The sequence below is a fragment of the Exiguobacterium sp. SH0S1 genome, assembly GCF_004337165.1.
GTDB classification, from domain to species: domain Bacteria; phylum Bacillota; class Bacilli; order Exiguobacteriales; family Exiguobacteriaceae; genus Exiguobacterium; species Exiguobacterium aurantiacum_A.
The window spans coordinates 1-230,686 of sequence record NZ_SJVC01000002.1; the positions used below are offsets into that span (position 1 = coordinate 1).

224 protein-coding genes, 1 pseudogene, 1 riboswitch and 1 other annotated feature (1 of these 227 cut by a window edge) are annotated in these 230,686 nt (G+C 52.3%); of the genes and pseudogenes, 66 read left to right on the forward strand and 159 right to left on the reverse strand.

Annotated features, from left to right (window positions below):
* Positions 1 to 147: 147 nt before the first annotated feature.
* Positions 148 to 444, reverse strand: a complete 297-nt coding sequence (locus tag EVJ20_RS06800) for a putative quinol monooxygenase (protein WP_016509292.1) — start codon at positions 442 to 444, stop codon at positions 148 to 150.
* Positions 445 to 564: 120 nt separating this feature from the next.
* Here EVJ20_RS06800 and EVJ20_RS06805 point away from each other — a divergent pair, with 120 nt between their 5' ends.
* Positions 565 to 1,479 carry a YitT family protein gene (locus tag EVJ20_RS06805; RefSeq protein ID WP_236633345.1) on the forward strand — a complete coding sequence of 305 codons (915 nt, stop codon included), beginning with the start codon at positions 565 to 567 and terminating at the stop codon, positions 1,477 to 1,479.
* Positions 1,480 to 1,509: 30 nt separating this feature from the next.
* Here the strand turns inward: EVJ20_RS06805 and EVJ20_RS06810 are convergent, their stop codons facing one another.
* The 11 genes from EVJ20_RS06810 to EVJ20_RS06860 all read right to left on the reverse strand — a co-directional run bounded on the left by EVJ20_RS06810 (position 1,510) and on the right by EVJ20_RS06860 (position 9,374).
* Positions 1,510 to 2,568, reverse strand: a complete 1,059-nt coding sequence (locus EVJ20_RS06810) for a GGDEF domain-containing protein (RefSeq protein WP_236636218.1) — start codon at positions 2,566 to 2,568, stop codon at positions 1,510 to 1,512.
* Between the two features lie 99 nt (positions 2,569 to 2,667).
* The gene (csrA, locus tag EVJ20_RS06815; RefSeq protein ID WP_016509303.1) at positions 2,668 to 2,895 is read right to left on the reverse strand and encodes a carbon storage regulator CsrA; all 228 of its coding nucleotides are present in this window, start codon (positions 2,893 to 2,895) and stop codon (positions 2,668 to 2,670) included.
* Positions 2,895 to 3,332, reverse strand: coding sequence for a flagellar assembly protein FliW (gene fliW, locus EVJ20_RS06820; protein WP_131507452.1), 438 nt, complete (start codon positions 3,330 to 3,332; stop codon positions 2,895 to 2,897). The genes csrA and fliW overlap by 1 nt, the downstream gene beginning before the upstream one ends.
* Before the next feature lie 15 nt (positions 3,333 to 3,347).
* Positions 3,348 to 3,923, reverse strand: a complete 576-nt coding sequence (locus tag EVJ20_RS06825) for a DUF6470 family protein (RefSeq protein WP_131507454.1) — start codon at positions 3,921 to 3,923, stop codon at positions 3,348 to 3,350.
* A 6-nt stretch (positions 3,924 to 3,929) separates the two neighbouring features.
* Entirely contained in the window at positions 3,930 to 4,868 is a 939-nt protein-coding gene (gene flgL, locus EVJ20_RS06830; protein WP_131507456.1) for a flagellar hook-associated protein FlgL, read from the reverse strand.
* Between the two features lie 6 nt (positions 4,869 to 4,874).
* Positions 4,875 to 6,395 carry a flagellar hook-associated protein FlgK gene (gene flgK, locus EVJ20_RS06835; RefSeq protein WP_201740013.1) on the reverse strand — a complete coding sequence of 507 codons (1,521 nt, stop codon included), beginning with the start codon at positions 6,393 to 6,395 and terminating at the stop codon, positions 4,875 to 4,877.
* A gap of 12 nt (positions 6,396 to 6,407) precedes the next feature.
* Positions 6,408 to 6,764, reverse strand: coding sequence for a flagellar export chaperone FlgN (gene flgN, locus EVJ20_RS06840; RefSeq protein WP_070328643.1), 357 nt, complete (start codon positions 6,762 to 6,764; stop codon positions 6,408 to 6,410).
* Positions 6,765 to 6,874: 110 nt separating this feature from the next.
* A complete protein-coding gene (locus tag EVJ20_RS06845) occupies positions 6,875 to 7,126 on the reverse strand; it encodes a flagellar biosynthesis anti-sigma factor FlgM (RefSeq protein ID WP_131456628.1) in 252 nt (83 codons plus the stop codon).
* A gap of 25 nt (positions 7,127 to 7,151) precedes the next feature.
* Positions 7,152 to 7,496, reverse strand: coding sequence for a flagellar protein (locus EVJ20_RS06850; protein WP_131507459.1), 345 nt, complete (start codon positions 7,494 to 7,496; stop codon positions 7,152 to 7,154).
* A 58-nt stretch (positions 7,497 to 7,554) separates the two neighbouring features.
* A complete protein-coding gene (locus EVJ20_RS06855) occupies positions 7,555 to 8,223 on the reverse strand; it encodes a ComF family protein (protein WP_131507461.1) in 669 nt (222 codons plus the stop codon).
* Positions 8,220 to 9,374 (reverse strand): DEAD/DEAH box helicase family protein, encoded by a 1,155-nt coding sequence (locus EVJ20_RS06860; protein ID WP_131507463.1) that lies wholly within the window; start codon positions 9,372 to 9,374, stop codon positions 8,220 to 8,222. Before EVJ20_RS06860 ends, EVJ20_RS06855 begins: the two co-directional genes overlap by 4 nt.
* 183 nt (positions 9,375 to 9,557) lie before the next feature.
* Here EVJ20_RS06860 and EVJ20_RS06865 point away from each other — a divergent pair, with 183 nt between their 5' ends.
* Positions 9,558 to 9,995: a hypothetical protein gene (locus EVJ20_RS06865; protein WP_131507465.1), complete on the forward strand. Its 438-nt coding sequence runs from the start codon at positions 9,558 to 9,560 to the stop codon at positions 9,993 to 9,995.
* On the opposite strand, the gene treC is transcribed toward EVJ20_RS06865, so the two are convergent.
* The 6 genes from treC to EVJ20_RS06895 all read right to left on the reverse strand — a co-directional run bounded on the left by treC (position 9,977) and on the right by EVJ20_RS06895 (position 16,897).
* Positions 9,977 to 11,614 carry an alpha,alpha-phosphotrehalase gene (gene treC / locus EVJ20_RS06870; RefSeq protein WP_131507467.1) on the reverse strand — a complete coding sequence of 546 codons (1,638 nt, stop codon included), beginning with the start codon at positions 11,612 to 11,614 and terminating at the stop codon, positions 9,977 to 9,979. The genes EVJ20_RS06865 and treC overlap by 19 nt on opposite strands.
* 84 nt (positions 11,615 to 11,698) lie before the next feature.
* On the reverse strand, positions 11,699 to 13,147 hold the full coding sequence (treP, locus tag EVJ20_RS06875; RefSeq protein WP_131507469.1) for a PTS system trehalose-specific EIIBC component: 1,449 nt from the start codon (positions 13,145 to 13,147) through the stop codon (positions 11,699 to 11,701).
* Between the two features lie 204 nt (positions 13,148 to 13,351).
* A complete protein-coding gene (gene treR / locus EVJ20_RS06880) occupies positions 13,352 to 14,095 on the reverse strand; it encodes a trehalose operon repressor (protein ID WP_131507471.1) in 744 nt (247 codons plus the stop codon).
* Positions 14,096 to 14,110: 15 nt separating this feature from the next.
* Positions 14,111 to 14,959 (reverse strand): DegV family protein, encoded by an 849-nt coding sequence (locus EVJ20_RS06885; RefSeq protein ID WP_131507473.1) that lies wholly within the window; start codon positions 14,957 to 14,959, stop codon positions 14,111 to 14,113.
* Between the two features lie 95 nt (positions 14,960 to 15,054).
* Positions 15,055 to 15,750: a response regulator transcription factor gene (locus EVJ20_RS06890; RefSeq protein ID WP_131507475.1), complete on the reverse strand. Its 696-nt coding sequence runs from the start codon at positions 15,748 to 15,750 to the stop codon at positions 15,055 to 15,057.
* 22 nt (positions 15,751 to 15,772) lie between these two features.
* A complete protein-coding gene (locus tag EVJ20_RS06895; RefSeq protein WP_201740014.1) occupies positions 15,773 to 16,897 on the reverse strand; it encodes a sensor histidine kinase in 1,125 nt (374 codons plus the stop codon).
* A 174-nt stretch (positions 16,898 to 17,071) separates the two neighbouring features.
* Between EVJ20_RS06895 and EVJ20_RS06900 the strand changes: the two genes are divergently transcribed.
* Both EVJ20_RS06900 and EVJ20_RS06905 read left to right on the forward strand, forming a co-directional pair.
* Positions 17,072 to 17,713 carry a YigZ family protein gene (locus EVJ20_RS06900; RefSeq protein ID WP_131507479.1) on the forward strand — a complete coding sequence of 214 codons (642 nt, stop codon included), beginning with the start codon at positions 17,072 to 17,074 and terminating at the stop codon, positions 17,711 to 17,713.
* A gap of 41 nt (positions 17,714 to 17,754) precedes the next feature.
* Positions 17,755 to 18,756 carry an LCP family protein gene (locus EVJ20_RS06905; RefSeq protein ID WP_131507481.1) on the forward strand — a complete coding sequence of 334 codons (1,002 nt, stop codon included), beginning with the start codon at positions 17,755 to 17,757 and terminating at the stop codon, positions 18,754 to 18,756.
* Between the two features lie 52 nt (positions 18,757 to 18,808).
* On the opposite strand, the gene EVJ20_RS06910 is transcribed toward EVJ20_RS06905, so the two are convergent.
* From EVJ20_RS06910 to EVJ20_RS06935, 6 genes are all read right to left on the reverse strand, one after another.
* Positions 18,809 to 19,861 carry a glycosyltransferase family 4 protein gene (locus tag EVJ20_RS06910; RefSeq protein WP_131507483.1) on the reverse strand — a complete coding sequence of 351 codons (1,053 nt, stop codon included), beginning with the start codon at positions 19,859 to 19,861 and terminating at the stop codon, positions 18,809 to 18,811.
* Positions 19,862 to 19,981: 120 nt separating this feature from the next.
* Positions 19,982 to 20,395, reverse strand: coding sequence for a Rok-like winged helix domain-containing protein (locus EVJ20_RS06915; protein ID WP_071398026.1), 414 nt, complete (start codon positions 20,393 to 20,395; stop codon positions 19,982 to 19,984).
* Between the two features lie 218 nt (positions 20,396 to 20,613).
* A complete protein-coding gene (pgmB, locus tag EVJ20_RS06920; RefSeq protein WP_131507485.1) occupies positions 20,614 to 21,279 on the reverse strand; it encodes a beta-phosphoglucomutase in 666 nt (221 codons plus the stop codon).
* 202 nt (positions 21,280 to 21,481) lie between these two features.
* Complete coding sequence (locus tag EVJ20_RS06925) at positions 21,482 to 21,817, reverse strand: Asp23/Gls24 family envelope stress response protein (protein WP_131438761.1); 336 nt, start codon at positions 21,815 to 21,817, stop codon at positions 21,482 to 21,484.
* 72 nt (positions 21,818 to 21,889) lie between these two features.
* The gene (locus tag EVJ20_RS06930; protein WP_131507487.1) at positions 21,890 to 22,945 is read right to left on the reverse strand and encodes an acyltransferase family protein; all 1,056 of its coding nucleotides are present in this window, start codon (positions 22,943 to 22,945) and stop codon (positions 21,890 to 21,892) included.
* A 35-nt stretch (positions 22,946 to 22,980) separates the two neighbouring features.
* Positions 22,981 to 23,532 (reverse strand): hypothetical protein, encoded by a 552-nt coding sequence (locus EVJ20_RS06935; RefSeq protein ID WP_131507489.1) that lies wholly within the window; start codon positions 23,530 to 23,532, stop codon positions 22,981 to 22,983.
* 250 nt (positions 23,533 to 23,782) lie between these two features.
* On the opposite strand from EVJ20_RS06935, the gene EVJ20_RS06940 reads away from it, so the two are divergent.
* The gene (locus EVJ20_RS06940) at positions 23,783 to 24,271 is read left to right on the forward strand and encodes a hypothetical protein (RefSeq protein WP_131507491.1); all 489 of its coding nucleotides are present in this window, start codon (positions 23,783 to 23,785) and stop codon (positions 24,269 to 24,271) included.
* A gap of 5 nt (positions 24,272 to 24,276) precedes the next feature.
* Here EVJ20_RS06940 and EVJ20_RS06945 read toward each other — a convergent pair whose 3' ends face one another.
* On the reverse strand, positions 24,277 to 24,876 hold the full coding sequence (locus EVJ20_RS06945; RefSeq protein ID WP_070328624.1) for an alpha/beta hydrolase: 600 nt from the start codon (positions 24,874 to 24,876) through the stop codon (positions 24,277 to 24,279).
* Entirely contained in the window at positions 24,873 to 25,817 is a 945-nt protein-coding gene (locus EVJ20_RS06950) for a VOC family protein (RefSeq protein ID WP_131507493.1), read from the reverse strand. Before EVJ20_RS06950 ends, EVJ20_RS06945 begins: the two co-directional genes overlap by 4 nt.
* Positions 25,818 to 25,936: 119 nt before the next feature.
* Between EVJ20_RS06950 and EVJ20_RS06955 the strand changes: the two genes are divergently transcribed.
* From EVJ20_RS06955 to EVJ20_RS06965, 3 genes are all read left to right on the forward strand, one after another.
* Complete coding sequence (locus EVJ20_RS06955; RefSeq protein ID WP_071398033.1) at positions 25,937 to 26,827, forward strand: ABC transporter ATP-binding protein; 891 nt, start codon at positions 25,937 to 25,939, stop codon at positions 26,825 to 26,827.
* Complete coding sequence (locus EVJ20_RS06960) at positions 26,817 to 28,010, forward strand: ABC transporter permease (protein WP_131507496.1); 1,194 nt, start codon at positions 26,817 to 26,819, stop codon at positions 28,008 to 28,010. The genes EVJ20_RS06955 and EVJ20_RS06960 overlap by 11 nt, the downstream gene beginning before the upstream one ends.
* A gap of 63 nt (positions 28,011 to 28,073) precedes the next feature.
* Positions 28,074 to 28,499: a hypothetical protein gene (locus EVJ20_RS06965; RefSeq protein ID WP_131507498.1), complete on the forward strand. Its 426-nt coding sequence runs from the start codon at positions 28,074 to 28,076 to the stop codon at positions 28,497 to 28,499.
* A gap of 43 nt (positions 28,500 to 28,542) precedes the next feature.
* Here the strand turns inward: EVJ20_RS06965 and EVJ20_RS06970 are convergent, their stop codons facing one another.
* Positions 28,543 to 29,142 (reverse strand): helix-turn-helix domain-containing protein, encoded by a 600-nt coding sequence (locus tag EVJ20_RS06970; protein ID WP_016509316.1) that lies wholly within the window; start codon positions 29,140 to 29,142, stop codon positions 28,543 to 28,545.
* A gap of 89 nt (positions 29,143 to 29,231) precedes the next feature.
* Positions 29,232 to 29,732 carry a PTS sugar transporter subunit IIA gene (locus EVJ20_RS06975; RefSeq protein WP_070328619.1) on the reverse strand — a complete coding sequence of 167 codons (501 nt, stop codon included), beginning with the start codon at positions 29,730 to 29,732 and terminating at the stop codon, positions 29,232 to 29,234.
* 206 nt (positions 29,733 to 29,938) lie between these two features.
* Between EVJ20_RS06975 and EVJ20_RS06980 the strand changes: the two genes are divergently transcribed.
* Complete coding sequence (locus tag EVJ20_RS06980) at positions 29,939 to 31,633, forward strand: M3 family oligoendopeptidase (RefSeq protein WP_131507500.1); 1,695 nt, start codon at positions 29,939 to 29,941, stop codon at positions 31,631 to 31,633.
* 44 nt (positions 31,634 to 31,677) lie between these two features.
* Here the strand turns inward: EVJ20_RS06980 and EVJ20_RS06985 are convergent, their stop codons facing one another.
* The 6 genes from EVJ20_RS06985 to EVJ20_RS07010 form a co-directional block, all read right to left on the reverse strand.
* Positions 31,678 to 32,568 (reverse strand): aldo/keto reductase, encoded by an 891-nt coding sequence (locus EVJ20_RS06985; protein ID WP_070328617.1) that lies wholly within the window; start codon positions 32,566 to 32,568, stop codon positions 31,678 to 31,680.
* The gene (locus EVJ20_RS06990) at positions 32,565 to 33,068 is read right to left on the reverse strand and encodes a cupin domain-containing protein (protein WP_131507502.1); all 504 of its coding nucleotides are present in this window, start codon (positions 33,066 to 33,068) and stop codon (positions 32,565 to 32,567) included. Before EVJ20_RS06990 ends, EVJ20_RS06985 begins: the two co-directional genes overlap by 4 nt.
* Before the next feature lie 98 nt (positions 33,069 to 33,166).
* Positions 33,167 to 33,595, reverse strand: coding sequence for a CBS domain-containing protein (locus tag EVJ20_RS06995; RefSeq protein WP_016510664.1), 429 nt, complete (start codon positions 33,593 to 33,595; stop codon positions 33,167 to 33,169).
* A gap of 272 nt (positions 33,596 to 33,867) precedes the next feature.
* Positions 33,868 to 34,668 (reverse strand): alpha/beta fold hydrolase, encoded by an 801-nt coding sequence (locus tag EVJ20_RS07000; protein WP_070328615.1) that lies wholly within the window; start codon positions 34,666 to 34,668, stop codon positions 33,868 to 33,870.
* Positions 34,669 to 34,759: 91 nt separating this feature from the next.
* Entirely contained in the window at positions 34,760 to 35,872 is a 1,113-nt protein-coding gene (locus tag EVJ20_RS07005) for a M14 family metallopeptidase (RefSeq protein WP_131464112.1), read from the reverse strand.
* An 82-nt stretch (positions 35,873 to 35,954) separates the two neighbouring features.
* Positions 35,955 to 36,356 carry a hypothetical protein gene (locus EVJ20_RS07010; RefSeq protein WP_131507504.1) on the reverse strand — a complete coding sequence of 134 codons (402 nt, stop codon included), beginning with the start codon at positions 36,354 to 36,356 and terminating at the stop codon, positions 35,955 to 35,957.
* A 226-nt stretch (positions 36,357 to 36,582) separates the two neighbouring features.
* On the opposite strand from EVJ20_RS07010, the gene EVJ20_RS07015 reads away from it, so the two are divergent.
* Positions 36,583 to 37,362 (forward strand): hypothetical protein, encoded by a 780-nt coding sequence (locus EVJ20_RS07015; RefSeq protein WP_131507507.1) that lies wholly within the window; start codon positions 36,583 to 36,585, stop codon positions 37,360 to 37,362.
* 38 nt (positions 37,363 to 37,400) lie between these two features.
* Here EVJ20_RS07015 and EVJ20_RS07020 read toward each other — a convergent pair whose 3' ends face one another.
* The 12 genes from EVJ20_RS07020 to EVJ20_RS07070 all read right to left on the reverse strand — a co-directional run bounded on the left by EVJ20_RS07020 (position 37,401) and on the right by EVJ20_RS07070 (position 44,562).
* Positions 37,401 to 37,871: a flavodoxin family protein gene (locus EVJ20_RS07020; RefSeq protein WP_131438775.1), complete on the reverse strand. Its 471-nt coding sequence runs from the start codon at positions 37,869 to 37,871 to the stop codon at positions 37,401 to 37,403.
* 85 nt (positions 37,872 to 37,956) lie between these two features.
* Entirely contained in the window at positions 37,957 to 38,397 is a 441-nt protein-coding gene (locus EVJ20_RS07025) for a hypothetical protein (protein ID WP_131438776.1), read from the reverse strand.
* 87 nt (positions 38,398 to 38,484) lie between these two features.
* Complete coding sequence (locus tag EVJ20_RS07030; RefSeq protein WP_236636220.1) at positions 38,485 to 38,898, reverse strand: hypothetical protein; 414 nt, start codon at positions 38,896 to 38,898, stop codon at positions 38,485 to 38,487.
* A 14-nt stretch (positions 38,899 to 38,912) separates the two neighbouring features.
* Positions 38,913 to 39,563 (reverse strand): SIMPL domain-containing protein, encoded by a 651-nt coding sequence (locus tag EVJ20_RS07035; protein ID WP_131464116.1) that lies wholly within the window; start codon positions 39,561 to 39,563, stop codon positions 38,913 to 38,915.
* Between the two features lie 35 nt (positions 39,564 to 39,598).
* Positions 39,599 to 40,489: a GNAT family N-acetyltransferase gene (locus tag EVJ20_RS07040; protein ID WP_131507511.1), complete on the reverse strand. Its 891-nt coding sequence runs from the start codon at positions 40,487 to 40,489 to the stop codon at positions 39,599 to 39,601.
* Between the two features lie 281 nt (positions 40,490 to 40,770).
* Entirely contained in the window at positions 40,771 to 41,157 is a 387-nt protein-coding gene (locus tag EVJ20_RS07045) for a hypothetical protein (protein WP_131507513.1), read from the reverse strand.
* A gap of 137 nt (positions 41,158 to 41,294) precedes the next feature.
* Positions 41,295 to 41,465: a hypothetical protein gene (locus EVJ20_RS15160; RefSeq protein ID WP_161567002.1), complete on the reverse strand. Its 171-nt coding sequence runs from the start codon at positions 41,463 to 41,465 to the stop codon at positions 41,295 to 41,297.
* Positions 41,466 to 41,531: 66 nt separating this feature from the next.
* Positions 41,532 to 42,038 (reverse strand): hypothetical protein, encoded by a 507-nt coding sequence (locus tag EVJ20_RS07050; RefSeq protein WP_131507515.1) that lies wholly within the window; start codon positions 42,036 to 42,038, stop codon positions 41,532 to 41,534.
* 14 nt (positions 42,039 to 42,052) lie between these two features.
* Complete coding sequence (locus EVJ20_RS07055) at positions 42,053 to 42,583, reverse strand: DUF2812 domain-containing protein (protein WP_131438786.1); 531 nt, start codon at positions 42,581 to 42,583, stop codon at positions 42,053 to 42,055.
* Complete coding sequence (locus EVJ20_RS07060) at positions 42,580 to 42,906, reverse strand: PadR family transcriptional regulator (RefSeq protein WP_071398061.1); 327 nt, start codon at positions 42,904 to 42,906, stop codon at positions 42,580 to 42,582. The genes EVJ20_RS07055 and EVJ20_RS07060 overlap by 4 nt, the downstream gene beginning before the upstream one ends.
* A 108-nt stretch (positions 42,907 to 43,014) precedes the next feature.
* Positions 43,015 to 43,521, reverse strand: coding sequence for a GNAT family N-acetyltransferase (locus EVJ20_RS07065; RefSeq protein WP_131504603.1), 507 nt, complete (start codon positions 43,519 to 43,521; stop codon positions 43,015 to 43,017).
* A 54-nt stretch (positions 43,522 to 43,575) separates the two neighbouring features.
* Positions 43,576 to 44,562, reverse strand: a complete 987-nt coding sequence (locus EVJ20_RS07070) for a tRNA dihydrouridine synthase (protein WP_131507517.1) — start codon at positions 44,560 to 44,562, stop codon at positions 43,576 to 43,578.
* 169 nt (positions 44,563 to 44,731) lie between these two features.
* Here EVJ20_RS07070 and EVJ20_RS07075 point away from each other — a divergent pair, with 169 nt between their 5' ends.
* Positions 44,732 to 44,920, forward strand: a complete 189-nt coding sequence (locus EVJ20_RS07075) for an antitoxin VbhA family protein (protein ID WP_131507520.1) — start codon at positions 44,732 to 44,734, stop codon at positions 44,918 to 44,920.
* A gap of 503 nt (positions 44,921 to 45,423) precedes the next feature.
* Here EVJ20_RS07075 and EVJ20_RS07080 read toward each other — a convergent pair.
* The 10 genes from EVJ20_RS07080 to gatC form a co-directional block, all read right to left on the reverse strand.
* On the reverse strand, positions 45,424 to 46,533 hold the full coding sequence (locus EVJ20_RS07080) for a hypothetical protein (RefSeq protein ID WP_131507522.1): 1,110 nt from the start codon (positions 46,531 to 46,533) through the stop codon (positions 45,424 to 45,426).
* Between the two features lie 138 nt (positions 46,534 to 46,671).
* Positions 46,672 to 47,013 carry a hypothetical protein gene (locus EVJ20_RS07085; protein ID WP_131507524.1) on the reverse strand — a complete coding sequence of 114 codons (342 nt, stop codon included), beginning with the start codon at positions 47,011 to 47,013 and terminating at the stop codon, positions 46,672 to 46,674.
* Positions 47,014 to 47,062: 49 nt separating this feature from the next.
* Entirely contained in the window at positions 47,063 to 47,500 is a 438-nt protein-coding gene (locus EVJ20_RS07090) for a DUF1643 domain-containing protein (protein ID WP_131507526.1), read from the reverse strand.
* Between the two features lie 332 nt (positions 47,501 to 47,832).
* A complete protein-coding gene (locus EVJ20_RS07095; RefSeq protein WP_131507528.1) occupies positions 47,833 to 48,342 on the reverse strand; it encodes a putative immunity protein in 510 nt (169 codons plus the stop codon).
* A 31-nt stretch (positions 48,343 to 48,373) separates the two neighbouring features.
* Positions 48,374 to 49,165, reverse strand: a complete 792-nt coding sequence (locus EVJ20_RS07100) for a DUF4839 domain-containing protein (RefSeq protein WP_161568092.1) — start codon at positions 49,163 to 49,165, stop codon at positions 48,374 to 48,376.
* A 224-nt stretch (positions 49,166 to 49,389) separates the two neighbouring features.
* On the reverse strand, positions 49,390 to 50,751 hold the full coding sequence (rlmD, locus tag EVJ20_RS07105) for a 23S rRNA (uracil(1939)-C(5))-methyltransferase RlmD (RefSeq protein WP_131507533.1): 1,362 nt from the start codon (positions 50,749 to 50,751) through the stop codon (positions 49,390 to 49,392).
* A 95-nt stretch (positions 50,752 to 50,846) separates the two neighbouring features.
* Complete coding sequence (locus tag EVJ20_RS07110; RefSeq protein WP_070328599.1) at positions 50,847 to 51,848, reverse strand: diacylglycerol kinase; 1,002 nt, start codon at positions 51,846 to 51,848, stop codon at positions 50,847 to 50,849.
* A 62-nt stretch (positions 51,849 to 51,910) separates the two neighbouring features.
* The gene (gene gatB / locus EVJ20_RS07115) at positions 51,911 to 53,341 is read right to left on the reverse strand and encodes an Asp-tRNA(Asn)/Glu-tRNA(Gln) amidotransferase subunit GatB (RefSeq protein ID WP_070328598.1); all 1,431 of its coding nucleotides are present in this window, start codon (positions 53,339 to 53,341) and stop codon (positions 51,911 to 51,913) included.
* An 11-nt stretch (positions 53,342 to 53,352) separates the two neighbouring features.
* Entirely contained in the window at positions 53,353 to 54,795 is a 1,443-nt protein-coding gene (gatA, locus tag EVJ20_RS07120; RefSeq protein ID WP_131507535.1) for an Asp-tRNA(Asn)/Glu-tRNA(Gln) amidotransferase subunit GatA, read from the reverse strand.
* A gap of 11 nt (positions 54,796 to 54,806) precedes the next feature.
* On the reverse strand, positions 54,807 to 55,097 hold the full coding sequence (gatC, locus tag EVJ20_RS07125; RefSeq protein WP_016509877.1) for an Asp-tRNA(Asn)/Glu-tRNA(Gln) amidotransferase subunit GatC: 291 nt from the start codon (positions 55,095 to 55,097) through the stop codon (positions 54,807 to 54,809).
* A gap of 215 nt (positions 55,098 to 55,312) precedes the next feature.
* Between gatC and EVJ20_RS07130 the strand changes: the two genes are divergently transcribed.
* Complete coding sequence (locus EVJ20_RS07130; protein WP_131507537.1) at positions 55,313 to 57,016, forward strand: methyl-accepting chemotaxis protein; 1,704 nt, start codon at positions 55,313 to 55,315, stop codon at positions 57,014 to 57,016.
* Between the two features lie 36 nt (positions 57,017 to 57,052).
* Here the strand turns inward: EVJ20_RS07130 and EVJ20_RS07135 are convergent, their stop codons facing one another.
* The 3 genes from EVJ20_RS07135 to EVJ20_RS07145 all read right to left on the reverse strand — a co-directional run bounded on the left by EVJ20_RS07135 (position 57,053) and on the right by EVJ20_RS07145 (position 59,923).
* On the reverse strand, positions 57,053 to 58,429 hold the full coding sequence (locus EVJ20_RS07135; protein ID WP_131464138.1) for an alanine/glycine:cation symporter family protein: 1,377 nt from the start codon (positions 58,427 to 58,429) through the stop codon (positions 57,053 to 57,055).
* Between the two features lie 240 nt (positions 58,430 to 58,669).
* Positions 58,670 to 59,107 (reverse strand): thioredoxin-dependent thiol peroxidase, encoded by a 438-nt coding sequence (gene bcp / locus EVJ20_RS07140; protein ID WP_131507540.1) that lies wholly within the window; start codon positions 59,105 to 59,107, stop codon positions 58,670 to 58,672.
* Between the two features lie 12 nt (positions 59,108 to 59,119).
* A complete protein-coding gene (locus EVJ20_RS07145; protein ID WP_131507542.1) occupies positions 59,120 to 59,923 on the reverse strand; it encodes a hypothetical protein in 804 nt (267 codons plus the stop codon).
* A gap of 170 nt (positions 59,924 to 60,093) precedes the next feature.
* Here EVJ20_RS07145 and pruA point away from each other — a divergent pair, with 170 nt between their 5' ends.
* Positions 60,094 to 61,638: an L-glutamate gamma-semialdehyde dehydrogenase gene (pruA, locus tag EVJ20_RS07150; RefSeq protein WP_131507544.1), complete on the forward strand. Its 1,545-nt coding sequence runs from the start codon at positions 60,094 to 60,096 to the stop codon at positions 61,636 to 61,638.
* Between the two features lie 41 nt (positions 61,639 to 61,679).
* Here the strand turns inward: pruA and EVJ20_RS07155 are convergent, their stop codons facing one another.
* From EVJ20_RS07155 to EVJ20_RS07185, 7 genes are all read right to left on the reverse strand, one after another.
* The gene (locus EVJ20_RS07155; RefSeq protein ID WP_161568093.1) at positions 61,680 to 62,729 is read right to left on the reverse strand and encodes an HD-GYP domain-containing protein; all 1,050 of its coding nucleotides are present in this window, start codon (positions 62,727 to 62,729) and stop codon (positions 61,680 to 61,682) included.
* A 22-nt stretch (positions 62,730 to 62,751) separates the two neighbouring features.
* Positions 62,752 to 64,659 carry a GAF domain-containing hybrid sensor histidine kinase/response regulator gene (locus EVJ20_RS07160; protein WP_131507548.1) on the reverse strand — a complete coding sequence of 636 codons (1,908 nt, stop codon included), beginning with the start codon at positions 64,657 to 64,659 and terminating at the stop codon, positions 62,752 to 62,754.
* A 134-nt stretch (positions 64,660 to 64,793) separates the two neighbouring features.
* Positions 64,794 to 65,258 (reverse strand): 6,7-dimethyl-8-ribityllumazine synthase, encoded by a 465-nt coding sequence (ribH, locus tag EVJ20_RS07165; RefSeq protein WP_131504596.1) that lies wholly within the window; start codon positions 65,256 to 65,258, stop codon positions 64,794 to 64,796.
* Positions 65,258 to 66,439, reverse strand: coding sequence for a bifunctional 3,4-dihydroxy-2-butanone-4-phosphate synthase/GTP cyclohydrolase II (locus EVJ20_RS07170; RefSeq protein WP_131464144.1), 1,182 nt, complete (start codon positions 66,437 to 66,439; stop codon positions 65,258 to 65,260). The genes ribH and EVJ20_RS07170 overlap by 1 nt, the downstream gene beginning before the upstream one ends.
* On the reverse strand, positions 66,439 to 67,080 hold the full coding sequence (ribE, locus tag EVJ20_RS07175) for a riboflavin synthase (RefSeq protein ID WP_070328588.1): 642 nt from the start codon (positions 67,078 to 67,080) through the stop codon (positions 66,439 to 66,441). Before ribE ends, EVJ20_RS07170 begins: the two co-directional genes overlap by 1 nt.
* Positions 67,061 to 68,143, reverse strand: a complete 1,083-nt coding sequence (gene ribD / locus EVJ20_RS07180; RefSeq protein ID WP_131507550.1) for a bifunctional diaminohydroxyphosphoribosylaminopyrimidine deaminase/5-amino-6-(5-phosphoribosylamino)uracil reductase RibD — start codon at positions 68,141 to 68,143, stop codon at positions 67,061 to 67,063. The genes ribE and ribD overlap by 20 nt, the downstream gene beginning before the upstream one ends.
* 150 nt (positions 68,144 to 68,293) lie before the next feature.
* Positions 68,294 to 68,436, reverse strand: a riboswitch (FMN riboswitch).
* A gap of 92 nt (positions 68,437 to 68,528) precedes the next feature.
* Complete coding sequence (locus EVJ20_RS07185; RefSeq protein WP_071398079.1) at positions 68,529 to 69,341, reverse strand: undecaprenyl-diphosphate phosphatase; 813 nt, start codon at positions 69,339 to 69,341, stop codon at positions 68,529 to 68,531.
* A gap of 451 nt (positions 69,342 to 69,792) precedes the next feature.
* On the opposite strand from EVJ20_RS07185, the gene EVJ20_RS07190 reads away from it, so the two are divergent.
* Complete coding sequence (locus tag EVJ20_RS07190) at positions 69,793 to 70,434, forward strand: homing endonuclease associated repeat-containing protein (RefSeq protein WP_070328585.1); 642 nt, start codon at positions 69,793 to 69,795, stop codon at positions 70,432 to 70,434.
* Positions 70,435 to 70,478: 44 nt separating this feature from the next.
* Here the strand turns inward: EVJ20_RS07190 and EVJ20_RS07195 are convergent, their stop codons facing one another.
* Together EVJ20_RS07195 and EVJ20_RS07200 are read right to left on the reverse strand one after the other, a co-directional pair.
* Positions 70,479 to 72,161 (reverse strand): GGDEF domain-containing protein, encoded by a 1,683-nt coding sequence (locus EVJ20_RS07195; RefSeq protein ID WP_131507552.1) that lies wholly within the window; start codon positions 72,159 to 72,161, stop codon positions 70,479 to 70,481.
* Positions 72,162 to 72,281: 120 nt separating this feature from the next.
* Positions 72,282 to 73,112: a DegV family protein gene (locus EVJ20_RS07200; protein WP_131507554.1), complete on the reverse strand. Its 831-nt coding sequence runs from the start codon at positions 73,110 to 73,112 to the stop codon at positions 72,282 to 72,284.
* 177 nt (positions 73,113 to 73,289) lie between these two features.
* On the opposite strand from EVJ20_RS07200, the gene EVJ20_RS07205 reads away from it, so the two are divergent.
* The 4 genes from EVJ20_RS07205 to EVJ20_RS07220 all read left to right on the forward strand — a co-directional run bounded on the left by EVJ20_RS07205 (position 73,290) and on the right by EVJ20_RS07220 (position 78,522).
* Complete coding sequence (locus EVJ20_RS07205; protein ID WP_070328582.1) at positions 73,290 to 73,988, forward strand: ABC transporter ATP-binding protein; 699 nt, start codon at positions 73,290 to 73,292, stop codon at positions 73,986 to 73,988.
* 12 nt (positions 73,989 to 74,000) lie between these two features.
* On the forward strand, positions 74,001 to 76,325 hold the full coding sequence (locus tag EVJ20_RS07210; RefSeq protein WP_131507556.1) for an ABC transporter permease: 2,325 nt from the start codon (positions 74,001 to 74,003) through the stop codon (positions 76,323 to 76,325).
* 85 nt (positions 76,326 to 76,410) lie between these two features.
* Positions 76,411 to 77,136: a DUF4261 domain-containing protein gene (locus tag EVJ20_RS07215; RefSeq protein ID WP_236636223.1), complete on the forward strand. Its 726-nt coding sequence runs from the start codon at positions 76,411 to 76,413 to the stop codon at positions 77,134 to 77,136.
* A 111-nt stretch (positions 77,137 to 77,247) separates the two neighbouring features.
* Positions 77,248 to 78,522 carry an RNA-binding domain-containing protein gene (locus EVJ20_RS07220; RefSeq protein ID WP_131507558.1) on the forward strand — a complete coding sequence of 425 codons (1,275 nt, stop codon included), beginning with the start codon at positions 77,248 to 77,250 and terminating at the stop codon, positions 78,520 to 78,522.
* Between the two features lie 15 nt (positions 78,523 to 78,537).
* On the opposite strand, the gene EVJ20_RS07225 is transcribed toward EVJ20_RS07220, so the two are convergent.
* The 7 genes from EVJ20_RS07225 to pulA all read right to left on the reverse strand — a co-directional run bounded on the left by EVJ20_RS07225 (position 78,538) and on the right by pulA (position 88,474).
* Positions 78,538 to 79,443, reverse strand: a complete 906-nt coding sequence (locus tag EVJ20_RS07225) for a DUF5996 family protein (RefSeq protein WP_131507560.1) — start codon at positions 79,441 to 79,443, stop codon at positions 78,538 to 78,540.
* Between the two features lie 105 nt (positions 79,444 to 79,548).
* Positions 79,549 to 79,872 carry a thioredoxin family protein gene (locus EVJ20_RS07230; protein WP_131438813.1) on the reverse strand — a complete coding sequence of 108 codons (324 nt, stop codon included), beginning with the start codon at positions 79,870 to 79,872 and terminating at the stop codon, positions 79,549 to 79,551.
* Positions 79,873 to 79,892: 20 nt separating this feature from the next.
* Positions 79,893 to 80,744 carry a DegV family protein gene (locus EVJ20_RS07235; RefSeq protein WP_070328565.1) on the reverse strand — a complete coding sequence of 284 codons (852 nt, stop codon included), beginning with the start codon at positions 80,742 to 80,744 and terminating at the stop codon, positions 79,893 to 79,895.
* A 114-nt stretch (positions 80,745 to 80,858) separates the two neighbouring features.
* Positions 80,859 to 81,275: an RDD family protein gene (locus EVJ20_RS07240; protein WP_236636342.1), complete on the reverse strand. Its 417-nt coding sequence runs from the start codon at positions 81,273 to 81,275 to the stop codon at positions 80,859 to 80,861.
* 19 nt (positions 81,276 to 81,294) lie between these two features.
* Positions 81,295 to 82,371 (reverse strand): nitric oxide synthase oxygenase, encoded by a 1,077-nt coding sequence (locus tag EVJ20_RS07245; protein ID WP_131507564.1) that lies wholly within the window; start codon positions 82,369 to 82,371, stop codon positions 81,295 to 81,297.
* 110 nt (positions 82,372 to 82,481) lie between these two features.
* Complete coding sequence (locus EVJ20_RS07250; RefSeq protein WP_131507566.1) at positions 82,482 to 85,328, reverse strand: EAL domain-containing protein; 2,847 nt, start codon at positions 85,326 to 85,328, stop codon at positions 82,482 to 82,484.
* A 227-nt stretch (positions 85,329 to 85,555) separates the two neighbouring features.
* On the reverse strand, positions 85,556 to 88,474 hold the full coding sequence (gene pulA, locus EVJ20_RS07255; protein ID WP_236636226.1) for a type I pullulanase: 2,919 nt from the start codon (positions 88,472 to 88,474) through the stop codon (positions 85,556 to 85,558).
* A gap of 209 nt (positions 88,475 to 88,683) precedes the next feature.
* Here pulA and EVJ20_RS07260 point away from each other — a divergent pair, with 209 nt between their 5' ends.
* Entirely contained in the window at positions 88,684 to 89,814 is a 1,131-nt protein-coding gene (locus EVJ20_RS07260; RefSeq protein ID WP_131507568.1) for a GGDEF domain-containing protein, read from the forward strand.
* 29 nt (positions 89,815 to 89,843) lie between these two features.
* On the opposite strand, the gene EVJ20_RS07265 is transcribed toward EVJ20_RS07260, so the two are convergent.
* The 7 genes from EVJ20_RS07265 to EVJ20_RS07295 all read right to left on the reverse strand — a co-directional run bounded on the left by EVJ20_RS07265 (position 89,844) and on the right by EVJ20_RS07295 (position 96,209).
* Complete coding sequence (locus EVJ20_RS07265) at positions 89,844 to 90,413, reverse strand: hypothetical protein (RefSeq protein ID WP_131507570.1); 570 nt, start codon at positions 90,411 to 90,413, stop codon at positions 89,844 to 89,846.
* A 68-nt stretch (positions 90,414 to 90,481) separates the two neighbouring features.
* The gene (locus EVJ20_RS07270; RefSeq protein WP_131507572.1) at positions 90,482 to 92,140 is read right to left on the reverse strand and encodes an FAD-dependent oxidoreductase; all 1,659 of its coding nucleotides are present in this window, start codon (positions 92,138 to 92,140) and stop codon (positions 90,482 to 90,484) included.
* A gap of 14 nt (positions 92,141 to 92,154) precedes the next feature.
* The gene (locus tag EVJ20_RS07275) at positions 92,155 to 93,441 is read right to left on the reverse strand and encodes an arsenic transporter (protein WP_131507575.1); all 1,287 of its coding nucleotides are present in this window, start codon (positions 93,439 to 93,441) and stop codon (positions 92,155 to 92,157) included.
* Positions 93,442 to 93,471: 30 nt separating this feature from the next.
* Complete coding sequence (locus EVJ20_RS07280; protein ID WP_131507577.1) at positions 93,472 to 93,750, reverse strand: Fe-S cluster assembly protein HesB; 279 nt, start codon at positions 93,748 to 93,750, stop codon at positions 93,472 to 93,474.
* Positions 93,747 to 95,507, reverse strand: a complete 1,761-nt coding sequence (arsA, locus tag EVJ20_RS07285; protein ID WP_131507579.1) for an arsenical pump-driving ATPase — start codon at positions 95,505 to 95,507, stop codon at positions 93,747 to 93,749. The genes EVJ20_RS07280 and arsA overlap by 4 nt, the downstream gene beginning before the upstream one ends.
* Positions 95,508 to 95,518: 11 nt before the next feature.
* Entirely contained in the window at positions 95,519 to 95,878 is a 360-nt protein-coding gene (gene arsD, locus EVJ20_RS07290; RefSeq protein ID WP_131456514.1) for an arsenite efflux transporter metallochaperone ArsD, read from the reverse strand.
* A 13-nt stretch (positions 95,879 to 95,891) separates the two neighbouring features.
* On the reverse strand, positions 95,892 to 96,209 hold the full coding sequence (locus tag EVJ20_RS07295; RefSeq protein WP_016509128.1) for an ArsR/SmtB family transcription factor: 318 nt from the start codon (positions 96,207 to 96,209) through the stop codon (positions 95,892 to 95,894).
* A gap of 229 nt (positions 96,210 to 96,438) precedes the next feature.
* On the opposite strand from EVJ20_RS07295, the gene EVJ20_RS07300 reads away from it, so the two are divergent.
* The 7 genes and pseudogenes from EVJ20_RS07300 to EVJ20_RS07330 form a co-directional block, all read left to right on the forward strand.
* On the forward strand, positions 96,439 to 97,920 hold the full coding sequence (locus EVJ20_RS07300) for a SulP family inorganic anion transporter (RefSeq protein ID WP_131464176.1): 1,482 nt from the start codon (positions 96,439 to 96,441) through the stop codon (positions 97,918 to 97,920).
* 16 nt (positions 97,921 to 97,936) lie between these two features.
* The gene (locus EVJ20_RS07305) at positions 97,937 to 98,350 is read left to right on the forward strand and encodes a universal stress protein (RefSeq protein ID WP_131464178.1); all 414 of its coding nucleotides are present in this window, start codon (positions 97,937 to 97,939) and stop codon (positions 98,348 to 98,350) included.
* A gap of 130 nt (positions 98,351 to 98,480) precedes the next feature.
* Positions 98,481 to 98,894 carry a universal stress protein gene (locus EVJ20_RS07310; protein WP_131438831.1) on the forward strand — a complete coding sequence of 138 codons (414 nt, stop codon included), beginning with the start codon at positions 98,481 to 98,483 and terminating at the stop codon, positions 98,892 to 98,894.
* Positions 98,895 to 99,006: 112 nt separating this feature from the next.
* Positions 99,007 to 99,213 carry a PLD nuclease N-terminal domain-containing protein gene (locus EVJ20_RS07315; RefSeq protein WP_131438833.1) on the forward strand — a complete coding sequence of 69 codons (207 nt, stop codon included), beginning with the start codon at positions 99,007 to 99,009 and terminating at the stop codon, positions 99,211 to 99,213.
* A complete protein-coding gene (locus EVJ20_RS07320; protein WP_131507581.1) occupies positions 99,210 to 100,058 on the forward strand; it encodes an ABC transporter ATP-binding protein in 849 nt (282 codons plus the stop codon). Before EVJ20_RS07315 ends, EVJ20_RS07320 begins: the two co-directional genes overlap by 4 nt.
* Positions 100,058 to 100,816: an ABC transporter permease gene (locus EVJ20_RS07325; protein WP_131507583.1), complete on the forward strand. Its 759-nt coding sequence runs from the start codon at positions 100,058 to 100,060 to the stop codon at positions 100,814 to 100,816. Before EVJ20_RS07320 ends, EVJ20_RS07325 begins: the two co-directional genes overlap by 1 nt.
* A 19-nt stretch (positions 100,817 to 100,835) precedes the next feature.
* A pseudogene (locus EVJ20_RS07330) lies at positions 100,836 to 101,141 on the forward strand (CAP domain-containing protein); the annotation flags it as partial.
* A gap of 38 nt (positions 101,142 to 101,179) precedes the next feature.
* Here EVJ20_RS07330 and EVJ20_RS07335 read toward each other — a convergent pair.
* A complete protein-coding gene (locus EVJ20_RS07335; protein ID WP_070328547.1) occupies positions 101,180 to 101,377 on the reverse strand; it encodes a CsbD family protein in 198 nt (65 codons plus the stop codon).
* A gap of 55 nt (positions 101,378 to 101,432) precedes the next feature.
* A complete protein-coding gene (locus EVJ20_RS07340; protein WP_070328546.1) occupies positions 101,433 to 101,831 on the reverse strand; it encodes a hypothetical protein in 399 nt (132 codons plus the stop codon).
* A 149-nt stretch (positions 101,832 to 101,980) separates the two neighbouring features.
* Here EVJ20_RS07340 and EVJ20_RS07345 point away from each other — a divergent pair, with 149 nt between their 5' ends.
* From EVJ20_RS07345 to EVJ20_RS07355, 3 genes are read left to right on the forward strand one after another with little or no spacing between them, the layout of a single operon-like run.
* The gene (locus tag EVJ20_RS07345; RefSeq protein ID WP_236636247.1) at positions 101,981 to 102,913 is read left to right on the forward strand and encodes an ABC transporter ATP-binding protein; all 933 of its coding nucleotides are present in this window, start codon (positions 101,981 to 101,983) and stop codon (positions 102,911 to 102,913) included.
* A 5-nt stretch (positions 102,914 to 102,918) separates the two neighbouring features.
* Entirely contained in the window at positions 102,919 to 104,058 is a 1,140-nt protein-coding gene (locus tag EVJ20_RS07350; protein ID WP_236636250.1) for an ABC transporter permease, read from the forward strand.
* Positions 104,045 to 105,145 carry an ABC transporter permease gene (locus tag EVJ20_RS07355; RefSeq protein WP_131507589.1) on the forward strand — a complete coding sequence of 367 codons (1,101 nt, stop codon included), beginning with the start codon at positions 104,045 to 104,047 and terminating at the stop codon, positions 105,143 to 105,145. The genes EVJ20_RS07350 and EVJ20_RS07355 overlap by 14 nt, the downstream gene beginning before the upstream one ends.
* A 77-nt stretch (positions 105,146 to 105,222) precedes the next feature.
* Here EVJ20_RS07355 and EVJ20_RS07360 read toward each other — a convergent pair whose 3' ends face one another.
* Both EVJ20_RS07360 and EVJ20_RS07365 read right to left on the reverse strand, forming a co-directional pair.
* Entirely contained in the window at positions 105,223 to 105,591 is a 369-nt protein-coding gene (locus EVJ20_RS07360) for a DUF3862 domain-containing protein (RefSeq protein WP_131507591.1), read from the reverse strand.
* A gap of 165 nt (positions 105,592 to 105,756) precedes the next feature.
* The gene (locus EVJ20_RS07365; RefSeq protein WP_236636266.1) at positions 105,757 to 108,441 is read right to left on the reverse strand and encodes an HD domain-containing phosphohydrolase; all 2,685 of its coding nucleotides are present in this window, start codon (positions 108,439 to 108,441) and stop codon (positions 105,757 to 105,759) included.
* Between the two features lie 202 nt (positions 108,442 to 108,643).
* Between EVJ20_RS07365 and EVJ20_RS07370 the strand changes: the two genes are divergently transcribed.
* Positions 108,644 to 108,952: a PadR family transcriptional regulator gene (locus EVJ20_RS07370; protein WP_131507593.1), complete on the forward strand. Its 309-nt coding sequence runs from the start codon at positions 108,644 to 108,646 to the stop codon at positions 108,950 to 108,952.
* A 5-nt stretch (positions 108,953 to 108,957) separates the two neighbouring features.
* Positions 108,958 to 110,142 carry a chromate efflux transporter gene (gene chrA, locus EVJ20_RS07375; RefSeq protein WP_131507595.1) on the forward strand — a complete coding sequence of 395 codons (1,185 nt, stop codon included), beginning with the start codon at positions 108,958 to 108,960 and terminating at the stop codon, positions 110,140 to 110,142.
* A gap of 56 nt (positions 110,143 to 110,198) precedes the next feature.
* On the opposite strand, the gene EVJ20_RS07380 is transcribed toward chrA, so the two are convergent.
* The 8 genes from EVJ20_RS07380 to EVJ20_RS07415 form a co-directional block, all read right to left on the reverse strand.
* A complete protein-coding gene (locus tag EVJ20_RS07380) occupies positions 110,199 to 111,104 on the reverse strand; it encodes a 1-phosphofructokinase family hexose kinase (RefSeq protein ID WP_161568094.1) in 906 nt (301 codons plus the stop codon).
* 10 nt (positions 111,105 to 111,114) lie between these two features.
* Positions 111,115 to 111,984, reverse strand: a complete 870-nt coding sequence (locus tag EVJ20_RS07385; RefSeq protein ID WP_131507599.1) for a tagatose bisphosphate family class II aldolase — start codon at positions 111,982 to 111,984, stop codon at positions 111,115 to 111,117.
* 19 nt (positions 111,985 to 112,003) lie between these two features.
* Positions 112,004 to 112,525 carry a galactose-6-phosphate isomerase subunit LacB gene (gene lacB, locus EVJ20_RS07390; protein WP_131507601.1) on the reverse strand — a complete coding sequence of 174 codons (522 nt, stop codon included), beginning with the start codon at positions 112,523 to 112,525 and terminating at the stop codon, positions 112,004 to 112,006.
* Positions 112,526 to 112,540: 15 nt separating this feature from the next.
* Positions 112,541 to 112,960: an RpiB/LacA/LacB family sugar-phosphate isomerase gene (locus EVJ20_RS07395; protein WP_131507603.1), complete on the reverse strand. Its 420-nt coding sequence runs from the start codon at positions 112,958 to 112,960 to the stop codon at positions 112,541 to 112,543.
* A gap of 177 nt (positions 112,961 to 113,137) precedes the next feature.
* A complete protein-coding gene (locus EVJ20_RS07400; RefSeq protein ID WP_131507605.1) occupies positions 113,138 to 113,923 on the reverse strand; it encodes a DeoR/GlpR family DNA-binding transcription regulator in 786 nt (261 codons plus the stop codon).
* 112 nt (positions 113,924 to 114,035) lie between these two features.
* Entirely contained in the window at positions 114,036 to 115,463 is a 1,428-nt protein-coding gene (gene lacG / locus EVJ20_RS07405) for a 6-phospho-beta-galactosidase (protein ID WP_236636269.1), read from the reverse strand.
* A 65-nt stretch (positions 115,464 to 115,528) separates the two neighbouring features.
* On the reverse strand, positions 115,529 to 117,205 hold the full coding sequence (locus EVJ20_RS07410; RefSeq protein WP_131507607.1) for a PTS transporter subunit EIIC: 1,677 nt from the start codon (positions 117,203 to 117,205) through the stop codon (positions 115,529 to 115,531).
* A gap of 58 nt (positions 117,206 to 117,263) precedes the next feature.
* Positions 117,264 to 117,578: a PTS lactose/cellobiose transporter subunit IIA gene (locus EVJ20_RS07415; protein WP_131507610.1), complete on the reverse strand. Its 315-nt coding sequence runs from the start codon at positions 117,576 to 117,578 to the stop codon at positions 117,264 to 117,266.
* Between the two features lie 311 nt (positions 117,579 to 117,889).
* Between EVJ20_RS07415 and EVJ20_RS07420 the strand changes: the two genes are divergently transcribed.
* The gene (locus EVJ20_RS07420; protein ID WP_131507612.1) at positions 117,890 to 119,665 is read left to right on the forward strand and encodes an acyltransferase family protein; all 1,776 of its coding nucleotides are present in this window, start codon (positions 117,890 to 117,892) and stop codon (positions 119,663 to 119,665) included.
* Positions 119,666 to 119,675: 10 nt separating this feature from the next.
* Here EVJ20_RS07420 and EVJ20_RS07425 read toward each other — a convergent pair whose 3' ends face one another.
* Genes EVJ20_RS07425 through EVJ20_RS07455 form a run of 7 tightly spaced genes read right to left on the reverse strand, consistent with a single transcriptional unit; the run spans position 119,676 to position 128,892 of the window.
* On the reverse strand, positions 119,676 to 120,179 hold the full coding sequence (locus tag EVJ20_RS07425; RefSeq protein ID WP_131507614.1) for a YdcF family protein: 504 nt from the start codon (positions 120,177 to 120,179) through the stop codon (positions 119,676 to 119,678).
* A 17-nt stretch (positions 120,180 to 120,196) separates the two neighbouring features.
* Positions 120,197 to 121,159 carry a hypothetical protein gene (locus tag EVJ20_RS07430; RefSeq protein ID WP_131507616.1) on the reverse strand — a complete coding sequence of 321 codons (963 nt, stop codon included), beginning with the start codon at positions 121,157 to 121,159 and terminating at the stop codon, positions 120,197 to 120,199.
* Positions 121,160 to 121,172: 13 nt separating this feature from the next.
* Positions 121,173 to 121,427: a hypothetical protein gene (locus EVJ20_RS07435; RefSeq protein ID WP_131507618.1), complete on the reverse strand. Its 255-nt coding sequence runs from the start codon at positions 121,425 to 121,427 to the stop codon at positions 121,173 to 121,175.
* A gap of 13 nt (positions 121,428 to 121,440) precedes the next feature.
* Positions 121,441 to 122,238 carry a hypothetical protein gene (locus tag EVJ20_RS07440; RefSeq protein WP_131507620.1) on the reverse strand — a complete coding sequence of 266 codons (798 nt, stop codon included), beginning with the start codon at positions 122,236 to 122,238 and terminating at the stop codon, positions 121,441 to 121,443.
* Entirely contained in the window at positions 122,210 to 124,564 is a 2,355-nt protein-coding gene (locus EVJ20_RS07445; RefSeq protein ID WP_131507622.1) for a dynamin family protein, read from the reverse strand. Before EVJ20_RS07445 ends, EVJ20_RS07440 begins: the two co-directional genes overlap by 29 nt.
* Before the next feature lie 16 nt (positions 124,565 to 124,580).
* The gene (locus EVJ20_RS07450) at positions 124,581 to 126,818 is read right to left on the reverse strand and encodes a dynamin family protein (RefSeq protein ID WP_131507625.1); all 2,238 of its coding nucleotides are present in this window, start codon (positions 126,816 to 126,818) and stop codon (positions 124,581 to 124,583) included.
* A gap of 10 nt (positions 126,819 to 126,828) precedes the next feature.
* Complete coding sequence (locus tag EVJ20_RS07455) at positions 126,829 to 128,892, reverse strand: dynamin family protein (RefSeq protein ID WP_161568095.1); 2,064 nt, start codon at positions 128,890 to 128,892, stop codon at positions 126,829 to 126,831.
* An 802-nt stretch (positions 128,893 to 129,694) separates the two neighbouring features.
* On the opposite strand from EVJ20_RS07455, the gene EVJ20_RS07460 reads away from it, so the two are divergent.
* On the forward strand, positions 129,695 to 130,813 hold the full coding sequence (locus EVJ20_RS07460; RefSeq protein ID WP_161568096.1) for a DHHW family protein: 1,119 nt from the start codon (positions 129,695 to 129,697) through the stop codon (positions 130,811 to 130,813).
* A 50-nt stretch (positions 130,814 to 130,863) separates the two neighbouring features.
* Here the strand turns inward: EVJ20_RS07460 and EVJ20_RS07465 are convergent, their stop codons facing one another.
* From EVJ20_RS07465 to EVJ20_RS07520, 12 genes are all read right to left on the reverse strand, one after another.
* A complete protein-coding gene (locus EVJ20_RS07465; protein WP_131507631.1) occupies positions 130,864 to 132,930 on the reverse strand; it encodes a bifunctional metallophosphatase/5'-nucleotidase in 2,067 nt (688 codons plus the stop codon).
* A gap of 245 nt (positions 132,931 to 133,175) precedes the next feature.
* Complete coding sequence (locus EVJ20_RS07470; RefSeq protein WP_131507633.1) at positions 133,176 to 134,606, reverse strand: MBOAT family O-acyltransferase; 1,431 nt, start codon at positions 134,604 to 134,606, stop codon at positions 133,176 to 133,178.
* Between the two features lie 61 nt (positions 134,607 to 134,667).
* Positions 134,668 to 135,777: a non-hydrolyzing UDP-N-acetylglucosamine 2-epimerase gene (wecB, locus tag EVJ20_RS07475; protein ID WP_131507635.1), complete on the reverse strand. Its 1,110-nt coding sequence runs from the start codon at positions 135,775 to 135,777 to the stop codon at positions 134,668 to 134,670.
* A 171-nt stretch (positions 135,778 to 135,948) separates the two neighbouring features.
* Positions 135,949 to 137,487: a glycosyltransferase family 4 protein gene (locus EVJ20_RS07480; protein ID WP_131507637.1), complete on the reverse strand. Its 1,539-nt coding sequence runs from the start codon at positions 137,485 to 137,487 to the stop codon at positions 135,949 to 135,951.
* Positions 137,487 to 137,876 carry a hypothetical protein gene (locus EVJ20_RS07485; protein ID WP_131507639.1) on the reverse strand — a complete coding sequence of 130 codons (390 nt, stop codon included), beginning with the start codon at positions 137,874 to 137,876 and terminating at the stop codon, positions 137,487 to 137,489. The genes EVJ20_RS07480 and EVJ20_RS07485 overlap by 1 nt, the downstream gene beginning before the upstream one ends.
* Before the next feature lie 134 nt (positions 137,877 to 138,010).
* Positions 138,011 to 140,512 (reverse strand): CgeB family protein, encoded by a 2,502-nt coding sequence (locus tag EVJ20_RS07490; protein WP_131507641.1) that lies wholly within the window; start codon positions 140,510 to 140,512, stop codon positions 138,011 to 138,013.
* The gene (locus EVJ20_RS07495; RefSeq protein ID WP_131507643.1) at positions 140,509 to 141,630 is read right to left on the reverse strand and encodes a glycosyltransferase family 4 protein; all 1,122 of its coding nucleotides are present in this window, start codon (positions 141,628 to 141,630) and stop codon (positions 140,509 to 140,511) included. Before EVJ20_RS07495 ends, EVJ20_RS07490 begins: the two co-directional genes overlap by 4 nt.
* A 3-nt stretch (positions 141,631 to 141,633) precedes the next feature.
* Positions 141,634 to 141,900, reverse strand: coding sequence for a hypothetical protein (locus tag EVJ20_RS07500; RefSeq protein ID WP_131507645.1), 267 nt, complete (start codon positions 141,898 to 141,900; stop codon positions 141,634 to 141,636).
* 17 nt (positions 141,901 to 141,917) lie between these two features.
* Positions 141,918 to 142,394, reverse strand: a complete 477-nt coding sequence (locus tag EVJ20_RS07505) for a hypothetical protein (RefSeq protein ID WP_131507647.1) — start codon at positions 142,392 to 142,394, stop codon at positions 141,918 to 141,920.
* Positions 142,395 to 142,477: 83 nt separating this feature from the next.
* Positions 142,478 to 143,311 carry a teichoic acids export ABC transporter ATP-binding subunit TagH gene (gene tagH, locus EVJ20_RS07510; protein WP_131507649.1) on the reverse strand — a complete coding sequence of 278 codons (834 nt, stop codon included), beginning with the start codon at positions 143,309 to 143,311 and terminating at the stop codon, positions 142,478 to 142,480.
* An 18-nt stretch (positions 143,312 to 143,329) separates the two neighbouring features.
* Complete coding sequence (locus EVJ20_RS07515; RefSeq protein WP_236636271.1) at positions 143,330 to 144,124, reverse strand: ABC transporter permease; 795 nt, start codon at positions 144,122 to 144,124, stop codon at positions 143,330 to 143,332.
* Positions 144,125 to 144,134: 10 nt separating this feature from the next.
* The gene (locus EVJ20_RS07520; RefSeq protein ID WP_131507653.1) at positions 144,135 to 145,418 is read right to left on the reverse strand and encodes a nucleotide sugar dehydrogenase; all 1,284 of its coding nucleotides are present in this window, start codon (positions 145,416 to 145,418) and stop codon (positions 144,135 to 144,137) included.
* A gap of 768 nt (positions 145,419 to 146,186) precedes the next feature.
* Between EVJ20_RS07520 and EVJ20_RS07525 the strand changes: the two genes are divergently transcribed.
* The 3 genes from EVJ20_RS07525 to EVJ20_RS07535 all read left to right on the forward strand — a co-directional run bounded on the left by EVJ20_RS07525 (position 146,187) and on the right by EVJ20_RS07535 (position 148,225).
* Positions 146,187 to 146,627 carry a sigma factor gene (locus EVJ20_RS07525; protein WP_131507655.1) on the forward strand — a complete coding sequence of 147 codons (441 nt, stop codon included), beginning with the start codon at positions 146,187 to 146,189 and terminating at the stop codon, positions 146,625 to 146,627.
* A complete protein-coding gene (locus EVJ20_RS07530; protein WP_131507657.1) occupies positions 146,624 to 147,496 on the forward strand; it encodes a tyrosine-type recombinase/integrase in 873 nt (290 codons plus the stop codon). The genes EVJ20_RS07525 and EVJ20_RS07530 overlap by 4 nt, the downstream gene beginning before the upstream one ends.
* A 120-nt stretch (positions 147,497 to 147,616) precedes the next feature.
* Positions 147,617 to 148,225: a hypothetical protein gene (locus tag EVJ20_RS07535; protein WP_131507659.1), complete on the forward strand. Its 609-nt coding sequence runs from the start codon at positions 147,617 to 147,619 to the stop codon at positions 148,223 to 148,225.
* Positions 148,226 to 148,348: 123 nt separating this feature from the next.
* Here the strand turns inward: EVJ20_RS07535 and EVJ20_RS07540 are convergent, their stop codons facing one another.
* Complete coding sequence (locus tag EVJ20_RS07540; RefSeq protein ID WP_131507662.1) at positions 148,349 to 148,852, reverse strand: hypothetical protein; 504 nt, start codon at positions 148,850 to 148,852, stop codon at positions 148,349 to 148,351.
* Positions 148,853 to 149,039: 187 nt separating this feature from the next.
* On the opposite strand from EVJ20_RS07540, the gene EVJ20_RS07545 reads away from it, so the two are divergent.
* Positions 149,040 to 150,029 (forward strand): hypothetical protein, encoded by a 990-nt coding sequence (locus tag EVJ20_RS07545; RefSeq protein ID WP_131507664.1) that lies wholly within the window; start codon positions 149,040 to 149,042, stop codon positions 150,027 to 150,029.
* Between the two features lie 144 nt (positions 150,030 to 150,173).
* Here the strand turns inward: EVJ20_RS07545 and EVJ20_RS07550 are convergent, their stop codons facing one another.
* A complete protein-coding gene (locus tag EVJ20_RS07550; protein ID WP_131507666.1) occupies positions 150,174 to 154,169 on the reverse strand; it encodes a hypothetical protein in 3,996 nt (1,331 codons plus the stop codon).
* Between the two features lie 297 nt (positions 154,170 to 154,466).
* Positions 154,467 to 155,588 carry a transposase gene (locus EVJ20_RS07555; RefSeq protein WP_161568097.1) on the reverse strand — a complete coding sequence of 374 codons (1,122 nt, stop codon included), beginning with the start codon at positions 155,586 to 155,588 and terminating at the stop codon, positions 154,467 to 154,469.
* A gap of 275 nt (positions 155,589 to 155,863) precedes the next feature.
* Here EVJ20_RS07555 and EVJ20_RS15380 point away from each other — a divergent pair, with 275 nt between their 5' ends.
* The 3 genes from EVJ20_RS15380 to EVJ20_RS07570 all read left to right on the forward strand — a co-directional run bounded on the left by EVJ20_RS15380 (position 155,864) and on the right by EVJ20_RS07570 (position 156,863).
* A complete protein-coding gene (locus EVJ20_RS15380; RefSeq protein WP_442899273.1) occupies positions 155,864 to 155,956 on the forward strand; it encodes an IS3 family transposase in 93 nt (30 codons plus the stop codon).
* Between the two features lie 181 nt (positions 155,957 to 156,137).
* Positions 156,138 to 156,311, forward strand: a complete 174-nt coding sequence (locus tag EVJ20_RS15385) for an IS3 family transposase (protein ID WP_442899274.1) — start codon at positions 156,138 to 156,140, stop codon at positions 156,309 to 156,311.
* A 21-nt stretch (positions 156,312 to 156,332) separates the two neighbouring features.
* Positions 156,333 to 156,863: an IS3 family transposase gene (locus tag EVJ20_RS07570; RefSeq protein ID WP_328591036.1), complete on the forward strand. Its 531-nt coding sequence runs from the start codon at positions 156,333 to 156,335 to the stop codon at positions 156,861 to 156,863.
* Between the two features lie 298 nt (positions 156,864 to 157,161).
* Here EVJ20_RS07570 and EVJ20_RS07575 read toward each other — a convergent pair whose 3' ends face one another.
* Positions 157,162 to 160,845 (reverse strand): hypothetical protein, encoded by a 3,684-nt coding sequence (locus EVJ20_RS07575; protein ID WP_131507676.1) that lies wholly within the window; start codon positions 160,843 to 160,845, stop codon positions 157,162 to 157,164.
* Between the two features lie 564 nt (positions 160,846 to 161,409).
* Positions 161,410 to 162,714 carry an Ig-like domain-containing protein gene (locus EVJ20_RS07580; protein WP_131507678.1) on the reverse strand — a complete coding sequence of 435 codons (1,305 nt, stop codon included), beginning with the start codon at positions 162,712 to 162,714 and terminating at the stop codon, positions 161,410 to 161,412.
* A 598-nt stretch (positions 162,715 to 163,312) separates the two neighbouring features.
* Here EVJ20_RS07580 and EVJ20_RS07585 point away from each other — a divergent pair.
* A complete protein-coding gene (locus EVJ20_RS07585; RefSeq protein WP_131507680.1) occupies positions 163,313 to 165,379 on the forward strand; it encodes a WG repeat-containing protein in 2,067 nt (688 codons plus the stop codon).
* A gap of 45 nt (positions 165,380 to 165,424) precedes the next feature.
* Here the strand turns inward: EVJ20_RS07585 and EVJ20_RS07590 are convergent, their stop codons facing one another.
* The 4 genes from EVJ20_RS07590 to EVJ20_RS07605 form a co-directional block, all read right to left on the reverse strand.
* The gene (locus EVJ20_RS07590) at positions 165,425 to 166,591 is read right to left on the reverse strand and encodes an SH3 domain-containing protein (protein ID WP_131507682.1); all 1,167 of its coding nucleotides are present in this window, start codon (positions 166,589 to 166,591) and stop codon (positions 165,425 to 165,427) included.
* Positions 166,592 to 166,784: 193 nt separating this feature from the next.
* The gene (locus EVJ20_RS07595) at positions 166,785 to 167,966 is read right to left on the reverse strand and encodes an SH3 domain-containing protein (RefSeq protein WP_131507684.1); all 1,182 of its coding nucleotides are present in this window, start codon (positions 167,964 to 167,966) and stop codon (positions 166,785 to 166,787) included.
* Between the two features lie 149 nt (positions 167,967 to 168,115).
* Positions 168,116 to 168,490 carry a nuclear transport factor 2 family protein gene (locus tag EVJ20_RS07600; protein WP_131507686.1) on the reverse strand — a complete coding sequence of 125 codons (375 nt, stop codon included), beginning with the start codon at positions 168,488 to 168,490 and terminating at the stop codon, positions 168,116 to 168,118.
* Positions 168,491 to 168,529: 39 nt separating this feature from the next.
* On the reverse strand, positions 168,530 to 170,791 hold the full coding sequence (locus tag EVJ20_RS07605; protein ID WP_161568099.1) for a CotH kinase family protein: 2,262 nt from the start codon (positions 170,789 to 170,791) through the stop codon (positions 168,530 to 168,532).
* Between the two features lie 140 nt (positions 170,792 to 170,931).
* Here EVJ20_RS07605 and EVJ20_RS07610 point away from each other — a divergent pair, with 140 nt between their 5' ends.
* Positions 170,932 to 171,672 carry a polyphosphate polymerase domain-containing protein gene (locus tag EVJ20_RS07610; protein WP_131507690.1) on the forward strand — a complete coding sequence of 247 codons (741 nt, stop codon included), beginning with the start codon at positions 170,932 to 170,934 and terminating at the stop codon, positions 171,670 to 171,672.
* Positions 171,669 to 172,361, forward strand: a complete 693-nt coding sequence (locus EVJ20_RS07615; RefSeq protein WP_131507692.1) for a DUF4956 domain-containing protein — start codon at positions 171,669 to 171,671, stop codon at positions 172,359 to 172,361. The genes EVJ20_RS07610 and EVJ20_RS07615 overlap by 4 nt, the downstream gene beginning before the upstream one ends.
* A gap of 44 nt (positions 172,362 to 172,405) precedes the next feature.
* On the opposite strand, the gene EVJ20_RS07620 is transcribed toward EVJ20_RS07615, so the two are convergent.
* Positions 172,406 to 175,069, reverse strand: coding sequence for a S8 family peptidase (locus EVJ20_RS07620; protein ID WP_131507694.1), 2,664 nt, complete (start codon positions 175,067 to 175,069; stop codon positions 172,406 to 172,408).
* A 339-nt stretch (positions 175,070 to 175,408) separates the two neighbouring features.
* On the opposite strand from EVJ20_RS07620, the gene EVJ20_RS07625 reads away from it, so the two are divergent.
* From EVJ20_RS07625 to EVJ20_RS07650, 6 genes are all read left to right on the forward strand, one after another.
* Entirely contained in the window at positions 175,409 to 177,649 is a 2,241-nt protein-coding gene (locus tag EVJ20_RS07625) for a C40 family peptidase (RefSeq protein WP_131507696.1), read from the forward strand.
* A gap of 155 nt (positions 177,650 to 177,804) precedes the next feature.
* On the forward strand, positions 177,805 to 179,901 hold the full coding sequence (locus EVJ20_RS07630) for a heparinase II/III family protein (RefSeq protein WP_236636285.1): 2,097 nt from the start codon (positions 177,805 to 177,807) through the stop codon (positions 179,899 to 179,901).
* Positions 179,902 to 179,964: 63 nt separating this feature from the next.
* Positions 179,965 to 180,187: a binding site (T-box leader), on the forward strand.
* 53 nt (positions 180,188 to 180,240) lie between these two features.
* Complete coding sequence (gene trpE, locus EVJ20_RS07635) at positions 180,241 to 181,572, forward strand: anthranilate synthase component I (protein ID WP_131507698.1); 1,332 nt, start codon at positions 180,241 to 180,243, stop codon at positions 181,570 to 181,572.
* The gene (locus EVJ20_RS07640) at positions 181,569 to 182,147 is read left to right on the forward strand and encodes an anthranilate synthase component II (protein ID WP_131507700.1); all 579 of its coding nucleotides are present in this window, start codon (positions 181,569 to 181,571) and stop codon (positions 182,145 to 182,147) included. The genes trpE and EVJ20_RS07640 overlap by 4 nt, the downstream gene beginning before the upstream one ends.
* Positions 182,148 to 182,434: 287 nt before the next feature.
* Positions 182,435 to 183,478, forward strand: coding sequence for a Fic family protein (locus EVJ20_RS07645; RefSeq protein WP_236636296.1), 1,044 nt, complete (start codon positions 182,435 to 182,437; stop codon positions 183,476 to 183,478).
* Between the two features lie 371 nt (positions 183,479 to 183,849).
* The gene (locus tag EVJ20_RS07650; RefSeq protein WP_131507704.1) at positions 183,850 to 184,290 is read left to right on the forward strand and encodes a small multi-drug export protein; all 441 of its coding nucleotides are present in this window, start codon (positions 183,850 to 183,852) and stop codon (positions 184,288 to 184,290) included.
* A 147-nt stretch (positions 184,291 to 184,437) separates the two neighbouring features.
* Here the strand turns inward: EVJ20_RS07650 and EVJ20_RS07655 are convergent, their stop codons facing one another.
* The 7 genes from EVJ20_RS07655 to EVJ20_RS07685 form a co-directional block, all read right to left on the reverse strand.
* The gene (locus EVJ20_RS07655) at positions 184,438 to 185,160 is read right to left on the reverse strand and encodes a dihydropteridine reductase (RefSeq protein ID WP_131507706.1); all 723 of its coding nucleotides are present in this window, start codon (positions 185,158 to 185,160) and stop codon (positions 184,438 to 184,440) included.
* A gap of 21 nt (positions 185,161 to 185,181) precedes the next feature.
* Entirely contained in the window at positions 185,182 to 185,934 is a 753-nt protein-coding gene (locus tag EVJ20_RS07660) for an iron ABC transporter ATP-binding protein (RefSeq protein WP_131507708.1), read from the reverse strand.
* Positions 185,931 to 187,007 (reverse strand): iron chelate uptake ABC transporter family permease subunit, encoded by a 1,077-nt coding sequence (locus EVJ20_RS07665; protein WP_131464230.1) that lies wholly within the window; start codon positions 187,005 to 187,007, stop codon positions 185,931 to 185,933. Before EVJ20_RS07665 ends, EVJ20_RS07660 begins: the two co-directional genes overlap by 4 nt.
* Positions 187,004 to 187,996 carry an ABC transporter permease gene (locus tag EVJ20_RS07670; RefSeq protein WP_442899275.1) on the reverse strand — a complete coding sequence of 331 codons (993 nt, stop codon included), beginning with the start codon at positions 187,994 to 187,996 and terminating at the stop codon, positions 187,004 to 187,006. The genes EVJ20_RS07665 and EVJ20_RS07670 overlap by 4 nt, the downstream gene beginning before the upstream one ends.
* Positions 187,997 to 188,020: 24 nt before the next feature.
* A complete protein-coding gene (locus tag EVJ20_RS07675) occupies positions 188,021 to 189,022 on the reverse strand; it encodes a siderophore ABC transporter substrate-binding protein (RefSeq protein ID WP_442899272.1) in 1,002 nt (333 codons plus the stop codon).
* Positions 189,023 to 189,286: 264 nt separating this feature from the next.
* Positions 189,287 to 189,556, reverse strand: a complete 270-nt coding sequence (locus EVJ20_RS07680) for a hypothetical protein (protein ID WP_236636297.1) — start codon at positions 189,554 to 189,556, stop codon at positions 189,287 to 189,289.
* Positions 189,557 to 189,573: 17 nt separating this feature from the next.
* The gene (locus EVJ20_RS07685) at positions 189,574 to 189,864 is read right to left on the reverse strand and encodes a hypothetical protein (protein WP_131507716.1); all 291 of its coding nucleotides are present in this window, start codon (positions 189,862 to 189,864) and stop codon (positions 189,574 to 189,576) included.
* A gap of 119 nt (positions 189,865 to 189,983) precedes the next feature.
* Here EVJ20_RS07685 and EVJ20_RS07690 point away from each other — a divergent pair, with 119 nt between their 5' ends.
* The 3 genes from EVJ20_RS07690 (at position 189,984) to EVJ20_RS07700 (ending at position 191,368) form a co-directional block, all read left to right on the forward strand.
* Positions 189,984 to 190,370 (forward strand): DMT family transporter, encoded by a 387-nt coding sequence (locus EVJ20_RS07690; protein ID WP_131507718.1) that lies wholly within the window; start codon positions 189,984 to 189,986, stop codon positions 190,368 to 190,370.
* A gap of 24 nt (positions 190,371 to 190,394) precedes the next feature.
* Positions 190,395 to 190,736, forward strand: coding sequence for a nuclear transport factor 2 family protein (locus tag EVJ20_RS07695; protein ID WP_131507720.1), 342 nt, complete (start codon positions 190,395 to 190,397; stop codon positions 190,734 to 190,736).
* 131 nt (positions 190,737 to 190,867) lie between these two features.
* Positions 190,868 to 191,368 carry a hypothetical protein gene (locus EVJ20_RS07700; protein WP_131507722.1) on the forward strand — a complete coding sequence of 167 codons (501 nt, stop codon included), beginning with the start codon at positions 190,868 to 190,870 and terminating at the stop codon, positions 191,366 to 191,368.
* A gap of 38 nt (positions 191,369 to 191,406) precedes the next feature.
* On the opposite strand, the gene EVJ20_RS07705 is transcribed toward EVJ20_RS07700, so the two are convergent.
* From EVJ20_RS07705 to EVJ20_RS07725, 5 genes are all read right to left on the reverse strand, one after another.
* Entirely contained in the window at positions 191,407 to 191,769 is a 363-nt protein-coding gene (locus tag EVJ20_RS07705; RefSeq protein WP_131464244.1) for a VOC family protein, read from the reverse strand.
* The gene (locus tag EVJ20_RS07710) at positions 191,766 to 192,539 is read right to left on the reverse strand and encodes an ABC transporter permease (protein ID WP_131438910.1); all 774 of its coding nucleotides are present in this window, start codon (positions 192,537 to 192,539) and stop codon (positions 191,766 to 191,768) included. Before EVJ20_RS07710 ends, EVJ20_RS07705 begins: the two co-directional genes overlap by 4 nt.
* Positions 192,536 to 193,240, reverse strand: a complete 705-nt coding sequence (locus EVJ20_RS07715; protein ID WP_070328498.1) for an ABC transporter ATP-binding protein — start codon at positions 193,238 to 193,240, stop codon at positions 192,536 to 192,538. The genes EVJ20_RS07710 and EVJ20_RS07715 overlap by 4 nt, the downstream gene beginning before the upstream one ends.
* A 33-nt stretch (positions 193,241 to 193,273) precedes the next feature.
* A complete protein-coding gene (locus EVJ20_RS07720; protein ID WP_131507724.1) occupies positions 193,274 to 193,495 on the reverse strand; it encodes a DUF6440 family protein in 222 nt (73 codons plus the stop codon).
* Between the two features lie 144 nt (positions 193,496 to 193,639).
* On the reverse strand, positions 193,640 to 194,356 hold the full coding sequence (locus EVJ20_RS07725; protein WP_131456437.1) for a GntR family transcriptional regulator: 717 nt from the start codon (positions 194,354 to 194,356) through the stop codon (positions 193,640 to 193,642).
* 174 nt (positions 194,357 to 194,530) lie between these two features.
* Between EVJ20_RS07725 and EVJ20_RS07730 the strand changes: the two genes are divergently transcribed.
* The 5 genes from EVJ20_RS07730 to EVJ20_RS07750 are packed head-to-tail and all read left to right on the forward strand — an operon-like array spanning position 194,531 to position 198,476.
* A complete protein-coding gene (locus tag EVJ20_RS07730) occupies positions 194,531 to 195,850 on the forward strand; it encodes a 6-phospho-beta-glucosidase (RefSeq protein ID WP_131507726.1) in 1,320 nt (439 codons plus the stop codon).
* Positions 195,847 to 197,166: a PTS cellobiose transporter subunit IIC gene (gene celB, locus EVJ20_RS07735; protein ID WP_131443638.1), complete on the forward strand. Its 1,320-nt coding sequence runs from the start codon at positions 195,847 to 195,849 to the stop codon at positions 197,164 to 197,166. The genes EVJ20_RS07730 and celB overlap by 4 nt, the downstream gene beginning before the upstream one ends.
* Positions 197,167 to 197,195: 29 nt before the next feature.
* Positions 197,196 to 197,495, forward strand: coding sequence for a PTS lactose/cellobiose transporter subunit IIA (locus EVJ20_RS07740; RefSeq protein WP_201740018.1), 300 nt, complete (start codon positions 197,196 to 197,198; stop codon positions 197,493 to 197,495).
* Complete coding sequence (locus EVJ20_RS07745) at positions 197,492 to 197,788, forward strand: PTS sugar transporter subunit IIB (RefSeq protein ID WP_070328493.1); 297 nt, start codon at positions 197,492 to 197,494, stop codon at positions 197,786 to 197,788. Before EVJ20_RS07740 ends, EVJ20_RS07745 begins: the two co-directional genes overlap by 4 nt.
* The gene (locus tag EVJ20_RS07750; RefSeq protein WP_131507730.1) at positions 197,781 to 198,476 is read left to right on the forward strand and encodes a carbohydrate deacetylase; all 696 of its coding nucleotides are present in this window, start codon (positions 197,781 to 197,783) and stop codon (positions 198,474 to 198,476) included. Before EVJ20_RS07745 ends, EVJ20_RS07750 begins: the two co-directional genes overlap by 8 nt.
* A gap of 55 nt (positions 198,477 to 198,531) precedes the next feature.
* Here the strand turns inward: EVJ20_RS07750 and EVJ20_RS15390 are convergent, their stop codons facing one another.
* From EVJ20_RS15390 to EVJ20_RS07765, 3 genes are all read right to left on the reverse strand, one after another.
* Positions 198,532 to 198,783, reverse strand: a complete 252-nt coding sequence (locus tag EVJ20_RS15390) for a dihydroxyacetone kinase (RefSeq protein WP_035386313.1) — start codon at positions 198,781 to 198,783, stop codon at positions 198,532 to 198,534.
* A gap of 114 nt (positions 198,784 to 198,897) precedes the next feature.
* Complete coding sequence (locus tag EVJ20_RS07760; RefSeq protein WP_131507732.1) at positions 198,898 to 199,458, reverse strand: AAA family ATPase; 561 nt, start codon at positions 199,456 to 199,458, stop codon at positions 198,898 to 198,900.
* A gap of 40 nt (positions 199,459 to 199,498) precedes the next feature.
* Positions 199,499 to 200,827: an N-acetylglucosaminidase gene (locus tag EVJ20_RS07765; protein WP_236636302.1), complete on the reverse strand. Its 1,329-nt coding sequence runs from the start codon at positions 200,825 to 200,827 to the stop codon at positions 199,499 to 199,501.
* A 269-nt stretch (positions 200,828 to 201,096) separates the two neighbouring features.
* Here EVJ20_RS07765 and EVJ20_RS07770 point away from each other — a divergent pair, with 269 nt between their 5' ends.
* Positions 201,097 to 202,008, forward strand: a complete 912-nt coding sequence (locus EVJ20_RS07770) for a cation diffusion facilitator family transporter (protein ID WP_131507734.1) — start codon at positions 201,097 to 201,099, stop codon at positions 202,006 to 202,008.
* A gap of 31 nt (positions 202,009 to 202,039) precedes the next feature.
* On the opposite strand, the gene EVJ20_RS07775 is transcribed toward EVJ20_RS07770, so the two are convergent.
* From EVJ20_RS07775 to EVJ20_RS07795, 5 genes are read right to left on the reverse strand one after another with little or no spacing between them, the layout of a single operon-like run.
* Complete coding sequence (locus tag EVJ20_RS07775) at positions 202,040 to 202,816, reverse strand: VLRF1 family aeRF1-type release factor (RefSeq protein ID WP_131507736.1); 777 nt, start codon at positions 202,814 to 202,816, stop codon at positions 202,040 to 202,042.
* Positions 202,817 to 202,828: 12 nt separating this feature from the next.
* Positions 202,829 to 203,998, reverse strand: coding sequence for a hypothetical protein (locus tag EVJ20_RS07780; protein WP_071398181.1), 1,170 nt, complete (start codon positions 203,996 to 203,998; stop codon positions 202,829 to 202,831).
* Between the two features lie 21 nt (positions 203,999 to 204,019).
* Positions 204,020 to 204,859, reverse strand: coding sequence for a YitT family protein (locus EVJ20_RS07785; RefSeq protein WP_131464259.1), 840 nt, complete (start codon positions 204,857 to 204,859; stop codon positions 204,020 to 204,022).
* A gap of 19 nt (positions 204,860 to 204,878) precedes the next feature.
* Positions 204,879 to 205,997: a M20/M25/M40 family metallo-hydrolase gene (locus EVJ20_RS07790; RefSeq protein WP_131507738.1), complete on the reverse strand. Its 1,119-nt coding sequence runs from the start codon at positions 205,995 to 205,997 to the stop codon at positions 204,879 to 204,881.
* A 1-nt stretch (position 205,998) separates the two neighbouring features.
* Positions 205,999 to 207,126: an AI-2E family transporter gene (locus EVJ20_RS07795; protein WP_131438926.1), complete on the reverse strand. Its 1,128-nt coding sequence runs from the start codon at positions 207,124 to 207,126 to the stop codon at positions 205,999 to 206,001.
* Between the two features lie 155 nt (positions 207,127 to 207,281).
* Here EVJ20_RS07795 and EVJ20_RS07800 point away from each other — a divergent pair, with 155 nt between their 5' ends.
* Positions 207,282 to 208,676 carry a S1 family peptidase gene (locus EVJ20_RS07800; protein WP_131507740.1) on the forward strand — a complete coding sequence of 465 codons (1,395 nt, stop codon included), beginning with the start codon at positions 207,282 to 207,284 and terminating at the stop codon, positions 208,674 to 208,676.
* 17 nt (positions 208,677 to 208,693) lie between these two features.
* On the opposite strand, the gene EVJ20_RS15215 is transcribed toward EVJ20_RS07800, so the two are convergent.
* Positions 208,694 to 208,858, reverse strand: a complete 165-nt coding sequence (locus tag EVJ20_RS15215) for a hypothetical protein (RefSeq protein WP_167615699.1) — start codon at positions 208,856 to 208,858, stop codon at positions 208,694 to 208,696.
* Positions 208,859 to 208,877: 19 nt separating this feature from the next.
* Positions 208,878 to 209,102 (reverse strand): DUF3221 domain-containing protein, encoded by a 225-nt coding sequence (locus tag EVJ20_RS07805; RefSeq protein ID WP_131464265.1) that lies wholly within the window; start codon positions 209,100 to 209,102, stop codon positions 208,878 to 208,880.
* Between the two features lie 128 nt (positions 209,103 to 209,230).
* Here EVJ20_RS07805 and EVJ20_RS07810 point away from each other — a divergent pair, with 128 nt between their 5' ends.
* Positions 209,231 to 210,112 carry a tetratricopeptide repeat protein gene (locus EVJ20_RS07810; protein WP_236633332.1) on the forward strand — a complete coding sequence of 294 codons (882 nt, stop codon included), beginning with the start codon at positions 209,231 to 209,233 and terminating at the stop codon, positions 210,110 to 210,112.
* Between the two features lie 65 nt (positions 210,113 to 210,177).
* Here the strand turns inward: EVJ20_RS07810 and EVJ20_RS07815 are convergent, their stop codons facing one another.
* The 7 genes from EVJ20_RS07815 to EVJ20_RS07845 all read right to left on the reverse strand — a co-directional run bounded on the left by EVJ20_RS07815 (position 210,178) and on the right by EVJ20_RS07845 (position 215,795).
* Positions 210,178 to 210,927 (reverse strand): SDR family NAD(P)-dependent oxidoreductase, encoded by a 750-nt coding sequence (locus EVJ20_RS07815; protein WP_131456417.1) that lies wholly within the window; start codon positions 210,925 to 210,927, stop codon positions 210,178 to 210,180.
* A gap of 104 nt (positions 210,928 to 211,031) precedes the next feature.
* The gene (locus tag EVJ20_RS07820; RefSeq protein ID WP_236636303.1) at positions 211,032 to 212,726 is read right to left on the reverse strand and encodes a methyl-accepting chemotaxis protein; all 1,695 of its coding nucleotides are present in this window, start codon (positions 212,724 to 212,726) and stop codon (positions 211,032 to 211,034) included.
* A 200-nt stretch (positions 212,727 to 212,926) separates the two neighbouring features.
* The gene (locus EVJ20_RS07825) at positions 212,927 to 214,765 is read right to left on the reverse strand and encodes a methyl-accepting chemotaxis protein (RefSeq protein ID WP_131507744.1); all 1,839 of its coding nucleotides are present in this window, start codon (positions 214,763 to 214,765) and stop codon (positions 212,927 to 212,929) included.
* Positions 214,766 to 214,886: 121 nt separating this feature from the next.
* Positions 214,887 to 215,099, reverse strand: a complete 213-nt coding sequence (locus EVJ20_RS07830) for a DUF2922 domain-containing protein (protein WP_070328480.1) — start codon at positions 215,097 to 215,099, stop codon at positions 214,887 to 214,889.
* A 30-nt stretch (positions 215,100 to 215,129) separates the two neighbouring features.
* Positions 215,130 to 215,342 carry a hypothetical protein gene (locus EVJ20_RS07835; protein WP_071398189.1) on the reverse strand — a complete coding sequence of 71 codons (213 nt, stop codon included), beginning with the start codon at positions 215,340 to 215,342 and terminating at the stop codon, positions 215,130 to 215,132.
* Between the two features lie 26 nt (positions 215,343 to 215,368).
* Positions 215,369 to 215,509, reverse strand: a complete 141-nt coding sequence (locus EVJ20_RS07840; protein WP_016510821.1) for a YvrJ family protein — start codon at positions 215,507 to 215,509, stop codon at positions 215,369 to 215,371.
* 73 nt (positions 215,510 to 215,582) lie between these two features.
* Positions 215,583 to 215,795: a hypothetical protein gene (locus EVJ20_RS07845; protein ID WP_131456407.1), complete on the reverse strand. Its 213-nt coding sequence runs from the start codon at positions 215,793 to 215,795 to the stop codon at positions 215,583 to 215,585.
* 314 nt (positions 215,796 to 216,109) lie between these two features.
* On the opposite strand from EVJ20_RS07845, the gene EVJ20_RS07850 reads away from it, so the two are divergent.
* A complete protein-coding gene (locus EVJ20_RS07850) occupies positions 216,110 to 216,553 on the forward strand; it encodes a MerR family transcriptional regulator (protein WP_131507747.1) in 444 nt (147 codons plus the stop codon).
* A 55-nt stretch (positions 216,554 to 216,608) separates the two neighbouring features.
* Here the strand turns inward: EVJ20_RS07850 and EVJ20_RS07855 are convergent, their stop codons facing one another.
* From EVJ20_RS07855 to EVJ20_RS07870, 4 genes are all read right to left on the reverse strand, one after another.
* Positions 216,609 to 217,343, reverse strand: a complete 735-nt coding sequence (locus EVJ20_RS07855) for a Fic family protein (protein ID WP_131507749.1) — start codon at positions 217,341 to 217,343, stop codon at positions 216,609 to 216,611.
* A gap of 118 nt (positions 217,344 to 217,461) precedes the next feature.
* Positions 217,462 to 217,806: a YxeA family protein gene (locus EVJ20_RS07860; protein WP_131507751.1), complete on the reverse strand. Its 345-nt coding sequence runs from the start codon at positions 217,804 to 217,806 to the stop codon at positions 217,462 to 217,464.
* Positions 217,807 to 217,819: 13 nt separating this feature from the next.
* The gene (locus tag EVJ20_RS07865; RefSeq protein ID WP_131507753.1) at positions 217,820 to 219,649 is read right to left on the reverse strand and encodes an FtsX-like permease family protein; all 1,830 of its coding nucleotides are present in this window, start codon (positions 219,647 to 219,649) and stop codon (positions 217,820 to 217,822) included.
* The gene (locus EVJ20_RS07870) at positions 219,636 to 220,397 is read right to left on the reverse strand and encodes an ABC transporter ATP-binding protein (protein ID WP_131507755.1); all 762 of its coding nucleotides are present in this window, start codon (positions 220,395 to 220,397) and stop codon (positions 219,636 to 219,638) included. The genes EVJ20_RS07865 and EVJ20_RS07870 overlap by 14 nt, the downstream gene beginning before the upstream one ends.
* A 107-nt stretch (positions 220,398 to 220,504) precedes the next feature.
* On the opposite strand from EVJ20_RS07870, the gene EVJ20_RS07875 reads away from it, so the two are divergent.
* Both EVJ20_RS07875 and EVJ20_RS07880 read left to right on the forward strand, forming a co-directional pair.
* A complete protein-coding gene (locus tag EVJ20_RS07875) occupies positions 220,505 to 221,194 on the forward strand; it encodes a response regulator transcription factor (protein ID WP_083274082.1) in 690 nt (229 codons plus the stop codon).
* Between the two features lie 12 nt (positions 221,195 to 221,206).
* The gene (locus tag EVJ20_RS07880; protein WP_131507757.1) at positions 221,207 to 222,577 is read left to right on the forward strand and encodes a HAMP domain-containing sensor histidine kinase; all 1,371 of its coding nucleotides are present in this window, start codon (positions 221,207 to 221,209) and stop codon (positions 222,575 to 222,577) included.
* A gap of 17 nt (positions 222,578 to 222,594) precedes the next feature.
* On the opposite strand, the gene EVJ20_RS07885 is transcribed toward EVJ20_RS07880, so the two are convergent.
* Positions 222,595 to 224,448 carry a sensor domain-containing phosphodiesterase gene (locus EVJ20_RS07885; protein WP_131507759.1) on the reverse strand — a complete coding sequence of 618 codons (1,854 nt, stop codon included), beginning with the start codon at positions 224,446 to 224,448 and terminating at the stop codon, positions 222,595 to 222,597.
* Between the two features lie 276 nt (positions 224,449 to 224,724).
* On the opposite strand from EVJ20_RS07885, the gene EVJ20_RS07890 reads away from it, so the two are divergent.
* Entirely contained in the window at positions 224,725 to 226,572 is a 1,848-nt protein-coding gene (locus tag EVJ20_RS07890; RefSeq protein WP_236636306.1) for an SH3 domain-containing protein, read from the forward strand.
* Between the two features lie 114 nt (positions 226,573 to 226,686).
* A complete protein-coding gene (locus EVJ20_RS07895) occupies positions 226,687 to 229,392 on the forward strand; it encodes an EAL domain-containing protein (RefSeq protein ID WP_131507761.1) in 2,706 nt (901 codons plus the stop codon).
* 28 nt (positions 229,393 to 229,420) lie between these two features.
* Here EVJ20_RS07895 and EVJ20_RS07900 read toward each other — a convergent pair whose 3' ends face one another.
* Together EVJ20_RS07900 and EVJ20_RS07905 are read right to left on the reverse strand one after the other, a co-directional pair.
* The gene (locus EVJ20_RS07900; protein ID WP_131507763.1) at positions 229,421 to 229,681 is read right to left on the reverse strand and encodes a hypothetical protein; all 261 of its coding nucleotides are present in this window, start codon (positions 229,679 to 229,681) and stop codon (positions 229,421 to 229,423) included.
* A complete protein-coding gene (locus tag EVJ20_RS07905) occupies positions 229,678 to 230,406 on the reverse strand; it encodes a DUF3784 domain-containing protein (RefSeq protein WP_131507765.1) in 729 nt (242 codons plus the stop codon). Before EVJ20_RS07905 ends, EVJ20_RS07900 begins: the two co-directional genes overlap by 4 nt.
* Positions 230,407 to 230,536: 130 nt before the next feature.
* Between EVJ20_RS07905 and EVJ20_RS07910 the strand changes: the two genes are divergently transcribed.
* On the forward strand, positions 230,537 to 230,686 hold the 5' end (the start) of the coding sequence (locus tag EVJ20_RS07910; protein WP_131507767.1) for a DinB family protein. Its footprint extends 324 nt past the window's final position; the window shows 150 of its 474 coding nt (coding positions 1-150); the start codon lies at positions 230,537 to 230,539; the stop codon falls past the right edge of the window.

Below are 230,686 nucleotides of genomic sequence, written 5' to 3' on the forward strand. Positions count from 1 at the left end.
CTGACCGCCCCCAGGAAAGCGGCGTGCCGGACAGGGCGGCTTGAAGGGAAATGAAAGCAGAGGAGCGCCATCCCATCCGGGATGACGCTCCTCTGCTCAAAATTATTTGAAGTTTTTCAGTGCCCTCTCCGCGGACGTGGATGTTTTTCAATGCCCGCCTCTAGGCTCGAACACGGCCAAGCGCTCGACTTTGGCCAAGACCGGTCGCGCCCGCTCGATCAACGTCTTCGTCGTCTCGAGTGAGAGCGACTGCTGATGGGCGTCTACACTTTCCCACACCTCGTAGACGAGAATCGAGTCGTCATCGAGTGAGACGTTCACCCGGTACATCGCGCACGTCGACTCCTGTTTCATCGCCTCGGCCGCCTCGAGCAAGATCGCGAGCAACGTGTCACGCTCCCCCGGGACGGCGGTCAACTTGCCGAACAATCCATATGGACGCATACAATCTCTCCTTCCTGAATCTCGACTTGTTCCATAATTTGTGTCAGATTTCCTGCCTCGACCGTAAAATCCGTTGTGAGGTTTGCTATACTAAAACAAAAAGGAAAGGGGCGATACGCGATGCAGCGTCCACCGATGCCTTCCCCGACCCCGGAGGAAGTGCTCCGCTTAAAGCGGGAACATAATCCAATCAAACCGACCGAGCTCTTCGCGAAAGCGCTGCTCCTCTTGATCGGCGCCTTCATTTTCGCCATCGGGCTCGAGGCGTTCCTCGTCCCAAACCAGATCATCGACGGCGGCATCGTCGGCGTCTCGATCATCGTCTCTTATCTGACGGAAACAAAAATCGCCATCTGGCTCGTCCTGTTCAATTTGCCGTTCATTTACTTCGGCTACCGTCAGATCGGGAAGACGTTCGCCGTCGTCACGCTCGTCGCCATCTTACTCATGTCGGGCTTCACGATCTTGTTGCACTCGATCGAACCGTTCACGGACGATCTGCTCCTCTCGACCGTGTTCGGCGGCTTCTTGCTCGGTGCCGGGATTGGGCTCGTCATCCGGGCCGGCGGTTCACTCGACGGGACCGAGATTTTGGCCGTGTCGTTCACGGACCGACTCCCGTTCTCGGTCGGCGAGATCGTCATGTTCTTCAACATCTTCATCCTCGGCACGGCCGGCTTCGTCTTCAGCTGGGACCGGGCCATGTACTCGCTTATCACCTATTTCGTCGCCTTCAAGACGATCGATATCGTGTTAGAAGGGATCGACCAGTCGAAAGCGGCGTGGATCATCACGACGTCGCCGGACGACGTCGGTCAAGCCATCATGGACCGACTCGGCCGCGGTGTGACGTACCTTCACGGCGAAGGGGCGTATACGGGTGACGGCAAAAAAGTCGTCTTCACCGTCATCAGCCGGCTAGAGGAGACGAAATTGAAAGACATCCTCGACGACTATGACGAGAAGGCGTTCCTCGCCATCGGTAACATCCACGACGTCCGGGGCGGACAGTTCAAAAAGAAAAATATTCACTAAAAAGGTCGGCCCCGGGGCCGACCTTTTGCGTTATCCTAAACGTGCTTGATTGCGTCCGCTCATCTTCGCCGCATAAAGCGCCGCATCGGCCCGCTCGAACACAAGCATGCTCGGTTCGGCGTCGGTGACCGACGCCCCGATCGAGATCGTCATCGGAATTGTTTCCCCCTCAAACGTGAACGGTGTCTCACGGACGACATCGACGACCGCGTCGGCAAGCGCCACGACGGCCTCCCCTGCACCTTCGACGACCATCAAAAATTCTTCGCCGCCGTACCGCCCGACAAATCCCCCGTCCGGGCAGTTCAGGCGTAACGTCTCACCGATTTGACGCAACGCCTCGTCGCCGGCACGATGGCCATATGTATCGTTCAACTGCTTGAAATGGTCGACATCGATGACGAAGAGTGCCCACGGCCGACCCGACAGTTCCACCTCGCTCAACCGTTCGAGCGTCATGTAGCGGTTCGGGAGTCCCGTCAACTCGTCGACCGTCGCCCGATGGGTATGCAGACGGAACATCCAAAGGTGGGTCTCCAACTTCTTGGCACCCCAGTAGCATATCCAAGCCCCGAGCGATGTCATCAGGAAATACGGGATGAACACGTCAATAAACGTATCGAGCGAGACGTTGCCGACGACGCGGACGAGGACGAGCGCCATGCCGATCGCGATGTACACCGCGAACGAATGACCTCGACGCACCGATTGGCGACCGAGCCCGACGGCAATCACCCAAAAAATGCCGATCATGACGAAGGCGTTCATGATGACCGCACTGAATCCCTCTGTCATCAACCTGACCGCGACAGATGTGATGATGGCGACGGTCACCCCGACCGGACCGGCGAATGCCGCCGCGAGTGCGAACGGGATGATCCGCAGGTCGATTTTGGCCCCGTCGACTATGATTGAGTTGATTGTCAGCAACACAGCGATCAGTCCGTTCGACAGCCCGAACCCGATGCGGATCGAGATGGGTGATGACACTTGAATCGGCAAAACGTCACGCATCACATAAAACGTCAACGAAATGAGCAAATAGATGATGCTGATATTGATGAAAAAAATATTTACAACCTGACCCAATCGACCCAATCCTTTCCCCATTCTTCCTGTCTATCCTATCGTACCCGTGCGACACGTGTCAGCCTATCCAAAAATTCTGCCAGCCAAAAAGTCGAAAGCTCATGCTTCCGACTTGTTTTTAAGCATTTGTTTCATCAAATTGGCACTATCGCGGGCCGATTCATTCTCGGTTTGCATCTGGACATACACCTCGTGGCGATGGATGTCGATGTGACGCGGGGCGTCGATGCCGAGCTTGACTTGGTCGCCTTCGATGGCGAGCACGGTGAGCGTCACATCGTCGCCGATATGGATCGCCTCACCTTGTTTTCGTTTCAATACGAGCATCAGCGCACCTCCGCTTTCTGGCCACCGAGCGGGTAGCGGGCCGAGTAGGCGTCGTCAAGGATGACTTGCTTGCCACGGCGCTCTTTCGTCTCGATGACGATCGGTGCCTTCAAGTTGAGCGTCGAGGCGTCGAACGGTTCGCGAAGTGTGACGATCGCATATACCGAGACGTGCTCGGCCTCCCCGATCGCGAGCTGCTCCTTCGTGCCGTCCGTCAGTTCGAACGCATAATCCGCCTTATGCCAAAACGGGTTCGTCACGACGAACGCGCAAGCCGCATCTTCGATCGACTGCAACGACCAGAACGGGAGGTCGTCCCCGTACGGGATGAGGACGAACGTCTTCGAGTCCGGAAAACCGGGCACCTCGCTGACGAACGAAATCGTCTCTTCTTCATTCACTTCAATCTTGCCAAAATAATCTGTCTCAATGAACATGGATTGTCCTCACTTTCAACGCGTCTCATCATACATGCCACCGACCGGCCACATCTCGAGCGACGCCTCTTGGCGAAGCGAGATGTCCGTCGTCCATGGTGTGAACGAAATCTCGGCCGGGGTAAGCGATACATCTATTTGTGCCGGCGTCAGGTTCCATTCGATTTTGACATCCGCCGGCGTATACGTCAACTTGACGCGGTCGATCGACTTCGGCATATAGCCCATGTCGACGATCGGGTACGGGTCGTTCACTTTACTCGCGGCGATGCTCGGGATCGGGTTACCGTTCTCAATCCTCATCAGTTGATCGCCTTCTTGTGCCGCCTGACTCGTCGCCTCGCGCACGCCTTGTTCACCGAGCTGGCCGAAATAGCGGCCGAGTTCGAGCGCGCCTTTCAAGTTACTCTCACTGCGTGCGACCGAAGAGTCGACTTCGAGCGTGCCTTGTCTCGTCTGTTGCATCATCTCGACCTTGCCTTGCGTCATCGACAAGTCGGCCCGCCCTTGTCTCATCTCGAGCACGGGGCGGTTCGACGTCATCTGGATCGCGGCCTGTGTCTGCCGCATCTCAAGTCTCGCCAGGTTCATCCGCGCTTACCTAAGGAAGTCGAGGAGCGTCGGCTGGATGATGCGGGCCCCGGCCGACAATGCGGCCCGGTGTACCGTCTCATGTGACTTTAGCTCCATGATGACTTTCTCGATGTCGATGTCTTCATTGTTCGACATGATCGTCTTGGCGATAATCTCGTGGTCTTGCAGACGGTTGTCGACGAGTTCAAGCCGGTTCGCGCGAGCCCCGAGTTCGGCCCGCTCCGTGATCAAGCTTTGCCCGAGCGTGTCGAGCGTCCCGAGCATTGTCGAGAAGTCTTGTCCGCTCTTCGTCGAGTCTTGAAGCGCCAAACTCAAGTCACGCAATCCTTTGAACAACTCTTCACCGAAGACGGTCTCCGGCTGCATGTTCACTTGAACCGTGATTCCTTTTGACACTTCAAATTTGATTTCACCGCTACCAGCCGGAACAGCCCCGCTCTCATAAATATCGGCCACAGGCGCAGCCGGGTCCGTACTCGCCAAATATGCTTTTAGATTGGCGATATTAATGAGTGGCTGATCCGTCTTCGTCCCGTTATAAATATACTTCTCGCCGGCTTTCGAGTTCGCGAGCGAACCGATATGTTCGACGAGTTGATCGATCTCGCTCTTGATGATCTCGCGTTGCGACGACTCGTACGTGTCGTTCGCCGCTTGCGTCGTCAATTCACGGATCCGTTTGACGGCTTCCGTCACTTCGTTCAACGTCGAGTCGGTCAAGTCCATCCAGCTCGTCGCTTCGCTGACGTTGCGACGGAACTGGTCGACCTCGCGCACCTCGGTCCGGTAACGGATGCCTTGCATCGCGACGACCGGGTCCTCGGACGCCTTTTGGATCCGTTTCCCGCTGATCAGTTGTTCCTGGACGCGGGCAAGCGTGTTATAACTGCTCGATAAATGTTTCAAGTTCGTCTGTGTGAGCATCGTCTGTGTGACACGCATTACTCATTACCTCCCTACGACACCCATGCCGTTAATGATTTTGTCGAGCATCTCGTCGACCGCCGTGATGTTCCGTGCCGCCGCGTTATAGGCGTGCTGGTACTGGATCATCATCGTCATCTCTTCATCGAGCGAGACCGCACTGACCGATTGACGGCGCTGGTCCGAGCTCGCCATGAGCGCGAACGTGCTCTTGGCGAGGCTTCCGCTCTGACTGGCTTCGACCGCCATGTTGCCGATGACGTTCTGATAATACTTGCCGATCGACGAATTGGTCGTGACCGAGCCGCCCGTAAACGCCAACGCTTGGTTTTTCAAATCGGCAAGCGCTAACGCCCCGCTGCCGTCACCGATGTTGCCGTCTTTTGAGGCGGCGATCAAGTCAAGGTTGTTCATGATGGCGGCGCTCACTTTGATCGTGGAGGCGCTAGCCGTCTGTTCGAAGAAGTTCGCCGTCCCGGGGTCGCCGGACGCGTCTCGATTCGTGCTGTGGGCCGTGTTGAACGCCGATGCGAACTTGTTCGCCATCTCGTCCAAATCGGTGAGCATCTTCGCGAACTTACCAGAAACGCTACCGCCCTCGGGCGTCGCATCGCCGTACATCTCGACGAGCGCCTTCAGTTTTCCGTTCGGCATCTGGTTGAACGGCATTGGAAGCATCGGGTCAGCTGCGGCTGCTCCTGCCGCTTTATAACTGGATTGACCGAACGAGCCGACACCACCCGTTAATCCGTTGACGAACGAGACTTTGTTCGGTGCCGCTTCCGTTCCTACATTAATGACGATATCAATCCGTCCTTCTGCCATCCGCTGCGAGTTCCCCCGAGTCTCACCGTTCAAATAGTCGACCGGTTTGCGTTCGAACTCAACGTATTGCGCGAGCTCGTCCATGTAGCGGTCACGTGCGTCATACAGTTCGTTCGGTAGGGCGCCGAGCGGTTCTGCGTCCCCGATTTGGCGGTTGACGTCGCTGATCTTCGTCAACAGGTCGTTCACTTTCTTGATGACGACGTCGGCTTCCGACTTCAAATCGGCTTGGACTTTCGTTAGTGAGGACGACATATAGTTGAACGTCTCAGTGAGCGTCATCGCCCGTTGACGGACGACGCTGCGGGCGCCGGTGTCATCCGGGTTGACCGACAAGTCTTGAAGTGCGCCCCAGAACATGTCAAGCGACTCGGCGAGCCCGTTCTCAGAAGGCTCGTTGATGATGTCCTCCATCCGGCCGAACGCCGCTTCTTTGGTCGCATAAAACGAGTTTTTGACTGTCTCGTCACGGTACTGTTGGTCGACCATCAAATCACGGATGCGGGCGAGCGTCTCCCCACGTACACCCGTACCAAATTGACCGGCCTTCGTGCCACCGAAGTTGACACTCAGTTGTTCGGTCATACCGAGCGTCAGTCGTTGACGCGAGTAGCCCGGGTTCGAGGCGTTGGCGACGTTGTTCCCCGTCGCCTGCAGCGCCCACTGGTGCGTCGTCAAACTGCGGCGCGCCGTCTCTAATCCCATAAATGTTGAACCCATGAATGTTCCTCCTTATACGTCACGGCTGAACGAGCGTGTCTCGAACGCCTGTTGCCCGTATGTGAAATCGTCTGCTTCTGGCATGAGCATATCCAAATGCCAATTGATATACCGGAGCGACTGTTCGAGCAACGTCGCGTTCAGTTCATTCTGTCGCTTCAGTTCGAACAGCACCGGTCGTAGCGCTTCCTTCTCTTCATCGTCCAAAACGAGCAAACCTTGAAGTCGTTCCGTCTCTTTTTGTCCGATTTGTCGGACAATCGTCGCTTCTTCTTTGACGAGCGCGCTGAAAGCGGGCATATCGCCTTTGATGAGTAGTTGTTCTTTTGCGTAAGCGAGTTCGAGTAAACGTGTATGTAATGTGAGCATAATGGTCTCCTTTTTCCAAAAAAAGAGCCGACTAAAAAGGGGTCCCCTTGTCTAGTCAGCTTCCGTGCCGTGTTATAAGTGCGAAGGCCTCAAGCGGACCTCGCTTCCATTCATCCTTGTAGAAAGCGTTTGGCGATGTCGCGCGCGTCCCGTGTATACGTCCCTGCGTTGATCTCCGCCTTCAAGGCGCTGATCTTCTCAAGACGGTCCGGATTTTTCACCGGTTCTTCAAACCGGGCGCGGGCTTCCGCCGATATCGATATTCGGTCCGTTTGGCGTGTTAGCTCGGGCTTCGTCTCGGCTTGCGTTTTCTTCTCGTAAGTGTTCGGTAAATGTACCCACTTTGCAGAATCGATGCGCATGCGTGTCCCCCCTCTTCATGTTGTGTTAGTCCAAACGATAAGCGCGAGCGCTCGTCTTGTTTACACTTGCTTGTAAACTTTGTAGTTCTTGCTGCATATCTGCCTGACAAGCCGAACAAACTTTTCCTTCGTTCGTCGCCTTGCCGCAACGCACACAAGTGATGCTCATTGCCGGGTTATCCTTGATGATCAAGCGTCCTTCATGGATAAATCGCGTGATATCAAGTTCGGAGACACCTGTCGCTTCGACTAAGGCTCCGATTGTTACCTGTTTGTTGGCTGGTTCCCGAATGAAGTCCCGGACTTTCAAGAAGTTTTGGAAATCGACTTCACTGCATGACGGGCAGTACGGCGAGCGGCTTTGTTTCATGAACAAACGCCCACACATTTGACAAGTTGCTGCTTCCAATGTCATTCACCTCTGCCTTTTATATCGGACGCATTTTTGATTTGTTTAGCGCCCGGAACAGGCAAACCGCAGAAACTTCTGCATAGCCGGCTTTCTTCAATGTGTACGCTGCTTGGTGGAGCGTCGTGCCGGTCGTGTAGACGTCGTCGACGAGCACGATTTTCCCATATGTAGTCGCAGCATGTACAGCAAACGGGTTTGGACGGTGCCGCCTTTCTCCTTTCCCAAATTCACGCTGACTTGAAACCTCTTCTTTTTGAAGGAGTTGTTTTGTCGGTCCGATCAATCGGGCGAGCACGTCTGCCTGGTTGAAGCGACGCGTCAAAAGCCGCTCCTCCCCGAGCGGGATCGGCACATAAATCACGCCCGGCTCACGCACGTTTCGCAACGTGTCCCGAATATGACCGACGAGGGCGACGTCCCCACCGAACTTAAAGCGATGGAGCCAAGTCGCACCGGTCTCGTCGTAAGCGTAGAGGCAACGGACCGTCAAATCGAGACCGAGCGCGAGCCAACGGACGCAGTCCGGGCACGTCTGCCCGTCCGTGCTCGGGTGACCACAGCGCGGACAGCCCACCTCGAGCGGGGTCAACATCGTTTCACAGTCGGGACAGACCCAGTCGCGTTTCAATAAAGTCGACGGACTCCACGGCACCGTCATCGGTTGGCGGCAGACGAGGCAGTTCATCGCCGGTTCACCTCCTCGATCGCGTGGATGGTCCGGTCTTGCCGGAACGTCCGCTCGGAATAAAACAAGACGACGTCCCCGGTCGGCGCGTCGGGCTTACGCCCGGCCCGGCCCGCCATCTGGATGAGGGCGCGCGTCGAGAACAGCCGATGGTCACTATCGAGAATGGCGACATGGACGCCGCGGACGGTCATGCCGCGCTCCCAGATCGATGTCGCGAGCACGATGCCGTTCGTCGTCTCGAGCCACTCGAGTACATCCGTCCGTTCGTCCGTGTCGGCCGAGACGGCCCGGTAGTCGAGCCCGGCCATCTCAAGTAGCTTTCCATAACGGGCAAGGTCCGGTTTCGTCGGGACGAACAATAGGCGCGGTGCCACATGGCTCCGGCAAAAGTCGAGAATCGCATCATCGCTCTGTTTGACGAGCCGCGGCACCGGCAAGTCGTGGCCGTGGTAGCGGCGCGACAAGTGGATGGTTGGGAACTGAAGTTGCCAGAGCGTCGGTGTCGCCGTCACGAACAAGAAGACACCTTTCCCCGCGCGCCAAAGCGTCCACCAGAGCGACAAGTCGAAGGCGAACGGGAACGCGTCCGACTCATCGACGAGGACATAATCGAACACGTCGCGCAAATTCACAAGAAGCGGGGCCGTCGCGACGGTGATCATCCCGATCGATTCCTTATCCCCGCCTCCGTAACGCCTTGTGACCGGGACGGTGAAGCTTGCCTCGAGCCGGTCGGCCCACTCGATGGCGACGTCACGCCGCGGGGAGACGATCAATACGCGCTTCCCTTCATTGACAATGCGAGCGATGACCGGGAACGCCATCTCGGTCTTGCCGGCACCGCAGACGGCGTGGACGAGACCGGTCTGTCGTTTCTCCCACCACGTGAGCAGTTGCTCGCTGACACGTTGTTGCGCATCTGCGAGGTCGAACGGCATGACGAGCTCAGTCGGTTCGACCGGCGTCGTGACGTCGATCTCTCCTAAAAAGTCACAGCGGCATACCCGCCCGAGGTGCAAGCAGTTGCGGCAATACTGACAGGCGCCGTGATGACAGGTGAACGCGCGGATATCGGTGCTCAGACAGCGCTGACAGACGCCGAAGCGGATGGCCGGTCTCCCGGTCGGACTAACAACGAGGTGTCCCAATAAAATCAGTCCTTTTTCACTGACACTAGCATATAACCGTTAAGTCCACAGGTCATGCTCGTTGATGGAACAGGAACGGTTAATGCTAATACATCAAGTCATATCATGCGACAGACGGAGGTGAAAAATAAAGTTACCGACTATACTACGAGTAGACCATTAATTGGAAATGAGGAGGATTTCATGTTTAAACGACCTATCCATAACGTACTAACCGGTTTAGGAATGATTGCTGTGTTTTGCCTCGGTTGGTGGATTTGGTATGTGTTGAACGGTAGCGACGCGGCCGAACAACGAGCCGTCCGAGCAGCCGAAACCTATGTCGATATGACGTATCCCGAGCTGGAACTTAACGTGATTGGTGTGACATACTTATCTCTGTACGATGCGAAGTATTACGTGTTGTACGCGTCCCCGTCCCATGTCGACACTGAATTGTGGGTGCGCGTCACTCGAGCGGGGGAAGTCGTGGACGACAATTTCGGAGATGCCGCGAGCGTCTCGTCGGACGTTTCCCTGTCATTGGACCGACGTGATACCTTACCATATAATCAGAAAAACTCGTCAGACGAAGTCGTCTGGCGAGTTTTTCTGATTATGCTTTATGCGTTACGTTTATAGAACATGACCGCCTCGTACGCCCGGAGCGACAACGTCGTCCCGTCGAGCTGCGGCACGTCGTAGTTATGGCTGACGACGTCGGCGCATGTGAACCGTTCCGGGATCTCATACGTCGTCTCGGGCCCATAGAAGTTGGCGACGACGAGTACTTCCTCGTCGTCCGTCTTCCGCGTGTACGCCCAGACGTCTAGGTCCTGTTTCGTCAACAACGTATAGTCTCCATCCGTCAACACGTCGAGCTCTTTGCGGAGCGAGATCAAGTTCTTGTAGTGGTAGAACACCGAATCCGGGTCGTCGAGCGCCGTCTCGACGTTGACCTCCGTATAGTTCGGCGCCACGTTGATCCATGGCGTCCCGCTCGTGAAGCCGGCGTGCGGCGTCGCGTCCCACTGCATCGGTGTCCGTGAGTTGTCGCGTGACTTCTGTTTGATGGCGGCCATCATGTCCTCGTGCGACACGCCCTCGTCGCGCTTCAGCTTATAGATGTTGAGCGTCTCGATGTCGCGGTACTCGTCGAGCGAGTCAAACCCTGGGTTCGTCATGCCAATCTCTTCGCCTTGATAGATGTACGGCGTCCCTTGTAGGCCGTGGAGCACGGTCGCGAGCATCTTGGCGCTCTCGACGCGGTGGTCGGTATCGTTGCCGAAGCGGCTGACAACGCGCGGCTGGTCGTGGTTGCACCAGAAGATGGCGTTCCAGCCCTTGCCGTGCATCCCTTCCTGCCACGTCGACATGATGTCTTTCAGCTGCACGAAATCGAACGGTGCGGCGACGAACTTCTCGCCGTTCGGGTAATCGACTTTCAAGTGGTGGAAACTGAACGTCATGCTGAGCTCACGCTCGTCCGGGCTCGAGTAGCGGACGCAATGGTCGAGCGTCGTCGACGACATCTCGCCGACCGTGATGACGTCATGCCCCTCGAACACTTCGCGATTCATCTCTTTCAAGAACTCATGGATGCGCGGTCCGTCCGTATAAAACTTGCGGCCGTCCGACTCGTCCTCCGGAAAGTCCTGTTGCTTCGAGATCAAGTTGATGACGTCGAGGCGGAACCCTTTGATGCCTTTCTCGCGCCAGAAACGCATCATCTCATAGACGTCCTCACGCATCTGTTCGTTCTCCCAGTTCAAGTCGGCCTGCGTCTCGTCGAACAAGTGGAGGAAGTACTGACCGCTCTTGTCGTCATACTTCCAGGCGTTGCCGCCGAACTTCGACTCCCAGTTCGTCGGTTCGTCGCGCCAAATGTAATAGTCCCGGTACCGTTCATCACCGGCGAGCGATTTTTGGAACCACTCATGCTCGGTCGACGAGTGGTTGACGACGATGTCCATCATCAGTCCGATCCCGCGCGCCTCGGCCTCGCGGACGAGCTCGTCAAGGTCTTCCATCGTCCCGTACGAAGGATCGATCGCGTAATAGTCGCTCACGTCGTACCCGTTATCGTTTTGCGGCGACTTGTACACCGGTGTCATCCAAATATATTCGATGCCGAGATCGGCCAGATAATCGAGTTTCGACGTCACTCCTTTAATCGAGCCGGTAGCGTTGCCTTCCGGGCTATAAAAGCTTTTTGGATAGATTTGATAGACGACGGATTTACGCCAGTTTGTTTGTGTCATGAACGACAGCTCCTTTTGTAAGAGTTTTCATTTCGATAGGAAAAGGGGAAGAACCTCCGTCCCTCCCCTTGATGAATCCCCGTATTATGCGACTTTGTCTGCTTTGAGCTCGCCTTTTTTCATGTAGCGTTTTGACAAGGCGAACGTGAGCACGAACGGGACGACGATCGCGATGATCATCCCGACGATGAAGAGCAAGATCTTGTCCGTGAAGATCGACAGGAAGCCAGGGAGTCCCCCGACGCCGATCCCAATGGCCTGGACGTCGTTCAGCGTGATGAAGACGGCGGCAATTGCCGACCCGATCATCGCCGAGTAGAACGGGAACTTGTTCGGCAAGTTCACCCCGAACATGGCCGGCTCGGTGATCCCGAAGTAAGCCGAGATCGCTGACGTCGACGCCATACTCTTTTGTTTGGCGTTATGCTTGTAGACGAAGAACATAGCGAACGCCGCCGAACCTTGGGCGATGTTCGACAGAGCGAGCATCGGCCAGATGAACGTGCCGCCCGTCTCTGCGATGAGTTGCAGGTCGATCGCGATGAACAAGTGGTGCATCCCCGTGACGACAAGCGGTGCATAGAACAAACCGAACAAGAGCGCACCGACGACCGGTACCGCTTCGAACACGTTGACGAGGCTCGTCGCGATGACGTTACCGATTCCACGTGTGACCGGTCCGACGATCGCAAGGGCGAGGAAACCTGTGACAACGATTGTCGTGATCGGCACGACGAGTAGCTGAATCGCGTTCGGAACATGTTTTTTCAAGAACATTTCAATATGGCTCAAAATGAAGGCCGCGGCCAAAATCGGCAAGATTTGACCTTGATAGCCGACTTTCTCGATTTCGAACAGCCCGAGGATGTCGAACGTCGGGATATCGCCTTCAAGCGCCGCTTGCCCGTAACCCCATGCGTTCAACAAGTCCGGGTGGACGAGCAGTAGACCCATGACGATACCGAGCACTTCGCTGCCGCCAAAACGCTTCGTTGCCGACCAACCGACGAGGGCTGGCAGGAAGACGAACGCCGTGTTCGCCATCATGTTGATGAGGTCCCATAAGCCTTGCAAGTTCGGATACGCCTCGATGAGCGTCGCGTCGTCGACGAACAGTCCTTCCGACGCGAGCAAGTTGTTGATCCCCATCAAGAGACCGGCGACGATGATGGCCGGGATGATCGGCATGAACACGTCCGAGAACACTTTGACGAGTTTTTGGAGCGGGTTCATCTTCTTGCCGCCTGACGATTTGACTTCAGCGACCGTTGCCGCCTCGAGCCCGGCGAGTTTGATGAACTCGGCGTAGACGCGCTCGACGTCACCGGCACCGATGACGACTTGGTACACGCCCGAGTTCTCGAACGCCCCTTTGACGAGATCGGCTTCTTTTACTTTTGCCTCATTGACGAGCGACTGGTCTTTCAGTGAGAGACGGAGTCGCGTGACACAGTGCGCCGCTTTATCGACGTTATCCTTGCCCCCGATGGCTTCTAGGATATCCGCGGCGATTTGACGATAATCTGCCTTCATAAGATAGGCCTCCTTTGTGTGAAAGCGTTTGTTGATAGCGATTACATATGATTACAAACAAAGTTTAACTTATATAGACGAGTTCTGTCAACAACTTATCTATATAAGTTTATCGTGACGAATGTGTGACAAGCGTTCACTAATTTTGTTCCCTCTCCTCCCGATTCAAAACGACAAAAAAGACCCCTTCTTGAAGAAGGAGCCTTATCGACGCGCCACATCGCTGAACTGAAACTTGTCGAGCCGGTGACGGGACTCGGTATATTCGAACTGTCGCCCCTCGTACAAAAACGTGTCGTTCGTGATGACGATGACATATTCATAATGACCCAAGTCGAGCCGCGACCGGTCAAGCTCGGTCACGTCCTCGGCCGCGATTTTCCGCTTCGCGTAGCTGATCTGTTGCCCGAGCTCGCGCTCGACGTATTGATAGATCGAGCGCTCAGCAATCTGTTTCGTCAGACCGGGGACGAGGTCTTTGACGAAATAGTTCACGTCTAAAATGACGTTCTCCCCGTCGAAGTTGCGGACCCGTTCGATCCGGTAGACGAGCGTGGCGGGCTCAAGACCCATCCGCTCGGCGAGCCAACTCGGTGCCTCGATCTCCTCGAACGAGGCGACGCTCGTCTCGATCGAACGGCCGAGCATACTGGCGTATATTTCCGAGAAGCTGACGATGCCGTTGAACTGGAACTCGATCTGGTCGCGGCGCAGCACGAACACCCCTTTGCCGTGATGTTTGCGGACGTAGCCGTGCTCTTGGAGCAGATCGAGCGCCTTACGGACCGTGCCCCGGCTCGCCTCGTATTCATGCATGAGTTCTGTCTCCGACGGCAGTTTCGACTCCGCCTCGTACTCACCCGTTTTCATCCGCTCGGCGAGCCGTTCGTAGATTTGACGATATTTGGCCACAAGCCCACTCCTTTCTTCATCGAAAAAGACGACCATTTGGCCGTCTTCTGTTTATCGTTCGCAGTGATACCACGTGATGCCGATCGCGCCAGGTCCAAGGTGTGTCCCGATGACCGGTCCGAAATGACCGCCGGTGACTTTTGCTTGCGGAAACTTCTGTTTCATCGAGGCGATCTCTTCGGCCTGACGTTCCGGGCAGTTGGCGTGGATAATGCCGATGCAATAGCCCGCGCCGTCACCGACGATCGATTGGTCCATCATCTCTTCGATGCGGCGGACCGCCTTCTTGTACGTCCGGATCTTCTCGAACGGGACGATCTGTCTATCCTGAAAATGAAGGACCGGCTTGATCTGCAGGAACGAGCCGACGAGCGCTTGCGCCGCGCTGAGCCTTCCGCCCCGTTGGAGGTGGTCGAGGTCATCGACGACGAAATAGGCGCGGATCCGTTCACGCGTCTTCTCGAGATGCTGCATGATCTCCTCGGCCGAGGCACCATTGTCACGCATATGGACAGCCTCTTCGACGAGAAATGCCTGAGGCATGCACGAGATCTCTGAGTCGAACGCGTGCACGTTGACATCGACCATGTTGTTCAAGGCGATCATCGATTGATACGTCCCGCTGATCCCGCTCGAGAGCGTGATGGCGATGACGTCAGTCACTTCAGCCGGAAGGCTGTCGATCAGCTCGACCGTCTCCCCGATGATCGGTTGCGATGTCGTCGGCAAATTCCCCGCCTCGATCCGTTCATAAAACGCCTCCGTCGTGATATCGACGGCCTCACGGAACGATTCTCTACCAAAGATTACACTGAGCGGTGCGACGTGGACGTCGTGGCGCTCACAAAAATCGGCTGGCAAATAGGCGGTACTGTCGGTCAAAATCGCTATGTTTCCCATACTATATCCTCACTTTACATCGTTTCGTTTTTCCAATTGAATTAAGATTCCATTCCATATTGTAGCACAAAAGCGATGTATTGCATCGGTCAAGGTCAAACCTCGACCCACCCGCGGCGGATCGCATCGACGACGGCTTGCGTCCGGTCGTTCACTTCCATTTTGCGCAGGACCGATGAGACGTGGTTCTTGACCGTCTTCTCACTGATGAACAGCATGTCGCTAATGTCGCGGTTCGAGCGGCCATCGGCGAGCAAGTGGAGCACCTCGACCTCACGGCGCGACAGCAACCGATAGACGGGATCGTCCGTCCGGTTCACGACGCTCCGTTCGGCTTGTTCTCCTTTGAACTGGAGCAGGCGGCGGTAATCTTTCAACACGTTCGTCGTCACTCTCGGATGCAAGTACGCCCCGTCTTTCGCGACCGAACGGACGGCCGAGATGAGCTCGCTTGAAGCGACTTCCTTCAACAAGAAGCCCGATGCCCCGGCCTCGAGCGCATGCGTTATGTAAGATTCATCGTCATGGATCGACAGGATGAGGACGCGCGTATCCGACGATGCCGCGGTCAACTGTTTCGTCGCCTCGATCCCGTTCAAGTCCGGCATGTTGATGTCGAGGATCATGATTTCCGGTTTCTCCTCTTTGGCGATGCGAATCGCATCAGCACCCGTCCGCCCTTCAGCGATGACGGTGAACTCGTCTTCTAAATCAAAGATCCGCTTCAAGCCCTCTCGAAACAGCTCATGGTCATCGACGATTGCGATGCGGATTGTATTAGTCGTTTCCATCGTACACTCCCCTTTATCTGTATTACAAAATCGGGATCGACATGCGGACGACCGTCCCTTTGCCGATTTCCGAATCGATATTGATACTGCCATCCACAAGCTCGATCCGTTCGCGCATCCCAACGATGCCGAACGACTCTTGCCCAATCATACTCGGCACGAAACCGACCCCGTGATCGCGCACGTGAATGTGAATCACGTCTAGCGCTTGCTCGACGTTGACGATGATTTCCGTCGTCTTCGAATGCTTGATCGCATTTTGGACCGCCTCTTGGACGAGCCGGAAGACGTTGATCTCGAGCTTTTCCGAGAGACGTGCCCGGTTGCCGCGGTAGTTGAGCCGCGTCTTGATCGCCGTGTACTCTTCCGTCTGATGTAAATAACGCTCGAGCGTCGGCAAGAAGCCAAGGTCGTCAAGCGACATCGGCCGCAGGTCGTAAATCAAGCGTCGCACGTCGACGAGCGCCCCACGAATCAGCCGTTTCAGCTCGTGCAGTTCGGCGAACGCCTCGTCCTTGCCTCTTCGGTCGAACGTCTTCTTGATCAAGTCGGCCCGAATCAAAATATGGGCAAGCGATTGCGCGGGTCCGTCATGCATTTCCCGGGCCAGGTGGCGCCGCTCACGCTCGGCCGCCTCGAAGACGCTGATCGCCATCTCTTGCTTCTTCATCATGTCCGAATACTCTTGCTGCAGGTCGTCGCGTAAAAAGTTGAGGACGACCGAGACCCGGCTCACTAACCGGTCCGCCCGCTCCATCGTATCCTGAAGGACGAGCAACCGCCGTTCGAGGTCGTTTCGGCGCTGCTGGCTCGCCATCTCCTCTTTTTGGATGAGGAACCGCTCGAGCTGCATCTGGTTGGCGAGTTCGTACGCCTCGCGGATCTCTTGCTCACTATGTATATGGAACTTCTTACTCACTTGAACAAGTTTATTCTTCGCCGCTTTCACTAATAGATCGAGGCGCTCGGACTCTTGAATATAAAACTCGATCTTTTGCGTCAACTCTTTTAGCTCCGTTTGGATCGACGAATACTCATTAGCTGAATTTTCAGTTATACGGACGATCTCCTCTTTACTCTCCGTCACCGTATCAATCATATTTGTTATGATATGCTCTAATGCTGTACGATCGGTAATATGATTCACGATGCCATCCCCTAATAGTTCGGTAGTAAGTCCTCATTTGTTTCTATTATCGACTGCAGAAGCGTTCGTTTCCAGTAAGAATCAGAGGCTATCTTCACAATTCGCCACTTAATCTACAGACGCCTACTCGATTTCAAAAAAAATACATGAAAATAGAAAGGAGAATTTTCAGAAATGTCTACTGAACAAAATTATACTATAAAACAAGACGGAGAATACGAGGTCGTCATACAAAAATCAAAATTTATCGCTCACTTTAAACGCGTCACGACCGAAGCGGAAGCCCAGACGTTCATCCAAACGATCAAAAAAGCGCATTGGAGCGCCAATCATAATTGTTCAGCCTACATCATCGGAGCCCGAAACGAATTCCAAAAAGCGAACGATGACGGTGAGCCGAGCGGGACGGCCGGCCTGCCGATGCTCGAAGTACTCCGTAAACGCAATTTGAAAGACACGGTCGTCGTCGTCACCCGCTACTTCGGCGGCATCAAGCTCGGCGGCGGCGGACTCATCCGTGCCTACGGCGGGACGGTGAGCGAAGGGATCGATGCGGTCGGGATCGTCGAACGGTTGCCGATGCAACGTCTCACGCTCACGGTCGACTACGGATGGATCGGGAAAGTCGAGAACGAGCTCCGCCAGTCCGCTTATTTGCTTGACGAGATTGTCTATGCCGACACCGTCACGTTCCACATCTCGGTACCGGTCGAAGCGACCGAGGAAGCGCTCGCCTGGCTCGTCGACTTGACGAACGGTCAAGGCGGACTCGAGACTCAGGACGTCCGTATCATCGAACGTGATTTTGTGCGCTAGGTCCCGTATACTAAAAGAAATGACTGAAATGAGGAGACGATATGGAACAAGACTCCCGCAAGAAACGCTCCGTGTGGAAAATTGGTCTGCTCGTGCTTGGCCTCGTCCTGCTGATCGGCGGTTCGGCCTTCGGCTACTTCGTCTTCAAGGCGAACGAGACGGCAGAGACCACGAACAGCGAACTGGCACGCGGCGACAAATCGGAACGCCGCGACGACACGATCGATTTGACAAAAAATCACTTCTCCGTCCTGCTCGCCGGCGTCGATGGCGGTGCCTCACTCGAAGAAGGACGGACCGATTCACTGATGGTGGCGACGTTCAACAAGGAATCTCGCCAAGTGACGCTCGTCAGTATCCCCCGCGACGCGTACGTCGATATCATCACGGAGGACGGCGAGTTCAAGGACAAGATCAACCATGCTTATGCGTACGGCGGCATCGACACAACAATCGCCACGGTTGAGACGCTGTTTGACATCCCGATCGATTATTACGCGACGATCAACTTTGACGGCATCGAAGACCTCGTCGACGCAGTCGGCGGCGTCGAAGTCGACGTGTTGATCCCGATCTCAGGACGAGCCACCGGCAACGTCGAGCTCGAACCGGGCGTCCAGATTCTAGACGGCAAGGAAGCACTCGCCTATGCTCGCATGCGGAAAGACGACCCTGAAGGCGACATTGGCCGGGCCAAACGCCAACAACAAGTGCTCGAGGCCATCATCAACGAGGCGACGACGATCAATTCGTTCACGAAGCTCAACCGGATCATGACTGCGGTCGGCAATAATATCCGAACGAACATGTCGCTCTCCGAGGCGTCCCAGCTCCAGCCGTATACGAAATCGCTCCGTTCGTTCAACCAAGAGACGCTAGAAGGCGGCGACTTGACGATCGGTGGCGTCTACTATTATGAGTTGGACCAGGCGGATTTGAACGATAAGCGGGCACTGTTGAAAACAGAGCTCGGTCTTCCGGTCACGGCCGAAGACACTGGACCTGACTCAGGCGACGGTCTGAGTGAGACGACGACGTACTGACCTAAAAAACGACCAAGGACATGGTTTCCTTGGTCGTTTCTATGTGTCTTGGTCACGTCTTCGCCCGGCCGAGCAAGCGGCGTGACGTCTGGATGATCGGCTTATAGTTCGGGTGGATCAACTCCGTCGACTCGACGATCAGTTCGATGACGATCAAGACGATGACGAACGTGATGACGGCACCAACCATCGTCGTCTTCGCGAATAAAATCGAGGCGATGCCGAAGAAGAACGTCATCCCATACATGAGGAGCACCGCTTGGCGCGTCGTGAACCCCATATCGATCAATTGGTGGTGCATGTGTGACTTGTCAGGCGACATCGGCGGGCGCCCTTGGACGAGCCGGCGGACGATCGCGAAGATCGTGTCCGAGATCGGCAGTCCGAGCAAGAGGACCGGCACGACGAGCGAGAACAGTGTCACGTTCTTGAAGCCGATCAGCGAGAACACGGCGAGCATGTAGCCGAGGAAGAGCGCACCCGTGTCCCCCATGAATATCTTCGCCGGGTAGAAGTTGTGGACGAGGAACCCGAGCGTGCTCGCGAGCAGCAAGAGCGCCATCATCGTCAAATAGACGTTCCCTTGAATGATGGCTAGGAGCGCGATCGTCCCGAGCGCGATGCTCGAGACCCCGGCGGCGAGACCGTCGAGGCCGTCGATCAAGTTGATCGCGTTCGTGATCCCGATCAGCCAAAGCACCGTCACCGGGATGCTCCAAGCGCCGAGATAGAGCTGTTGGTCGAACGGCAAGTTGATGAGTTCGATCCGCATCCCGGCGTTCAAGACGACGACCGTCGCGATCATCTGCCCCATCAACTTGATGCGGGCGTTCAACTGGAACCGGTCATCGACCAGGCCGGTCAAGATGATGATGACCGCTCCAATCAAGATGGCCTCGTTATAACGGCTCGTCGGCAACAGCAAGGCGTAGCCGATCAGGAAGGCGATGAAGATGGCGAGGCCGCCGATTCGCGGCATCGTCCGTAAATGTACTTTTCGGGCGTTCGGGTGATCGACCGCTCCGATCAGAAAAGCGAACCTGCGAACGAGCGGCGTGATCAAGATGGCCATCACAAAACTGACCAACATGGCAATCCATAACATGGCCAACTTTCCTCTCTCAAAAAAATAGACTCTGGCGAATTATAGCATATTTCCCGTCACCAAAATCGTATCAGAAATGTTACAACAAAAAATCCGACGAGCGGTCTCGTCGGATAAAAGTCAAGCGTGTGCCGGTTCAGTCGTGACTTCTTCAGCTGATGCATATGTATACAGTCCGCGCCCGACTTTCTTGATTTCTGGATTGACCGACTCGATCTTCACCATCAATTGGTAGATGTTGCTGATGTGGTGACGGTAGCGAAGCTCGAGCTCCATCTGGATGTCACGCACACTCATCGTCTTCCGTTCTTTCAAAAGGTCTGTGACCTGATGGACATAAACCTCGAGCGGATAACGTTGATTGACGCGACGCGGACGCAGCCGTTTCGACGGGTCTGTCGACAGCTCCTCTTCCCGTTTGTCCCGGCTCAGTTCAGAAATTAAATATTCGGCCCGGCGCTGTAATTGACGATACGACTCCTCGATTTCCATCAGTTCGCGATAGATATGTTCGTTGACGTTCGTAGATTCCATACACAATTCCCCTTCTACATCCAATTGAACTTCTTGATTTCCTATTTTAAATCAAGATTTTCTAATTATTACTTGTTATCTTCTAAAAGTGTAACGGAGATGTAATGTGTTTGTCATCTATTTTTGGGCATTTCTGTCTTTTTAGGACTTTTGGACCACGAAAAAAGATGACGACTGTTCGGGGCAGTCGTCATCTCACGGAAGATGAACGTAGTCTGTTACGCGCCGACGCGTTCGAGGATGCGTCGGAGCGAGAGTTCATCGGTCGAAGCGACGATGAGGTCTGCATGACCAAGCATCGACTCTTCTCCGACGGCGACAGCAAACATGTTTGCCGCTTTGATTGCAGTCACGCCTGCGGCTGCGTCTTCAACGCCGATGGCATGTTCGGGTTTCACGCCAAGGGCAGAGGCAGCCTTCAAAAACACTTCGGGATGTGGTTTTGAGTCGGCGACAGTTGCTGCATCGACAATGTGATCGAAGTAATGGCGGACACCAAGTGCGTCAACGACCGCGAATGCGTTCTTTGAAGCAGATGCCATTCCGATTTTGAGACCGGCCTCTTTAATTTCATCGAGAAATGAAACGATGCCAGGAAGCAAATCGGCCGAAGAGATGTGCTGAATGAGTTCAACGTAATGCTCGTTCTTCTTCTGGGCGAGTTCCGCCTTTTCCTCCGGTGTGAAATCGTCCTGTCTTCCGCCGAGCGCAAGGATGCGTTCGAGCGAGTCAGTCCGGCTCACCCCTTTGAGCGTCTCATTGAACTCGCGGTCAAATGGAATGTCGAGCTCTTCTCCGAGTTGTTTCCAAGCGAGGTAATGGTACTCCGCGGTGTCAGTGATGACACCGTCCAAATCAAAAATGACTGCTTCAATCGTCGACATACATGCTTTCCGCCTTTCCTTCAAATGTTTGTGTCCTCAGACTACATTTAGGGAACTTGACAAGTACCCGTTGCACGATTGGTCAATGATGCAAACGGTTGCACTTGTTCGATTTCTATTATATCGGATAACGCCTCATCTATGCAACCGCTTTCGCAGAAAAATTAAAAAATAGGAAGAGCGCTTCGCTCCTCCTACCATTTTACAATTGAATGCCGACGACTTTCACGTTCACCGCTAGCGGTGTCATCGCGAGCATCGTATCCATGTCTTGGGTGATCCGCTCTTGGACAGCCGTCACCGTCTTGACGATCGATTGACCGTAAGCGATGTAGAGCGACAAGTTGATGATGACGCCTTCCGACGACTCATCGACTTTGACGTGCTTCATGAGTGCACGCTCTGAGAGTTTCGTGTCTTCTTGTGTGAACGACACGTGTTTCGTTTCTTTGACGACGACCGCGGCGATCATCTCGACGACGTGGCGTGAGACGTTGACGTCTCCTTCTGTACTGTTCATTCCATTTTCATATGGCATGCTGTCACTTCCTTAGCTCTAGTTTCGGTTCCCATCTAAAGTGTAGCGGAAAACCGCGGTTTAGAAAAGGGTTTACGATTTTGGGTCTTTCACGTCCTGCGCGCGGCGGACGTCGATCTCGACGAGCGGCCTCAACATCCGGACGGCCGGCGGGCTGATGATGAGCAGGACGATGAGGCAGGCGACACCGAACAAGACGAGCAACTGTTGCCATGACGTCGGCATGAATCCGACCGGCACGAACGCCTTCCAGGCGACGATTAAAAACACATGGACCAAGTAGACGTATAGACTATACTTCCCCGCCCGCGTGAACACGGGCAACTCACGCCCCGGCACGATGAGCGCGAAGCTGACGGCCATGAGCGTCGACACCGTATAGACGATCAAGAAAGCGAACGGACCGCTCCAAATCGCCTCCGGCACCGCCGTCTCGTAGGCGAAACGGAATTTGAACAAGTTGCCGACGTGGTAGAACGTGTCTTCTTTTTGGAAGCTCATCGAGGCGAGCAGTCCGAGCGTGAGCGCGGTGAAGACGACCGCTCCACCGATCCGGTAACGGTTCCGTTGCTCGGCCCGCTTCGGCAGCTCGAAGAAGTTCATCGTGTTGCGCTCACTCATCCAGTTGCCGATCAAGAAGAACGGATAGAACATGATGACTTTCCGGAGCGCGAAGAATCCGGTCGATTCTTCTTGGAAGCCGAACAACAGGGCGAACAACAGCGCATAGAGCACATACCCTTTCAACTGGGTCACGTACGGCGTGATGACGTACCAGATGACGATCGCCATCAAATACCAGAGCGCCCAGTACGGCTTGAGCACGTTCAGTCCCGGGTTCTCGAGCGACAAGAGCGGGATCCCTTCCGTGAAGGCGAACCACGAGCCGAGAATGACTTGCCAGATCACGTAGACGACGAATAGCTGGATGACACGCAAATAACGGTTCTCCCGAAAGAAGTAACCGCTCAGCATAATGAATAACGGCATATGAAACGTATATAAGAACAAATAAACCCACTTCGGCAGTAAATCGTCATAGGCGCCGCGCACATCGGTCAGCAAATGACCGAAGACGACGAGCAAGACGAGCACGCCTTTAATATTGTCGTACCAATGATTTCGCATAATTCTTCCTCGCATCTTGCAATTTTCTAAGGTGATCACGTATGGTCGAGTGACCGTTTTTTCTGTTCCCACCAGTTAAGCAAACCTTCTTTGTCTTCGGTCGGGACATGTACCATCAAGAAATCGATTTCCTCACTAAATTCAAAAACGACGTGTTCCGGTTCTGTCTGAATCGTTTTAATCAAACGCTCGAACTCGCTAAAGAACGCTTTCAATTCCCCTGGAGAGACAGAATAGATGACATCGGCCTGCCGCTCCACGTACTCGACGAAATAATGCAAGTAAAAAACACGGACGTAATTTCGCAAGATCGGGTCTGTAAACGCGTTTGCATCTTTGACAAGTTTGGCACCTTCTCGTAATCGGTCAAACTGAAACATGGTTCTCGGAGTAGGCGTGCCAATTTTCTGGATGGCTTCGGTCAATCGTACCGCTTCCTCTTTTTCAAACCCTTCGGTGAAATAACGGTTCAAGGCCGTCTTCACTTCTGCATGTTGTTTATACAGGCCAACGACGAGTTCAATCAACTCGTTTTGGTCGAATTGTTTGAGCTCGTTTCGCAACTCGCCCACCTTCATCTTTTTCATTCAATTCCCTCACTTCAATTTTTGCTTCACTATCATAGCCGATTTTTTGACCCGGTGAAATTACGATTCAACAAAAAAATGATGACGTCATTGTCATCATTCCCCGTATCTGCCGCTTGCAAGCCGAATCGTCGACAAATCTTCATGCGCGAGCAGGTTTTGCGCGTATTCAAATGGACGAGAGTGGGTAGAGTATAGTATAGTGGTTTTACTAAATAATCAGAATATTCTAATAAAGGAGGTGTGGAGAATGGCTTCTGTCATCCGTAACCGTCATCACGTGGTCCATGACCCGAAACGTTCGTTCTCTAACTTTGGATTTTGGTGGAGTATCGGCGCGCTCTCGATCGGTTTATTCATCATCGCTTTCGAACCGCTCCGTGAACGGTTCAGCGCCTTACATCCGGTCGCTTCAGTCTTGTTCCTGATTGGCATCTCGTTCGTGGTCGGTGTCGTCATGAAGCTCGCCCGTGACGTCTGGTGGCTCAACTACCTGCTCGAGCGCACGTCGAACCGGTACATGTATATCGGGGCGGACACACTCCGGAGCTGGCAATACACGCTCGACTCGATCTGGTTGTTGACCCGCACCTCACAAAAAAAGCTCGGCCGATTGTACATCCAAATCGACCGAACCGTTCGTGCTGAAGAAGCGAAACGCATGTTCGCTGCCTATTTGATTGATCGTGGCGTCCTCGTCGTCTACTCGAGATCGTCCAAACCGAAGAAAATGGCCTGACCGTTTCAATCGATTAACGGCACAACCCATGCTCGAGCTGCTTCGACTTCCTCCATTCGCAGCTCGTGCCCGCCTCCGTGATAGAAGAGCTCGACGTCCGCTCCGGCTTCCCGTAGCGTCGACGTCAGCTCTTCTGTTTCTTGTTTCGGACAAATCGGGTCACGCTCGCCGGCCGAGATGAACACGGTCGCACCCGTCAAGTCAGGGAGCGTGAGCGAGCGGTCCGGTACCATCGGATGGAACAAGAGCGACGCCTTGAACGCGTTGTCCCGGTATAAGGCCGATCCGATCAAGTTGGCACCGTTCGAGTAGCCGAGCGGGATCATCTTGTCGCGGGCAACGCCGTATTTAGCTGCCGCCTCGTCAAGAAACGTGAGGAAGCGCTCCGTCTGTTTCTTCAAATCTTCAAGGTCTAACACGCCTTCCGCATGACGGCGGAAGAACCGGGACATGCCGTTCTCGAGGACGTCGCCCCGGAGCGTCAGAATGTTAACTTCAGTTGAGAGTTCACGGGCGAGCGGGATCAAGTCCTGCTCCGTCCCGCCTGTACCGTGCAACAAGACGAGCGTCGTCTCGGTCGTGCCTTTAATGAATTGATGAATCATATTCTGTCTCCTCTCGGGATTGTGATGGTTGGTAGCGTTCGTGTGATCTTGTCGCGGTCGACTTCGAGCCAGTCCGGCAGCTTCAGCGCGCTGCCGAGTTCGTCGATCGTTTCATCAACGAGGAACCCCGGTGCGTCGGTCGCGAGCTCGTGCAAGATGCGTCCTTCGTCATGGAAGTAGACCGAGCGGAAATAGTGCCGCTCTCTCACCTCGGTCGGACGGAGGCCGAGGTCAAAGATTGCGTCTTGCCACGTCGTATACTCGTCGCCGTCCGCGATGCGCCAGGCGATATGATGGACCGTCCCCGCACCGGGCACGCCGTTCGGGAGGACGGCCTTTTTGACGTCGATGACGTTGCCGTAATCGGCCTCGCCCTCAAGTCGGACCCATTCCGAATCTTCCCCCGTCTTCGTGAAGCCAAACAGTTCGGTCAATAGCCGCACCGTCGCCTCCGGGTCTTTCGACAAAAGCGTCGCCCCGGCGAACCCGGTGATCGCTTCTTGTTTCGTGATACCTGGCACGAGCCAGTCCGTCTGTTTCGCGCTCGCCCGCGCGACGAGCTCGACGACGAGTCCGTCCGGGTCTTCGAACAACAACGACGGCTCGCCGAATCGTTCGGTCGCGACCGTCGCGACACCGTGGGCTTGCAGGCGACTCTCCCAAAACAAGAGGCTGCCAACTGGGACGAGATACGCGGTGACACCGACCTGCCCGCTGCCGACGCTGCCTTTCCCGATACCCGGGATCGGGAAGAACGTGATGACCGTCCCCGGCGTCCCGGTTTCATCGCCAAAGTAAAAGTGGTACGTGCCCGGGTCATCGAAGTTGACCGTCTGCTTGATGAAACGAAGTCCGAGGACGTTACCGTAAAAATCTAATGTGCGTTGTGGGTCTTTCACCATCGCCGAGATGTGATGGATACCTGCTGAGTGTGTCGTCATGACGTGTCCCCCTTTTTCATTATCTTGATTTCAAGATAAATCATTTCTGATGAAAAGTGAAACTTTTTGCTCACAATGCCGTACGCTAAGAGTAGACACCTAATAAGGAGGACTTACATATGACTTTACAAATTGACCGTGTCTCGAAGCAGTTCGGGGAGTTCACGGCCGTCGACGACTTGAGCTTTCACGTCCCCAGTGGCGAGATGTACGGCCTGCTCGGGGCGAACGGTGCCGGCAAGACGACGACGTTTCGGATGATCTTAGACATTTTAAAGCCGACCGACGGCACGATTCTCTGGGACGGACGCAACGTCGACCACCGCATCGTCGGCTATTTGCCGGAAGAGCGCGGCCTGTATCCGAAGTCGCCCGTCCGCGACCAGCTCGTCTTTCTCGCCAGCCTGAAAGGCATGAAGTCGGCTGAGGCGAAACGTGCCGTCAAGTCGTGGCTCGAACGGCTCGAGATCCCGCAGTACGAAACGATGCGTGTTGAACAGCTGTCAAAAGGAAACCAGCAAAAGATTCAGTTGATCGCGGCGCTGCTCCACAACCCGGAACTGCTCATTTTGGATGAGCCGTTCAGCGGCCTCGATCCCGTCAACGTCGAGATCTTGAAGCGTGAAGTGCTCGCCCTGCGCGACGAAGGGACGACGATCGTCTTCTCGAGTCACCGGATGGAGCACGTCGAAGAGCTGTGCCAACATATCGGCATCTTGAAAGGCGGCCGCGCCGTCGTCAGCGGCGACGTCCCGACGATCAAGTCGCGTTACGCCGAGCCCGTGCTCTTCATCGAGACCGATCGCGTCGACGTCCTCACTGCACTCCCGATCGTCAAAGCGGTCGAACCTCATCGCGACGGTCACCTCGTCCGGCTCGACTCGTTCGAAGGCAGCGACGCGGTGCTCGGCGCCCTCGTGCAAGCAGGCGCTTCCGTCAAAACGTTCATGCGCCAACCCGTCTCGCTCAACGACATCTTCATCAAGGAGGTAGGCAGCCATGTTTCATAACTTCAAACCATTGTACGCGTTCACGCTACGCTCGAAACTGCGGTCGAAGGCGTTCCTCATCTCGACGATCTTGACGATCGTGTTCATCCTCGGCTTCACGAACATCGACCGCCTGCTCGCGAACTTCGAGGACACCGATCAAGGCCAGGCGCTCCTCGTCACGCAAAACGCCGAACTGACTGAAATCATGCAGTCGCTCGGTTACGAAGGGGTCAGATCGGCCGATATCACCGAGACCGAGGCGCGCTCGGGACTCGAAAATGGGGATTACGAGATCGTCGCCTTCATCGACGGCGCTTCGGCCCGCGTCTTGTCCGACCGTCCGGAGCCCGATTTCACGACACTCCTGCAGACGGCACTCCGCGAAGTCCGCAACGCCGAGCTGATCGAGACGTCGAACATTGACCCGACCGTCCTCGCCGCTTTGAACGAGCCGGTCCCGATCGAGGAATCTTACCTCGGCCGTGGCGGTGAGAACTCAGAAGAGCTGTTCTCGTCATTCGCGTTCGTCTACATCATGCTCATGCTGCTCTACGTATCGATCATCACGTACGGTTCGATGATCTCGACCGAAGTGACGACCGAGAAGTCGTCGCGCGTCATGGAACTGATCATCTCGACGACGCATCCGGTGACGCACATGCTCGCCAAGATCTCAGCGATCGGTACGCTCGCCCTGTTACAGATCGGCATCTTCCTCGGGTTCGGTTACTTCAGCGCCCGCAGCAATGAGATGGCCCAATCGGTCATCGACAACGCCGGCAACGCCCGGGCCGTCATCTACTTATTGACGTTCTTCACGCTCGGCTATCTGCTCTATGCGGCCATGTTCGCCGTCCTCGGCTCGCTCGTCAGCCGCGTCGAAGAGTCGCAGCAGATGACGATGCCGGTCATCATGCTCCTCGTCGCCGGTTTCCTCGCCGCGATGTTCGGGTTGAACAATCCGGAAGCGCAGATCGTCACGATTTTGTCGTTCGTCCCGTTCTTCACGCCGATGCTCATGTTCCTCCGCGTCATGCTCGTTGACGTACCGGTCTGGGAAGTCGCCTTGTCGATCGGCATCATGCTCGGCTCGATCGGTGTCATTCTCTGGATCGGTTCGAAGTTCTATCGCGGCGGCGTCCTGTTCTACGGGAACAACGCGATTAAACAATGGCGTCAAATATTACAAAATCGTCAATAACGTTTACAGCATTTTCGTTTTCGTATACTCTAAAGAATGTGCAAAATGAGGAGGAAACGAACTATGCGATCACGATTACTCGCAGCCTTGATCTTTACATTCATGACGACGCTCACGACGTTCATCTGTTATACCGTCTTCTTAGAGGCCGACGCGTTGTGGCAAATCTTGCTCGCATACGCGGGCAGCACGTTCCTCGGAACGCTCGCGTTTTGGTATCCGGTCAGTCGACGTTCTGAGACGTCAAGGTTCGGCGGCGCGTGGATCGGGATTTTGATCACGCTGACGACACTCGTCGGATTCACGGTCATCCGCTTCACCGTTCGCGGTGATGCCGCTTCCTTACTCGACTGGCAGACGATGCTCGCGAGCCTCGCCTATACGTTCGGTTACATCGGCTGGGTGCTCACGATTCTCAACATCGTGCTCGGCTTCCTGCTTGCCGGGACGAAACCGAAAGTGCGTTATGAAGCAAGACCAATGCGTTAAATCAAAAGCAGCCGTTCTGCTCAGAACGGCTGCTTTTTTGTGCTCACTGCAACTTATACGACTTATCGACGATGCCAAACTCCGTATATTGGAACGAGTTATCGACGAACTGCTCCGGAACGAGCTGATCGACGTAGCGGGCAAACGGGACGATGCGATGTGTCGCCTCATGCGTCCGTCCGAGGTCGAGCACGGCATCGACCAACGCTTCTAACGCGTGGTGCGACGTCGGTTCCTCGTCCTCTTCAAAGATGCGGCGCAGTTCCTCTTCGTGCATCAAGTCGAAGATGCGCATGCGCGTCTCGAGCTGATGCTGCATGTCTTCCGTCGACTTCCCGTGCATCGCTTCTTCATAGGCGAGCTTCATCTGTTCGAGTTCAGGGGCTTTGCCTTTCATGAGCACCTTCAAGGATTCCCCCGTCCAAATGTGCCGTGCCAAGTAGTTCGCGTCAATCTTCAGCGCCTCGGCGAGCGCCTCTATGTAAGGCATCGTCGGGTACACTTCACTGAGCTCGGTCCGGCGAATAAAGTACGGAGCGACACCGATCTGTTCGGCGAGTGCCTCGATCGAGATACCCGTCCGCTCACGCAAGATTCGGATCCGGTCCCCATAACCCCGGTACGGTGCATTTTTACCATCCATTGAATTCTACCCCCTCTTTTCCATTATAGTTCCCGAATCCACAAAAAAATACTCGGAAGCGTATGCTTCCGAGCAAGTGGTCGAATTAATTATTTTTTCGTCAACTCGACGACTTCAGATGAACCGGCTGTAACGTTGTCGCCTTCAGCAACAAGTTTGTTCACAGCGAAGCTGTCATGGTTCGTGATGATGATCGGTGTGATCGTCGACGGTGCGTTCGCTTTGATGAAGTCAAGGTCGAACGTGACGAGCGGGTCGCCCGCTTTGACGGCTTGGCCTTCAGTGACGTGCGTCTCGAAGCCTTCACCTTTAAGGTTGACCGTGTCGAGACCGATGTGGATCAAGTACTCCGCACCGTTGTCCGCGTTGATGCCGATTGCGTGTTTCGTCGGGAAGACCGTCGCGATTGTCCCGTTGACCGGTGACACGACTTTTCCGTCTGTCGGTTCGATGGCGATGCCATCACCCATCATTTTTTGTGAGAACACTTGGTCAGGCACGTTCGTAATATCGATGACTTTCCCTGTAAGTGGTGACACCGCGTTCAGTTGCTCGTCTTTACCACCAAAAAGTTTTTTAAAGAATCCCATAGCTTAATCCCTCCAACATGTTCTGTTAATCAAAGTCTTAGCTTTTATACCCGAAAAGCTATTACTTCAATCCCTACCCTATTCACGGTATAGTTGTATTAAGGTAGTGCGAATTCGTTTACACATCGTAAGAATACGAGTGTGCAATCGCTTTTGCAAGCCCTTTTTACACTTTATAAAAATTTCACATGATGGAGGCGCTTACAATGACGACTTTCACAAAATTGTCATACGAACGGCCCGACGTGGACGCTTTAAACAGCCGATTGTCGGACTATTCAGTCGAATTGCAGCAAGCGAGCACACTCGAAGAGGCGAACGAATTGATTCGCCAAATCAACCAGGAACGGAACGCGTTCGAGACGCAAAGTCAGCTCGTCGCGATCCGCCACTCGATCGATACGCGTGATGCGTTCTACGAAGCCGAGCAGACGTTCTTTGACGACGCGTTGCCGGTCTACGAGAAAGAAGTCCAGGCGTACTATCGCGTCTTGACGGAGCACGACCTTCGAAGTGCGCTCGAAGCGGAATGGGGCAGCCAATTGTTCGAACTCGCGGAACGGGCACTCAAAACGTTCGACGAATCGCTCATCCCGAAACTGCAAGAAGAGAACCGACTCGCGACGAGCTATCAAAAAGTGATGTCGGCCGCACAGATCGAGTTCGATGGCAAGACGCTCAACTTGTCACAGTTCGGCCCATACTTACAGTCACCCGACCGGTCGGTACGAAAAGCAGCGTCCGAGGCGCGTTATACATACCTCGCCGACAACGGTGACGAGCTCGACCGCATCTATGGCGAACTCGTCCGCGTCCGGACCGAGATCGCGCACGCGCTCGACTTCCCGTCGTTCGTCGAACTCGGCTACGCCCGGATGCAACGCGTCGGCTATGATGAGTCGATGGTCGACAACTTCCGTAAACAAGTGCGCGACGTCATCGTCCCGCTCGCGACGACGTTAAAAGACAAGCAGGCGAAACGCATCGCTGTCGATACGCTCCGCTACTATGATGAATCGTTCGTCTTCCCGGACGGCAACGCGACACCGCAAGGCGACGAGTCGTTCATCATCGAGGGCGGCAACAAGATGTACCGTGAGCTCTCGGGCGAGACGGACGAATTCTTCCAGTACATGCAAGAGCGCGGCGCCCTCGATCTTACGGCGAAGCCCGGCAAAGCTGGCGGCGGTTACTGCACGTACTTACCGTCTGAAGGTCTCCCGTTCATCTTCTCGAACTTCAACGGCACGGCCGGCGACATCGACGTGCTCACGCACGAGGTCGGTCACGCCTTCCAAGTATATGAGAGCCGTCATTTGACGACGCCGGAATACGCGTTCCCGACGTACGAGGCGTGTGAGATCCACTCGATGTCGATGGAGTTCTTCTGCTGGCCGTGGATGGAGCTGTTCTTCGGCGACCAGGTCGACAAGTACAAGTTCAACCACTTGGCCGGAAGCGTCACGTTCCTCCCATACGGCGTCCTCGTCGACGAGTTCCAGCACATCGTCTACCGGAAGCCGGACATGACGGCAGAAGAACGTCGTCAGGCGTGGCGTGGCCTTGAGAAGGTATACTTGCCGCACCGCGACTACGAGACGAACGACTACCTCGAGTCGGGCGCATGGTGGCACCAACAAGGCCACATCTTCCAGAGCCCGTTCTATTATATCGACTACACGCTCGCCCAAGTTTGTGCCTTCCAGTTTTGGGTGCGCATGCATGAGGACCGTGAGTCGGCGTGGAGCGATTACCTCACACTCTGTCAGGCCGGCGGCAGCCGCTCGTTCCTCGAGCTCGTCGAACTGGCCGGACTGAAGTCACCGTTCGAAGACGGTGTGTTAAAAGACACGCTCGGACAGATTGAAGACTATCTATTGAAGCACCCGTTAGCGAACTGAAGATAGAAAAAGGGTGAGTCCGCATGGGCTCACCCTTTTTGTCCTCAAATCACATCTAACGGTTCTTTCCCGCTCGGCGGCGGGAACGCCTCATCGAGCGCTTTGAAATCTTCTTCAGTCAAATTGAGGAGCAGCGCCGCCCCGTTCTCTTCGACGTGCGCTTTCTGACCTGCTTTCGGGATGGCGATGACGTTGCCGCTCCGGACAGTCCACGCGAGCAGGATTTGGGCCACCGACGCATGATACGCCTCGGCGATTTGTTTCACCGTCTCATCGTTAAAGATTTTCTCTTTCACGTCGCTGCCTTCGGCGAGCGGCGAATAGGCCATCATCGGGATGCCCTGCTCTTCTAGAAATGGCAACAAGTCGTGCTCGATGCCGCGGCTGCCGAGATGATACAGCACTTGGTTGACCGCGCAATGCTTCCCGTTCGGCAAGGCGAGCAGTTCTTTCATGTCGTCGACGTCAAAGTTTGAGACGCCCCACGCCCGGATCTTCCCGTCTGCTTTCAGCTGTTCGAGCCCGTCGACCGTCTCCTTGAGCGGGATGTTGCCGCGCCAATGCAACAAGTAAAGGTCGAGATAGTCGGTGCCGAGCCGCTCGAGCGTCGCGTCGCACGCCTGTACGAGCTTGTCGCCCCCGGCGTTATGTGGATACACTTTCGAGACGAGAAAGACGTCCTCGCGCCGGTCTTGGATCGCTTCCCCGACGAGTGTCTCCGACTTGCCTTCCCCGTACATCTCGGCCGTGTCGATGACGTGTAATCCGCAGTCGAGACCTGTCTGTAACGCCTCGATCTCCGCGTCATGTTTCGATGCGTCATCGCCCATGCGCCACGTGCCTTGACCGAGGGCGCGCATCTCGCGCCCGTCCGGCAATTTGACCACGTGTTGTTTCAATGCCGCCAAAATCAGTGTGTGTGGAATTCGGTTCATGTTGTTTCCTCCTTGATCCATTGATCGTGCAACGGCCCTATCGTCCCGAAGACGGGATCGGTCGCCGGTTTGTCGACGCGTTCGATTCGATGGACGTTGTCCGGGCGTTCTTCAGGCTTGCCCGTCAACGTGTCATAGTCGCGTCCTTCCGGATACGCCCCAACGATTTCGAAGTCATCGCTCGCCTCGAGTCGGCGGTGCCCCGTCCCTGCCGGCAGGATCAACACGTCACCCGCATTCAACGAGACGAGATCGCCGGTCGCGCCGCCGAGTTGAACGGTCGCACGGCCTGACCTCACCCCGAGCACCTCGTGCGTGTTGCTGTGATAGTGGTGATAGTCGAACACACCGTTCACCCAACTGTTGCCCCAACCGTTATGCTCGAACGTCGCCTGGATGCCGTCCGCCTCATCGAACACGCGTCGGTATAACAGCACCGGGAAATACGGGTTGTTCGGGATCGAGCCGTCATCTTTAAACCGATATGTGGACATGTCCATGTGATCGCCTCCTTGTCTCTGACACTGTACCCGACTTACACGGGATATAATCGACACAAAAAATGACCCGACCCTTTAATAAGGGCCGAGCCACTGCGTTAGCGTACTTCGCTCTCGAGCTGTTTCAACTTCGTCGAGTAGTACTCGATAATGTCACGGCGTCGGATGATACCGATGAAATACTTGCCGTCATCGACGACCGGCACGAAGTTTTGATCGGTGATCGCATCGACGAGCTCCTCGATTTGCGCCGTGATCGATACCGGTTTATAGCGTATGCGTTGTTTGATGTCTTTCAGGCGAGTCCGGAGCACTTTCTCGTAATCTTCTTCCCCGCGAAGTTGTTCAGCGAGTGCCCACAGTAAGTCTCCTTCCGTCATCGTTCCGGCGTAAAAGCCGTTCTCGGATACGAGCGGCACCGAGGTGAAGCGATGATGCTTCATCTTCTCGAGCGCTTGCCGCACCGTCGACTCCGGGTCTAAATATTTGACGTCTTCTTTCGGATATAAAAAGAAAGCGATGTTCATATATAATCTCTCCTCAATCTGTTAATCCACCACGCTATTGTACCATGAATCGTAGGGTTGACCGCAATAATTGACCGCACCCCACAATTGTTTCACCCTCCCTTCATTAGTTGCTGTCACAGAAAAAAGTCCTTTACAAGAACAGGACCGGCGTGACACGTCATCAACAGAAAACTGGAAAGTAACTCCAATTATTTATACCCTGTACGCATCGATTCTACCCGTCCGAGTCCATAAAAAAAGACGCCTTTCGATCAAGGCGTCTCGTCTAATCAGATAAAATGTAACATCGTTTGATTGAACTTCTCCATCTCGTCGAGCACGGTACCGTGACCGCTCTCCTCGAAACGCTCGATGCGCGCGTTCGGGATGCCTTTTTCCATCTCTAAGGCAAACTCGAACGGACAGACTTTGTCGTGGACGCCATGGATGATCAGCGTCTCGACGCCGACTTTCGGCAAGTCTTCACGAAGGTCCTCGTCGCGGAGCGCTTTCGCCGAGGCGATCGTCCCGTGGCTCGAGGCGATGAGTGACAAGCTGTGGAACCAGTTTTGGAGCGGCTCTGGATGCTTCTTCTCAAAGAAGATCTCGCCGAACCCGGTCAACATCGAGGCACGGTCGCGTTTCGTATCTTCGATCAAGGCGTCGACTTCTTCTTTTGTCATGCCGTACGGATAGTCCGGGCGTTGCGTGAATACCGGTGCCGCCGCGCCGGCGAGGATGAGTTTTTTCAAACCACCGTCCGGATAATCGACCGCATAGCGGATCGCGATCGCCCCACCCATCGAGAAGCCGACGAGTGTGAAGTCTTTGACACCGAGGCCGTTGACGACCATGTTCACGTCAGACGCCATCGTCTCGTAGTCATAGCCCGTAGCCGGTGCGTCCGACTTCCCGTAACCGCGGTAATCGATACCGACGTAGCGGTAGCCCGCATCCAACAGCGCGTTCTTCTGATACTCGAACATGTTGTTGTTCGCCGGCCAGCCGTGCAAGAAGACGACCGCGTCGCCCGTTCCGACGTCCTCGACAAAAATAGACGTCCCGTCATGTGCTGTAATGTAATTCCCCATCATTCAAAACCCCCAATCGTATTGTTGAGCGTTGTGCGCCGTACGTTTGCCCACAACCCATCTGTTCCCGTTTGAGCGAACTGAAAACCTGTCAACCATCGCGCCAGAGCGATTCGGCCTTCAAGATATGCTCGACCGCTTGCGCGCCTTCTCGTAACACGGACGTCTTCCACGTCTCGTCTTCCGGGTAGAACATGGCCATGAATTCTTTTTTGATGCCGTTCCGTGCCTCCGGGTCTTTCGTACCTTCGAAATAGAGACGATTCTCTAAAATGATCGTCAAAAATTCACGGATCAGCGCTTTCGTCGACGTGCCGAACGTCCCGAATTCGAACAAGGCCGAGACGAGCTGCTTGTCCGGATGCTGCGTGTCGCGGACGTAATAGAAATGGTTCGTCGAGTCGCCGAGCACGTCATCCGGATTGTACGTCTTGATGTTCTTCAACCCGTATGTCTGTTTTAACTGCTCGGCGCTGCGTCCGTCCCGCTCGCTGACGAGCATCGTCACTTCGTTCGTCGGTCCGAGTGCGGTGTGCCAGTCCATATGGACGACCCGGTCGTAACGGTCGAGAAGATCGTGCTGGATCTCTTTCATGAAGACGGCGGACGGTTCGTCGGCGTCCCCGCCATAATAGACGCCTTTCGGGAATTGGTACTGGCCCATCCCTTTCGCCTCGGTCATCGCGTCGAACCCGTCGAGCTTGATGCCAGAGCCGAGGAACGAATAAATGTGTTCGCGCGCCTCGTGGTAGTCGTCGATAACACCGTCCGGGACGAACAAGTGGCGCATCACCTCGTACTCTTTATTGACGTTTCGCGGCAGCGATTCCCGGTCGACGACGTAGTTTCGGTTCAAATCGACGTTATGTTCGTTGACGCGCCGGAAATGTTTCATCCCCCATGGGTTGACCGCATGGATGAAGCAGACGCCTGTCACGTCATGGCGGACGTTGCCGAGCTGTGTCTCGATGAATTGCTGCGTCACGGCCGCACCGGCGTAGCCTTCGATCCCATGCTCGCCGATCGTCATGAGCAGCATCGCCTCACGTGACCCGGCCGGTTCGCCGATGATCACGTCGATCGTATCTTCCCCGATCGAATGCGACATCGTCCGCGCGCTCGGGTAGTATTGTTTGACGGTGTCGAGCAAATCGAGAAACCTCTCGCGCGACTCGTCGTAAGATGATGAAAAATAAGTACTCATATGATTTCCTCCATTCATGTCTTCTGTACCCCTTTCCCATTTCGAGGCAAGCTAAAAACGCCTCCCGAGGAAGGCGTTTCGATTAATGGGCTCCGGCTTTCGTGCCGCGGTCTTGGCGGCGGAACGCAAACAAGTAGACGAGCGGGGCGAGCAAGAGGGCACCGAACAGCCAATACGCACCAGGGCTTGCGAACAACGGTTCGAACGCGCGGAAGAACAAGGCGACAAGTGAAAACCCGACGACGAGCTCGGCTGTCCAAATGACGGCGCGCCGGACGGCAAGGGTGATCGTGTTCGTTTTTTGGAAGAGTGCTGCGATAAACGCGATCAAAAAAGCCGGGAAGCTACTGAACCAGAGCATCCGATTCAACGTCGATTCGGCAAAATAGGTGTTGCCGAGCGACACGGTGATCACGTAATGAGCAATCAACACGAGCAAGACGACGATCCACCCGACAAGCACATCTCGTTCCCATTTTTTCATCCTTCTCCCTCCATTCTTTAGAAAAAGAGCTACACTTGTATTTACCCGTTTTCTAACCCGTTCCATAGGTCTACAAGCACGATTTTCGACAGATTTCGCAAACTGTCGAACGATTTTCTAATATAATTTCCGTTTTTCCATCTACTTCCTAATAGATTTGTAGTATCGTACGTATTTGTGAGCATTCACTAAACAATTTTTTGTAGATGAAAGGAATTATATTATTTTGAAAAAATTTAAAAGCATTTCTTTGATTATTGTAGCGTCTTTATTTCTATTACTCGGTTTTCTCGCCATGGCAGACGGGGCAATCGTAGCAGGACTTATTTTGGTAGCAGGGCTTTTACCGATTTACAAACTTTGGAAGCGCGAAGGTAAAAAACGCGTGATGCTTCCTTTGATTGCCGCATCATTTGTAATTGGAATGATCGTTCTTGGCGCAACCATCCCTACTGAGGACGTGACAGATGTTCAGGCGGAAACTGCATCTGCAGAAAATGAAGTCGAACAGGCACCTGAACTGACAGAAGAAGAAAAACAAAAGGCAGATGCAGAGGCAAAACGAATCGCTGAAGAAGAGGCAAAAGCCGAGGCCGCACGAATTGCTGAAGAAGAAGCCAAGGCAAAACAAGAAGAAGAGGAGCGAAAGCTACGCGAAGCTGAGGAAGCGAAAGAAAAAGAGGCAGCTTTTGCAAACTCGACCATTGAGTTCAAGCATTTGAGTAAAGGTGCGGATCGATACGCGGGTGAGGCAGTTCGCTTCAAAGGAGAGATCGTACAAATCCAAGAAGACGAAGAAGGGACAACAATTCGTCTGGCCGTCACGCAAACATCTTACGGGTGGAGTCCAAATGACATTATCATGCTCTACTATCCAGAATTGACAGACTTTTTCACTGACGATGTCGTCACGGTCGACGGCTATATTATCGGTGATCATACTTACACATCGCAAGCTGGGTGGGACATCACAGTTCCATTGATCGGTGCTGAAACAGTTTACTAATAAAGATAGCGCATTCCTCGAACGGGAATGCGCTATCTTTATTTATCGAACAGATGACTTGCCCAGTCGCGGGCCCGCTCGAGCTCTCCATCTTTGAGCGGTCCTTCTTTGTCGAGGACGAGGAATGATTCTTGAAGCACGGGCTCTGCCCCTTTTTCCGTAAGCTCCCGGCCGATCCGGGTCGAGGCGTGGCCGAACCACTTGACGATCTTCCCGACGAAAAAGCCTTGGTCTTCTTCGGCCATGCTCGTATCGAACGCTGCGGCCCGCACTCCGCGGAGCGCGTGATCCGACAGTCCGTCGAGAAACGTCTTCACGTCCTCGGTCTCGCGCCCGCCGTGTGTCGGTGATCCGACGACGAGCAAATCAAGGTTGGCGAGATCCCCGTAGCCGATATGACTGATGTGAACTGCCTCGACTTGATGAAGCTCGCCGAATCCGTCCTTGATGGCGTGGGCGACTTTTTCTGTGCATCCGTACATCGAGTCAAAAGTGATGAGGATTTTCATGACTGTCCCTTCTCTCTTTCCAAGACCATTTAACACCTACACGAATCTGTTCCCGTTCTTGGCGTTTCTATACCAATTTACATGCTCATTCTTTTTTCGTGTGTGACATCATATTGGCGATCACTTGCACGACAAATAGCCCTAACATGATGCCACCTTGGACGACGGAATGTCTCCATGTCATAATGATAAACCCATAATTCATCGACCAGTACAGCATCAAATACGGCGTCAACTGTTTCCAATATTTTCGGAAGTTCTCACGGAACGAGATTTTCAATACGAAATCATAAAGTCCTTCGAGAATGAGAAAAGCTATGAATATCCCTAAAAAAATACTGTACTGGATCGGCTGTTGTTGCTGTTGCGCAATGATGATTCCGTATAGCGCCGGGATCGCCAGGAATAAATACGCCATTCCTACAACTTTCAGTTTCGACATGTCAGAGAATTTCGCTAACAAAAAAATCGTGATCAATAATAAGCTGTTGATAATCCCTAGTATAAAATAATAAGTTTCAAACATAGTGATCGTCTCCTCCATGTGAGAGTCGTCGAACGACAAGTCGTATGATGTCACTTGATCTATGGGCAATACATATTCGTCCTAAAATCAGCCTACTACTCTTCTTTTCCTCAACCACCCATATACAAACACAGCAATCCCGACACCGATGGCCGCATAGGCGATCACGTCTACATGATTCCGGCTGTCAAACGGCGCCTCATGGACGAATTCGGCCCGCCTCCACTCCGTCTCATCCTCAACCGCGAGCACGTCTTCGACCGACTCCCCCTCCACTTGACGATATTCTGTGCCGATCGGATACATGTTCGAGGCGTCCCCATAATAGTCGCCGGTCATATCGTCAGCCAACGTCTCGACCTCGCCGACGACGTCACCAAGATCAGCCTCCGAGACCATAATGTCCGTCACTTCATACACCCGTCCGTCCAAGACGACGAACGCATACGCCCAGGACAAGGCGTGGACCGACACTGAGACGGACAGCAGCAACACCACCATCCAAACGACTCGTTTCATTCGATTGCCCAGACGAACGTCGCCGTATCGCTCAAATCGATATCGTCCGGCTGAAGCTCTGGCATCGACGCCTGTGAATGGAATACCTCTTCATGGAATACCAAATTAGTTGGCGAGTAAAGATGGAGCTCGGCCCACGTATAGTCAATCCGTTTCAATTCCCCAAGCTTCGCACCGGCCGCTTTCGTCAACAGTTCAGCCCGATGCAACGCACTCTCCGCCGCGCTGGCGAGGAGTGCATCGCTAACCACATCTGAATCTTTAATTGTGAACTTGATGGACAGTTTCGGATCCGCCATTGAATTCGTGACGCTTTGGATGACGTCAGACAAGCGTTTCGTGTCGAGATCAAACTCAAGTTTTGTTCGTTGCTCACACACATAGCCACGGAATCGAGATTTATAATTTCCGTCCTCGTCACGGTAACTTTCATAGTCTGTATCAATCGAGAAGTCCGTCGTCTTTAGAGCGGTCTTATCGAAGCCGGCCTGTCCAAGCGCCTTTTGCAGACGCGCCACGGCCGTCGCCGCCTCGTTCATCGTCTCCTCATAACGCACGGCCTTCGAGGTCAACTCCATTTTCACGACAATCAAGTCTGGCTTGGCCGATACTTTTCCCGTTCCTTTGACTGTGATGGTGCGTTCCATGTTTCATTCTCCCCTTTCTCTCTATCCTAAGTCGCTTAATTGTGCAATTGCCATTGCGTCATCGTCCGAAACGGAACGAAGCCGATGCTGTAATAAAACATCTGGTCTGAAGCGACAATCGCCTGTTCTGCCCCTAGTTTCCCACTCCGTATGATTGCCTCATAGACGACCGACTTCCCAAAGCCTTTCCCTCGGTATGTCGGGTCCGTCACGACCGGTTCGACGTAACTATAGCGATCACCCGGGCGATACCAGACACCACAATGTGCCACATACTTCCCCTCAGGTGAGGCAATGGCAAGGATCAGTTCGGGTAGAATCGCAGGACTCGACAACATTTTTTTCCGTCCAGCGATGGTCGCGGCATCATCCGGCGCATTCCCATCATGGTCAAAGCCACGCCACATCACTTGGTTGTATTGTCGCCAATCCCATTCATCCGCGAGAGATACGTAGGAGAACCCGTGCGGCAACGACTCCTTACTTATCCGGGAAACATGGATTTTCGCGAACCGCTCGATGTGTCTCGTCGGTCGAAATCCTGTCTCTAAGGCGGCCAGTTGCAAACACTCATCCTCATCCGGTAACAATAGTCGCAAATCACCATGACTATGCAATCGCTCGACCGCATAGGCAACGAGTTCAGGCTTCAATGCGTCGTACCCTTCCTCCACGACCAAAATCGCTTCCCCTAAATTGAGCTCATACGTCGCCAGGGCGACAAGGCGCCCCTCATCTTCCCACATGCCAATCCGATGCACATGTTCTTGATCACGAAGCGCATGGTTCACCGCCCAGTCCCACGCCCCCCATAAAAGACGTGGTGCCTGCAGCTCCGTTAAGTTGATTCTGATGAGAAAGTCTCTTACTTTTACAGCATCCTCCGATACATAAGGCTCATGTGAATACGGTCGAAATGAGATCACTAGGCCACCCCCTCTATAAAATTTCCACTGAACAGCATCCAGTCTCTGTCAATACGTGATGTTGCTACAATTCGCCAGCGACTTCGAAACCTCCTTCACGATGGCATCGCACTACCCGCCCACTTGACATCGGTCAATTCGCACAAGAAATAAAAAGAGTGAACAACCGAATAATCGTGTCCCCACTCCCGCTCCAACCATTCTCTTGTTATGTAGCAGTTTTTTTTCAAGAGGAGGCAAAAAACCGGACGTGATGCCACGTCCGGAAAATCTGAGAAACATCACGATTTCACGACAAGGAGACACTCTGGCCGCTCAAACCCGACATCCCCTAAAAACCGCAACTCATCAATCGTCAGCTCGTCGAGCGTGATCGAACGAACGCTCGGCTCACTCTGTTCATCGACCCACACTTTCCAAATCTCGACTTCGTCCGTCGTCTTCAGATGGTCGGTGATGTAGTCAACGAGTTGCTGGGCTCTCGTTTCGGTGTAGCGCCAACGCAATTCAGCGACGTGCGGTTTTTTCGAGTACGCTTCGACGTTTTCCTCTGCATAATAAAGTTCTCGTTTGACCTCAATCTCGTCGAGTTGCTCTTCTGCCTCGACGTGCATCAAAATCTTTTCGTCGCGATCGAGGTCTTCGTCGTCTGTGAGCATTTCAGGCAACACGACACCTTTTTTGATGGCCTAGTTGATGGATAAGAATTCGATATATGGATTTTCGACTTCTTTTAGCGGTCTATCGCTCGTCATAAATTGAAATTCACTCATGTTATTTGCCTCCCACTCTTATATCATCATAGTCATTGTTTCATCGCGCGAATGGAAATGATGAGTCCAATCAAATAGCCGATTATCGAGCCGATGACAATCCCGTATGCAACCGTAAAATCGAATAGTAGAGAGATGATCATCCCGGCAGCCGTTCCGAAAATAAGGCCAAGCCCGACCGCTGATTCACGCCATTCGTTCATTTCCATCGCCACCTTCCTTCCGCTCACTACATACGAATCCATCTAAAAAAACGTTTCATTTCCCACTCACTCTCCCCATTTAGCCAACAATGTGTTACAACGGCTACGGACAGCCGGACTTCCTGTATCGAGTTGTTTGTGGAGCAAATCAATCAGTTCATCATGGAAGCGCGAATAGCGGACGCTCAAGTCGAATAGCGCTTGGAGCGAATTGACGATGACGATTTTACTCGTCTCGGAAGCAATCCATGCTTTTAGAACACGGACGACCTGCCCCGCTTCGTCATCGCTGAGCGGCAACCGCGGCATCAGTTGGGCGACGTGCCAACGGACTTCTTGTTGGGTGAACGCTGGCAAAAGTTCGAGGAGCGGCGCCTGATGTGCCTTCAACAGTTCAGGATAGCGTCGCGTGATCTTCTCGACCGCATCCGCGCTTCGCATTCGGACGACAGGACGGTCATCGGTCAACCCGACCATCAGTTCCGCGAATCGTTCTGAATCGTCGCCAACGAATTGGACGACCTCATCGACCCGTCCGATGGAACGCAAGTCCCCGCCTTGAAGACGTTCCAACAGATTCTCCTCCATCACTGATCCCGTTCGACCAGTTGACGCGCCTCCCTCAACTTTGAAAGTTTCCGATATTGTTTCAGCACGAATGTGATAAATAGTATACTGACTAACAAATTAGGAACCCAGAGGAAAGATTCGATACCGTTCGACAGGTTGAGGAATGCTACAAATAAATTGAGATACAACACAAAACTATACAGATGAAAAATCCGTCGTTCATGGCGAATCTTCGAGTCAATGTCTGAGTAGAGTCGAAACGGTCCGTCAGTTGTTAGTTTTCGGAGAAAGACCCAACGAAATGTCGTCGCGACGACCTCAATGCCCATTTCCTCCAAAAATTCAAAGTAAGCGACCGATTTCGGATGACTTGGTGCCTCTTCAATCAATTCGATTCGATAAGTATATTTGTTCGGCTCCCCTTGCACAAACGTGTAACGCCCAAGTCTAAAACGTTCAAGAAACCACCCTGTACCCGCCATATCGTTCAACCAAGCCTCTTCCTTTTCGTAATCCGCGTAAAAGCGATATACCGTTTTGGTTTTCATGATTTGTTTCCCCCAATCCACTGTTTTCCATTCGTGACGAGTTCTTCGAGCCGGACGAGTTCGGCCTCAAGCACTGCTTGTCCTAGAGGTGTGACGACATACTCTTTCTTTCGTCCGCTCGCTTTCTCCACTGCTTCAATCCATCCTTTTTCAACTAAGTTGCTTAACGCGCCGTATAATGTTCCCGCCGCCAACTGGACACGGTCATCGCTCAATTCTTGTACGAATTGCATGATTCCATACCCGTGACGCGGAACTTGTAGCGACAATAAAATGTAATACACCGCTTCCGTCAACGCGACGGTTCCTGCTGATTGTGTCATAGTTTATCTCCTTTACTTCGTCTACCGTTATATCGTCTCCCGATATAATGAGTGTACGCTCATCTTCAATAATTGTCTACAAAAAAAACCTATGTTCCCATAGGTTGCTCATCCTGTCGTGTGGCGCTGATACACCAACAAATTGACGCCTGCATAATCATCTTCTTTCATATACGTAAAACCGAGACGTACCAAGACCCGTTGCGAACGCTCGTTTTCAGGATAGCTGAGCGCGATGATTGGTCCTATTCCCGCCAGCAAATCGAGAAACTCGAGTGCCTCTTGAGCTGACTCGACCGCGTACCCTTTCCCCCATGTGGTCGGATCGAAAGCATACAATAACTCGACATCGCCAGTCGGTAACCGTGAGAAACCGCAATGACCGATCAGTTGGTTCGTCGACCGTTCAACCACACCCCAGACCCCGTAGCCATATTCCATCCACTGCTCCTGGAAACGAGCCAGCAAGTGCGCGGCATCTTCTCGAGTCTTCTGTTTCCCGTCCCCTAAATAACGGCTCACCTCCCGTTGACCGAGTATGGCGGCGTATGTTGTTAAATCCTCTTGAGTGAGTGACCTCAATACCAGCCGCTCAGTCTGTCGAGTTGGAATCATCTGTTCGTCCTCCTGTTAATAAATATAGAAAAGGAGCGACTATGCGCTCCAAAATTAGCTTTCAATCAGCTGTTCTATTCGTTTATTTCCTTCAAATTCGGCGAGCAGGGCCCGCACTTCATCTGTCGATTTCGTATCCATCAGTTTCACACGGAGGTCGCTCGCCCCGGGGAACCCTTTCACGTAAATCTTGAAGAACCGGTGCAAGTTCGAGATCGAACGCGGCACGTCTTCTTGGAATTTGTCTTGCAGGTCGAGCTGGAGGCGAAGTAAGTCGAGGTGCTCTTCCATCGAGTGCTCACGCGGCTCTTTCTCGAACGCGAACGGGTTTTTGAAAATCCCTCTGCCGATCATGACACCGTCAACACCATACTTCTCGACGAGCTCGAGACCCATTTGACGGTCGAGGATGTCCCCGTTGATTGTGATCAAAGTATCCGGTGCGATCTCGTCACGCAGTTTCATGATATCCGGAATCATCTCCCAGTGCGCGTCGACTTTACTCATCTCGTTTCGTGTGCGCAAGTGGATCGACAAGTTGGCGATGTCTTGCTTCAAAATGTGCGTCAACCAGTCGCGCCACTCGTCGAGCTTCGAAAAGCCGAGACGCGTCTTGACGCTGACCGGGATGCCGCCGGCTTTTGCTGCTTGAATCAATTCGGCTGCGACGTCGGGACGCAAGATGAGACCGCTCCCTTTGCCGCGCTTAGCGACGTTCGGGACGGGGCAACCCATATTGATGTCGATACCTTTGTAACCCATCTCGGCCATGCCGATGCTCATCTCGCGGAAGTAGTCCGGGTTGTCGCCCCAAATGTGGGCGACGATCGGTTGTTCGTCCTCGGTGAACGTCAAGCGTCCGCGCAGGCTACCTTTTCCTTCTGGATGACAGTAGCTGTCCGAGTTGGCGAACTCGGTGAAGAAGACGTCCGGTCGGCCGGCATGGGCGACGACGTGACGGAAGACGACGTCGGTCACGTCTTCCATCGGGGCAAGTATAAAGAATGGACGCGGAAGGTCGCGCCAGAAGTTTTCGTTCATATAAAATCATTCCCTTTCGTAATCAATCCAATAAAATCACTTTATCCATTCTATTATGGACGGGGGAATGTATCAACTATCAATCATCTTTAAGACATCTAGACGGCATAACCTTCCCCTGTGATGTGCTATCATTATAATAAAAATCAGACTAAGGAAGGTGATTGATATGGACAAACTTTCATACGTCGAACGTCAAAAACAAGTTAAGTTTGCAGTTGGAATGGCAGAAATTGATGGTGGAATAACAAGTTCTTTCACACAAAAATTGTTGGAGCGATACGAAACAGGTGAAGTCTCTTCGGGTCAATTGAAGCAAGCAATTCTCGACCACTACATCACACATCGTCCGCGTTGAAAAACTTATTCTCACATACAAAGTTTGAACAAAAATAAAAAATCCCGTGACCATCGTCATGGGATTCTCAGACCTGATTGTTATCATGTCTTAGACGAGCAAACTTTTTTCCATCCTTTAAGTATCAAGTGTTCCTCATCCTTAACCCTGGATCATCTGTTTTGCTGTTGGTAGATTTCCACAATGTCTTTAACAAACGCTGCACGATTCGTTTTCAAGTGAGGAAATGGATGATAATTTCTCGGAGGCAATATACACATTCAAAGGCACTTTTCCAGAGGGAGCATTCAAGTTGGCGACAAGTATTCAACTTTAAGGAGCGCATCCGGACGTCATTCATTGACGCGCTCTTCAATAGCAGGAGGCATCTACCGGAATGTCTAGAATGAGTGAGCGCACAAGGCCTTCGCAGTAAAGTGTTAAGCTTAGTTTGACAAATCGTTTTAGTAAAATACTTTCGACTTTACTTAGTTTAGCTATGATATAACCGAACTCAATTACCATTACTTCGGAGTGGCTTTAAAAGTGAACCCATTAGAATCAGTTTTGATTCCAATATAGAATTCTCCAACTTCAAAAAAATCATTAGGTTCTTTTGGAAAAATGATTTCATTGACCTCATCAAGAGTCATTTGAGGGTCGAGACCTAAGATTAACCACTGTATATAGAATAGCTTTTCTTCATCTAACATAGAATCCTGCTTCATGAAAACTTCCTTAATGTTCCCATTGATATCATGTCTGATTTTAATATCTTCAGTAAAGTAAAGGATAACTTCATTTTCAGTTTCTTCAAAAGTAGGTCTGTGCAATAAATTATAATTAACTTGTTTAATCGAGTGTTGGTTTACAAGGTTTACATAATCATTAATATTCAAAGATGATGTCAAGTTCGTATCAGGGGGTAAATCACCTGATTTTAATTGTGGAGATGGAGCTTCTTCTATTCCTGAAGATTTCTCTTGAGTATTGCTCTCAAATTCTTTTGTTTGTTCTGTACCATTTGAGAAGCTCTGCAATTCAGTATAAGTAAATCTCTCATCATCTACCTCAAAAACTGTTTTGATCAATCCAATTTTTGGAGCATAATAATATATACTAGTATAAATATATTCTTTTGACTTGAATACCTCAGTAACCTCTATACATTCTTGAAATATACCTGCGGGTACCGTAACTTCTAATTTATCGTCGGTTAGATATCTTAAAGCATTATCTGAATCTCCCGTACTCCAACTCCTCTGATTGGTTAGTTCTAATTCATCTATTTTCTTGTTAAAAATAGCGTTAATTATATATACCTTCTTTATTGAATTTTTACTTACTTCATACTCCACTATTCGCTCTCCTGCTATCCCATCTTTTGCATGTATATATAATACTTCATCGCCAGAAGAATCAATTTCTAACTTAACTGTATCATTAGATATTAGAGTTTCCCCACTTTTACCGTATTCAATATAAGTTCTTTCCAATCCAACTTCGGGAAAATAATTTGAAACTATTATATCGACTGATGAATTATTTCTTACTATATCTTCATTTTGAAAACAGCCCATTAATAATGCAGGAAAAAATAATAAATTGAATATTAAAGCTAATTTTTTATTCAATTGTATTCACCTCTTACTTTGGGGTATTTAACCAAAATCTAATCATCAATCTAGTTATCGAGATTGTTGCATCGAAGTCGTGGAAACAGGTCTTTTTAAAATTAGCAGTCACAAGAATTTTGTTTCATTTTCACATTGTCATTCGCTTGATGAAAAAATTTTTATCCATCTATGCGATACGTTCCTGACACCTGATTTCTCAATTTCGTCTAAAAATCGCTCTTTAAATTCAGGATGTACATATCTCGGACTTAATCGCATCCAATACCTGCCTAATAGTTCAATCGCTTCTGACCATCGACTGACGATATTCGAGCGACGAATCGCTTCTAACTGCTCATCATGAAATGTGTCACTCAATGTAGACTCATCAGACACCATGACATACTCCCATGTCTGTGCATCTAATCTCCGACCCGCCAAGCAGAGGCTACCACCTTCTCCGCCCAATGATATAATCGTCTCCCACCCTGAATTCACTTAACTTCCTCCTTTTAAGTATCAAGTGTTTCTCATCCTTAACCCTGGATCATCTGTTTTGCTGTTGGTAGATTTCCACAATGTCTTTAACAAACGCTGCACGATTCATTTGCAAGTGAGGAAGTGGATGATAATATTCCTTAGTCCCACTTTTCATTTTACCGATGACGAGCGAATCAGCCTGTGCCAGTTGATGTAACCACTTCTGTTTAATGGTTTGAAGATTCGTCCACTTCTGTTTCTTATTAACACCCCAACCCATCAGTATCCACGGATGTTGCTGCAACTCTTCAACCGTTGCCAGTGACTCTTCAACTTCGTAGAGATTAGCTTGACAGAGCGACTCGAATTGCTCAATTGCCTTTCCGCTGTTTCCCTCTCGCAGGTTGAATAAGTTATAGATGTGGAAGCGACCCGATAATTGTTCAGGCTGTTGATAGATCGATTCGACAATTTTAACGAGTTGATTTTCCATCGTTGGATCCATCAACAACAAGCATGCCCCTAAAGATTCTGAAGAGTCTCCCCATTGTAAATAAGCTGACGTTCGAAATACATGATTGCCTCGCTTCACGAATGATCCGTACGCTTTTACAGTTTCTAACCTCACTCCACTCACTCCGCTTCATATTCATAGTTTTTTCTACTGCAACCACAGCCAGAACACTTTTGTAGAAAGAAAGTTACAACCCTATTATAAAGGAATTATTAACTTTTTAATCCAAATTCTATCTAAAATAATAAATGCAAAAGCCTTCCGCTTTTCAATCATCGGAAGGCTTCATTAATTCAATCTCTCAACATAAACCCTGCCCATTCCTACTCAGGGTCACGGTCTCGCCAATATGCGATTCGCTCCATGTACTGTTGCTTCCGTTGTTCGACGATTCGGATACACGCTGGTAAGCCGTAGCACCTGACAAGCGCGGTCAATTCATAGAGCGAAACGCCGATGGCATGACGTTTCGTATGCACGACGCTGCACGCTTGTCCGACCGCATGGCAAAGCGCGATGTCTTCGAGCGAAGTGAGTTCTTTTGCCACCGCGTGGGCTTCTAGAATCGCCTGTTTGGCGACTGGCATCTTTACGTTCCCGGCAGCCCAGCCTTTCGACAGTCTGACAGCCGTTTCAAGTCGCGTTTCGTTTGGATAACGTTGCTTCAACACATCGACGGTTTCCTCCGCCAGTTCAAAGGCCCATAGCACCATCGTGCGGCGGGTCTGGGCTCGAATCAAGGCTTCTAAGTCAGCCAGAAAGTCGCTGCGTTTAGTAAATAGAATTTGATTGTTTTGCTTCAATTTTGTCTCGACTTCACCGGTCCACTTCATGAAGACCCTCCTGACAATCATGCGAATCAATTTATCTCATTTTAATCGACACGGGATTGATTAGGAATAGATTTGACCGCTCTTCATACTCTTCGACCACGGCCGTGATACGGATATGATGTCCAATCCCAAACGGATCCGGTATATTGTTACCTTCTAAGTTCAAATCAGAATAGTTCACGTCTCGAAGTTGGAAGTACGGGCCTGGAGGTTCATTTTTCGTATCATCTCCGACTAAAATCAAATAATCGAATCGGGTGTCATAACTGTCATGATTATTCACATATGCCGTATGCGCATCGAATTCGATTGTACGTCCTGCATACTGATCAGCAAATGCTGCAATTAAAGGATCTGCTTCAGAGCTTACACTGAGTACTTCTTTCAAATCAGGACTATTGTCCGCGGTCAGCACTTCAGTTTCTTCTGCCTCTTCGTCAGCTTGATCACTAGACTCATGATCGGCTTCTTTCTCCTCCGGTTTTTCGGTTTCTACTTTTTCGTCTGTCTCCTCTTCTTTAAACGTGTGATAGGTAATCACGACTTCCGTTCCTTCCGGCATCCATTCATCCGGCGCATACTCGACGTCGCCCGCGACGGACACTTCTTCGACTTCTCCATCTTCTGTGATCCAACCCGTGATCAAATCTTCGAGCTTTTCTGTTTTGACGTTTGTGAATCCATTAGCCTCGAATTCATCCACCACTTCTTTATAGTTCCTACCCTCTTGAACGCTCGATGCTGAAGGTGTCTTCGCTTCGCCTTTATGGTCATTTGCTCCATCACCACATCCTGCTAACATCATCACTAACGCAGCTGACATCAAGATACTCCCTATTTTCCACATATGTTCTACCTCCGTTTGGTATGGATTATTTTGTCTCTAATTCCTCAAACTATCGTTCCATATATTTATAAAGTATGACAATTAAATAATAAAATTTCCATATATAAATTATAAATTTATATTTTTAGAAAACATATTAAATTTAAAGATGAAAAAACCCCTTGAAAATGACATGCCTACGCCATCTCCAAGGGGTTTACTTATTTTTGTCGTTCCATCCACGCCACCGTCTCGACATGCGCCGTATGCGGGAACATGTCGACCGGTGTCACTTCGACGAGGCGGTAGCCGCGGTCAGCGAGGTAACGCATATCGCGCGCTTGTGTCGCAACGTTACACGACACGTAGACGATCCGCTTCGGACTCATCTCGACCATAGTCTCGAGGAACGACTCGGCACAGCCTTTGCGCGGCGGGTCGACGACGATGACGTCCGGATTGATGCCGTCTTGCTTCCACTTCGGAAGGACATCTTCGGCCGCGCCACAGGCGTACGTCACGTTATCGATCTCGTTGACGAGCGCGTTCTGTTTCGCGTCCTCGATCGCTTCCGGCACGACCTCGACGCCGTACACGTGCGCTGCTTTCCGGGCAAGGAACAGACTGATCGTACCGATGCCGCAGTAGGCGTCGACGACTTGTTCCGTGCCGGTCAACTGCGCATATTCGAGCGCCTTGCCGTACAGCTTCTCCGTCTGGACCGGGTTGACTTGGAAGAACGAGTGCGGCGAGATCGTGAACGTCAGTCCACCGATCTTATCCTCAATCGTCTCGTGGCCATAGAGCAGCTTATTCGTCGCCCCTAAGATGACGTTCGTCTTGTCCGGGTTGACGTTTTGCATGATCGACGTCACGTCCGGAAGACGTTTCAAGATGTCGGCGACGATCTCATTCACGCCTTTGATTTTCGTCGTCTTCGTGATGAGGACGATCATCAATTCACCGGAATGGTACCCGTAACGGGCCATGACGTGGCGGATGACGCCGCGTCCTGTCTTCTCGTCATACGCCGGCACACCGTGCGCCGCGAGCACGTCGCGGACGACTTGGACGGCCTCATCGTTCCGCTCGTCTTGGATGAGACATTCCTTCATCTCGACGATGTCGTGCGAGCGTGGGCGGTAGAACCCGGCGACGAGACGATCTCCTTCTTGCTTGAACGGCACTTGCGCCTTGTTGCGGTAACGCCACGGTTCTGGCATCCCGATCGTCTCGTGGACCGGGACGTCGAACTGGCCGAGCCGCTGGAGCGCCTCGACGACGCGGTCCCGTTTTTGACGGAGCTGGCCGTCATAGCTGAAGTGTTGGAGCTGACAGCCCCCGCATTGATAAAAGATCGGACACGGCGGTTCGACCCGGTCCGTGCTCGCTTGTTTCACTTCGATCAGCCGGGCGAAGCCGTACTGTTTGTTCGTCTTCGTCACGACAATCTCGACCGTCTCACCCGGGAGCGCGTTCGGTACGAACAACGTATAACCGTCGACGCGTGCCACGCCTGCCCCTTCGTGTGTGAGGTCATGGATGTGGACGTCGAGACGGTCGTTTTTAGTTACTGGTAGCATGAGTCTCTCCTTTCCCGATTCGAGAAGTACGTATTGGTTCATTACCCGTTCAGAGGCCAACGAAAAGCTCGGCGTGAGCGCCACGCCGAGCCGACTTATTCTGCTTTCTCATTCGACACGTTGAACAATTGCTTGATCATCTGTTCGCGTTCGTACTGAGCGTTCAACTCTTCCATCTCGCGGATGCGCGCGTTCGGTGCGAGCACCGTCAAATGGCGGAACAAGTTCCGCATCTCACCCGTGCATTCGCCGCCGTACTCGCCGTCGATGTTGAGACTCATCCGCTCCGTCGTCGTCTTCATCTTGACGTGGCCCGTCTTGACGTGCTCGACGAGCGGGCTCGACAAGTGCTCGCCCCGGAGCAACAAGCGGACGACGTGGATGAACTCGAACAAGTTACATTTCCGTAAGATGAACAAGTCAAACAAGCCGTCATTGAGTGACGCGTGCGGCGAGATCTTCTCAAAGCCGCCGACCGAGTTCGAGTTCGACGTGAGGAAGATCATCACTTCCCCGCTGAACGTCCCTTCGTCATGCTCGAGCTCGATGTACGTCGGTTTGATGAGCGGCAGCTTCTCCATCCCTTTGACGTAATAGGCGAGCTGGCCGAGCGCCGTCTTCAACTTCGACGGCACTTCGTACGACAGCTCGGTCATGATGCCGCCGCCGGCGATATTGATGAAGTAATGGATGTCACCCGCCTCGCCTTCGATCTCCCCGAGGTCGACCGGCATCTCAAAACCGTCACAGATGACGTCGAGGGCACCGACGACGCTCAAAGGGATCCGCATCGCCCGGGCGAAATCGTTCGTCGTTCCGACCGGGATGAGCCCGATCGTCGGACGTTCATCGAGCGGAGCGAGTCCCGAGATGACCTCGTTCAACGTCCCGTCCCCGCCGGCCGCGACGATCAAGTCGAACTCGGCCGCCGCGGCCCGCTCGGCTTCGAGTGTCGCGTCACCGATCGCTTTCGTCGCGTACGTCGACGTCTCATAACCCGCATCCTCGAGGCGGTTCAAGATATACGGGAGCTCCCGTTTGATCACTTCTTTTCCAGATGTCGGGTTATAGATGACCCGTGCGCGTTTTCGTTGCATATCGTTTCTCTCCCCTATGCTCATTTCGAGCGAAAAGCGAGACACAAGTGCCTCGCTGCTGCTTAACGTTTCGCGATCTCTTCGTGGAACAAGCCATCGAGGAGCGCCGGGTTCGCCATCCCTTTCGTCTGCTTCATGATCTGCCCGATGATGAAGCCTTTGGCACGGTCTTTCCCGTTCTTAAAGTCTTCGATCATCTGCGGATGCGCTTCGAACAAGTCGAGGATGTAGCCGCGCAGCAAGTTCTCGTCCGAGATTTGGGCGAGACCGTTCGCTTCGACGTACGCCTTCGGTTCGGCGCCTTCTTCAATCATGGCCGTGAACACGCGTTTCGCGATCTTCGAAGAAATTGTACCTTCTCCAATCAAACGAATCAACTCCGCGAGCGAGCTCGGCGTCAACTTCATCGTCTCGACCGTCTCGTTCGACTTGTTCAAGTGGCCGAGCACTTCGCCCATGAGCCAGTTCGCGGCAGCTTTCGGTTCGGCACCGGCCGCTGTCGTCGCTTCAAAGAAGTCCGAGAACTCGCGCGTCGACGTGAGCGCCTTGGCGTCATAAGCCGACAAGCCATAGTTATTCATGTAACGTTCGCGACGTTCGACCGGAAGTTCAGGGAGCGTCTTGCGAATGCGCTCTTTCCACTCCTCGTCGATCTCGAGACGGACGAGGTCCGGCTCTGGGAAGTAGCGGTAATCGGCCGCCCCTTCCTTGACGCGCATGAGGATCGTCTTCTTCGCCGCCTCATCGAAACGGAGCGTCTCTTGACGCATGACGCCGCCCGTGATGAGGAGTTTACGATGACGCTCTTCCTCATAATCGAGCGCCTTCAAGACGTTCGAGAACGAGTTCAAGTTTTTGAGCTCCGTCTTCGTGCCGAACGGCTCTTGGCCGAACGGACGGACCGAGATGTTACAGTCGCAACGGAGCGACCCTTCTTCCATCTTGACGTCCGAGACGCCCGCGAACGAGAGCACTTCTTTCAAGCGTTCGAGGTAAGCGACCGCGTCTTTCGGTGACCGCATGTCGGCCTCACTGACGATCTCGATGAGTGGTGAGCCGGTCCGGTTGAAGTCGACGACCGAATGTTTCTCGCCCGTATGGTTCATCTTCCCAGCATCTTCCTCGAGATGGACCCGCTCGATGCGGAACCGTTTCATCTCGCCGTCGACTTCGACATCGACGTGGCCGTTAAAGCCGATCGGTTGGTCGAACTGCGAGATCTGATACGCTTTCGGCGTATCCGGATAGAAGTAGTTCTTGCGGTCGAACTTCGTATCGGTCGCGATTTCACAGTTGAGTGCCATCGCAGCCTTGATGGCGAGGTTGACCGCCTCTTCGTTCAATTTAGGCAGAACGCCCGGGTGTCCGAGACAGATCGGACACGTTTGCGTATTCGTTTCGGCACCGTACGTGCGCGAGCAGCCACACCAAATCTTCGACTTCGTGCTCAGCTCGGCGTGCACCTCGATCCCGATGATCGTTTCAAAGTTCATCGTTGTCCTCCTTAAAGCTGTGGCATCTTAAAACCGCCGTTTGCTTGTTCAAAAGCATGGGCCACGCGGTAGAGTGTTGGTTCGCTGAAGTGGTTCCCGATGATCTGTAGACCGACCGGGAGGCCGTCTGAGAGACCGGCCGGCACCGAGATGGCTGGTACGCCAGCCAAGTTGACCGGGATTGTCATAATGTCGTTGGCGTACATTGTGAGCGGATCTTCGAGTTGTTCGCCGAGCTTGAACGCCGTCGTCGGCGCAGTCGGCCCGATGATCGCGTCATAGTTCTCGAACACGCGCGCGAAGTCTTGCTTCATGAGTGTGCGCACCTGTTGTGACTTCTTGTAGAACGCATCGTAATATCCTGAGCTTAACGCGTACGTCCCGAGCATGATGCGGCGTTTCACTTCTTCGCCGAACCCTTGCTCGCGTGAATACGTGAACACTTCTTCGAGCGCATCGGCCTCGGCGCGACGTCCGTAACGGATGCCGTCAAAGCGAGCGAGGTTCGAAGACGCCTCAGATGAAGCGAGTAAGTAGTACGTCGGGAGCGCGTATTTCACGGTCGGGAGCGATACCGTCTCAACGGTCGCACCGAGCGACTTGAGCGTCTCGACCGCTTGTTCGATTTGTTTGCGGACACCGGCTGACACGCCTTCTGCCATGAACTCTTGCGGCAGGGCGAACTTCATACCTTTAATGTCGCCATGAAGTGACGTCGTATAGTCCGGAAGGTCGACTGTCGCCGACGTCGAGTCCATGTCGCAATGACCTGAGATGACGTTCAACAAATAGGCGTTGTCTTCGACCGAGCGCGTGAGCGGACCGATCTGGTCAAGTGACGAGGCGAACGCGACGAGACCGTAACGTGACACGAGACCGTACGTCGGTTTCATCCCGACGACGCCACAGTAGGCTGCCGGTTGGCGAATCGAGCCACCCGTATCCGAACCGAGGCTAAACAGCACTTGTCCGGCTGCGACCGTCGCGGCCGAACCGCCTGACGAGCCGCCTGGCACGCGCGTCGTATCCCACGGGTTGCGGACGACTTTGAACGCTGAGTTCTCGTTTGATGAACCCATCGCGAACTCGTCCATGTTCAACTTCCCGATCGTGACGGCACCGGCGTCGTGAAGACGCTCGACGACTGTCGCGTCATGGGCCGGGACGAAGTTCTCAAGGAACTTCGAGGCACACGTCGTGCGTGTCCCTTTCGTGACGATGTTGTCTTTGACACCGATCGGCAACCCGAAGAGCGGGTTGTCCGCTGTCTTGGCGAGGTCGTCCATCCGTTTTGCTTGCTCGAACGCGTCCTCGTTCAACGTGAGAAAAGCACCGATTTTGTCATCGGTCGCTTCGATGCGGTCAAATGATTCTTTGACGAGGTCCATTACCGTGACCTCACCTTCTTTTAATAAGGTATGTAGCTTGGCTACACCGTGATCGAATAGTGTCATGAAGGGCCTCCTTACTCAAAGACGGCTGGGACGCGGACTTGGCCGTTCTCCCAATCAGGCGCCATCCGTTCGACTTCCTCGCGAGGAAGTGACGGGCGGACCTCGTCTTTGCGCATTACGTTTTTCAAATCTAGGGCATGGGTCGTCGGGATGACGCCCGTTGTATCGAGTTCATCGAGTTGCTCGGCGAACTCGAGGATTTTTGTCAATTGCTCCGTGAAGTGCGTCACTTCATCTTCCGTGATCGCAAGTCGGGCGAGTCCGGCGACGTGCCGAACTTCAGCTTCAGTGATTCGAGCCAAAGGTTCCACCTCCAACAGTTTTCAATACATCGTTCATTATCATACCACTTTTCCATAAGACAAAAAAGAAAATCCAATCCGGTCAAAGATGATCATTTTTTGAAAGTTAGGGAATCGCGCTAGAATATTGACTCGTTTCAAAAAACAGCTATACGGTACACCGACAAATCTCATTATGCTAAGAGAGTAGCAAACATTTCCCGAGGAGGATCACTATGTCAATCCGTAACAAATTGATCGTCGCCTTCACCGTCCTGTTAGTCTTATTACTCGGTGTGAGCGGCTATTCATTCTATGCGTTGAATGCCTCGAAGGCAGCCCAACAAGACATGAACGTCTCTTGGGTGCCCGGCATGGACCAAATTCATCAAATCGACAAGCAGTTGCTCGAGATTCGCCAGCATATGATGCGTCACGCACTAGTCGAGGACGAGGTCACAAAGCAAAATGTCGAAATCAGCATTGAGACCGGTATCACGATTTTAAAACAACAGATGACCGGCTATGAGTCGACGATCATCAACAAGGCCGCCCGTGAACTGTTCGATCAGGCGACGACACAATGGACCACATTCCAGACAAACATTGAGGAATTGATTCGCATCTCGAATGAAGAAGGACAAGCCGCGGCCGACGCCTACATCCGGGACACGGCTACGCCGAGCGCAGACGCCCTGTCGAATACGCTCGGTCTCCTCGTCAACTTGAACCGCGATGGGATTCGTTCTGACATCGAGACTGGTGAAGCGTTGTTTGCACAAGTCCAACTCACGCTCATCGTCATCATGATCACCGCTATTCTGTTCACCGTACTCATGATGGTGTTCATCTTCCGCTCCATCTTCGAGCCGTTGAAAGAGTTCAAACTGAAAATGCGCGAACTTGCGACGAGCCAAGGCGATTTGACGACGTCGATCCCGGTGAAGCGACGTGATGAGTTCTCCGGGCTCGCACGCGACTTCAACCAATTCATCGCCAACCTGCGCCAGCTCATTTTGCAAGTGAACGGCGTCTCACGCGGAGTGACCGAGCAATCCGCCCACATGTATGAAGAATTGAAAGCGCTTGATTCGTATATGACGACGACCGCCGCAACGACCGAGGACTTGACGGCCGGCATGCAACAGACCGCGGCGAGTGCCCAGGAAATGAACGCCTCCGCGTCGGATATGGAACGAACGCTTCACAACATCGTGACGATGGCGGCTGAACGAAAAACTGAGGCGGAACAAGTCGACGCCCGGGCCATGGCACTCCGTACCCACGCCGTCGAAGCGAAAGCGTCAGCGATCGACGTCTTGTCCTCGACACGACACAATCTCGAACGGGCCATGCATGACGCCAAAGCCGTCCGCGAGATCGCCACGCTCACGAACGATATTTTAGACATCGCGGCGCAGACGAACCTGTTATCGCTCAACGCCTCGATCGAAGCGGCACGAGCCGGTGAGGCGGGACGCGGGTTCGCCGTCGTCGCCGACGAGATCCGTAAACTGGCCGAGACGAGCCGGACGACCGTCGAACGGATCCAAGCAATCTCGACGACCGTGCTCCATTCGGTCGACCATTTGAACGAGACGTCGAGCGAGATGCTCGGTTTCCTCGATACGAACGTATTGAAAGATTACGACCAGCTCGAAGAAGCGGCCGAACGCTACAGCGAAGACGCCGGACGTTTTGAGGCGACCGCTTCTGAATTCGCCGAAGCGGCCACAGAACTCGAACAATTGACGTCCGGGATGATCGGTGTCATTCAAGACGTCGCCGTGACGGTCAATAACGGGGCTCTCGGGACGCAAGACATCGCCGAGAAAGTGACGCTGTCGGTCGACCGGTTCAGTGAGTTGAACCGTGTCACCGAAGCGTCGCAACGGAAGATGGACGAGTTGAGCGAGTTGATCGGCCAATTTAAAGTGTAAACAAAAGGACGCACTCCCTCGGGAATGCGTCCTTTGTCATGCGGCCGACTGTTGCCGCTCTTTCCGTATCTCAAGTTCGAACCGCTTCGTCTCGGCGACGACGACACCCGACAAGAACAACAGCCCGATCAAGTTCGGAATCGCCATCAGACCGTTGAAGACGTCCGAGACGGCCCAAATCAAGTTCAAGTTCGTCGTCATCGCACCGAGTCCGGCGACGACAATGTACACCATCCGGTACGGGACGATCGCCCGCTCCCCGAGCAGGTAATGGACCGAGCGTTCCCCGTAATAACACCAGCCGATCACGGTCGAGAAGGCGAAGAAGACGAGCGAGATCGTGACGATGAGTTCACCGATCGGGCCGAGGAAGTAAGCGAACGACGCTTGCGTCAGCTCGATGCCTTGCAGCCCTTCCGTATACTGACCGCCCATGACGATCGTCAACCCGGTGATCGAACAGACGATGAGCGTGTCGATCAACACTTGTGTCATCGAGACGAGCGCTTGCCGTCCCGGGAAATCCGTCTTCGCGGCCGCGGCCGCGATCGGTGCCGACCCTAGCCCAGCCTCGTTCGAGAACACGCCGCGCGCGACACCGTAACGGATCGCGGCACCGAGCGCTCCGCCGCCGATTGCTTCGGCACTGAACGTACTCGAGAAGATCGTCGCGAACGCGGACGGGATCAAGTCGAAGTTCGTGACTAAAATGACGAGCCCGGCCCCGACGTAAGCGAAAATCATGACCGGGACGAAAATCCCGACGACTTTCCCGATCGATTTGACGCCACCGAGGATGACGAACCCCGTCAGGACCATCATGATGATACCGGTCGCAACCATCGGGACACCGAACGACGTGTTCAGCGCTAAACTGATCGAATTCGTCTGGACGCCATTGCCGATACCGAACGCGGCGATCGAGGCGAACAAGGCGAACGTCATGCCGAGCCAACGTTTTTTAAGCCCGTGTTCTAAATAGTACATCGGGCCGCCGGCAACCTCGCCCCGCTCGTCGACGGTACGATACTTGACGGCAAGGATCGCCTCGGCGTATTTTGTCGCCATGCCGATGAAGCCACTCAGCCACATCCAGACGATCGCACCCGGTCCTCCGAGGACGATCGCGGTCGCGACCCCGACCATGTTGCCGGTACCGACCGTCGCCGCGAGCGCCGTCATGAGCGCTTGGAAGTGCGAGATGTCCCCACGTTGCCGTTTTCGTTTCTCGGCTTCCACGCCTGTCTTTTGCTTCGGGATGAACGCTTCTTTCAAGCCGAACCCGAGCCGTGTCACTTGGATGAATCCGAGCCGGAACGTCAAGAAGATGCCCGTCCCGATCAATAATATGAGCAAGTGTGGTCCCCAGACGAGGTTCGATAGACTCGTCACCCAACTTTCAAACTGCTTCACGTGATGTTCCCCCTATGTATGTATTCGCTTGACTGCTGGTTTATATTTTTCAGAACATTCACAACTTCGTCAAGTTGACGCGGGGTGAAATCATACCGATTCTGCGTAATGTTTTTGTAATATATCTGTTCAACGCTCGGTTTTATCCTGTTTCCGACTTTAGTATTTGAAATAAAAATGTAACGATTCACTTCATCAAAAAAACCGACCTCCCCTATTGGGAAATCGGTTGGGTCCAACTTATTTGGCGAGCGCCGCGACGACCTCGTCGACGTGACCGTTCACTTTGACGCCGCGCCACTCCTCTTCGATATAGCCGTCCTCGTTGATGAGGAACGTCGAGCGGACGATGCCGTAATATTCCTTGCCGTAATTCTTCTTCAACTGCCAGACGCCGTATAGCTCTGACACTTCATGCGTGTCGTCGACGAGCAAGTCGAACGGCAAATCGTTCTTCTCGATAAAGTTTTGATGCTTCTTCTGGCTGTCGGCCGAGATGCCGATGACGACGGCCCCGCTCATCTTCGGTGCGGCGTCACGGAAATCGCACGCCTCGGTCGTACAGCCCGGCGTCGCGTCTCTCGGGTAGAAATAGAGGACGACTTTCCGGCCCCGATAATCTTCGAGTGCGACCATGTCCCCATTTTGGTTCGGTAGTGTAAATGTTGGTGCTAACATCTGATTTCCTCCTTATCCGAACGACGGGTCGACGAGCTGTTCGTCATATCCGTCGATCGCTTGTTCTAGTTTTTGTTTGAGCGGGTCGAGCACTTCGAGATAGTCGACCGGGTCTTCCGTCGCGGCCGCGTCGCGAAGCGCGGCCTCATTGTCGATATACCACGTCTGATACGCTTTAAAATAATCGGTCATGATCGTTTGGTTTTCCGGGACGGTGAGCGTCTCTGACATGAGCAGGAAGACGTTATTGTCCGCCTCGAGCGCGACATAGTCCGTCTGGGCGTTGACCCGGTCGTAAATCGGTCCGGCCTCATCTTCCGGCACGTCGGCGAGACGGGCGTTCGCTTCAGCGTTCACCCCGTACTCGCTCGCTTCGATCCCCGTCAACAACTCCCCGACCTCACCGATCACGTCAGCCGGGACTAAGGCCGGTGTGACGACGAGCGACCAATCGTCGCCTTCCTTGATCGCGACTTTGGCGAGCCGGTTCGGCAGTTCGTTCCCGTCACCATCCTCCATCTCATGGACGATATAGGCGACGTCCTCATCCTCGTTCACCCAACTCTCGACGATGTCACCCGGCGTCAAGTCACGCGTCGCGGCACCAGTCGCCGGGATGTCGGTCCGGGCAGCAGCGTAGTCGATGTCCGCGAGCGCATCGGCGTCCCCGTCACGGAGCGCTTGTTGATACGATTCATACACCTTCTCGACCTCGTCCGGGAGCGGTCGTTTCGTCTCTTCGACCGGTGCTGCCTCTTCATTCCCGCAAGCGCCGAGCATGAGTGTGAGCGCCAGCGGCAACATCCATTTTCTCATCCAATCATTCCTTCCTCGATCGATCTCTTTTCACCATCCTACCACGACTGAATTTAGAGCGGAAACGACACGCTTTTCCGGAAAATTGTTTCACTAGGATTTCATGAAGAATTCCGATACAATACAGACGTAAGCGCTTAACTGCATAATCACTTTAAGGGGGAACGAGAATGATTCCATACAAACATGAACCATTCACAGACTTTACAAACAAAGAGAACGCTGCCTTGATTCAAGCGGCGATCGAGAAAGTGAACGGGGAGCTTGGTCAGGACTATCCGCTCGTGATCGGTGGGGAAAAAGTGACGACGGAAGGTAAGATCACGTCTTACAACCCGGCCAATAAAGACGAAGTCATCGGACACGTCTCGAAAGCGAACCAAGAACTCGCGGAACGTGCGATGCAAGAAGCGCTCAAAGCGTTCGACACGTGGCGTCACGTCGACCCGTCAGTCCGTGCCGACGTCTTGTTCAAAGCGGCGAACATCGTCCGTAAACGGAAGCATGAGTTCTCGGCCTACCTCGTCAAAGAAGCGGGCAAGCCTTGGAACGAAGCGGACGCGGACACGGCGGAAGCGATCGACTTCATGGAGTACTATGCGCGTCAAATGCTCGAACTTAAACCCGGTAAGAAAGTCGAGAGTCGCCCGGGCGAGTACAACCGCTATGACTACATCCCACTCGGGGTCGGGATCGTCATCAGCCCATGGAACTTCCCGTTCGCGATCATGGCAGGGACGGCCGTCGCGGCCATCGTCGCCGGTAACACGATCCTCTTGAAGCCAGCTTCGACGACACCGATCGTCGCGGCGAAATTCGTCGAGGTCATGGAAGAAGCGGGTCTCCCGAAAGGCGTCCTCAACTTCATCCCGGGACCGGGCGCTGAAGTCGGCGACTACCTCGTCGACCATCCGAAGACGCGCTTCATCAGCTTCACTGGTTCACGCGACGTGGGTCTGCGCATCAACGAGCGCGCCTCGAAGTTGAACGACGGCCAAATCTGGCTCAAACGTGTCATCGCCGAGATGGGCGGAAAAGACACGATCGTCGTCGACGAATCAGCGGACCTCGAACTCGCGGCCCAGTCGATCGTCAAATCGTCGTTCGGTTTCTCGGGACAAAAATGTTCAGCTTGTTCACGCGCCGTCATCGTCGACAGCGTGTATGACACGGTGCTCGACCGCGTCATCGAATTGACGAACGAACTGTCAGTCGGAAACACCGAGCAGAACGAACACTTCATGGGACCGGTCATCGATGCGGCCGCGTTCAAGAAGGTCACGTCGTACTTCGACGTCGCGAAAGAAGAAGGACGCATCGTCACGGGCGGTAAAGCGGACGACTCGACCGGCTACTTCGTCGAGCCGACGGTCGTCGCCGACGTGGCACCGAAAGCACGTCTCATGCAAGAAGAGATCTTCGGGCCGATCGTCGCCTTCACGAAAGCGAAAGACTTCAAAGAAGCGATCGACATCGCCAACAACACCGAGTACGGCTTGACGGGCGCGGTGCTGACGCGTGACCGCTCGAACCAAGAATACGCACGCCAAAACTTCCACGTCGGCAACTTGTACTTCAACCGTGGTTGCACAGGCGCAATCGTCGGCTATCAGCCGTTCGGCGGCTTCAACATGTCAGGGACCGATTCAAAAGCAGGCGGGCCGGATTACATCCAGCTCCACATGCAAGCGAAAACGACGTCAGAGACGTTCTAAATAGCTTTAAAAATAGACGTGACTCCGAGGAGTCGCGTCTATTATTTTAGTATTAGAACTTGTGTGTCCACTTCAAGAACTGATTCAAACGTATCGGACATAAGGGACTCGTGGGCAGTAAACACCTCGAACAAGTTCGGGTCGAACGCGCCTTCCATTTGCCTCATGATCGTTAGCGCCTGTTCGTGCGAATACGCCACTTTATACGGTCTTGATGTTCGAAGCGCATCATATACATCCACAATCGTCACGATCCGGGCAGCGAGTGGGATCGCCTCACCAACAAGACCGTGTACATACCCTTGGCCATCCCATCTTTCGTGATGATATAGAGCGACGTCCATCGCCATGTAAATAAAATAATTATTCGGGAATTGATGGTGGAGCTCTTGAAGCACTGCTCCGCCTAATCGGACGTGCTCTCTCATGAATTCCCATTCCTGATCCGATAACTTACCTGATTTTAATAAAATCGAGTCCGGGACTGCGATTTTTCCGATGTCGTGCAAAGGAGACGCCAGACGGATCGCTTCTACAAACAAAGGGCTCACTTGAAACCTCGGCTCCTGAATTAGAAGTTCCGCAAAAGTTGTCGCCAACGCTTGGACGCGTTCGATGTGGTTTCCCGTGTCGTTGTCGCGTAATTCTGATAATCGGAGCAACGTTTTCACAAGGCTTTCTTGATACTCTTTCAGTTCTGTCTCTTTCGCCGCCAAGTTAGATGAAAAGCGTTCGCGTTCATTCACTTGTTTCAACTGCGCCCCTACACGCAACAACACTTCCTGGGGATGGATCGGCTTCGTGATATAATCCTGACCCCCGACCTCGAAAGCACGGACCTTATCATACGCCTTCGTCAGTGCGCTCAAAAAAATGATAGGGATTTGTTGACCGAAGCGCTCACGGACCGCTTCACATACTGCATAACCGTCCATGTCAGGCATCATGATATCCAACAAGATCACATCGGGCCGGATACGTCCCATCACATGGAGCATGAGCTGTCCGTTCGGGAAAACCCGCACCTTGTATCCTGCTTCGTCTAATATTTCGTAGAGCAGACGTAGGTTGGCAGGCGTGTCATCCACCACAAAAACCGTTCTCGTGTTCAGTTCACTCATCGTCAACACCGGTCAATTCTAAATGTAGCAAACGAATCGCCGTCTCATAATCAAACCGATCCACAGCTTCAAGAATCGTCTTGATGTGAGGCACATCTTGCTTACACTTCGTCGATAAAAAGTCAATCGTGGTCACGTCACCTTCTTGCACCGCCGCCAAAAGTTGAGCGATCACCTGTGGTTCTTTTCTGCGGGACGTTCTCGTATGGCGTCGGATCGCATCAAACAATTGATGTGGATGGTATGGTTTCGGAATGAATTCGTCTGCCCCGGCTTCTAGCGCCATCCGTCGATCATCTTCAAACGCATTGGCCGAAATGATGAGGATCGGTGGACAGTCGATATGTCGTTTGAATTGTTTGAGCACATCAATCCCGCCCATATCCGGCAAGCGTAAATCGAGTAAAATCAAATCGAAATTCTCCGACTGCCACCGTTCGATCGCCTCCGTCCCTGTCGATGCAAGACGGATCGTACAGCCACTCGGGACGAGTAAGTCTGAGAGGATTTCCCGATGTGCCGGCGTGTCATCGACGACTAACGTATGAATATTCGAGAAACTGACCGTTGTCCACTCCGCCGCCTGGGTCTGGAGGTATTCGATGTGTGGTCCGGGTTCTATCGGGAGCGTGAATGTGAAACGACTCCCTCGCTTTATCTCGCTCTCGACATGAATGTCTCCCCCGAGCATGAGAGCATAGTGTTTACTGATCGGGAGACCCAGCCCCGTCCCTTGCGGTTGATCCGTATATTTTTTTTGATAAAACGGCTCAAACAGCATACCGAGCTCTTGCTTACTAATTCCTCGCCCTGTATCTGCGACCGAGAAACGGAGGGCGTGGTCTGACTCATCCAAAGACACCGTGATGCGACCGACATCCGTAAACTTCAAGGCGTTTTGAATCAAATTCATTAAAACTTGTTTTACTTTGGTCTCGTCGCTGACAACGTGGGGCGGTACCCCGTCTTGAATCTCAAATGAAAGATCGATTCCTTTTTGGTGAGCCATCACGCCAAACGTCCGGTGAAGCTCCTCCATCAGATCGTGTAGACGAATGGCACGTTTAACGACTTGCACACTTCCCGATTCGATTTTCGCCATATCGAGAATCTCGTTAATGAGCGTCAACAAGTGTTCTCCGCTCTGTAAAATGTCATCAATTCGACGTTCGATTTTCGAAGTGGTCACTTCGCGCTTGATCAAATGGGCAAATCCAAGGATTGCATTTAACGGCGTCCGGATCTCATGGCTCATGTTCGACAAAAATTCACTCTTCGCAACGTTTGCTTGTTCCGCTAGCTGCTTCGCCTCGATGAGTTCTTGATAGATCACTTCACGTTGCTCTTCAATCCGGTGACGTTCGACCGCACCTAGAAGCGCGTTACTGAAGTCGCCTAGCACTTGTCGTTCATATGAGGAGTACGTCCGTTCTGTCAAGACCGAGTCAAAACCTACGAACCCATGACAGCTGTCGCCTCTCATCATTGGGACGGCCAATAAACTCTGAACTTGCTGCGGTTCAAGGATTTGGCGGATCCCACTGTCGATCGACAAGGCTTGAACGCTCGGGATGTACATTGTCTCGCCTCGGATATGGGTATTCAACCAATCGGGTAACGCGTCAAGAGGTACGTTTTGAAGATGATCAATCTCAGCAGAAATTCCAGCGGCACACCATTCGAACGTGTTGTGACAAACATTTTGTTTAAAATCATAGTCAAACACGTACACGCGGTCCGCTTGAAAATAATCGCCTAATTCGGCCAACGACTCGTTGACACGGGAAGCAAAATCCGCTGATGACGTCGTCAAAAATCGATTCAACAATAACGAAACGAGATGTTGGAGTTTTTCTTGTTTATGAAGCTGACTCTCTAGTTCTGCAACGGTTTGACTCATGATTACACCCCTTAACTGATCTTGTGTATATGAGTATCGGCATAATCGGAGTGATTATTGAGTCTTTATTACTATTCAATATGCGAATGTAGTTACAAATACCTAAAAAAAGGGCGAATCGCTTCGCCCTTTTTTTAAAATTGTTTCATGATGTTCGCCATCTCGATCGCCGCTGTCGCTGCTTCCCAGCCTTTGTTCCCGGCTTTCGTGCCGGCCCGCTCGATCGCTTGTTCGATCGTCTCGGTCGTCAAGACGCCGAAGATGACCGGCACTTCCGACTGGTAGCTCGCTTGGGCGACACCTTTCGCCGCTTCGCTGCAGACGTAGTCGAAGTGCGGCGTCGCCCCACGGATGACCGCGCCGAGCGTGATGACGGCGTCATACTTCTTGCTCATCGCCATCTTTTTGGCGACGAGTGGGAGTTCGAACGCGCCCGGGACGAACGCGATCTCGACGTCGTCTTGCTCGATGCCGTGGCGCTTCAGCGCATCCTTCGCCCCGTCGAGCAAGCGCATCGTGATCAAATCGTTGAACCGTCCGACGACGATCCCGATTTTCAAGCCTTTACCAACCAAGTTACCTTCAAATGTATGCAACATTATTCTTCTCCTCCAAAATGATTCATTTTTTGTTGTTTCGTCAAGCGATAGCGTTCATTCTCGGCGTGCTCCCCGACGATGATCGGGACGCGTTCGACGACGGTGATGCCGCACGCCTCCAAGGCATCGACTTTCTCTGGGTTGTTCGTCATGAGCCGCACGTTCGTGACGCCGAGGTCACGCAACATGCCTGCGCTCACCCGGTAGTCACGCAAGTCGGTATGCAACCCGAGCGCGACGTTCGCCTCGACCGTGTCGAGCCCTTGCTCCTGCAGTTCATACGCCTTCAATTTATTCAGTAAACCGATGCCGCGCCCTTCTTGACGCATGTAGAGCACGACGCCGCCCTCTTCTTCAATTTTAGCGAGTGACGCATCAAGTTGCGGACCGCAGTCGCAGCGGTAAGAACCGAACACGTCACCGGTCAGACATTCCGAATGGATGCGGACGAGCGGTGCATGTTCAAGTTCGCCTTTGATGAGCGCGACGTGCTCTTCGCGGTCAAGGACGTTTCGATAACCGATCAGGCGAAACTCACCCTTAGCCGAGGGGAGATTGACGTCCGCCTCTCGTTCGACGAGGTCCGTCTCCATATAGCGGACGAGCTCCTCGATCGTGATGAATTTCAAATCGTGACGTTCCGCGACGTGGACCAGGTCCGGTACTCGAGCCATCTCGCCGTCTTCACGGATGATCTCGCAAATGACGGCGACCGGCTCACTCCCTGACAGTCGGGCTAAATCGACCGACGCTTCGGTGTGGCCGCGGCGCACCGAGACGCCGCCTTTTTTCGCGATGAGCGGGAAGATGTGTCCCGGCCGTTGAAAATCGGCCGGTCGCGCGTTCGCATTGGCCAGCTCGCGGACCGTGTGGGCCCGTTCGCTCGCCGAGATGCCCGTCGTCGAGTCGACATGGTCGACACTGACGGTGAACGCCGTCCCGTGTGGATCGGTGCTGTTGTCGACCATCGGCGACAAGTCGAGCCGGACGGCGACTTCTTCCGCCAGGGCGGCACAGACGAGCCCTTTCCCTTCCGTGATGAGGAAGTTCATCGTCTCGGCCGTCATCTTATCGGCGAGGACGACGAAGTCACCTTCGTTCTCCCGGTCCTCGTCATCGACGACGATGATCGGACGCCCCATCTTCAAATCTTCGATTGCTTGTTCGATTGTGTGAAACATCACCATCCCGCCTTTCCGTATCCCATCGACGCAAGTGATTCGAGCGTCATGTCTTTTTGATTCACTAGCTTTTCCATATATTTAGCCAACATATCGCATTCCAAATTGACCTTATCCCCAGCCTGCTTCATCCCGAGCACCGTCTCACTGTACGTGTGCGGGATGAGCGACAGCGTGAAGCCGCGTTCAGTGACCTCATACACCGTCAAGCTCGTCCCGTCGACCGAGATCGAACCTTTAGGGACGATGAAACGGAGTAGCGACGGCTCGCAACTAATATCGATGTAGACCGCGTTCGCGAGCGGACGCTTCTTGACGATGCGACCGACCCCATCGACGTGTCCCGAGACGAAGTGACCGCCGAAGCGACCGTTCGCCGGCATCGCCCGCTCGAGGTTGACGTCCGTTCCAGGGCGGACCCCATCTAGACTGGACGCTTTGAGCGTCTCCGGCATGACGTCGACGGCAAAACTCGTTTGATCAAACGCCGTCACGGTCAGGCAAATCCCGTTCACCGAGATGCTGTCGCCGAGCTTCACGTCTTCTAACACGATTTTGCCCGCGAGCGTGAGCCGTAGCGACGGCCCGTTCCGCTTCACTGCTTTCACACTGCCGATTTCTTCAACGATTCCCGTGAACATCGGACTCCCCCTTTCTCATGACGAGCTTGATGTCAGTACCGACCGTCTCGACCGAGCCGATCGCGAAGCGCTCGATCGCATCTAACGGTCCGGCTTGGCTCGAGCGATAGACGCCTCGGTTCCCACCGAACACGCGCGGTGACTGATACATGACCCATTCGTCGACGTATCGTCCGTCAAAGAGTGACGTCACGAGCGTCGGTCCCGCCTCGATGAGCAAACGGCCGACGCCGCGACCATGCAAGTCACGAAGGACGTTGTCGAGTGTCGAATAGTCGGCAAGCTCGACACCGTTTTGAGCGAGCTCGGTCCGTTTCACTTCATCATCGGACAGCGTATAGACGAGCACCGGCACGTCTTTCGCGCTCCGGACGAGCTGACTCGAGAGCGGTAAGCGGAGCTCGCGGTCGAGGACGACCCGAAGCGGCTGACGTGTCGGCGTGTCGAGCCGGACGGTCAAGGCAGGGTCGTCGGCGAGCACGGTCCCGATTCCAGTCAAGACGGCATCGACCGTCGCCCGTAGTTCGTGGACGTCACGTCTCGCTTCAGTCCCGGTCACCCACTGGCTCTCACCCGTGTCGAGCGCGACTTTCCCGTCTAGGCTCGTCGCCGTCTTCAATACGACGTACGGCCGTTTCGTCTCAAGCGAACGTAGGAACGCCGGATTGAGCGCACGGGCCTCGTCTTCGAGCAGACCGACTTCGACGTCGATCCCCGCCGCCTTCAAACGGGCGACACCTTTCCCTGCGACGAGCGGGTTCGGGTCTTTCATCGCGATGACGGCGCGCTTGATGCCCGACTCGACGATCAAGTCGGCACATGGCGGCGTTTTCCCGTAGTGCGAGCACGGCTCGAGCGTGACGTAAATCGTCGCACCGTATGCGGACGCACCGGCCATGCGAATGGCGTGTACTTCGGCGTGCGGTTCACCGGCCTTCAAATGGGCACCGAATCCGACGACGCGACCGTCTTTGACGACGACGGCCCCGACGAGCGGATTCACACCGGTCTGTCCGGTAGCGGACTTGGCCAATTGGATTGCTTGTTGCATGTACTGTTGCATCGTTCTCCCTCCTTGTTTCGTACAAACAAAAAGACCCTAAGGATGTCCTTAGGGTCTCGGCGGGAGGTTTCAGTCGTCATTGGGCGAGCCAAATAAACGTTTTCTTTACAGAAAAACGTACGACGAAGCACAGGTCACGAGGACCTGTCTTTTTTCCTTCTCCCATCCAGACTATACTGTCGGCTCTAGAATCGCACTAGATCCACCGTTCGCACACGTGCGCCCGGGTCACGGACTTAAGGCTCGCGCCCATCACCGCCGGTTGGGAATTGCACCCGACCCCGAAGGAATATTTGTTTGTACTCCTTTACTTTAGCGCAAAAAAGAATCGAAGGCAAAATTAAAAGCGCAAAAAAAGCGCCACTTTGATGAGCAGCGCTTCCAATCAAGCCAAGAACAAGACGACGAGCAAACCGACGATCCAGCAATAGAACGAGAAGTACTTGAGCTCACCCTTCGCCATGATGTGCTGGAACCATTTGAGCGAGATGGCCGTCAGCGCGTACGAGGCGATGAACGCCAAGACGAGCGGACCGAACAGATCACGCGTCGCCGGGTCGGTGAAGAGTGCCGGCCCGTCCAAAATCATCGTCCCGAGACTGACCGGGATGAACAAGAAGAACGAGAACCGGAGCGCCGACTCTTGTTTAATGCCGAGCAACATCGCCATGACGATCGTGGCACCCGAGCGGCTGATCCCTGGAATGAGCGCGACCGCTTGGGCGAGACCGATCAAGATGGCGTCACGTAACGTGATACCGCCGTCACCTTTATTCCCGCGCATGTTGCGGATGAACCAAAGTGCGACCCCGGTCAAGATCAACGTATAGCCGACCGTTGCGACACCGCTGAGCGTCTCACCGATCCAATCGCCGAATAACACGCCGAGCACGCCGGCCGGTACGGTCGCGACGAGCAAGAGACCGATGAATTTGACGTCGATCATCGTATCCTCGCTGCGGTCTTTCTTAAATAAGAACGTCCACAGACTGACGACGAGCCGGACGACATCTTGGCGATAAATCGTCAAGACGGCGAGGAGCGACGCAAAGTTGACGAAAATCTCGAACGACAGCCCAGGTAATTCGATATTGAACAGCTCTTGGAAGATGACCAAGTGACCGCTCGACGAAATCGGGATCGGCTCCGTGAAGCCTTGGACGAGACCAAGTAGCAAGTAAAATAACCATATTGTCATATCATAATATCCTCTTTTCTCAAATTCGCTCAATGCGGCTATTTTAGCAGAATCACAGTTTCATTGACCACCATTTAAAATTTTTTCGTATATTTTGAAAACTTTTATTGATTAGTCTGAAAATTAAATTTATTATAGAGGAGTACTCAACTGGACAACGGTGATGACCCCATTGTCCAGCTGGGTACATTTTTGTATGGAATTCGTATAATTTACCAAATATAAAACTTTTTGTTTACAAATGAACCCATATAATATTAAATTTGTAATATACATGTTACCTTTTTTTTCAATCTTTCATCCGACTTTAGACCTATCACGTCCCATTTTTAACATAAAAAACTTACAAAAGCGCTTATAAATCGTAAAAACTATCCGATAGTATGATTGTAGAAGCACTTTCGTCATCATTGTCGGTTCAGATATGAGTCCATGGAAGGAGGAACCATCATTGAGTCAAACGCTATCCACTAATACTCATCACTTATCAACCGAACAGCAACGCATGATTCACTGTATTCGTTTGCTCGGGGATTTATTAAAGGAACGTCCTCGTCGCTCTGTCTATCGTCGTTTCGCGATGGAGCAAAACTGGCCGTCTCCCGAATCGATCATTCGACAGTTCGGATCATGGGCCGAGGCACTCGCCATCGCCGGCTATGAATGGCATGGGGAAATCGCCGTTGATTTACCCGATAAAATGCCAAAATATACACGCGATGATATCGTCGAGACGCTTGCCCTCTATTCACGGGACATGGGTTCGATCATCACGCTGAAGAAATATCAAGAATGGCGGAAACTACATCCGAAAGCACCGAGCCATTACCACATCGTCAAGACGTTCGGTTCGTGGCATGACGCCTGCGCCGAAGCCGGGCTTGAGGCGAGCGTGACTTACTCGAAGTCAGAGTTGTCGAACGCTCTTCGAGAAGCGATTCATGAGATGGGCTTCTCTCTTTCATTCGAGGCGTACCGAGAATGGGCGAAACGCAACAACAAGCCATCTACGAAAGCGATCTTGCATCGTTACGGGTCTTGGTCCGCTGCCATCCATGCGGTCGAGTCCGACATGTTCAGCCAGAAATCATAATCATTCATTCAAAAAGGAGAACCGTTTAACGGTCCTCCTTTTTTTCATTGAATTCGTTCGGTCGACGTGTCCCGGTAATGGGCGACACGGTCGCGACCGTTAAACTTCGCCCCGACGTACATCGCCCGGTCGGCATGTCGCAACACCGTATCGAGCTCTTCGTACTCATGAATCGTCTCGATGCCGATGCTCGCCGTCACTTGGACCCGGATCCCTTCCGTCCCGAAAGCATGTGACCGGAGCGCTTGCCGAATTTTCTCACCGGTCACAATCCCCGCCGCCTCGTTCGTCCTCGGGAACACGAAGACGAACTCTTCGCCGCCGTAACGCGTGACGAGGTCACTGCTCCGGACGAGCCGGTTGAACAGGACCCCCGCTTCAATCAACACTTCGTCACCGAACGCATGGCCGTACGTATCGTTAATCGATTTAAAATGGTCGAGGTCGATTAAAAAGACCGACAACGGATACGACGCGACGTCGTTCAGCCGCTCTTTCGTCCAACGTTTCAACGCCCGTTGGTTCGGCAACCCGGTCAACGGATCGGTCAGACTCTCGTGCTGGAGCCGATCCCGTTCATCGATCCGCTCGAGTGACCACGATAGCGTCTTGAGCAAGCGGTGAATCTCGACCACGAGCGCCTCATCATAGGCCCCGTTCGCCGTCGTCGAAATCATACAACTGACCGCGTTCGTCGTGCTCGTCACCGGTTGAATGACGAGCGCGGAATGATGCAGTTCGCTTTGGTTCACTTGAAGCTCCGGGTGCCACTCGTGGAGCGAATCGTACAGAAAGTACGGCTCACTCGCGTCACGGTGCCGCTCGAGCGTATACGCATCAGCGACCACTTCCGCTTTTTGCCCCCGCACATCATAAAACGTTTGCTCCCCGTCTCGATTGATTTGAAGCCAACCGCGTTCGACCTCGACGATTTCCCGTAAGCCGTTCCAAAACTTTTCAATTAACAGCGCTTCGCTGTCGACGCGATAGAGCTGTTCTTTCAACCGCTCGACTTGATCGATCTTCGATTGCGTCTCTTCTGTTTGCGTCGCTTTCGACAACCCCATCTTCAAGATCGACAAGAGCAGGAATGTCGCCATCAACCCGACATACCCGAACAGTTGGAACGCCTCGAGCGCGACCATCGTGAACAACAGCTCGAGCGAGATGACGAGCCAATCGAACCGTAACAGCCGCCACATGATCGGCAGCGGGATCCGCTCCCCGATCAAGAACCGGGACATGACGAAGCTGAAGCCGAGGACGAGATAAAGCACTCCGAAGAAACCGATCAGTGCCACTCCTTGCTCGAGCAAGTGGACGGTCGACCCGATCTCACCTCCGAGTGAAAAGTAGACGAGACCCGGGATGACGAGAATCATCGCCTCGATCAGCGTGTTGAGCGGATAAAAGTGTAAGAAGCGCCGGCGGCCGACTTTTTTGTTGAACGTCCGTGCCTGGAATGTCAACAACAGCAACTGCCCCATCAAAATTGCCGGGACGAGCCCGTACAAGAAGAACGTCATGAAGACGAACAGCTCGTGGAATGTGAAGTGCAGGTGCCGCCGCTTTAACGGGTTGATGACGAACAAGGCACCGAGCGTGTAGATGAACCAGAAGAACGCCCAATCGAACGTTTCTAGATCGGTCCACGTGTAATAGGCGATCCCGATGAAGACGAGCGACCATGAGAGCCAGCTCCTTATGAGATACTTCCGAAATCGCATCGTCTCACCCCTTTTCTTGTAACATTCTTTAATAGTATGAAGGGTTTTGGGGAAACATTCCAGTCGTTGTTTGAAAGTTGTGACAATGAAAAAACCGTGGCGCACGCCACGGTCTGTCCGTTATTTCGCTTTCAAATAAGAAATACCGATCGAGCCGGACCCGGTATGGGCCCCGAGCAGCGGCGCGAGCGTGTCGACGCGGATCGGCACCTTGTCGCCGAGCTCCCGTTTCCATGACTCCGCAAGCTCCGGGACGTTCCCGTGGAAGATCGAGACGTCCGTGCATTCGCCTGACTCGATCGCCGCCCGGATGACCTCGAACAAGTGGGCTTGCGCCTTTTTATACGTCCGTACGGTCTGATACGGGACGATGAGCCCGTCCTCGAAGCGGAGCACCGGCTTCAGCTGCAGCATGTTGCCGATGAGCGCTTTTGATTTCGAGATGCGTCCACCTTTTTGCATTTGCGTCAAATTCTGAATCGTCAGTTCGATCCGGACGTCCTCGACGCGCTGTTTCATGTACGCCTCGACGTCATCAAGGGCGTCTCCGCGCTCGACGCGCTCGATCAGTTCTTCGAGCAACAGACCCATCGTATAAATACCCGACCGTGAATCGATGGCGAGCAGCTTGAACTCGGCGATCTCGGCTCCTTGGATCGACGCAGAGTACGTGCCGCTCAAGTCAGACGACAGGTGGACGGCGATGCCCATGTCATACTTCGGCTTCAACTCTTCATACAACGTGGCGAAATCCCCGATTGCCGGTTGGCTCGTCGAGACGCGCTCGCCGGCATCGATCCAGTCGTACACCGTCTCGGCGTCGACGTCGATGCCGTCTTTATAAGGTTGATCGCCCTTGACGACGTAAAGCGGGACGATATGGATGTCTGGGTGGTGTTTGATCGAATCTGGCAAGACGACCGTGCTGTCCGTGATGTAGGCAATTTTCATGTGAGCCTCTCCTTTAAAATCGTGATTAGTACCTGGTAGTATGATTTTATCACAGGTGAAACGGTTTCACTAATTTTTCAAAAAATGTACCCGTCTTCGTCAAACGTTCAAACCTCCCAGGTCCACAATCCGCCCGAAACGGGTAAAAGATAACATGGACAAAGGAGGCGTTTTTTTATGATTCGAATCGAGAACGTCAATAAGATTTACAAGACCGGTGACATCGAGACGGCCGCCCTGAAAGACGTCGACTTGACGATCAACGACGGGGCGTTCGTCGTCATCCTCGGCCCGAGCGGCAGCGGCAAGAGTACACTCTTGAACGTCATCAGCGGGCTTGATACGGTCACGTCCGGGAACATCACGTTCGATGACACCGTCTTGACCGACCTGTCCCCGGAACAGATGACGGCGTTTCGGCGCGACCATCTCGGCTTCATCTTCCAACAATACAATCTGCTCCAAAACTTGACCGTCTACGAAAATATCCAGATCGGGGCCGACCTGTCGACGCAACCGCTCGGTATCGACGAGCTGTTAGAGCAGGTCGGGCTGTCGCCTGCGCGCGACAAGTACCCGTACCAACTGTCCGGCGGTGAGCAGCAGCGCGTCTCGGTCGCCCGGAGTCTCGCCAAAAACCCGTCGATCATCTTTTGCGATGAACCGACCGGCTCGCTCGACGAGGACAACTCGAAGAAAGTGCTCGAGCTGCTCGAACGATTGAACACGACGTACGGCAAGACCGTCGTCGTCATCACCCACAACACCGGCATCAGCGCCATGGCCGACGACGTCATCAAGATGAACTCGGGACGCATCGTCGAACTGACGCACAACCCGGTCCGACAAGCCGCGCGCGATATCGCTTGGGGTTAGGAGGTTTCGACCATGCTGTATAAAAACGTTTTGAAGACGCTCGTCGGCAAATGGATGCAGCTCGTCGCCATCGCCGTCATCATCGTCATGAGCTCGCTCACCTATACGATGATGTTCTACGGCATCAGCGGGATCGAGGTCCCGACCGAGGACTACTTGGCGTCGTCGAACCAAGAGGACTTCGCCGTCGAGATGCTCAACCGCGTCACCGCAGACGAAGCGAACGATCCCGAAATCGCCTCCCTCGTCGCCTCGGGCACGTATACGCTCGCCGACTTGAAACAGGTCGACCCGGAACGCTTCGACGACTTGATCGGCGCCCGGATCGACGCGGTCGAGTCCGTCATTCCCGAGGCGACACTCGAACTTCGCGAATCCAAACTGATCACTTATCCATTCGCGGGCAGTGAACATCGGGGGCTCGTCTTAAAAGAAACAATGACGATCAATCAGTCTTACCTCGAAGCGGGCTCGCGTCCGACGACCGACGACGAGGTCGCGCTCAACGCCAAATACGCCGAGAAGAACGGGATCGAGATCGGTGACACGATCGACCTCGGCACGCCGTTCACGGTGAGCGGTTTCGTCTTGTTCCCGGACTATACGCTCCCGCTGTTCGATGAGAACTTCTTCAATCTCGACGCCGGGACGCAGACGCTCCTGCTCATGACCGACGAGGCGTATGAAGCGGTCGTCGGGACGGAATCGTTCCGGCTCTCAGGCGTCACGGACGGCGCGATCGACACGGCCGAGCTCCCGTTCGTCGTCTCGGTCATGGAGACGGAGAATATTATGCGCAGCGGGGCCATCTATAGTGAGATCTCGTCCGGGAAAGCGATGGCGCTCGGACTTAGCCTATTCATCGTCTCGATCGCCGTCATCATCGTCGCCATTCTCATCTCGAACATGCTCGAGACCGAACGCGGTCAGATCGGGCTGTTGAAAGCGATCGGCTACAACCGGCGCCAGATTTCAGCCCCCTACTTGGTTCTGATCTTGGTGTTCGCGACGCTCATGCTCGTCATCGGGTACTTCCTCGGCCTCTACTTCGCCGACCCGCTCAAAAACCTGTATCTCGACTTCTATCTGTTGCCATCGATCACGATCGCTCAAAACCCGCTCGTCTTTTTGACCGCCGTGCTCGTCCCGCTCCTGTTCTTCGGCATCGTCGCCGGTGCCGTCATCTACAAGCTCATGGGCGAGAGCGCGCTCGCACTGTTATCACCGCGCGACAACATATCGCTCAATCGGCTCAGCCGACTCGTCAGCCGAATGCTAAGCCGGGCCAGCGGGAAAACGAAGTTCAAATATTTATACGCCGTCAAAAGCACGGGCAGCTTCATCATCTTCTTCCTCGGTATCTTGTTCTCGACATTGTTGATCGTGTTCGCGCTCATGATGAACGGGGCCGTCGACCGGATGACGGTCGGCGGATTGAACGACGTCGACTATGCGTATGAGGCGTATGCGAACACGGAATCGCCGCCAATGCTCGCCGACGGTCAGGAACCGTTCCTCGCCTATCCGTTCGCGTTCGTCGATGATCAACTCGTCACCCTTAAAGGCTTGAGCGACGACAACACGCTCTACCGGCTGCGAGACCGGGACGGGAACGAATTGACCCCTGCAACCGATGGCGTCATCGTCACCGAACCGCTCGCCTTAAAACAGAGCTTTGACGTCGGCGACACGATCGACCTCGAGCTCGACGGGGAGACGTTATCGTACCCGATCCTCGGCATCGCCGACGACTTCACGGGTGACGTCGTCTATTTGCCGATTGAAATGCTCAGCAACGAGCTGACAGACGGCGCCTCGAGCGACTTGTTCAACGGCGTCTACGCCAGTGAACGGCCGGACGAGTCGGTGTATCCGACGATTCTGTCGCGCGACGGTTTGATTGAACAGTCCGAGTCGATCAACGAGTATATGAATTTGATGATGAACGTCATGATTGGCGGCTCCGCCTTGATCGCCTTCAGCATCTTGTTCGTCTTGACCGCGCTCACGGTCGAGAAGAACTATTACGTCATCTCGCTCCTCAAAGTGATGGGGTATAATCGACGTGAGGTCCGCTCGATGATCCTCGACAGCTATTTCGTCTACGCGCTCATCTCGGCACTCCTCAGCATCCCGATCGCTCTCGTCGTCCTCCGGATCATCATCGTCGTCTTCGCCGAGGACTACGGGCTCGTCTTGCCGCTCGAGTTTGAATGGATCTACGTGCTCTATACGGTCGGGGCCGTCACGCTCTTGTTCTTCGTCAGCACGTTCGTCAGCCGGCGCAAGATCGATCAAATCCCGCTCCAAGAAGTGTTGAAGACGTATCAAGAATAATTTTGCTCGAAATAGGGCATAATAAGAGAAGAGACTAGGCCTCTCGCTTGAGGGGCCTAACTATTTGCAGAAGAGGATGATTCTAATGAACCGTACACAAGTATTGCTCGCCATCCCAGGAAACTGGCCATCGGCCGAGGCCGTGAGCGAAAAGATCAGTTTACATAGCGAAGGCTATACGATGGCCGGCCTGTTGCTGTTAGAAGACGAGACCGGAAAAGCGTTCACCGTCGAAGTCGTCGAACGCGACCCGGCGCTCGCCGAGGCGATGATTCACGCCAGCACGAGCGGCTTCACACCGAAAATCGCCAAAGGACTCACGCGCCACACGCACATCGTCTATTTGATCGGCGACGTCAATGATGTGACAGACATCGCCGCGGCCCGCCGCGGGGCGAACGCCCTGTTGAACGCCGGCGGACTCGGTGTCATGGTCGAGACGGCAGGCGTCGCTTATTCGAAAGACGAATGGCAAGCGTCGAAAGAAGAAGACCTCGCCCTCGACTACTCGCTCCTCACCGCCATCACGGAAGAAGAGACGGCGTACGTGTCGTGGGGCATGAAAGCGTTCGGCCATGCCGACGTCGCCGTACCAGAAACGCTCGAGATCGAAGACGCGATCCACGTCATCCATTCGTTCAACTTCCATTTGATCGCAGGCGGATCAATGTTCGGTGACGGCGACAGCTTCACGTTCGAGGACGGCAAGACGTTCACGGTCGAGATGGGCGAAGACGAGCGCACGTCAATCGACAACTTGCTCCATAACCCGTTCGGCTTGATCTACCTCGTGCCACAGACAACTGAATGATAAACAAAATGATCGATTTGGACTTGAGTCCGATCGATCATTTTTTATTGAATAATCGATTATAATCGATTATTATTTATTTATAAAAATAATCGATAAGGGGTGTTTTATGTGAAAGAGTCTCCTACTGTTGAGTTTAAGCGACAATTGACAGAGGCTGTTGTTCATGAAGTGATCGCCTTCGCAAACACACAAGGTGGGGTCCTTTATATAGGAATTGAGGATGATGGCACAGTCGTCGGGGTTCCTGAAGCACATAAAGTACTCGAATCTGTGTCAAACAAACTACATGACACCATCCAACCCGATATCTTAGTACACACTTTTTTAGAAGTTATCGAATTGGAACAAAAAGACGTCATTCAAATTTCAGTATCTCGAGGCACGAGGCGTCCATACCATTTGAAAAAGAAAGGTATGAAATCCTCGGGGATCTTCATCCGATCCGGAACGTCCGTGACCAACGCATCCGAAGAAAATATTCGTCAGATGATTATTGAATCTGATGGAACGAACTTTGAAACGATGCGCAGCCTAAAACAAGATTTGAGCTTCGATGAGGCTTCTCACTTCTTCACCCAAGCTAACGTAAAGTTTGGCATTGAACAACAACGTACGCTCGGATTGTTGACAGATGATGGGTATTACACAAATTTAGGACTTCTCCTTTCCGACCAATGCGAACACTCAATCAAATGTGCTCGCTATTTAGGAAATGACAAACTAGAATTTCAAGATCGGAAAGAGTTCAGCGGATCTATTCTGAAACAGGTCGAATCTGTCTATGAGTATATTAGTTTGAACAACGCCACATCAGCACATTTTATTGGTCTCACACGTGTTGAAACAGAAAGCTATCCCAGCTACGCTGTACGAGAATCGCTTGTCAATGCCGTCACACACCGCGACTATAGCTTTAGCGGCAGCATCTTGATTCATTTGTTCCAAAATCGAATTGAAATCGTATCTGTCGGTGGCCTTGTGAAAGGCTTAACCATTGAAGATATCAATTTAGGTATTTCTCAGAGCCGAAATCCAAGGCTAGCGAATGTATTGTACCGACTGAAATGGATTGAAAGTTACGGCACAGGCTTGCAGCGAATCAAGGAAAGTTATAAGCAAAGTCTAGAACGACCATTCTGGACAACCAGTCCGAACGCCTTCGTTGTGACGTTGCCAAAACAAATGATTGCAGCGCCATCTTCGGAAGAAAACATGCTCGAACAATGGCTTGATCAACAGTCTGAATTCACGACGAAAGAACTCGAAGCTTATTTAAATAAAAGTAAAGGCACTGTACGAAAACTAATCGAACAGCTAATAGCCGAACGGAAAATCATCCGTGTCGGAAATGGCCCATCTACTCGCTACCAGCCCCTAAAGTAAACAAGAGCTCACAGATCATTCGTCTGTGGGCTCTTGTTGTTTCGGCATGTCGAGCGGCATAAAGTAATGGTCGCACCCTTCCCACTCGAGCTGTTCGCTCAAAATATCGAACGACGTCCGGAAGAACGCCTGCACGTCTCTCGTTTCTCCTACGTTCTCAAGCGATAAAAAGAACTCGCTCTTGCCGGCATCATAATAGGCGTCTTGCGGTTTGAGCCGCTCCGTCCCGATCTCGGTGTACTGGAACGGGTAAGGCAAGATGAAGAACGTCGGAATATCGACCGCTTCATCACCGAGCCAAAACCCGAACTCGACCATGTGCTCGTCAAACGCCGCCTTCTCGATGACTTTATCTTCCGGGAACGGCTCAGGGCGTCCGTAGACGATGAGCGACGAGACGTCAAACGTTCCCCAAAACAGGCCCGGCTTCACTTTCCGGCAGCGGAGCGGCGCGAGAAATGCCAATTGCTCCCGCGCGGCGTATTGAAACAGACGGATGCCTCGTTGCGCCGCCACGGCGTCATAAGCGAGCTGTGTGTCATCACGGTCCAACATCCGTAACTCCCGCATCTCTTGCGTTCTCGGATTGAGGGCGACCGAGACGCCGTTTGCGCGCAGGGCACCCATGATTTCTTCATAGTACGTACTGATCGACTTGCCTGCTTCGAGCGGGAATACCGACGTGTCGGCACCGACTTGGACTCTAATATGAGATTGAAAGACATCGACGTCGAGTTGTAGCCACGTCTCCCCTTGCACGAGCGGGCCAGTCGAAAAGCCGCTCAGCGCAACGGGCAACGTGACGTGTGTCCATTGTGGTTCTTGCGGAGCCAAAGCCAACTTGATTTTCCCCAAGATTTGCGACAGCAAATGGAGCGTGAGCTTTGTCTCAGCCCATTCCGAGTGGCGTATCATCTCCATCACAGATTCCTCCGTTCCTTCGTTGCAAAAGTGACAGAACCACTTCATTAATTCCCGTTACATCATCACGACAATCAAAAAATCCACAGACACACGTCTGTGGATTTACTTTCTCATCTCTTGGAGCCGTTCGAGCTGGTGGGTCAACTCACCGATCGGCACGAACCGGGCCCGGCGGAGCATCTCTTTGCCGTCGATGAAGAACAAGACGACCGGTACGGTGAAAATCGAATAGGCGCCGGCGATATCCGGCACTTCATCCGAATCGACCGCGACCGCCTCGATGTCGGGAAAATCAACGAGCATCTCCTCGACTTGCGGCTTGAGCGAGTGACAGACGCTGCATCCCGGGTGCGAGACGTAGACGAGCAACTGCTCGGCCTCAGCGACCCGTTCGTTCAACATCGAAAGTGTGTTCACAGCCTCCATGCTGTCTCCCCCCTTTCAACTTAAGCGTCGAGCCAAAGCACACCGACCGTCTCAAAGCCGGCGTGGACCGCAATCGACGGACAGAAACGTGTCTTCACGACGTCAACCTCCGGCAATTTCGCTTGGATGAGGGCGACGAGGTTGTCTTGCATCTCTGGAGCGAGCGCCGTCTGGACGAAGACGCGGTTGTTATAGATCCCGTTCGCCGCATGAAGACGTTCGAGTTCGGTGACCATCTCAGCGTACGCTTTTTTGATCGAACGCACTTTCTTGAACGGGATGACTTTCCCAGATTCGTCGAGCGTGATGATCGGTTTGATGTTCAAGATGTTCGCGAGGAACATCTCACCTGATGACACACGTCCGCCCCGGCGCATCGTCTCCATGTTCCCGATGATCATGAAGAAGTTTTTCTTGTCACGCCATGCTTCGAGAAGAGCAACGATCTCCTCGACCGACTTGCCTTCCTTCTCGGCAGCGAGACCGAGACGGACGAGCTCTTGCTGCGCCTCGAGCGCCGCGTGCGAGTCGACCGTATAAACTTTAAACCCAGCCGCCTCAGCCGCTGCGCTCGAGTTTTTGACGGTGCTGCTCAATCCGTTCGAACAGTGGACGGCGATGGCGCAATCGTACCCTTCTTCTTTTAAGCGTTCATAACGCGAGATGAAGTCACCAAAAATCGGTTGCGACGTCTTCGCTTCTTTCTTTTGGTCGATCATGTAGCGGTGCAATTCCTCAATCGAGAGATCGACTTCACTGTAGCCGCTCCCATCGACGATCAATTGGATCGGGACGATCTCGACGCCGAGCTGGGCGGCCTCCTCTTTCGAGAAGTTGGCCATACTATCGGTGATCCATGCAATTTTTGTCATAACAAGTAGTCCTCCAGTAGTCGTTCAATTTTTTCCTCTTTCATTATAACCCATTTTCCCCGCCACTTCCCCGAAGAAAAAAGCAGAACGATTGCGGAATCGCCCTGCTCCCGTTCATTTTGCCGAAATCAGCTTTGTATGGGCGAACTCATCGTGCGGCAGTTCGAGGTCTTTATTCGACTTCATCTGTTGAAGCGCACGAAGAAGTGGTAGACCGAGCGTCGCCGGATAGACGACGTCCTTGTAGAGCGTCCGTTTCATGACTTGTTCGAGCGTTAGCGGCCGGCCGTCTTGGCTCACAACTTTAATCCCGACGATTTTGTCGCCGATCGTCTGCCCGTCCCGGTTGAGCAAGAAGTAGGCTTCTCCTGCGATGGAGACGATTGTCGGTAAGTAATAATGCTTCACTTCTTTATCCGGCCAGATTTTTTTACGGATCGTCTTCTCGACGAGTTTCGCGGGTGCTTCTAATAGGATTTTATCGATTCGACTAGCTACAGCGCGTTTCCAGATTGGGACTGCCACGTTCATCATCCTTTCGTTTCGTTTCCTAGCCTTTAGATTCCTCTTTTGGCTTGGCTTGAAACGCTGAAAACGGACAACCTGACCGCGCGAACAAGTTCGGCGTCACAATCTTGTCATCATAGTGCCGATGAAAGACGTGGGTCGAGGCCGGTGACAGCGGCGGGATGAGCCAACTCCACTGTCCGGTCACGTCACGACCGGCGTCCGTCTCATTTTTCTCGAACCGTTTAAACTGTTTCGCCGCTGTATGATGGTCGACAATCGTCACGCCGGCGCGCTCGAACGATTGCAAGACGGCGACGTTCAGCTCGACGAGGGCGCGGTCACGCCAGAGCGTCCGCTCTTTTGTCGTATCGAGACCGAGTGATGCCCCGACAAGCGGGAGCAGGTTGTAGCGCTCGACGTCGGCGAGGTTGCGCGCCCCGATCTCTGTTTCCATGTACCACCCGTTGAACGGGACCGATGTGAAGCGGTGTCCACCGATTTCAAGCTCCATGTCAGCGATGGCCGGGACGGCGTGCCACTTGACGTCACGTCCCCCGAACAAATCGACGTCGTCATGGCGAATATCGACCTCGAGCACGGCATCGGCTGGCAGTTCATACATGCGGATCTCGTTCCCGTCTGTAAGCAAGAGCGGTAACAGATCGAAAGCCGTCCCAGCCCCGACCCAACCGAGACGCATCGCCTGTCTCGTCATCGACAGCGATAGCGGGTCACCGACGATGCCGTCTGTCGTCTCGTACGCCGCGTAACGGATGAGTTGCGTGTTCAAAATCCGAAAATGGTTCGGGAGGACAGTCATCGTCGAGCGGATCTTTCCGCCGTTCGTCGCGTAGCGAAGGTGGGCGACGATTGCTTCGAATACGTCATCGAACGTCTCCGCGTCACGCGCGTCATGGACGGTGAGCGTCTGCCAAAACAAGCGACCGATGCAACGGTTCGAGTTGCGCCATGCGAGTTGTGCCCCGGACGCCAATTCGTCCGTCGTGAGCGTGTACGTCCCGGTCCGCTCGATTTCGGCTTCAATCTCCTGTAACCGTTCGGTATGCTCCCCTTCAAGTTGTGAGAAAAAGTGGCGGGCTGCCTGTAGTCGATCCATCGTTTCTGTCTCCTCTTCTAATCTGTCCCTTCCATCTTAGAGAAAATCACGTCCCGTTTCTAGTTTTAGGGCGCACAAAAAGCGAGCCGGCAAATCCGGCTCGCTGTGTCTCATCCTTCGACTAAATCTTTCGCTTGTTGAATCGTGAAGCCGCGCGGTTTGTCACTCTCGAGCGCGGTCAACCGTTTCTCGAGTTCGACGGTCTGTTCGTACGTCGCTTCATATTGATACAATCCGTTCGCAAGCTCGGTCAATCGCGTCACTTGAATCGGCAGCGACGGCTGCCCGTCATCAAGCAAGATGACGAGATTGATATCACTATCGACCGGTAGCCGGATCGAGCCATAAAAGGCAATCGCTTTAAAACCGCGCTTCATGATGACGATCGGCGATGTCCCGACCGCGACCGCTTGATTGCGCAGCCGCGTGATCGTGATGCCGGCGTGGATCAACCGGTTCGACGGTTGGATCGTCTCGACGTACTCCTCGATCGGGATGAGCGTTCCCGCTTCGAGCGCTTGTTCAAAATCAGATTCTCGCAACGGTCGGCTGAAAATGAAACCTTGAATGACATGGCAACCGAACTCACGGAGTCGAAGCAGGTCATCCATCATCTCGACACCCTCGACGACGACGTTCATCCCGAACTCTTCGGCGATGAGGAGCAGACTCCGGATGATGCCTTGGGCTTTTCGGCTTTGGTTGACGTTATGGGCGAAGATACGGTCGATTTTGATCGTCTGGGCAGTGTACGCCTGCAAGTAAGCAAGCGACGAATAACCTTTCCCGAAGTCGTCAAACGCGATCGGGATACCGAGGTTGTTCAACCGTTCGAACGCTTGTGTGATCTGCTGGGAGTCGTCTAACAGTGACGTCTCCGAGATCTCGACTTCGAGATACGACGCCGGGACGTGGAAACGGTCTAACATCTCTTCGAGCACGCGTTCAAAACGTTCTTGATACAAGTATTTGGCCGAGACGTTGATCGAGATCGGGACTCGATGTTTGAGCGACGTGATATAGCGGCACACCTCTTCGATCAACCAGTTCGTCAAATCGAGATGGAGGCTGCTCTCCTCAGCGAGCGGAATGAATTCGGCCGGTGAGATCGAGCCCCACGTCGGGTGCGTCCAACGCATGAGCGCCTCGGCTCCGACGATTTGACCGGTCCAGGCGTTCACTTTCGGTTGATACATCAAATAAAACTCGTTGTTTTGCAGCGCACCTCGCATATCACGCAACAGCTCGTAGCGTTTGAGCGACTCGATGTCCATTTGCGATGAATACAGTTCGAGTTGCGTCCCGAACTTTTTATCGGCCCGGTTCATGGCGACGCACGCGTGCTTGATCAGTTCGCTCGCCTGTGCCCCGTCTTCAGGATAGCGGCTCACGCCGATCGAGATGCGCGCGAACAAGTCGTACACGTCAATATGGAACCGATATTTCGACAGCGTCCCAAACTCTTTTCCGAGCGCAATCACTTCTGGGTCTTCCATCCGGCGCGGCAACACGATCAAGACGTTATCCGCATCGAGATGACCGAGCAAGGCGTCTTGTGGCAACAGACGAATCAATTGGTTCACCGTCGCGACGCGCCACTCGTCACCGAGCTCGTAGCCGAACGTATTGTTGATCTCGGCAATCCGGTTGAACGAAAGCGAGAACAACGTGAACGGGTCGCGTTTGCGCGTGAGTTGATAGACCGATCCTGTGATCGACTCACGGTTTGGCATGTTCGTGATCGGGTCGAGCGAGGCGAGGCGCCAGATCTCTTGTTGCTGTTCTTTCAGTTGGGTAATGTCTTTGACGAGCGTCCGAAACCCGATGACGATCCCGTCTTCTGAAAAAATTGGTTCCCGGTTCTCTTCGACCCACTTGACGTTCCCTTTGGCGAAGATTCTGTATGAAAACGTCACCGGTTTGCCGCTGAGCGTCATTTCTCGAGCTTGGTTCACTTTCGGCACGTCGTCAGGAACGACGACACGCTGCCAATAGTCCGGGTGCGTATTGAACTGGTCTTCCGTATAGCCAAAGATGAGCGAGAAGCCCGGTGTCAAAAATCTGAACTGTTTCGTCTCGAAGTAACGTTCAAAAATAACCGAGTCGACGATTTCGCACAGTTGTTTCACTTTTAACCGTTCTTTCGTGAGCGCCGATTCGGCATCGACCAAGTTCGTGAGGTCGAACATCGCCCACGTCACCGATTTCCGATCTTTCGATATCCCGACGTGGACGATCAAGTCCAAATATTTTTGTTGCTTCGGATTGAACGCCTTGACTTGAGTCTCATAATCGTGCTGTTCGGGGTCATTGATGAGCGACTCGACCGCCGCCGCAAATGCTTCACGTTCATTCTCATGAATCATATTACGGAAATGCTCACGCTCCATCCCCCCTAACTGACGTTTAGACAGCCCGAGCAGTTCACCCGTCTGCGGTGAATGGTAAAACTCGCCGGACTCGAGGTCAAGTTCGATCAGGATAAGGCCCGGGATGCGCTCGAACAGCGTCCGTCCAACTTTCATCCGATTGTACCGTTCGCGCAGCTCCATCTGGGTCGTCAAGTCTTTGACGACGCCGTACAGTCCGGTGATGACCCGCCCGGTATAGAGCGGCGTGTTCGTGACCGACAGATGAATGCGTCGCTTGTCCGCATTCAGCGCCTTCAGTTCATAATGGACCGTCTCCCCTTGGAGCGCCCGCTGATGAAAGGCGTGAACACGTTCGCTTTCAATTTTTGGAAGCCAGGAGGCAGGATCGACGAAACGTTCCTCTTCCCTGTTGAAGAGAAGCGACAACTTTTCGTTCGAGTCGATGAAGTTCAAATCTCGATCCAGGACGTACACCGCGTCCGGATATTGATCAAGCAATAACGGATCGATATTGATTTGACCCTCATGCTCGGCCTGCTCAACGTTTGATTCCAATACATGCTTCCAGTTACGGAAGAAGCCCATGTGCACCACTCCTTCGTGTGACAAATGTCACGTTTCGATACGTGTTAACTTGATTATACAAGATTGACCAGTTGAAAGCGCTTCTGCATTTTGCAAATAAGGGAAATAAACCTATTTACAAACACATATTCAAAAAAATGTCATGTTTTAATATGCTGTTAACCTACTCCTTCCACACGATGACGACGTAAAAAAGACCACGGACGTTTGCTCCGTGGTCTCGCGCATTATGGTTGTTTTAAGACGAACGTTGAGTAGGCCGGAACGTTGACCGAACCTGACACACGTTTAATTGTTTTCGCGCCCGCCTGCTTGCCGTTCACAATGATGTTCCACTGCCCGGTTGGAAGTTTCACTGTCACTTGCGACGGGTTAGCGTTATGCGTCACGAACAAATCTTTCTTCTGCCCTGGAGCTTTGTCATCGATCAAATACGTGATGACGTTCGCTTCTGCCTTGTAGAACTTCAAGTTTTTCTTGATATCGGTCGCTTTCGTCATCCGAAGGCCCGGATTTTGTTTACGCATCTCGATCAAGCCCGTCATGTACTGGACGTCCGCCTTACGGTCGGCGGCGCGTTTCCAATCCATTTGGTTGATGCGGTCCGGCGATTTGTACGAGTTGTGGTCGCCTTCTTTCGTCCGCATGAACTCTTGGCCGGCGTGGAGGAATGTCGTCCCCTGGCTCGTCAAGAGGATGCTTGACGCGAGACGATGCATCTTCGTCCGGTCTGCTTCCGACGTCTCTTTATTCGTGAGTTCAAGCTTGTCCCAAAGCGTATGGTTGTCATGCGCTTCGACGTATGTGATTGCTTGTGTCGGCTCTTTCGTGAATCCTTTGATCTCGGCGTTGTAGTCGATCTCACCGACGATTCCTGTCTTGATGCGGTTCTCAAGACCGTCTTTGCCGTTGATGAAACCGTTGTCCGTGTCGATGAAGACACTGCCTTTCAAGCCGTCACGAATGTTGTCGTTAAAGTGCGCGACGCCCGGCATCTTATAGGCGTTCTTTTGATTCGCCTTCAGCGCCGGGTCGAGTGGTGTGCTGAGGTCCCAACCTTCGCCGAAGACGAGGATCGATTTGTCGACTTTATCGAGCGCTTGACGGACTTGGTTCATCGTCTCGACGTCATGGATACCCATGAGGTCGAAGCGGAAACCATCCCAATGATATTCTTGCGCCCAGTAGACGACTGAATCGACGATGAGTTTTTGCATCATCTTGCGCTCAGAAGCGGTATCGTTGCCGACGCCCGTCCCGTTCGCGAAGTCGCCGCCTGCCGTGTAACGGTAGTAGTAGCCTGGTACGATCTTATGAAGGTTCGAGGCTTGCGCATCGAACATATGGTTATAAACGACGTCCATGACGGCACGCAAGTTGTTGTCGTGAAGACCTTGAATCATCTGTTTCATTTCACGAATCCGGACTTTCGCGTCATAAGGATTCGTCGAATATGAACCTTCCGGCGCGTTATAGTTTTTCGGGTCATAGCCCCAGTTGTATGTCGCTTCCGGTTTCGTCTCATCGACCGAGGCCGTGTTGTAGTCATACACCGGGATGAACTGGACGTGCGTCACACCGAGATCTTTAACGTGGTCAAGTCCTGTCTTCGTCGCCGTCTTCTTGCCGTCGACAAGGAGACGCGTACCCGGTTGGACGACACCGAGGTACTTCCCTTTATTCGTGATGCCTGAATCATACTTGTCCGACGTGACGTCAAAGACAGACAAATCACGGACGTGTGTCTCGTAAATGATCGCGTCCGTCGCGTTTTGAAGCTTCGGTTTCATCGAGTTCCACCGTTTCGGTTTCGTCTCGTTCAAGTCGACGATGACCCCTTGGTCCCCGTTGACGCCGACCGCTGTCGCATACGGATCGACCGCACGGACGCTGCCTGACGCATGCTTGACGTTGTACGTGTAGCCGATGCCGTCGAGGTCGCCGCGGACTTCAACAGTCCACGTGCCACGTTCGCCACGCTTCATCGCAATCGTTTTCTTGATGTCCTTATCGTTCGCCGGACGGTCTTTCGGCATGTTCCACAGCTCGAGTGAAACGTCTTGAGCCGTCGGTGCCCAAAGCACGAAGTTCGTCTTCGAATGCTTGTATGTGACGCCGAGCTTACCGTCATACGCGTATTTCGCATCGAATTCCGGTGACCGGAGCACGTCGCCTGCTTGCAGCACTTTGTCACCGAACGTCGGGTGCGACGCCGTGATGACTTGCGCCAAGTCGAGGTCAGCGCTGAAGTTTACCGTGACCGATTTGTCGCCAGCCTTCTCGACCGACTCGACTGCCACGCCATCGACCTTCAATTCACTAAGGAACTGCTCATCGATCGCCCGGTTGAGCGTTAGTTCCGCCTGACGGAACGTGTTTGCCTCGAACGAGACGATTTTTGGTGAGCGGTCGATTTCTGGCTCTGAATAGTAAATCGTCGAATCACCTTCGACGAGCCAAATCTCTTTCGCCGTGCTGAGCGCGAAGCGGTCTTCGCCGTCCTTGTCGGACCATTCGCCTTTTTTCGTAATCAAACCGATGAGTTGTTTCGCGTTCGGGTTCGCAAATTTCACGTTCGCGACACCGCCGTAGGCGTCCGTCTCATCAAAGTTGATACTTTGACCGTCGCCGCCGTCCGGCCACGTCCAAACACCCCAGTCCGTGTATGTATTGTCATAGCGGAAGTAGTGGACTTTCATGTCGACTTCCGTCTTCGCCGTCTCTCCGTCCGGGTTCGACGTGTAGATTTTCGAGTCGCCCGACTTGATCCACACTTCGGCGACACCGTCCTTGATCATGTCTTTCGTGATCAGGCGGTCGTTTTCCGACCCTTTATCCTTGTCCCAATTGTCCGTTCGGACGATGAGACCGATCTGTTCAGGTGAGTCGACCGGGAATTCGTAGGCCGCCACCTTGCCGTAATCGTCTTCGCCGTTAAAGGCGAAGCCTTTGTTCGGGAAATAATCTGGGCCATTCGCCCAAAGCCATAAGTTCCAATCCATTTGATTGTCTGGCGCCTCTTGATAGTGGATGACGACTAGTGTCGACTCTTTATCAAGGGCAGACGCTGACATCGGAAACATCGACAGAATCAGTGCAAACGTTAGCACAACTGCCCATACTGGTTTCCATTGTTTGTTGACCATGTGGGTCCCTCCTTGTAGCGCGAATTTAGGAAAACGCTTACATAAAAAATTGTAAACGTTCGCTTCCTTAATTTCAATTCTTTTCTAAATCAACGACTAACGTTTCCCATATCAAGCCACTCGTTGGTTCGAAGTTATTTTCACATCACAAAATGATTGCTTTTTTACCTTTTTCTGCTGAATATAGAAGATAGGGAGGAATTTTTAAAATGTCGATGACCAATTTAATCAATAACTTGATTGCCAACGCCAGCTTACTGCTGATTGGCCTTTATATGATCTCGCGCCTCACGAAGCTCGGGTTCACGAGCAAGCTCCCGTTAAGACGGCAAATCACGATTTCACTACTCCTCGCCGGCCTGACGATCGTGATTACGTTGCACGGTGTGCTCTGGAACGCCCAAGCCGACTTTCAGTACGGGTTTGTCCCCATCATCATTGCCGGTCTTTACTTTGGCCTCCAAGGCGTCCGGATCACGTACGTCTCGAGCATACTGCTGCTCCCGTTCATCATATCGGATACGTTGCTGTTAATCGTTTTTCTCGACTATACGGTCGCGGCCACAACCGCAGTCGTCTATATGAAACTCCGGGAGCGGATCAAACCGACGCGGGACATCCGCATCGTCAACGCCATCAGCCTCGGATTTATCATTTTATTCTCGTTCTTAAATTTTAGTAACTATGCCGCTCCAAAAATGTACGTCTATACGTTGATCGCTTTCGTCACGATTGGATATTCAACCGGGTTCGTCCTTCATATCGTCTATGGGGGCATCCGCAAGATGCAGCGCTCGGAACGGCAGATCACAAAATATCGAGAAGCCGCCTACACCGACGCATTGACGGGTCTTGGCAACCGTCGTCGCTTCGAGGAAGAGATGAAGCGCGTCGACGAGGAAGTGTTCTCGAGTCCTTACGACATCACGCTGCTCTTACTCGATATCGATCATTTTAAATCGGTGAACGATACGTATGGTCATGACGCCGGTGACGCCATCTTGATCGAGCTTGGCAAACGGCTCACAGAGACGGCCCGTACCGATGACATGGTGTGTCGCCATGGCGGCGAAGAGTTCTCGGTGCTGTTGTCGGACTGCAACTTGTCGCAAGGGTTCGTCATCGCCAACCGCTACTTGCGTCAAGTCGCGGAAAGTCCATTTTTACTGCCGGACGGCAAACAGCTCGACATCACCGTCTCGATCGGTGTCGCGAGTACGTCCGAACCAAAGATCGTCACGTCCGAACAACTCACCAAAAAATCCGACCTCGGTCTCTACGTCGCCAAACGTAGCGGTCGCAACCGGGTCAGTAAATGGAATCAGCAACAAGCGAACTAACCCCCGATGTCAGCGCATCGGGGGTTAGTTCACAATTTGTTGAATTCGTCTAACGATTCCAAATACCGCCGATAACTCAGTTTAAACTCCTCGTCCGTCACATCTGGCGGCCACATCGCTCTCGGGATGAGTCCTGTGAACTTCGCGCCGCCTGTATGAGCATAAATATAAGACCCTACTTGTTCACACATATCGCGCGTCAAAAAACCGGTCACGAACTTCCCGTCCTTACTCTCGAGCACGATATCGAGCCGGCGACCTTCCATTTCATCAATGATCAGTTGATTGTAACGACGATGTTCTTCGTCCTTATGTTTATATACCATCCCACGCCGTGCGTTATCCTCACGTTCCCATTTGTGGTCCTTTTTTTCCTTCGCCGTAAAAATTTTATCGATCATACGCGGGTCATCAATCGTCAAACAGCAGAAGATATGCTCATACGACAGCTGATCATCATTCACGAGGTCCATAATATCCTTTTTCGGAATGATGCGTGCCTTGTAGCGGACGATTACTCGACGGACGACTTCTTCTTTTTCAAAAATGAGCCACTGCTTCCGGCGCTCAAACTTCTCATGCAACATCCGGTAGTTCATGATATTCACCTCACTGATAAGCATATCAAAACAGGGCGTCCGAAAAAATGATTCGGACGCCCTGTTTGTTAATTCCCGTGTTTTTTGAATAGTTGATAGTTCTTGTTGCCGCCTGACAAGTTGTAGACGTCGGTGAAGCCGAGGTTACGGAGCACGTTTTGCGCTGCGTTCCCGGTGACGCCGCCGTTGCAGTAGACGACCGTCGGCTTGTCTTTCTCGAGGTCTTTTGACGCCTCGCGAAGCTTGCCGAGCGGGATGTTGACCGCACAGTCGACGCACGCCTTCTCAAACTGCGCCGCTTTCCGTGTATCGATGACCTGGATGTCCTCGTCCGCGTCGATCCGCTGCTGTAGCTCAGCCGGCGTGATGAGACGGGCCGACTTGTTCATGCTGTTCGCCAGTGCCATCCCCGTGTACATGACCGGGTCTTTCGTCGTCGAAAACGGCGGTGCGTACGCGAGATCGAGGTGGAACAAATCATCAACTTTCGCTTTGAACGTGATCGCCGTGACGAACACGTCGATACGCTTGTCGACGCCTTCGAAGCCGACGATTTGGACGCCGAGCAGTTGACGTGTCGCCCGGTCGCCGATCGCTTTGATCGTCATGTCTTTCCCGCCCATGTAGGCCGGCTTGTCCGGTTTCGTGTTGTGAAGCACTTCGACGTCGTAGCCGAGGTCACGCGCTTCACGCTCCGAGAGGCCCGTCTGCGCGACCGCGAGGCCGAACACTTTGAAGATGCCCGTCCCGAGGATGCCGCGGTGTTCGAGTTCCCCGCCCGTGAGGAGATCACCAAGTGAACGTCCCATCTTGTTCGCCGTCGAGCCGAGTGGGCGCCAAATCGGTTTACCCGTGACGAGCGAAACGCTTTCAGCGACGTCGCCGGCAGCATAGACGCTGTCCACGTTCGTCTCCATCCGTTCGTTAATGGCGATCGCACCCGTCTCACCGATCGTGACACCGATCGACTTGGCGAGTTCCGTGTTCGGACGGACACCGACCGATAGGATGACGAGGTCGGTCTCGACCGTCTTCCCGCTCGCGGTGACGACACGTTCGACGTGACCGTCGCCGACGAGCTCTGTCACGGTCTCACCTAAGAGCAGCTCGATGCCGTTCTTCTCGAGGTGGTCCTCGACGCGGCACGCCATGTCTTTGTCGAGCGGCGGCATCACTTGCGGGATGCGCTCGATGATCGTGACGTCGATGCCACGAAGTTTGAGCTGCTCGGCCATCTCAAGACCGATGAAGCCGGCTCCGATGACCGTCGCATGTTTCGGGTTCGTTGCGTCGACGAAGTTGCGTGTCGCTTCCGCGTTCTGGATGTTGCGGATCGGGAAGACGTTATCTGACTTCACGCCCGGGATCGGCGGGACGATGCTCGAGGCGCCGGTCGCGAGGACGAGGACGTCATAGCTGTCCGTGAACGTCTCACCCGTCTCCAGGTTTTCGACCGTGACCGTCTTCGCGTCTGCATCAATTGCCGTCACATTATGACGCGTCATGACATCGATGTTGTAACGCTTTTTGAAGAAAGCGGCGTCGCGTGGCGTCAAGTCATCGCGTGACTCGACTTCGCCTCCGACGTAATATGGGATCCCGCAACTCGAGTAGGAGATATCGTAATCGCGGTCGTAAATCGTAATTTGTGCGTCTTCGTTGTTACGACGTGCTTTCGCCGCGACCGATGTACCGGCAGCGACTGAACCGATGATGACTAACTTCATAAAAAATCCACTCCTCAATATAGTAGTAAGCTGATATACAAGCCGAGCAACGTGATGGCAAGCGTTGGGATCGTCAAGATGATCCCGACTTTAAAGTATTGTCCCCAACCGATCTTGAGTCCTTTTGAGCGGAGCACGTGAAGCCACAAGAGCGTCGCGAGCGACCCGATCGGTGTGATCTTCGGTCCGAGGTCGGAACCGATGACGTTCGCATAGATGAGCGCTTCGCGAATCTGACCCGACGTATTCGTCAAATCGATGGCGAGCGCGTCGATCATGACGGTCGGCATGTTGTTCATGACCGACGATAAGATCGCGGCCAAGAAGCCCATCCCGAACGTGGCCGTTAACACGCTACCTGAGAACCAGTCGATGAAGTTGGCGAGCACTTGCGTCAGCCCCGCGTTTTGTAGGCCGTAGACGACGATGTACATCCCGAGCGAGAAGAAGACGATCGCCCACGGCGCGCCTTTGACGACTTGCTCCGTCTTCACAGCAGGCGAACGGTTCGCCATGATCAGGAAAAATAGGGCGATGACACCGGCGACGAGCGAGACCGGGATGCCGATGATGTCGCTCGTGAAGTAGCCGATGACGAGCAGCGCGAGGACGACCCACGACAAGCGGAACATCTTATGGTCTTTAATGACCGTGCTCGGCTCGACGAGTTTTGACAAGTCGTACTGCTTCGGGATGTCTTTTTTAAAGTACAAGTACAAGACGAGCAGGCTGCCGGCGACGGCGAACACGTTGACGAACACCATCCGCGCCGCATACTCGGCAAAGCCGATACCGAAGAAGTCGGCCGAGACGATGTTGACGAGGTTCGAGACGACGAACGGCAAACTTGCCGTATCGGCGATGAAGCCCGAGGCGATGACGTACGCCAAGACGACGGCGTCCGGTAATTTAAGCGCCCGTACCATCGCGAGCACGATCGGCGTCAAGATGAGCGCCGCCCCGTCGTTCGCGAATAATGCGGCGACAAGCGCACCGAGAAGCGTGATGTAGACGAACAGTTTGACACCGCCGCCCCCGGCGATCCGAGCCATATGTAAAGCGGCCCACTCAAAGAATCCGATCTCATCCAAAATGAGCGAGATGAGAATGATGGCGATAAACGTAAACGTCGCGTTCCAAATGATGCCCCATACGGTACCGACGTCATCAAAATTGACGACCCCAGTGATGAGGGCAATGACCGCCATCCCCATCGCCGAGTAACCGATGCCGAGGCCTTTCGGTTGCTTGATGATGAGGAAGAGCGTCACTAAAAAGATGATACTAGCAATCCACTGCACAATGAGTTCCTCCAATAATCTCTATTTTTGTTAGCACGTTTCTTGAAGACCACGGAGCACGAGGCTCGCGCTGTCTTCTGTCATTTCGACGTCGAGTGTGACGTTCTCCGCCATCGCTTCTGCGTCTTTCGCGACGGCGAACGTGAGGCCGTCATAGTCTTTCACGTCGTCCGTCGCTTCCGGAGCGGCGATGTGCAGACCGAGCGTCGGGCCGCAGCATCCTGCTTCCGTACAGATCCGGACTGATTTCACTTCTTCATCCTCGAGTGCTGTTTTCATAAAATCGATTGCTTCGTTTGTGATGTTCATTTGATTTCCTCCTTCAATAGTTGTGATAACGCCGGATAGCCGACCGGCAAGTGTTCTTGCCACGAGAGCAGCGTCGGACGCGGATACGCGTTCACCCGTTCGAGCCAAATCGCCTCACTCGCGACTTTCGCCGTGAGCAGTTTGCTTTCGACGTCGAGCGGTGTGAATGATTGGTTGACGACCCAGGCGAACGGACGGATGCCGGCCCGTTCCAAGTCGGTGACGAGCCGCTCGGCTTCATACACTGGTGTCGCTTCAGGGAGCGTCGTGATGACGACGTGCGTCTGTTTCGGGTCACGGAGCTTCGGCAACAGTTCGCGGACCGCTTCCGGGACGACACCGGTCGAGCGTTCGAGCTCACGGTGATAGCTCTCGGTCGCGTCGAGCAAGAGCAGTGTATGTCCGGTCGGTGCCGTGTCGATGACGACGAACCGGTCTTTCGCTTTGGCGACTTGACCGGCGAAAGCGCGGAAAACCGCAATCTCTTCCGTACACGGCGAACGCAAGTCTTCTTCAAGCATCGCGTGCTGTTCGTCGGTCATGTCCCCCGCTTCATGGAACACGTCGGCCCGATAGTTCTCGATCTCGACTTTTGGGTCTATCGCGTCGACGGTGAACGTGGCGGGCACGTCCTCACCGATTGTGAAAGCGACGTGTGCCGCCGGGTCGGTCGTCGTCAAATGGACGGCGTGGCCGCGTTCGCTCAAAGCGACGGCGAGGAGTGAGGCGAGTGTCGTCTTGCCGACCCCACCTTTGCCCATCGTCATGATGACGCTCGGACCGTCCGCTTCGATTTCATCGACGAGCGTATCGATCGAACCGTAACGGCTCGCATCATATGTCATATCCGGTACGTCGACCGTCTCCCCGTTCACCCAGCGGCGCAGTGCCGGGACGCCGACCAAGTTCTCGTAGGCGTATGGGAGCGTGAACGTCTCGAGCGTGTCGACGCCTTGTGGCAAGTTGTCGAGCGCGTCTTGTTGGCGCTCGATGAACCGTCTCGTATAACGGTCCGTACCTTCCGCCGGGTCGACGACACCGTTGATGACGAGTTGCATCCGCTCGATCCCGATGGCGTGGAGCTCCGTCGCGGCACGACTCGCTTCGACGAGCGTCGACGTCTCAGGACGGGCGACGAGCAACAGTGTCGTCTCGTCCCCGTTCGAGAGTGTCTCGACCGCCCGTTTATATTGGTGTTGCTTGTCTGATAGACCAGCGAGCGGACCGAGGCACGAGACGCCGGTCGTGTTCGTCTCTAAAAATTCGTCCCACGCGCTCGGGAGCGTGAGCAACCGGAGCGTATGCCCGGTCGGTGCCGTGTCGAAGATGACATGGTCGTACGTGTCACGGGCCGTCTCTGACGTCAACAGCTCGGTGAACTGATCGAACGCCGCGATCTCGACCGTACAGGCACCGGACAGTTGCTCTTCCATCGACTGGATGGCGACGTCCGGGAGCACGCCGCGATACGGGCCGACCATGCGTTCCATATACGCTTTTGCCGCTTCTTCCGGGTCGAAGTTCGCAATCAATAGCTCCGTCCCAGGAACGAGGCGTGGCGTCTCGTCAAGTTCCATCTCGAACACGTCCTGCAAATTACTTGCCGGGTCGGTCGAGACGAGCAAGACGCGCTTGCCACGGTCAGCGAGCGTCAAAGCGAGGCTCGAGGCGGTCGACGTCTTCCCGACGCCGCCTTTTCCGGTCAAAAACATGTAACGGGTCGGCTCAATCGTATTAAAATCAAAGCGATTCATCATGACGCGCCTCCTTATTTTTTAAGCGTGATGCGGACTTTCGGTTTCTCGCCGTCTTGTTTCGCGAACGCCGCGACCGGGAGACCGGTCAGTTCAGCGATCTCTTCGTTCGTCATGTAGGCGCCGCGTTTGACGATCTCACCATCGATGACGGTGAGCGGGAGCGTGTCGAGCCCTTTCGTGATCTCGGCTTGCACGTTTGCGTTTTCAACGAAACGGTTCGGCTCCGAGGCGAGGTTATAACGCTCGACGTCGAAACCGCGTTGTTTCAACACGTAATGGATCGTCGCGATCCGCGTCAGTTCCGGGTCGATCGACGGCCCGCATAGTCCGGTCGGACAGCACATGGCCGGTTCGAATACTTCAAGTTTCATCGTTTATTCCTCCTTAAATGGCACACTCGGCGTCACAGTCACAGCTCGCATCGACCATCTCGACTTGTCCGAGCAGATCGACGACGATCGAATAGAACGGGCTCGCTTCGTTCAACCGATAATGGATCCATTGCTTGTCCCGGCGCTCGAGCAGCAGTCCCGCTTGCCGCATCATCTTCAAATGACGGCTGATCGCCGGCTGCGAGATGTCGAAGCAGTCAACGAAGCTGCAGGCACACTGTTCCCCATCCTGCATCTGCTTTAACATCGTCAACCGCGTCGGGTCAGCGAGCACTTTGAGCACTTTACTCAGTTCTTCTGCGGTATGCATCGTCATTCTCCTTTACTCCATGTATAACAAAACCGTTATATAACCTTTACGTTATGAAATTACCATAGTTTTTAATGATAAGCAATTGTCTTTTCTGAAAAAGTTCGTTATGATAAAACACGTTGTGAAAACATGTGTCGGTTTAACCGCTTCCTTCATATAATGACGCATTTGATCTTCGTGAGACTCGGAGGTCAAAGTCAAAACTATAAAGAGAGGTGTGTTCTTTTTGGAAAAATTGAATACTGTCAAACAAGAATGGCTCGGTAACGTCCGGGCTGACGTCCTTGCGGGGATCGTCGTCGCGCTCGCCCTCATCCCTGAGGCGATCGCATTCTCACTCATCGCTGGACTGAACCCGATGGTCGGTCTATACGCTTCATTCATTATCGCCATGGTCATTTCGATCACGGGCGGTCGACCAGCGATGATTTCAGCTGCAACCGGGGCCATGGTGCTCCTCGTTGTCGATTTAGTTCGAGATTACGGTCTCCAATATTTATTAGCAGCCGGTATTTTAGCCGGTATCATTCAAATCGTGCTCGGGTTCTTTGGTATAGCGCGTCTTATGAAGTTCATCCCGCGTGCGGTCATGGTCGGCTTCGTTAACGCCCTCGCTATTTTGATCTTCCAAGCTCAATTACCAAACTTTGAAGGCGAGAGCTGGATCATGTGGGCGATCGTCGCCGCATCACTCGTCATCATCTTCTTGTTCCCACGTATCACGGGCGCAATCCCGGCACCGCTCGTCGCCATCGTCGCGATGACGCTACTTGCTGTCTTTATGGGGCTCGATACGAAAAACATCGGCGACATGGGGACGATTTCAGCAACGTTGCCGGAATTCTTATTCCCTGACGTTCCGTTCACGCTCGAGACGCTCATGATCATCTTGCCGTATGCCTTCTCACTCGCCTTCGTCGGCTTGATCGAGTCGTTGCTCACAGCTCAAATCGTCGATGACATGACAGGAACGGATTCGAACAAGAATCGTGAGTCAAAAGGTCAAGGGATCGCCAACATCATCGCCGGTTTCTTCGGCGCGATGCCAGGTTGTGCGATGATCGGCCAATCGGTTATCAACGTCTCGTCTGGAGCACGTGGCCGTCTATCGACGTTCGTCGCCGGACTCGCGTTGTTCATCATGATCATGACAATCAGTGACGTTCTTATGTTGATTCCAGTCGGCGCCCTCGTCGGTGTCATGTTCTTCGTATCGTATGCGACGTTTGACTGGGGCTCACTTAAAGCGCTCCGGACGGCACAAAAGTCGGATACGGTCGTCATGCTCGTCACCGTGCTCGTCACTGTGCTCACGCACGACTTGTCAATCGGTGTGTTCGCCGGGATTTTAACAGCTGCGATTTTGTTCGCCGCGAAAATCTCGAAAGTCGAACTCGACCGCAACGTCGAAGCCGACCACGCCCACTACGTCGTGAACGGTCAATTGTTCTTCGCATCAACGTCTGAGTTCGTCAACCAATTCGACGTCGAAGAAGATGTCGAGGCAGGCATCAAACATGTGACAATCAACTTCTCGAACACACACCTTTGGGACGATTCGGCCATCGGCGCCATCGACAAAGTCGTCTTCAAATACCGTGCGAATGGAATCGAGCCAGAACTGTTGAACTTGAACAAAGATTCAGAGAAGCTGCTCAATACGCTCGCGCTTCACTTGAAACAACAAGATGCCGGCATCGGACATTAATTCGGGAGGGATTCACATGACAAAAATCTTCTTAGCCGTTGACGGATCGGACCATTCGATGCGCGCGACCGCGAAAGCGATCGAGCTCGCGAAAGTCTCGAACGCCAAAATCGATGTTGTTCACGTCGTCAGCTCGAAAGAGTCAAAAGAAAGTGCCCTGCAATCAACAGGCAAAATCGACCTGGAGGCGAAACGGATGCAGCGGATGCAACGTTTCTTCTCAGCGATCGAAGCAGCCGGACTCGAGTACGAATATATCGAGCTCCGTGGTGAACCGGACGTCGAGCTCGTCAAGTATGCGAACCATGAACCGTTCGAATACGTCGTCGTCGGCTCGCGCGGCTTGAACACGTTCCAAGAGTTCGTGCTCGGCAGCGTCAGCCATAAGCTCGCCAAACGCGCGCTCGCGCCGGTCGTCATCGTCCGATAATCAGACAGGAAGTGAACCTCAGCGTTCACTTCCTTTTTCTGTATCTCGAATCGACACAATTGCGAATGCGCTTTCATAAAAAATCGCATATACTTGTAGTAGCAAGCGTACAAGAGGAGGCGTTGAAAGAATGGGTAAAATCTTTTTAGCGGCAGATGGCTCGGATCACTCGAGACGAGCTTTAACAAAGGCAATTCAACTCGCCAAAGCATCAGACGCATCGATTGATATCGTTCACGTCGTCAGTGCGAAAGAATCGAAAGAGGCCGCGCTCAACTCGACCGGCAAGATCGATCTCGAGACGAAACGAAAACGCATGATGCAACCGTTGTTCGATACGATCGAAGCGGAAGGCATCGCCTATGAATACGTCGAACTCCGCGGCGAACCGGACGTCGAGCTCGTCAAATACGCCAATCGCGATCCGTTCGAATACGTCGTCGTCGGCTCGCGCGGCCTCAATACGTTCCAAGAGTTCGTCCTCGGCAGCGTCAGCCACAAGCTCGCCAAACGGGCGCAAGCACCCGTCATCATCGTCAAATAACTTGCTCCCTTTCTCGACTCGAGAAAGGGATTTTTTGTGTCTTATACAGGAACAACGTCCTATGTGTGGAATCAACTAGTGTATGTACAACTAACTAAGGAGGCAAGCTTTCATGGAGATTGTCAACGACCCGAGCACGTTACTTTTAATTTTACTGCCTTTATTGTTACTGCAACTGATCCTCCTCGTCGTCGCCATGATCGATTTATTCAAGCGGCCTGAAACGAACGGACCGAAATGGGTGTGGCTCCTCGTCATCGTCTTTATCAACATCCTCGGTCCGATCGTCTATTTCCTCTGGGGACGGACAAAACAATGAATGCGAGCCATCTCACCAAACGATTCGGCACGTTCACCGCGCTCGATGACGTCAGCTTCTCGCTGCGCCCGGGCTGCACGTCGCTCCTCGGCGAGAACGGGGCCGGCAAGACGACGCTCCTCAACATGATCGCCCGTGTGACGACGCCGACGTCCGGACAGATCGAGGGTCACGACACGATCCGGGTCGGTTATTTACCGCAACGGCCGGCGCTTTACCCTTCCCTCACACCGGTCGAGACGATTAAATATGCGGCCGACTTGACGGGCACGACCGGCGTCGACGCCTTGAACCTCTTAAAACGCGTCGGCTTAGAACCGGTCGACCGCCCGGCGGCGCACTTGTCAGGCGGGATGCGGCAACGGCTCGGCATCGCCCAAGCGCTCGTCCATGACCCTGAACTATTGTTGCTCGATGAACCGGTGTCGGCGCTCGACCCGCGCGGCCGCCGGGAAGTGCTCGATCTCTTGAGCGACTTGAAGCGCGAGCGGATGATTCTCTATTCGACGCACGTGCTCCCTGACGCCGAGGAGGCGAGCGACTGGGTGCTCCTGCTTCGGCAAGGACGCCTACTCATGGAAGGCACCGTCACCGATTTGCTCGGGGCCAAATCGTCCATCCAAATTCGCCTGTTCGATGACATGACGACGGAAGACGATTGGAGCGCGCTTGCGGGTGTCGTCCGTGTCTCGCGGACGGGGACGACATGGACGTTCGAGACGTCCGATAAAACGATGTCCGAGCGGGCGATTCTGCAACGCGTCCTCGCCCAAGGACTGATGATCCAATCGTTCCACGTCGGTCATCCGTCGCTCGAATCACTGTTTTTGGAGGTGAACGCTTAATGAGGACGGCCATTTTTAAACAAGAATGGAAAGAATCGTGGCGCAATAAACGGCTCGTTTGGGTGCCGGTCGCTCTGATGTTGCTCGCTGCGATCCAGCCGCTCACGCTCTACTTCTTACCAGACATTTTAGCGTCAGGCGGCAACTTGCCGGACGGGACCGTCATCGAGATCCCGACGCCGACACCGGCCGAAGTACTCTTATCGGTCAGCGAGCAGCTGCGACAGATCGGCCTGCTCGTCGTCTTGCTGTCGGCGATGCATACGTTCAGCCAAGAACGTACACTCGGTACGCTCGCTTGGCTCAAGTCGCTCAACATTCCGGCTTCTCGCATCGTCATGAGTAAATGGGCACACTACACGTTACTTTCCGCCGTCTCCATCTTGCTCGCCCAAGGCACTGCCGCCTATTACACAATCATCTTGTTCGACTCGTTCGATATGATGGACTTTGCCATTTCGACGGGGCTGTTGATCGTCCATTTCGTCGTGCAACTGTCGCTTTTCTTCTTATTTGCCGCGCTGCTCGAGAGCGGACTCGTCGCCCTCGTCATCACACTCGGTGTCCACTTCGTCTTATCGCTCCTGCTCAGTTGGATCGATTGGGACTGGTTGCCTTGGAACCTTGGCGGATTGTCGGGCGAGGCGCTCATCCAAAACGTCAATTTCGCTTGGCCGCTCGTCACTAGCATTGTCTTGATCGGGCTGGCGTTGGTTATCGCATCCAAGCGTTTATTATTTTTGAGTCGAACGTCCTGATTATTCAGTCGCCGCCTCGAGCGAAGCGAACCGCGTCGCCCAAGTCCGGGCCGATGAGATGGCACGGACCGGTCAATTCTCGCACCAACTCCGTGAGAACGGCAGCCCGGGTGACACGCTCGACGCCTACAACGTCAGCTATCGTGGCTGGGGCGAGAATATTTATATGGGGTCGAGCGACCCTGGCCAAGCGGTCGACGCTTGGATGAACTCGAGCGGGCACCGCGCCAACATCTTGAACGGCCGCTTCACGCATCTCGGGGTCGGCACAGCGAAAAACGCACAAGGCTCGACGATTCATGTCCAAGTGTTTTTGACGAAATGAAAAATGGAGGATCGCCCCATGGCGTTCCTCCATTTTGATTAGCGGCGCTCGTCTTTCAAGCTTTCGAGATCTTGCTGGGCTTGGCCCGTCTTCTCTTTTGCCGTGCCCTTCACTTGATCCTTTTGACCTTCACGTTTGAGCGACTGGTTGTCCGACGATTTGCCGACTGCTTCTTTCGCTTTTCCGGCCGCTTTATCGATGAACCCGTCGACTTTTTTGTTTAGTCCGTCTTTCATATGAATCTCCTCCTCGTGGTATCGTGTCTAAACAATTTACCACTCTGAAAAAAACTCAAACATAGTGCTCTTTGACGAGCACACGAAACCGCGGCCGGACGGTCAGCTCGATCGTCGTCACGGTCCGAGTCCGGTCCTCGGTCATGACGATTAAAAGCTCCCCATGGTCGCGCCGGTCTTCGAGCACTTCGACTTTGCTGACGGTGCGGAGCAGTTGATAGTAGAGCAGTTCGCCCGTCTCGCCTTTGACGTTCACCTCGAACTCGTGGTAGCTTGGGGAGACTTTAAAATAGAACGACTCTTTCCCGTTCGTGAAGCGGAACACCGACTCGTCATAATAAAACGGGAGCGTCGCATCCATCCGCTTCGGCTCGACCGTGCAAAATAACGCCCACGCCATTTCGTCAGGAAATTTTTCACCCGCTTCTCCTTTGTTGAACTGCCACCCTTTCATACTCAATCCCTACTTCCCTCTTTTTATAATTGTCTGAATAATCGGACTATAACAAATTGATTCGCCAACACGTTCAAAATCCCTGCAAACGGGAACAAATCTCTGTATGCTCTTTTTCTGTCCGTCCATCTGAAAGGGGTTGCGTCCACGTGTCCATCATCGCACTCGACCATGTCACGAAGCGTTTCGGGGAGACAATCGCCTTGAACGACTTCTCGCTCCACGTCGAAGCAGGCGAACTGTTCGGTCTGCTCGGTCCGAACGGGGCCGGCAAGACGACCGCCATCTCCGTCATGCTCAACCTATATCCTGCCGACAGTGGTACGATCCGTATCTTTGACCGCGTCATGCCGAAAGACGAACAGGCGATCAAGCAACGCGTCGGCATCGTCCCGCAGCACGTTTCCGTCTATGACCAGCTGACCGTGTTCGAGAACATCCAATTTTTCGCCGAACTTTATGGCTTCAAGCCGACCGAGGCGAAACAAAAGACCGAGGCCGCCCTCGACTTCGTCGAGCTGACCGCTCACCAAAAGAAACGTCCGCCGGAACTGTCCGGAGGGCTGCTGCGTCGTTTAAATATCGCCTGCGGCATCGTCCATGAACCGGAGCTCATCTTTATGGACGAACCGACCGTCGCCATCGACCCGCAGTCGCGGAACACGATCCTCGAGAACATCCGTGAGTTGAACCGGCGCGGGGCGACGATCATCTATACGTCCCACTACATGGAGGAAGTCGAGATGCTGTGCGACCGCGTCGCCATCGTCGACGAAGGGAAGATCATCGCCGAAGGGACGCAAGACGAGTTGAAAGACCAAGTCATGACGCTCGAGACGGCTCGCATCAAAGTTGATTCCTTGACGCCAGGGCTCATCGAACGTCTCGGCGCACTCAGTCAAGTAAAGAAAGTCGAGTATCATGAGCCGTACATCGAGGTGTCGCTCGAGAAAGACACGCCGCTCGCCCCGCTTCTCGACGTGCTCCACGACGCGAAGGTCCGGTTCACGTCGATCACTGTCGACCGCCCGTCCTTGAATACCGTCTTCCTGGCCTTGACCGGCAAGACGCTAAGGGAGTGACGGTCATGAAGACGTGGACGTTCATCAAATACGATGTCAAACAACAACTGCGCGACCGCTCGACCTTGTTTTGGATGTTGCTGTTCCCGATCATCCTCATTTTCGGGCTCGGCACGATGCTGTCTGCCATTTTCAGTAACGACTTCTCACTCCCGGTCACAGACGTCGCTTATGTCGAGCAGTCGACCGACGACTATCGCGTACCGCTCGAGACGTTTCTCGCCGACGATGACATCAAGGCGTTCGTCAACCTTGTCCCGTACGACAGCGTCACCGCTGCCGAACGTGGCGTCAACGACGGCGATGCCGACGTCATCTTGCACCTCGACGGGTCAAACGTGCGTCTCTTGTATGAAGAACCGACGACGATCGAGTTCGATGTGCTCGAGGCGGTCATCCGGCAATATACCGACGTCGCCAATCAACAGATTATGCTCGCCGAGTCAGGCGTCGCCGTCCCGTTCGAACCGGAGACGTTCATCGACAGCGAGAGCGTCGACTTGTCGGGCCGCACCCCGACCTCGCTCGAATACTTCACGGTCACGATTTCGATCATGACCGCCTTGTTCGGCGCTTTCTATATCACGGGCATGCTCAGTGAGGAACAACCGATGAAAGGCAGCTATCTCCGGATCCAGGCCGCTCCGGTCAAGACAATCGACTACCGGCTCGCCCGCACGTTCAGCCGGTACGTGCTCATCTTCCTGCAGCTCGTGCTCGTCTTTTGGTTCAGCCATTTCGTCTACCGAAGCTTCTCGCTCGACTACGTCCACTTCGGACTGTTGTTTCTCGCCTGGGTCGCACTCGCCCTTTACGGCACCGCGTTCGGATTTATAATCGCCAGTTTGCCTCGCGTCACGCGCGGCACGAAAGACGCGATCGTCAACGGTAGCGTCGCCATCATCATGATCCTCTCCGGGGGCTACGTCCCCGGATTCGACCAAGTGACGTTAAGCGTCGCACCGTGGGCGAAGTACGTGTTCATGCCGATCTTTATGCGCGACGGCATCCTCCAAGTGCTGCTCCGAGGCGGGGACGTCACCTTGTTTTGGCAAGGTCTCGGTTGGCTCGCCCTGCACGTCGCCGTCTTCACCGTGATCAGCCTGCTGTTATGGAAAGGAGTGAGCCGCCGTGGTCTTGTTTAGGCATGTCGCCAAACGGATGCTCCGAAGAAAAGGGTTATGGGTGTTCACGTTCGTATCCGTCTTCGGATTCGCCCTCGTCCTGTCGTTCCTCAACTCGACGTCTGCTTTGAACGTCTCGATCGGTATTCTCGACCGTGACGGCGGCTCGTTGTCGGGCCGGGTCATCGAAGAGGCGAGCCGGTTCGGTTCGGTGACACCGCTTGAGACGGACGAGGCCGACGAGGCGCTGCTCGAAGGACAAGATATCGTCTTAACGATCCCGGACGGTTTTACGGAAGACTTGTTCGCCGGCGACATTCCGCGGCTCTCGTTCAGCGCGACCGAAGGGAGTGACGCCGCCTTGATCGAACAGGCGCTCAACTCCCATCTATCCCGCGAGCGGCAACTGCTCGCGGCGAGTGAGTTTGACGAAGGGCGATTCCTCGAGTTGGCGGAAGCGGAGACAATGAACGGTTACACGCTCTCGAGCGAGCCGTTCCAAGAAAGTGTCGGCACGACCGCGCGGACACAGGCGTTCCTCGGGCTGTTGTCGTTCGTCATGATGTCGGCGTTCCTCCAATTCATTCCGCTTTTTGTCGCCGACGACCGGGATGAATTGATCTACTCGCGCTTGTTCGCGGCACCGGTCACGCCGCGCCGCTACGTCGGGTCGCTGTTTTTATCATTTTGCGCCGTCGGGCTCATCTACGTGCTCATGCTGCTCGTCTTTAGCGCCGTCCTCTATCGGCAAGACATCATCGCTCACCTCCCCGTGCTCACGTTGTTGTTCACCGTCTATTTGTTCGTCTGTCTCGCGATCGGTTCACTCATCGCGGTCCTCGCGACGAATCGGGACAAGGCAAACATTTGGCAGACGTCGGTCACGATGGCCGCCGCCATCACCGGGGGCGCCTTTATCAGCTTGACGTGGCTCCCGGAGTCGCTCCAGCTCGTCGGACGCTTCTTGCCGACCTATTGGTTCAATAGCGGGGTCGCCGACATGTATGACGATCGGTTCCCGACGCTGTCTGTCCTCGTCATGGTCGGTATGGCGCTCGTCGTGTTCGCGGCGACCGTCTTCGCGTTGAAAAAACGACCGCTCACGTGACAAGAAACGAAAAAAAATAAGAAGACTGCAGCCTCAGTGGTTTGCAGTCTTCTTATGCTTATGATCTATGCGCTTGATTATTCAGTAACACTCGTTTGTGTCTTCGACGACATTTCACCATTTTCAAATGTGATGAGAATGTTGGCACCCAAATCGCCACGAGCATCATATGTGGCCATCTCCATTTTAAAGCCGTCAGATTCCGACACAGTGACGTCTTGGGGTTCCCCGAGAACTGCGTTCACTTCTTCAAGTGTCATTCCTGCCTCTACTTGTTCAAATTCAGCGAGTCCTGGTTTTGACGTATCCGTTTTTGCTTCCTCAGTTGTCTTCGTGATTTCTTTGTCTACCTCGTTGACAAACAGACCTGTACAAGCGACCATTCCGATTCCAAGAAGTACGAATGCAAGGACGATGCCGATAATAATCTTCAGAATTGTTTTCATAACTGGTAAAACCTCCTATATGCTATATATTCTATAGGAGTATACCATTGATTCAATTGTTATCCTTATATAGATAAATTTTCAGAATATTAATCGTTCGACAGAAAAATATATTTTTGTCGAATTTTATTACTGGAGACCGTTTCTTTAGTAAAGATTTTCCTTTTAGCGTTGTAACGTCGGAACAATCTTTTGGAAGAACACCTCGACGAGCACAGGGTCGAACTGACGACCTGCCTCTTGTTCGATGACGGCGAGCGCCTCGGCGAGCGTCTTCGCTTGGCGGTACGGTCGGCCCGTCATCATGACGTCGAACGTGTCGGCGAGCGCGATGATCCGGGAGGCGAGCGGAATATCAAATCCGCTTATGCCGTTCGGATAACCGTTCCCGTCCCAACGCTCATGGTGCGACAGCACGATCTCTGACAGCGTCCCGTACTCAGGGACAGTGCTCAAAATATTGTAACTCACCTCGGGATGACGTTTGATCTCGCGCCACTCAGCTTCGGTCAAAGCACCCGTTTTGTCGAGAATCTCATTACTGATCGCGACCTTGCCGATATCGTGCAAGATGGCGGCCGTCTTCAGCTCGTTCACGTCACTGCTCGTCAAGTTCATCGCCTCGCCAAGCTGACCGGATAGCTCGGCGACACGCTGCGAGTGCGCCTCTTCGCGCGGGATTTTCTCATACAGCGTCCGCATGATCAATTGAATCGAAGAATGGCGGCGGCTCTGCTTCTCGGACACTTTATGATGGTACATCTGGTCTTCAGCCAAATTGAACACGTCCATGATCGACAGTGCGCCGTCGGTTTTGACCGCTTCTCCAAACGATGCCGAGATCGGCAACCCTTCAATCGATTTTTCAAGAAATAAACGGCTCAATCGATTGGACAACTGCTGCGCGTCAGATAACGACGTATTCGGCAAGATGATCACGAATTCGTCACCGCCGATCCGGGCGACCGTATCGACACCGCTAATTTCACGCTTCAAAATATTCGTCGCTTCGATCAAGAGACGGTCTCCGACCAAGTGGCCGAACGCGTCATTCGTCAGTTTCAGGCCGTTGATGTCGACGACGATGAGGGCGAGCGGGTAATAGCCCGGCTCGTCGAACGTGACGAGCGCCTCGTCGAAGTAGCGGCGGTTTTTCACCCCGGTCAACTGGTCGTGATAACTCAAATACTCGATTTCCATCTCGTACGTCTTCTTCTCGGTCACATCCCCGATGTATCCGTGCCAGAGCACGTGCCCCTCGGCGAGCTTCTCGGGACGGGACGACCCGAGGATCCACTTCGTCCGCCCGTCCGGCGTATACACCCGGAACTCGGCGTCCCAAATCGTCAAGCTACGATATGACTCTTGGATGCTCGCCATCACTTGCGGATAATCGTCCGGATGAATTTTTGAGAAGACGAGATTCGCATCCCGTTTCACCTCGTCCGCCGTGACCCCGGTCAACACTTCAAAGCCACGGCTGAAGAACGGGAAGTAGAACGACCCGTCCGGCCGGAGCTCGAACTGGTAGATGGCGCCAGGGACCTGGTCGGACAACTTTGTCAGCAGACGGTCGCGCTCAGCGAGTTCCTCTTCGAGCTGGACGCGTTCGGTCACGTCCTTGGCAACGGCGTAGATGTAGTTGCCTTGGACTTTGCAATGCCATTCGATCGAGCGGTAATCTCCATCGATCGTCCGGAAGCGGTTGACGAATCGGAACAGTTCACGCGCCGTATCGAGCTCACCAAAGGCCGCTTCGGTCTTCACCTGATCGTCAGGATGGACGAGCCCGATGAAGTCCATGTTCTCGAGTGACTCGATTGGGAAGCCGAGTACACGCTCCCACGCCTTATTCAAATGCAGTACGTCTCGCGTCGTCAATGACATGATGCACTCGAGGTCGACGGTGGCGAACCCTTCAAACATCGATTCTTTCGCCTCACCGACTTGACGGTCGACTTTTGTCATCTGTTCAAGGATATGGACGATGTACAGCTCAACGAGACCGAGACGGTCGGCCCGTTTCTTCCCTTGCATGACGATCGTCAAATCACCGTAAAAAACGCCGTCTTTTTCAATCTTGAACAAGATGACTTGCCCGAGGTCGAAGATGCGTAAAATGTTTTTGACGAGCCGTTTCGGCAACACCCCGTCCATGAGTGGTTCGATCTCGTCCAAGATGATCGGACTAGGCAACTCCAACAGCTCGATGCGTTTCCGGCTCATCGGCCATTTCTTGCCGACCGGGTGGAAGCCGAGGACATCCAAGCTGCGTTCGAGCAGCTCGTCAATCCCAGAAATCGCGACCGTCGAGTACGTTTGTCCATCGTCATTCACCAAGTTGAGCGTCACCGCTTTCGCACCGGTGAAGTCCCGGATCTGGTCGAGGAAATGTTGGTTCATCAACAGTTCCCGGCCCGTGGCGACGAAGCGATGTGACACGTTGACGAGTTGTTTCAAGGCGTTGTTCTCTTGGACGTGCGGAGTGATGTCATGGAACAAGGTCGAGACGTGACTTGGTCGTTCGCTGAAGACGGACAGTTCATACCACGCTTTGTTCCGGCGCGAGAAGTGTTCGAACTTGATCGTCTCGCCGTTGTTCACCGCCCGCGCGACTTGAACGATCCATTCGCGTTCGCTGTATTCGAAGTCTTTCAACTGCTCGGTGATGCGTCCGCCGAGAAACTGTTTGCGCTTCGCCTTCATCATCTTTTCGAACGCTTCGTTCACTTCGACAAACTCATAATCGACCGGCTCCCCGGCACCGTCGAAGATGACTTTGAATTCGACGTAGCCTTGGGGCATATGGCGCAACAAAGATCTGTATTGGGTGCTGTCTCGTTCTGTCACGTCATTTCCTCCTACGCTGTTTTTCTACATTTTAGTTTACCTCATTTTCGATGAATTCCCTATAATTTCCGAATCGATTCCTGCCGATGTGCGCACATTAAGTTTTTGTAAATCCCACCTCACAGGTTGCACGGTTCCCTCCCCGTTGTTAGTATGATTACGAAAACCGATATCGAAAATCGATTTCAAGGAGATGAAGCAAGTGGAAGACCGCGTCCTTCGTAAGCTGTTTCTTGGTTTTATTCATATCCACATCTTACACCATGCGTCCGAACACCCGGTTTATGGGGCGTGGATGGTCGAAGAGCTGCGCGAGCACGGTTACTCGATCAGTGCCGGGACGCTCTATCCGATCTTGCACGGCATGGAACAAGACGGCCTGCTCGCGCGGACGAACGAGTTGGTCGACGGTCACATCCGCAAGAACTATACGACGACCGAAAAAGGGCTCGTCGTCTTGGCCGAAGCCCGTCAAAAAGCGCACGAACTATTCAAAGAGATCAAGGAGTGAAACCAATGGCCAATCAACGTGTGACGTTCAAGACGTTACTGGAGATTTTATTCGTATCGACCCGGCTCGGCTTGACGTCGTTCGGCGGACCGGTCGCCCACCTCGGCTACTTCCATGAGGAATACGTAAGGCGTCGGAAATGGATGGACGAGCGAACGTATGCCGACCTCGTCGCCCTCTGTCAGTTCTTACCTGGCCCTGCGAGCAGTCAAGTCGGGATCGGCATCGGCATCGTCCGTGGCGGTATCCTCGGCGGTATCACCTCGTTCATCGGCTTCACGGCACCATCCGTCATCGCCCTCATCTTGTTCGCCCTTTTAGTCTCAGGACTCGACGTCTCCGACGCGGGCTGGTTATACGGCTTGAAAGTCGTCGCCGTCGCCATCGTCGCCCACGCGATTCTCGGCATGGCCGGCAAGCTGACACCGGACGCAAAGACGCGGACGATCGCCTTCTTCGCGCTCGCCGGTGTGCTCCTTTGGCAGACGACGTATAGCCAAGTGCTCGTCATCGTCTTGGCCGCGCTCGCCGGATTCTTGCTGTTCAAGCCGCAAAACCTCGACGTCAAGTCGGCCTCGTTCCCGCTCTCGAAACGGCTTGGGGCGACGCTGCTCGGTCTGTTCGGTGCCTTACTCGTCATCTTGCCACTCTTGCGCGAGACGATAGAAAGCCAGTCGCTCGCCATGTTCGACAGCTTTTACCGGGCCGGTGCCCTCGTCTTCGGCGGTGGTCACGTCGTCTTGCCGCTCCTCGAGCGCGAGCTCGTCCCGGCCGGATTCTTGAGCGAAGAGGCGTTCCTCGCCGGCTACGGGGCGGCCCAAGCCGTACCGGGTCCGCTGTTCACGTTCGCGTCGTACCTCGGGACCGTCATCAACGGTGTCCCGGGCGGACTGCTCGCGACGTTCGCCATCTTCTTGCCGGCGTTCCTGCTCATCCTCGGGGCGTTGCCGTTTTGGGATGCACTCCGGCGCAACCCGAAAGTGGCCGGTGCGTTGATTGGTGTCAATGCGGCCGTCGTCGGGATTTTGATCGCCGCGTTCTATCAGCCGATCTTCACGAGCACGGTGAACGGCGCCGTCGACTTCGTCTTCGCCGCCCTCTTGTTCGTCATGATCGCCTACTGGAAACTGCCGCCTTGGGCACTCGTCATCGCTGGCGTCATCGGCGGGACGGTGCTCGGGATGATTTAATAAAAAAAGCGACGAACGGATGATACCGTTTGTCGCTTTTTGCGTCTCGTTTTACATCACCGGACCATGACATCGATTTTTTGAAGCATCTCAGGCAATGCCGCCATCGAAATCATCCCGGTCCCTGGCTCGAGTGCGTTCAATGTTCCTGTCGCACTCCCAAGTTTTAACGTCTCTTCGATGGACAATCCTCGCTGTAAACCAACCGCAAGCCCGGCAACCATTGCGTCTCCCGAACCAACTGGGTTGATGGCTTCCACTTCCGGTACTGCGAGCGCATATCTCGTTCGCATGATATGCGCCTCAGCGCCATCCTTTCCTTTCGAGTGTAATACCCAGGGAATTTGGTCTGCGAGCGTTCTAAGCGCCTCGTCTACAGGTGTATGCGGTTCAAGCGCGGCCAACTCGTCCTCGTTTGGTTTGACTAAGAACGGTTTAGAGGCTACACCTTCGCGCAGCGCTTCCCCGCTCGTGTCCAGAATAAGCCGTTTTCCTGACCGTTTGACAAGTTCATTTAGTTGACGGTAGGCCGAGGTAGGGACCCCTTTTGGGAGGCTCCCAGACGCGACGACGAGTGACGCGTCCCCAAGGAGTGTGACGAAATGCTCGAGAAATCCGTGCCACTCTTCCTCACTGACGACCGGACCAGCCTCTAGCACTTCCGTCTGTAATCCGTCATGAAGGAATGCGAGACAAGAGCGCGTGTCGCTCTTGATATGGTAAAAATCATGGCAAATGTTTGAGGCATCGAGCTCTGACTCAATCCATTCCCCGGTTTTCCCGCCTAGGAGTCCGGTTGCGAGAACCGGTTCTTGGAGCTGAGTGATGACACGAGTTACGTTTAAACCTTTTCCACCTGCCGTTTTATGGGCAGTCTCGACTCGGTTCGATCGGGCGAGCTTAAAGCCGTCCAAGTCATAACGAACATCGATCGCCGGATTCAATGTGACGGTTAGAATCATCGGCATGCCCTCAATAGCGACCGTCGCTCATGCACATCCGGATTTTTTCTTCGACGACCGTCTTCATCGCCGCTTTTGCCGGACCGAAATATTTACGCGGATCGCTCTCTTCTTGATTTTCTGTCAACACACTGCGAAGCGTCGCCGCGAACGGCATCTTCAATTCGGTCGCGATGTTCACTTTACAGCACCCACGGCGGATACATTCACGTACCGTATCGAATGGTACACCCGATGCGCCATGAAGCACGAGCGGGATATCGACCACTTCACGAATTTGAGACAACCGTTCCAAATCGAGCTTTGGTTCTGCCTTGTACATGCCGTGGGCCGTCCCAATCGCTACGGCGAGCGAGTCGATGCCCGTACGTTCGACGAACTCCGCAGCCGCATTTGGGTCAGTGTAGAATGAATCTGCCTCATCGACGACAAGGTCGTCTTCTTGGCCCCCAAGCCGACCGAGTTCCGCTTCGACAGTCGCATCATATTGGTGGGCCATCTCCACGACTTTCCGGACCGTCTCAATATTTTCATCGAACGCATGGTGTGATGCATCGATCATGACTGATTTTGTACCGAGGTCGAGTGATGCTTTGATGTCTTCGATTGTTTCGTGATGGTCGAGATGCAACGCGATCGGGATATCATACCGGCGTGCCGCCGTATCCGCAATCGCTTGGATATAATCACGACCCGCATATGTGAACGTACCCGGTGTCGCCGCCAAGATTACTGGTGAGCGAAGTTCTGCCGCTGTGTCAACAACGACTTGAGCCGTCTCTAAATTATGGATGTTGAAGGCCGGTACAGCATAGCCGTGTTTCTGCGCATCGAGCAACATCTCTTTCGTATTCATCACACCTGTTTTTGTCATTTCCATGTCTAGTCACCTCATCCGATTATTTGCTATCGACGTAACAGCCAGCTTCCCACTTCTCCAAAAACTCATCAAAAATCTCGTCGCCTTCAAGCCCTCGACTTTCCGAGGCGAGCGCATCAATTGCTTCGATCGTACGCTTCGACTCTTTCGTCTCGATGTAAGGTGTCTCTAAGAAGACGTCCACAATATTTTCCATAAGACCGAGACCCGTGATGCGTCCCCCGATTCCTAGGACATTGGCATCCAGTTGCTCACGCGCCATCTTCGCCGTCGTCACGTCTCGTACAAGCGGAGCCCGGACTCCTTTCACTTTGTTGGCAGACGTCGTAATTCCAACGCCCGTACCACAGATGACGATTCCGCGCTCGACTTCACCCGTCACCACTTTTTCCGCGACGCGACGTCCGTAGATCGGGTAATGAGTGCGCTCAGAATCGTACGTGCCGCAGTCAACGACTTCATGACCGAGACCTTTTAAGTAGTCCACCATCGTATCTTTAATATCTGTGACGATATGGTCACAACCGATTGCGATTTTCATGATTACAGTTCCTCCTTAAGCCAATTTATTTAGCATATCTACACGGATTTGATGACGACCGCCCGAGTATTCCGCATGCAGGAATGCGCTTACAATTTCTTTCGCGAGCACGTCTCCGATAATCCCCGTCCCCATAGCGATCAATGTTGAATTGTTGTGGTCTCTTGTCATTTTCGACGAATGTTCATCTGAAACTTGTGCGCAGACAATCCCCGACTGTTTGGCTGCCACCATGTAAGATAAAGATCCGAATTCATCTAGCAGAATACCGCGATCTGCTTCCTGTTCACGGACTGCCTGCGCTGCCTGTGTCACTGCTTCGACAAGATCATCTTGCGAATAATCGACGACTTCATGGCCGAGTTCTTCAATCACTTGGATAACCAGCTGCTTTCGCGCTTCACTTTTGCGGTCTGATGTTAGAGCTATTTTCATGAACGATACCTTCTTTCTTTTTGTTCTTTTTTGTTCGTTATTTACACCTTTATAATATCACACATAAGATAAAATACAATCATTTACGAACATTATTTGTTTGTTTTTTATCAAAAAAAGACTAAGTTCGTTCACATCGCTGTGAAACCACTTAGTCTTTGAATAGATACGCTCGCACTATCGAACGCTCACCTGTTCATTCACGCCCACAATCACTTCGGTATAGGCAGAATAGTGATGCAGCGTCGGTTCGTTTATGTTCTCATCTGTGATCAGGCCGTCCACCCGGTCGAGACGATAGAAATCAAACAAGTCGACCCGACCTACTTTACTTGAGTCACAAAGAATATACTTCATCTGTGCATTATCGAGGATGATCTTTTGGCATGCGCCCTCTTCCTCATTCGCCGTCGTGATGCGGTCATTGTGAACTCCGTTCGTTCCGACAAAAGCCAATGATACGTTAATTCGCAACATGATGTCATTCGTGAAACTGCCGACGAATGCGCCCGTCCGTTCGCGGTAGCGGCCACCAATCAGCATCAGTTCAAAACGGCTATCATTTTTAAAGCGTTCAAACACTTGATAGGAGTTCGTGAAAATTCGCGCGTTCACGTCAATGTAATCATAAATCAACTCATTCGTCGTCCCAGGTCCGATGTAGACCGTCGCATTCTCCTTAATGAGTTCGGCCGCTTTCCTGGCGATGCTCCGCTTCTCTTCAGAGCGTAACTGCTTCTTTTCGATATGCGACAATTCTTCGTAAGAAGGGATACGTTCCATATTGAGCGATTTGGCGCCCCCATGAATTCGCTCGAGTCGACCGAGCTCTTCTAACGTCTGCAAATCTCGACGCGCCGTCATCGGCGTGACGCCGAGCAAGTCCGTCACTTCTGTCGTCTTGACGACACCTCGCGTTTCAATGAGTTCCATAATCCGCTCCCAGCGCTGTTCTTTTAGCATTTTGACACTCCCCCCGCTTCTTTCTATCAGTATACTCAACTTCCTGCCTCCTTGACTATCATTTTGGAACAGAAACAAACAAAAGCCAGTTCGAAGAGAACCGGCTTTTTGTTCATTTCACTTCTTCAGGACGGGGCAATTGGCGACGGCTAGCCACTTCACGCATCCAACGTGCACTTTTCTTCGGATACCGCTTTTGTGTTTCAAAATCGACATAGAAAAGGCCGTAGCGTTTATTGAACCCGTTCGTCCAAGACAAGACGTCCATGAGCGACCATAGGAAATAGCCTTTTACGTCCACACCGGCTTCGATTGCGTCTAAAATCGCATCCAAATGTTGAGCGATATAGTCAATACGTGGCGTGTCATCAATCTCGCCATCCACAAAATCGTCTTTGTATCCCATTCCGTTCTCGGTTACGTACACTTTATTATATGTTGGGTATTCACGATCAATTCGTTTCAACATGTCCGTCAAACCTTGGGGATAAATCGGCCAATCCCAATCGGTCGTCGGGACGGCTGGATTCGCGACACGCTTACCGATGCCTTTCAAACCGAAGACGCTCGTCCCTTTCTCACCAGTCCCGTTATGGTGAATCCCGCTCTCACCTTCATGATGAGCGATGAAGTGGCTCGCGTAATAGTTCACCCCAAGGAAATCGTTCAGACGACTCGCGCGTTGAAGTAGTTCAATATCCCCTAGTTCGATCTCAAGCGTTTGATCCTGCACGCCCATCAACTGATTGATGGTTCGAAGCGTTGCTTCGCTATATCCACCTTTGAAACAGGCGTCTAGCATAAACGCGTTCGCAAGTGTATCCTCGATACGCGCCGCCTCCATATCTTCCGAGCTATTTGTAATCGGGTATTTCGATTCGAGAATGTGGATGATGCCGACTTCACCGTCTAATGCTTTTGCTTTATACGTCTCGACGACCCGCGCATGCGCGACCATCATGTGGTGCATCGCTTGAATCGCTTTCGCGACGTCGTACTTAATGTTTGGTGGGAAGTGCCCAATGATATATTGTCCGGCGACAACCGACCACGGTTCGTTAATAGACACCCATTTCTTCACCCGGTCGCCGAAGCGATCAAAGCAAACCTCAGCGAAACGAACGAAGTGATCGATGTTGTCCCGATTCAGCCAATCCCCATCTTTGAAGAGCGGGAGCGGTGTATCGAAATGATGGAGTGTCACGAACGGTTCGACACCGTTGGCGATACATTCATCAATCAAGCGATCATAAAAAGCAAGACCCTCTTCACTCACTTCTCCTTTACCATCCGGAATGACTCGGCTCCAGGCAATCGAGATGCGGATCCCGTTCACTCCATATTCGCTCGACAATTTTAAATCGACCGGATATTGATGATAGAAGTCACTTGCCACATCGCCGTTAAATCGACTTTCCGGACGATGAAGAAATTCGTCCCAATAGCACGGACCACGTCCGCCTTCATTCACCGCTCCTTCAGCTTGATACGCGGCTGTCGCTGCTCCAAAAATAAACTGTTCAGGAAATTGTCTCATCATCAAGTCACCTCATTCAAAGATTTGTCAAACAGACAAAGGGCTGTCTTATGGCAGCCCCTTGTCAATCAGTTCATGTGTTTCATTGCAAACGCGAGCGCGCCTTTCGGATCTCGACAAAGCGAGACGTATTCTGCTCCCGACGTCGAGACGGCTGTTGTTTCACTCGACTCGGAATCTTTTTCAAGTTCACCTAACATCGATGCCATCTGCGGTGCGAGGATAATCAAATCGAACTCGGAAATCATACCTTTATGTTGTCCATACGCCATGGCAGTCGACTCTAAGTTGACACCATCCTCTTTCGCGCCTTTCGCGATCGCGTTGGCGAGCATACCGCTCGTTGCACCGTTCGCACATAACACGAGGACGTTCAGTTGTTTGTTTGGATCGATCGGTTTCACCACAAGCGTTTCTGTTGCTGTCGTTGCAATTTCTGCTTCGTCCGTTACTGGATTCGTCTCACCTTTGAGTACAGCGAGACGTTCTTCCTCGACGAGCTGCTTATCGTACACTTTGAAGAACGGATAGTAAATCAACAAATCGATAATGATGAGCGTCGGGGCGAGCACGAACGCAAGGGGTGCAAATCCGGTACCGAGGATAAGACCAATTGGGCCTGGCGTCGTCCAAGGTAAGTTGTAGATAAATCCGTTCATGCCGCCGATATCAATGAACGCCTTTAATAGCCAAACGTTAACAATCGGGGCCGCGATGAACGGAATGAAGAAGACCGGGTTCAAGACGATTGGCGCCCCGAAGAGAATCGGTTCGTTGATTCCGAACATGACCGGGATAGAAGAAGCACGGCCAACCGACTTCAATTGTTTCGACTTCGCCATAAAGGCCATCATGAGCGTGATAACGAGCGTCGCGCCCGTACCACCGAGCGTTGCAATAAAGTACTGTGAACCTTGCGAGAGGACGTTCGTCGCGTGTTCTCCAGCTTGGAACAGTTGCAAGTTTTCTTCCACGTTCGTGATGTAAATCGCGGACACAGCGGGCTCGACGATGGATGGGCCGTGAATCCCGACGAACCAGAAGAATGCCATCGCTCCAAAAATCAAGGCCAATCCCGGATAACCATCCGCTGCCGAGAAAATCGGTTGGAACACATCGATGATCCAGGCGCTAAATCCTTCTGATGTCACACTGCGGAAGACCATATCGAACACCCAGAAGAAGACGATCGATGTCGCAAGCGGAATCAAATCGGCAAACGTCTGAGCGATATTTCCTGGTACTTCTTTTGGCATTTTAATGGTAATATTGCGTTTGACGCAGAACTTATAAATATTTGGAACGATGAACGCGACGACAAACGCAGTCAGAAGGCCTTTCGTCCCAGTAAACGCGTTCGAGAGACCACCTTCGATTTGGTCGACGCCAATCAAAGCGAAACCAATGATGGAAACGACCATCGTCGACGTCGAGTTGATTTGTCGCGTCTTCGGCAATTGGCCGTTGAACGTCTCAGTCAGCGACTTGGCAATCGTGGCCGCCATGAGGAGACCAACGAGTCCCATCGAGTAGCCGTACGCTTTCATCAAGCGATTGACCCATTCCTCACTTAAGTAAACATCAAAAATGTTAGGTACGAATGCGATCAACAAGAAGATACTCGAGAATAAAATGACAGGAATCAAGCTGATGAAGCCATCACGGATGGCGCGGAGATACGGGTTGTTCGAAATCTTCTCGAACACCGGTTTCATTTTCTCAATACGTGCGATTAAGCCGTTCATGATTTTCCTCCTAACGGATAAGTAATGGGGAAGGGCATTGCTGGCCTTCTATTTAGATTCAGTTCGTACGGCGGTACAACTCAATCATGTGCTGCATCATGTCACGCAACAACATCGTCGTCATCAAATGGTCCTGGCCATGCACCATGATGAAGCCGAACTCTGCGCTTTCACCACGGGCCTCGGCTTGAATCATGCTCGTCTGCGTAGCATGGGCGTGAGAGATCGCCTCGTCCGCTTGTTTGATTGACACTTCCGCTTCTGCGTAATCGCCGTTTTTAGCAGCTTCGAGCGCTTTCATCAAGTGGGATCGGGCGTCACCAGCATAGGCGACAATCTCTAAACCTACGAGTGCTGATTCATCTTTCGTCATACGAAACATCTCCTTAATTGTTTGTTTTTTTTCTTTATTCATTATCCACACCCATATAGTAGCACCGTAACGAAACTTTGTAAACGTTTTCAGATAAAATTATTATTTATTTTTATCTTTTTTGTTTTATTTTGTTCCATTGTTAACTACTCTCTCCCTTTCTCGTCTCATATCCTCTATTCTCCTAGTGCATCAAGCCCTTTTGTTAATCATTTGAAACTTTTTCAAGTCCAGCGCTCGCTATACTGGAGTATGGGTCTCTTTACAAAAGAGGGAAACGTCCGCTTGGATTTGAGAAAGGAAGTGGGGTCATGCAGCCCTTACACCATAAAACAACGTATATGCCAGGTCTCGACGGTCTGCGCACGTTCGCCGTTTTTGCAGTCATACTCTTTCATTTGAACGCACCATACATACCCGGCGGCTTTCTCGGCGTCGACTTATTCTTCGTCCTGTCCGGTTATTTGATCACCGGCATCTTGCTTCGCGAGCAAGCAAACCACGGACGGATCAATTTGAAGCGGTTCTATATCGCCCGGTTCCGGCGCCTGTTGCCGGCGCTCGTGTTCATGCTCTCGGTCGTCATGGCGTACGTCACGTTGTTCGAGCGCGGACTGCTCGATACGGTACGCCAAGACACGCTCGCCGCGCTCGCCTACGTGAACAACTGGTGGTATATCTTCCATGACGTCTCGTACTTCGAGAGTTTCGGCAAACCGTCACCGCTCCAAAATCTGTGGTCGCTCTCGATCGAGGAGCAGTTCTACCTGTTCTGGCCGTTGCTGTTGATCTTTGGGCTGACCGTGAAGAAGCGCTTCCTCCAGCTCACCGGTATCGTCTTACTCGCTTCATGCGTTTGGATGGCGATCAGTTTCACACCCGGGACCGATCCGAGCCGCGTCTATTACGGCACCGACACGCGCCTGTTCGCGCTCCTTATCGGGGCACTGCTCGCGTTCGGTTGGCGACCGGATGCGTTCAAGCGCGACATGCCAGCACTCGGTCTTCGTATTTTGAACGTCGGTGGTGCCGGAGCGCTCATAACGCTCGTCACGGTCATGATGACAGCGAACGCTTATGATGCGTTCCTGTATTATGGAGGTTTCTTGCTCGTCGCCGTGGCGTCAGGTGTGTTGATTGCTGCGACGGCCCATCCGTCGACGCTCTGGTCTCGTCTGTTTGGAAGCGCTTGGCTTCGATTGATCGGGACACGGACGTACGGCATCTACTTATGGCACTATCCGGTCATCATCTTGACGACCCCGCTTGAGCGGATCGGCTCGTTCGATCCCCTTCTCGCGCTCGGTCAAGTCGGGCTCACGCTACTCATCGCTGAAGCGTCTTACCGCTACGTCGAGACACCGATTCGTCGCGACGGGTTCCGCGATGTCATCCGCAACCTGATCCCGACTCGCAACATCAAACCGGCTCGACTGTTCGCGATCACAATCGCGACGGCCTTGTCATTCGTCCTCGTCGGGAATTTGACGATCCTCGCGTTCACGGATAACTCGGACCGGCAACACGAGCTCCCGGTCGTCAAAGCACCGAAGCCGAAGCCAAAAGAAGCGACGACCGTACGGCCGGTCGAGTCGTGTCCGCCCGCCCTTGCCATCGGCGACTCGGTCTTGCTCGGCTTGAACGAGTATCTCGGTACCGCATTCCCGAACATGACGATCGACGCCGAAGTCGGCCGCCAAGTCCGTGACGCGCAAGACGTCGCGGCAAGATATCGCGACTATGATGCCCCCGGCCACGTCGTCTTCCTCCATCTCGGGACGAACGGGGCTTTCAAGATGGAACAGCTCGACACGTTGATTGGTATGTTTGAATCGGCCGATCACGTGTACGTCATCAATACGCATGTCCCGCGCCCGTGGGAACGCGAAGTGAACGAAAAGCTCAAGCGCGCGAGCGAGCTGCACGACTTCGTCACGCTCATTGACTGGCATGAAGCGTCCGACGGTAAAGGCGACTACTTCGAGAGCGACGGCGTCCATTTGAACATCGACGGCGCCGAGGCGTTCGGGAAGTTGTTGTCTGAAGAAATCGGCTGTCACGACGAACAAGGACTTAGCAACCGCTAAGTCCTTGTTTTCATGGGCGCCACTTCCAGCGCATATAGTTGATCAACAGCTTGATATAGGCGAGCTGTTCGCGGATGACATACTTCGCTTTCGCCGCGGTCGGCGTCGGGGCATAGAGAGCGTCCGTCTCGAGACCGAAGTAGAGCCGCCCGACGAGCCGGGCCCGGCGCACATGGAAGTCGTTCGTCACGACCGTCAGTCCCGTCTCGCCTGCCCACACATCGCGGTTGAATAAAAAGTTCTCATACGTCGACGTCGAGTCGGCTTCGACGTGAATGCGTTCCGGGTCGATGCCGCGGTCGATTAATTCCCGGGCAATGACGCGCCCCTCGGCCATCCCTTCGTCCGGACCTTGCCCGCCGGAGGCGACTAGGATGACGTGCGGATGTTGATGCGCGTATGCAGCTGCCACGTCGATTCGGTTTCGGAGCGCCCGTGACGGTGCCGTCCCGTTCACTTTCGCCCCTAAGATGAGGACGTACCGGTACGTACCGTCTGCTGTCTGTCGAGTCATAATCCATCACCCACTCATCAAGGCTGATCCGCAAATTTTTCAATAAGCTGTTTTTGCACAAGTAACAGTTTTTTACGTTCCGCACTTTTAGAATTCGTGAGTTGGCTAACGCCTTCCAAGAGAGCTGCACTGATTTCGGTTAATCTCTCCAACTCCAACATGTTTGCCTGTTGATTCCCCTTAGCCACATGATGCATCTGCTGATTGAGTTCATTCATTTGTTTGATCAATGTTCCGAACGTCGCAACTTCTTTCACCGCAAGTTTTTGGGCTTCCTCAGAACGGTTCATCAAGGTCGTTGCTTCTTCCTGGATGTACATGCTGACATTGTCCATGCGAGAATTCACTGCATTGATCACTTTACCGTTCAATTCAAGAAGTTGTTCATGATATGACTCTTTTTCATTCTTCATTTCGTAGATATGCGTCTCTACTCCTTGAATAATACCAACCTGGTCATCATTGGCTTGGGAAATCGTGTCCTGAAGGCCTTTAAACTCATTCGGAAGCTCATTTTGTAGATCGACAAGTTCTTCCACTAGTCGCAAAATACCCTCTTGCTTCTTGAGCAGCCCTTGATTATCGGTCTGATTGCTTTCTTTGAACTTGACCAATTCCGTTACGATGGTCTCCGTGCTCGCTTTCATGGCTTTAATGTTTTCTTTAGCTGAATCGTTAAAATCAGCAGCCGCATCAGACAGGTTTTTCAATCGGGCTTCGACGGCCTCACCATTTTTCCGTAACTCGGTAACGGTTTCTCGGACAACGTCTGTCTGCTGTTCGATGCTGCTGAGAAGTAAGTTCATTTTCTGCTCACTCTCTTTTGTCTTTTTCGCGAAAGACACGATCCCTAACCACAAGGTCACTACGACAACCGAAACCAAGGCCGAAATCATAAGATTCGAATCGGCGACTGGCGTCGTGACAAGTGCAAACGCGCCTAGTGCTACAGGAAACATGTAACCATACAACTTATTCATAATATCCTTCACCTCATATCATCCATTTCTTATATTGCATAAACAGCGTTAGTACGGCATCACTGATTCCCTCAGACTTCAAAGTGCTTAGCGTCTTATCGAACCGTACACTGTCTTCGTGAGCGTCTAACAGTTCAAATATTTCTGCCACATACAGCGTACGCTCAAACACATTCAGAGTATCAAGCCCATCGATGAACTCCTTTACATCTTCAAGCATATGAGGATAATCGCCAGCCGTGATTTCAATCAGGCGATGGCTCAACATGAGATATCTCCTCTCACTTTCCATCAATTCGTTTCTCACGTTCTCCCCACACTTTCAATCGTTCTATCAATGCTTCACCTTGAGAGCTTGCCGACTTGATTGTTAAGAAATGCGCGACCTCTCTGGAAAGGATCGGCATCCATTCTGGAAAGCTCGGTCGGTTCTGGAGCCAGTAAGTGTTTAACATATCCGCCGCCGCTTCGTCCATCACATCAGACAGTTCATGTTGTTCGGTCAATGTCGATAGCCTGATCAGATGCTGTCGTGGTATGTCTGGATAAAGCTCCTCTGACACTTTCTCAACTGGCTCACTGGACATGAAGTCATCGATGAGGTGGTTGATCGTCATTTCTTCGATTAAACAGCTTGTCACATTTTTCAACCGTGATAATGCCTTTATCTCTACTTCACTGACTACATTTGCGACCGTTTCAGACCGAAACAGCGGACGAGACCAACTCGGCAGTCTATCCTCAACAAACAGACTCACCTTGACCCCTACAGGTATCTCATCGATCTCGGATGGAAGATAATAATGAATTGTCAACCATTTTAAAACAGGGTGTCCCTCTGTCCATTCTATCCGCCCCATTGATGTCGGGATTGAATCAAAAAGTTTCGTATGCTCAAATAAAACCTCTGGTTCGCCGACGATATAGACTTGTCTTACGCCATCGCTATACCGTCGCGTGTCGTTGAACTCTGCTTCTCGTATGGCCTTCCAAATCGACGGTTCATCATCAAGCATCCGTTTCTCCAATTGATGGGCTAACCAAGCAATCTCAGATTGATAGTCCATGTCGATTTCCATCCAATAGCACACCGATTTCTTGCAGGGAATTCCGTGAGACTTGAAGTTCCGCTTCCACCCGCTCACTGCCTTGTTTCTTAAATTGTTCAATCTGTTCAATCTGTTCATTCCGCTCTTCAAGCTGTTTGGAAAGCTGAACAGGTATCATCTGTTCCACTGAATTCAAGACGGTCCCAAACTCTGATTTGAACCAGACTGTCACATTCTCTTGCTCTCCTGTGAGCACAGTCTGGATTTGTCGCTCAATTTCCTTGTGCATGTGCCGAATTTTAATTTCACGAAGCATCCTATCATGTTCTTTTTGGACGCGCGCAATTTCTTGTTCGACGCTCGTTTCGATTTTTTTGCGTCTGAGTTCTAAGTCCTGACGGATCTTTTCGCTTGTCGTCGCTTTTTCTTCTAATTCTTTTAATTGTGACACGCGTTTATCACGTTCGACTTCAAGCTCATGTTTGCGGGCAAAGAAATCACGACGATGTTGGGTATCTTCTATTGGCGGCTGTCGACGTTGTTCATCAATGTCTTTTCCGATTTTTTTCGCTAACGTCTGAACCGGGCTTGTTGCTTGATCGAACGTCTTCACCGCTCGAAGAAGCTGACTATCTTCATCGACTTCCCCACCTGCTTTTCGATCGACCATCTCTGCTCCCATAATCGCGATTTTTTCGGTCGCTTCTACCGCAAACTTTTTCGTGGCCTTTTTCGCAGAATCTTTCATCGCCTTTTTAGCCGCTTTTAATGCAGCTTCTTTTGCGAGTTTTTTAGCGACCGCTTTCGTTGTTTGTTTGGTCGCGGCCTTACCGGCACCTTTCGCCAAAACTTGTACCCCTGCTGAAGCGCCGGCCGTCACGGCTGCGAGTCCGATGGCGAGTCCAATATCCCCGACAAAACCAATCGCCGACGCAATCTTCGTTGCTTTTTGGTCATCGGCAGACTCATCAATGATATATTGCGGGACGAACCGTTCGACTAACTCATCTGTCAATCCTTCGATCTCTTGGGTTAGACGAAGATGTCTCTCCTCATCCACAATTTCCACCGGTAAATACTGAAGCTCTGTGGCTACTGATGCGACTCTTTTTAACAGTCGTTCGCGATCGGCCTCGTGCTTTTGCTGAAGATGGAACAGGTCAGGCTCTGTAATCTGAAGATTGACACCCTGGTCCATTTCCTCGTTCAATGTAATGATGAGCCCGTCTCCCGCAACGGCTTTAAGTTTTTCCTGTACCGTCTCAAATATGGCGTTACGCGTCGTCAACACTTCATCTTCGATTTTAAGGGTCAGAACATCGATGGAAAGATCTTGGTCTACCAATGCCTTCAAGCGTGACTCGAGAGCAACATAATTCGAATGAATAAACACTTCTACTTCTTCACCGGCACGATATAGCAACTCTTGCATCGCATCGATTCGGTTAACGATTTCAAGATTAACTTCTTCGAACTGGAGGAGCAGCTCTTGTTTCTCAGCCTCGAGTTTTGATTCGTCTTTTGAAAGTGCCACCTCAAGCATTTTAATCTGTTGATTCACTCGGCCCTGCTCACGTAAAAGGAACTGATGAATCGCATGATCAAAACGTGTTGTCTTGACCGCCATCATCTCGTTCTTCAAGTCAGAGAGAACATGTAAAATGGCATCGATATTATATCCCGTCGTCGCGCTGACCGCATGGACCGGATACACTTTCCCGAGTTGAGTGAGAAGGTCAGTTGTGACTTTCGCTATCAATTCTTCGATTGATACACCTTGAGCCTCATCGACTCGATCGATTTTATTGATGATGAAGTGCAGGTTAGGTTGATAGAGCAGGATGTGCTTAAGATAGACGACATCCTCCAACGTTAATCCTTGCCACGGCATCACATAGAAAACCACATCGGACGTTATAAGTGCCGACTCTGAAGCCTCGATATGCGACTTGAATTTTGTATTACGTCCCGGCGTATCAATTAACGTAATCCCCTGTAACCACTCAGGCGACTTTTTAAATAGTCGAATACTTAATACTCCTTCTACGTCTCCACCTGCCACAAACCCTTTTAACTCGTCAACAGCGATCACGCGAACTTGGCCATTCACGAGTTCGACTTCCACCTTATCCTCGTCCGCACCTGAAACATACGTTGGGATTGCAGTCGTCTCATTTGTGTGTGTCGGTAAAATTTCTCCTTCTCCAATTAAGGTATTGATCAGGGCTGATTTCCCCACGCTAAAAGATCCTAATATTGCAATTTCAATTTTGCGCGCTGATGCCTGAGCTTCAAGCGTTTCCAGAAAAGTAATATCTTCCTTCAGAAGAGGAAGATGTTTTAACGCTTCGATCATGCCTAGTCTCTCCTTTTTAAATGAGTGCTGTCATCAGCAACATTTTTTCTTCTTCCACTCTTTGCTTCACAGTCTCGACATCCTGTGCGACAGATGCTCGCGTCTCTTGAGAACTGTCAATTTGCTCGGCAAGCTGTGCGGCCAGTCGAATACTCGACGATAATAGTTCATCCTGTTTACGGATGTACTCCTCAATCTGTTGCTCGGCTAGTTTCAACGTGTCCAACGTCCGAATGAAGTCTCGATAATCACGTTTACACTGTGTGAACGTGGAATCTAGCTGTCTCGTCACTTTGCGCTTTTGATTGCTTAACAAGCGACCGGTTTCCGCTAGTTCTTCATTCATCCGTCTGATGAGGGCCATTCCTTCTTTCTCATTGAGCGCTTTCTGCTCCTCAAGGATCTCGTCACGATCAGCGTAAACACCATCGAAGTTCCCTAATTCCATTTCGATGTGCATGTTTTGTTCGGTACGCTCGTCGATTCCACGACGCGCGGCTACAACTTCCTCTCGACGCTGTGCAATCAGTTGATCATATCGTTTATTCTCTTCTTTAACCGTGCCATGTTTGTCGAACCAAAAGCGTCGTTTTTTAATGACGCCGTAACGCTCCTCGGTTTGAGGGGTGCTGTTGATCATCATGTCATAGAAACGCAAGTCATCTTTATGATGTCCTTCTTTACGTTGGAGTTCGCGTCTTTGAACGCTCAGTTGATGTTCTTGCTTGGTCTTGAGGTCAAGTTTACGCTTTTCGTCTGCCAATTCTTCTTTCTTGTCGGCGAATTGCTTCTTCACTTCTGCCTCAATTTCCTCAGCTGTCTTCGCTCTCGGTCGATGAATGTCGATACGCACATCTAGTACTTCATCAAGGTGCGGTGTTTCCAGTTTAAGCTCAAATTCTTCAAGTTCATGTCTCATCGCAGTGTTCAATTCCTCTGCAAGATCGAACAGTTTTCGGTCGAACAGGGCCTGATAATCTTTGTTGAATAATTCGAGCTCATCGTTCACTTGGCTCTCGAGTCGATCAAATGACTCGATAGCACCCACCGCTAGCTTAGCGGCTGTCGTCAATTGCTCGAATTCTTCATTGAACTGTTTTTCGTTCTCCCGTTTTGTATTCGAGAAGAGATTCTTCAAACGGATGACTTCTTTTTTAAGCTGCAAATTACGTAGTTCCGCTTCATCCTTGGCCAACTTATGGGCTTTTTCAAGCTCTTCCATGTCATCGTCCCGTTCGAGCGCTTCTTTGTACTGCTCAAGCTGACGAATCAATTGTTCATAATAGTTTTCGATCGAAACGTAAGGGACATTTAAGAAGTCCTTCGTCTTTTCACCTGCAAAGAGATAATTTTCCAAGCGATCTAAAAATGCAGGAAAGCGCGATGAGGTCATTAACTCGTCGGCAGGAACGTCTTCCCAGTGCTTCGTAACGACCAGCTCATCTTGCGCCTTCAACGCCTGCAAAGCACTGACTGGATAAACGATCGCCTGGGCAGGAGCAATCTGCTGGTAGTCGTTCTCGCGCAATGATTTTTCGAGCTGTTCTTTCACTTCCTGCACTTGGTCATAAGGAACACCATCGAGTCGGTTGGCGACGAAGAAAATGCGATCGATTGACTCCGAGAGGTCACGAAGAAACTTGATTTCTGTAAGTTTTCCGGGTTGTTCCATATTAAATAGAAGGATACTCGCATTCGATTTTTTAATTTGTTCTTTCGTGATTCGCTCGTGTTCGATATTCAATGCCTGCAGGCCGGGTGTATCCACAAGGACGACTCCGTTTTCTAAGTATGGCGAATCAACGTAGAGGTCGACATAGCGGATGTTTTCACTGACATTCACCTTCTCACTCATTTCCGTGACATAGTCAGGAAGGTCGCGGTATGGAATCTCGATGACATCATCGTTTTTGAAGTGAACTTTGGCGATCGGTTCTTTGCAATCTTCACCAAGTTCATTTAAGTGTCTGATGAAATTGACTGTCGCCGTGGTAGGGGTTACCTTCGAAGGGAGGATCTCACGTTTTAATAAAGCATTGATGAACGTTGATTTCCCTGTCGAGAACTCCCCAACCACAACGATTTCAAATCGTTCGTTCTCCCAGTTTTCTCTTAATGTTTGAAGGTCTTCCATCACAGGTCGGACTGATAAAACTTCGGGATAACGTCCTTCAAGTTCTTTCCCGATCTGTAACGCGGCGTCGAACCGTTCCTGTAGTTCTTGCTTTCTTTCGACAAATTGATTTCTTATCATAGGATGATCCTCACAATACTCTGATTTTTTTGATTGCTACCTGTTTCGAATCGTTCACAAATTTCACGAACTGGTCTTCAATCGTCTGAAGGTGCGCATCATGACGCTCCTCTTGTACGATTAATAACCGTTCCCACTCTTGGCGAATATCATTTAATCGCTCACTGTGCGTCTCGAGAACAATTTTTGATTGATCATTGATGATTGAATAAAGGGCGCTCAAGAAAGCATGGCGTTTTGAATGGATCGCCTCTTCAAGATCATCAATCTCCTTCAACGCACGTGTTCGTTTTCTCTCGTTTTTCATGGAAAGATCTCTGTTGACCTCGTTGATTCGTGCTAGGTCTTGTTCATAAATTGCCGTTATTTCTCTGTAACGTTCGTCCCATAGGTTCGGGCGTGAGTAATCATAGCCATCAGGGACAGATTTCTTCCAAAATAAAATTCCTGTTTCCCGGTATTGCCTTTCCGGTTTCGGTCTTTCTCCAATGTCGGACAGGACACTTTTCTTTTTGTTCTCGACCTCAGATACTTGTTCGTCGAGCGTTTTTGCAATCTGTTTCTGCTCCCCTTCGACCGTAGAGAGCTTCGTCTTGAGTTTTTTCCGCCTCGATTCCTCTTTATCGACTTGTGACTCGTAAACGTCAAAGTCGGAAAGATCTAAGTCTAGCCGCAGCGGCTCGAAGGAGATCGACATCAAGATCGAATCAAAGTTTTCCCATTTGATCTCAACATCATTCTCCATCGTTTTCAGCGCGTTCAAAAACTTTTTATCGTCACGCCTCACTTCGAGATCGAACGTTTCAATAAAGTGGTATCCGGAATCCTCAATCGATTTTCCCCACCGTATATAAATTTGTTCGACATGATTCAGGTGGCCGATATAATCATTTTTTAATGATTCAATATCGATTGTACCTTTAGCAAGATTCTCCATCTTTTCGTTCAACTGCTGACTGAAAGAAGAATACGACGCTGTGACTTTATGTAAAATGTCTTTCCCTTCACGTAAAATATTCTCTTCTAGACGTGAGCCTAGTTCCCGCACGATATTTCCGCGGCGACGTAATAACGTCTTCCCGTAGTTCTCTACGTCGGCATAGTCTAATTCGGTAATCGCGGTGAGTCGTTCGTGTCTTCTTGTTCGCTCGTCTTCTCTTTCTTGTTCTCCTTTGAACTGTTCTGCCTCGACTTCCTTAATCTCCGCATCTAATTGAATATAATCACTTTCAATCGAGCGTAACTCGGCTCGATGATATTCTCCAGAAGCCATGTATTCACCCAAAACATCTTCAAGGCTTGCAATATTCGATTCAGACAGCAGGGCATCGTCCGCATCCATTTTTCCTTTTAGTGCCAAGGTAGAGGACACGCCGATAATATCGAAGTTGGACATATCGTCAAGATTGAATTGGACCTCTTTTACGACTTCGTTCCATTCGTGTGAACTATTCATTCGGTCAATGTGCGTACCAACTAAAAAGACTTTTTTACCATTCGAGACAAATTCATTTAAAAGTTCATGGTCTGTCGTCTCAAGTCCTTTCTGTCCGTTGAACAAATAGAGAATAGCAGAAGACTTTTTGAGCTGCATTCGCGTTGTCTCGAAGGCAGACTTGGTAAGAGAATTCGCCCCTGGCGTATCGACTAAAACCAATTCTTCGTTTAAAAATCGGACTGGCCAATAAAGATCAACCGCCGCCAACGTATCCGTGACCTCATCACCTTGAAACGTCGTGTACTTCTCTAAGTCGTCAATATCATCGATTGGAAATGTTCGTGAGCCTCCCTCTAGATAGGTCAGCGCTACTTTCGCCTCTTTTCGGGACGGACAATTCCGTATTCTAGTGAGCACTTTAGTCGATTCGATCCGTCGTGTAGATAGAATCTCTTCTCCTAATAATGCATTGAGTAATGCTGATTTGCCGACGGAGAATTGACCGATGACGGCAATACTGCTTTCTAGTGAATGAATGCGTTCGGAGAGAATCTCTAGCTCGTCTCCAAAAAACAAGTCGTCACTATATTTTTCTACTAATAGACCTATGTCTGCTTGTAATCTGTTTTTATTCACGATGGGTTCCACTCTCTTTATGTTTTAGGCCGAAATAAGGCATGCAGTCAACATAGAAGATATAAATGACTGATTATTACATTTAAAGTAATTTGATTCTTTTTTGTTATAGGAAAATTATACTATATTTTTTCACATTAACAATTACCATAAAATGAAAATACACGTTTTGTTTTTATGTCGAATAGCCTTATAATGAGAAATATAAAGTATTTAAGGAAGGAAATGACATATAATCATGAATCCTGAGGTTCTTTCATCTACACGCTTTCTATATAAACGTGATTTACAATTATTAGCTGAAATCGAGGTCATCGTCATCAAAGATTCAACCTATAAATTTGTGATTTATCCAACGAAAATCGGACAAAGCCACGGATCGTGGATGAAGCATGGACCTTTCGATTCATTGACGCTCCCTCGCTCCTTCTCTGATGTAAAACAGACCTACCGTGAAGAAGTCGATTGCATACGCGCTGCGACGCGCCTTCTATCGTCTCTGGCCTCTTGTTAATTTTAAGTCAAAAGACCAAATCTTCTCTATCTTGTCATTCGTCAAACATTAATCGGAATCTAACCTCTCATTTTGTAAATGACATACTTTTGTTAACCAGTATGAAGCCATTTTATGTTAGAATTCTTGAGTGTTTGACATTACTGCTAAAGGAGATTTGCTATGCAACAACCCGTTCTTCATAAATCCGAACCTTTACTGTCTCACGACCCACTGCGACTCGTCCGACGTATGATAAAAATCATTCTCATAATTAGCTTTCTTGCCTTCATATTCGGCGGGGCATACTTGACATACTATGGCGAAAAACGTGCCATGTCCGTCATGGAAAATCGTGAATTAGCCGCTGCCCCAACGTTCTCAATCGATAGCATGACCGAAGGAAGCTACATGCGTGCTTTTGAGTCGTTCGTCACGGATCAAGTCGTGTTCCGGGACACATGGATCGGCCTGCACGCCTTCTTCACGAAAGATGTCCTGCAACAGTCGATTAAAAACGGGGTGTACGTCGCCGACGACGGTACCATGAACTCGCCGATCGGGGTATCAACAGACCCACAACCTTTCGTCTCAGATCTAGCCCGCTTCGCGACGGAAATGAACGCTGCCGACGTTCCGATTTATTTCGGATTGGCTCCGAACAAGGCTACATTCGAGACGTATGATTCGAGTCTGCCCGAGTACATGACGAATGAAGCCCCGGCCATGTATGACACAATCAAGCAAGAAGTTTCTGCTATCGACAACGTGTCCTTCATCGACTACCGCACCAGTCTCTCGAACCTCGACTCTTTAAGTGAGGCATTCTACAAAACGGACTACCATTGGAATGCCAAGGGGGCACACTATGCCTACATGGACACCATCAAAGCCATGCAAGCGGACTTTTCAGACATTGCCCCCCCTTTGACAGAGCAACAGTTGACGACGTATACACACGACCAACCGTATTACGGTTCTTACGCCAGAAGTACGACGTTACAGTATGTTAAGGAAGGTGATGCATTTGAATGGTTTGAACCGAAAGCCGGTTTCACGCCGACCAACATTTGTCATGACGGCGAGTGCGGCCTTGAACTGATCAACACCGCTCCCCTTGCCTCTTCCGAAGTCTACAACGAACTGTACACGGTTTTCTTACACCGCAACTGGCCGTTATTAACAATCGATCAGGTGACTCCAAAGAATGACAAACGTCTGCTCGTCTTAAAGGATTCATACGCCAATCCGATGTTGACGCTATTGCCGGAACATTTCGGTCATATCTCCGTCATCGACGTCCGTCACTTTAACGGCGAGACGATCCGTCAGTACGTCGAGGCGAACGAGATGGATGCCGTGCTGTTCATTCATAACGTGAACTTAAAAGATTTCATCCCGCTCTATCACGAAAAATTGGGCATTTAACAAAAATAGACCGCGAATCAGGGAGAACCTGATCTGCGGTCTATTTTTTCTTATTTGTTGATGTTGACGATGCGGTCTTCAAGCTTCGGCTCTACATCTTTAAGCTTCACGAGATAGTCGCGCATGATCTCCCAATCAATCAGACCGAGATCGTTGACACGTCCTTCTACGTAAGCTTTTTCGAAGTCAGCGTAGTTGTCTCCACCTTTTGCCGTATAGAAATTTGTTGCAATCTTGTATGTTGCGCTTGGATCGACATCCACGTACACGCCATCTTGTAGTAATTGTGCCTTTGTAATTCGGCTATTGGCCGGCTTCGAACTGTCGAACTCGATCTTCATCCCAGACATGTGTAAGAATGCCCCGTCCTCAATTGGGTAGACACTGACACTACGCTCGAGTGCCGACAACAGTTCACTGCCTTGGAGAGACATGATGGAAAGCGTATTTCCGAACGGAAGTGTCGTTAAAACTTCACCTGCCGTAATCGGACCTGCATCAATGGCAGCACGAATCCCGCCAGAGTTTTGGACTGCCGCGACGACTTGCGGGTCGAGTTGCTTCGCACGGTCGAGCATCCCGTCTGTGATCAAGTTCCCAAGCGCTGTCTCGTTCTTACGTACGCTCGGTTTCGTCACATCGCCTCGGTCCCGAAGGTTTTCGAACTCAGCGAGTGCATTCGCACCAATTTCCATATTTTTCAGTTCTTTGATTTCCTCAGCGTATGGGGCAAGGAGTTTGACTGCTTCCGGGTCCGGAGCGTACGTCTTCACATCAATCAACTTCCCGGCTTGTGAGACGACTTTACCATCTTTGTCGAAGACGACGTCTAATGTTCCTAAGTAGTCTCCATATTGATACGCTTGCACGATGACCGTCGGTGCCTGTTTGCCCTCGGTAATGACTACAGGTTCATCCAACTGCGAATGGGAGTGACCTCCGATAATGATGTCGATTCCCTCTACATGTTTTGCCAACTCTAAATCGTTATCAATCGCTGGGTTGTCATCAAACCCAAGGTGAGATACGGCAACGATTTGATCGACACCCTTCGACTTGAACGCGGCAACCGCCTTCTCAGCCTCTGCGATATAATCTTGGAATTTGATCGGGCCAGGACTTGAAATATTGGCCGTGTCTTCCGTTGTCAAACCGAAGAATCCGACCTTTTTGCCGTCCACGACTTTGATGATGCCTTCGTAAAGATGACCAGCGTATGGTTTATCTGTCACTTTATCTTGATACAAGTTTTTCAAGTATTGATCGCTGCTGTAATCGACGTTCGAGCTGACAAACGGGAATGAGGCGTTCTTGGCAAATTCAGAGAACTCTTCGTGCCCCGCATCCGTGCCGAGATCGAATTCATGGTTCCCCGGTACCATGATGTCATATTTCATATAATTCATCAGCTTCAAGTCAGCTTGTCCTTTGAATTGGTTGAAGTACAGTGAACCCGAGAATACATCTCCCGCATCTATAAGAATTCGGTTCGGATTCTCTGAACGGAGTTCATTGATGACGGCAGAACGGTTCGGTGCGAAGTCGAGCGAAGCGTGCGTGTCGTTCGTGTGCATGAATGAAAGTTCATACCCTTTCACTTCATAAGGGATCTCAATCGAGACCGTCTTCCCTCGGTGCGTATAAGATGCCGTAGCCGTAAATTGCCCGATCTTGTCCGTTGACAGGTTCGACCATTTCACCGGCTGCGGTACGGTACGGTCTACGAATTTCACAAGAAGCGTTTTCAACGTCCCGTTGATTTTGTCTCCTTGTCTAAATGAAAGCGGTTCTGTTGGAGGTAAAATGGCCGAAGGATAGTTTAAAATACGAATCTGCTTTTCGACATAGTTGTTCGTGCCCAGCACTTTGCCTTTTATCGACTGATAACTGTACACGTTTTTCTGATCGACCCATGACGTGTACCATTCGATTTTATGTCCCCGATATGTACGATCAAGTACCGCATTTAAGTTACCGTTCAAAACGATTTTTGCCTTAAGCTTTGTCGTCTTGCTCGCTGGCGCCGCCTCTGTGACAACAACCGGCGCAATCGCCGATACCGTTACTGCGGCGGCAAGCATCCCCTGATACAGCTTGCGCGTTTTCTTTTGATACATACTTTTTCCTCCTTAGATGTAACAAGAATGACCGTTCCTGAAGTCAAACGTCCAACAGAATCCCTTTATAAACAGCCGATGGAAGCGTTTCCAATAATGTGGTACGACTTCACTTTAAAGATACGCAATTACACACTTAAACACAATTCTTTTTTTGTAAATATTCCGTTATTTCCTTTTGTTTTGGAATACCGTTCTATCCAAAAAAGGTATGGAAACCCACTCCATACCTTTCTTTACATGATTTAGAAACGGAAATAAATGAACGGGTTAAAGCTGCTCGCGACGACATAAGACACGGCAAACACCAAGACGAGCGACAAATACCCGTAACGCAAGAATCCAGCCGATGCAACGACCCACGTTTTATTACTACGTTCTTCAAGCGTCAGTATATATTCGCCTAACATCTTAGGAAGCGGTGTGGCGGCAATGATTGAGATGAGCAAAATGATACCGTATTGGGATAAGTAGTACATCGCTTGCGAATCCCACAAGCCGCCCTCGCTCAATCCAAACATCGCTTGTAAATAAGTGATCGCATAACCGAAGTTGTCAGCGCGGAAGAACACCCAGCCGATGATGACGATGAACAATGTCAATCCTAGAGAAAGCGCAGACGGGAGCGCCTTCAACCATTTGCCGAGGAAGGCGCGCTCGAGCATGATGAACATTCCGTAATACGCCCCCCATGCGATAAACGTCCAGCTCGCCCCATGCCATACCCCGGTCAACAGCCAAACGACGGCCAAGTTGCGATACGTACTAACCGCGCCGCCGCGATTCCCACCTAGCGGGATGTACACATAATCACGGAACCAGCTTCCGAGCGAGATGTGCCAACGACGCCAAAACTCAGAGACCGAACGTGAAATGTACGGATAATTAAAGTTTTCAAGAAAATGGAAACCGAACATACGACCGAGACCGATCGCCATATCCGAATAACCGGAGAAATCAAAGTAAATTTGTAGCGAGTAGGCAATGATCCCGATCCAAGCAAACCCGGTCGACAAATCGCCGCTTGACTGAGAGAATGCTTGATCTGCCACATAGCCGCAGCTGTTGGCCAAAATCATCTTTTTCCCTAATCCGATGACGAACCGCTGGACGCCGGACGCAAAATCATCAAGCGTCTCTTTACGCTCATTGATCTCGTCGGCGACGGTTTGATAGCGGACGATTGGTCCGGCAATCAATTGAGGGAATAGCGAGATGTACAACGCCAAATCGAGCGGATTACGCTGCACTTTCCCTTCTTTGCGATACACATCGATGACGTAACTCATCGCCTGAAACGTAAAGAACGAGACGCCGATCGGTAACGGAATCATCGGGTCGGTGAGGCCTAACCTAAAGACGGCATTCACGTTCTCGATGATAAAGCTCGTGTACTTGAAGACAGACAGTAACAGCACGTTACCGAGCACCATCGCTCCGACTAGCCATTTGGCAATTTTAATGTCCTCACGATAGCGGTCGACAAGCAATCCGAACGTGTAGTTCATGATAATCGAAGTAATCATCACGAACGTATATACCGGTTCTCCCCACGCATAAAATAAGAGGCTCGCGATCAACAGGATCGTATTTTTTAAAAATCGGGGTGACACATAATAAATGAATAAAGTCAGTGGTAAAAAGACAAATAAAAAGATTGTTGAACTAAAGAGCATCGGTATATCCTCCTTGACATGACAAAAGACTGCTTCTGCTTAAGAAGCAGTCTTTATCATCTTACGCTTCGAATCGGTTGATGATCGCATCGACAATCCGACGCGAAGCCTCTCCGTCCCCATACGGGTTAGACGCTTTCGCCATCGCATCATGTGCGGCTTTGTCTGACAACAGCTCATCGGCAAGGCCGAAGATCGTCTCTTCGTCCACACCAGCGAGTTTGAGTGTGCCGGCAGCAACACCCTCAGGACGCTCGGTCGTATCACGTAGGACGAGGACAGGTACACCAAGAGAAGGCGCCTCTTCCTGAACACCACCCGAGTCTGTCAAAATCAAGTGCGCTCGTGAAGCATAGTTGTGGAAGTCGAACACATCGAGCGGTTCAATCAAGTGCACGCGGTCTAGTCCGTCGAGAATCTCATTCGCGAGCTCGCGTACGACCGGATTCATATGAACCGGATAGACGACTTCGATGTCCTCATACTTTTCAATCAACCGGCGAACGGCACGGAACATGTTGCGCATCGGCTCACCTAAGTTCTCGCGTCGGTGTGCCGTTAACATGACGAGCCGTTTGTCCGCTGAGACGATCGAATCGAGCAATACGCTCTCATAATCGTCACGCACAGTCGTCTTCAACGCATCAATCGCTGTGTTCCCCGTCACGAAGATGTCTGCTTCCGTCTTGTTCTCCCGCTTCAAATTGTCAGCCGACGTCTCGGTCGGTGCGAAATGAAGATCCGCCATGACGCCTGTCAGTTGACGGTTCATCTCTTCCGGATACGGTGAATATTTATTATACGTCCGCAGTCCTGCCTCGACATGTCCGATGGCAATCTGGTTGTAGAATGCGGCGAGTGAGGCGGCAAATGTCGTCGTCGTATCTCCATGAACGAGGACGATATCTGGCTTCGCTTCTTTCATCACCTCGTCTAAACCGTGAAGAACGCGCGTCGTCACGTCAAAGAGTGTCTGTTTGTCTTTCATGATATCTAAGTCATAGTCTGGCTTGATCTCAAAAAGTGAGAGTACTTGGTCAAGCATTTGACGATGTTGCGCTGTCACGACGACGATCGGCTCGATATTTGAGCGTTTTTTCAACTCTAAGACGAGCGGAGCCATTTTTATCGCTTCAGGACGTGTCCCGAATACAGTCATTACTTTAATCATTTAAAAAATCCCCTTCTATTTAACCCATTGCATCTGTACAACTTCGATGCAATAGCCTATTTATTCCATGAAAAATTCCAACAATTGATCATAACAAATGATATAGAAGCCGAATATGGAAATTTCCACCGTACAATCCATGAGCATTATACGCCTATTTCAGCTTGTGAATCAATTACAAGATGATGACATTGTAGAAATCCACGCGATTTCGTCACGGACGACCCGATCGATTCCACATCGATCCTGTATATGGCGGCTTGCCTCAGCCGAAAGTTGTAGGAATCGTCCTTCGTTTTCAATCAGTGTCTTCAAATGATCGGCGAGACCCTCGACGTCTTCAGATCGGGCAAGCAGCCCCGACACGCCATCCTCCACGAATTCAGCGATAGCGGCCACGTCGTTTGTGACGGGGACGAGACCGCTGCTCATCGCCTCACACATCGACACACCTTGCGAGTCGAGCCGGGTCGGACATAAAAAGATGCCGTTTTCTTGATGGAGGGCGTAAATCTCGTCACTCGTCAAAAATTGCTGCTTCACAATCACGTTTGGCAGTTCGCGCACCGGGGCGAGCGTCTCGCCAAATAGCGGACCGTCCCCGTAGAACGAGAACGTGACGTCTTCGAACCACGGCTCATCCTGTAACCGCAGCACGGCGGCCACCGCCAAATCATTCCCATACTTCGTCGTATGATACGGGCGGATCGAGAGGACGTGGAAACGAGCGTCTCCGTCTTTTGGCTGATACCGGAAATGACGGTCATCGATTGGGTTCGGGATCGTCGTGCTACGCTCGGTCACTTGTTTCGCGTCGACTTCAGCCACTCTCGTCTTGAACCAGTCGGAGACGTGGACGAACGACACGTAGGGATCATCGCCCCGATACAGCCGTGACATCAGCCCGAGTTGTTGTTCTTTACGCGTTTTCAATTCGAGTGCATGTCGTAAATCGTCCGCGTTGTCTAAAAACTGGAACCATCGGCGGTACCATGCTTCCGTCTCCACACCATGAATCCAGACGATTGTCGGGATGCGCGGTTGATACGAACGCGTCATCTCATAGATCGTCTCGTTAAGGAAATGAATGAGCAGAGAAGTCGCGCCACTTGCGCGGGCAATCCATTCCCCGAAGCGCGGTGCCGCTTCGATGACGTCAATCCCTTCGTGCGTATACGTCCGGACCACATCGTCTTCGGTCCGAACGATATGGACGAGCGGGCGCACACCTTGCCGTACATACTCTCGCAGGCGCGTATGAATGAACCCGTGACGATAAAGGTGGCTGGCGTGCGGGTAAGCCGTCGAAATCACGAGCGTGTCGGCCTCAGGGACGGTGAACGGTTCGCTCTCGGTCTCCCCTCGCAGGCGTAACGGAGACACACGAAGCACCCCTTCCCCGCTGAGGCGGTAATGAAGTTTCACTTGGACCGTATCTCGATCGATTGCGACCCAGTTCGTCTTGCCCGGCTCGACGACAGTCGTCCGCGTCACGTCGTCGGACGTCATCTGTTCAAGTAAGAAACGGACAGAGAGTCGCGGGTCGACGGACGCATCGAACGTGACCGCGAGCCAACGAAGTCCACTTTGCGGAATCTTTTCAAACCCGTGGACGACTGTCGCCGGGTCCGTCTTCATAAATTCGAGGTCGCCCTCTTGGCTGAACCGCCGCTTGACGGTCCGGCCGACGAGATCGACACGCCGTTCCATCAGCGTACTTCCTTTCGCACGAAGCGAGCGAAGACCGACGACTCAAAGTGTTCTAACCGCCGTTGCATCGTCTCATTCTCGATTGTGAGCCGGTTCACTTCAGCCTCGGCTGCCTCGAGCGCTTCACGAGTCGCCTCACAGCTTGTGTGCAACTGTTTATACTTTTGCTGTTGCTCGTTGAGAAGCCGTTCTAGCTTCTCTTTTTCTTCTGTTACCTTTTTCACGTCTCGTGCATAGCGTCCGACCGTTTTCGTCGAATCGGCGATGGTTTCTTTTAAAGATGCGATTTCGGCTTCATACCGCTCATAGCGGACCAACGTCTTTTGCATCATGTTCTCGATATCACGTTCAAGCGCCTCATATTCAAGTTTCCAATCGATGTCACGCATACGTTTATCCCCTTCATCAATGTCTTCTCTTACATTATGCCAAACAATCTCACGATGTACAAAAGATGTTGAGATGAAACGAAAGGACCTACTCCACAAATGTGAGTCAAGTCCTTTCGCGTAATGGATTCAGTTCATCGATGCACCTTCAGGTTTTGGTTATCGATGCTCAACATCCGATATCCTTCGACTCCATATTCGGCCGTCGATTGCCCGGTCGTGATTTTCTTGACCGATTCATCAATTGCTTCTTTCAAGAAGATATTCATTTTGGCCACAGCTTTATCAAACTGGAGCGCCGGCACGTAAGAAAATTCCGAATCCTCGTTAATGATCTGCGTCGCGCCCGCTTCAGCGACCATATAAGACGCTTTCCCGATGATCTCGGCTGTGCTATATTTCGTCGCGAGCATCAAATCTTTCAAATAATCGCCACCGTACTCGTACGCTGCGTTGAAACTCGTGACGTAATCATCGCCGATCATCTTGCCGAGCGTCTGATACTTCGATAGGCTGTCCTTCCAGTAGACTTGGATCGATGCATCTTGTTCAAACCGCTTATACAAGTCCTTCATGTCTTCAGACGCCTCGACAATCAAATACAGCGTCTTCGCCTCGTAGGTTTGACGTTTGAACTGTTCGACGATCCGATCGACCTCGTCAGCTTGCGCCTCTTGTACGACCGCCACTGAAGGGACGTGCACACGATACGGGATGTCCGCCTTGTCGAGAATGAACGTTAACCGGTGTTCGTACGTGTGGTGCTCGAGCACTTCACGAATACCGCGCACTTGCTTGTCATGGTAGACCGCTTCATCCGTCATGAGCTCTTTTAACGCCGATTCCATCTTCGCTTCATCCTCGGTGACACTGACGAGCTCACCGAACATCTGCTCGACACCGAGCGAGTACGTGCTGATGATCGGCGTCCCGCAAAGGAGACCCTCGAACACGCGACGCGAGAACATCGTTGGTGACTGTTTGACCGTGTTGATGTTCAACATGATTTTATAGCCTTTATACGCCTTGTCGATCTCGTAAAATTCGAGCACGCCTTCGATATCGTCCTCGAACTCGGCCGGGAAGCGATGGTTCGGCATGAGGTTGAATTGGTTTTTTTCATAGTTGCGGTCATAGATCGTCAATCCGTACGGCTTCGCGACGCGGAGCAGACGATCCATATCCCGGGCCCGTTCCTCGTGAAGGGAGTAGTATGATCCCGCGAAACATGCTTTTGGAATCCGTCCCTCTTTCAAGCTGATCGGGTTTTGTAGCTTCGGCTGTCCGGCGAACGGGAGCGCATAGACGCGCTCGTGGCCGCAATCTGTTTGATAAGACGGGACACGGTTCTCGTCGGTCGTCATGACGATGTCGACGAGCTTTGCCGTCTCGATGAAACGTGCGTAGTGGACCGGGTCTTCTTTGTTCCAAAAGACCGTCGGAATGTTACGGCTCTTACACCAAGCGACGAGCTCACGGATTGTTTCCGCGTTCGTCTCTCCGTAATAACCGATCTTTTTGTTCCACAACCCGTTGTTTCCTTCCCAAGCCGACTCGATGAAGACGAGGTCCGGACGCTCGGTCATGATCTGTTCTTTCCAATAATCCGGGTGCAGCGGCAACAAGTCTGCTTCAAGACGATAGTTTTCGAACGTAAATTTGTCCATGATCACACCGATCTTGATGCGACCGAGCTCGCGCGGTGCGAGATATCCTGTTTGATAGGCTTCGTGGTCGTTGACCCATTCTTTCTCTTGATTGTTCACAGAAATCTCCTCTTCAATCTTTGATAGTTGGACTTCTCGAATCGTGAACGTCCCCTGCCCTTTGACGTTGAGGGCGAGACGCCACGTATCGACGTCACGGTTCGGGCGGACGCGTGTCACACCATTGAACATGAGGTTCACGATCTCGACTTTTCGTTTCGTCTTCGACTCATATCCAACGAGCATCGGCATGACGTCGATGTCAGGCGAGCGCGAGCCGAGGATCGAGAACTCATAGTAGCCGTCGTGTGTCACTTGTGCGAACGGCTCGTCTGGTAATAGGGCGTAGTTATTGTTCGTCTCGCGGAACGAGATGTACTTTTTCTTCCCACTCGGCAGGTTGACACTCGCATGGAGCACACCGTCCTCGTCGTGTAGGCGATAGTTGGCGTTATAAGCGCCTCCGTACCATTGGCGTGCATCGATCGGCAGGCTGATCCGTTCGTCAGGCAAGACGGCAATATTTTGATAGAGGGCCTCAATCCGTGTGTATGACCCTGCTCCGTTCAGTCTCATTTTGAGCGTGAACGAGCTGTCTAACGCTCCGAATTGCAACGTCCGTGCCTCGCCCGCCTCGACGATGTGACGCTTCGTCACGCCGTTCGTCGCTTTAACTTCCACGACGAGATCGATGCCGCCGGGTGAAGAGACTTCCCCTTCGAACCCGCACACGATCGACATTTCGCCGAGGACCGGAATAGGTGCCTCGGTCAATTCGATGTATTGATAAGCCGCTTCACCGAGCGACGCGATGATTGTATCCCCGTCCACTTGAACCGTTTCACTCGTTCTGACGCGCCCCGCGAGCGGGAAGCGTTCCGGCAAGAAGATCGTCGGACAAGTCAAATGGGTTGATGCAGTCGTATTCATAACGTTCCTCCCGTGCCTACGGCGCTCGCTTCCATGAGCGAGACCATCTCCTCATACACCGTGTCAATATCATACCGTTCGTGGACGAATTGCTTCACTGCCTCGGACGCCGCTTCCGGGTCGACCGTCAAGATGCGTGCAGGCGCTTGTGACCAGTCGTCCATGATCCATTCCCGGCGATAAATGGTCTCGGCCCCGTCCCAATGACGGATGACGGGATAAGCACCACTCGCCATCCCTTCGGCGACCGCCAAATGGAAGCTCTCAAAGTCGCTCGTCGACAAGATGAAACCGATTTGTTCATACCAAGACGCCATATCGTCCCCGTGTCCCGACCATTCGACCCGGTCGGCCCAAGCAGCCTCGTTGATCCGCTTCTGAATCGTCTGGTAATGGTAGCGCTCATCTGCGTTATTCCAAATCCAAGGCACTTGCTCAGGGCGACGGCTCTTGATGACGAGGCGGAAGCGCGGGTCTTCGCTCCACACTTGTTCGAACGTATCCAAAGCGAGGTCAAGGCGCTTCAAAGATGGCAACACGCCGACGACACCGATCGTGAAGCGGGCGCTCTCCCAATCTTTCGGACGAGCGAGCGTTGTCGTGTCGACGTAGTTCGTAATCAGGCGCATCTTCTCCGAATCAATTTTGAATATCCGGCGGAACTCCTCTAAGATGTACGGTGAGATGGCGACGATGGCGTCGATGTTCTCATACGTGAACCGTTTCGGAAACACGGTCTTGCGCTCTTGGGCGTGCATCCGGACGATCAGTCTTTGATGCGGGCGCTTATAGCGCGAGTACCATTCGGCGTTCCCGAGTCCCCACTCGCAGAAAATGATATCGGCCCATTCGATCAACGTTCGGCTCCGCGCTTCATCGTGGACGCTATGGCTCGACCAGTCGTCGATTTGAATCTCGTAGCGCCCTTCTGACTCGAGACGAGACAGGAGCGGACGGATAAACTTCAGGTCGTGACCGGCGAAGACGACTTTTTTGCGCACCACCGGTTTTGAGGCATCGTTTTGCATGATCCCGTCTAACGCATCGCGTCTTCTGAGCGCACGTTCGAGCTCTGTTTTCACTTTTCGTTGCAGGGCGTTAAAGTCCAAATCTAGCATAGGTCACTTTTTCCTTTTCTTTTTGTTTTTATAGTTGACGACTTTCCGTTTGAACGTCCAATACGAGCGGCTCAAGCGGCCAAATTTCGACCCGGCGAGCGCCTCATATTTTTTATCGATTCGTTCATAGTCGGCCTCGAGCTTCTGATACTCGACTTCGAGGTCGCGCAGGCGCGCCTCTGTCTCGACGACACGATTGATGAGTTCCTCATTCAGACGGAGGCTTTCGATATAATCGTTCAAGTACTTCCGTTCTTGTTGTCTATCCAAAGTAGGGTCTCCTTTATTCAAAAAAGTTCGATTGAAGCATGGCCAAGGGTGACATCGACAGGTTTGACGTCATGCAAAATGTAACGATAGGCAAATTTAAGAAACTTTGTTTCAGGCCGTAGCTCAAACGTCTCCTCGATGTCATACGTATTCCCGTTTTGAACGAGTGTACGCACATCCATGTCGAGCTTACGACGTTCGTCGTATTGAAGCAAGAACAATTCAAATTCGTGCGGTTCGGTCGAGTTGATTTGGAACGAGGATTTGATGCGCACGTTTCCTTCGCCACGGACGAACAACTCATCTCGATAAATTTTGCTTGGCGGCAAACTAAACGGTTGATCGAACAATTGGATGTACAGTTTGTCGTCGAGCGATGTCGGGCGCAGCTCGAACACGGCCGCCCATCCTTTCTCGGTGGCACGTACCTTGTCCTTGACCCCGACGTTCGGGTTGTAGTTATAGATGGCCGGTAAGATGTTGATCGTTCTCATGTTTCTCCCCTTCTCCTAAAAAAGAGCCCCTCGACGCCGAGGGGCACTCTCACCTTGTTGATTCGCAAAAGATGCGCCACTACTCACCGGGCGAGGATCGTCGTCTCCCCTAAGCCCGTGTCCGCGAGAACGGTCGTACGGACCGCCTGCTTGGATTGTTTGAATTGTGCTTGCTGCTCTTTCGTCAAATGTCTGAACCAAAATAGGAATTTATTATACTCTTTAATGACATCTTTCGAGGGCCCGTACATCCGGATCTCCCCGTACTCGAGCCAGAGCACTTGCGTACAGAAGTCGCGGACTTGGTTGATCGAGTGACTAATAAAGAAGATCGTCTTGCCTTGCTTTTTGAACTCGTTCATCCGGCTGATGCATTTGTCGGTGAACGTCTGGTCACCGACCGAAAGCGCCTCATCGACGATTAAAATGTCTGGGTCGATATTGATGGAGATCGCAAAACCGATCCGGGCCTTCATCCCACTCGAATACGTCTTGACCGGTTGATGGATGAAGTCACCGATGTCCGCAAATTCGATGATGTCAGGCGTCAACGCCTCGATCTCTTTTTTCGTCAACCCGAGCATCAAACCTTTCAGCTCGATGTTGTCCATCCCCGACAAGTTCCCGTTCAAGCCAGACGAGATGGCGATGAGCGATGGTTTGCCGGCGAGCGTGATGTGCCCATGCGTCGGCGGCATCACGTCAGCGAGCAAGTTCGACATCGTCGACTTTCCCGATCCGTTAATGCCGATGATGCCGACGACTTCACCGGGCGGCACCTCGAACGTGACTTCTTTCAACGCATAAAACTGTTTGCCGCGCGCCTTACCGGTCATCATTTCCGTCAGCTTGTCCATCGGCTTACGATAGAGCGTATAGCGTTTCGATACGTTCTCAAACTTCACATGTGCGCTCATAAGGATCCTCCTAACGGATTAAATGTAATCGATAAAGTAACGGCGGAAGCGAACGTGAACGACTGCGCCTAGGAAAAAGACACCGAGGACGACAGCCCAATAGTAGAGCCCATATTGCCAATTGTCGGCGAGCCACGACGTCCCGAGAAACATGGAACGATAGCCTTCGACAAGATAATAGAGCGGATTGATCATCAAGATCTTCGCGAACAGACCGGTCGGCACCCAAAAGATCGGGGTCAAGTACATCATCATCCGCATGACGGACATGAGCAGGTTCTGTAAATCGCGAACGATCGTCGTGAGGGCGGACGTGAGCAACGCAAGCGCATAAAGGAGCGCGAGTGAAGACACGACCAAATAGATGAGCCAGAGCGAATGCAGTCCTGGCACATAGCCATACGCCAACATCAGAACAAACGTGATCAGCACCATTCCGAGATGTCGATAAAAGAGCGAAAGGATAACGTACGCCGGGATCGTGCTGAGCGGGAAGCTCATTTTCGATACCATCGCGACTTTCGAATAGACAGACCGTGCCCCCGTCGTGATCGCCGGACTGATGAAGAACCAGACGACGATCCCGGAGACGAGCCATGGAAGAAACGGCACACCATCGATTGGCGCGCCGCTTCGAATTCCAAATCCGAATACAAACCAGTACACCGCGACTTGGAGCGTCGGGGTGAACAGTTCCCAAAAGAAACCGAGGTATTGCATACTGTTGTTACTTTTCGCTTCATATAAAGACAATCTGAAAATGAGGTACAGGTTCTCGTAAAGTTCGAGCAACACTTTTTTCGCAGATTGCATCATCTTCACCTTAGAGCGTGATGTTCGCTTTCGTATGGTTGTAGAGGTTGCCGTAGTTGACGACGGTGACGTCTCCCTCTCCCTTGACGATGTTGCGTGTGTCGAAAATCATCGGCTGGCGCATCGAACGCTCTAGCTCGGCGAAGTCGAGCGCTTTGAACTCGTTATGGTCGACGAGGATGAGGACGAGGTCCGCCCCTTCGAGCGCTGCTTCTTTCGAGACGAGGTCGAAGTGTTTCGATGAAGATACAGGGACGTGCGGGTCATGGACGGCGACGTTCATGCCTTGCTCAATCATCATCTCGATGATCTCGACGGCCGGGCTCTCGCGCATGTCGTCGACGTTTCCTTTATACGTCACGCCGAACGCCGCGATTTTCGCGTCGGTCTGTCCTGATACGAGTTTTTGAACGTTTTCGACGACGTAAGCCGGCATCGACACGTTCGTATCACGTGACAATTTGATGATTTTTGCAAGTTCAGGCTGTTTCGCGACGATGAAGTACGGGTCGACTGCGAGACAGTGCCCACCGACACCCGGTCCCGGGCTATGAAGGTTGACGCGCGGGTGCTTGTTCGCCATCTCGATCACGTCGAGGACGTTGATGTCGAGTGCGTTACATACTTTCGCAAGTTCGTTCGCGAGCGCGATGTTGACGTCGCGGAACGTGTTTTCCATCAACTTAGACATCTCTGCCGTCTTCGCGTCCGTCTTGATGATCTCGCCTTTTACGAACGTGCCGTATACTTTCGCGCCGGCTTCTGAACACTCAGGCGTGATGCCGCCGACGATGCGGTTGTTGTAAACGAGCTCATGAAGAATTTGTCCCGGAAGGACACGCTCTGGGCAATGGACGAGGAAGATGTCTTCGCCGACCGTGAAGCCTGCTGCTTCGACGAGCGGTTTGACGTGGTCGTCCATCGTACGTGGGGCGATCGTCGACTCGACGATGATGACGTTGCCTTTCTCGACGTACGGAAGGACGCGTTTCGTCGCTTCTAATACGTAGGTAAGGTCGCACGATTTATGCTCGTCGTCATTGTTTGGTGTCGGGACGGCGATGATGAACGCGTCCGCTTGTTCCGGTTCGAGTGATGCACGGAACTTGCCTTTCGCGACGACGTCTTTGACGACGTCCCCGAGGCCTGGCTCTTCGATGTGGATCTCGCCACGGTTCAACTTATCAACGACTGACTGATGGATGTCCACGCCGAGCACGTCGACGCCATATTGCGCGAAGACTGCAGACGTCGGGAGTCCAATATATCCTAATCCGATTGTACAAACTTTCATGATTCATATCCTCCATTTTCAATCCGTACGGTTTTCGCACGTTTACTCTTTCGATCAACACAAAGCAAACAGATTATACTACCGTACAGTCCGATAATCAATACTGTCTCTCAATTCAATCTCACATAGGAGAAATTCTACCGCAACGGCAGGTCATGGTCAAATTACAACATGACTACATTTTCGGTCAACAAACGTCACACGCTTGTCTTCTTCCTATTATATACCTGTGTTTCTAAAAGCACATCGGATCGCCTCGGCGGTCATCGCAAAAGGACGAAGCAGACTTAGCTGCTCCGTCCTTTACACAAGATGGTCATTAACCCATTTCAAACCTCTATATGCGTAACCTAAGGGAAGGTTTGCCACTTGATTTTACCATAACTAAGACGAAATAGAACAGTCTTTTCCTTATATATGCGTTTTTTTCAAATAACTATACCCGTTTTTTTCAAATGACCAAAGAGAAGGCGACCGAAGGGAGTTTCGGTCGCCGCAAGACTGGCGTGTCTAATAAGCTCTCTATCAAAATACCCGTTCCCCTTATTTCAAAACCGGATTTAGACACAAATTTTCAACATAATGGATGTTATGTGTAAATCAGGGCTTGTTTCACGTTAGAAAGTACGGATTGGCACACACGTCCAGAATGATGCCGGTCGAAAGGCTTTAGGCTATATCATGGTGCAGGAGGTGCCGATTTGCCATAACATCCATTATGCTCGAAACACCTAGGAATCCAATACGGGCCCGAGTCAGGACCGACCGATGACGATTGACGAACAGATTGAAAACTGGGAACCGATGATTTATTACGTGATCCGGATGCTGCATGTCCACCCGAACGAAGTCGACGATTGTGCACAAGCTGCACGCATCGCCTTATGGAAAGCGCTCCTCGACGGGCGCACGCTCTCGAAGACGTACTGCTACGTCCGGATACGCGGTGCCGTCCTCAACTATCGCGCGAGCCGAAAACGCGCCCTCGAGCATGAAGTGACGAAGACGGTGCTGCCCGAAGTCGCCTGTAGCGACATGTCCGTCGTCGAGTTCTTCGACTGGGCCTCGTCCGTTTTACCGCCCCGACATTATACGTTACTCTGTCATCTCTTAGACGGCCGGGAGGAGGAGCTCGGCTATTCGCCGAGCCGCCTCCGTGCCTATAAGGCCGAGTTAAGAAAAAAACTGATCGAGGAGGAACGACGATGACATTTAAAGATGCGGTCGCAAGGCATCTCGCTTACTTGGAGGCGACGAACCATGCGCCGAGCACGATCAAAAACGCGACATACAAATTCAACCAGTTCGAGACGATCATGGAGCCGATTCACGGGGCACCGCTCCTCTTGTCCGCCTGCACCGAGCGAGAAGACGTGATCCCGTACGTCACCGAGATGAAGCACGGGCGGAGCGGACGGACGCTCAACAACTATTTAAGCGCCCTGCGCACGTTTTACGATTGGGCGATCGAAGAAGGACACGTCGCGACCAATCCGTTCAAGAAGATTTATGTCAAAGACGAGCGCGGCGAGAGCGATATCCCGCTCACGAAGGCCGAAGTCGAGGCGACGCTCGAGCGGGTGAACGACCCGGTCTACCGCGCCCTCCTCACCGTCCAATACTACGCCGGACTCCGTGTCAGCGAAGTGACGCACTTGACGTTATCCGATGTCGACTGGACCCGGAAAGTGCTCCTCGTCCGCAAAGGGAAAGGGAACAAGACGCGGACCGTCCCGATGAGCCAGGCGCTCGAAACGTGTTTGGCGACGTACATCGAGGAGGACCGTCCCCGAAAGAAAGACGTCCCCTACGTCTTCCCATCGAAGCGCGGGCGCGTGATCAGCACGACGACGCTCAACAGCCATTTGAAGGCGGCCGCCCTTGAAGCGACCGGGCTCGAGAAAACGTCGCACAAACTGCGGCGCGCTTTCGCCTCCCAGTTTTTAGAGGCGACAGGTGAAGAGATGCTCCTCGCCGACATCCTCGGCCATGAGAATTTGAACACGACACGACAATATGTCATGCCGAGCGAGGAGAAGAAACGGGCCGCCGTCGAGAAGATGATGCGGCAATCGTGAGCTGGATCAAATCAGAGAAACGGAGAAGAAGCGTTCTCCGTTTTTTGCTTGCCAACCGTTACAAAATACAATATAGTTAATTTGTAATCACATCTAATCACATATTAAGGAGTGGGGAAAATGAATACCGATAAACAAGTATGGATCGTCCGCCCGTTACCGCACGGCAAGAACCGCATGCAGGAGTTCTTACAACAAGACCGCATCGCCATCGGCTATCCGGCCGGAACGTCTTTTGCCAACAAAGGTGTCGAGGATTTGCGTCTCGCCCTCGAACAGAAGGGATGGGAGACGAGCTTGAAAAATGTCACGCAGTTCATGCTGAAGTTTGAGATCGGTGACTACGTCATCGTGCCGGATGATAATCAGCAAGACGTCTATATCGCCGAAGTGACGTCCGACTATATTTATGAAGGTCAGTTCGACTCGAAGGACCAAGGGTATCCACACCAACGCGCCGTCCGCTGGCACTTCGATAAAAAACCGTTGGCACGCCAGACGTTACCGGACGAGCTGCGCAGCTCGCTCCGCTTCCCTGGGGCCATCGCGAACATCGCGAAGCATTATGAGATTGTTGAGCGGCTCATCTCCGAGGAGGATACAACGGGCGTCACGCAAGGTGAATCGGTCACACTACATGAGAAAGCCCGTCGTGTACTTGATCACTTGCTCGACCATGAGGACCCCCTCGTCCGTCTGCGCGCGGCTGAAATCGTACTCCAAAAATGACAAGAGGGAGGCTGATGAAAAATCATCAACCTCCCTTTTGTCATTCATCGGTTCAACATATGTGTCAGTTACTTCTTCCCTTGTATAAGATAAGCCCGCTGAAGGCGCATCAGCGGGCTTATCTTATACGGCTTGGTTTAAGACATAGACGTCTTTTGCGAGCGACGCCATGTCTTCCTGGCTCAAAATCGAGTTGTTGAAGTCGTTGTAGGAGAAGGCGTGCGCCGCAATTTTTTGCGCAATCACGGCCTCACTGTCTGCTGTACGACAAGTCGGGAAGTCGAAATCGAGTGCTTGAGCGAAATGTTCGACCAACTCGTCGTAACGTTCGAGTCCAGTCAACGTCAACATGTAACGTCCTTTTTTCGGGCGAGAGAGCGCGCCTTGACGGTACAATCGTGACAGGCAACCGCGTACGATGGCTTCCTTATTTTTTGCGCGACCTGGTGTCAGTTCGCTCCAATGAGTGAGGTTTTTGCGAAGCCGAATGGCGACCGTATCAATCCAGACGACTTCTTTTCCGGCTTGCTCCAATTCAGTCATCGTTTTTAAAGCGAGATAATCGAATTGAGAACCGATGAAGAAGCCTTCCTCCCGTTCAAGTGTGAATCCGTTGCTTGTTGTCATATGTTTTCCTCCTGTCGAATGTTGTGCGCCTTGCTTACATCTCGACTATACGCTAGGGATTCAAGTGATCGATAGGTTCATGATATAGGGAAAATATCCCCTAAAAATCCATCCTATTATCGACTGAATTTATGTTATAAGCTAAAAATGTAAGGTAAAACCAATTCAATAACCAGGAGGAATTTTAATGAATCCAATCCACAAGGAACAAGTAGAACGAACCCACGTAGACTTCGTAAACATGTGCGGAGCATTTTCAACAAGCAAACAACAGTCAGCTAGAAAATCGGTGAATGCAAGATTCCTTACCAAGGTCATATTTGTCACATGTCTCGTCAAGGAAAAACCAATTCCAAAAAACCTTAACTTTTCATCGCTTGCCTATTGGAATAAAAGTGCACTGGTTGAACACAAAGATCAGTTAAATTCGTTGCTGGGAGACACACTAGCCCGGAAGACTTTATCTTCATTGCTCAACAATCCATTTGCCCCGTTTGAGAACAGCTCGATGGATGACGAACAAAAAATCAGCGCATCTCTTCAATTCATGGAAGAAATCACTGACGTCTTATATATTTATTTGGATAATACAGAGTTATACGAGGAAGGGAGTCTCGTTTCGGAAGTCAACCGATATTTGGATAAATCAATGCGCTTCAACGCTGACGTGTTCTACACCAACTACCTCAACTTTCAGAACCACAAAGAACTAGGAATAGTCGAGACATCTGACCCTTCCATTGCGATGTATGAACCTTCCGATTTCAAACAGATCCTTTATCGAACATGGGAAGCATACATCGAAGGGAAGACTGTTCCCCAGCAAATCACTGACCTCATGTTCGACTCAACATTCGATGACGAAATGGACAAGCTGTTCAATCGCCTCTTCTTCACAAAAGGCAGACTTAAATTTTTCACTTATCCTGTTCTTCATAGCACATCGAAAGATGGAGAGGAAAGTCCGTTTGTATTAATCGCGTTACCAAAAGCGGTACGTGAGGGGTTCGAATGGTCCGTCATTCATATACAGAACAGAGACGAGACCACCATAAACATCGATCAGGTTCCGTTCCATGGACTGCCATTCTATTTAGAGAATGTACTCCATTCAGCTGGAATCGATGAGTTGACGCGAGCACTAGAAGATCAGGCGAAACAATTCGTAAAAGTATAAAGCGACCAACAAACCCGTCATTCCTGTCTAATCAAGGAATGACGGGTTTTTCTTAATCCGGACAACATTCAATTAGTGCTTGCCTGATCATAAAAGGGAGGACGTTGATCATGCAACGCCCTCCCTTTACTCTATAGTTCTCGGTCAGCGCACGACCTTCACCGACAGCTTCCGTTCCAAATAATCACGATGTGTCATCTTGATCGTCACCGTCGTACCTGCTTTGAGTTTCGGAATCGTCAGACGATACGTGCTAAACGAGCTGACACGGTCAGGTTTGCTGATGGCTTTCGATCCGACATAGGCTTGTACGGTCGCGCCGGGTTGTCCCATGCCATAAGCCACCGTCTGCGTCGAGCGAATCGGATTGACCGTCATCGTCTGGATCAAGTCCAATACACGGACAGTCTGACTTCGCGCCACATAGCCCGGCTTCTCTTCGACGAGCGTAATCACGGTACTCACCGGTTGCGGCGGAATCGCCATCGAGAATGCGCCGTCTCTTCCGACCGGTGTCGGCTCGCTGATGGCTTTCGTCCCGGCATAGGCCGTCACCGTCGCGTCAATCATCCCGACCCCTCTGACCACATCCGAGCGATAGGTCGTCGGACGGACCGACATCACTGGTAAGACCCCTAACGTCTGAATCGTCTGTTTCGCCCCCCGGTACCCGGTTTTCCAATAGCGGAGCTCGACCGAGGTGCCGAGCGGTTGTCTCGGCATGTTCAAGGTGACTCGAGAAGAGGCACTCGCCGTCGCCGTGCTGACGATGTTGCCGCTCACGACTGCTTGCACGAATGTGCCGGCTGGTGCCAGCCCGTGTAGCGTCGTGCTCGAAGTTGTGAACGTTGCCACAGCCAAATCCGAAAACCGGTCCAACATCGCCGGTTTATTCAAGCGGAACGTATCCCCTTGTGCATTTGTCACATGCAAGTTGACGGGATCTAACGGTAAAGGAAGGTGCGAGATATTGAACGTCCCATCTCCTGCCAACTCTTGTTTGTACGTCTCTTCCCCCGCGACGAGGGTCACTTCTCCGCCTGGCATGCTCGGCACGACTTTCCCTTTTGTGCGAAGATCCCCTTTCGTCGCGATGCGGTCCAACGTCACAATCCGGGGCAAGATCACGGCTCTACTGGTCCCTTTGCCCGAATCCATCACGCGAAGCTCGACCGTGCCCGTCCCGAGTTGACTAGCCGGGACCTTGAATTCACCTTTCGAATTTGGATACACAGTCACTTGCCCTTTATTGCTTCGGACGCTCAGACCGACACCAGGCTTGACCACGCCCGTCAAGTCTTGCGTCGACAACGTCGGTACGTCGATTTGTTTAATGAATTGACGCATCACCGCCTCGACCGGCACGTCGTAAGTAGAACGGATGCCCGAACTGTCAATTAATGTGAACTTCCACGATTGACCGACGACAAGCTTCGCCGGGATTGGGACGTCAATTTCCCCTCTTGCATCTGCTTTTTGTGTCAGCATGAGCTTGTCACCGTGGCGCGCCTCTAACGTCGTTCCAGGCCCGACACTCACTTTCAAACGGTCGATATAATCATCCCAGTTAACCGGGAGTCGTTCTGCTTCGAAACGTTTCATCGCCTCATACGTGACACGGCCGGCTCGGTCTTTCACGCGCAGAACGAACTGCTGCGTCGAGACATACGGATGCGTGAACTGATAGGAAAGCACATCTTGGTTGACGACCGTACCTTCCGCGACCCGCGTCTCTTTCCCGGTCTCGTCTTTCACCAACAATTCGACTGTCTCGTCCGACATACTAAATGGACGATTTGTGAAGATGGCTTGTACTACTTTCTTATTTTTATACCAACTGAACGTCCGAGCTGAGACGGTCAACGTCTTCACATTGTCGGCATTTCCATCCGTCCAATACTTGATGGTCTCACCGTCTCGGAACGGCTCCTCGAGATCGATATCGAGCGTCCCGCCATGACTCTCGACGGTTTGTTCGTAGCGTTTCCCGTCTCGTTCGACCACGACGACATCACCGAGTTGGACACTCCCAAACGAGAGGGTACGACTCCCTTCGTAGACGTCACCACGATGAACGACGTCCGCCCCGATTCGTGGGACATCGGCTTTCGTCGTCGCGGTATTGCCGTTCTGATCGGTCGCCTCGACTTCCACGCGGCGTATAGATTCGAAATCATATAGCCGTACCGTCTCGTGTTCTTGTTTCCACGTCGAGCCCGGGAAGGACCCTGTCTGAAGCAACTCCCCCGTCCCGTCAAACGTTCGATACGTCAAAGTCGAGGTCGGTTCCGACATCGAGATGATGAGCGTCGTCCAGTTAGTCCGTTTCACCGCTTCGATGACCGGCGGAAGGACGTCCTTGACTTGAACCGTATGGCTATAACGCTGTGTCCCACTCGCATTTGTGACCGTGATTGTCATCGCATCTGACATCTGTTCGATTGGCAGGCTGAACGAGCCGTCGGCCGCGCTCGTCACGCTTTCGCCGTAGTCTGTCGAGACGGTCAAATTCGGCCCGGTCTTGCCGTTGATGACGGTGTCCGCGTTCGTGAGCGGTTCAAACGTCGCCGTTTTTCCGGTGACCGTGTCAGAGAACGAGACACGCGCCCCCGTCTCGTCCTCGATATCGACCGTGAAGCGGTCTCCTTCTGCGAACTCATTGCCTGGTAGCGTATAGATATAGTTACGGTTTTGAGCTTCAGTGCGATTCAGTGTGTACTGTCCGAACGCCCCATTCTTTCGCTCGAGCAACAGCTTCGCCGTCGGCACGGTCGTCTTTTCCTGGGCGAGTAAGACACGAAGCTCCCCGTTCGTCAACGTATATGTCGGCTCGGGGAGCGGACGCTCGTCGACGAGCTTGAACACTTTCGTCTGCATGGATAATTGTGGCGCCACGTCCAGCGCTTCGACTGTGACCGCCGCATTATGGGCGAGCGGAGGAACGTTGACAGAAAAATTCCCGTCTTGATCCGCGCGACTGCCGACAAACACTGATCCGTCATTGACACGAACGTACGTGTGTGGCTTCGTCTTCCCGGTGACGACCCAGTCGAGCGCTTTCGGCTCATCGACTTCAAACGAGAGGGTCTCTACCGGGATTTCAAAATCATTTGACCCGACCGAGAGGTAAATCATACTCGGTGCTCGGCCGTGGAAGCTGTCGATGCTGCACATGAACGTATTCGGGTGCTGGCCATAGCAACTGTTTCGGGTCGATGATAAATCGGTGCGATACGAGACCGCGTCGCCGCTCGCCCGCCATCCTGACACTTTCCCGTTCCACTGGTCGACAGGCAGGACGAGAGGCAGTGTTGCCGGTACCGTCTGGTCGTATGTAAACGTGTGCTCGTCCTGAATCACGCCCGCCACCGTGAACACATAGCGGCCCGACTTGCCGACGTATGGGAGGAAGGCACTCTCGGCGAAGGCGAATTGGAACACCCCATCCGCTTGCACCCGTGTCTGGGCGATCGGCGCGACCGACTGAGGCGTCGTGTTGCCGTCCTCGAGAAACACCAGTCTCACTTCGACACCAGGCAGACTGCGTCCATATAACCGAGCGCGTTCGGTCGGTGCCTCAAATAGCTCGAACGGATAAGCGGACGGTTTCGACAAATCAAATTCGACCGTCGGAGACGTCAAACCGCTATAAGACGTGTACGCCTTATACACTTCTCCTTGACGGGCGGGCACACGGACGACGCCCGTCCCGTCATACACGCTTCCTCCGACAAGGATGGACAGATTCGTCTGATGCGAATAGAAGTAGGCATCACTTCCGCTATGCCCGAGATAAAGCGGCGGCTCCAACTGCCCGACGCTCGCCGAGAAGAATTGTTCGCGAACCGGTTCGTCCGCATCTGTCGTGAACAGACGGATCGATGGTCCGACGGGATCGGACAATTCAAACAAAAAATTCCCATCCGCATCGGCCGTCGTTTCGACATATGACTCGTTCGAGACGAGCCCGATAGTCGAGCGTGCCAGCGCCTGCCCCGAGATTTGCGTGTCGGTGGCGGCAAACGGTTCGACACGGCCGAGCTCGGCCGCGCCGACAAACGGGATGCCTTGGACTACCGGGGCAAGGATCAAACAAAAGATGATCATCACCTTCCATGATTTGTGTATAACTTGACTCATTCTATCTCCTCATTTCCAATATTGTTCATTAATTATATTTTAACCCATAATAATGAAAAAAACATTCGGTTTTGGGCGTTTGAGGAAAATAGGATTGAATCAGCAGGTTGAAACATACAACTGCTTCCATTCGGGCTACAGTTCAATATTCTCGCACGACTGCTCTCTTGTCTTTAAATCACTCTGTCGTCGGTACGTTCCACTCGCGAACGCTAGAGTAAAATGGCTCTTACGCATTGTTAGGGAATAATGTCGGACTAGACCACTACAGAATCTACTAATATATTAATATATATTTTAGGAGGGCTCATACAACACCTTGATCCGCAACAATCTGAAACTGGCCCGCCCATACATGATGCGTTTGATCAATTTGAGCCGGTTGACGTGACCCTCGACGAGACCGTTGCTCTCAGGATTTTCACAAGCGTTCTTGATTCCTGCTGATTCTTTGAGCAGTCGCCGGACGAACCTGATAGTGAAACGATTCCTGCGTTCGAACTCTGACGTCAACAGGACGAGCATACCCGATCCGTCCATGTGCCGGATCGACTCGCGAAAGCTGTGGACGAAACAGAAAACAGGCCGAAGTTCCGGGAAGCGGATCAAGAGCTTGTCGACGACCTCTCTGCGCTCGGGAGCGTCTCCCATATGCCATTTCCACAGGTATCCGAGTGCGCGTTTCCGGGGAATGAACGGAGGCTCGGGATAACAGGATATGTTTCGGCGGTCGCGTCGTACTGCTTCCACGGCCAGCCGGACGGCCCGGGAGGCGGCTGTGTATCCTTCACCCCTCACTGTCTCAAGGATTTGCTGCACCGTGAGGTGTTTTTCCTCCAGTTCGAGGATGCGTCCCTTCCACTGTTGGACCACGTGTGATTTGCTCCTCCTGCCCCATATGATCGGCGCTTCACGATTGATGTCGTTGTATACCGTGTTCCGGCTGATCGCAAGGCGGCGAGCAATCGAGGCAATTGATTCTCCTTCTGCCCTTGCCCTTTTGATTTCAAGCGCGCGATGCCAGGTCGGATGGTCCCATCTTTTCCGTTCTGCTTCATCCTGATGCGGGTTCGCGTCTATCCGTTCTTCCTCATCCAGGAAAATCTTGTTCGGCAGGATGGACGTGATCGCCGTTTCATACAATTTCCAAAGGTTCTGGACCAGATGAAAACGATCGAGGACGTCGATGACCGGATGGGATGTCAGACGGACTGCCTCTGCATAAGGCAAGAAGCGGTCTCGAGACACCAAAATGATCCGTGGCTGATTGTCGAGCCATTCCAACACGGCCCCCGTATCTCGCGACGGCAGTAGGTCGATTGGACGACCTGTTCTCAGGTCGCAGATGATCGTCCCATACGTATGTCCTTTCTTTAGTGAAAAGTCATCGATCCCGACGAAAGGGGCTCGTCGCCTCATTGACGCTTGTCTTGTAGACCAGACGGAGCACGGCATCGTGGCTGATCCGGATGCCGAACTGTGAACAGACCCGCTCGGTCTGTAGGGCGCTCATAGAAAAAGCGAGCGCTCGTATCTGCGAGTCCAGACGAGAACTACGGCGGGTGGGGATAATCCACACCGACCGTGGGAGCGAGTTCAACAATAGACTCGTCAGCGACACGTTGCGCAGCTTCGGTATCCGTCACTCATTCAGCGACAAAGGATGTCCTTGCGATAACACAGTGTCAGAGGCGATGTACAAAGTAATCAAAACAGAGTTCGTCAGAAAGCGAAACTTCCCGAACCTAACGGTCCTCGACCGTGAATTACGTGATTACATACATTGATTCAATAACATCAGAGTTCATGGAACATTGGGCTACCTAACGCCGAGGGAGTACAAACAAAGATACCTCTTCGAAATCGTCTAATTAAGTGTTGACAATCCACACGACCATCCTACGTGTACTAGACGTGCCACGGGCAATCTATTACCGTTGGGTCAAAGAACCGGTGAAGCACCCTTCGGTGCTAGAGCAAACAATCGTCGAAATATGTAAGCTTACGAAGTATCGATATGAACATCGAAATATAAAGGCCCTGTTAGAGCAAAGCAATGAGTTGGCAGCGAACCGGAATACCGTACAAAGAATCATGAAAAAGTACCATCTCCAGTATCGGATCAAGCCCAAACGAAAATGAAGGTCTCAGGGTGAGAGCATCATCATCCCCCCTGACCTTCTCAAACGAGACTTCACGGCCAGTGGACAGAATAAGAAGTGGGTGACGGACATCACTTATATCCAATACGGGAGCACGACGAAATACCCCTCCACGATCATCGACCTATTCAACAATGAGATCGTTGCCTATAAGCTATACGAGCATCAACAGACGCCCCTCGTCATCGATACGTTAAAGATGGCGTTGGAGAGCCGGGGCAACCCCGAAGGGGTCATCATCCATTCAGATCAAGGAAGTGTCTATACCTCATATGCCTTTCAAGATTTCGTCAAGAGCAAACATCTGACGAGCAGCATGTCTCGAAGAGGCAACTGTTGGGACAATGCGGTGATCGAATCATTTCATTCGAACTTGAAGTCTGAGGGCTTCCAGTATGTCAAATTCAACTCGTTAAGCGACCATGAAGTGCGTGAACGGATGAATGATTACTTAACTTACTACAACGAAGAACGTATCCAAGAAAAATTAGGCTACCTCACACCGATAAAATACGGTGTGGTGGCAGCCTAATCAAGGTGTTTTTATTAGTATATCATATCGCTAGGTCGGTCTAGTCCAATCCCCCTTTTTTCTTTTCACGCTCGGATAGAGCGGAAGTTTCCCAGTATCCTTCCACGCTATTGCATCGTTTGAATCTTTTTACCTTTCTATAAGTCAATGAGACAGGAGAAAATAGAACAAAAAAAGGAGTGACATCCTAATAGAATGCACTCCTTTTTTTAATATATTACCTTTTAATTTTCATAAAATGTATTACTTTTCACTCGCAATTAACATTTAAAGTGAATACCTCATTTAGAAATTAAACTTAAGGTACTGTAATAACTTCTACAGGACTCGCGGCTTCATTACCGAACAAGTCAGTAACTTTCGCAACTGTTACATCTGCAGTAAATGTTGCAGCAACAGCACCTGTGTTACCTACTGTTAAAGTTCCAGCAGCCCAAGAGAATGTGAGTTTGTCTGCAGTTACACCTGAAACAGCAGCTTTGATCGCATTCTCAACAGCTGTTTTTGAAGATGCTGACAATACTTCTGAGAACTCTACATCATCACTACCAGCAGCAGCAATAGATGCAGCAGCAGCTGTTGTCACAGTAGGTGGCACTTCAGCATTGATTTTTACAGTTAATGTATCAGTTAAACCTCCCTCAACAACACTAAGCGTGATAGCTTTGCCTGCACTGAACTGCGTGTTAGCATCAGCATCTGTTAAAGTGAATACACCAAGGTTTGTAGTTGAGAATTTATCAGCTCCATCACCGAATGTAAGAAGGTTCACTGAATTCAAGATGAAATCTTTAGCAACTGAAGTGTAAACTCCATATTGGTCTTTAGTAACAACGAATACTTTAGAAGCATCTGGAGTATTAACCATTTCAGTTCCAGCGATAGCAGCTGCACGGTTATCAAATGTTAGCGCAGTAACATCTTTTGTACCTGTTGGCAATTCATAAGGGTTAGCAATCGTAGGTGCGTTATCAAGAATGCTCATTTCGACTGCTTTAGGTACTACTTTAGAGATTGTTACATCTTTTGAAATTACTTTTACACCACTTGCTGTGTTGATTGTTACTTTAATAGTGTCAGTAACCGTTGTCGCTGTACCAAAGTCAATATCATCAGCATCTACAGCTCCGATAACAATTTTGTTATCTTGCGCATCAATAACCACATTACCAAGAGTTGCGTCAGCGAAGTAACCTTTCACTGAGTCTACCGATAGGATTTGAGAAGCTGGAATAGCATATTCATTTCCATTTGCATCTTTAGCTGTGAAAGAAAGAGCGGCAGCGTATGCACTTGAACCGTTGATTGGCGTATCAGATGCGTCAGAAGCAAACAAGGTAGGTACATCGTTTACAGAGTAAGTCAATCCTTCTGCATTGTTAGCAACAACTGTGAAAGTATTTTCGTACTGACTAACAACTTCGTTAGAAGCGTTTAATAATTCAACTGTTACTTTTGCAGTACCAGCTTTACCATCAGTTGCTGAAACTGTAACCGGGTTAAGAGCTGACTCATCAGATCCAGTAGTACGGTTGGCTGTAATAACTCCTGCATCACCAGTAAGATCTTTCACTGACACTTTCCAAGTGAGATCAGCATTGTCAGAAGCAGTTACAAGATCACCATATTGATCTTTGAACTGATATGCAACAGCAGTTGTAGCACCAGAAACCAAGTTTGTTTTTACTGATTTTGGAGCAACAACTTCAACAACTTTACGTGCCGCTTTAACTTCGTAGTTAGCCGAAGCAGTTTTTCCAGTTGGTGACGTTACTACAATTGTACCTACTCCAGCAGCACCGATTGCTGAAGTGTTAACAATTTTTCCATAGTTCTTGCTTGTTGAGTCTGTATCGATAGCGAGAGCAGATCCAGCAAATGAACCTGTTCCTGTAATTACAAGTCCTGCAGAAGCGATTTGCTTAGCAGTCATTGTTTCACCGAATTGGTTGACCACAGTGATAGGCAAGACAAATTTGTTAGCAACATCACCATCAGCGACAACATTAGCTTCAAGTGCACCTAATGTTACAACGTCAGCTTGTGCTGGTTTAACGATTTCGACAGTCTTGGTAACTGTTTCACCAGTTGCATTAACAACCAATGTGATTGTTACTGATTTAGCGATAGTCAAAGATGTAGTATTTAAGTTAACTACTGGCTTACCGTCAACGTCCGCAAATGTTGGAATTACTGAAGCATCTGAAGACAGTACAGTTACACCGCTCAATTTAGCAGCCTTATCAAGATCGTTACCGTACTGATCTTTAGCCATAACCGGAATTGTTGCAGCAGAAGCGGCTCCAGTGTAAATACGTGTAGTATCTTTCGGAAGAACAACTTCACCTAGTTGTAACGTTTTCACAGATGACACTGCACCTACAGTGAACGTGCTAGCTTTGCTTGTTCCAGTCACTGAATCAACAGCTGTAATCAAAATCGTCTGGTTTGCAGCAAAATCAGAGGCACCAGCGAGGTCGATAGTCAACACGCCATTTGAGTCGTTCAAGCTATCAACAGCAACGTTTGCAGCCCAGTTAATGTTGTTAATCAACGAAGAAGCTGAACCTGTAATATCTGTTCCGTATTGATCGTAAGCTTTGAATCCAACAGTTGCAGTACCAGTTCCTGTTTTAGCTAACACATCACCAGTGAATTCGATTTCACCGATTTTTTGTGAACCAACGATTGCTTTAGCAGAGTTAGTTCCTGCTTCAAATTTCCCGCCAGTTACTGTAACTTCGTATTCACCAGCAACAAGGTTAGTTGAAGAAGACAATTCAACAGACTTTTTGTCCTCAGATAGTTTAGATGTTAAAACTACTGAAGTTACTCCACGTTTTACAGAGAATGAAAGTCCATCTAAAGAAGTGAGCTCTTGGTTAAGGTTAACGCTTAGTGTTTTAGCATTAATCGCCTTAACTTCTTCAACTGTCGGCATTTTAACTTCAAAGTCGAATGCTTTTGATTCTTCATCACCAGAACGGAGGATGAATGAATGCTCACCATTTGGAATGTCTTTCGCTTCCACTGTAAGAAGGCCATCTTTAACTTCAGCATCAAATGCGAGTTCTTCCGACTCATCTTTACCTGGGAAGATTACGAGTTCAACTTCTGCGTCTTTTTCAAGGTTCGCTACTGCAGCTGTGACAGAAAGTGTATCTTCTTTCACTTCGCTTTGTACTTTAGAGAACGTTGGAAGAACCGCGAAGTCGAATGATTTCGTTTCTACATCACCAGAGCGGAGGTAGAACGAGTGCTCGCCGACTGGAAGCTCGTCAGCTGAAACTGTTACGAGACCGTCTTTGACGTCTGCTTCGATTTCGATCGCTTCGTCAGCGTCTTTACCAGGCAAGATTACGAGTTCAACTGTTTCGCCGTCTTGGAGGTTTTCAACTTTAGCCGTGACTGAAAGTTTATCTTTCTTCACTTCGCTCTGTACGTCAGAAATTTCAACCGCTGCTTCTGCGTCTGCTTCTACTGTGTAGAGCGCTGACGTTACGACTGTGCGGCCGTCTTTCGTGTATGAACCTTTAACGAAGAATGTACCTTCTTTATCAGCAACCGGTGCTTCTTCCCAGTTGATCTTGTTCGGGTAGAACTTATCAACGAACTTGATGTCGAGGCGCTCAGGAAGTACTGGCTTCTCTCCAAGTTTGATGACTTGTGGTTCTGCCTTCTCAGCGAAGATTGGGTAGTTGAGCAAGTTGACTTGCATTTGGATCGGACGTTTTTGTGATCCGACTACGCCGTATACTGTTTGGAACTTGTTGATTTGGTTCCAGTTGATTGTTGAACGGTCCCACACGATGCGTGAAGATCCGTAAGTTGATGGAAGGACGATTTCGCCTCCGCGGAATGATTGTGCCTTGAGTACTACTGGGTTTACTTTTGCTGCATCAGCTGTAATAGCTGGTGATACTGCCGCTGCAGTCACTGCGAGTGCTGCTAACGATGTTACGAGCTTCTTAGACTTCGCCATCTTGTGTAAATCCTCCCTTAAATTATGTGCATTTTTTGTCACTGTCCCAAAACTCCCCTTGTCTCCTTGAGCCACGCCAAACATTCAATATGTATGACACGATCGTCGTCCTCAAAGATTGCTGAGCCAGTGGTAGACCAAGGCTTTCGCCTTGCAGTATTAACCAAGTATTGACTTGGAAAACCTTACATTCATAATATACAGAACGCTTCCAGTTAGCACAAGACTTTTTTTCCTCAAAAAGGGTAATGAAATTGAATTTTGGGTTTTTTTATACAATTCATTATCTCATTGCCAACTTTTTAAAAAGACTAAAAACAGCTTAAAACCAACGTTTTCGTCATAATTCGACAATAAGAGAGTAGTTTAATTGTAATTTTATAACTTTTATTCAATTTTATTCTTTAAGTTAAAATTTACATATGTTTTTCTGTCGTTAAATTATTTACCATCCATAAAAAACATATTTTCTCATTGACCAAACTTTAAAAGAAAAAAATACCAGCGATTGCGCATAAAAAAAGGCTTCCTTCACATATATAATGAAGGAAGTCTTTTTTATACTCAGTAGCCGGCGTATTGGAGGGCTTCTTTGATGGCCCGGCGCTCGGAAGCGCTCAGGAACCACGTCGTATATCCGTTCGTCCCGTCGACGACGACCGTGACGTGCTTCGTCGAGCTGCGGATCGCCTTGAGCGCCTCAAGGAGACGGGCGTCCGGAACCATCTGCACCATCTCATAGTTAGCGGAATCATCATCCGCGATCTCAGCATCGTAATACAAGACGTTGTCGCGCGTCATCGGCAACCAGTACGTCTTGCCGTCGACGATGAACCGGAGACGCCCTATCTCGATGAACTCGTTCCCTTCGATCGAGACGTTCACCTCGATCGCCATCCGGTCTTTCGTCGGCTGTCCGAAGAAAATCGGTGCGACCGACAACGCCTGGCGCGGCGCCCCGTAAATGTTGAACGTGTCCTTGTGCAGGACGAGACGCCCGAATGCCTCGGTGTCGATCCGGTAGAAGTTCTCATAGAGCGCGCTCTGCACGACGATCGTCCGGACCGCACTCGTGTTCTTGGCCCCATCCATCGCCCGGAGCGAGAGTTGACGGTTGATCGGCTGACGTGGGAACGTCACCGTGAACACACCTGAGGCGTCCGCCTGCGCCCGATACACGTTCGTCCCGCTAGTCAGCACGAGCGTCGCGTAAGGCTCCGTCTTGCCGTTGACCGAGGTCGACGTCGTCTTGAGGATACTCGTGACGACCGGGATGGCCGGCGCCGTCTTGTCAGCTAGGATCGTCGACACAGTCTCAGCGCTCGTCCCTGATGACGTCACTGTCACCGCTCGAATGACCGAGCCGGCCCGTTGCGGTAACATGTTGAAGCGGTAGACGCCTTTACTGTCATAGACGCCTGTGAACTTGCCTTGGTTGACCGAGAATTTCACCGTGGCGCCTGGCGTCCCCGTGAAGACGATTTGGCGTGACGTGTTATAGACCGTTGCGATTTTTGGTGCGACCGCAGCGCTCGGGTCTTGTCCGACCGTTACCGTCACGCGTTCGCTCGTCGTCGTGCCCGAGACGAGTGTGACATGGATCTGTTTTCCAAGCGGTTGTGTGTTCATCGCAAACGTCGCCTTGCCGCTCGCGTCGAGTTTGCGGTCATACACCTTGAAGCCGAAATCGATTTTCGCGAGCGCGTTCGGCGCGCCCGTGATTTCGAGCGATTTCGAAGCGGTCGTCGGTGTCGATACGCTAAGTGACAGTGTTTGGGCAGACTCGGTCGCCATGACGTGGGTCGCTGGTACAAACGTCCCGACGAGCAGACTTGCCGTCAATCCTAAAGCTGGAATTGTTCGTTTCATAAGTTCGTGATCCCCTTTAATAAATGAGTGATTTGGACTACATTTTTTAGTATACGACCATTCGATTCAATTGACGAGCAATTTCTAAATTATTGAATTATTTTTAAGTATTTCCTTTGCTCGTTATTCAAAAACCGCCCTTTTGCGCAAAAGGCGGTCCTCGTCATTGGATACTATAGTGATACCGATACGGCTTCTTCGTCTTGTCATAGGGGAAAATATAGCAATATTCATCAGACCAATACTCCAGACCCGCTGCTGTGTGGCTTACAGAGCCTACATAAGTATGGTGGAAAGTTCGGGATACAATCGTATTCGCGCACTTCTCGAATCGTCGGATGCGCCTCGGCAGTACTTCACTTCCAATCAAAACGACGACCATGAGCATCAAACGCCACATATCCATCCCTCCGTTATTCATGTTCCTTCTATTGTAAGTGTGCGTCTTGTTTAAACGATTTGATTTTCCAACAAAACAGAAACGGGTTTCTCAAAAAATGGTTGACCTGTCGACGGAATCACCACTCTTTTCTCTTACTTCAAGTTCTATACTGAGATTGGTCTATTTCCCCATCTTCTATTCGAAAGGAACAACCTTATGAAAAAACAATGGCTTGGCCCTATCCTCTGTCTCCTCATCCTGTTGACGTATGCGCCGTCTGCACACGCGAATGCTGCGACCGCGACGTCCATGATCCCGTGGTATGACGGATATTTCGTCTTGAACAGTGACCAGACGGTCGACCGGTTCACGATCACATCGGCACTCACGCCGCCGAAACGGGTCCGGTTGCCTTTCACGGGCGTCCGTCACATCGACTCGGACGGGGGCACGCTTCACTTATTGCAAAACGACCGTGTCGTTGTCATCGATACGTCGTCACTGCAACGGAAGTATGATGATCTCCCAATGCAGAACGCTACCGCTGTGGCCGGGAACGCGCTGTATCAAATCGTGCTTCATAAAGACCGCTCGCTGTCGATCTACGACCGTCGCATGAACGAGAAGCTCGATTTGTCGTTGACGAACGTCACACAGATTGCCGTCAGAAATTGGGGGATTTATGCGGTCCGCACGGACGGGACGCTTTGGAGCGCCGCGATACGGTGGGATGAAACGCCCCAGTTCACGAAACATTCGATCGATCAAGTGAAACACGTCCGCGTGAACAGCATTGGTACATGGGTCATCAAGCAGGACGGGACGCTCTGGTCGATCGGTTCCCCCTATCCTGGTAGCAAACAGAAGCGTTCCGACGAGACGTTTCTCAAAGTACCGACACTTTCGAACGTCATCGATGTTGCCGTAAACGATTATCGAGTCACAGCACTCACGTCGAACGGGTCGGTCTGGCGCTGGGGTTTAATCGGAGAGGACATAACTGAAGTGCCCGAACGGCTCGACTTGCCACCCGTAAAACGACTTACCTCCAATGAAGAGCATACGGTGGCCGTCACGACTGCAAGTGACACGTTACACTGGACAGAACCGTTCCTTCGCGTCTTCTCTGAGAAGAAAAATGGCCTACTTCCAATCAAACTTCCGGCCGTTCTATATCAACCACTATTTTTAGATGCCGGGATGCCGACAGAAGGCAAAATGTTCGTCTCGACGCGTGATCAAAAACGACAAGTTTTGAACCAAGACGGCCAAAAACTATTTGACGTGTCTGGCGACAGTTGTCCTGGGCGCATCGGCTCGTTCACACACGGCCTGCTCGAAGTGTGCTTCAAATCAAGCCAAGGTTTTAAAATCGGTTTGAGCGATGCAAAGGGGAAGACGATTGTTCCTCCGCGATATCCAGACTTGACCGTCGCCTCACCGACGCTGATCACGTTCAAATCACCGACGAACTATCGCTGGGGGCTGATGGACCGTAACCAAAAAATCATCTTCCCCGCCGTTTCAACAATCCCGATCGAGTTCAACAAAGAACGGGTAGCACTCGTCAAATCCGAATCATCGCGTTATGGCTATATCAACCTAGCCGGGAAATGGATTGTCAAACCGACCTATGAACATGCCTATCCGTTCGGAAGCGGTCACGCCTTCGTCTCGGTGAAAGAAAAATATGGCATCATTAACGAACGCGGACAGGTCGTCGTGTCACCGCGGTACCCTTATGTAAGCGACCAAGAAGTTGGGAACCCGACACCTTCTTTCACCAACAACTTGGCGTTGGTCTATGTCAACAACAAGACACGGATCATCGACACGAAAGGCCGCGAGCATAAAGCCTCCGTTGCCTTGAATAAACAAAATTATGATATCGCTGGCGCTTTCCAGAACGGCCGAATTCTCATCCTCAAAAACGGGAAGTATGGCTATGCTGACGGTAATGGCAAAGTCATCATCTCACCACGTTATGATAACGCCTCCGACTTCAACCAATACCGCGCCAAAGTTATGGTCGAATCAAAAGGCAAGGATTATTGGCGCCTCATCAACTTGACAGGCAAGACCGTCGGAAATACGAACTACGCCTATATCGGTGTGATCCAAAGTGCGGCCACTCCGTTCGAAGACCAGAATGGGCAGTGGGGGTACCTCGGGTTGAACGGCAAACCGTTCGTCCCCGCCGTCTATGACTATGCGATGCCGCTAGAAAGCGGGATCGGGCTCATCGAGAAAAATGAGTTGTACGGATATATCAAAATCAGATAACAGCAAAGAAGCCGACTACACTCGTAGCCGGCTTTTTTGCCCATCTCACTGGTAAAAGTAAATGTACAAGACACCATTGAAGAAATTGTAATCGAACTCGTCACTTCCAATCAAAAATGTCCCGATGACTTCAGGATGATCGTCAGGCAAATGTTTCTTGATGTGTACACCAAACTCATCATACAGACGATTCATCTGCTCCGCGAATTGGACCGACTCGATTGTATCGGCGCCATATATAATCTCACCAAAGTCCAAGGAATAGGAGCGGACGGCACCTTGATAGTGTTTCGCTTTCGCCGGACTGACGCTTCCGTCATACAGGTGGGCCGTTAAGGCATTGATCGCTGCGCCATCTCTGCCCGCTTCCGTCTTGAACTGCTCGATGATGAAGGAAGTGGAGAAGTCATTTCCGTCCCATACATGCGACTCCAATCCTTCCACACCACCTATATCACCAAACTTAAACGGCTTCTTCCCTTGCTCGAACGGATGTGCCATCGTCGATTGGAACATTTGGCTAGGGGCAATCCGTTTCCCTTCACTCAGCGCTTTGCGGATAATCCAGTTGGCGACAAACCCACGCTTGCCGTTATAGACGACCTCGCTCCACGATCCATGCACGGCGACGCGTTCGAGTTTCGCGCCCGCCGGCACGTTCGCGACGATTGGCGCCGCCTGATAGCGTCCAGCCTTGAGAACGAATTCCTCGACCGCCTCATACGCTTCTGCCATCTCGTCGGACAAGCTCGATCCTGCGACCCAGCCCTGCACCGTACCGACTTTCACTTTCGTCCAGCTGCCCTTCACTTCGAGCACGCTTGCTGCCTCGCCTTGTTTGACGGACCGGACGACTTTCGCCGCGCGGAAGGCGCCCGCCTGGATGCTTGTGTCCTTGTTGAACACTTTCGTCACGGTTGCCGCCTTGTCGGACAAGTCCGAGCCCGCGACCCATCCCGTCACGTTTCCGACCTGGATTTTCGTCCAACTGCCCTTCACTTGGAGCACAGTCGCCGCCTCGCCTTGTTTGACGTGCTTGAGCACTTTCGCCGCGCGGTACGCGCCGGCCTTCACCGTTGATGCCTTGTTGAACACTTTCGTCTGTGTCGCCGCTGACACCGTCGTCGGTTCGAATGACATCGGGTTCGGACTCGCTGTCACGAGCGACAGGGCGAGCAGTCCCGTACCGATTCGTTTGATTGATTGTTTCATGTTTTGTGACCGTTGATTCGGCCACCCACCTCCTTGTCGATTTCTTCCATCTGATTGTAGCGGATATGTGGAATAAAATGAGAGTCGTTTTCTGCGACGGGGAAACCGTTTTTTAAGTTTTTTGAAATAATTTATTAAAGAAGGCCACCTAAATAAAACAAGCCGACTACACTGTAGCCGGCTCCTCAATCAATTACTCAAATTCAATCCAAACCGTACCATAGAAGTAGCGCGTCTCGAACACGTCGTCGCCTACTTTGAACGTGCCTGGGGTTCCATATTCTATCTTCGGAATGTTCGGATATGCACTTGCGGTATGTCGGTGCATCTGATCATATACGTGATTGGCCTCGATAGCGAACAAGCGAGATTCAAACGTCCCCTCTCCGTATAAAACCTCTCCATAGTTAAGCGACAACTTCTTTACCGCTACCATATCGCGAACGACTTCTGGGGCATTTGGTCCCTTTTTGTAAATACTCGGAACAAAAGAGGTGAAGTACGCCCTACGCTTTGCCCCATCGTCTGCATAAAAGAAGCCGATATTATCATTTTTAGGCGTTTTCGCATTGTATGTTCTATACACTTCGTCTCTAATCGTACTTTCGACTAAGAGGAAGGGACTTCCCCCCTGTGGGTTATACGCCTCAGCTGCTTTCATAACATCGATGGCCTGAATCCGCTTCCCGTGGACGAGCTGTTCAGCCGTCTGTTGACGGATGCTCCAGTTGGCGACGAAGCCGCGCTTGCCGTTGTAGACGACCTCGCTCCATGATCCATGGACGGCGACGCGGTCAAGTTTTGCAAACGCTGGTACGTTGGCGACGACCGGGGCCGCTTGATAGCGCCCGGCCTTAAGGACGAACGCTTCGATTGCCTCATACGCTTCCGTCACTTCGTCGGACAAGTCCCAGCCTGCGACCCAGCCGGTCACGGTGCCGACTTTCACTTTCGTCCAGCTGCCTCTCACTTCGAGCACGGTCGCCGCCTCGCCTTGTTTGACGGATTGGAGTACTTTTGCCGCACGGAAGGCGCCCACTTGTACGCCCGTGTCTTTATTGAACACTTTCGTCACGACCGGAGCCGCTTCGTCGGACAAGTCCCAACCTGCGACCCAGCCTGTCACAGTGCCGACTTTCACTTTCGTCCAGCTGCCTTTCACTTCGAGCACGGTCGCCGCCTCGCCTTGTTTGACGGATTTGAGCACTTTCGCCGCGCGGTACGCGCCCGCTTGTACATTCGTGTCTTTATTGAACACTTTCGTAACCGCCGCCGCCGACACCGTCGTCGGCGCGAATGACATCGGGTTCGGGCTCGCTGTCACGAGCGACAGGGCGAGCAGTCCCGCCCCGATTCGTTTGATTGATTGTTTCATGTTTTGTGACCGTTGACCCGGCCACCCACCTCCTTGTAAGCTTCTTCCATTTGATTGTAGCGGATTCAGACGCATGAAGTGGGGAGCGTTTCTTCTAAGAGGTGAACCGTTTTTTTAGTTTCAGCAAAAAAGGTTGATCCCATTCGGAATCAACCTTCATTGACGAGTGTCGTCTGGCCACCTTGCCACTTCCAAACACCGTCTTCTTTCCTATATATATGGAGCGCCCAAAATCGCCCTTCATAAGCATTCGTTCCGAGGATGAATTTCTCCTCAAGCAACGTCTCGACGATCGCGACATCTCCTGCGATTGTTTCTTGGTACGTCATCATCTCTTGGCTGATCCATTGGATGGCGTCCGGGTCGACGAATAAATCGAGATACGTCTCTTTATCGAACTGTCGGCCGCTCGAGTCGACGTAGCGAAACACCTCACTCATCATTTGGCCCATCGTCACGATATCGCCTGTCCGCTGGGCATTCAGGCGATCAACCGCCAATTCTTGTACAGTCTGTGTGTTCAAAATAGTTTCACCCTTTCAGCGAAAGTGTAGCACAAACTCTCACTCAAAGGCACGCTTCATTTGCTCGCGGACACGGTCCGGCCGTTCCTGGGCAAACTTTCTCATCTTATCTAGTTCTGACTCCCATGCACTCACCGACTCGATGTTGTCCCAACGTTTGATTGAACGAGGTAGCTCCGGCTCGATTACGTAGCGCATCTCATCTAATATTTGAACCATTCGCTCCGAATCCAACGTTTCCTCGAGTAAGGCTCCCATGATATCTGTGAAGCGTTGTTCACCCGCCTCAGTCGAAACAATTGACCGGAACAATACCGTTTCCGGTCGATCGTCTAAAAAGTGGGCGATCAAGTCTTCCTCGACCCCCTCTTCAATCGGGAGAAGTTGTGAGAAACCTTGATCCAAGTCGTAGACGAGCCAACGCCACTTGCCGTCGTGACCGACCGGGCCGTCCACTGACACATTCGTCGTCTTCCGCCACATCTTCGTGTTGTTGTACAACGTATCTTTGTTCCCGAAGAATGATTGATAAGCGACGTATTCTAAGAAGTTATCGATGTCGATCCGCCCCTCGAGCTGTCGCATACGTTCTTCTTCGGTCAGTGTCGCATCGGTCGCGATTCGCACCGTCTCCCGGTAATGGATCAAATCGGCGTTTTTCCCGTGATCGACCTCAAACCCGTCCTCGACGTAGCGATTTGACTCAAGAATCGCCATCTCTTCAGAGATAACACCATACTTCTCATACAAATAGTGTTCGCCGTGCAATTCGCGTGCGTTATGGACTCCCCAATACTCTCCGTTCAACATGACGATGACCGGTTCGGACGCTTGCACATCTAGCGAGCGTCCTTCGACGAGCCGTTGCATATATGCATCGCGCAGTAAAGCATGATTCCAATCATTCCCGCCGTTACGCAGCAACAGGCGTTCGAAACGGTCTGTGTTACGTGATGCGAAGAACGGATGAAGGAACGTGCTCTGCCCGTAATCACTACGCGCATAAAGGCGTAGACTTTTTTGAGCGTGGGCACGTGAGTAGCCACCGTGGACACGGATTCCCGCGTCTTGACGGAAAGCGACCTCACCATTTTCTTCGAACCACTCAACCGTCACCGGGCGTTCCCAGTCCTGACCTCGTTGGAAGTAGTTTCCTTCAATCCACTCTGTTCCTGCTTCGACGTCCCCACTCGTAAAGATACCAATCCGTTCATCGAACAAATCGGCCGGGTCGACCGTCAACGCTACGACGGGTAGAGAAGAGGCAAATGCTTCCGGTTTTAACACGTAAGTTCGAGTCTCTATTGGACTGAATACACCATCGATGTAAGATGCTGCACGAACAGTGAGAGCATCGAGCACGTCGCCTTTAACCGACGTCGTCTCTTCGAGTGTCGTCGATTCTGACGATAGACGCGGAACGTCTGGTAGTTCAAGCGGGATCGGCTCTTCAAACCGTTGCGCTTGAAGCGTCGGCTCCGTGCCGTCTAGCGTATAATAGACCACCCCTTCTCCAGACAATGTCACCATTTGTCCGGATGGGTATAATCCACTATCAAGTGAGAATGTCGGTCTTCGAGGCGTCAAGTCTATGTCATGGTCCGACACATGTCGCAACAGCGGCGCCAATATATTTAAGTCGACCGAACCGTTACCGCTCACATACAAACGGTCTCGGACCTTGAGCTCGCTGAGCGCAGCCATGTCTGTGATGCGGTTGTTGCGAAGATTAATGTCAGTCAGGCGTTCCATACCGCGCAACGCTTCAATCGTAACGAGCTCATTGTCTCGCGCATTTAAATGTGTCAATGTTCCAGCCATACCATTAAGCGGTGCCAACGTCTCAAGTCTATTATCTCGAACGTTCAACTGGGTCAACGTCAAATCTTCGACTCGTTCGAGTGACTCGAGACGGTTTTGTTCCACATCCAATATTTCAAGATTCGGAGGCAATGGCGGAAGTTGCTCCAACAAGTTAAAGCTGACGTCTAGCACCTTCAGATTCGTCAATGACGAAAGATCAGGGAGTGCTGTCAGGGAGTTTTGTGACAATCTCAGGGATTCGAGTGAATCAAAGTATTCAATCCCGGTCAAATCCGTTAAACCGTATCCTGACAAGTCGAGTTCGGTCACGTGACGGACCTTGTTATGATTGAATGACCCGACTGGAATGTTCATTTCGGTAGCCAACGCCTGTTCGAACGTCGGGTCCGGGGTGACGCCTCGTTCTGAGATGACATACATCCCGCCCCATGTCCCTGCGAGCATGAGTGCTAGCACACTAAGTTTAATTACTTTCATGTAAATCCTCCTGCTTATTCGTTTCATCGTATGAATGTGATTTGCTTGTCCATTCATGAAACAGTATACTATCAGGATAGCATATCTTTACAAATAATTAACAATCCTCAAGAACGGATTGGAGATAAAGGAGAGATTCGGTGCCGCAAGAAATCTTCAAGCGTTACGAAATCAAGTATTTAATTCCGTTCTCGAAGTACCTCGAGTTGCGTGAATTGATCATGCCCTATATGCACTACGACACATACGGCAATCCGGAAGGTAAATACAACATCGTCAGTCTTTACTTCGACTCGACTGCCAAGTCAATTTATTATGAGACGCGCAACAAGCTCCCGTTTCGTCAGAAGCTGCGCCTCCGCGTCTATGACCAAGCTGATCTCGGCAGCACCTCGTTCATCGAAGTCAAACAAAAATTTAAGAACGTCGTCAACAAGCGCCGGACAATTTTACCGCTTCATCAAGCATACGACATCTTGCGCGACCCGAGCATGCCGCTTGAGACGGTCGATGCGTCGAACCCACAAATCTTGAAAGAAGCGCTTCACTTCCAACACTTGTATGATTTGAAGCCGGACACGGTCGTCAGCTACGACCGGCAAGCATTCTCAGGTACGTTCGAGAAAGACTTGCGTGTCACGTTCGACTACAACCTCATGTGCCGGAACGATGACCTCCGGATCGAACGTGGGCCAGAAGGACACCATTTCATAGATCCCAATCTCGTCGTGCTCGAAGTGAAAGTGTCCGAGGTCGTGCCGTTCTGGCTCGCCCGGATTCTGTCCGACCTCGAGTGCAACAAACAGAGCGTCTCGAAGTTTTGTACGAGCGTTGAATTGTTACAACAAGAAAACTTAAGTGAAAGTAGGATTCTTATATGACCGATTTCTTTAACGAAGTTCGCCAGCTTGCTGACGTCACTTCGCGATTAACTGTACTCGAGGCAGCTGCCGCCATCTTCCTCAGCTTCGTTTTGACACTATGTATCGCCTATCTGTACAAACGGACACATACAGGTGCCCGCTACTCGCAGTCGTTCGTCCAGACAATCATCATCATGGGCGTCACCGTATCGGTCGTTATGATCGTTATCGGCAACAACGTCGCTGTTGCCTTCGGTCTCGTCGGGGCGTTCTCGATCATCCGTTTCCGCAGCGCGATGAGCGACCCGAAAGATATCGCCTTCATCTTTTTCGGTATGGCGGCCGGTATATCATGCGGGCTCGGCTTCTACATACTTGCCATCCTGTTCACGGTGTCGTTGTCGGTCATCATCATCCTCTTGTACACGTTCGACTTCGGCCGCGGCGGCTCGGACAAGAAACGGTTGTCCATTACCGTACCGGAAAACTTACACGATGAGACAGCGTTTGATGGCGTCCTCTCTGAGCATTACAAATACTATGCGCTCCGTTCGATCGAGACGACGAACCTCGGTACGATGATCCAACTCGTCTACATCGTCCAAAACAAGGACGGCGTCAGCGATAAACTCGTTATCGACGAGCTCCGTAAAATGAACGGCAACCTCAAAGTTTCAGTCAACTATTTAAACACAGAAATCTTTTAATTTGTATACAGACAGCCGACCCTTCGTAAAGGATCGGCTGTTTTTTATCGTACCGTCGTATAGGTGATCGGACTGACTTTTCCGTTCGCATCCACGACATGGATCGTGAGTGGGTCTCCCCGTTTGAGGAGACGTGTTTTCGCGACATACGTGCCGCTCAGACTGACCGTCGTCTTCCCGATCACTTGCCGCTTCCGGTCACGGACGATGACCGTCATTCCTGCCGGCGCTTTGCCGGTGACTTGCCTAGCGTTCGTGCGAACCGGAACGACGCTCGGTTTTGCTGGACGCGCTCCCGGCGCAACGACAAGACGTTCTCCCGTACGCATGTCATTCCATGCGTAGTCGACACGTAAGACCGTTCCGACTTTTTGGGCTGGTACATAGAAAACGGCTCGGCCATTTTTCGATACAGCGCTTCCTAACCGTTTCGTGCCCGCATAGGCGGTGACCTGCGTTCCCGTTTTCGCTTGGACGTTCACGATCGGTGCGTTATCGACGACTCGAGCCGGTTTCGGCGCAAGCTGCATCATCGACTCGGCACGGAAGACGTTCGCCTTCCCGTAACCACTCACGACATCATAATACTTCGGTGGCAGTACGTTTGTTTCTTCGAGCACGTATTCGAGCCCATCCCCTGTCCGCGGGTCGCTCGGTGCGTCCCCGCCCGAGAAAGCGACCGGGTCGGCTGTCCGTTGCAGGAGCGAGCGCATCTGTTCGACCGTGAGGCTCGGGTGCTGCGATTTCAACAGGGCCGCAACGGCCGCGACGTGCGGTGTCGCCATGCTCGTGCCGTCCATGTAGACGACGTTGCCGTCCGGGACGAGACTCGCGACTTTTGAGCCCGGTGCGACGACGTCGACACCGAGACCATAGTTCGAATAATCCGAGACGAGGCCGAACGTATTCGTCGCCCCGACCGAGATCGTATACTTCGAAGAGGCCGGGTACGAGACGCGCGACTGCCCGTCGTTCCCCGTCGCCGCGACGACGATGACGCCGCGCTCATGCGCGTACTGTAACATGTAACCCATCGTCCGGCTTTCGCCGCCGCCAAGGCTCATGTTGATGACTTTCGCCCCGGCGTCGACCGCATATTTGATGCCGAGTGCGATTTGGTCGGTGTCACCCGATCCGCTCGCATCGAGCACTTTCACCGGGAGAATCGAGACGTTCGGCACGATGCCTCGCATCGATACCCCGTTGTCACGTATCGCCCCGATGACACCGGCGACGTGTGTCCCGTGTCCATGGTCGTCAATCGCGTCGCCTTCCCCGTTCGGGTCGACGAAGTTCTTCTCATTCACGATATCGACTTTCCCTTTCAAGTCGAGCAGACGATAGTCGACGCCCGTGTCGAGGACCGCGACTTTAATCGAGCGGCCCGGCAGCTTGAGTGCCTCATAGGCGTCGAGGCCGACCCCTGAACCTTTGAACGGTTTCAATACCGAGCGCTCGTTAATCGACCATTGATAGTCGAGGCTCACATCCGATGCGAACGCCTTATACGTTTGGACCGGCTCGATGTATTCAACGTTCGTGTCTGTCTCGAGCGTCGCTTTTGCCGTCGCCTGCATCTTCGGTGACGCCTCTTCGACATCGATCAAGGCGAAGTGGTCACCTCGAGCGCCGATCGAAAGACGCTCGGCCGATACGTCGTGCATCGCGTTCATCTTGCCGAGCGACGTGTTCGGTGACGATTTGTATTTGACGATATAACGCGGTGCATCCGCTGCTTGAACGTTCATGCCGATATTGCCGAACAAGTCGACGAGTGATGCACCCGCGAGGCTGTTCATCCCAAGCGCGCCGGCGATCCCGTCGACTTCCGCTTGAAGTGCGGCCGGGGCGCTCGAGCGGACGAGTCCGTGGAGACGGTTGATGGCCGCCGCGTCCTGGTTCGTGAGCGTGTAACTTTTCTTGTCAACAAGCGCCGTCATGAGCGGACGGAGCGTTTTTAAGTCGGCGTATGCCGCCTGACGCTTCGTCTTGTCAAACGTCACCGCACGGACGACGTATGGCGATGCCCGGTAATAGAGCGCCGACAACTCGCGGCCTTCAGACGATGTGTTGAGCACTTCGGTCTGGATGCGGCGGATGAGCTTGAGCATCGTGTCGCGTTCCGGTGCCGGTTGGAGCACCGACTCGACGGCACACATCTCGCCGCCGACCTGTTCATACTTCACCGGCAACTTGACCGGATTGTAGACGAGCTTGATGTTCGAAGTGAAGGCCGAGAGGTCCGGTGCCGGCGGCTCTTCCCCTTCAGGAAACTCCCCGCTCGGTATGTCCATCATCTCCATTGGCATGTACTCGACTTTGATGTAGTACGGCCCTTCCCACGCGTACGGCAAATCGATTTTCGCCGTCCGCTGTTCTTGCTCTTGCGTCGCGCTCGACCGGTAGCGGTCAAACGTCTCGTCTTTGGCTGCCATGTCCGCACTCGGATAGACAGACACGTTCGTCAACTTCGACGCGTCGAGCGTGATCTCCATATGTGTCATCGATGAAGCCTCTCGCTCCATCTTGAACCAGTACGTGTTCACCTTGTCAGTGCCCGTCGTAAATTCGACGGCCTCTCCCGGTGTAAGTAATTTCGCCTCGGTCATCCCGCTCCCCGCGTCTGCATACGCGCTCGGTGGCACGAGCGATACGACGAGGACGAGGGCGGTCAAGACCGCAATCAAGCGTTGAAACGGTTGCTTCATAGTCATTTCCTCTTTTCTTAAAAGTTGGAGCATTTCGCTCTAGATGCTTCTACGAAATATATCGGCTAATGTTTCAAATATGTAACAAAAAGATTTCGTTAATGTGTCAACGGGAGGTGGTTCCTCGTTTTATAGACCGCTATCGTCTTTTATCATAGTGCGTTCGCTTTTTGGTCATCGACACTGAACACATAAAGTGCTGATCGATGCTCCTGTTTCAATTATCCGTTTCCCTCATGTCCTAAAACCGCCTTCCCTTTTGCCGATTGAACAGTATACTAAAAAATGGAAAGCTTACATGTTTACGCTAACTATACAAATTTGATTGAGGTGCTTTAATTGAAACGATTGTTTGGTCTTCTGTTTTTCTTTAGTTTGTTTTTGACGACGGCGGTCTTCGCGACCGAGTCTCGAACTATCACGATTGTCGAGACGTCTGTCTTCGAGGCGATCGACGAGACGACGAGTCTCCACGTCCTCCCCGCCGGCACACCGGTCACAGTGCTCGAACGACTGGCGAGCCATACGCTCGTCCGTACCGATTCGGTGGAAGGCTATATCCGTAACGAAGATGTCGTGACGGCAACGTCGCGCTACGTCGCACGGGAGACGTACGCAGTCGATGCGAACGGTGGACGCGTCGCTTATCTCCCGTTCGGTACAAAAGTCGACGTCTATGATCGGCAAGGAAGCGATCTCGTTGAAACCATCGACGGGACTTACATTGCCCGCGACGCCCTGAGCGAGACAATTCCTGTCGCTGTGACCGAAACGCGTTATGCGAAGCAAGCAGCCCCTGTATTCAGTAAACCGGAGACGGGTGACCCAATCCGTCACGTCGAGATCGGTGAAACACTCACCGTGGCCGGCGACATCGACGGCTATGCCCGTCTGCAAACAGCAGACGGTTACGCCTATATCGCGTTGGGTCAGCTGAGCTCGTCTCCTGTCAAAGTCGCACAGCGCTTCGTCGTGACGAATACGCGAATCTACAGCGACCTCACCCAAACGAGCGTACTCGGTTCATTGCCACGCGGGCAACGAATCAACGTATATGGCACGACCGGAGCGTTGACACGTATTTATGCCGGTGGCCGTTTCGTCTTTATCGAGACCGCTCATACCTCGATGCAGATGCCGACGTATCAAAAGTCGGGGCAACGTTACGTTCAACAAGATACGAACGTCTATTTTGACGTCGACCGGTCAAAAATCGTCGCCACATTGAAGCGCGGGCAACTCGTCAACATATACGGGACCGAGGGAGCGCTCACTCGTGTCTTTGTCAGAGGTCAGTTCGTCTATGTCGACTCAAAAGACATGGGGACGACGAAACCGACCTATAAAAAGACGGGTGGCCGTTACATCATGAAGCAGACCCCGATCTATCAACACGCTTCATCTACAAAAGTTGTCGGTGCTTTCAAACGGGGTCAACTCGTGAACATTTATGGGACTGAAGGCGCCTACACGCGCGTGTTCGTAAATGGTATCTTTTACTTCGTCCCGACGAACGTCATCGGCACGACAAAACCACCTCTGTTTGACTCGACGGGCAACCGCTTCGTCAAATTCAATAACGTCAGTGTCTATGCCACCGCATCAACAACGTCACGCGTCACCCGCCTAAAGCGCGGTCAAGTCGTCGAAACGTTCGGCACGAACGGTTATTACACGCGTGTCCGGGTCGGAAGTCAATACCGTTACATGGCGACCGCGTATCTCACCTTGAATAAGCCGCTCGCAAAACCGAAGGCCGGTACCGTATTTTACGTCCAACTCGACGGGACACCGCACTTCTCGACCGATGTCGCCTACGCGCGTCCGGCCGGGACGTTGAAGCGCGGCACGCGCCTCGTCGGCAGTCGTTCAATTGACGACGACTTTTGGCAAGTGCGTCTTCCGAACGGGAAGAGCACCTATGTCCTCAACCCGTACATCGCAACGACGCAACCGAAAGCGATCCGTCATACGAGCGTGAACGTCGCGGCGCACTATGCGACGACAAAGCGGACCCCGTTTTACGCGAACCCGAATGATACACGGCCAAGCGGGTATCTCGATACGAACCGCCGCGTCTATCCCCGTTCTAAGAGTGGTGATTCGTACTTGATCCAATACAACTGGCGCCCGGTCTATGTGAAAGTGTCAGACATCCAGGTGAAAGTCGATCCACTCCTCGCAAAACGTGGTCACACGCAGCAAGAACGGCTTGTCGCGGCCGCGGTGAGACATCTCGGAACACCGTACACATGGGGATCACAATCGCCATTAAATGGCGGATTCGACTGTTCAGGTCTCGTCCACTATGCGGCGAACCAGGCCGGAAAAGTCGGCGGACGGACGAACGTCGCCGGGTACTGGAGCAGCAACCATTTCAAAAACAAACGGACCGCCATCACGAGCGGGCGCCGCGGCGACATCATCTTCTTCGCCGGCACGTACCGGAACGGCCCGTCCCACATCGGTATCATGCTCGACAACGAGTTCTTCATCCATGCCGGGGGCGAGACGCTCCAAATCAACTCGATTTACGATCCGCAGTGGCGGACGTATTTCCTCGGGTATAAGTCGCTTTGACGAAAACGAGCACCGGACGCTTGATCAGCGCCTGGTGCTCGTTTTTTATTTTTCGTGAAAAAGGTAAATCTTTTCCTAGCCTCCTATAATTAAGTTCGTCTCTCCCTTTCAATAGCGAGAAACCGAAAAAACCAACATGACGGTGAGGTCTAACTTTGAAAAGAATTCTTCTATCTCTCTTATTACTATTCATGGCAGGCGGGGCTATCCTCAGCCATCCTGAACCGGCCGCTGCATCGAGTGACGCCGTCTTCCAACTCCGCACGACCCCTAACGCGACGCTTTATGAATATAAATACGCACGTCTCGTCCCCACCAAAAAATTAGGGACGTCCATGCGTTATCGTGTGACCGGCGTATCAGGTGATTACTTTGTCATCAGCGAGGCTAAGAAAAAAATATATATTAAGAAGAACGAGGCCCGTTTATTCCACATCCAGCCACTCACACGTGCGCATCTCTCTTCCGCTTTGACGAGACAACTCGCTCATGACTTTGAAAAAAGTACACGCGTCTACGAGCCATACGAATATGTGCGCTTAGTGTCGCCGTATGCGGAACAGCTTGCCAACCGTGCAGTCCGAGGTGATTGGTCCATTCCGACAGCGCCACATCAACTTTTAGTAAAAAACATTGATACGTTCGATTGGCATACAGGGATCCCGAAAACAGAAAATGACTCGTTTCCATTTCAAATTCATTATTGGGTGACATTGAACCAATTGACACAAGCTTACAATAATACAGGAAATATCGCCTATTTGAAATATGGTGAGCGTTTCGTGAAGAGTTGGACGAAAGCCCATCCCGTCTCAAAGTATAAAGAGTATCGTTGGCCTTATAACGATCATAGTACAGCTATCCGTACGTTCCATCTCCTTAATTACTGGGACGCCTACAAAAAATCAACATTACACAAAGACCCTGCCTTCACCGCATTGATCCTAAAGACGATCCATGAACATGGAACGTTGCTTGCAACTCCAAGTTTCTACATGCCTCAACATAACCACGGGATGTTTCAAGACATCGCGCTGATGGCGATTGCCAAACAGCATCCGTCATTCGACAAAAGTGTGGAGTGGCAGACATTGGCGACACAACGGCTCCAAGTCCAAATCGACCAAGGCATCTCCCGTGATGGCGTCCATTTGGAACATTCGCCTGGCTATCAGTCCTATTTGTATTACACGTTCATTCGGTTGAAGGCTTGGGCAGACGCCAACCGGTTCCCACTACCGAGCAATGTGTCACGCATCGATAAAATGCCAGTCCAACTGACTTATATGATGAAACCGAACGGGACGCTGCCGATTTTTGGTGACACGACAGGTGTGACCCAATCGCTCAGCATCATCCCGGATATTATGAAATACCCCGAGCTCGCATATGCGGTCACGCAAGGCAAGCGCGGGAAAAAACCACCGCTCACATTGAAAAAAGTCGGCACCCAATATAGTTTCATGCGCGAGTACTGGTCGGCGCCACCTCGCTCGTTCGACAATGCCACGCAAGTGATGATGACTGCCGGTTTCAACAGTAAAGTCCATAAGCATGCCGATGACTTGAACATCGACGTGTACGGTCTCGGCCGTGACTTCATCACGGAAACAGGCCGCTACGGCTACACGAAACGTCCAGAGCGCGCCCGTGTCTTTGGGGTCGAGGCCCATAATACGGTACACCGCGCCGGAGAAAATTTAGATCTTCGACCTGACATGAGAGGGAAGAGTTACATCGCTTCCATCAAAGACACAGGAGGCACGAGCGTCGCGATCGGTGAGAGCAAGTTGATGGGCAAAGGCGCGAATCACCGCCGTACGCTCGTCTACGATAAGGCCCAAACACTCGTCGTATATGACCGCATCACTTCACCGACGGCTTCAAAATTTGTCCAACGCTTCCATTTGGCAGAAGGGTTGAAACCGCTCCAAAGCTCGCTCCAGAATCAAAATATTTTGTATGGCGACACAAGTGGGCGCACGATTCAAATCATGCAACTGAACCGACGCCCAAACTCTTCAATGCAAAGAAGCACAAGTTTCGTTTCTGTGAAAGACTATGAATGGAAGCCACGGTCTCAAGTCATCTCTTACCATTCGGGGAAAGATGTCACGTTCGTCACATTGATTCGTCTGGACCAGAAGAAAAAGACGATCACGAAAGCAACACTGCAACCTAAAGGAAATCGCTACGTCGTCACATACACGCTGTCTGATAAAACAACCGGGAAAATCGAATTCGATAAATGATTTGCTGTTTGTTTTTGATTGACAGTTCATGGATTCTTAAGTAAAGTGACGATAACATCATACGAACTCGCGATGAGAAAGAAGAGTAGCGCGAAGGGACGTCTCCAGAAAGCCGGTGGTCGATGCGAACCGGTGACGTGTCTTGCGTGAATGGGCTTTTGAGCGTTCAGACCGATACGTAGGCTCTGACGGGTCCTCCCGTTACCGAGGATAGCGAATGATTGTTCGCGATGAGTGGGGGGAACTCCCCCAACGAAGGTGGCACCACGGGTCTCCCGTCCTTCATGTCTATTTAGACATGTCGGGCGGGGGACTTTTTTATTTGGAGGAGGAGATTACATGGAACAACTGATCATCAACGGCGACGAACTGACCCCGGTGGCAATCTTCCACCGGTTACAAGGAGAGCGAAAAGTATTGCTCGAGAGCCGGGCTGAAGGCAAACACGGACGTTACTCGATCATCGCGGCGAACCCGGTCGAGACGATCCGTGTCGACGGCAACACCGTGACCGATGCAACGGGTACGACCCAAACGGACGACCCGCTCGCCGTCTTATCCACATTGATCGCACGTGACACGGAAGACGCGCCCTACCCGTTCATCGGCGGCGCCGTCGGGTATATCGGCTACGACCTTCTGCGGACGTACGAGCCGATCCCGAACACGCCGACCGAGACGCGCGACTTGCCGGACGCGTTGTTCCAACGCTATGAGACGGTCGTCCTGTATGACCATCTCGAGGAGCGTGTCATCTTGATCGACACCGGCGACAGCGACGGATCGGCCCGGCTCGAACAGTTGAAAGCCGAGCTCGAGACGGCGAAGACACATGAACTCGCGCCGGTCGTCCGAACGAGCGAACGGATCTTGACCGACAAGGACGCATTTATCGAGCGTGTCTTGAAAGCGAAAGAAGCAATCCTTGCCGGCGAGGTGTTCCAACTCGTGTTGTCGCAACGGATCGACGCGACGTTCACCGGTGACCCGTTCCACTTCTACCGGACGCTGCGAAAACAAAATCCGAGCCCGTACTTATTCTACATCGACCTCGGCGAAGCGATCGTCCTCGGGGCGTCGCCTGAGAGTCTCGTCCAAGTCGTTGGGAACCGCGTCTCGACGAACCCGATCGCCGGTACGCGCCCGCGCGGCAAGACCGTCGAGGAAGATATGCGCCACGCCGAAGACCTCGTCCAAGACGAGAAAGAACTGGCCGAACATCGGATGCTGCTCGATCTCGGACGGAACGATATCGGCCGCGTTGCCAAAGTCGGCACGGTCACGATCCCGAAACAGATGGAAGTCGAGCGCTTTAAAAACGTCATGCATCTCGTCTCCGAAGTCGAAGGCGAACTGCGTGACGACTTGAACCCGATCGACGCGCTCAGAGCCTGTCTCCCGGCCGGCACCGTCTCCGGGGCGCCGAAGATCCGGGCGATGCAACTGATCGACGAGCTCGAGACGGTGAAACGTGAAGTTTACGCCGGGGCCGTCGGCTATCTCGACGTCCGGGGCGGCTTCGACTTCGCCCTCGCCATTCGGACGATGGTCGTCCAAAATGATACGGCGTACGTCCAAGCCGGGGCCGGCATTGTCTTTGACTCGGATCCGGTATCGGAATATGAAGAGACGCTGCATAAAGCCAAATCCCTGTTGGAGGTGTTCGCATGATTTTACTGATCGATAACTACGACTCGTTCACATATAACGTCTATCAAGACGTCGCCCGGTTCAGCGATGTCTTGGTCGTCCGTAACGACGAGCTGACGGTCGATGAAATTCGCGCCCTTAACCCGTCCGGTATCATCATTTCACCTGGTCCAGGTGGTCCAGGTGACGCCGGTGTCTCCCTCGACGTCGTCCGACAGCTGTCGGGACAAATCCCAATCCTCGGTGTCTGTCTCGGTCATCAAGTCATCGCCGAAGCGTTCGGCGGCACGGTCGGCCGGGCCAAACAGGTCATGCACGGCAAGACGTCCGTGATCGAGACGACATCCGGTGCCTTGTTCGACGGGGAACCGATGGACGTCATGCGGTATCATTCGCTCGTCGTCCAAGCGACGGAACTCACCGTGACGGCCAAGACTGCGGACGGTGTCATCATGGCGCTCGAACATCCCGAACACCCGACGTACGGCGTCCAGTTCCACCCCGAGTCGATCGGGACACCGGACGGACGGGACCTATTCGAACGGTTCGTCGCGATTTGCCACACAAAAAGACCGAGGAACGTGTCCCCAGTCTGAATGTCGAACTTCCGTACAATGATGAAGAAGTCTGATGCTACACATACGATGGATCATATGAACCAAGCGCGTCTTCGTGGAAATCGGAGATGCGCTTTTTCATGTCACTCACGTTCATCATTTGAAATTTAACTCATCTATCCCTAAACATAGTCATCCATTAAGAGAATGAGTATGATTAATATTTTAAACTCATCATAAATAGGTTATATTATAGCTAAACATAGTCAAAAATTGATGAAATGAATATGTTTAATCAATTTTGATAATGAATGAGGATGATTTTTATGCGAAATTACGATTATCAGTATTTAAGAAATCTCTCCTTGCCGATGGAGACCGTACGATTGATCGGCCACATCAATGAATACAAAGGCAAACAAGACCTGTATAAACAACAGGCACCTCAAATCTTGAACACATTACGTGACGTGGCTGTCATCCAATCGACCAAGGCTTCCAATGCAATCGAGGGAATCATCGTGACCGAGAGCCGCCTACACACCATCATGTCGAAGACCTCTGACCCGACCGACCGCTCGGAAGCTGAAATTGCCGGATACCGGGATGTGTTGAACTTGATTCACGCCTCAGCCCAGGACATCCCAATCAACCCGAACATCTTGCTTCAGCTCCATAAAGAGCTTTACAAGTTTGTTCCGATTGAGGGCGGGAGATGGAAGAATGTCGATAACGAGATTAGTGAGACCTTTCCTGATGGCACGCGCCGGACGCGTTTCGTACCGGTCCCAGCTTTTGAGACCCCAGCGGCTGTCCAGGCCTTATGTGACAGTGTAAAAGAACGTCGGCAAAATGAAGACGTCGATTCGCTCATCTTGACGAGTATGTTCGTCCTCGACTTTTTATCCATTCACCCATTCAATGACGGGAATGGACGAATCGTCCGTCTTTTAACCTTGTTGATGCTCTATCAATTCGGATTCGAGGTCGGTCGCTATATTAGTCTTGAGAAGATTGTCGAGGAACGGAAAGAAGATTACTATGAATCCCTGCGATTGTCCTCAATCGATTGGCATGAGAACCAACAAGACCCTTTTCCATGGATTCATTATCTGTTGAGCGTGATCCTTGCCGCATATAAAGAGCTAGAAGATCGTGTAGGACTCGTCACGTCAGGAAGTCAAAGTAAGAGTAGCCGGATTAGACGATTCGTAGAAGGGAGAATCGTACCGTTTACCAAGTCGGATATCCGAAGCGCCTGCCCCGACATTAGTGAGGCGACCATCAACCGTGCCCTTCGGGAATTGCGGGATGAAGGGGAAATCGCTCCTTCTGGACTAGGTCGGAGTGCAAAATGGATTAAGCAATAATTCTTCCGAGACGTGTTTTTTAGTAAAGACCGTCAAAGTGAAAAGAATGTATGTATTGTTGGCTCTTTGTGATGCGACTCTCGAATGCCGAGGAACGCGGACTGATGAAAATCGAAGTGATTGAAGACCCAAGATTAATCGGTGATTTACACTATTATTCACACGTGGAAAATGAACATCAGATGGAGCTCTTCCTCGAGGATGTCCCGCCCAACTCAAAGGAATTGATTCGAGACGAGGGACGATTCTATGATTATTTCTTGGAAGAATAGATTGATGTCAAAGGTTCGATTGAAGTACTCAATAATCTGAATTTAGTCATTCACCATGAAGACAAATGGTCAAACGATTGAACATAAAGGGGGGTTAAAATGAATTTTTTTGAGTATATTAGTCTGTCTGCCACCGCATGGTTCATGGGCTTCTTCCCTATGTTCGAAATCTATCTAGCCATCCCGAGTACGATGTTACTCGGTCTCGACGGCGTCTCTGCCGTCCTTTGGGCCGGGCTTGGTAACTTCTTGCCGGTTCCTCTGCTCGCTTATTTCTATGATTGGCTCCATCGCTTCAAACGTCTTAGTGGCTGGTTAGACCGCCTAGAGAAACACCGATTCAGTCATTTGATGCGCGAACATGGCAGTTGGTCCATCATCCTCGTCACGCCTCTATTAGGATCATGGGTAGTTGGCGTGATTGGTCATTCGATTGGGATGAGGCGCTCTACACTTCTCATCTATTCAGCCATCAGTATATTCGGATATGGCGTGTTAATCGCTTGGCTCACCTCAAAAGGGATCGAGTTCACAATCTGAGACATGTCTGACGTCCATAGCAAATAAAAGGTAGCTGACTCATTCTATATTGAATGAATCAGCTACCTTTTATTGAGCTAGATTGCTCGATCGTCGTCTCGATAGGATAGCGGCAATTTTCTCACGTCCACTCTTTTCTCCTCTGACTTAAGAAGAAAGAGAATTTTCGCCTTTTCCTGTGAAAAACTCATCCAACTGGAAGTCATGCTTGTCGAGCACGATTTGTTCCCGCGAGATGCCCCGCTCACATAGCGTCGCAATCGTCTCGCGTAAGAAGTCGTCGCTCCCGACGACGTAATACAGTCCGTCCATATCCTCTGCGAGCGTCTTGACCGTCTCGTGGTAACGCCCGCGGCTGTCGACGAAATCAGCTGTGAACGTATCTGTCGATGTGAAGACGTCCTCAAACAAATAGTTCGCCGATGAGTCGACGTTCAGCGAGTGGAGATGCGGGATACCTTCCCCGTTCTCCAGGTATTCGAGTACGAGCGGGCGGAACGTCGCGAGCCCGACACCGGCCGATAACAAGTAAATGTTCTTCCCGTCACGCTGGAGCGGGACGTTCGAATGCGTCTTGAAGATGGCGACTTGTTCGCCGATCTCCATGTCACGCAAGATCGACTTGAACTCGGAGCACTCTCGCTTGATCCGTGTCGTGATACCGATCGCGCCTTCACGCGGCAACGTCGAGATCGACATGTGGCGGATCAAACTCCGGTTCGGTTTGTCTTTTTTGTTGAAGCCTTCGAGCGCGAAGTGGGTATGCGCCCCCTCGTCCCATGTGAAGCCGTCTGGCAGCTCGAGTTGGAACGTGTATGTATCCGGCGCTTCCTCTACAACTCGTTGAATCGGTGTCCAGTAAATTTGCATCGTCGTCACTCCTTCCTTCTATTAATAGACCGCAATCGGTCCGTATGGTCCTTGAATGATTTCAAGCTTCGTCTCGAAGATATCGGATAGCGTCTCGGCGACCATGATCTCATCAACCGTACCGAAGGCAGCAATCTTGCCGTCCTTCATCGCACAAATCCGGTCCGAGTACTTGGCTGCGAAGTTGATGTCGTGGAGCACGGTGACGATCGTCCGACCGAACTCGTCGGCGACGTGGCGCAAGTATTCCATCATCTGGACCGAGCGAGCGATGTCCAAGTTATTGAGCGGCTCATCGAGCAACACGTATTCCGTCTCCTGGCAGAGCACCATCGCGACGTACGCCCGCTGGCGCTGCCCGCCCGACAGTTCATCGAGGTAACGGTGCTCCAAACTCGTCAAGTCGAGGAAGTCGATATATTTCGAGATGATGCGCTCGTCCTCTTGCGTCAACCGCCCTTTTGAGTAAGGGAAACGGCCGAACCCGGCGAGTTGCCGCACGGTCAGTCGGGTCACGAAATGGTTCTCTTGCCGTAAGATCGTGATGATTTTCGCCAAGTCTTTTGATTTCGTGCTCGACACGTCCATCCCTGCGACTTGGATCTGTCCTTCGTCCAAGTTGAGCAGACGGCCGATCATCATGAGCGTCGTCGACTTGCCGGCCCCGTTCGGACCAATCAACGACGTGAATCCAGCTTTCGGGATGTCGAGATTGATCGGTCCGATTCGGACGTCATCCGTATACGATTTTTGTACTTGTTCAAGTTGAATCATAGCGATTTTCTCCTTAAGATGATTGCCAAGAAAACGATTCCGCCGAACAATTCGATAATGACGGACACGACACTCGGTGTATTGAGAATGTGATACATAAAGAAATACGCGCTCGTCAACACGAAGAAACCGAGCGCGAACGCCATCGGGAACATATACTTATGGTCATACGTCGAAGCAACCTGATAGCTGAGCGTCGCCACCAAGAATCCAAAGAACGTCAGCGGTCCGATGAGCGCTGTCGATACCGACATCAATAGCGAGATGAGAATGAGCGTAAAGATGACGCTCCCCCGATGGTTCACCCCGAACGATGTCGCTACATCTTTCCCGAGTGCGACGACGTTCAAGCGATTTGAGAAGCTATACAACATGATTCCGACGACAATCACAATCGGAATGACGATTGGGAAGTACGCGGCATCAGCATGCATGACCGATCCGAACAGACGGGCCTGAAGGATATCAAAATCCGACGGCGCGAGCATACGGCGCATGAACGAGGACACCGAATTCAAACCGGTCCCGATGATGATCCCGACGAGAAGCATGAGTTGCAGATTCCCGTATTTCCCGGACAAGAGCCAGCCATACAAGAGCAGGCTCATGAGCACCATGAGGCCGACCTGGGTCAAAAAGGCACCGGTTCCCGAAAAACCGATTAACGCACCCGCACCGAAGAAGAAAATCATGCTCGTCTGAATCGTCGAATAAAGCGCATCGAACCCGAGCAAGGATGGCGTGATGATGCGGTTGTTCGTCACCGAATGAAACGCGACCGTCGCCAAGCTTTGACAGAGCGCGGCGATCGCCATCGTAACGACGGCGACGACCCGACGCTCGACGACCGGGATGAACGACGGCGAATCGAACGGGACCGGATTGTTGTAGACGAGTAACCCGAACGCACAGAGCAGTCCGCCCACGATGAAGAATGCAAGGAACAGCCAATAACGGCGCTGTTCTCGTTTCGAACGGAACGCCGTCGCACACCGCTCTTCCGTATGCACGGATCGACCATCGACGTCATACGCTTCCCGTTGCTTCGTCTTGTTTTCGATGAGTGTGCTCATCGTACCCCTCCCGTCTTCCGTTGTCTCAAGAGAATCGCGATAAACACGACCGACCCGACCGTCCCGAGAATGAGCGATACCGGTAATTCAAACGGCATGATGATCGTCCGCGAAATCAAGTCGCTGACGAGAACCGTGCCCATACCGATGACGCATACCCACGGCAAGTTGCTGCGGAGATCGTCTCCACGAAACATCGAGACGATGTTCGGGACGATCAGTCCGAGGAACGGCAGATTACCGATGACCGTCGCCACGACCCCGACCGCAAGTGCGATCAGCCCCGTCGCAATCAAGATGAGACGGCTATAGTTGACGCCAAGGCTCGTCGCGATATCTTCGCCGAGTCCGGCGAGCGTTAACCGGTTCGCGAGGATGAAGATGAAGAACGTGACGAGAATGATAAGCCACAAGTATTCATAACGTCCGACCTGCACCGATGCGAACGACCCGACGAACCAGCCTTCAATAGTCTGACTCGCTTGGAAGAACAAGCCGAGAAACGTCGACACGGCCGATACGACCGCCCCGAGCATGAGCCCGATAATCGGGACGATCAACGATGAGCGAAGTTTGACCGAGCGCAGGAACCAGAAGAAGACCATCGTTCCGATGAACGAGAAGACGATGGCCCCCGTCATGCGCATCATGAGCGTCGGCGCCGGAACGAGCAGATACACAGTGAGCAGACCGAGCCCCGCCCATTCGAGCGTTCCGGTCGTCGTCGGTTCGACGAGACGGTTTTGCGTAATCAGTTGCATGACGAGCCCCGACATCGCCATGGCGGCACCGGTCAACATGATGGCAATCGTGCGCGGGACGCGGGTAATCCAAAACATATCCGCTCCGCCCTCCTGACGAATGTCATAGACGCCGGTCACGAGCGAGAGGCATGCCAACATGAAGACAACGAGAACTGCTCCGATAAACGACTTCGTCCATATGTTAGAAAAGGAGGGCTGAGACAATGTCTCAACCCTTGCTGTCATTGGTTTTTGCACAACGTAACTCCCTTACTTCGAAAGCGCGGCTGCGATATCGTTGAATAGTTCAGAATAAGTTTGAATCGACTCGTTGATGTACGTGTCGTTCGGTGCATACACGATTTTTTCGTCTGTCACGGCTTTTGTTTTTTGAAGTGCCGGTGCGTTATCGATCACGTCTGCTGCAGGTACAGCGTCTTCCATGCTTGTAATCGCCGCGTCACGGTCGAGGACGAGCAACCAGTCCGGGTCACTCTCAGCAATCGCTTCAACCGAGACCTCATCCCCTTGGTGGTCACCTGTCGTTTTCGCTACCTCGAGGGCAGGTGTCCAGTCAAAGATGTCATACATCGGTCCGAAGACACGACCTGTATTCGGTGCCGAGAATCCGATATCGCCGCCTGAGACGATGACTGACATCACTTTGTCTTCACCGTTGTATGAAGCTTTTACACTGTCGATCGATGCTTCGAAGCTTTTGATGAGTTCATCTGCTTCCGTTTCTTTTTCAAAGATTTGGCCGAGTGAACGCGTCGTCGTCTCAAAGCCTTCTACCAAGATTTCACCTGGCGTGCCCGCATCTTCTGGGAGCTCAATGTTCAAATCGATGACGGCTGCTTCCGGAACTAATTTTTTAATGTCGTCGTAGTAGTCGGCGAATCGTTGACCGACGATGACGACGTCCGGATCCACACCGGCGATCGCTTCTAAGTTCGGTTCATTGTGCATCCCGACGTCAACGATGTCTTTATCATTTTTATAAGGCAAGTCCGCTGGAATCAATCCGATTGGTGCCGCGACCAAGTCGATGTCCCAATCCGAGAGCGTCTCGAACGTCCGGTTGTCGAGCGCGACGACCTTCTCCGGGTTGACCGGTACTTCGATCGTGCCATGTGCGTCCGTGATTTCCACCGTCTTCGGTTTCGCTTCCGCTTCCGCGTTACCCGTATCTTTTGCTTCATTCTCGTTCCCGCACGCCGCGAGCAACAAGACGAGCGATGTCGCCATGATTGATGCTTTTAATTTCCCCACTTTTTCCATCTCCCTATATGTATTGATTACGCCGACAACCTTCTCAATCGAACGGCATCCCTGTTGTTGATCTTGTCTATGTAGGCAACAGAAATGCTTTATCATTGATAATGATTATCATTGTCGTTTTCATTGAGAAGCATAGCAAACAAAAAAAGGATGCGCAATGCCAAATTTTCAAAAAGGGATTGGAAATGTTTTTCCTACTATTTAATGCAAAATAAAAAGAAAGTGGTACTCGACCACTTTCTAAAGAGTTAAAGTTCAATTTCGCCTGTCTCGTTTTCGTTTGAGAATGCTGTAAGTGAGAAATAATACGAACGTGTACGTGAACGAGAAGAGAATGATTTGCAGGAGGCCGTCCGGAAGCAGTTTCACGATGAAAAACAGCGAAAAGATGATGGCAATAATCAGATGAGGACCCCGGATATCTTCCGGCAGATCGCGCCAGTAGATCACGACGAGTGCCAACGCGAGCGGCCCGCATAGCGCAAATAAGATGAAGAACGGGACAGGCCGCATCAGAAATGGCACGTTTGATTTATCGCCCCTCATGCTTCCGAAATCCCATTCGCGAGGAGCAACAGGAAAATCCAAATCGATAACGGCACGATCAACCCGATGTTCGCTAGGAGGCTGAACACTTTTACAAACTTGTCTTTTGAAAACAGTCCCCAAATGAGTGTCGCGAGTAACGCAAGGTCCAAGGCGAGGTACACCCAAATCGCTGTTAGCAAGTCTAAATTCGGAAAGACGCGGCCGTTCAATGTGAACAGCGTAAGCAGTGTTACCAAAAAAAGCACGAGCGTGGTGTAAAGCGGTGCATAATGACGTTTCGTCATCCAACCACCTCCTTTTTCCTAATTATCCCATTCACTTATTCTATCGACAACCCTTATAGATTTTGCTACATTCACAGCAACGTACATGAAGTGATGACATTGTTGGGGGGCACGGTTATATGGGTTTTGCTTATCTAGTTGCCGCGATTATCGCGGAAGTGTTCGGATCAAGTATGTTAAAACTGAACGCAACTTCGACGAACCGACTGCCAATCCTCGGTGTCGCGCTCGGATACGTGACCGCGTTTTATCTGTTGTCGCTCGCGCTCTTGTCCATCCCGCTCAGTTTCGCCGTCTCGTTCACGCTCATGGGCTTCGTCTTGAAGACGATCCCGCTCAGTATTGCCTATAGCGTCTGGGCCGGTCTTGGAACGGTCGCGACCGGATTGATCGTGGTATTCGCCTACGGTGAGGTGCTCTCGACACTGAATAGCATCGGGCTCATCGTCATCGTGCTCGGTGTCATCGTCATGAATTTCGGGAAAACGAATACGGTATACGGCTAACGTTTTTAGAAAGGAGTGACGCGAATGCTCGCACCATTGATCGAAGAGAAAGAACGACTGTTGCTGACGACGGAAGTTCGGACGTCGCCGGAGCGATTGCGTGAACTGTTGACGGAAGATTTCTTTGAAATCGGCAGTTCCGGTCGTGTTTTATATAAAGAGGCCGATACGAATACGATGGACCTTGGAGAAATCGACATCACACTGTCCGACTTCAACCTCGAAGTTATCCGTGACGACGTCGTCTTGGCTACGTATCGGACGGAAAACCATCAAAGCGGTCGTATCGCTCTCCGCAGCTCGATTTGGGTCAGGATTGACGGCGTATGGAAAATGCGATTCCATCAAGGGACACCTGCACAATAACGATAAATAGGGCGCGCCGATTTAGGCGTTCCCTTTTTTCTGTTCACCTTACCCTTTATTTTACTCACCCCCCTTGTCCGGATGTCCTATAATTCACGTATGAATGACACCAAAAGAGAGGGTCGACAAAATTGAATACATATATTGAACCGGTCGCACGACGACCGAGAGTCACGTTAGAAGAGAAGTTAGCGCTTATGGAGTCACGCCGAAAGAAGTTGATGTTCGAGCCGACGATCCCGCTCGATGCCATCCGTAAAAAGAAACCGTCCATCACCGTCACGTTCTCCGTCGGTGGCTTCGGTGTCCACAACGAGTCCACGTTGACGTTCTTTGAAGACGGGTCGGTCAAACGAGAAGTGATTTGGCGCGAAGATTACGACTTGAGCGTAGCAATCCCAAGCTCAGGTTGGTACGAGAAGGAGGATGCGACACGCGTCCACGAACGATTCGTCGCCCTCTCCTCACATCGTTGGCCTGAAGTGTTTGAAGAAAAAGGATATTACACCACCGATGGGACGCAGTGGAGCCTTGTTGTGAAACGTCACGGGAAACTGATCCATCACCATTCCGGCAGCAACGCCTACCCATCGAGCTGGAAAGCCGTCACGGAACTGTTCGGCATCTCGTGAACCGACAAAGGGAGCACCCACTTGGGCGCTCCCTTTTCTCATATCGCCTGAATCATCTCGACCCGATTGCCGAACGGGTCGCGGAACTCGAACCGGTCAAAGCCAGGGATTGGAATCCCTTCGAGCCGCTCGATTCCTTCTGCTTCGAGTTTCCGTCCCCACTCCGCTAGATCGGTCACCACATAGGCGACATGTGCTTTCGTCGTCAGCCGGTCGACCCCGTCCTCGGTACCGACATGGACGCTTTGGTCGCCGACTTGAAGCCAAAACCCGCCTCGTCCTTGAAGCGACTCCGGTTTGTCGATTTCATTCAAGCCGAGCACATCGCAATAAAACGCGCGTGCTGTCGCTTCTTCACCTTTTGGGATCGTGATTTGGACGTGATGGATGCCTGTGATCATGTCGTTTTCCCCTTCCGATACGTCAATCCGATAAACTGCAGTTTTTGGTTAAACAAGCGTGGATACGACATATAGCCGACCATGACGGCTGAGATCGTCGCCGTCGTCAAAATGAGGAACAAGATAAGCAGTTGGTACAACACCGCCTCCATCGGGTCGGCGCCGCCGATGATGAGGCCGCTCATCATGCCGGGAAGCTGGACGAGCCCCATCGTCTTTTGCGCCTCGACGGTCGGGATCATACTCGTCCGGATGGCGTTCTTCAAGCTCCGCTCGATTGCGATTTTCGGTGCCCCGCCCATCGACAGGATGAGCTCGATCACCTCGTCGCTCCGTTCGACCTCGTCCTTGAACTTGTTCAAAAACAGGAGTGACAACACCATACAGTTGCCGATGACCATACCGCTGATTGGAATGATTTTCTCCGGCTCGAACGGGATGATGCCGAGCCCGAGCATGAGCCCCATCGTCAGCGACTCGACCGTGACGAGCGTGAGGACGATCATCCAGGTGATGCCAGGGATGCCGTCCCCTTTTTTGATGATGTTTTGCGTCGCCGCGCCAATCATGAGGAGGATCATGAGCAGCATGAACACCGGGGTATCGCTCTCGAAGACGAACGTCAAAATGTAGCCGATCAACAACAGTTGAATGATCGAGCGTACCGTCGCGATGACGATGTCACGCTCGAGACCGAGCTTCAAAAATAACGCCAACCCGAGCGGAATCGCCACGAAAATCAAGGAAGTCATCAGTTCGATGAACGTCATAGCTCTTCCCCCCTGACGAAACGCCCGATCATCGGATTGTCCGACTCGTCGATGAACGACGCGTCTCCGAACTCAATCAATTCCCCGTTCCGTAAAAACCACATGTCGTCACTGACCCGTCTCGCTTGATCGAGGTCGTGGGTGATCCAAATGACGGTGACCCCGAAATCTTTTTGAAGGCGCACGATCAAATGCTCGATCTCTTTCACCGTCCGGTAGTCGAGGCTCGACGTGATCTCATCTAACAGCAAGACGTCCGGTTTATTGACGAGCGTCCGGGCGATGGCGACCCGGCTCCGCTCCCCGCCCGACAACGTCTTGATCGGTTGGTCGAGCGAGATGCCATCCAAGTCGACTTTTCCGAGCAGCTCTGTCGCTTTAGCCCGGTCGAGCGTCTCCCCGAAAATCGCTTTCGGTAAATTCAAGTTGTCGTACACCGTCCCGTCGATCATCGGGGCGCTTTGGAACGCCATGCCGATCTGTTTCCGGAGCGCGATGACATCGATATCGCGGATGTTCTCACCTTTGAAATAAATGTCGCCCGCGTCCGGCGACAGTAGCCCGTTAATATGCTTCAGGCACGTCGTCTTGCCGGCGCCGCTCGGTCCGACGAACGTCGTGATCCGGCCTTCGCGGAAGTAGCCGGTGATGTTATGTAGGATGTCGTTATGACTGACCCCAATGAATTCGATAATGTGCATGTGCCTTCAATCCTTTCTCGATCCGATCCCTATTTACTGAAAGTTAGACACGTCGTCGATCACGACGTCACCGTTTGAATCAAGTAACGGCGTGATGCCACCACCCGTCCCGACCCATGTCTGGATGTAGTTGACACCGGTCGCTGTGTCGACGAGTACCATAACTTGGCCAAGTTCCGGCAACTGTTCCGTCAATTTGACTTGGAAACGCGTCGCCCCTGTCACTTCCTCGTCTGTTTTTTTCTTGAATAACATGACATCCCGCCTTCCTACTGTTAACTGTACGCAACATGACCCTCGGTTTCAATAAATGCGATATCTCCAAGGCTGACAAATCCTAAACCCGTTCATTTTTGTTTAATATGACTACAAAAAAACACGCCAGGTTTCGGCGTGTTTTCAAGCGTAGCTCCGTTCGATGACAAAACTTGTCTTGTCCCCTCGGAAATATGAACGTGAGTACTCGATCGTTTTTCCTGACGCGTCCTCGGTCACCGTCTCGATATAAAAGCACGGCGTCCCGAGCGGACAGTCGAGAAGATCGCTTATCCGTTCGTCGGCGAGCGCAATCTCGAGCGCCTCGGTCGTCTTGGCGACGTGGACGTCGTGGACTTCCGCTAGCGTTTGGAACAGCGAATGCTCGGCCTGGTCTTTCGTGATACCCGGCGCGATCTGCCACGGGATGAACGAGACCTCGTATTGTGTCGGCTCCCCGTCGGCATGACGGATCCGTTCGATCTTTTGGATCGGTGCTTGTTCGTCGACCGTGAACACGTCGGCGAGCTGGGCGTTCGCCGAGACGACCGACAAGTCGATGAGCGACACTTGGCCGCGCTTGCCTTGAACGGCGAGCTGGGCCGCGTAATTGTTCGGCGTATGCGATAACGTCTGCCGGACTTTCTTCCCGGCGACGAACGTGCCGCGCCCTTGCTGGCGGACGAGATAGCCTTCCGTCGTCAACTGGTTGAGCGCGCCGCGGACCGTCGTCCGGCTGACGTCGAACTCTTCGCATAACGCGTACTCGGTCGGGAATTTCTCGCCTTCTGTATAATGTCCGCTCTTGATGCGGGACAATAACTCTTCTTTGATGGCTGTTTGAAGCGTCGACTGCGACATGCTGTCACCCCTTTATGTCATCCTTCTTTCCTTTATTCTGATACAGCAAACATACAAATGCAAATACAAAAAACAATTTGTATTATTTGTACTTTTTATATTGCGGCAAGTTGTACTATTTGTTATATTTGTTACAACAAAAAGAAATCGCTTTCACAAGGAGGAGTTGGCACTATGGCAGTCAAGGTCGTCATCATCGGTGGAGGTTCGAGTTATACCCCCGAAATCATTGAAGGTTTGATCCAGCGACAAGCGACGTTTCCGGTTCGGGAGATCGTTCTTGTCGACATCGAGGAAGGGAGAGACAAATTAGACATCGTCGGCCGTCTCGCCGAACGGATGATTCAAAAGGCAGGCGCTGACATCAGACTCAGTTGGACGCTCGACCGGAAAGCAGCACTTGTTGGCGCCGACTTCGTCTCGACGCAGATCCGCGTCGGTGGCCTGAAAGCCCGCGCCTTGGATGAACGCATCCCGCTCAAGCACGGCTTCATCGGTCAAGAGACGAACGGTGCCGGTGGTTTGTTCAAAGCGTTCCGGACGATCCCGGTCCTCGTCGAGCTCGCTAATGAGATGGCGGAGATTTGCCCGGACGCGTGGCTCGTCAACTTCACGAACCCGGCCGGTATCGTCACCGAGGCCGTCTTGCAACACTCGGCCCACAAAAAAGTCATCGGCGTCTGTAACATCCCGTTCAACATGCGCAACTCGGTCGCTGAGATTTTAGACACCCCGGTCGAACGTGTCGCCATCGAGTTCATCGGACTCAACCATTTCGTGTTCGGCCGCCACGTCTGGGTCGACGGCGTCGATCGCACGGACGACGTGCTCGCGTCACTGAACGCCGGCACCGACTACTCGCCGGCGAACATCGTCGGGCTCGGTTGGAGCGAATCGTTCTTGAAATCGCTCCGCATGTTGCCGAACCCGTACCATCAATACTATTTCCAAACGGCGGACGTACTCGCGAAAGATTTAGCGGCGTATGAACAGAACGGCACGCGCGCCGAGGTCGTCCAGCAAGTCGAGGCGCAACTGTTCGAGAAATACAAAGACGTCGATCTCGACGTGAAGCCTGTTGAGCTCGAACAGCGCGGCGGCGCCTATTATTCCGACGCCGCCTGCAACTTGATGGACTCGATCTACAACGACCGCGGCGATATCCAGACGGTGAACACACTGAACCGTGGCACGATTCGCGATTTACCGGACGACGCCGTAATCGAAGTGAACGCCGTCATCACGAAAGCAGGACCGCGACCAATCGCAATCGGTTCGCTCCCGCTCCCGATCAAAGGACTCATCACCAACTTGAAGACGTTTGAACAGCTCGCCATCCGCGCAGCGATGTCCGGCTCATACAACGATGCCTATCTCGCCTGCCTGATGAACCCGTTCATCCAAGACGAGAAGAAAATCGATCCGCTCCTCCGTGAGCTGTTCGATGCGCACGAAGCGTACTTACCACAATTTAAGAAGGAGGTTTACTCATGAACAAGTTTATCGAAATCGCTGGGCGCATCGGTTCCCAGCGACACTTAGTCGCCATCCGTGATGGATTCGTCTCGGTCATGCCGCTCATCATCGTCGGTTCGCTCGCTGTCCTCATTAACAACTTCCCGGCCATCAATTTAGGTGGCCTCTCACTCGACTTCGTCGGCATGATGAACAATGCGTTCGGCGAAGGGAACTGGCAAGGGCTCGGCGGCAATATTTGGACAGCCTCGTTCGCCATATTAGGCCTTTTGGTCGCTTTCTCGATCGGGTATAACCTGGCCCGGTCGTACGGGGTCGATGGGCTCGCCGCCGGGATTTTATCGGTCGCGTCATACATCATGCTCGTACCGGTCACAGAAGACTGGGGACTTAACTTCGCTTGGCTCGGTGCCCAAGGATTATTCGTTGCCATCATCGTCTCGATTGCAGTCACCGAACTGTTCCGTTACCTCATCAACACGAAATTGACGATCAAGATGCCGGAAGGCGTGCCGGGCGGGGTCACTCGTTCGTTCCAAGCACTCATCCCGTCGATGCTCATCTTAACGCTTGTCGCCGGAGTTCAACTGTTCATGACACTCCAAGTCGAGCTCAGCATTTTTGAAGTCATCTTCAAAGTCATCCAGCAACCGCTTCAAGGGTTCGGCGACTCGCTCGCGGCCGGTCTCGTCATCGCTTTCTTGAACCATATCCTTTGGTTCTTCGGACTTCACGGCACGAACATCATCGGTTCGGTCATCGAGCCGATCTATCTCCCGCTCATCGAGCAAAACTTAGCCGCGTTCCAAGCAGGCGTCTCGGCGTATGACGTCCCGTACACGGTGACAAAACCGTTCCTCGACTCATTCGTCTTCATGGGCGGATCAGGTACGACGTTCGCCCTGCTTCTCGCCATCTTCATCGTCGTCCGCAAACAGCGCAACCACCCGTATCACCAAGTCGCGAAACTGTCGGCGCCGGCTGGACTGTTCAACATTAACGAACCGGTCATCTTCGGTCTCCCGATCGTGTTGAACCCGGTCATGTTGATCCCGTTCATCTTGGTACCGGTCACGCTCACGATCGTGTCATATGTCGCCCTCTCGACGGGCATGGTACCGAAGACGGTCGCCATCGTCCCATGGACGACGCCACCGATCATCAGTGGTTACCTCGTCACCGGCGGTAGCGTCCGCGGCGTCTTGCTTCAACTCGTCAACTTGACGATCGCGACGGCGATGTATATCCCGTTCGTCATGGCAGGGGCGAAAGCGATGACGGCCGAAATCAATAAAAATAAAGCAGAAGTCAACGAAGGAGAGAAAATCAGTTGAAGACAGAAAGCATCCAACAATTATCGTTCATGATCATCTTACACGCCGGAAACGCCCGCTCATCGGCGTTCGAGGCGATTGCCGCCGCCAAACGCGGCGAAGGTGAACTTGCTGAAGCGAAAATGAAAGAAGCGGATGAGGCGTTTTTAGAAGCCCACAAGCTTCAAACCGAACTGTTGCAAGAAGAGGCACGCGGGGCGACGAGCGACATGAGCGTTTTGCTCGTCCACGCCCAAGATCACTTGATGACGGCGATGACCGTCAAAGAACTTGCGATCGAGATGGTCGATATGATCACTCGACTCAACCAATTGGAGGAATTGACATGAACATCTTACTCGTCTGCTCGGCTGGTATGTCGACATCGATCCTTGTTGAAAAAATGCGCACCGAGGCCGCAGCGCGCGGCCTGGACGCGACAATCGAAGCTATCCCGGAATCACGCTTGAAAGAACAAACGAACGTCGACGTCATCTTGATTGGACCACAAGTCCGCTACCTCGAAGGTAAGATCAAAGCATCCGTCACGGTACCGGTCGCTGTCATCGACAATATGGCTTACGGGCTCATGAAAGGCGACCAAGTGCTCGACCAAGCGCTCGGTCTCGTGCAAAATGCATAAAACGCACGTCTTGATCAACGCCGACGACTTCGGATTGACGACCGGTGTGAACCGGGGCATCATCGACAGTCACGTCCACGGCATCGTCAATTCGGCGACACTTATGATGAACGGCTATGCCGTCGAGGAGGCCGTCGCACTGGCAAAACTTCATCCCGCCTTACACGTCGGCGTGCATCTCGCCTTGACGTGGGGACGGCCGCTCGCAAAGACGAGTACACCGCTCACGAAAGAAGACGGGACGTTCCGCTACACGAACCGGTTTCTGACGGAAGCGGCACCCGACGCTGAGCTCGTCTATCTCGAGTGGAAAGCGCAAATCGAGGCGTTCCGCGCGACGGGACTGTCGCTCCATCACCTCGACAGCCATCATCACGTCCATGGCTGGCCGGCGATCCAAGACGTCATCGTCCGTCTCGCCGAAGAATACGACACGACGTTTCGGGCCTTAACGACACTCGATGCACGACGGGACTTGTGGGTGACCGAGCGGTTCAGTGACCAGTTCTACGGCGATGGTGTGTCCCGGGCAACGCTCGACGCAATTCAACCAGGCGACTCGATCGAGGTCATGGTCCACCCGGCCGACATCGATGAGATTTTACCAAGCGTCACGTCTTACCTCGTGCAACGCTTATTGGAAAAGCAGCTATTGATCGACTATGAGCGCCCTGATTGGTGGGTGTAGAAAAAGAGAGTTGTTCACCGTTTACCGGCGAACAACTCTCTTTTCTGTTCGTAGATTAACCAGGTAGACCTCTTTCTTGTCTACTCATGTCTTCAATCACAATGTCATAGATTTCACCTAGCGACGCACAATATTTAACAAGATCCCACGGTTCGTTCGTGTGAAAATGAATCTTGATTAGATTTTCGTCCCCGACTGCCAACAAACAATCTCCCGCGAAGCTTGTATTGATGTACTCAAATATCGCATCTTCGGACAGTTGCTCCCCTTCGATCAACAGTTGTGTATCATATTTGAATTCTATCATCTTGTTCACCTCGCATTTCAAAGGATAGACTAGACAGAGTGTAATTATTACTATCTAGTGCTAGATTATCTCTTTTCGTCCCGCTTGGCAAATCAGCCGTCGCTCTTCAAACTTCTAAAGGTTGAACTGGCGTTGGATCTGTCGCGCGACCGTTTCGGCATCAAGGTCCGTGTTATTGATCCGCAAATAGTTGTCGACATCGATCTCTCCGTCACGCGAGTTCAAGCGGTACAGCGTCGCCGTCTGCTTCAACTCGGCCTCGGACCAAGCGATATCCCGTTTCGTCGGTTTATGTGCCAGCCGGTTCTCGGTCGTGTTGCGGGCGAGCCGCTCCTCGATGTCGGCTTCGAGTTCGACGTAGTAGACGTCCGCCCCGTGCGACTCGAACAGTTCCGCCACTCCTTCGATGTAGGTCCGGTCTTCTTCCATATCAAACGCCCAGACGAACGTGAAGATCAAGCCGGGCTGATTGCTTTTCGCGACCGCTTCGAATAACTCGTGCCGAAACAGTTGGACGAGCCGGCGCCCCTCGTCCGTCCCGTAATCAAAGAACGGGCTGACGAGATCGATCGTCATATGGTTATGCAGTAACTTCAATCCTGTCTGCTTCGCGAGTTCCTGTCCGACCGTCATCTTGCCGACAGCTTGTGGACCGATCAGTATGACCAACTTCATCTTATTGCCTCCAGCCTTTAAAGGTATCTCCTACGTTCAATTACTGGAATTTCGGAACATCGAAATGTAGCGTGTATCGATCCAACGTACGATATATGTTATAGATACTAGCTGTCTGTTTCGAAGCCCATCCAATATCGGTCGCATACTGATGCGAGCCCGGGGCAGCCGGGTTAAAGCGCATCTTATACAACGTATTCTGACGATAAGTAGGATGATTGATGTAGCTTTCACCGATCCAGTAAGCCCCACCTATAATCGCCGCTTCTGGAGTGAACCATTTTTGTTCAAATGCGAATTTAGCACCATTGCCAAGCGGATTGCTATCCGTTGCTCGAATACCATACATATTGTAAACCGTTTTAGCGATTGGACGTGTTGGGTGAATGCGGGCACCTTTTGCGTTAATAAGGGCATTGCCGTTTTTATCAACTGGTACCCCTTTGGCCAATCGTGATGAACCGTGCCCCGTTTCTAACAACGCGTGTGATAGGAGATAAATCTCATTCACATTGTATTTATTTGATGCGGTGATAAAGGATTGTCCCTTACCTGAGAGTGTCCCTTTTGAGACTAACACTCGATTCAACGTTTTTGCCGTCGTACCCGCACTCTTCGATAAATCTAAAAATTGATAGAACGCTTCCGAGGTAGGGGCGATTTTTCCGGGATCCACATAGGCACGAATATCACTTATTCTAGCTCTTCGCCAAGTATTATCAAAAATGCGTACATCGTGACCCGCAGGACGGCGGTACGAAATCTGATAATAGTTTCCCCTTTTCCCGATAACCTCAATTTTTTCTCCTGGATTAATGTGACCATATCCATGAGAATCGAAACGCGGCTCACTTAAAATAGTAGAGCTGCCAATGATAGCACTAGATAAGATATAACCTTGTTTCGTGCCGTATTTCACTTTATACCAAGTCAAGTGACCCGTCGTAAGCTGCGTCACATATTCAATTTTTGCTTGGTTCGGCAGAGACGTTAGCGGAACGGCATCTACAGACGGCTTTGCCTGAAGCGGGGTTCCATGTTTAGCAACAACAGTCATCTTTTTATTGATAACTGTTCCAGATTTCCCTTTCACTTTCACTAAGCCCCGGTGAATATATGCAGGAGCACTCCGATACCGATCGGTTTGACCATACTCTTGAAACTGTTGCATCGTCATTCTATGGAGTGATGTTGGATAAGTAGACTGTGAAACTTTTTTACCGACCGCACTTGAGCTTAAGGTCGATTGACGCTCTATACCTTCTTTTACCTTAGAGCCTCTAGCATAAGAATCTGATGTTATAAGGAAACTGAATAAAATACATACTCCAATCACAACTATACTGAAACGAGATCGTAAAGCTTTCAATTCATCATAACTCCTTTTTAAAATTGAATTGGGAACGAATCATCTTGGTCCCGTGAGACTAACTTTCATAGTATACTCCAACCGAAAAGGTTATAAATGGATATTTATCAAAAGCGGTAAATTGATTTTACATATTATCCTATCCATAGCTATATGTCACATTTCTCCATCACAATGTAGAAAGCTGAAAAGAGTTATGTCTAGGATACTGGGCTAACGGGAAAATATATACCATCGACCACCGTCTTCCTCGTAAGGAGGCCACCTCCATGCCAAAAGATCCTAGACTCGAACGCTTCGTCCTACGCGTCTCTGTATTTGGCTCTTTGTTCTTCGCCATCGCCGGCATCATCGTCGGTTATTTGTTATCTTCCGCCTTCATCCTGTTCGATGGCGTCTATTCGTTCTTGAGCGTCATCATGAGCTGGATCTCGCTCCGCGCCGGCGTGTTCATGCTGACGTCGGACAAGCGCTTCCCGTTCGGCAAGAGCACGATCGAACCGTTCATCATCTTGTTCCAATATAGTGTCCTCTTATTCGTCATCGTTAACGCCTTCCTCGGTGCGATCGATGATATCCGCGCCGGGGGCAATGACCTCGTCCTCGGTTGGGCGCTCGTCTATCTTACAATCAGCGGCGCATTGACGTATGGGATCTTCCGCTACTTACGGACGTTCCAGATGAAAGCGAGCTCTGGCCTCGTCAGTGCCGAGATCGTCCAATGGCGGCTCAGCTTCATCTTGACCGGTGGTGCCCTCGTCGGCTATTTGATCGCCCAAGTGCTCGTCTGGCTATCGTTTGACACCATCTCTCCGTACGTCGACCCAGTCATGCTCATGCTGATCACCCTTTGGCTCGTCAAGACGCCGCTCATCGAGATGTGGGGCGCCATCAAAGAATTGATTGGGATGAACACCGAGACCCCGTACAGTAAACAGATCACACTCACCATCCTCCAAGTCGCCCATCAATACGACGTCTCGAAAACATACGTCCGGACGACGAAGTCCGGTAATCTTCTGTTCATCGAGATCGACCTCGTCGTGGCGAAAGACTACCCGTATGACAAAATCGCCGAGCAGGACCGGATCCGTCAAAAGATCGAGGACGCGCTCGCCTTCCTGCCGTATGAGAAATGGCTGACGATCTCGTTCACACAAGACAATCGCTGGGCAGAATAATAGCGAGCGACATGATGTCACTCGCTACTTTTTATTGTTCGAACGCCCGGCGCAGAATCTCTTCTTCCTCGGCGTTTCCTAAGTTACGGTTCACGACGCGCTCGATGTCGATGTCGAGTTCGTCTTTCAACAAGTTCGCACTCCGATCTTGCCCGATGATGACGACCTCGTTCCATTTATGTTTCTTGTGTAAGGAACGAATCTCACCGGCGATATCCCGGTAAAACCGTCGGACTTGTTTTTCTTTCCGGCTGTCGAACTGGTCGATTTGGCTACTCGATGATGCCTCGCCGCCCTTGCCGCGGCCTTGATACCGTCTCCATTGATCGGTGTCGAGGTCAAGATCGAACACGACGATGTCTTCGACTTCACCGAGCCGCGTATCGTAGACCGTGATACTGTCGAGTTGAGCGAGCAAAATGCCTGTGTTCGGAAATTCAGCGTCGAGTCTCTCGATTTGGTCCAAATTCGGCTTGTCGCCGTAATGGAAATCATTGTCGACATCGAGTTGCAGGAAGTGGAGCTCGAACAAGCCATCGTTTCCTTCCGCGAACAAGACGATACTGCGCAACAGCTTATGTTCGTTGCCCATAATCTCACGCTCGGCCCGTTCCCGGACGCCTTTGAACGCCTTCAACTTTGCCTCGTCCCCGCTCTTGATTTCTTGCTCGAGTCGGCGCAGCTCGTTCTTCAAATGAATCTCCCATTTGTCGCGCTCGCTCGGCTTCGTACTTAAGTAGAGACTCAGTACGCCCGCCTCCGCGTTATGCAGTTGCTTGATCTTTCCGAGTTCTGTTGATAATGCCATCTTGTTCCCTCCTCAGTAAATGAACGCAGCAAGTATCCCTGTGATGAACACAGATGTGATCGTGACCGTCGAGAACCCGGCGACAATCATTTTCGGTAATATTTCATCCTCGATAATATGCACCTCCTCTTCCGTCTCCCCGATATTCTTCGCCGCCTCTTCGCTCAAGATGAGTGTTCCTGGGAAACCATATAACGACGTCAACCCGATCGCCATCGACATCTCTTTCGAGTAGCCGAGGAAACGGCCGACGAGGAGCGCAAACAACAAAAGTCCGGACACGCCGAGAACGAATGAAATCGTGATCGGCACGATCAAATCGAACAACGCACTCGGTGACAGCGTCGCGAGTGGTCCGAAGATGATGAGCAGGATGGCGATCATGATGAGACCGTACGCATCGATCCCGTTCAACGCGTTCGCTTTCAAAACCTTGAAGCGGCGCAACACGATACCGAGGATCAAGGCGATGACGAACGTGTTCAGGTAACCGTTCGTCCATCCGCTGATGACGGTCGAAATCAAGACGACGACCCCCATGACGAACAACGTCCCGGCCGTCGTATGGAACGGCGCCGGCAAAATCGAGTCATCTGTCTCGTCATGGACGACGGCATGTTGTTCAGGCGTGACGAGCGTCCCGTCCCGATGTGCCGTCCGGATGCGGAGTGCCTCTTTCCTTAAGATGATCGACGTGAGCGGAAAACCAATCAGCCCTTGCGTCGCCGCGATCAAGACCGGGAATACAGCGACCGAGACGAGTCCCGCGTTGACGGCGGCGTCTTGGACGAGAATGATCGAGATCGTCCCGCCGCTGATGGCTGCGATGGCACTTAAAATATAGTTCGTATCGAGGAAAAATTGCCCGATCACGTATAGAAAAATCCCGATGCCGAGCACGGCGGAGACACCGATGACGAACGTCTTCCATTGCCGCTTGAACTCGTCGAGACTGATGAGCGTCCCGAGATGGACGATAACGAGTCCGACGACCGTCTGACCGAGGGCTAGTAAAGATGATGACGGTAACAAATCTTCCGGGAACAATCCGGATTTGAAGCCGACGAGAAAGATGACAGAGGCGACAAATAGCGAGGACAGCAACGCTTTCGTTTTCTTGGCGACGAAATCACTGATCGTCCAAATGAGCATGACGATCGTGAAGGCGAGTAAGGAGTTCATGAAGGGCTCCCCTTTCCAAAGTTAGACGCGCGGTTGGTAGCTGAATCCTAATCCATGCACATCGGCGACGTTGTAGACGATCATGAACGAACGTTTATCGATTGCGTCGATCGTTCTGAGTGCCGTCTGATATTCGCCACGTGTCAACACAATCATCAACATCTCCCGATTTTCTCCTTGAAACCCTCCTCTCACGTCAAAGACGGTGATTCCCCGGTCGACGTCCCGATAGAGCGCCTGCTTGATGTCGTCTAGGTGCGACTCGCTCATGATGAAGATGGCTTTTTTCCGGTCAAGGCCGAGCTCGATATACGCCATGACCGCCGACGTCAAAATGATCGAGGCGATTGCGAACAGGAACGATTCGATCCCGAAGACGAACAAGCTTGAGACGACGATGAGCGCATCGGTCAAAAAGAAGCCAATCGCCGTGTTCAACCCGGTGTATTTGTTCAAGATGAGCGGCGGGATCGTCGTCCCTCCGCTCGAGGCACCGATTCGGTACAGCATGGCGACCGCCGCAGCGAACAAGATACTGCCGAACACGACCGAGAAGAACCGGTCTGTCGTGACCATATATTTCGGGACGACGGCGAGAACGAGCGGCAAGAACAGGCTGCCGAGCAGCGTATTGTAAAACACTTTTTTCCCGAGAAAGACGAACGTCAAGACGAGCATGACACCGTTCAAGACGAAGACGACGATTGAGCGGTCGATGCCGAGCACTTCTTCTAACAAAATTCCGATCCCGGTCACGCCGCCGGCCGCAATCTCGTGAGGACCTAAAAACAAGTTGATCGCTAACCCGAGGACGAGGATCGAGGCGAGGATGATGCCGACGTCGATGATTCGTTTTCGCACGACAACCCATCCCCTTCCCTCATGCTTTGAACGACTGCATCGTCTCGATCAACCGGAGTACGAACGTCACACTGTCCTCGAGCTCTTTGATCGGGATCGACTCATCGACCGTATGGATCGAGTCGTACCCGATGGAGACGTTGAGTGCGATTTTCCCGAACTCGTTGAACACGTTGGCATCACTCCCACCGCCGCTATGCTCATAGCGTACCGGGAACGAAGTATGCGCGAGCGCTGCCGAGACGTGGCGGACGAACGGTTCGTCTTCCTCGAACCGATAGCTCCGGATCATCTGTTGTTGCTTGATGTCGACCGTGCCGCCATGGTTTTGTGCCGCTCGTTCGAACGTCTCGACCATGTGTGTGACTTGTTCGACGCAGGCGTCGTGATCGAGCGACCGGGCCTCCCCGACGAGCGTCGCGTGTTCCATGACGACATTACTGCCGGTCCCGCCCGAGATCTTACCGATGTTCGCGGTCGTTTGTTCAGTGATACGTCCGAGTTTCATCTGATGAATCGCCTCGGCCGCGATGACGAGTGCCGAGATGCCTTTCTCCGGTTCGAGTCCGGCGTGGGCCGCTTTCCCGTGGATATCGATATTCAGGCTGAACATACTCGGCGAACTTAAGATGATGCCGCCGACCGGTCCGCCGTTGTCGAGGATGAGCCCGTGCTTCGCTTTCAGTGTTGACATATCGAGCGCTTTCGCTCCGAGCAAACCGACTTCTTCTCCTGGTGTGAGTACGAGTTCGATCGGCCCGTGCCGGGTTCGTCCTTCACGCAACCGTTCCACCACTTCAATCATGATGGCGATTCCGGCCTTGTCGTCGGCCGCTAAAATCGTCTCTCCTTCTGAATAGACAACATCATCCCGAATGACCGGAACGATGCCTTTACCAGGTGACACCGTATCGATATGAGCCGACAGGAATAACGGTGCGATCGAGGCGTCGCCGGCTAGACGGGCGATCAAATTGTTCGAACCGAGACCGGTCTCTGCTGTCGAGTCATCCTCGTCAATTTCAAGACCAAGTCCATCGAATCGTTCTTTTAAATACTCTAAAAATGGACCTTCGGCATAAGACTCTGAATCAATTTGTACAAGTTCCATGAACGTGTGGGTGATGCGCGAGGACATATTAGTCGCTCCTTTCGATCGGAAGCTTCGACTGTTTGCGTAACGCGTATAGTTTTTGCAAGTTGAGGAACGTGACTTTCAAGACGGCATAGAACGGGACGGCGAGCAACATGCCGACGATACCGGCGAGGCGTCCCGCGACGAGCAGGACAAGAGTGATGGTGATGGGATGGACACGGAGTGACTTGCCTTGGACGAGCGGTGAGATGACGTTGGCGTCAAGCTGTTGGACGATGGTGATGGCGATGATGACGTAGAGCGCTTTGACCGGTTCGTCGATGAACGCTATCAAAACGGCGGGTGCGGCCCCGAGAAACGGACCGAAGTAAGGGATGATGTTCGTCGCGAAAATGAACAGACCGAGCGGCAGGAAGAACGGGACGTCGAGTAGCCAAAGAGCGATTGTCGCGAAGAAGCCGACGAACGTACAGACGATGAGCTGGGCCCGGACGTAACGTTTGATCGTCTCGTGCATGTCATGCAAGATATGGCGGGCGTTTTGTTCGTACGCCTCAGGGATCCACCGCACGATTGCCGTCGCGAGCTTGCCCCCGTCAATGAGCATGAACACGTACAAAAATAGCGCGATGAACAACGTGAACAGTCCAGACACGATCAGCGCGAGCACGCGTCCGAGCGAACCGGCGACAGTACCGATGAGTGAACCGAGCGCGTCGGTCAACTGACGAATCCACGTCTCAATCGATGCCGCGTTCTGCTCCGCATAGTCCCGAAACCACGCGTATTCCTCGAGCCGTCCGTACAGTAGCAAAAACTGGCGATAGCTCCCTTCGGCAAAACGTGGGAACGCGTCAAGCAGCGCGAGCAGTTGCCTTGTGATGAGCGGTCCGAGCGTGACGACGAACAACACGACGAGGGTGAGGAGCAACAGGAGCACGCTCAAAATCGCAAGTGACCGTCGCTTCCATTTGATCTCAAGGAAATCGACGAGACCGACTGTCAAATAAAACAAGATGCCGGCGAACAAGAACGGTGTCAGTACGGTCGCGAAAAAGATACCGATTGGATAGAACAAAAACTCGACTTGTTTCGCCATGAAGATGATCGTCAAAATGAGCAGTACCCAGATGCCGTTACGGAACGCACGCGTTGTCCAAAAGGGCTGCATGGGCGTTTCCCCTTTCTTGAAATATATCTATCTCTTTCCCGATTTCCGGAAGTTCATTCCAACCCCATCTGCTTACCCCATCAAAATATTGTTTATCCCTGTTCCATTTAAGGTATAGCTAATCATCTATGCATATGAAGGAAGGTGTCACCCTCGTGACTTGTCCACGCTGCGGAACGAAGACCCGCTCAAAAACAACTGCTTGTCCGACGTGTGGCCATCGCCCCCGTCGCTTGAAATGGATTGCCATTCCGACCGTGATTGCACTTATCGCATTCATCTCTATTTTAACAGTCGCCTATTTGAAAGAAGCTCCTCGTTCGACGGATTCACTCGCTGACAAAGTCAACTTGAACATCGCCGAAGACACCGTCTCAGCCGATAACACTTCGATGATTGATTTGGCGACGCTCGAGAAAAGTCTGTTTTCTGTCGGTGCCGGGACAGGGTTTTTAATCAGCCCGCAAGATATTTTGACGGCTGCCCATAATGTTGAAGGTTTGACGACGATGACAATCGACCACGATGGGAAGAAAATTAAAGGGACCGTCGTCGGACGTACCGTCGACATCGCCGTCATCCGGATCAATCAAATGAAAGAGACGCCGTTCATGTTCAGTCACGCGATTGCTGCGGCGGACGAAACGCTCATCACGCTCATGCCGTCTAAACGGATCGAAGGCCAGATGACGTTCAATGAAACCGGGTATGAGCGCGAGTTCGATATCCCGAGACGGGCAATCGGCAGTCCGATTGTTGCTTCAGATGGACGGGTACTCGCCATGCACCTCAAGTCAAAAGCACTCCCGGTCGCCCTGTTCGAACAAGACGTGCTCGCGTTTCTTGAATCGGACACACCAGCGCCACCGTTAGCTAAACTAGCACCGGTCGCACCAATCACGCCACCTCGAAATGAGCAACCCGTGACGGAACCAGCGCCAGCGCCGCAACCAGAAGCCGAGGCCCCGGAAGCTGCACCAGAACCGGTCGCGCCTGCCGAAGAGCCGGTTGAAGACGCACCGGCAACGCCAGAGGAAACGCCAGAGGAAACGCCAGAGCCTGAAGTCGTTGAACCGGAAGTGCCAGCTGAAGAACCGACGCCGCCTCCCGTCACAGAAGAACCGGTCACGCCGGAACCTCCTGTGACAGAACCGGCAGAACCGGTGGCGCCTGAAAAACCAGCGGCTGAAGCAGAGAAACCAGTCAAAAAGCAAGAAAGCAAACCGAAAGATCAGCCAAAAGAGAAACCGGTCACAGAAGAAAAACCGGTTAAAAAAGACCAACCCGCTAAACAAGAAAAGCATGTTGAAAAAGAACAGCCCGTTAAACAAGAAAAGCCTGTTAAAAAAGAACAGCCTGCTAAAAAAGAACAGCCTGCTAAAAAAGAACAGCCCGTTAAACAAGAAAAGCCTGTTAAAAAAGAACAGCCTACTAAAAAAGAACAACCTGCCAAACAAGAAAAGCCTGCTAAACAAGAAAAGCCTGCTAAAGAAGAAAAAGCTAAACCGGCTGCCACAGAGCGAGACGAAGAAAGCACGCCTTCCGACTAAATCGGAAGACGTGCTTTTTACTCGCCCTTATTCAATTTGCGTTGCACGTTACCGACCGCGGCCCCGAGTAACAGCAGCAAAATCGATAGCATCCAAAACGGGATCGCGTCTTGCAAGAGCCAGACGAGAAATGCGCTCAGCGCGATGACGCCGCCGAGCCAAAGAAAATTCCACTGTCCCATATGACTCACCTCTCATCCATCATAGCACATCAATCCGGTGCGCCGCCGCCTGGGGCGGCAATGATTTCGTCATCATCTCACTATGCTCGACCCGCACGAATTGGCCGACCGTGAGCGTCGATGTGTCCCCGATCTGCTCGTCTAGATGAAACACGATGCCGTCGAACGGTTCAGCCTCCAACTTCGGTGCGACCCGAATTCGCGCTGCCTCGAGTTCGACGATATAGCCCGTGAACGTGACCACGTTGATCCCTCCTTCCCCCAAATGCGCTCCCCCTCTTTTCTTTTCCCATTTTTTCAAATAATGCTACTTCGTGAAGCGATTGACTTGTATAATAAAGCGACAATCACAAAAGCTGGGAGGGACCTCATTTGAAACACACCATCGACTTACACACCCCAGACTTTCAGCGCACCTTCCTTGAGATGATGCTCCTTGAAGAGTTGATCGAAGACTATAACGCCGAGGCCATCGAGACGCTCATCGTCCGCGGCGAGACGGCTTTCCCGAACGACCCGTTCTTCCCGGCGATGCGCGCTTATCCGCTCATTCGCGAAGGCGATTTCAAGACAGCCAGACAAGTGCTCGAAACCGCGAGTACGATGGGCGACCATTACCTCATCCATTGCCTGCACGGCGCCCTCAGCGAAGACGCCGGGTTTACGTTTGAGGCCGAGCAACATTACTGCCGCGCCGTCGAGCGCTATCCGGACGTACCGATGACACGGCGCGCCCTTGCCGTCCATTACTTCAATCGTAAATTCTACGGCGAAGCGGGCTTACACATCATGCACTACGTCCGTCTCGCCGGTTTCAGCGAAGAGACCGTGCCGATGTTGCTCGAATTCTTCCAAGCGTTCGATGAGATCCCGCTCGAGATGAACGACGAGCTGCTCAAAGCCGCAATCGGCTATTTGAACGCAAATCCGCGAAACCCACGGGCCCATTCGCTCTATGCCTCGATTTGCAGCCACCGGGTCGAGATGCTCGTCAAACGTTTGCCGGAAGACGGTCAACTCGACGACGAGACGATCGCGACGCTGCTCGAAGTCGAAGAGCACGGCATGTGGAGCGCGACGTACGACGATAGTGAGGACAAAATGTTCCGCGCCATGTTCGCCGACTATATCGATAACGTCGTCTTACCGAACACGTCCCGAACGTATGTATATCGCCTGCGTCTGCGCTACTGGTATCATCGCCTGACCCACCGCCTGACCGGGGGCTATGCGGATACGATGCGACAATCCTAAACGACAGCCCGAACTCAAAAAGAGTTCGGGCTGTCGTCTGCTTATGGTATTGAATGCTGTCTAACTCACCCCATATACGGATGAATCGGTCCGCGCAGTTCAAATGAGTAGTCCTCGTGATTGACGATGCCGACCGTTTCATCGCTCTCAAGCAATTGAACTAAAAACTCGGCCATCTCTTCGGCCGTATGGTACTTCGCGACGTTCTCACTGTAATCGAAGTTCTCTTCCTCGCGGGCCCGGCTCGCGAATCCGGTCTCGGTCGCAGCCGGTGCGAGCACTTTCGCCCGCAACTTGTCGCCGTTTTGGATAAGTTCTTGGGCGAGTCCTTCCGTGTAGGCGCTGACGAAGAACTTCGTCGCGCTGTACGTGACCCCTTTCGCCGCGATGCGGTAGCCGACGACCGAGGCAATGTTTAGGAGTGTCGCCCCTTCGACCTTGTGGTAGTCCCGAACGTACAAGTTCGACAAGACGGTCAGCGCCTCGACGTTTAGACGAATCATGTTTTCCATTTTCCCGACTTCGGCGTCTTTCACAAGATTCGAGTCCCCGAACCCAGCGTTATTGATCCACGTCTCGATATCGAGGTCGGCGAGCGACTCATAGAGTGCATAGACGTTTTCACTATATGACAAGTCATTCGTTTTGAGGATGACATCGCTGTCTGGTGAGATCGACTTGATCTCGTCACGCAATTTTTGAAGCTCGTCCGTGCGACGCGCGACGAGCACGAATGATTTACCCTGCTTGGCAAGCTGCTTCGCCGCCTCGTAGCCGATGCCTGAACTTGCCCCTGTGATGACCGTATATTTCATTCAAATTCCCCTTTTCCATCTAAAATGCGTTCTATCCCGTCATTCCCGAAACGTAGCATCGTCAATCCTTTGAACGTACAAAAGCCGTCCGAGGACGGCTAAAGTCACGTATTGAATTTTCCGATCAACGTCTGCAGATCGCCCGTCATATTCCCGAGTGACTCGGCGACGCCGTTCAACTCTTGGATCATCGCGAGCTGTGAATCGGCTGTCTCACCGACCGAACGCATCGTCTCTGCCATCTGTTCGCTCTCGGTCGCAATCCCGAGGGCGGCCGTAGCGACTTGTTTTGTCGTCAAAGCGATCTCGTTTGAGGCGACACGAATATGTTTCGTGTTCTCAACCGACGTCTCGAGCTGGACGACGATTTGTTGGAACGCGTTTGTCGCTTTCTCCAACAGTTTTGTATTCGCCTCGACCCGCTTCGCACTGAGTTCGTGCCTTGCGAGCACGGCGTTCGATTGGACTTGGATCGATTCGATCAATCCGGCGATGCGCGCGGCCGACTGTTTCGACTGTTCGGCGAGTTTCCGGACTTCTTCGGCGACGACGGCAAACCCTTTACCTTGTTCACCGGCCCGGGCCGCTTCGATGGCCGCGTTCAAGGCGAGCAAGTTCGTCTGGTCCGTGATCGTCTGGATGACTTCCGTGATCAAGGCGATCTCGTCCGACTGATGTTTCAACGCCGCAATCGATTCCCCGGTCATTCGTGTCTCGGTTGCAAGGGCGAGCACTTCTTGTTTCGCTTGTTGAATCGTCTCGTCCCCTTGTTCGGCGAGCTTTAGACTCATCGCGACGTCTTCGCTGATCGTACCGATTGAACGGGCGATCTGTTCGACGCCTTCATCGGCCGCTGCGACCGCTTTGGCACTGCCCGTCGCTTCTTTCGCTTGTTGAATCGTCTCTTCGACGACCGCCTCGATCATCCGAGTCGTTTCTTCAGTTTGCGACGACATCTCTTCCGTACTGGCGTAAAGCTCTTCCGATTGCGCCGTGATCTCTTGGGCGTTACGGTTCACTTCATTGATCAACTCACGCAAGTTGCCTTTCATTTGGTTAAATCCGACCATGAGCTGCCCGATCTCGTCACGCGTCAGCGCGTCCAAGTCGACGCGTGTCAAATCGCCATTCGCGACGACGGCGACTTCGTCTGACAACATCCGAAGCGGGACGGTCACCATTTGTTTCAAGGCGTAACCGGCACCAATTGTCAGGAGCAAGATGAGAATCGCGATTCCCGCGGAGTACAAGACTGCCTGTTCACCTAAATTTTCAAGTCTTCGTTGCTGCTCGAACATCTCCGCCTCTGACTCGGCTTGTAACCGCTCGCCCGTCTCCGTGATTGACGCTGTCACATCCGGCATGAGTCGAAGCGCGAGTCGGTCGATCGACTCTTCGTCCCCTTCATCGATTGCTGCAATCAATTGGGCGGCTAACTCATCATAGCCCGTTGCATAGGCTAAAAGATTTTCAAGTTCTGCCTGTTCTTCTTCTGTCTCGGCAAGTTCGATGAGTGTCTGAATCGCCTGTTTCTTGTCTTCTGACCCACGTTGTTCTGCTTCGAGACGCGAGTCCTCTTGCTCGAGTATGTAACCTCGTAGTCCATACGCCTGACGCGTCATGCCGAGCGACAGGTCGTCGGCCGCCTTCATCTTCATCACGTCATGGCTGATCATGTCTTCATACTGAGTCGTCATATTTTGAAGCGTCCATAAGTTATAACCCATGCCGAACGCGACGAACAATAAAATAAGTCCGATACCACTAAATAATTTTTGCGTTAATGACAGTGTTTTCAATCGTTTCATCTCTTTTGAGGAACACGTCCTCTCCCACCTCTACTTCTCTCTAATTTTGTATTGCCACTCTTATATCGGATAACGAAACCTAATATGTACCAAATAAAAGAAGTCTGACTTCTTATTGACTGCCTTTATCAGTTTTGTGTTCCAATTTCTGTCACAATAAAAGACCACAGTCGTTTGACTGTGGTCTTGTCTCATAATTTGAACTGTGATACGCGATTCGATAGTTCGGCCGCCCGCTGTTCCGTCTCGTTCATCCGTTGTTGGACATCGTTGAACCGCTCGACAGACAGTTGGACTTTCTCTGAGATCGACTGCGTCCCGTCGGCTCCTTCCGTCACGGTCGTCGCGACCTCTTGGATGACGTGCAGGATACTATCCGTCATATGGCGGAGCTGCAACGCGTTCGTCTCGAACGTGTTCGCCGTCTTGCCGAATACGGTAGCGTCCTCTTCGTACTGCGTTGCCGATTCCTCGAGCCGGTCGTAGTCGGCGAGCACGTTCGTGTTCAAGAACGTGAGCATATCTGCCGAGCTCGTATTGAGCCGTTCGACCGAATCGATGACCGTATTCGACACCGCTTGAATCTCGTTCACAGTTTGACGCGAGTTCTCGGCGAGTTTGCGGATCTCTGACGCGACGACGGCAAAGCCTCGTCCGGCGTCACCGGCCCGGGCCGCCTCGATCGATGCGTTCAAGGCGAGCAGATTCGTCTGGTCGGCAATCGTGAGGATCGCACTCGTCAAGACGCGGATCTCTTCGACCGACTTGGCACCTTTGATCGCCTCATCGAGCTCGACGCGTTTTTTCTGGATGATGGCGTTCGCTTCCGTCTTCGAGGCGATGGCTTGCGTACGCATCGCGTGGGCACGCTGTTCGACATGTCCAGCTGTTTTGGCACTATCGTTCGAGAGATCGACGATCGTATCGATCGAGCTGCCCATCTCGGTCGTCGAGGCACTCATCTCTTGCGACGAAGCGGCCGTCTCTTCCATCCCGGCCGTCAGTTCTTCGACCGTACCTGACGTCTCTTCCATATAACGGCTCAATTGGGTCACTTCCGCGGCGACTTCTCGCGACGATGTGAGCACGACTTTCGCCGTCTCGTCGACATCAATCATAATCTCACGAAGCGAGGCGAGGAAGGCGTTGAACGAACGGCTCACTTGCGCGATCTCATCGTTCGACGTGACGGGGATCGACATTGTCAAATCCCCGCCTTGTGACGCCAGTTCATCGAATTTCGTCTGGAGCATCCGCATCGGCTTGATGATCGAACGAAGTAGACTCATCCCGAGGAACAAGAGGATCACAATCGCTCCAATCGTCACGGCCAGCAAGGCGATGAGCGATTGTTGAAACTCGCGCTCCATGTCTGCCCCGACTTGCCGCGAGCCTTCTGAGTTATAATCGACGAGTTCGGTCAGGCGTTGCGTAAAGTTATCATATGTAGACTGGGACTGGGCATCGTAGTACGAGCGGGCCATGCCGTTGTTGCCCGATGTACTAAAAATGAGCATGTTGTCTGACACGCGTTGATACATCTCCCATTGGCGAGCGAAGTTGGCGAACAGTTCTTTATCGGTTTCGCCTGACGCTGTCGCCTCATATTTCGGCGCGAGTTCATTGATTTGGGTCCGAATCTCTTTCAGTCTCGCCATCAATTCTTCTTTTCCGGCCGCGTCCTCGGTCACGATATGCTCGAGTTCGAGCGCACGATAGTTCGCGGCGAGCGTGTTCAGTTCGTGGGCGTAGTCGAGCCCTTTATTCCAGTTGTTGACGATATCGTCGCCTTGACGGTTCGCGTCGGCGAGTGACAACAGCGAGTAGCCGCCGACACCGGCGACCATGACGAGTGCGAGGATGACGAGTCCCCATAATTTTTTGCGAATCGTCAGGCCTTTCCCCGAAGACGCGGGTGTCTCTACTTTTTGTCGTTTCCGTTGTTTCGGTTTCCATGTAAAGCGGCGGACATCGATGCGACGCAGGTTCAATCGGCGTACAGCCGCTGACCATTTTTCTTTCCATGCCATGTATGTATTCCCCTCTCAAGTACAACGTTTCATTATTTATCGTCTTGAAGTCGAGAAGTTTAAAGTGGATTGACCAAAATAAAAAAAGATGACTGAAAACTCAGTCACCTTCCGGGTTCGATTATTGGATGTTCAACACCGTCTCGGTGCCTTCGATCATCTTGATCTCGGTCCACTTGACGACGTTTTTGCCGAGCGGGTCGTTCGCGACCATGAAGTCGGCGAGCGCTTGCACTTTCACTGGGTCGACCGGTTGTTTGACGTTGTTCAAACGGAAGCGGGCAACTTTGTTAAACGTGTCCAAAAAGGCAATCTCTAGTTTTGTCTCAGTCATGATTCATTTCCTCCTTAGAATGTGAGTGGATTAGGCTAAGTCGTATTCGCGGACGACCGACACGGTGAAATCTTCATGTTCGAGAAGATCGAGCATGAGCTGACCGTATGAATCGGCAACATCTGCCGTGAGCGCAGCGCGAATCGGACCGAACCGTTGCGTCTTCTTCGTCGGTTTCAAACTTTCGAGGTCATGGTGCGTCGTCAGGACGAGCGTGGCTTTCTTTTCTGTCAGCTGTGCCATAGGGGATGGCTCCTTTCGGGGAGTGGTTACGATTCAGACGGATAGGTGGAGTCCAAACGTTCGAGCAGCTGAATCATCCGCTCAAGACGTGTCTCGATCCGGTGGAGCAGATAGAGCGAGACGACGATCGGGAATCCGAGGTTTGAGATGAGTTCGGGCCAGCTCATGTGACCACCTGCTCATCGTGCCGATTGTGAGCGACGGGACTAGGGGGTATTAGCATAAGTGGGAGCCTCCAATTTAGACCGTCACGTGGAATTCACGCGACACGACGTACGTAGCGGATTCGACCGCGAGTAACGGGATCAACAAGTCGCCAAACTGTTTGATCTCCTCGGTCTCCATCCGCGCACCGAGCGGACCGAAGCGGACGAGCTGACGTTTTTCCTTGCCGTCAACGAGCCGTTTCGTGTCGAGATAAAAAACGCTTGCGTATTCTCGATACACTGCCATATGTCTCACCTCCTTCGCCCTTATTAACCGACGAGGAAACCGTTTTGCTCAAAAGTCGTAAATTTCCCCACTGTGACTTTCGAACCATCTTATTCAGCATTCATTATTTCCACCTCAAATCATTCCTATAACTTGCATCACCACACCATTTAGGGCGTTTTTATAAACATTGCGCGAACCCGGTAAATGAATCGAAAGTCCTACAAATTCATTGCCCCGCTTTCAAAAAATGCACAGTTAATTTTTTGAAAATAGGGTACTATACGAGGGAGGGTACTACTACCCGGCAGACTTGAAGAAGGAGCTAACACTAGATGAACAACTTAGACATCGCACTCGCCACGCCAATTCCTTCCGCTCAATTTGAAGTTGACACGATCGATTTAACGTTCTTTGCGACCGAATGGGATGCATATCGTCCCGAACTAGGTAAACCATTTCAATATAACGGACGCCATTTAATTGTCTATCCGCTTAAAGAATTGAGTCGCGCCTTCACCGTCGCCGGCATCCCTCGCAGTCAACAACAGTTGATCAAATGGGAGACGGACGGCGTTTTACCGCCGACACCGTTCACGATGGGACGCAAACGTTTTTATACGGAAAATCAGATTAGGACAATCGTTGATATTGCTTTGGAATGTGGATTACGACCACGTACGCACGTCCGAAAGACTAACTTTTCCGAACAAGCGCATGTAGAATTGACGTACATACTCCAATACGAATTAGCCGAACAAGAAAGTTCACTCGCATGAGCGCGCACAAAAAGCCTTTCCCGACGACACGTTGATCTTCGGGAAAGGCTTTTTGTTAGTCAATGGCAACGGCTCGCAAGTACAAATCAAGCGACGCTTCGACTTCTGTTGAAACGAGTTCGATGAAATCATCATACGTACCGGTCGTATGTGCACGATCCAGTGCGTTGTAGTATGCCAAACGATTTTCAACTCTGATGATGACGGGCGGATATCCTGATTTCATCAATTCCAAATTGAGTAACAGGCGAGACGTTCGTCCATTCCCGTCGATGAAGGGATGGATCCCCACAAACTTACCATGCAACAACGCTCCGCGCTCCACCGGGTGAAGGTTGATTGCTTCTGTTTCGTACCAGTGAATCAGCTGCTCCATTTGTTCTTGAATCATATACGAAGGTGGCGGCGTATGGACAGCCCCGGCGATGAACACTTGTTGATCGCGGTACACACCTGCATACGCATCATCAATTCCTTTCAAAACCAACCGATGCAAGTTTTTGATTTGCCATTCTGAAAACGGTTCTTCCCGACGAACGATTTCTTCTACGTAGACAATCGCCTCTTGGTGATTGATAACTTCTAGATGTTCTCGCATCGTCTTCCCGCCAACCGTTATGCCTTCTAGGACAACTTTTGTCTCATTAATTGTCAACGTGTTGCCTTCGATGGCGTTCGAATTATACGTCCACTCTAAAAATAGTTTCTCTCTAAGGCTTCGGAGTGTATACACTGGTAACGGCCGCTTTTGATCCAACTCCATTTTTTTTATTGTGATCCGTTCAAACATCCGCACCGTCTCCTTTCATGAACGCTTCTTGTTTGGTGGTAAATTAATTGTAGCATCAACGAGCTAAACGTACTTATCTCGATTTGAAATAAGTACGCGCAGCTCGTTGATGCTCTTCCTATAATTGCTCCCGGGCCGCCTTTGGAATATCTGCGACCGTTACTTCATCGTAAGACGTGATAACGTCTTGATCCTTCACATATAGCTTCAAGTATGCCCCGCTTCGAAGCTCCTTCGCTGCCGTGAACGTGACCGTCTGCGGATCACCATCTTTCGTCAGCGCCGGCATCGTATACTCGTAACGCCGGACGACGTCACCCGATTCGAGCGTCGTCTCCTCAACGTTTGTCGCTGTCCCGACTTGCACGTAGAGTGCTTCTTTCCCAAGCCGGTTCCAGTCGATGTTCACAAGCCCGAGCGCCACGATAACGAGGGCGAAAGCCGCAATTACTAGTTTCTTCATAATATTCTCTCCTTCAGATAACGTATTTCGTAAACTGTCGAACCGTCAACACGTAATACAGCGCATAAATGGCAGAATAGACCGCCATCCAGACGAGCACCGGTACCGTGAAGTCCATGACGAGCAAGCGCGAGAACGCGAAGAGCGCGACCGAGGCATGCAAAATCCCTAACGAGAATGGTGCGAGGAACACGACTGCGATTTGTTGACGGATTGTGCGTTTAATGTCCCGCTTCGATATCCCAACTTTTCGTAGTACCGCGTACTTCGAACGGTCTTCCTCAGCCTCGGTCATCGTCTTGAAGTAGATGATGCTGCCCGTTGCGACGAGGAAGACGAGTCCGAGAAAGCTACCGACGAACAAGAGCGCTCCGTGCATGGCCATCGTCTCAGCGTATAACGCTGTCGCACTCGAGAAGTTATCTGCTGTCGACAAGCGGTCTGACAAGGCGGTCTGTTCTTTATAATCAGCGACGGACGCGACTTGATACATCGTCTCTTCTTCTGACAATGTCTTGAAGACGTCATCCGGTGTGACCAGCAACAGTCCGCCAAACGTCATGACGTTGAGCGGTGTCTCGTCATAGCGTGATGCGACTGCGTACGTCGCCCCGTTTAGCGTCACATCGTTCACATCTTCCGAGAACCGTTCATCATAAAACGGATCAATCAAGAAGACGTCTTTCTCTTGAAGCGGTTTCGGCTCAACCCATCCTAAGCCTGAGGCGAGTCGTTGGAACGTCGTCTCGTCGATGACTCCATATTCCCGCTCTCCCATTTCACCAGCGACACGAACCGTCTTTTGCATGACGGTCGTCTCAGCCAACACGTCGGCGTCAATGTCTTGTTTATCGCCTTGCCAAGCGAACGTATATGGAGCGTACGAAGTGACTTGTTGCTCCGCGTAATAGTAAACGCTAAAGATGGCCCCGCCGGCCGTGATCGCCGTCGCACTGATGATACTGATAAGCGTCAACGTCTTCGCATTGCCCCGAATCCGGTACAACAGTTGTGACGTCGTCAATAAGTTGAGCCGGCGCCACGCCCAACGCTGGTTTGCTTTTAGGCGGGCGAGGATAAAGATGAGGACGCTATGGAACAAAAGACCGGAACCGATGACCGTAAGACCGATGATGAGGAGCGGCATCGCCGCCGCAAGATAACCCCAAAGCGGTGACGTCGCGAGGTCTTGCAGCGCGAGCGTGTAAGCCGTCCCGAGGGTGAGGACTCCGATGAGCGCCATGAGCGAGCTCGCCTTCGGCACGTCCTCGCCTTGTTTGTCGGCATGGAACAGTTCGATTAACTTGAAGCGATAGATGACCCGGTAACCTTGGAACGATGTGAATAAAAAGATGGCGAGGAAGACGAGCGTCGTCTCGACGAGCGCCGAGGTCGAGACCGTGAACCCGATTGACAAGCCACTGTTCATCAAGTTGAGCAGCAGCTGCAACAAAACGTTCGACCCAATCAAACCGAGCCCGATCCCGATCACGAGCGATACCGCACCGATGACGAGGTTCTCAAACAACAGGATGAGACCAATCTGCTTTTTCCGTACCCCGAGAAGAGAATACAGTCCGACCTCCCGCTTACGTCCTTTCAAGAAGAAGGCGTTCGAGTAAGCGATAAACAGCGCGACGAAGATGAGCAGAATGAACGTCGAAGCGTTCATGAGACCGCTGATCTGTCCGGACGTCTCGGCGAGGGCACTGATCTCCCCGCTATGTTTGAGCGTCGCGAACGTCATGTAGATGATGATCGAGAAGATCGTCGTCCCGACGTAGAGCGCGTACCGCGATAGATTGCGGGCGACGTTCTTCTTCGCCAAATCAAATAACGTCATCGGTCGCACCGCCTTTTGCGAGCTCGTCCAAAATCGCTTGATAAAACACGTCGCGCGACTTCGCGCCGCGAATCAGTTCGCGCGATAGCTTTCCATCTTGAATATAGAGGACACGGCGACAAAAGCTTGCGGCGTAGGCATCGTGTGTCACCATCATGATCGTCGTCTCGGCCTCGTTCAGCCCGGCGAGCGTCTGTAACAGGTCGGTCGCCGACTTTGAATCGAGCGCACCGGTCGGCTCATCGGCGAAGATAAGTTTTGGATTGGCAACGAGCGCCCGGCATACGGCCGTCCGCTGTTTTTGTCCGCCCGAGATCTCGTACGGATATTGGTCGAGGATCGACGTGATGCCGAATCGATTGGCGAGTGCATCGACTTTGTCGCGCGTCTCGCGGACCGGTGTCTTGGCGACAGCGAGCGGCAGCAAGATGTTCTCCCGGACCGTGAGCGAGTCGAGCAAGTTGTAGTCTTGAAAGATGAAACCGAGGTGGTCGCGTCGGAAGTCCGACAGTGATTCCTCATCGAGCTTGGCGATGTTTTTCCCTTCGACGAGGATATCTCCCGCGGTCGGTGTATCAATCGTCGCGAGCACGTTCAACAGTGTCGACTTTCCGGCGCCAGATGGTCCCATGATGCCGACAAATTCGCCGTGTTCGATTGTGAATGATACATCGTTGAGCGCCTTGAACGTTGTGTTGCCTTTCCCATATGTTTTTTCGATTGCGTTGACTTGTAATAATGATTCCATGAATAGCACCTCTTTCTAAACACTACGATACACGCGCCACCTTAACTGAAAATCACGCGTACCTTACGAAATCCTTAAATGATATGCTACAAAAAGAGGTGATTTCATTGGACCAACCACGTATTTTAATCGTCGACGACGAAAAAGACTTATGTATACTCATTCAAAAAGCGCTTGAGCGAGAAGGATTCACACAAATCGCGACCGCCCACACCGTCAAAAGCGGCTTGGAGACGTTCCACACGTTCGCCCCGCACATCGCCATCCTTGACGTCATGTTGCCGGACGGTGAAGGCTATGACCTGTGCCGCCAAATCCGCGACACGTCGAACATTCCAATTTTGTTCTTATCCGCGAAGTCAGACGAAATCGACAAGATCCTCGGCCTCGCCATCGGCGGCGACGATTACATCACGAAGCCGTTCAGTCCGAAAGAAGTCGCCTTCCGCATCAAGGCGCAGCTTCGCCGTGTCTCGATGTACGACGCACCAGCACCCGTCGATACAATCGTCGGGCCGTTCCGGTTGAATGTAGACGAGACAGAAGCGTACAAAGACGGCGTCCGGCTCGAATTAACGGCGAAAGAAGTCGGCCTGCTCGCCTGCTTCATGCGTAATCCGAACCGGATTCTCAGTAAAGAAACGTTGTTCACCCGCGTCTGGGGCGAGGACTTTTACGGCTCTGACAATACGGTCATGGTGCACATGCGCCGGCTCCGCGAAAAAATCGAACCGAACCCGTCACAACCGATCTACATTAAGACGGTCAAAGGGCTCGGCTATAAGTTTGAGGCATAGGGGGCGTTTGAATTGAAATGGAAATTGACCGGACGTTACTTGGTGTCGATTCTTGCGATCGTTGCCATCGTCGTCATCTTGAACGTCGTCATTCTCGTCACGTTGCTCGTCAACGACCGGACCGGGATTGATGACGTCGAGAGCAACTCCGGAGAGACGTTCACCCGCACGTTCAACCAGTACATGTCACTCGAGGACGGCGCACCGGTCGTCAACGAAGACGGGATAACCGCCCTTGAGGAGTTCGGGGCGTTCATCCAAATCCTCGATGCTTCAGGTGACGTGGTCAGCGACGTCGGTGCGCCCGTTGACGCACCCGATTCCTACTCCCCAATCGAACTGATCCAGATTTATAAGTATAAAGACGACGACCTCGTCCTCTACTTCATTGGAGAGTTTGAGGACTACAGCTATCTCATCGGTTTCCCCGACGCGACCGAGGGACGGCTCGTCACGATGATCGATCCGCAGTCTGTCCTGGCTTATTTGTCTAAAGCTGGACTGATCCTGCTCATCGTCGACCTCGCTGTCGCCGCACTGATCGGGCTCGCCTTCAGTTCGATTTTGACACGCCCTGTCTATCGTTTGACCGAGCGGATCGCTCAACTGAAAGCACGCGATTTCTCGACCGTCGAACCGAAACGGCCCGGCATGTACCGACCCGTGTTCGCCAACTTGAACGATGTGTCACAGACACTGACGACATATGAGTCAGAACGGGAACAACTCGAGCGCCGCCGCAAAGAGTGGATGAGCAACGTCTCCCATGACTTGAAGACACCGCTCGCCTCGATCCAAGGCTACGCCGAACTGCTCGAGGATACAGGAGTCGACGAGACGGAAAGGCGCCAGTACGCTGAAGTCATCGAACGCCAAGCGCTCTATATGAAAGAACTGCTCGACGACTTCAACTTGACGATGCGGCTGCAGCACGGTGATTTCCCGCTCAACCGCGAGACGACCGGGCTCGAGCCGTTCGTCCGCGAGCTCGTCATCGACGTCTTGAACGACCCGCGGTTTGCGACGCGCGACATCACGTTCTCAAGCACAGACGCGGCGTCACGCGACGTCGACCGTCATTTCATGAAGCGGGCGTTGCTCAACTTCATCTATAACGCCCTCCTCCATAACGACGAGTCAGTGACGGTACATGTCACGGTCCTAGGCGGGACGATTATCGTACAAGACGATGGGAACGGCATTGATGAAGCCGATCTGCCGTATATTTTCGAACGTTATTACCGAGGGACGAATACGACCGACGCGCTCGGCAGTGGGCTCGGGATGGCGATTTCCCGGGACATCGTCAAGGCACACGGGGGCACGGTCACCGTGACGAGTGACCTCGGTGTCGGGACGACGATTCAGATTGACCTGCCGTAATGAAAACAAGGATTCGCTCAACGGAGCGAATCCTTGTTTTCATTGTTATAAGCTTCAATCCATACCTCAAGCTCATCAATCGCGAGCGGACGCGAGAAGTAATACCCTTGCATCTCATCACAACCGAGCAAACGGAGCGCGTCGTGCTGCTCGGTCGTCTCGATGCCTTCGCAGACGGTCTTTAAACCGAGGCCGCGGGCGAGCTCGATGATCGATTGGACGATGACGTTTCCGGTCGGGTCGTTCTCCGTCGCTTGGATGAACTGGCGGTCGATTTTGATCTCATGGATCGGATAATGCTTTAAATAGACGAACGCCGAGAAACCTGTCCCGAAGTCATCGATCGAAATCGAGAAACCTTGCTTGCGGAAGGCGATGAACCGTTCGATGACGTGCTGTTGATTCTCCATCCCGACGCTCTCCGTAATCTCAAACGTCAAATAGTCCGGGCAGACACCCATTCTTTCAACGACACGGGCGAACTTCTCGACAACGCCTTCTGATAGGAAGTGACGGGCCGACAAATTGAGCGCCAAGTGATATGTCCGGCCAGAGGCGTGCCAGGCGTTCAATTGGCGGCATGCCTCCTCGAGCGCCCACTCCTCGAGGGCGATGATGACACCGGTCGACTCGGCGAGCGGGATAAAGTCGAGCGGCGGAATCAGCCCCTTTTCCGGATGGATCCAACGCATGAGCCCTTCAAAACCGTTGAGCTGTCCGGTCGACCCGTCAATTTTCGGCTGATAGTAGAGCGCAAACTCGTTCAATGCGAGCCCTTTGCGCAAATTCATCTCGAGCGTCAATCGGGCTGTCGCCTTCTCGCTCATCTTCTCTTCATAGAAGATGATGCCACCGCGTTGGACATGATGATGACTAGCGGCGATCCGTGTCGTGTGAATCATCTCGAGCGTCGAGCGCGCCTTATCCTCAATCGAGATAAAGGCACTCATCGTCAGGACGACATCCAGTTCATCGACGGTAAACGGTTCGTTCGTCACCGTCTCACAAAGCATGTCGGCAATCCCGTACGCTTTGATCCGGTCGCCGTACGGTGTCCATACGACGAAACCTGATTGAGAACTCCGGGCGAGCATCGACGGATCGACGACGAGACGGAGCCGATTTGCGATTTCCTGGATTAATTGATTGGCCTTCTCGCTCCCGAGCGCGTCCTCGACAGAGCGGAACTCGTCGATTCTCACGTAAATGAGTGACCCGAGGTGATGATCGATTTCTTCCCGCATCCGGTCGACTCGTTCGATGAACGCATTCTTATTCATCAGTCCTGTCAATTCATCCGTATAGGCGAGCCGGGCGATGTGTTGTTCGACCGACTGACGTTCGAGCCGGCTATATAAAATAGCGACAAAATCGGCGAGCGTACTCACGATCAGCTCTTCGACATACGTCCACTTCCGAAGCTCGTACGTCTCGCAGCAGATGACACCGTGGGCTTGTCCGTCCGCAATGATCGGCGCGTCAAGCATCGAGTAAACCCGCTGTCCTTCGACGAAGTATTGTTGATATAAATTTTTCACCCATTCGTGCGTCCGGACGTTCTCAAACAGGAGGACACGATTCGTGCAGAGCGCATCAAAATAGACCGGTGCATCCTGACGATAGACCGTTAATGCCGGCTTGCTGATGCCTTTATCTTTTGAATATGCGACTTGACAACTGATCGAGTGTTGCGCCTCATCGAAATGCCAGATCGATACGGTGTCGACTTCGAGCATATCCGCGACGACTTCGCACATGTAGCTGATCGCCTGCTCGACTGTCGCTTCGGACACGTCCGGCATCCGTACGAGTTCGAACAGTTTCTCTTGATGTTTACGGTATGTTTGTGTTGAAAAGTTCCCCTCGATCATATTCCCCTACCCTCGTTCAAACAGTTTTGCCTTAATGATAGCATGAAGCACAAATACGAGACCTTCCAAAATTCAACAGAAAGTCAATTTTTAATTTCCCTCTTTTTAGGAGGCGTCTATCCGACAGACCTATCAAAAAATATTGACCTGCTTTTCAAGGAATCTCGTTCGAATGAGTCCTTTCCACCATTGCTTCCCGGTTTCTCGGCACCGTACAATAAATGTGTATCGTTACCCGTCATGAATGACTCCATTACCCTTAAAGGAAGTGACTCCATGGATCACAAGTCCGGCCTCATGTACTCATTCGCCGCAATCGCCGCCGTAAGCGTCCTCGCCCAGGCCGATGAAGCGTCCGCCGCTAGCACCCACATCGTCCGAGCCGGTGACACGCTTTGGTCGATTAGCCAACAGCATCACATCCCGCTCGCGACACTCAAGTCGATGAACAACTTGACGACCGATCGAATCGCCATCGGACAAACGCTTCACTTGGCCGGATCACCGACCGTACTCACGACAACAAGTACGGCAGTAAGCAAAAATCGAGTGACGACCGCTGCATTGAACCTTCGCGCCGGTGCCGGTACGAGCCATAATGTCTTGCTCACCATCCCGAAAGGTCAAACGCTCAAACCGCTCAAGACAAGCGGTGCGTGGTCGCAAGTCACCTTTAACGGGAAGACCGGCTGGGTACATAACGACTTTCTAACTGTCACCGCAACGACAGCAAAGCCGGTGGCACCATCGAAACCAAAATCAACAGCGACAAGCACCGTCAGCCCGACCGCCCAATCGACGTCACAGACGACCGTCAACTTGAACCTCCGGGCTTCGAAATCGACAAAGGCGAACGTACTCGTCACGATCCCGAAAGGAAAAACGGTCACGATCCTAAAAGTCGAAGGTTCGTGGTCGCACATCAAGTACGGTTCGACGACAGGCTTCGTCGCCACTACATACTTAAAGAAAGCCGCCGCGACGCCTTCACCAAGTCAACCTGCCACACCTTCACCGAGTCAGCCGGCGACACCGGCAGCGCCGAAAGAAGAGAGCGTCAATCAATCGTTCGTCACGACGGCGAACTTGAACGTGCGAAAAGGAGCAGGCATCGGTTTCGCGCTCGTCACGACAATCCCGAACGGCGCGACCGTGCAAGCAACGAAACAGAGCGGCACTTGGTACTACGTCACGTATAACGGAAAGAGCGGTTACGTCAGTGCCGGCTACTTGAAACAGACGACGACCGCACCGAGTGCACCGGTCGCACCGAACTTAGGTGACGCCGGGGCTGGGAACACTTCGGTCGATTACGTCGTCAACACCCCGTCCTTGAACGTCCGTGCTGCTGCGTCGACGAGTTCCGCCATCGTCGGTAGCGTCAAAGCCGGTCAGACGCTCCGCGTCGTCCAGACGGCAAACGGCTGGCACCAGATTTATATCGGTAACACGACCGGCTTCGTCGCAGCCTCGTTCGTCAAGGAAGTACCGAAAGGCTCAACGACGGCACCGACATGGGTCAGCGGGTCGTTCGACTCACATACGTTCTATACGGCAAGTCCGGCCGCCATCCGCGCCCAAGCGAACGATTCGAGCCAGGTCGTCGGGTCGACGCTCCGCGGCGGACTGTTGAACGTCGTCGGCGAGACGGCGACACACTACCGTGTCAACGAGAACGGGACGCAAGGTTTCGTCGCCAAAGCGTTCGTCACCCAAGTCAACGGGCAAACCGCCCAAGCAACCCGGCTCGCGACGATCGCCGTCGCTAAGAAATACGTCGGGACGCCGTACATCTGGGCGTCGTCTAGTCCGGTCAACGGTGGCTTTGACTGCTCAGGCATCATCTATTACGCGTTCAACCAAGCAGGTGTCTCGATCCCGCGGACGAATGTCGCCAACTATTGGGCCGGGTCTTACTTCGGTCCGCAGCTCGACAAATCGTTCGTGCCTCAGGCCGGCGACCTCGTCTTCTTCGAGAACACGTATACGGCCGGTCCGTCCCATATGGGCATCATGATCGACGCCGATACGTTCATCCACGCCGGGACGTTTGGTCTCGGCTACAACCAAATCAGCAAAGAGCCATATTGGAAATCACGCCTCATCGGCTACAAGCGACCGTGACCTTTGACGCATTTGAAAACCCGACCTTTGTCGGGTTTTTTTTCAGTTGGCAGGATTTCACTTGAAAGACTCGAAATGCGATATAAGATAGGAAAGGTAGAAAGGGAGTGTACGATGGGAAGCAACCGATTCGCCAAAATTCCGTACCGGATCTATACGATGGTACTTGCTGTCGCCTGCCTCGTCGGTGTGTTGTTATTCGGTCTCGGATTAAGCTATTACTGGAAAGAGAAACACGTCAGCGTCGATCAGTCCGTGACGAACTTGAACCATGCATCCGACCTTGCCGGCGTCGAGTCTTACCTTGTCCTCCACCAGGCCGCGAAACTGTACGAACTGAACTCGGGCCAGCCGACAGCGTTGTTGTCCTCGCCTTATCGCGAACGCGCGCTCCAGTATAACACCCAGCTGCTCGATGATTTCGAGACCGGGGTCCACGAACGCGAACGGGATGCCCTCCTCGCTTTTTCTGAACGACTAGAAGAGACGCTCGACGGCGAGTTGAGCGAATTCGACAACGTCCCGTTTGACGTCATCGAATCGATTGATCGGCGTTGGCTCTACCAAGGCTTAGAGCGGACCGCCCAAGCGAACACGGCCTACGAGTTGACCGATGCCGTCATGCGGATGCAGATGACGTTCATCCAAAACGTGACAAACTTGCTGGCGGAGACGCCGGACCGAGAAAAATTAGAAGCCGAACTCGCCTCCATCGCCACTGAAGCGCGTTTACTTGAAGAGATTATCGCGACGAATCCTACTCTCCAAACGAAATCGACCGCTGATTTAACGGAGAGCTCCCTAGCGTTGGGACGACTGGCTTCGACCGGCTCGACGCTCGAGGCGCGTTACGTCAACGGGACCAAGTTTTACGAAGACTCGCATGAAGTGCTCCAGACCATCCGCTCGTCGACCGAGTCATTGCTCCTAGAGGAACGAAACCGATATGGGACGCTCGCCGTCCTCGTCTTGCTCGCGACGCTGCTGCTTTCGACCGGACTCTTGGTCGCACTTTGCTGTACACGTAAAATGTATGCCCATGATTTAAGTCATTTGAAAGCCCGTGCGCTCGCCATCGACCCAAGCACCGAACCGGTCGAGGCGTCATTCCCGGCCAGTCATGACTTCCGTGGCATCGAGGACGAGCTCCGCGAGATTGCGGTGAGCGTCCATTCGACCGTCAACACGCTCGAGACGCAATCGAACGACCTGCTTCGCTATCACGAGCGTTGGTCGTCCCTGTTCTCAGAGACCGGTCTCGCCATCGCGTTGATCGATGATGCCTATAACTTCATCGAACGGAACGATGTGTTCGATCAGTTCTTCGGCGCACGGAACTTGTACGAGATCAACCAGCTATTCACCAACACAGGTCGTCGCCTGTTCCAGGAAGCACTTGAAGGTGTGACCGAGCACGGGACGAGCGCCCAATTCATTTTGCATTTAAAAGGAGAACATGCCCGTTTCTTGAACGCGAAAATCATTCCGCTCAAGCGCGGGGGAACGCTCACGTACTATTTGATCCTCGAAGATGAGACCGAGCGCGTCGAGCGTGAACGGAAAGTCGATCGCCTCGTCCGATTCGACCTCGCGACCGAACTGTATAACGAGTACGGTTTTATCCGAGCGTGGGAAAAACAAGACATCGACGGAACGTTCCTCTTGATCAAGTTGAACGATTTCCATCATCTCGTCGATTGGTACGATACGATTTATGCTGACCTGCTCATGACCGAGTTCGCCCGTCACGTCGAGGACCGACTCGAGAAGTATGCGCATCATTTGTTCGGCCGCTATCGTGACGACACGCTCATGTTGTACGTCAAAGGGTTCTGCACGCTCGACGAACATGAGCTGATGGAGCTGTTCCCGACCGAACTGTTGATCAATCAAAAACGGCAGACCGTCCACGTTCAAGTCGGGGCGGCACACACGACGCCGAACTATACCGACTGTCTGTTCGAGGCGACGCGAGCACTCCAACACGCCAAAGAGACGCGGACACCGTTCGTCTGGTATGACGCGAGCATCCTCGCACAGCTGCAGTGGGCCGCCTTGATCGAACAGGCACTCCCCGAGGCGATCGAGCAAGGACACATCACCGTCGCCTACCAGCCGCAAGTCGAATTGAAGACTGGACGCGTCGTCGGGGCCGAGGCGCTCGCCCGTTGGCAGCATCCGGATATCGGTCACGTCCCGCCGAACGAGTTCATCCGGATCGCTGAACGGTCAGACCAGATTTTATGGTTGTCACACTCGATCCTCGACCAAGTCATCAACCAGCTCGTCGCTTGGCGCGATACGTCATTCTCCGGCGTCTCGTTGTCGTACAACTTGTCTGCCCACTCGGTCGACCCGTCGATTGTCACGAAGCTGCGTGATTTGATCGAGACGTATCCGTGGCTGCCGGACCGCTTGAAAATCGAATTGACCGAGTCGGCCGACATCATGTCACATGCGAACGAGCTCGATCGGCTCGAGGACATCGCCGACCTCGGCTACTGTTTGTCGATCGATGACTTCGGCACCGGCTATGCCTCGTTCGAAGCGATTTGGCATTTGCCAATCCAAGAAGTGAAGATTGACCGGATGTATGTCAGCGGGAAAGCGAAAGATAGCACATCATTCCTCCGTGCCGTCTCACGCTTCGCGAGCGAGCAGGCGCTCACGTCCCTCGCCGAAGGTATCGAGACGACGGAAGACCTTGAACGGATGATCGCCGAAGGGGTCGAGCTCGGGCAAGGCTATTACTACGCCCCGGCGCTCAAACCTGACGCGTTCGAGGCTTGGGTGAACGAAGAAAAGGGACGCTCTGAGTGAGCGTCCCGATCGGCTGACGTCTAGCGCGTCAGCCTTTTTTTCGTCTGATCACGTTCAGCACGAGCTTTAAGGCAATCAACCCGAAAATGATCGGCAAGATGACCGGAAGCGTGCCGCGCGGCAATAGACCGAACACGATGAACACCGTCATCCCGACCGCAAAAAACAGTTTGACGCCCCGGTCCATCGTGAATTTATCCCACTGCCAGACGAGCAAGAGCAGCGCGAGCGGTGGAAAAAAGAACGTCAGGAAAAAGAACGGCATGTTGCGCGCATACCATGGACTCATCGAGTGATCACCTCCTCATATAACTGTTCCGTTGCTTCGTATGACTCCTGATTCAAGTAAATCGGCTGACCGCTCCAATCGATACGGATGACCGCTTCAATGCGACGGTCGATGAACAACAGCACATCTTCCCCACTCATCGTCCGGAAATGCCCCGTCAGACGAGAAGCGATCGCAGCACCGTTCGTTCGACGGTCGATTTGCGGTAAATACGACATCGTCACAGCTTCAATCTCGTCATATGGCACGGTCTGCCCGTAACTGCCTTCGATGACGAGTTCCGTATTAGTGAGTGTCACTTCGGTCGGTTGAGAGAACCAAAGCAGGAGCCCCGGTACGACCGTGAGCAAGAGCACAGAGACGAGGACGATCGGGATGAGTTTCTTCTTCCCGCCCGGACGAAGCCGTCCCGTGTCGTCAAAAATATTCCCGTCATACTTTTGGGCGCGCCAAAGGATGACGACGATGAACAGGATGAGCACGATAAAGAGCGGCTCGATTGGGACGACGAGCCCGAACCAATCAATGAGGCCGACGATGAGAAAGATGAAGCCGATGCCGTAACACATGATACCGATCAACCGCGCGACCGGTTTGATGTCGACGCGTGCCTTGTCTGCTTCGTTCATCGTGTTATAGCCCGAGATGAGAAAATGCCACCCTAACTTGTGGACGGCAAAACCGAGGACAAACATGAGTAGTGCTGCAAATACAAGAATCCACATGGACGAGTCCCTCCTATCTCCTTCATTCTACGGGAAAATCGACCGAAATGTTTCATCGGATCATCAGACGTGCGTGAACGAAAGGTGCATGCGTATACTAGCGGTAGAATACGCAGGAGGAGGTTAGTTTATGTACCGCACCGCTAACGACTTCAAACAGGATTGGACAAAATCATCGACCGGCACGCTCGACGTGCTCCGTGCCATGACCGATGACACGCTCGGCCAAAAAATCGTCCCCGACCATAACTCGCTCGGTTGGATCGGTTGGCACGTCACG

Coding starts and splice junctions, on each gene's coding strand:
- EVJ20_RS07895 (WP_131507761.1), top strand. CDS start 226,687: ATGGGAAGCAACCGATTCGCCAAAATTCCGTACCGGATCTATACGATG.
- EVJ20_RS07260 (WP_131507568.1), top strand. CDS start 88,684: ATGTCGATGACCAATTTAATCAATAACTTGATTGCCAACGCCAGCTTA.
- EVJ20_RS07250 (WP_131507566.1), bottom strand. CDS start 85,328: ATGGGCTTCTTCCGTAACTGGAAGCATGTATTGGAATCAAACGTTGAG.
- EVJ20_RS06950 (WP_131507493.1), bottom strand. CDS start 25,817: ATGACGACACACTCAGCAGGTATCCATCACATCTCGGCGATGGTGAAA.
- EVJ20_RS07535 (WP_131507659.1), top strand. CDS start 147,617: ATGAATACCGATAAACAAGTATGGATCGTCCGCCCGTTACCGCACGGC.
- EVJ20_RS07185 (WP_071398079.1), bottom strand. CDS start 69,341: ATGACAATATGGTTATTTTACTTGCTACTTGGTCTCGTCCAAGGCTTC.
- EVJ20_RS06865 (WP_131507465.1), top strand. CDS start 9,558: ATGTTTAAACGACCTATCCATAACGTACTAACCGGTTTAGGAATGATT.
- EVJ20_RS07240 (WP_236636342.1), bottom strand. CDS start 81,275: ATGAACGTGGCAGTCCCAATCTGGAAACGCGCTGTAGCTAGTCGAATC.
- EVJ20_RS07215 (WP_236636223.1), top strand. CDS start 76,411: ATGAACCGTACACAAGTATTGCTCGCCATCCCAGGAAACTGGCCATCG.
- EVJ20_RS06825 (WP_131507454.1), bottom strand. CDS start 3,923: ATGAACCTGGCGAGACTTGAGATGCGGCAGACACAGGCCGCGATCCAG.
- EVJ20_RS07315 (WP_131438833.1), top strand. CDS start 99,007: ATGGAGATTGTCAACGACCCGAGCACGTTACTTTTAATTTTACTGCCT.
- EVJ20_RS07130 (WP_131507537.1), top strand. CDS start 55,313: ATGTCAATCCGTAACAAATTGATCGTCGCCTTCACCGTCCTGTTAGTC.
- EVJ20_RS06885 (WP_131507473.1), bottom strand. CDS start 14,959: ATGGGAAACATAGCGATTTTGACCGACAGTACCGCCTATTTGCCAGCC.
- EVJ20_RS07225 (WP_131507560.1), bottom strand. CDS start 79,443: ATGGAGATGATACGCCACTCGGAATGGGCTGAGACAAAGCTCACGCTC.
- EVJ20_RS07075 (WP_131507520.1), top strand. CDS start 44,732: ATGGACAAACTTTCATACGTCGAACGTCAAAAACAAGTTAAGTTTGCA.
- treR (WP_131507471.1), bottom strand. CDS start 14,095: ATGGTCGTCTTTTTCGATGAAGAAAGGAGTGGGCTTGTGGCCAAATAT.
- EVJ20_RS07590 (WP_131507682.1), bottom strand. CDS start 166,591: ATGAAACAATCAATCAAACGAATCGGTACGGGACTGCTCGCCCTGTCG.
- EVJ20_RS15215 (WP_167615699.1), bottom strand. CDS start 208,858: ATGGGACAGTGGAATTTTCTTTGGCTCGGCGGCGTCATCGCGCTGAGC.
- EVJ20_RS07470 (WP_131507633.1), bottom strand. CDS start 134,606: ATGCTCTTTAGTTCAACAATCTTTTTATTTGTCTTTTTACCACTGACT.
- EVJ20_RS07655 (WP_131507706.1), bottom strand. CDS start 185,160: ATGCAAATTTACTGGACACCGATTCAACGAGTTGTAGAGGAAGCGCCG.
- EVJ20_RS06965 (WP_131507498.1), top strand. CDS start 28,074: ATGCGATCACGATTACTCGCAGCCTTGATCTTTACATTCATGACGACG.
- EVJ20_RS07595 (WP_131507684.1), bottom strand. CDS start 167,966: ATGAAACAATCAATCAAACGAATCGGGGCGGGACTGCTCGCCCTGTCG.
- EVJ20_RS07855 (WP_131507749.1), bottom strand. CDS start 217,343: ATGTTTGAACGGATCACAATAAAAAAAATGGAGTTGGATCAAAAGCGG.
- EVJ20_RS07545 (WP_131507664.1), top strand. CDS start 149,040: ATGAATCCAATCCACAAGGAACAAGTAGAACGAACCCACGTAGACTTC.
- EVJ20_RS07690 (WP_131507718.1), top strand. CDS start 189,984: ATGGGTTTTGCTTATCTAGTTGCCGCGATTATCGCGGAAGTGTTCGGA.
- EVJ20_RS06805 (WP_236633345.1), top strand. CDS start 565: ATGCAGCGTCCACCGATGCCTTCCCCGACCCCGGAGGAAGTGCTCCGC.
- EVJ20_RS07760 (WP_131507732.1), bottom strand. CDS start 199,458: ATGAAGTTGGTCATACTGATCGGTCCACAAGCTGTCGGCAAGATGACG.
- EVJ20_RS07245 (WP_131507564.1), bottom strand. CDS start 82,371: ATGGATCGACTACAGGCAGCCCGCCACTTTTTCTCACAACTTGAAGGG.
- EVJ20_RS07310 (WP_131438831.1), top strand. CDS start 98,481: ATGGGTAAAATCTTTTTAGCGGCAGATGGCTCGGATCACTCGAGACGA.
- EVJ20_RS07060 (WP_071398061.1), bottom strand. CDS start 42,906: ATGACACAATCAGCAGGAACCGTCGCGTTGACGGAAGCGGTGTATTAC.
- EVJ20_RS07745 (WP_070328493.1), top strand. CDS start 197,492: ATGAACATCTTACTCGTCTGCTCGGCTGGTATGTCGACATCGATCCTT.
- EVJ20_RS06985 (WP_070328617.1), bottom strand. CDS start 32,568: ATGAACCGAATTCCACACACACTGATTTTGGCGGCATTGAAACAACAC.
- pulA (WP_236636226.1), bottom strand. CDS start 88,474: ATGGTCAACAAACAATGGAAACCAGTATGGGCAGTTGTGCTAACGTTT.
- EVJ20_RS07265 (WP_131507570.1), bottom strand. CDS start 90,413: ATGAACTACCGGATGTTGCATGAGAAGTTTGAGCGCCGGAAGCAGTGG.
- flgL (WP_131507456.1), bottom strand. CDS start 4,868: ATGCGTGTCACACAGACGATGCTCACACAGACGAACTTGAAACATTTA.
- EVJ20_RS06995 (WP_016510664.1), bottom strand. CDS start 33,595: ATGAACATCGCTTTCTTTTTATATCCGAAAGAAGACGTCAAATATTTA.
- wecB (WP_131507635.1), bottom strand. CDS start 135,777: ATGATTAAAGTAATGACTGTATTCGGGACACGTCCTGAAGCGATAAAA.
- EVJ20_RS06910 (WP_131507483.1), bottom strand. CDS start 19,861: ATGTTATGGATTGCCATGTTGGTCAGTTTTGTGATGGCCATCTTGATC.
- EVJ20_RS06855 (WP_131507461.1), bottom strand. CDS start 8,223: ATGAACTGCCTCGTCTGCCGCCAACCGATGACGGTGCCGTGGAGTCCG.
- EVJ20_RS07720 (WP_131507724.1), bottom strand. CDS start 193,495: ATGTTATTCAAGAAAAAAACAGACGAGGAAGTGACAGGGGCGACGCGT.
- EVJ20_RS07270 (WP_131507572.1), bottom strand. CDS start 92,140: ATGAAGTTAGTCATCATCGGTTCAGTCGCTGCCGGTACATCGGTCGCG.
- EVJ20_RS07795 (WP_131438926.1), bottom strand. CDS start 207,126: ATGCAGCCCTTTTGGACAACGCGTGCGTTCCGTAACGGCATCTGGGTA.
- arsA (WP_131507579.1), bottom strand. CDS start 95,507: ATGATGAATCGCTTTGATTTTAATACGATTGAGCCGACCCGTTACATG.
- EVJ20_RS06925 (WP_131438761.1), bottom strand. CDS start 21,817: ATGCCATATGAAAATGGAATGAACAGTACAGAAGGAGACGTCAACGTC.
- EVJ20_RS07160 (WP_131507548.1), bottom strand. CDS start 64,659: ATGAGTCAAACCGTTGCAGAACTAGAGAGTCAGCTTCATAAACAAGAA.
- ribH (WP_131504596.1), bottom strand. CDS start 65,258: ATGTTGCATACATTTGAAGGTAACTTGGTTGGTAAAGGCTTGAAAATC.
- EVJ20_RS06990 (WP_131507502.1), bottom strand. CDS start 33,068: ATGGACATGTCCACATATCGGTTTAAAGATGACGGCTCGATCCCGAAC.
- EVJ20_RS07890 (WP_236636306.1), top strand. CDS start 224,725: ATGGATCACAAGTCCGGCCTCATGTACTCATTCGCCGCAATCGCCGCC.
- EVJ20_RS07520 (WP_131507653.1), bottom strand. CDS start 145,418: ATGAAAGTTTGTACAATCGGATTAGGATATATTGGACTCCCGACGTCT.
- EVJ20_RS07095 (WP_131507528.1), bottom strand. CDS start 48,342: ATGAAGTGGACCGGTGAAGTCGAGACAAAATTGAAGCAAAACAATCAA.
- EVJ20_RS06955 (WP_071398033.1), top strand. CDS start 25,937: ATGACTTTACAAATTGACCGTGTCTCGAAGCAGTTCGGGGAGTTCACG.
- EVJ20_RS07650 (WP_131507704.1), top strand. CDS start 183,850: ATGAATTTTTTTGAGTATATTAGTCTGTCTGCCACCGCATGGTTCATG.
- flgK (WP_201740013.1), bottom strand. CDS start 6,395: ATGGGTTCAACATTTATGGGATTAGAGACGGCGCGCCGCAGTTTGACG.
- EVJ20_RS06945 (WP_070328624.1), bottom strand. CDS start 24,876: ATGATTCATCAATTCATTAAAGGCACGACCGAGACGACGCTCGTCTTG.
- EVJ20_RS15160 (WP_161567002.1), bottom strand. CDS start 41,465: ATGAACGAATGGCGTGAATCAGCGGTCGGGCTTGGCCTTATTTTCGGA.
- EVJ20_RS07575 (WP_131507676.1), bottom strand. CDS start 160,845: ATGGCGAAGTCTAAGAAGCTCGTAACATCGTTAGCAGCACTCGCAGTG.
- EVJ20_RS15390 (WP_035386313.1), bottom strand. CDS start 198,783: ATGATAGAATTCAAATATGATACACAACTGTTGATCGAAGGGGAGCAA.
- pruA (WP_131507544.1), top strand. CDS start 60,094: ATGATTCCATACAAACATGAACCATTCACAGACTTTACAAACAAAGAG.
- EVJ20_RS07585 (WP_131507680.1), top strand. CDS start 163,313: ATGAAAAAACAATGGCTTGGCCCTATCCTCTGTCTCCTCATCCTGTTG.
- fliW (WP_131507452.1), bottom strand. CDS start 3,332: ATGTTCATTGAGACAGATTATTTTGGCAAGATTGAAGTGAATGAAGAA.
- EVJ20_RS07540 (WP_131507662.1), bottom strand. CDS start 148,852: ATGACAACAAGCAACGGATTCACACTTGAACGGGAGGAAGGCTTCTTC.
- EVJ20_RS07850 (WP_131507747.1), top strand. CDS start 216,110: ATGAACAACTTAGACATCGCACTCGCCACGCCAATTCCTTCCGCTCAA.
- gatB (WP_070328598.1), bottom strand. CDS start 53,341: ATGAACTTTGAAACGATCATCGGGATCGAGGTGCACGCCGAGCTGAGC.
- tagH (WP_131507649.1), bottom strand. CDS start 143,311: ATGAGCGCACATGTGAAGTTTGAGAACGTATCGAAACGCTATACGCTC.
- EVJ20_RS07905 (WP_131507765.1), bottom strand. CDS start 230,406: ATGTGGATTCTTGTATTTGCAGCACTACTCATGTTTGTCCTCGGTTTT.
- EVJ20_RS07775 (WP_131507736.1), bottom strand. CDS start 202,816: ATGGCATTATCAACAGAACTCGGAAAGATCAAGCAACTGCATAACGCG.
- EVJ20_RS07305 (WP_131464178.1), top strand. CDS start 97,937: ATGACAAAAATCTTCTTAGCCGTTGACGGATCGGACCATTCGATGCGC.
- EVJ20_RS07420 (WP_131507612.1), top strand. CDS start 117,890: ATGCAGCCCTTACACCATAAAACAACGTATATGCCAGGTCTCGACGGT.
- EVJ20_RS07065 (WP_131504603.1), bottom strand. CDS start 43,521: ATGATTCCAACTCGACAGACTGAGCGGCTGGTATTGAGGTCACTCACT.
- EVJ20_RS07385 (WP_131507599.1), bottom strand. CDS start 111,984: ATGGAAATGACAAAAACAGGTGTGATGAATACGAAAGAGATGTTGCTC.
- EVJ20_RS07415 (WP_131507610.1), bottom strand. CDS start 117,578: ATGACGAAAGATGAATCAGCACTCGTAGGTTTAGAGATTGTCGCCTAT.
- EVJ20_RS07485 (WP_131507639.1), bottom strand. CDS start 137,876: ATGCGTGACATCGATTGGAAACTTGAATATGAGGCGCTTGAACGTGAT.
- EVJ20_RS07515 (WP_236636271.1), bottom strand. CDS start 144,124: ATGCAATCTGCGAAAAAAGTGTTGCTCGAACTTTACGAGAACCTGTAC.
- EVJ20_RS07110 (WP_070328599.1), bottom strand. CDS start 51,848: ATGCAACGAAAACGCGCACGGGTCATCTATAACCCGACATCTGGAAAA.
- EVJ20_RS07025 (WP_131438776.1), bottom strand. CDS start 38,397: ATGTTTGAAACTTATTATTTTATACTAGGGATTATCAACAGCTTATTA.
- EVJ20_RS07815 (WP_131456417.1), bottom strand. CDS start 210,927: ATGAAATATACGGTCATCACAGGGGCAAGTTCAGGCATCGGCTACGAG.
- EVJ20_RS06905 (WP_131507481.1), top strand. CDS start 17,755: ATGGAACAAGACTCCCGCAAGAAACGCTCCGTGTGGAAAATTGGTCTG.
- EVJ20_RS07770 (WP_131507734.1), top strand. CDS start 201,097: ATGCCAAAAGATCCTAGACTCGAACGCTTCGTCCTACGCGTCTCTGTA.
- EVJ20_RS06850 (WP_131507459.1), bottom strand. CDS start 7,496: ATGAAACAAAGCCGCTCGCCGTACTGCCCGTCATGCAGTGAAGTCGAT.
- EVJ20_RS07505 (WP_131507647.1), bottom strand. CDS start 142,394: ATGAGAACGATCAACATCTTACCGGCCATCTATAACTACAACCCGAAC.
- gatA (WP_131507535.1), bottom strand. CDS start 54,795: ATGACACTATTCGATCACGGTGTAGCCAAGCTACATACCTTATTAAAA.
- EVJ20_RS07005 (WP_131464112.1), bottom strand. CDS start 35,872: ATGAGTACTTATTTTTCATCATCTTACGACGAGTCGCGCGAGAGGTTT.
- EVJ20_RS07780 (WP_071398181.1), bottom strand. CDS start 203,998: ATGAACTCCTTACTCGCCTTCACGATCGTCATGCTCATTTGGACGATC.
- EVJ20_RS07670 (WP_442899275.1), bottom strand. CDS start 187,996: ATGACAGCAAGGGTTGAGACATTGTCTCAGCCCTCCTTTTCTAACATA.
- EVJ20_RS07295 (WP_016509128.1), bottom strand. CDS start 96,209: ATGCATACCGCAGAAGAACTGAGTAAAGTGCTCAAAGTGCTCGCTGAC.
- arsD (WP_131456514.1), bottom strand. CDS start 95,878: ATGAAACTTGAAGTATTCGAACCGGCCATGTGCTGTCCGACCGGACTA.
- EVJ20_RS07825 (WP_131507744.1), bottom strand. CDS start 214,765: ATGGCATGGAAAGAAAAATGGTCAGCGGCTGTACGCCGATTGAACCTG.
- EVJ20_RS07490 (WP_131507641.1), bottom strand. CDS start 140,512: ATGAATACGACTGCATCAACCCATTTGACTTGTCCGACGATCTTCTTG.
- EVJ20_RS07665 (WP_131464230.1), bottom strand. CDS start 187,007: ATGAGCACACTCATCGAAAACAAGACGAAGCAACGGGAAGCGTATGAC.
- EVJ20_RS07430 (WP_131507616.1), bottom strand. CDS start 121,159: ATGAATAAGTTGTATGGTTACATGTTTCCTGTAGCACTAGGCGCGTTT.
- EVJ20_RS07605 (WP_161568099.1), bottom strand. CDS start 170,791: ATGAAAGTAATTAAACTTAGTGTGCTAGCACTCATGCTCGCAGGGACA.
- EVJ20_RS07845 (WP_131456407.1), bottom strand. CDS start 215,795: ATGGCAGTGTATCGAGAATACGCAAGCGTTTTTTATCTCGACACGAAA.
- EVJ20_RS07750 (WP_131507730.1), top strand. CDS start 197,781: ATGCATAAAACGCACGTCTTGATCAACGCCGACGACTTCGGATTGACG.
- EVJ20_RS06845 (WP_131456628.1), bottom strand. CDS start 7,126: ATGCGCATCGATTCTGCAAAGTGGGTACATTTACCGAACACTTACGAG.
- EVJ20_RS07335 (WP_070328547.1), bottom strand. CDS start 101,377: ATGAAAGACGGACTAAACAAAAAAGTCGACGGGTTCATCGATAAAGCG.
- EVJ20_RS07620 (WP_131507694.1), bottom strand. CDS start 175,069: ATGAAGCAACCGTTTCAACGCTTGATTGCGGTCTTGACCGCCCTCGTC.
- EVJ20_RS07235 (WP_070328565.1), bottom strand. CDS start 80,744: ATGACAAAAATTGCATGGATCACCGATAGTATGGCCAACTTCTCGAAA.
- EVJ20_RS07210 (WP_131507556.1), top strand. CDS start 74,001: ATGCTGTATAAAAACGTTTTGAAGACGCTCGTCGGCAAATGGATGCAG.
- EVJ20_RS07070 (WP_131507517.1), bottom strand. CDS start 44,562: ATGAACGAAAACTTCTGGCGCGACCTTCCGCGTCCATTCTTTATACTT.
- csrA (WP_016509303.1), bottom strand. CDS start 2,895: ATGCTCGTATTGAAACGAAAACAAGGTGAGGCGATCCATATCGGCGAC.
- EVJ20_RS07555 (WP_161568097.1), bottom strand. CDS start 155,588: ATGAGGCGACGAGCCCCTTTCGTCGGGATCGATGACTTTTCACTAAAG.
- EVJ20_RS07725 (WP_131456437.1), bottom strand. CDS start 194,356: ATGTCGCAGTCGACGCTTCAAACAGCCATCAAAGAAGAGTTATTGTCC.
- EVJ20_RS06930 (WP_131507487.1), bottom strand. CDS start 22,945: ATGCGAAATCATTGGTACGACAATATTAAAGGCGTGCTCGTCTTGCTC.
- EVJ20_RS07695 (WP_131507720.1), top strand. CDS start 190,395: ATGCTCGCACCATTGATCGAAGAGAAAGAACGACTGTTGCTGACGACG.
- EVJ20_RS07705 (WP_131464244.1), bottom strand. CDS start 191,769: ATGATCACAGGCATCCATCACGTCCAAATCACGATCCCAAAAGGTGAA.
- EVJ20_RS07445 (WP_131507622.1), bottom strand. CDS start 124,564: ATGATCGAAGCGTTAAAACATCTTCCTCTTCTGAAGGAAGATATTACT.
- EVJ20_RS07380 (WP_161568094.1), bottom strand. CDS start 111,104: ATGATTCTAACCGTCACATTGAATCCGGCGATCGATGTTCGTTATGAC.
- EVJ20_RS07440 (WP_131507620.1), bottom strand. CDS start 122,238: ATGGAAATCGACATGGACTATCAATCTGAGATTGCTTGGTTAGCCCAT.
- EVJ20_RS06940 (WP_131507491.1), top strand. CDS start 23,783: ATGGCTTCTGTCATCCGTAACCGTCATCACGTGGTCCATGACCCGAAA.
- treP (WP_131507469.1), bottom strand. CDS start 13,147: ATGAAGGCAGATTATCGTCAAATCGCCGCGGATATCCTAGAAGCCATC.
- EVJ20_RS07830 (WP_070328480.1), bottom strand. CDS start 215,099: ATGACTGAGACAAAACTAGAGATTGCCTTTTTGGACACGTTTAACAAA.
- EVJ20_RS07395 (WP_131507603.1), bottom strand. CDS start 112,960: ATGAAAATAGCTCTAACATCAGACCGCAAAAGTGAAGCGCGAAAGCAG.
- EVJ20_RS06975 (WP_070328619.1), bottom strand. CDS start 29,732: ATGGGATTCTTTAAAAAACTTTTTGGTGGTAAAGACGAGCAACTGAAC.
- EVJ20_RS07055 (WP_131438786.1), bottom strand. CDS start 42,583: ATGAAAACCAAAACGGTATATCGCTTTTACGCGGATTACGAAAAGGAA.
- EVJ20_RS07320 (WP_131507581.1), top strand. CDS start 99,210: ATGAATGCGAGCCATCTCACCAAACGATTCGGCACGTTCACCGCGCTC.
- flgN (WP_070328643.1), bottom strand. CDS start 6,764: ATGCTCACATTACATACACGTTTACTCGAACTCGCTTACGCAAAAGAA.
- EVJ20_RS07435 (WP_131507618.1), bottom strand. CDS start 121,427: ATGTTGAGCCATCGCCTGATTGAAATCACGGCTGGCGATTATCCTCAT.
- lacB (WP_131507601.1), bottom strand. CDS start 112,525: ATGAAAATCGCAATCGGTTGTGACCATATCGTCACAGATATTAAAGAT.
- ribD (WP_131507550.1), bottom strand. CDS start 68,143: ATGCAACAGTACATGCAACAAGCAATCCAATTGGCCAAGTCCGCTACC.
- ribE (WP_070328588.1), bottom strand. CDS start 67,080: ATGTTCACGGGAATCGTTGAAGAAATCGGCAGTGTGAAAGCAGTGAAG.
- EVJ20_RS07195 (WP_131507552.1), bottom strand. CDS start 72,161: ATGCGATTTCGGAAGTATCTCATAAGGAGCTGGCTCTCATGGTCGCTC.
- EVJ20_RS07710 (WP_131438910.1), bottom strand. CDS start 192,539: ATGACGTTCATCGAACTGATGACTTCCTTGATTTTCGTGGCGATTCCG.
- EVJ20_RS06915 (WP_071398026.1), bottom strand. CDS start 20,395: ATGGAATCTACGAACGTCAACGAACATATCTATCGCGAACTGATGGAA.
- EVJ20_RS07230 (WP_131438813.1), bottom strand. CDS start 79,872: ATGGAGGCTGTGAACACACTTTCGATGTTGAACGAACGGGTCGCTGAG.
- EVJ20_RS07495 (WP_131507643.1), bottom strand. CDS start 141,630: ATGCTAGATTTGGACTTTAACGCCCTGCAACGAAAAGTGAAAACAGAG.
- EVJ20_RS07090 (WP_131507526.1), bottom strand. CDS start 47,500: ATGGATCCAACGATGGAAAATCAACTCGTTAAAATTGTCGAATCGATC.
- EVJ20_RS07860 (WP_131507751.1), bottom strand. CDS start 217,806: ATGAAGAAACTAGTAATTGCGGCTTTCGCCCTCGTTATCGTGGCGCTC.
- lacG (WP_236636269.1), bottom strand. CDS start 115,463: ATGATGAGACAATTTCCTGAACAGTTTATTTTTGGAGCAGCGACAGCC.
- EVJ20_RS07425 (WP_131507614.1), bottom strand. CDS start 120,179: ATGACTCGACAGACAGCAGACGGTACGTACCGGTACGTCCTCATCTTA.
- EVJ20_RS07685 (WP_131507716.1), bottom strand. CDS start 189,864: ATGACGAAACGTCATTATGCACCGCTTTACACCACGCTCGTGCTTTTT.
- EVJ20_RS07450 (WP_131507625.1), bottom strand. CDS start 126,818: ATGATAAGAAATCAATTTGTCGAAAGAAAGCAAGAACTACAGGAACGG.
- EVJ20_RS07740 (WP_201740018.1), top strand. CDS start 197,196: ATGATCATCTTACACGCCGGAAACGCCCGCTCATCGGCGTTCGAGGCG.
- EVJ20_RS07020 (WP_131438775.1), bottom strand. CDS start 37,871: ATGAAAATCCTCATCACTTTTGACTCGATGTACGGATGCACAGAAAAA.
- EVJ20_RS07640 (WP_131507700.1), top strand. CDS start 181,569: ATGATTTTACTGATCGATAACTACGACTCGTTCACATATAACGTCTAT.
- EVJ20_RS07900 (WP_131507763.1), bottom strand. CDS start 229,681: ATGAGTCCATGGTATGCGCGCAACATGCCGTTCTTTTTCCTGACGTTC.
- trpE (WP_131507698.1), top strand. CDS start 180,241: ATGGAACAACTGATCATCAACGGCGACGAACTGACCCCGGTGGCAATC.
- EVJ20_RS07340 (WP_070328546.1), bottom strand. CDS start 101,831: ATGAAAGGGTGGCAGTTCAACAAAGGAGAAGCGGGTGAAAAATTTCCT.
- EVJ20_RS07280 (WP_131507577.1), bottom strand. CDS start 93,750: ATGAACATCACAAACGAAGCAATCGATTTTATGAAAACAGCACTCGAG.
- rlmD (WP_131507533.1), bottom strand. CDS start 50,751: ATGCTACCAGTAACTAAAAACGACCGTCTCGACGTCCACATCCATGAC.
- EVJ20_RS07465 (WP_131507631.1), bottom strand. CDS start 132,930: ATGTATCAAAAGAAAACGCGCAAGCTGTATCAGGGGATGCTTGCCGCC.
- EVJ20_RS07525 (WP_131507655.1), top strand. CDS start 146,187: ATGACGATTGACGAACAGATTGAAAACTGGGAACCGATGATTTATTAC.
- EVJ20_RS07870 (WP_131507755.1), bottom strand. CDS start 220,397: ATGGAATCATTATTACAAGTCAACGCAATCGAAAAAACATATGGGAAA.
- chrA (WP_131507595.1), top strand. CDS start 108,958: ATGGCCAATCAACGTGTGACGTTCAAGACGTTACTGGAGATTTTATTC.
- EVJ20_RS06960 (WP_131507496.1), top strand. CDS start 26,817: ATGTTTCATAACTTCAAACCATTGTACGCGTTCACGCTACGCTCGAAA.
- EVJ20_RS07035 (WP_131464116.1), bottom strand. CDS start 39,563: ATGGAACGCACCATCACAGTCAAAGGAACGGGAAAAGTATCGGCCAAG.
- EVJ20_RS06970 (WP_016509316.1), bottom strand. CDS start 29,142: ATGGATGGTAAAAATGCACCGTACCGGGGTTATGGGGACCGGATCCGA.
- EVJ20_RS07000 (WP_070328615.1), bottom strand. CDS start 34,668: ATGGGGAATTACATTACAGCACATGACGGGACGTCTATTTTTGTCGAG.
- EVJ20_RS07715 (WP_070328498.1), bottom strand. CDS start 193,240: ATGCACATTATCGAATTCATTGGGGTCAGTCATAACGACATCCTACAT.
- treC (WP_131507467.1), bottom strand. CDS start 11,614: ATGACACAAACAAACTGGCGTAAATCCGTCGTCTATCAAATCTATCCA.
- EVJ20_RS07645 (WP_236636296.1), top strand. CDS start 182,435: ATGCGAAATTACGATTATCAGTATTTAAGAAATCTCTCCTTGCCGATG.
- EVJ20_RS07170 (WP_131464144.1), bottom strand. CDS start 66,439: ATGTTTCACACAATCGAACAAGCAATCGAAGATTTGAAGATGGGGCGT.
- EVJ20_RS07360 (WP_131507591.1), bottom strand. CDS start 105,591: ATGAAAACAATTCTGAAGATTATTATCGGCATCGTCCTTGCATTCGTA.
- EVJ20_RS07790 (WP_131507738.1), bottom strand. CDS start 205,997: ATGTCCTCGCGCATCACCCACACGTTCATGGAACTTGTACAAATTGAT.
- EVJ20_RS06890 (WP_131507475.1), bottom strand. CDS start 15,750: ATGGAAACGACTAATACAATCCGCATCGCAATCGTCGATGACCATGAG.
- celB (WP_131443638.1), top strand. CDS start 195,847: ATGAACAAGTTTATCGAAATCGCTGGGCGCATCGGTTCCCAGCGACAC.
- EVJ20_RS07410 (WP_131507607.1), bottom strand. CDS start 117,205: ATGAACGGCTTAATCGCACGTATTGAGAAAATGAAACCGGTGTTCGAG.
- EVJ20_RS07325 (WP_131507583.1), top strand. CDS start 100,058: ATGAGGACGGCCATTTTTAAACAAGAATGGAAAGAATCGTGGCGCAAT.
- EVJ20_RS15380 (WP_442899273.1), top strand. CDS start 155,864: ATGTACAAAGTAATCAAAACAGAGTTCGTCAGAAAGCGAAACTTCCCG.
- EVJ20_RS06800 (WP_016509292.1), bottom strand. CDS start 444: ATGCGTCCATATGGATTGTTCGGCAAGTTGACCGCCGTCCCGGGGGAG.
- EVJ20_RS07530 (WP_131507657.1), top strand. CDS start 146,624: ATGACATTTAAAGATGCGGTCGCAAGGCATCTCGCTTACTTGGAGGCG.
- EVJ20_RS07840 (WP_016510821.1), bottom strand. CDS start 215,509: ATGAGCTGGCCCGAACTCATCTCAAACCTCGGATTCCCGATCGTCGTC.
- EVJ20_RS07205 (WP_070328582.1), top strand. CDS start 73,290: ATGATTCGAATCGAGAACGTCAATAAGATTTACAAGACCGGTGACATC.
- EVJ20_RS07580 (WP_131507678.1), bottom strand. CDS start 162,714: ATGAAACGAACAATTCCAGCTTTAGGATTGACGGCAAGTCTGCTCGTC.
- EVJ20_RS06935 (WP_131507489.1), bottom strand. CDS start 23,532: ATGAAAAAGATGAAGGTGGGCGAGTTGCGAAACGAGCTCAAACAATTC.
- EVJ20_RS07550 (WP_131507666.1), bottom strand. CDS start 154,169: ATGAGTCAAGTTATACACAAATCATGGAAGGTGATGATCATCTTTTGT.
- EVJ20_RS07615 (WP_131507692.1), top strand. CDS start 171,669: ATGACCGATTTCTTTAACGAAGTTCGCCAGCTTGCTGACGTCACTTCG.
- EVJ20_RS07660 (WP_131507708.1), bottom strand. CDS start 185,934: ATGATTCAACTTGAACAAGTACAAAAATCGTATACGGATGACGTCCGA.
- EVJ20_RS07865 (WP_131507753.1), bottom strand. CDS start 219,649: ATGACGTTATTTGATTTGGCGAAGAAGAACGTCGCCCGCAATCTATCG.
- EVJ20_RS06900 (WP_131507479.1), top strand. CDS start 17,072: ATGTCTACTGAACAAAATTATACTATAAAACAAGACGGAGAATACGAG.
- pgmB (WP_131507485.1), bottom strand. CDS start 21,279: ATGTCGACGATTGAAGCAGTCATTTTTGATTTGGACGGTGTCATCACT.
- EVJ20_RS07100 (WP_161568092.1), bottom strand. CDS start 49,165: ATGTCAGCTGCGTTAGTGATGATGTTAGCAGGATGTGGTGATGGAGCA.
- EVJ20_RS07200 (WP_131507554.1), bottom strand. CDS start 73,112: ATGAAAATTGCCTACATCACGGACAGCACGGTCGTCTTGCCAGATTCG.
- EVJ20_RS07145 (WP_131507542.1), bottom strand. CDS start 59,923: ATGAGAAAATGGATGTTGCCGCTGGCGCTCACACTCATGCTCGGCGCT.
- EVJ20_RS07885 (WP_131507759.1), bottom strand. CDS start 224,448: ATGATCGAGGGGAACTTTTCAACACAAACATACCGTAAACATCAAGAG.
- EVJ20_RS07480 (WP_131507637.1), bottom strand. CDS start 137,487: ATGGAACGGCGTGTCGATCTCGTCGGCCGGACCGTCAAGCGGCGGTTC.
- bcp (WP_131507540.1), bottom strand. CDS start 59,107: ATGTTAGCACCAACATTTACACTACCGAACCAAAATGGGGACATGGTC.
- EVJ20_RS07730 (WP_131507726.1), top strand. CDS start 194,531: ATGGCAGTCAAGGTCGTCATCATCGGTGGAGGTTCGAGTTATACCCCC.
- EVJ20_RS07350 (WP_236636250.1), top strand. CDS start 102,919: ATGAAGACGTGGACGTTCATCAAATACGATGTCAAACAACAACTGCGC.
- EVJ20_RS06980 (WP_131507500.1), top strand. CDS start 29,939: ATGACGACTTTCACAAAATTGTCATACGAACGGCCCGACGTGGACGCT.
- EVJ20_RS07010 (WP_131507504.1), bottom strand. CDS start 36,356: ATGAAAAAATGGGAACGAGATGTGCTTGTCGGGTGGATCGTCGTCTTG.
- EVJ20_RS07030 (WP_236636220.1), bottom strand. CDS start 38,898: ATGGTGGTGTTGCTGCTGTCCGTCTCAGTGTCGGTCCACGCCTTGTCC.
- EVJ20_RS07835 (WP_071398189.1), bottom strand. CDS start 215,342: ATGGCACAGCTGACAGAAAAGAAAGCCACGCTCGTCCTGACGACGCAC.
- EVJ20_RS07400 (WP_131507605.1), bottom strand. CDS start 113,923: ATGCTAAAAGAACAGCGCTGGGAGCGGATTATGGAACTCATTGAAACG.